Genomic DNA, 212,351 nt, shown 5'->3' on the forward strand with positions numbered 1-212,351 from the left:
GACGGTATCCTTTGAAACGTTCCGCGCCAGTATTCCAGCTTGTGACCATACCCTCGCTGTCGAGCATGTAGATAGCGTAATCAGTGACGGCGTCGAGAAGAAGCCTGTAGCGTCCTTCTTCAGTCAATGAGGACTCATATCGGTCGCCGCGTTCATAAATAATCCTTATCAAGTCTATGTAATGTGTCTTTGCGAAAAGGTTGGGATGCAGAGCCTTTGGGGTACCAAAAACCTTCAAACAGGTTTTGGCTGCCCGGGAATTGTGGTGCTTGTCACGGAAACGGGATCGCTTCCTGGAAAACTCTGCTCCAGCCCCTCGTCCAATTGCTCATTCAAGGTTTTGATATCTTCCGCCCTTCCGGGGGTGCGTCTTTCGCCCAATTCAGAAGCTGACGTCAGGTCGCCGCTGCCCGATGCTCCCTTGCTCGTCACATCCTCCTCACTGTTCGAAAATGCTGCAATTTGAACCATGACAGCTTTAGCTCGTGCGATGAGCATGTCACTGTCGTCGCTTTCAGGCGAGTTTAATGTCACTGACACGGATTCTCCGCCCTCACCCACAAATTCAATAAGGGCATATCCGCCGGTCGTGCCCGGCGTCACAGTTGTATCGACAATCTGCATCACGCGCTCCTCTTCAGTTTCTGTTTTGCTCATTAAGCGGTTCAATCATTCCTTCGCCTTCGACCTGAATTATTTCACCATCAGGCTCATAGTCCTCCAGAAGAGGATTGGGAGCGGCGATTGGACCTTTGGGTTGCTCCGGGTGGGCGATGGCAGCGGTCTGTGATTGCGCTGCGGTAGCAGATTGGGAAGATTGAACCAGCAACTGATTGGCCTTCGCAATAATCTGGTCGTGGTTCGGTTCATCGGCCTGTTCAACGAGCACCGAAACCCGGTTTCCATCAACCTTGAGGAACTCCACAACGTACTGTCCATTTTTATCTGTACGATCGACGGTCGTTTCAATAATTAATGTCATGCTTTCCTCCCAGCCAGATCAGGCCTGCCACTTCAATTCTTCATCAAATATCTGGTAGCCAAAAAAGCTCCTGCAATGGCGTAGATTAACGAAGTTACTGGAGCCGCCCGCGAGGGCGGCCCAGCGCTACACGAGAGAGGGGCGGGGCCGTAGAATCAAGCCGCCTGAGCGGCTGGATTCAGCGAAGCTTCAGCCAACGCTGTTAGCGTGGCATCGGTCGCTTCTTCCTCTTGAAGTGTGGTCACAAGAATTTTCTGCGCATCCTTGTAGCTGAGTTCACCAGCCCAGCGAGCAAGCGTGCCATAGCGGGCCATTTCATAATGCTCAACAGCCTGAGCCGCTGAGGCGAGTCCGGCATCAAGAGCAGGCTGACCCTTGAAGTCATCCATAATCTCTTCGCCTTCGGAGATAATCCCTTCAATCGCATCACATGTTTTGCCTTGCGCGCGCTTGCCAATAATTTCGAAGACCTGCTGCAGACGTTCGACATGAACTTCGGTTTCATCCCGATGCTTTTCAAACGCCGCCTTCAATTCTGGCGCAATTGCAGCTTTTGCCATTTTCGGCAGGGCTTTCAGTATTTTCCGCTCGGCGTAATAGATGTCCTTGAGCGTTTCATGAAACAGTGTTTCGAGTGTTTTTGGTATTGCCATTTGTCCAACCTCCTCGTCAGTTATCCACGTTCGTGGTAACTGAGGAACAGGTGAACGCGGTCAAAGTTCCGCATTTCAGTTGGTATTAGCAAAGAGCTTGAACTTGCTGCCGCCCGCGAAGATGGCGAGGCGCCGAGCCACCGTTGGCGGCCGCGAGCTATTTGGCAGGAATCCAACCAAGGGAGACATCGTGCTGATCGACCTTGTCATCTTGAACCTGTTCGATGAATTTTCGGACAGCGTCGGCACCGAAGTGCGACCAGGCTTCTCCGCAAGGGAGCGACAGATCCTAACCAGTCCTGTCCCGAAAACCTGCCCAGGATAGTAAGCAACTGCGCAGCAGATCCAACGATGTAGAGACTCCGCTATCGATCCTCTCGCGTGTGCCATATCCGCAAGATATAAATCGAGTTACTTTGAATTTCATAGCGCATCTCGTACCGGCCAACGAGGATCCGGCGGATTTCGCGAGGGTGAAATTCTTCCAGTTCCTCGCCAAGGCGTGGATGGAGCAATAATTGCTCTGGCGCGGCAGTAAGCGATTGCACCGTTCGGGCAGCTGCATTGGGATTGAGCGGCTGCAGGAAATCGTAGAGCCGCGCCAGATCGGACAACGCTGCTATGGTCCAGTCGATTTGCATCAACGCGGTACGGGCAGCGGCTTTTCTGTACCGAGGCTGGCAGCCCATGTCCGGACGGACTGATGGTCAATGACGTTGCGGGCATCCACGTCGGAAAGCGCTTCAACCGTCAGTTGATGCCGTTCTTCTTCCTGGTCGATCCAGGCTGATAAGGCCTGCTTTACAATCCAACCACGCGAACGATCAAGTCGGCTGGCCAATTCATCCACCTTCTTAGCGAGAGGCAGTGGCACATGTGCGGTGAGTACCTTAGTTTCCATAAACGCCTCCGCTATTAATCAAATATAATCATACTGATTAATAGCGATTATGCAAGATACATGCATCCTGTACAAAAATGAAAGTTGTCAGCAAACATTCCTTTGAAAATGCCGATAAGAGGCTAATTTTCAACGATTTCTATTGTAGCGCAGATGGCTACAATCTCACTCAAAGCCTGTTGTGGCAGCTTATAATAAAAATGAAGGATCACAGTGCAGTTGGTTATCCTTCTTGTTCCGAACAGTTCACGATTTGGCAAGGGCAGGAATAACAGCGGCCAAACGAACGACAACAGCGTGCGCGCCCCAAGCAGATATTCAACATGATCCGAGCCAATGACGTCTTCTTTGACGCTGTCGAAATGAAGCGAAATGCCCGCATTCAAACGATCCTGCCAAACATCGGAAACGCCATGGTTTCGCAACGTCAGGAGTATGCAGGCATCTCCAATGCAATACGGTCGTAAGTGACGTGGGGGATAAACTTGCCGCCCTCACCCTTTTCCAACTCAACCAAACCGTATCGCTGCATCGTTCGTAATGTTCTGCTTAGATTTGATTTTGCTCGTCCCGACATCGTTTCCAACTCCGCAATCGATGTTGGCTTTTCTTTAACGATCGTCTCAAGGAGAGCCCGATTTCGATCGGACAAAACCTTTGCGAAGCTTTCGATGGACGTGAACCAGACTTGGGGATCGTTCTTTTTCGGCTTAAGTTGCCCTCGAGCAATCGCCATGGTCCGGCTCTTCATCGTCTCATAGCTTGCGATACCAACGTGAAGCGTCTTCGTCATTTGATCACTCCTACCTCTTTCAAAACGCCATCGACGTCACTCCAGAAGTCTTCCAGTAATGTGGCAGTGTCGCTGAACTCATACGGCCTCAATGTCCGGAAACGGTGTTTGTGGTCGTACTTTTGCGTCGCCTTGCGGCTGGCCACTCACTGCTGAGATCGCGTGAGCATTGTCAAAGCCTACCAGCCGTTCCCCACCTGGTCCGTATAACGTCAATGAAGAGCGCAACCCGTGCGGCCGTAGCTGCGTGGCCGTGACTGCTTTAACGGCGAATTTGACACAAGACGTCTCGCCAACAAACATTGTTTGGCCGTTTAGATCGAGCAGGGCATCAAGACTCGTATCACGCGCACTCATGCCAACCTGCTATCATTTAGTGATAACCGTAGCAAGTTCAATATCTCATGGCATTCCTTAGGAGGCATTATGCTCAAGCAGTTGTACCCGCAAAGTTAGAATGCATCTGTTTCTGCAAGGTTGGAATGTCACACTCCCAAGGTCTGGGATTGATTGCGATGAGCAAAAGTACACAGTGCGCGATCGGCTCTATCTCGGTCATTCAATGGCACTGGTCAGCAATCACTAGCACCGCAAACTTGTTTAGCTCAACTATCAAGGAGCAAATCGATGGCTCATTGGAAGGCTAACTTTTAATCCCACCGTCTTGAAGGAATCTGGACTGAAAGCCGTCGTCTAAGCACCCCGGTCAGGCCGCTTCCAGACACCAGGTTTAATATTATGCTAGATATCGCTCTGTCAGCCGCGCCCACATTGCTGCGCCGACGGTAAGGCTTTCATCCGCGAAATCATATTTGTCGCTATGCAAAATTGGCGAATTCACGCCATTGCCAAGACGCAGGAAACTTCCCGGCTTATGTTGCAGAAAATGTGAGAAGTCCTCACTGCCCGGAATAAGAGGGCAGATTGAAACCTTATCCGCACCAACCAATTCCTCGGCCACGGTCCGCGCAAATCCGGTTTCCGTTTCCGAATTCACGACAACCGGGTTGCCCCGCGTATAATTGATATCCGTCTTTGCTCCAAACCCATCGGCGACGGCACTTGCCAGTTTGGTGATGCGCGCCTCCAGTAGGTCACGGATTTTCGGATCAAAAGACCTTACGGTGATAAGCAATCTTGCGCTTTCGGGAATGACATTTGCCACCTCCCCGCCATGTATCGCTCCGACCGTTACAACCGCTGTTTGCGTGGGATCAATATTGCGGGAAACGACCGACTGGAGAGCAACCACAATATTGCAGGCAATCACGACCGGATCAATTGTCAGATGAGGGCGCGAGGCGTGACCGCCTTTGCCGTGAACCTTTATCTCGACAGTATCGGCTGCCGCCATAAGCGGACCTGAGCGCATCAACCATGTCCCTTCCGGTGCACCCGGATGATTGTGCAGGCCAAAAATCGCGTCAAAGGGGAACCGTTCAAAAAGACCATCGGCGATCATTGCCTGCGCACCACTCCATCCTCCTGCTTCTTCGGCAGGTTGGAAGATGAGGTTCACTGTTCCGCTGAACCGGCGTGTCCGCGCGAGATATTCGGCTGCTCCCAGCAGTACTGTCGTATGGCCATCGTGACCGCAGGCATGCATCTTTCCCGTAAACTTGCTGGCATATGGCTGATTGGTTTGCTCTTCGATCGGCAAAGCATCCATATCCGCCCGAATGGCAATGCTCTTGGTTCCCGCGCCTACGGTCAGACGGGCGACCACGCCATGACCGCCGACATTGCGGGTGACCTCATATCCCCAAGCCTCAAGCTTTTCTGCAACGAAACGCGCAGTTTCGGCCTCCTCGAACGAAAGCTCAGGGTTGGCGTGGAGGTGATGCCGGATCCGGGTCAGTTCGCTTTTCATCGAGTCAAAATCGGCAAGGCGAGCAAAGTCATTATCAGGTGTCATGATCATTCCGGTGATGTGGGGATAAAACCACCCTGGAACGGGTAGCGCTTTTTCGATGCGGATAGGCTAAATGAAGCGCGAAAGGAAGCTTCTCGTTCTCGGGTGCTGAGGATTACCAAGAACATCTTCCGGCTTTCCGTGCTCAACCACTTTTCCATCATCCATGAACACGACGCGATCAGCCGCTTCGCGGGCAAATCCGATCTCGTGGGTCACAACGATCATTGTCAGCCCTTGGTCTGCCAAATCGCGCATGGTCGCCAGCACTTCACCGACAAGTTCCGGATCGAGTGCAGATGTCGGCTCATCAAAGAGCATCAACTTTGGCTTGATTGCCAGCGCACGGGCGATAGCTACGCGCTGTTGCTGTCCCCCAGACAATTGCCGCGGATAGCTGTCTTCCTTTTCCGAAAGGCCAACCCGCTTCAAAAGTTTTCGCGCGTTTTCAGCCGCTTCTTTGCGGCTCTCGCCATGAATACCAACAGGTGCCTCCATAATGTTCTGTAAGGCTGTCATGTGCGGATAGAGGTTGAACTGTTGGAAAACCATGCCGATCTTGCGTCTTTGCAGGGCGATGGAATAATTTGACAACCGTTGCAGCCGGTCCTTGTGGAGCTTGTACCCTATCTGCTCGCCATCCACTTCAATCGACCCTCGATTGATTGATTCCAGATGGTTGATGCAGCGCAGAAAGGTGGATTTACCTGAGCCCGAAGGCCCGAGAACAACCACCACTTCACCCGGCGCAACATCAAGGTCAATGCCTTTGAGAACTTCCAGTTGCTCATAAGATTTGTGCACATTTCGCGCTCTAACAAGCGGAGCTGTATCGACGATTGCGTTCATTGTGCCATCTCCTGCGCCACGTTACGGGAAGGCACGGCAGTCGCCGCTGGAGCGTCGTCCCGCGCCGCCTTACCGGCTCCCGATTGGCGGTCGCCACGGCTGTAATAGCGTTCGATATAACTCTGCCCGATATTCAAGACCGACGTGATGAGAAGATACCAGATGACAGCAACAAGCAGCATCGGAACAACTTCAAAGGTACGGTTGTAAATCGACTGAACGGAATAAAGCAGATCCGCCATCGCAATAACGCTGACAAGCGACGTTGCCTTGATCATGCTGATCAGCTGGTTGCCGGTCGGCGGAACAATTGAACGCATAGCCTGAGGTATGATGATGCGACGGAGCGCGCGGGCACGCGTCATGCCGAAGGACTCCGCAGTTTCAAATTGTCCCCGGTCGACCGATAGAAGGCCGCCGCGAATAATTTCGGCCATATAAGCCGCTTCATTCAGGGCAAGTCCTGCGATCGCAGCAGTCATCGGGCTGATTACCGAATTGGTATCCCAGCTCATGAAGGTGGGTCCGAACGGAATGCCGATCGATATTGTGGGAAATAGTGTGGAGAGATTGTACCAGAAAATCAGCTGCACAAGCAGCGGTGTTCCTCGAAAGAACCAGATGAAAAGCGAGGCCAATGACTTGGCCAGCCCGTCCTTCGACATCCTTGCAACGGCAAGGAGCAAGCCGACGGCGGTGCCGATCACCATTGCGACAACCGTCAGGCCGAGCGAGACGTAAAGCCCGCTTATCACGGTCGGATCGAAAAAATATTCCGCAACGACCGGCCATCCGAAATTATCGTTCTTGGCGACCGACCATGCGCAATAGGCTGCAATTGCCAGGGTCAGGAGCCAGGCGGCAAAGCGCCCTTTTGGAAACGGAACGTGGGCCTCGGCAACGTCCTTTCCGATGCCGCCGCCGGGCGGCATCAATCCTTCATCAACTCTGCTCATTTCGGCAATGTCCCGCCAAGATTTATACCAGGCTCCTTGAGCATATTGTTCTCAAGGCCCCATTTTTTCATGATCGCTGCATAGGTGCCGTTGTCCATAAGCACTTTTATAGCATCACGCAAAACTGGCCCGAGCGGCGAGCCTTTCGGCACAACCGCGCCTTGGTAGAGGTTCTCAAAACCGTTTTTTTGACCAACCCCGGTCAATTCAAGCTGACCATTGGCTTGGGTAACGAAATAGGTAAGCGGTGCTTGCGACGAGAAGAATGCGTCGGAACGCTTCGAACGCACTGCTAAAATGGAACTTGGTTGGTCGGTAAACGACTGAACCTCAATCGGCTCCTTGCCATCCGTTTTGCATTTCTCGGCCTGAACCTTGATCACCTTTTCAGCCGAACCACCCGCCATCACAGCAATGCGCTGCCCGCACGCGGAATCCAGCGAAGTTATCGCCTTCGGATTGCCCTTCTGCACGGCGAAAACCACAAACTCCTGAACCCAATCGACAAAATCATTGGCCTCTTCCCGTGACTTGAAATCACCAACCGGGCCGAACGCGAACTGATAACGGCCGGAATTGACGCCCGCCAGAAGAGCAGGCAACCCGCCGACAGTCGCGTGTTCGATCTTGACGCCAAGTATTTGACCCAGCGCATCCGTCAGGTCTGCACTTGCGCCCGTCATTTCCGTTCCTGTTACAATTTCATAGGGCGGGAACGATCCGTTGTTGACGGATATCATTTTTCCAGCCGAGCGAATATTTTCGGGCAGTTTGGCGTGGAGTTCATCATTTACCGGAAGCTTGGTGGCATTTTCTTGCGCCAAAGCAGAGCCGCAGATCATTACACTCGCCAGTGCGAGACAGGCTAAATTTTTATGCAACATGTTCATTCCCCTTTATTTTCATTTTCATTTTTGCAATGGCAATGCTGGTATCACTGCCATCAATGTCGAGCGGAAAAAGTAGCTCCGGCAAAAGCCGCTGCGGGAGAATCCCTTGGGTATAAAGTTCATCGATGAAGCCCTTTATCATCGCGTGATTTTCGGCAAAGCCGCTCGCATTCCAGCCCGCCGGCAGATCGGAGGAGCACCGGAGAAGCTCATCGAACATCCACGGCGTTGTCTCGGCATATTTACGACGCTTGTTTAGCCAGACACGTTGGGATTCATCGATCAGATTGCTAAGCTCGGGGATGATCCACGGATGCTCGGCCACAATATCTGCTTTGATGCCGATAAGGTGCATGCCGGGAACATAGCCAACCTCATCAAAATAATGGCGCTCAGCACTCCGAAAATCGGCGAGAACCTGCCGGAAGGAGGAACCTTCTGAAAAAAAGCCATCCGGCATAAAGGGCGTGAAGATCGCATCCAGCTCGCCATCCACCAACATGTCGACCATTGGTTTTTCGCCGGGTGCGGCTTCAATCCTTCCGGGGCGGCCAAAGCCATCGAGACGATCGGTAATTGGATGAGCCGCTGTCAGCCTGCCCGCATACCACATTGCATCTTCAACACCTACGCCTTCCCTGCGAAGCGCTGCCCGCGTCCACGTATTGCCAGAGTCACGCCAGCCAGTGACCCCGATACGTTTACCCGCAAGATCGGCCAGTTTTCGAACTGGACTGTCTTTGGTCGTGATAATGCAGCGGTGCCGGAAACCCCGCATGATAAAATTTGGAATGCCGACTATGCTTTTATCGCCTTCAAAGCACAGCTGGGTATAACGGCTGAAGGACACTTCCGCGGCGTCATAGGCGTCGCTCTTTCCCACATGCGGAATCAATGTGCCTACGCGATCAACCTCGATATCAAGTTTTGGCGAGGTCACGTCCCCTAAAACGAGAGGGGTCATATAATCCCAATCCCGGAGAGCAAGACGAAGGGTAATCGGCATAGACAGTCACTCACAATTTTTTCTTATCCACCTCACGTTAAATGTTCAAATTCAGGTGATCAAATGTTATTACGTTATTGAACATTTAAAAATGGGTGATGAAATGAATGACGCGCGGGACGCCAACTGGTTTGCTCAAAAGCTGAAGGACCGGACAATTCGCGGTATTGCAATAGAAACCAGCGCATTAATCCGTGGGGGCGCATTGCCCGTGGGAACCAAGCTCCCGGCCATCCGCGATCTTGCTTTTGCGCTCGGAATTAGCCCTGCAACCATTTCCCATGCATGGCATGAGTTACGTCGGCAAAAGATTATCAGCGGGCGAGGCCGCAATGGAACATGGGTCAGCGGTGACCGTTTTATGGCGCAGCCGGCGCGTCTGGCGAGTGTTGGCAATTACGGAAAGGGCGCGTTGGATCTCACTGCCGCCGTGCCGGATGTCACGCTGCTGCCCCAACTTGCCCAGGCCATGGCTTATGGTGCTTCGGCTGAAAATCTTAATAGCTATGAGCGCAGCCGCATCCTTCCCGAATTGGAAATCGAAGCAAGAAAGACCTGGCCCTATGAGCCGGAAGCCTTCCTTGCAACAAATGGTGGCTACAATGCTGTTTATACACTGATACACGCTCTGGTCCTTCCGGGCGCCAGCGTAGCGGTAGAAGACCCCACCGGGATGCGCTTGCTGGATATTCTGGAAGATCGCGGTGTGCGTATCATTCCCGTGACGTGCGATAATGAGGGCCCAACACCTTCGTCGCTGGAGGAAGCGCTGAAATTTCGGCCGGTTGCCTTCCTGTTTCAGCCACGTGTTCACTCCGTCACAGGCCAAAGCGTCAGTCCGCAGCGCATGGAGCGCTTGGTCGAGATTTTGCGTGAGACGGATACATTGATTGTTGAAGACGATGGCGTTGCCGATATTAGCGAGGCCCCGAGGCATTCGCTTGGCCGTTTTTATCCCGACCGGGTCATCCACATTTTGTCTTATTCAAAAACGCATGGCCCTGATCTGCGCTTGGCTGTGCTTTCAAGTTCGCGGGCTATCGTTGAACAGATACAGTCTTATCGCAGCTTTAGCGCAGGCTGGACAAGCCGTATCCTGCAGGCAGCTGCGGCTTGGCTGCTGCGCGATGAAGCAACACACGAAACATTGCGCCAGGCGCGGGCAATCTACCAGACAAGACGCGGCAACCTTGTTGCGGCATTGCGGGAAAGAAATGTCGAAGCAGCTTCTGGCGGAGGCTTATGCGCTTGGGTTTGCGTTTCGTCCGAGCCCTTTGCCATGGTGACAATGGCGGCGCGCGGCATAGCTGTTCATCCCGGAGCCAAATTTTCAATTCTCCCCAGCAGCCACCTGCGGGTGGCTACGGCCACTTTGTCAAATCGCTGCAAGGAGGTGGCCGATGCCATTGCTCTGGCGGCAGTGCATCGTTGAATAACTTCACGTTTTCGTTTGCAAGGGGCAGGCCAACGTAGATACGCCGGCCACGAACGCAATGCCCGCAACACGCTCCTTGACGAAGCCTTTGGTCGCTGCACTTATCGTTTACAGCGAACGGCTGTGTCTTGAGACCCCACCCGAAATACAGCCGAGGCGAAATTGGTTCACACGCTTGTCACTCAACAGTGGCTATCAAGTCATGACTGATCGTTTCTGCGGAGTACTTCTCGTGATCCTAATCCCAAATGGACGCGCATGAGCGTCGTCGCATGTTATCTTTATCGTGATGGCAAACGGTTGAAAGACGTGCCGTTCGATGCAGTGTCCATCCCGGAAACAGATTGTGACTTCATCTGGATCGGGCTGCACAAGCCCACGCCGGAAGAGCTTTCACTGCTGAAAGACCGGTTTGGTCTTCATGAACTTTCGATAGCAGATGCCCTCAGCTCTTTGCAGATGCCGAAGCTCAGCGCCTATGATGATCAGCTTTTTGTCGTTGCAAAAACCGCGCAGCTTGCGGGTGACCGAATCGCCTATGGCGAAACCGCGATTTTCGTCGGAAAGCGCTACATAATCACGGTGCGCCATGGTTCGGATCGGGGCCATGGCGAATTGCGCGGCAGACTGGAAACCTCACCTCAGACCCTTCGCCATGGAACCGATTATATATTGCATGCCATACTCGACTTCATCATCGACGGCTACCTTCCTATAGTACGAACGATCGAGGACACGGTTCTCGACATGGAACGGAAGATGCTCGACGCGTTCCTTGATCGTGACCAGATCACTCGCATTTTCAGGCTGCGAAGGGAAATTATTCTCTTTCAACGGGTTTTGGACGCGATGCTGGACCTTTGCGGCAAGCTTGTACACCTGGACCTGCCGTGCCTGGACAAGGAAGCTAAGCCCTATTTCCGCGATGCACTTCAACACATGCACCGCGTCGAGACGATGGTAGGCAGCCTGAGGGATGTGATTACTTCTGTTTTCGAGGCGAGCAATCTGCTGGAACAACAGCGGCAGGGAACGATAACCCGGCAATTAGCGGCCTGGGCGGCCATTCTGGCCGTCCCGACAGCAATCGCCGGCATCTACGGTATGAACTTCGATAATATGCCGGAACTGAAAACGAGCTACGGTTATTTCGTTGTTCTCGGGATAATCGCCGTCTTGTGCATCGGGCTTTACGTTCGCTTTAAACGCGCCCGCTGGATATAATAGCTTTCATTTCTTCGGATCCGCTAGCGGCTCCTTTGATCGGCGTTGCGGAAGGCGTGATTTTATAAATTTCCACATCGGTGAGACCACGTATCCCATGACCGGTATCGCAATCAACCCGACGATAATACCGATAACACCCGCGCCAGCGGCCTCGACGACCCATGCGACAACGGACCCGACAGAAGGCAAGGCATGACTTGCCACCTCGCCCACCCCTTCGATCGCATGAGCAATAGCCCCAGCACCGTAACCCTCTAGTCCATGCACCAGGATACCGCCGCCCACCCAGATCATCGCGGCGGTTCCGATGATACCTAGCCCTTTCAGAAAATAGGGCATGCCCATAACCAGCCCGCGGCCAACTGCCCGCAAAAGCGTGCCGACGGGAGCTGCTGTCTGCGAGCGCGCCAACACCAGGCCAAGGTCGTCAGCCTTAACGATCAGGGCCACACCCCCATAAACAACCAGTGTGATGCCTATGCCCACAACTGCAAGTATGAGGGCCTGCGTCAGTACATTCCCCGACGGAAGCGACGCAAGCGTGATGGCCATGATTTCAGCCGACAAAATGAAATCGGTCTTGATCGCGCTGGCAACCTTCTCGTCTTCAAGAGATTTGGAATCGATGCTGGCCGTTTCAAGCGCAGCCTCATGCGAATGGGCGGCATGCGGCAGCAGGAGCGCATAGATTTTCTCCACGCCCTCATAACACAGATATACGCCGCCGATCATGAGGAGAGGCGTAATCGCCTGGGGTGCAAGCAGGCTCAGGATCAGTGCTGCGGGGAGCAAAATCACAAGTTTGTTCTTGAGCGACCCCAGGGCGATCTTGCCGATAATCGGCAGCTCTCGCGCGGCTGAAAATCCGGTGACATAGCGCGGTGTGACTGCTGCATCGTCGATTACGACACCGGCTGCTTTCGCCCCGGCCTTCGCAGCCTGGCCAGCGATGTCGTCGAGAGAGGCCGCTGCAACCTTCGCCAATGCCGCAATGTCGTCCAGGAGGGCGATCAGTCCAATGCTCATTAAGCCTCCACCAGGAAACCGAATTTATAAAGCGGATTAGCATCCGCAGATATCAATGCAACGTGGCATCTTCCAAAAGAAGATGCCACGCGCAAGCTATTACGGCAATGCGCGTTACTCCGCAGGCATTGGGCTCAGTCCGCCTTCGTTCATTGGGCGAACCTTTTCGCGTTTCTGCGCAGCTCTCGAAAGCACGCTCTGGCGATTGACTGACTTCCGTTCACTTTCGATACGCTCAATGAGAATTTCGGCACGTTCAATAGAGCCGAGAAGTGCCAGAATTGTTCCACGCTCGGCAGCACCGGCATTCGGTCCCAGCGCCAAGGTTCTCGCGCGCAATTCCTCCACATCCGGAATGCTTATGTGGCCCGCTGGCATCGGTGGGTTGGCAACACCGTAGTCCGGCATAATACCCTGCAACGACGCATCAAGCTTGTCGAGAGCAACATCAACGATGACGCGCGCTGCTGAACTGAATTCTTCACGTTTCACGCGTCGGGCGACCTGATGAAGCGACTCAGTCAATGCAGCGGTGAAATCCGCCTCTTCAATCAGGCTGGCGACAAGATCCAGCTGTTCGTAAGGCAAGTCTTCTTTCATCAGCGAAGCTGTATATTCACGTATATCGCGACTGAGAATATCGGTAGCAAGATAATGTTCACCCGGATCGGACGGTGCGGATTTTGCAGACCGTGCAATATCCAGAAACATGGCGCCAGCCTGAAGATGACGAGCAGTTTCCTGCTGAACTGCCGGGATTGCTTTTGCAAAATCCCCGGCAAGTTTGCGGTCGAGGAATTTGGGTGTCGAATAATCTTCCGCGTCCTCAGCGTCGGTACGACCGATCCGTGCCAATACGCTCTCAAACACGCCTACGAAAGGAAAGAGCAACGCCGTATTGAATACGTTGAAGAATGTGGAATAAAGACCAACGGCAACCGGAACAAGCGGGAAAGTTTCCTTACCCTCCACGACAACAGGAACGCCCGGATCACCCCCAAACCACTGCATCGCCCACGCAAGAACTTCGATCGAGACGAAGAACAGGGGCACGGTGATACACACGCCGATGATATTGAATGACATATGCGCATAAGCGGCGCGTTTGGCATTCTTGGACAAGTTCAGGGATGCTATCCAGGAGGTAATTGTGGTTCCAAGATCCGCGCCAAGAGAAAAGGCGACCGCAGTGGTCCAGTCGAGCACCCCGGCAGCGCCCAACCCCATGACGATACCGATTGTAGCCGAGGATGAGTGGATCATCGCGGTCACACCAGCTGCAATAAGAACGCACTTGATCAGGTTGAAATAAGAGTCTGCCTGGAGGGTAGAAAGAACCGACATCACTTCCGGGATATTTCGGAGCGGTCTTAGACCACCGGTCATCAGGTTCAACCCGTAGAAAATCAGGGCAAAGCCCATGCAGGCAAGCGCGATGTTGCGCACTTTGTCATTCTTCGAAAAACAATAGACCAACGAGAAAAGGCCGGCAAAGATCAGACCGAGCGGCCCAAGAGGGAGCGCAATCAAGCCATTGCCAAGTGTGGTGCCGATATTCGCTCCCATTATGACACTGATGGCAGGCCTCAATCCAACGACCCCGGCGTTCACCAGGCCTACTACCATAACAGTCATCGCCGTTGATGACTGGATGACACCTGTTATGAGTGTACCGGCCACAACACCTTTTATCGGGGTTCCTGCGGCTTTGGCCAGAAATGCCCGCATCTTGTTGACCGAAAGTGCCTGGATGCCATTCGACATGAATTCCAGACCAAGCATGAATATTCCGAGCCCACCGATCACCGGCACAAGAATATCCTTGAAAATATCTATATCCATTGCGTCTTATCCCCATAGCGCCAAGGCGCGGTCCATTGATCTGCCTGCATCCCCTTGCAGGCATGCTTTAACTTTCATTGCGTTGAGGAGCCGATCAGCCAATATTGCTTTATCCGGCTCACCAGAGGTTCCGATAAAGGCACATAACGCAGGGCCTGCGCATCGCGGCCGCCGCTCTCAAATGCCAGTCGGAAATAGTCATGGACACGGCGATAGCGACCAGGTGAACGACCCTCTATTGGCACGACGGCATAAGTGGCACCGCATATCGGATAGGTCGCGTCTCCGGGCTGGTCAGTCAGGGATAGGGCAAAATCCTCCGCCTTCGTCCAGTCAACGGCCGCTTGCGCTGCGCTAACACCCTCCGGGCCGGGCAGAACGAATTTGCCTGACTTGTTCTCAATGGCAGCAACCGTCAGTTGTGCTCTTTCGACCTGCCCATATTCTGCATAGGCAATGGCGCCCTTTGTGGCTTTCACCGTAAGAATTAAGTCTTGTGTCCCTTCGACACTGGTCCCCCACGGCCAGGCTATCAGCGTGTCCGCCCCATATTTCGCTTTCCACTCATCATTCTTGGAGGAAAGGTAGCTGGAGAACATATAGGTAGTGCCCGATCCATCCTTGCGATGGATGGGACTGATCTTTATGTCCGGGAGATTTAATTCCGGGTTTAACTGTTTTATCGCCGGGTCGGACCAGGATTGGATTTTGCCAAGATAAATATCCGCAAGAAGCGGACCCGACAGATTCAACCGGTCAATGCCTTCCAGATTGATTGCGATGGCAACGCTGCCCAAAACAATCGGGAATTGCTGACGGCCATGTTTGGCAAGTTCCGCATGCGATAAAGGAACGTCTGTTGCCGCAAAATCCATTTCCGGCTGGCTGAGGCGCATAACACCTGCGAGCGATCCTACCAATTCATAGTCTACCGTCCAGTCCGGCGAAGTGAAATCTCCACCATCTGTGCGGGATGCTTTGTAGTTTTCAGCCCATTTCGCAATGATGGGCGCTGCAAATGTCGAGCCGGCGCCGCGGATTGGTTCAGCTCTGGCAGCGGGGGACAGCAAGACGACGAAGATCGTGATCGCCAAAACAAAAATGCGTGAAACGCATGATATTTTTTGGAGCATAAACAGCACGGAGCGTTTCATCATTGTACCTCAGATATGATCAATTAAAGGTTCACGAAGGCTGATCGCCTTCGCTTCAAAGGAGTTTGAAACGTCTGGCTTGCTTAAAAACTATTCTTACTTTTTCAGTATCTCCGTTTCTTAAAACATTAATGACAACTCCCTGCTTCGGATTCTTATTGGGACCATCACCGAAATTGGCAGCCGCCTGTCATTCAACTGACACGTCGAGGAGATTTACATTGCTCGACTACGAAGGTCACATTCCGCAGGAGATTTAGATGTCCGACAGCGCAGGCGATACCGGCCTCAAGAACAAGGTCGCGATCGTAACCGGATCGACAAGCGGCATTGGTATGGGCATAGCACGCCGGTTGGCAGGGCAAGGGGTGAACGTCGTGATCAATGGCCTCGGTGATGCCTCTGTTATCGAGGCGGAACGGAGTGCCATTGAAACCGAATTTTCCGTGCGGTGTCTGTATTCGCCCGCGAACATGCTTTCTGGTCCCGAAATTTCCGGCATGGTACAGCTTGCAGTCGATGAGCTCGGTTCATGCGATATTCTGATCAACAATGCCGGCATTCAGCATGTGGCACCGATCGACGAGTTTCCGGACGAGAAGTGGGAAGCGATCCTGCAGATAAATCTTGTCGCTGCCTTCCATGCCATCAAGGCGGTCATTCCCCCGATGAAGGCACGCGGATGGGGCCGGATCATCAACATTGCGTCTGCACATGCCCTGGTCGCATCCCCCTACAAATCTGCCTACGTGGCCGCCAAGCACGGCATTGCCGGTCTGACGAAGACCGCCTCCCTGGAGGTGGCAACAAACCGGATAACGGTGAACGCGATCTGCCCCGGATATGTCTGGACGCCATTGGTCGAAGCGCAGATCCCAGGCACCATGGCTGCCCGCGGCATGACCAAGGAACAAGTGATCCATGACGTGCTTCTGGAAGCGCAACCCACGAAGGAATTCGTAACCATCGATCAAGTAGCGGCGCTTGCGGCGTTCCTGTGTTCGCACGACACCGCTTCAATCACTGGTGCGATCATTCCCATTGACGGTGGATGGACCGCACATTGAACAATGCTTTCGTAGCTATTCAAGGGACAGACCATATGAAAACCGACGATGTTCGCCGCGCCTATGCGATGCCTCTGACCAACCCGGCCTATCCGCCCGGACCTTATCGGTTCACGGACAGGGAATATGTCATCATCACCTATCGAACCGATATTGACGCCTTGCGGCAGGTTGTTCCCGAACCGCTTGAAATTGTCGAGCCGATCGTGAAATATGAATTCATCAAGATGCCGGATTCAACGGGTTTTGGCGATTACGTCGAGTCCGGTCAGGTTATCCCGGTGCGATTTGATGGGAAGGACGGTGTCTATGTCCACGCCATGTACCTTGATGATGATGCCCCGATCGCCGGTGGACGTGAAATATGGGGCTTCCCCAAAAAGCTTGCCTATCCCAAGCTTGTACATGAAGGCGAAGTGATCGTCGGGACCCTTCATTACGGTTCGGTGCTTTGCGCAACGGCGACCATGGGCTACAAACATCATGCAGTCGATAAAGCCGCAATTGCCAGGTCTCTCAAGCAGCCTAATTTTCTCGTCAAAATCATACCGCATGTCGACGCCACCCCGCGCATATGCGAACTGGTTCAGTATCATCTTGAAGACATTACCGTGAAAGGTGCCTGGTCAGGCCCAGCCGAACTCGAGCTTCATCGCCATGTCATTGCCGATGTCGCCCGGCTACCGGTTCTGGAAGTCATCGGTGCGGTGCATTTCCTTGCCGATCTCACCTTGGGCATGGGCAAAGTCGTTCATGATTATTTGAGCGACCCGGTTTGAATCGCCCGGTCACAAAGGAACATATCAACATGGACCAGTTGGCCGGCACTCCCAAGAACAAGGCTGTCAGTATCAAGGAGGTGCTTGATCCCTATCAGTCCGTCGCGCTTGTCTTTCAGGGCGGCGGCGCACTCGGTGCCTATCAAGCCGGGGTTTTTCAGGCATTAAGCGAGGCAGGCGTGGCCGCCAACTGGCTATCAGGTGTTTCGATCGGAGCGATAAACGCGGCGATCATTGCAGGCAATAAACCGGGAGACCAGGTGGATCGGCTAAGGAATTTCTGGGAGACGGTATCCAGCAGAAAGGTCTGGCTTTTCACACCGGAGGGCGACTACTTTCGCAAGCTGCGCAATCAGGCCAGCGCCATGATGACCATGACTTCGGGGCTACCGGGCTTTTTTGCACCGCGGGAAATGAACCCCTGGCAACAGCTTGCGGGGGCATCAGGCGCGACCAGTTTCTATGATACCAGCGAACTGGAGACCACGCTGAACCGGCTGATCGATTGGAAGGTTTTGAACGACGGACAGCAACGGCTGAGCGTCGGTGCCGTAAATGTGAGAACAGGCAACTTCCGCTATTTCGACAGTGAAATCGAAACTATCTCAGCCGAACATATTATGGCGTCTGGCGCACTTCCCCCGGCTTTTCCAGCGATCCATATCGAAAACGAATATTACTGGGATGGCGGCATTGTATCCAACACACCACTGCAATATTTGCTGGAACAGGAAGATGTTCATGATACGCTTGTCTTCCAGGTCGATCTGTTCAGCGCACGTGGGACTCTGCCCCGCGAAATGCCGGACGTGCTCGCCCGACACAAGGATATTATGTATTCGAGCCGGACACGCAACAACACGGATACATTCCGCCGGCTGCATAATCTCAAACTGAAACTGCATCAGGCCTTGCTGCGCGTGCCAGCCGAAGCGCTCACCGCTGAGGATAGGGAATTTCTTTCCTCCATGCAGGATGTGCCACAGATCAACATTGTTCACCTCATCTACCAGCAAAAACTTTATGAAGGCCATGCCAAGGATTACGAATTCTCCGGAACTTCGATGCGCGAACATTGGGATTCTGGTTATGAAGATACGCGAAAGACCCTGCGCCACCGTACCTGGCTCGAAAAACCGCCAGAGTCTGTCGGCATGACGGTGCACGATGTTCACCGCGATGACCCGAGTTAACCGATGTCGTGATGGTCGAATTTTAGCGTAGGCGACTGAGCATGGCCTGCATATTCTAAACGGGTACCGTGTAGCAACGCACGAGTCCCATTACACTTGGAAAAATGGCACTCATAGTTCGATCCGATCCGAGAACATTTCGAGATTGGCATTCTAAGATTTGCCGATTTCGTTTACTCGGGTCTGCACGCTCAATCGATCAAGCGACGCTAAGGGTAAATTAATGAATAGCAACACGCAACCCGTCTCGTGATGCCCCCCATTCCGCAAACGCGATGGTGCTATCCGTCGACCATCTCGCTGGATCGAGCAGGACACGCTCGCGACCCGCGCTTTCACGCATGATCAGTACGGGCTGGTTCTGATTGCCGGCTTTGCGCGTGAAGAAGTAGCGGTCCCCGCTCTTCTGCGGAATGCCGAGGCGCTCATAATCGTATGTCGAGGCGAGCGATCGGCGGAAGGCGTCTCGGCCGGGAAGGCTAGATAAATACTCTGTCGTGACGCTCTGCTGCGCGTCGATCCAGGCAGCGACCTCCGTGTCGGTGCGAGGATCACCTTCGAGCCAACGATACGGATCGGGCACAGACACGCCGAAATGCGTTTCGCTTACCGCATCGCGCTTTGTCTCGGGATAAACGATCGGCTGGGTATCTAGATTCGGCGACGAATCGTTCGGCGTGCTTTCATCCGCCAAACCAGTTCTCTGCGTACCCGCCAACACGGCGAACGCGCAGATTGCTTTGCTGAACCGCCGCCGGGAGATCAACGGCACCATTGTGGCCGCTCCCCGCGTTCGCGCGCACGCTCCGCTTCGCGGTTGCAGCGCATCCTGCGAACTGTCTCCACATTGTTGCGTGCGGCTTCAGCGTTGTTCCGTTGCTGCTCGGAAGCATTGAGCAGAGCGTCGTCGCGGCGGCGCTGCTGTTCAATCATGCATCTCGTATACTCCCTGCCGTGAACCGCGCCAAAACGCTCGCAGGTTCTGCTGTCTTCCTGGTGGGCTTCGCGCCCCCAATCGATTGCGGATGCGCTGCCCGCAATACCTGTGCCCATAAGCGCGGCGAGCGCCATCAAGACAGGTCGGTATCGACGGATAGAATTTTGTCTTGTCATGTACTTGGTCTCCTTTCGGCGCCGTCAGCGGCGATACCGCTAGGAAAGCAGGGCAAGATTGCGAGAACATGGGCTCGTTCAGAAAAGCGTTAGCGCGACCCAAAATCGGCACGCACGATCGTGCCGCCGCCAGGCGCGCTTAAGATCGAAACTCGCCCATCGTGCCGCTCAATTATCTGCTGCACCAGATTAAGGCCGAGCCCGCTCCCCGTCGAACGCGGTCGCAGGCGGTGGAACGGTTCGAATACACGCTCACGCTCCTCGGGCGGTATACCCGGACCATCGTCCTCCACCTCGAAGCCTGATTCCAGTACGCGCACGATGACATGACGCCCGCCATGCTCGATCGCATTCTGGACGAGATTTGTCATCGCGCGCCCGATCGCACCCGCATCACCGCGAATCGATGACACACCTTCGATCTGCACCTCAATGGTGCGTTCTGATGCAATCAGCAGCGGTGCCAGATCCGCCGCAACACCACGGGCGAGTGTCCCAAGGTCGACGCTTTCGTCGTTCCTGTCGGAATCCAGGCGCTGAATATCAAGCATCTGCTCGGCGAGATTGCTCAGTCGTGCCACATCAGCACCCAGCTTCCGCGTGGCTGGCTCAACTGCGGTGTTCACTTTTAGGCGAAGGATGGCAATGGGCGTGCGCAGTTCGTGCGCGGCAGAGGCGATGAAACGCCGCTGCCGCTCATAGCCCTCGTCAAGCCTCCGCAGGGCGTCGTTCACGGCTCGCACCAGCGGCGCAATCTCAGTTGGTACATGCTCCTCGCTCAGCCGTCGCCCACGGCGGTTTGCGTCAATCTGCTCCGCCTCCCGGGCAATCCTGGATACACCGGCGAGCGCTTTCCGAACGATCCAGGGCGTCACGAGCAGCGAAATCAGCGCCAGTGCAATGAAGATGGGAATGACAATTAAATTCGACGCAAGAAGAACGACGAGACTGACGCCCGTCAGCTTGCCATGTCCAAGAATAGTCAAGGTTCCAGCCGGAGCGACCTCTCGCCGGATGACGGCCGACAGGCGGTAAGGCGGCGACCGATCGCGCAGGTGCGCATAGGACAGATCACCCAGCCGCCCCAAAAGCGATGCATATTGCGACGGGACGCCGCCGGACGTCACGTTTCGGCCGGAATCGTCCTCGGCAACAAACCAGAGATCGGGGGATTTCTCGCGAAGCTCGGCCAGTTCTGGCGTCTCGCGAACTGAGAGATTCCCGTTCTGCTCACGGACGATCGCTCGCGCGATCACCGGCGTGATGGCTTCGTCGGTGTAGAGGCCGCCGCTGTCCATGCGAAGCGCCAAAGCCATGAAGAATGTGCATGCGATGAGCAATGTCGCGAGCTGGAAGATCAGCGGCTTGACGATCAGCGGGCGCTTCAGCGAAGTCGAACCTCGCTTCATGACAGATCTTTCAACAGGTAGCCAACCCCTTTGATCGCGTGAATCTCAACCTGTGCACTCGAATCAGTGAGCTTGCGGCGAAGACGCGAGATGTGGGAGTCGAGCGTGTTCGACTGCACCTCATCGTCAAAACCATAGACTGCCTGCTCGAGAGATTCTCTCAAGACGGTTCTCCCGCGGCGTTTCACGAGCACTGTGAGAACGCGCAACTCTCGGCGGGGTAGATCAAGCCTGACACCTCCCACGCTCGCCTCGTCATTGGTAACGTCGAACACAAGCGCGCCGACATGGATTTCCTCGCTCCCCAACTCCGCGGGTCGCCGCCGTACCGCGCGAATGCGGGCAAACATCTCGTCTACATCAAACGGCTTGATGAGATAGTCGTCAGCGCCTCGGTCGAGACCAGTAATACGGTCGATCACTTCGCCGCGCGCGCTTAATACGATGACCGGAAGACCAGGATGGTTTTCGCGCAATATCGGAAGGAGCGAAAGGCCATCTCCATCCGGCAAAGTGCGATCCAGCAGCACCAGATCATAAGATCCCGACATGGCTGCTTCCTGCGCCATCGATATGCGATCCACCTGGTCGACAACGAAGCGCTCTCGCTCAAGCGCTGTTCGCAGCGTGTTGGCGAATTCTGCCTCGTCTTCAACAATCAAAACTTTCACGGTTACACCTCAAATCGAGATATTGTGCCGGTACCCGATGCTCTCAGCTTCCCCACCGTCGCAGCTTCGTGGCACCCTTCGCCTCATACACAACTCACATTGCAGCTACCTTGCGTAACGCGACCCCTGACGCACATGTTATCGGGCCATTCTGTAGCCTTTCCTTGGTGCCCTGCTGATATTCAAAGTGGGCGTAGTTCCAGCTTTTTTTGGCACTTTCATTCTGCTGGCAGGAGGAGAGATGGCGATGATCGAATATCGGAGTTTTCGAAGGATGCGCCGATGACAGCATCCGGGATTCACCGCGTATAGAGAATCCACTCATGAATATGCCGACCAGATCAGCGATCTGCGCTTTCGCCTGCGTGTCTTTTTTGGTAGCGAACAAACTGTGGTCGTCATACATACCAAGTATCTGAAGCTGATATCAGTTCGAACAGGGCCCGCCTTCTGGGCATTGTGGAATAGCAGGTTGCCTATCATTGGTTTCGTGGCATCCAGGCGTTCTGAGCTGGAAAACTGCCCGAGCGCTGCCGCAAAGCCGCGGTGAGACGTCGGCACTCCTGCGGGCCCGCGTTTAAGAGAGCTCCCTGTGACATGAACAAACTTCCCCCGCTTTCAGCGCCAGAACCTCTTGGCATCGAGGACGTCATCCAATGCGTCCTCAGCCGATCGGATCAGCTTCGCCTTGTCGGTATGGACAATCAGTTTGTCCGCTCCGGCGAGGACACGCAAACCGTGCGCCTCCAAGACCTCGGGTCCTGTCGCCAGATCATTAAGAGCGCCGAGCTCGTCCTGCAGCGCCTCCATCGCGCCAACAAAACGCTTGTATCGCCGCACGCCTCGTTTGTCAGGGAACAGAGAACGAAAAAACTCGGCTGCATAGCGAAGCTTTTTTGCATCCTTGCGGGCCTCATGACGATGCTCGTCACCCACCGCAGACAGATCCTGCCCGTGCTTCTTGAGTTTCTTGCGCGCTTTGTCGAGCGCCTCGCCGGCAAATTCGGTTGCCGGGCACTCACGCACGTCTCTCGTCGCGGCATTCGTCAAATAATCGCCACAGTTAAGCCATTCGTTGAAATCGAGCATGAGCGCCCTCGCCCGAGAGCTGTCGAGCGCCTCAATGACATTGCCATATGCGACGGTTCTTTTCTCGGTGAGACTGTTGCGCAGCTCATCTGCCTTGGCTTTCGGCAGAAGCACATCGAGATTTCGCGCTTCCCCGAGAGTGTCCGCCAGCCACCGGAACTCGGCCGATAATCTTTTCGCCTCATCGTCATGCAACATCGGCTTGAACAGGGTGATGGCCGAGCGGAGGCGTCGGAGCGCGACACGAGCCTGATGCAGCGATTCCTCGTTTTTCCTGCTGCGCAGGATCGTCTCATTCAGACGAAACTGTCGGAAGCACGAGTGGGCGATCGCCTGAAAAGACTGGCAGGCAATGTCCCCGCGATCCAATTCGACCGGCTCGGCTTTCACGACGGCTCGCTCGGCCTCCAGCAGTTGAAACCCTCTCTCGGCCTTGGACAGGACCCCGAACTTGACAGGGACAATGCCTTCGATTTTTCGGGCCAGTGCGAACAGATCTTTCGAGTTGCCGTTCTTGAGTTCCAGTTCCAGCTCAAGGATAGGAGTTTCGCGGGCAACAGACCGTACGAATCCCCTGTCGAGTGCGACCTCGATGTTCGAACCGTTCTCCGTAACGTTCCAGATCCGCCGCTCGTTGACGACCTCGAACTTCGGCTGGACATCCTTTGTTCGTTCGCCGAACTCGTTCATCAATGGGCTTGTATAGTCGATCAGCGGGTTGTCACCGGTCACAGGCGTCTCCCATTCGCTCCGCGCGAAGATCGACGCGCTTGGACCTGTCACCTTCACGGTTTGCGTCCTGGCAGTGCCGACCTTTCGGATCCGCAGCGTGAAGCCCTCGGCAAAAAATGAATTGTCGCTAGTGTCGAAATAGGTTGAGGTCTGCTCGATCGTCTCATCCGGATCGCCGAGCAAGCCCGATGACGCAATCCGCTCAAAACTGGCGACATCAATTTCAAGTTTCAGTTCTACTTCAGTCAACTGCACGCTCCCTAATGTAACCCTTCGCGATTGAACGCATGTCAGATCGATATAGTTCATCTTCCTGTAATCGTTATGACTGTAGCAAGACCCCGAATAATCTGAGACGGAAACATGAGATGAAGCGCCGGCCAGAAGACCAAGCAACCACGACACGGACGGTATAATCATCGAACAGGCGGGCGCGCTCTGCCTTCGTATTTGTCGGTCACCTTGTTTCAGCCACGCGATCGTTGGCTGGAAAACGAAGCCACAAGACAGCAGTGACATGTTGGGACCGAGCGTGAGCAAAAACGCCTGCTGCGGATAAGGGCATCGGTGCTACGATCAGGGAAGCACAGCCTACAGTGCGAGGGACGCAGACAGCAGTTTTGCCGGTATCGCGGGGTCGTCCGCATCGGTAACGAGAAGCAGGTCCAGCGTGTCATTTTCCATGTGAGCGCTGATACCTTCCACCTTGTATGGCTGTTCGAGATGGTGCAGCGAATGCAATTGCCCATGTTTGTCAACGATCCCGATCGCGGCTCCTACGCAGCGTCCATCAAGATACGCGTCGTCGGTATCCTCCGCCACGGCACAGAACACCACGTCACCGTTCGGTAGAGCCGACGCATCGGTGAAGCAAAGGGGAACGCCCTCTATGGAACCAAGTCCCACTCTAGTGATAGTGGATGGCTCCAAGGCAACGGTATCTACACCTCGCAAAGCCTTCAGAACTGGCTCCAGCGGGTAATGGATAATCGCGTTGTCAATTTTTCTTCTGTTACCTCGCTGAAATAGCAGAAGTTCATCGCCAATTACGGCTGCTCCCTCGATGTTGAGATCGGCGAACGCTTGATGAAGCGGGCTAAGCAACGGGGCCATATCGACTTGCTCCGGTGAACGGTTGATCCCACCTTGTGGACCAAGCCCAAGGAGAATACCGCGCCCGCGGTTGGGCCTCGATGCCGATCCCAAAGCCAGCAAAGCGCCATATGAAAACCCGTCGAAGGCCGGGATGAGGACGATTGCCTCCACGTCCGGCTTTTGGCGCTTTCGCTCAGCCTTGACGTCGGGCAAGTCGCCTGCAAACAGGCTGATCAGATGTCCTGGTCCGGTGTCACCCATGGAAAACACCCCGAGGTGAAGTTCGTCATCCGCAACAACATAGATGTGCGAGCCGACGCAGACCAGACCGCTCGCGGCGCTGATATAGGACGGCTCCGTACCCGATCTCTCCGGAGAGACGTCTAGTGCTCGAAGTTCGGTCATGACGATCATCGAGCTTTGCTATCACCATGGACGCCCTGACGCCAACGGCTGAACGCGATATGTGGAGGTACTGAATCGGACTGCCCGCGGAGATTTCAGCGCTTTGATTAGACTCGAACCCACGAATTACAGATTACTGCTGCGTACAAACAGGGAAGTTATCAGCAACCCTTCCTTTGAAAATGCCAATAATAGCGGATTCTCGAATGTTGCAAGGGCCTAACATATCCTCATCGCGCTGCCCAGAGAGCACCACGCCGAAAGATCGTCTGCATTTGCGGAACAGCAAATTCTTTAGCCTGATGTCCAAGAGCGGAATAGAAAACCTTACCCTCGCCGTGCTTGCGCTTCCAAGCCACCGGCATCACCACACCGTCAATCCACCAGGCATGGTCACCCGTGAAAGTAGTCGTTGCCAGCACCTCATTGGACGGATCAACATGCATGTAGTATTGCTCCGAGCTGTACGGAAAATCCTCGATGCCCTTCATGATAGGATCATCAGGCCTTGTGATGTTTACTTTGTAATCGATGATGTTGCCCGGATGGGCTACCCACTGACCGCCAACCATGAACTGGTAATCTACGCTGTCGCGAAAACTATCGCCAGCCCCGCCATGATAGCCAGCAAGCCCCACACCGCTTTCAACCGCCGCCGTGAGGTTTTTCACTTCTTCCTTCTCGATCTTCGACATGGTCATAATTGGAACGATCAGGCTCAGATCATGAATGGACGGGTCCGCAAAGGCTTCGGTGCCATGTTCGACATAGACCTTGAAACCCTCCTGCTCCAGAATGTCCTTGACGATAACCGAACATTCTTCCGGTTCGTGCCCACTCCAGCCACCCCAAACAATCAGTGCTTCACGCATAGTTTTTTCTCCTCGCATTACCTTGCCAACTGGCCATCGACCAGAGATTCCGAAAGCGCTGCCGGACGCGCCGTCCGTGTGGTGATCGCGACAGTCTGACCACTACCGGCTGCAGTCTGGAATGCCTCCATGATTTCTAGAACATGCAAAGCCAGATCACCATTTGCGCGGTGGGGACGTTTTGAACGAATGGCATGCGCCAAATCGGCGACGCCTATCGAACGGTAATTGCCATCGGCATAGGGCGATGACAGATCCTGCACTTCAAAAGCACCACCCTTTTTGAGCAGTTGCACCTCACCGCCAAAATGATTGGGGTCCGGCACGATCAACGTGCCTTCAGTACCATAGACCTCAAGTGGCAGGTGTTTATGCCCCGCCACATCGAAACTCATCCCGACCTGCACGACAGCACCGTTTTCAAATGCCATCACACCTGCAACGTGGGTTGCTACATCAACGGGAATAAACTCGCCGTTCCTTGGTTCACTCGTGATCAGACGTTTCTTGCGTGGCGCTATTGCAAAACCCGCAACCTGCGCCACGGGACCAAGGAGATCGACAAGACCAGTGAGGTAATAAGGTCCCATGTCCAGCATGGGCCCACCACCCACCTCATAATAGAAGTCCGGGTTTGGGTGCCAACGTTCATGGCCGGGGCACATGAAGGTTGCCGTGCCGCCAACCGGTTGCCCCAGAACACCCTGATCAACCAAGGTGCGCGCCGTTTGATGACCGCCACCCAGGAACGTGTCCGGTGCAGCCCCGACCCTCAAGCCTTTAGCCTTTGCGGCATCGGCAAGCTTTTTTCCCTCGGCGAAGTTGATTCCGAGAGGTTTTTCTGAATAGGCGTGCTTGCCAGCGTCCAGTATGCGAAGGCCGACCTCCACATGAGCCTTGGGGATGGTCAGGTTAACGATAATCTCGATATCTGGATCCGCTAGTAGATCAGTGATGCTGCGTGCAGAAACTCCAAATTCTGACGCCTTGGCCTCGGCAAGTGCATGGTTAAGGTCGGCAATCCCGCGAATATCAAGGATTGGGAAGGATGCCATCGCTTTGAGATAAGCTCCCGAAATATTGCCGCAACCGATGATCCCTATACCGACCTTGTCCATTCTTTCCTCCCTTGGATTGTTCTAACTTTGCATGTCAGAGCGCCGGGCCCGTGGTGCTCCATGGCGACTCGTAAAGCTCGTGAAGTGCGACTGCCGCAGCCCCCTGCGCCCACAGTTCATCACTCGAATTATGAAAAACCAATTCAGCAACGCCCTTGAGCGATGGCGGAACGGCCGTTTCATAAGCGTCCTGAAGTGCATTGATGAAAGGCGCGCCCAACTCCAGACTGGAGCCAACAATGATGACGAGCGGTGGTGCAAACAAAGTAACTATGTTGGCAAGCGTCACGCCAACAGCGCTTCCTGCACGGATGGCAGCGTTGATCAGTTCATTGTCTTCCGCCTTCACCAGCGTCTGCGCATGTTGCATGCCGCGCCCAAGACGGATCGCTTCCGCGAAGCGTCCATCGGCAGATCTCGCCCCGAGAATGGCATTTTCCCCCGCCTGACTTGCCAGCCGCACCGTGCCCGCCGATCCCGCACTCAGCACAAGATCACCCAGATTGTGGCTGAGGCCTCCCGCTCCGCGAAACAACTGGTTGTCGTGCAGCACACCGAGGCCAAGCGTCTGTTCGAGCGAAATCAGAACCATGTCGTTAAGATCACGAGCGCTTCCAAACCAGTGATGCGCCAACGTAACAGCATGGGCATCGCTTTCGATGATCGTCGGAGCGCCAAGGCGGCGGGTCATCTCATCGGCAAAATCGACATTTATCTCGCGAAAAATTGGACTGCTGCGAATCCGCCCGGTGCGGTGTTCGATCACGCCAGGCAAACCGAGGCAGACCATATCAACGTCTTCCAACGAAAGCCCGGCATCCACGACGCAACGCCTGACGCCATCCTCCACCAGATCGGCAATCACCCCGATTGGCTGGCGGTCCACCCTGATGGGCAATGACAGCGTGGAAAGAACGTCGCCGCAAAAATCGGTGACAACAAACATCATCCGGCTGGCCGCGATCTTTGCACCAACCACCCGCGCCGCTTCCGGGTTGAGTTTGAGCATCACCCGAGGACGACCACGCACACCCTCAGTGCGGATGTCCCCCTCGTGGCGGGTGAGGATGAGTCCATCATCAAGCAGTGAGGCCGTGATGGCGGAGACTGTCGTTGTTGAAAGCTGAGTTCGCCCGCTGATCTCGATCCGTGAGATCGGGCCATGACGACGCACGGTATCGAGCACGCTGAAGCGGTTGATTGCCCGCATGAGTTCTGGGTCGGCGGTTTTCATAAGATCCTGCTGCAATGACACCAATATTGACGTTGAACACGGCGTATTTTTATCGGATAACGGATTAAATAACAGACGCTGCCTATGGTATGTCAAGCCAATATGCCAATATATCTACTGTTTTAGCTTGACATTGTACCAAGGCTAAGCTGAATTAATCCGTATAGGGGAATAATTTGTGAGGAATTTCCCCCATGGGAGGAATATGATCATGACTTATATGCACGAAGGCGCAAGCCTTCGCGACAAGCTGATTACTTTTGCCGCCACAACAAGCATGACCCTTGTGCTCGGCGCAACCAGCGCATCCGCAGCAACAGTTGTAAAGTGGATGCACGTTGAACTGGACCCGAAAGCCGTGGCCGTCTGGGAGGAGATCGCCACCGCATATGAAGCGCAGCATCCAGATGTGGATATTCAACTGCAGTTCCTCGAAAACGAAGCGTTCAAGGCGAAGCTGCCAACCCTTCTGCAGTCTGATGACGTACCCGATTTATTTTATAGTTGGGGTGGTGGAGTTTTGCAGGAACAGTCCAAGACCGGCTCCCTTCAGGATATTACGGCAGCCTTTGACGCGGATGGCGGCAAGCTGCGCAACGCTTATAATCCGGCTGCCATCACCGGCCTGAGCTTTGATGGCAAGCTCTGGGCCGTGCCTTACAGGGTCAGCCTCGTTAGCTTCTTCTACAATAAGGAGCTGTTCGCTAAGGCTGGCGTGAAGGCAGAAGACATCAAAAACTGGTCCGATCTCGGCAGCGCTGTGACAAAGATCAAGAGCGCTGGTGTGGTACCTATCGCCGGTGGTGGTGGCGAGAAGTGGCCTATCCACTTCTATTGGAGCTATCTTGTAATGCGCAACGGCGGGCAGAAAGTGTTCGAAGCCGCACGCACTGGCGAGGGCGAAGGTTTCATGGACCCAGCTATTATCAAGGCTGGCGAACAGCTTGCAGAATTCGGCAAGCTGGAGCCTTTTCAGCCGGGTTATCTTGGCGCTTCCTGGCCACAAGCACTTGGTGTATTTGGCGATGGCAAAGCAGCGATGATCCTTGGTTTCGACAATACCGAAGCCAACCAGCGCAAGAATGCCGGTGACGGCAAAGGTCTTGCGCCGGACAATATTGGCCGTTTTGCCTTTCCGGCCGTTGAAGGCGGCGCCGGTGCTGCAACCGATACACTCGGCGGCCTGAACGGCTGGGCCTTGACCAAGAAAGCCTCAAAAGAGGCGATCGACTTCGCCACCTTCCTGACAAATACCGACAACGAGAAGAAAATGGCACAGGCCGGCATGATCCTGCCAGTGGCAGTGGGTGCGGAAGCTGGTGTGACCAATCCTCTGCTGGCAGATTCGGCAAAACAGCTTGCGGCCTCCACCTGGCACCAAAACTTTTTCGACCAGACCCTGGGCGCGGCCATCGGTCGTGTGGTCAATGATGTCTCGGTGGAAATTGTTTCCGGCCAGATGACTTCGGAGGAAGGCGCCCAACAGATCCAGGACGCTTTCGAGCTGGAACAATAAGCTTGATGAGCAAGTCTCCCGTGCAATGGCTTGTGCGACCGCTGCGGGAGACTTGACCGGCCCGAACCGCAAGGCGGATCACATGACCAATACATCTATAACCACGGCGGTAGCGCCAACCATCATGAAAGCAGCAAAAAGCAGGAGAAAGCAAAGCTCGGTTGCACACGACCGAAAGTTGACCCTCCTGATTTTCCTGCCTCCGGCCCTTCTGCTGTTTACAATGTTCGTCATCCTGCCCATGGGCGAAGCCGCTTGGTACAGCCTTTATAAATGGAACGGTTACGGTACTCCTACAGAATTTGTCGGACTGCGTAATTTCCAGATTCTATTTGGCAACGCTGCCTTTTCACAGGCGCTGATCAACAACGGCTTGATCATTGTTGTATCGATCTGCATCCAAGTTCCATTGGCTATCTGGCTGGCGATGATGCTGGCGCACCGTATCCCGGGCGTCGTGGCCTTCCGCCTGATCTTCTTTCTTCCTTACGTACTGGCGGACGTCGCTGCTGGTCTGATCTGGCGCTTCGTTTATGACGGCGACTACGGCCTGTTCGCCGCTATATCCAACTTCTTCGGCTTTGCCACGCCCTATGTGTTGGCCGACCGAGATTTGGCAATCTATGCCGTGCTGGCAGTCGTCGTGTGGAAATATTTCGGATTCCATATGATGTTGTTTATTGCTGGCCTGCAGTCGGTCGACAAGAACGTGCTGGAAGCTGCTGAAATCGACGGCGCAACGGGGTGGCAGAAGTTCCGCTACGTCACATTGCCCATGCTGGGCTCGACTTTGCGCTTGTCGATCTTCTTCGCGGTCGTCGGCTCCATCCAGCTGTTCGACATGATCATGCCCCTGACCGGTGGCGGGCCTTCAAACTCCACCCAGACGATGGTGACCTTCCTCTATACTTACGGTGTCATGCGCATGCAGGTCGGTCTTGGAAGTGCTGTCGGTGTGGTGCTGTTCGTCATATGCGTCACGCTCGCATTCGGGTATAAGAGGATTTTCATGCGCCATGACTGATGCAAGCACCTCCGTCCGAATATCCATCCAGACGCGCATCTATCTTTATGCGTCGCTGACTCTGATTGCCGCTATCGTGCTGGTCCCATTGCTGACAACGGCGTTGGGCGGCTTCAAGACTCTTGGTGATCTTCGCGTCAATCCTTTCGGCCTACCGTCGGAATGGCGATGGTCGAACTATACCGGCATTCTGTTCGGCCAGAGATACTGGTTGCAGATCTTCAACTCGCTGGTCATTGCCGCTTTGACCGTATTCCTGACCGTCGTAGCCTCGTCGATGGCGGCCTTTACGTTTGCACATGTAAAGTTTTTCGGCTCATCCTTCCTGTTGAACTACTTCCTGCTCGGATTGATGTTTCCCGCAGCGACGGCAATCCTGCCGCTGTTCATTCGGATCCGGGATCTGGGTCTGCTCGATACCTATTGGGGGGTTGTGCTGCCACAGGTGGCGTTTGGCCTCGGCATGAGCATACTTCTGTTCCGCAATTACTTCCGTAACCTGCCGGAAGAACTGTTCCAGGCCGCCTTTGTTGATGGCTGCGGTTATCTGAAATTTTTTTGGCATATCTCTGTGCCGCTTTGCCGGCCGATCATTGCTACGGTGAGCATTGTGTCTTTTGTCGGCAGTTGGAACAGCTATATCCTGCCATTGATCATGCTCAACTCGGAGTCAAAATATCCCTGGCCGCTCGGCATCATGGTTTATCGGGGTGAATTCGGCACTGAATGGCAGCTTGTGCTGGCATTCATCACGATGACGATACTGCCAACGATTATCGTCTTCTTCCTCGCCCAGAAACACATCATCGCTGGCCTGACGGCTGGTGCGGTCAAATCCTGATAATTGAAGGTCGAAATGGCATCTGTCGAACTGAGAAATTTGCGCAAGACCTATGGTTCACTCGACGTGATCCACAATGTCTCCCTGGCCGTTAACGATGGTGAATTCATAGCCCTCGTTGGCCCTTCGGGCTGTGGCAAATCTACATTGCTGCGCATGATTGCGGGCCTGGAGGAGATCACCGGCGGTGATGTGATGATCGGCGGTAATGTCGTCAACGACATGACGCCACGAGAGCGCAACATCGCCATGGTGTTCCAGTCTTATGCACTTTACCCGCATATGACTGTCGCTGAAAATATGGGTTTCAATCTTAAGCTGGCAGGTGAAACCAAACCGGCCATACAGGCGCGCGTTACCGAAGCAGCCCGGATGCTTGACCTGACGGCATTTCTCGATCGCAAACCCTCGCAGCTCTCCGGCGGTCAGCGTCAGCGCGTTGCCATGGGCCGCGCGGTCGTCCGTAATCCGGCCGTCTTCCTGTTCGACGAGCCTTTGTCGAATCTGGACGCAAAACTGCGCGTGCAAATGCGCTCCGAGATCAAGACGCTACACCAGAATGTTGGCACTACGTCCATCTATGTTACCCATGACCAGATCGAAGCCATGACGCTCGCCGACCGTATTGTCGTTCTCAATCATGGCAAGATCGAGCAGGAGGGCACACCGTTGGAACTGTATAAAACCCCAGCCAATATTTTCGTTGCGGCTTTCATCGGTTCGCCGGCCATGAACCTCGTGGATGGGGTGATCGACAGCGACAATGGGAAACCGGCTGCACGTTTGAGCGATGGAACGGCGGTCGGCTTGTCGCAAGATCGTCGCATCAAGCACGGTCAGCCGGTAACCATAGGCATTCGTCCTGAACATTTCAGCACAACGTTGGCCGGAGAAACGACCTTTGCCGGAAACACGCTGCTGGTGGAACCGACCGGAGCCTACATCCATGTTGTTTTTGATCTCGCAGGCAAGCCGGTCACAGCCATTGTGGATGGAGAGCACCCGGTCAAACAGAACACGGTCTTCTCAACCGGCATCAGTCGCGAGCGCGTGCATGTCTTCGACAGAACGACAGGCCTGTCGCTATAACGCATTGCCGCTCTAAAATAGTCGTCACATAGGCCGAGGCACATCAACATTGACGGGCAGCTAACCAATCGAAAGGCACTCGTTCAATGCGATACCCAACGCAGCTCGCGGAAACGGGGTGCAAAGCGGTAAAACCGATCGCGATCCAATCTAGCAAAACATGAACAATAAAATTGAACGGCATCACGAGTGCGTCAAACTAAGAAATGTTCCATGGCTTCAAATCGGAATGCGCTATCTGTTTCCGTCCTTTTAGACGAAACCACAATCTGCATGAAACGTTCGGCTTCCAAGTTTTTCCAATCGCGGCAATTGCCAGAAACCCTTGCTTTGAAAATGCCAATATTAGTCAATTTCGAGCAATTTTGATTGTAGCCCAAATTTCCACAATCCCGATTAAAAGCCTGTTTTGTCTCTAGTGCGTATTTCGCCCCCTTGTTTGAACCGAGGCAAATTGGTCTGACTTGAGTAAATGCAACAATGGATACGCGCAAGGTTGGAAGGGTGCCGATCATTAAAAATTGGGGGACCTGAATGAGCCTTGACGGGAAAGGCAAGGCAGGAGAGTTTTCTCGGCCTTGTGTTTGTCGCCGGTCGTCACCGGCTGCATTGACGGATAGTCTGCTTACGACCGATCGAAATGGAGTGTAAATGTATTATCTCGATGATCATAGCCTCGGTTACGACCAAATCCGATGGAGTTCTTCTCCTGGAAGCCGCCTTGTGCTCGATTCCATTTATCGTCACGCCCATCTCCCGCTCGTCAATCCGCAACATTCGGATGTCATTCCGTTCTATGAGGATTACCATTTTGGCCGGTATAAGACGAAGCGGTACTCGCTGGCGGTTCCGTTTAGCATTGAGGATCTGCAGATGTCCCACGCTTTCCGCGCCGTTGATGCAGCCATGCGAGAAGCCTCTTTTTCACCCAAAATTGCTTGGGATGTCATGGACGCGAGACAAGCAAGGCTGCACGCAACCATCTGTGGAAGGGTGAACGCGGATGAAGTCAAGGAGCTGCTGCTGCGCACGGAAGATCATCTTTTGCGCACAGGCTCTATCCGCTTCCGCCTGGCTGGGCCCCTGGTGGGGGAGAAAAATACGGGACGGATTTACTTCCCGGTCTATCCTGAAAACCGCGAAGGCAATCCGATCCAGACCTTACAGATGACACTCGGGAAGCAGATTACCGATGTCTATCTGCTAGGCTACTATAATTTCCGCGATCATCTTGCTGCAAGTGAAGCCGCGGAGTTGTCTTCGATCCTTGCCAAATTCCGAGATGTGACGATCCTTGAGGGTGCTATTTCCGGATTGGTCGCTTTCGAAACACAAGACGACCTCGTCCTGTCTGGATGCGAGATTGGAAGATCCACGAATTTCTCGCAGTCCTGATGCGTCTGGAGCGCAATGCTTAATTGCCACGACAGTGCTCTATTAATTGGGCTAACTACAGGCCGCGATGGGATTCGGTTTGGTGCGGTAGGCACGTGAGCAAATGGGTGCCAACTGCCTGTGAAGTTGCGTAGTCTCGCTCGTTCGCGGGATAGTCGGCGATCAGATTGAGATAGCGCTGATTGCGTGTAGCGTCCGGCATAGAGATGCGCCATACGGCAAAGCCTTGAGCGGCAACGAATGCAGCTGCTGATTCATGCCAGGCAAAACGGCCCTACCCGCGAGTTCGCCGAGCAATAGATCAGGAGTGAGGAAGGAAAACTTTTAGGCGGTCGTGCAGTGCTTTGCATTCGAACGAGACAGTAGAGATGTTTATCGAACCTGCGCTTTATCGAAGTAGGAAAGCGAGCGGTTGCAAGGCTGTTGCCTAATTGGATTGACTGCCAGAAGATCACCTGCCGCACCCCTCAGTCACGGCATGACGCACTCGGAGTGGATTCTCCAAATGTCAAAATATAAAATCGCCCTCGTCGAGGGTCGGAGTGATGACGTCATCCACCCAGAGGTTGAAATCCGCCGAACCATCCCCGTTCTCATCGATGATGACACGGGTGATGCCAGGTTCTGCAACAAGACCAACCTCACCAGCTTTGCCAGTGAGGTTATTGTAACCAACAAATGTCAGGTCGAGGGGCTCGTCATTGGCATAGTCCCCGTAAAAGCCACTGAGATCGATCTTGTCGCCTGCAACCGAATCAAAATCGTGAATTGAGCTAACGTTCTTCCAACTGTAAGCAAAGACAAAGGTATCGGCTCCTTCGCCACCGTAAAGGTCGTCGCCGCCATCAGCATCTTCCAGGGTGTCATCGCCGGCAAGCCCAGTCAGCCTATCACGGCCGCTATTGCCGGAGAGATGATTGGCACCCTCTGAGCCTATCAGGACGTCGTCATCATAGGGGCTGCCGATCGCATTCTCGATGCCAATCAATATGTCTCCCGCCGCATCTGCACCTTGTGCGATGCCGCTATTGAGATTGACCCCTACGCCGCGCTCATTATAGGGATCGCCGGAGTATAGGACGGTATCCACACCCGCGCCGCCGTTGATGTAGTCGCCCCCCTCTCCGCCCAAGAACATATTGTCGCTGGCATTGCCAATCAGCGTATCGGCGTACTCGGTTGCATTGACGTTTTCGACGTTGCTGATCGTTTTCTCGAGGAAATCGCCGCGCAGGACAGTGCCCGCATCAAGGTCGACCGTTACGCCTCCATGTTGAAATGTCTCATCTCCGGGAAAAGTGAAAAATCCCCGAAACGTGATGGTATCGCTACCGCTGCCGCCATCAATCCGGTCGCTTCCGACATCGGGACTGAGATGGTCGTCACCCGCCGCGCCGTCGAGGACATCGTCGCCGTAACCGCCATATAGGCCATCATCGCCGGCTCCACCGCGGATGATATCATTGCCATCCTCACCATCCAGAACGACTCCCTTGTCATTTCCGATCAGTGTGTCAGCGAAATCAGTACCCAGCACCCGTTCAATATTGCGGAGAGTGTCGCCCTCGGCCTCGCCTCCGTGGCCCGTTCCGTTTTTCAGGTTAATCTGTATGCCCGCCAGCGAATTCTCATAGGTAGCTCGATCATTATCGCCCTCGCCGCCATCAATCACATCAGCGCCAGAACCACCTTCCAGGATATCATACCCGGCACCGCCAAGCAGAATGTCATCATCATCCCCGCCGTATAGTTTGTCATCGACTGCCGTTCCGATAAGCAGATCGTTGCCTTCGTCACCGCGTAGAGAACTGCCCTGCTCGTTGCTTGGCAGATAACCACCGGTCAGAGCCGTTTGTCCACTGATCAGGACGTCGTCTCCAGCGCCGCCGTACAGGCCGCCATAGCCGACGATGAGCGTGTCGTTGCCGGCGCCGCCGACGAGCAAGTCACGCTCGCCCTCATTGTTGCGGCCGCCGGTGAGCCAGTCGTTTCCCTCTCCGCCATAAAGGTCGTCAGATCCTGCGCCGCCATCCAGGAAGTCGTCCCCGCCCAAACCATTGATAGTGTCCTCTTCCGCAGTGCCAATCAGATGGTCTTCTCCTTCGGTACCGTCGATAACAGCGGCCGGAATGACTTCATCTGTAGTCGCCAGAATGGGTGAGTGCCTGAGGTGAGCTTCCCACCAACGAGGATCAGTCGGATCGGAATCCGGCAGATAGAATTCAGTCCGTTGGGAATTTCTCAACAAAGCGGCCATTACGAAGTCTCCTTGGTCAAACCTGAGGGTTACGTCGATGGGGGAGTTGTGATGCGATGTGGTGATTGTTCAAACCAGCATGTATGTGGTGATTATAAATGGACTGTCTTCCCGCTTTGACTATTATTTACTGATGGTTTTGCAGTAAGATACAAAATAATCGTCACAGCAAATACATTTTTTATTTCTACACTCTGGCAATATACTTCTAAAATTGAAGTATATTGCCAGCGTGTAGACTAAGGACGATTTAACGCAGTGGGGAACGTGGTGAATTGCCTTGATCTTCATCTTGTTCAGCTCCGATATCAGCCCCGTTAAAGTTCAAAGGCATCGGAAGTGAGTACGTTCGAAATCCCCTCCAGAGTAATCTGAAAGTCTGCAGTCTGGTCGCCGTCAAGATCGATCTGGACGAGAGTAGAATCCGAAGCCTGGACCAGATTCAACTGACCTGCCTCTCCCGTGAAAGCGCGATAGCCTGTGAATGTGAGGTCTTGCGGATCCTGATTGTTCAAGCCGTACGGACCGTAGAAATCTGTGAGATCGATCTTGTCGCCGTCGAGGGAATTGAAATCCTTGATCAGACCGCTGTCTCCATAATTGAAGACGAAAACATCCGCACCAGCACCGCCATAAAGGGAATCTCCGCCGTCGGGGTCGGTGAGAACATCATCGCCACCAGCCCCGAACACATTGTCGATGCCACCGCCCCCGGATATGCGGTTGGCCTCATCGCTTCCGGTAAGCGAATCTTCGTAAGTTGAACCGACGACATTCTCGATACTGATAATTGTGTCGCCATTGGCGTCGGCGCCATACACGGTGCTGGTTGCAAGATCAACAGTCACGCCAATTCCGAAGGAACCACCGCCACCAAAAACTTCACCATAATAGATGACCGTGTCCGAGCCGTCTCCACCGTCAATGTGATCCGCACCGTCGTCACCTGTAAACGCGTTATCCTTGGCGTCACCAATGAGAATATCGTTGAACTGCGTTGCGACTACATTTTCTATATTGGTGAAGGTATCGCCCGGATCAAAGGCACCGCCTGAAGCCGTGCCTGCCTCAAGATTGACAGTTAGCGGGCTAAAAACACCGCTATAGGAGCGAAGCAACATCGTATCTGAACCATCGCCCCCGTCGAAATGATCAGCGCCAGCCCCGCCGGTGAAACGGTCGTCACCGGCGTCGCCGCGCAGAACGTCATCACCCGCACCACCATCCAGTTGATCATTGCCACCACCACCGGACAGATTGTCATTGCCGACAAAGCCCAGGAGGAGATTGTTGCCGGCATCGCCAATGAGCGTGTCGGAGAAGTCGCTGCCGCGAACATATTCGATGTTACGGAAAATGTCGCCTTCTGCAACGCCGCCTCGACCTAGGCCTGTTTGCAGATCGATGGTCACACCGGTATCTGCGGTTCGATAGTCCGCATAATCCCATCCATCGCCGCCGTCCATGAAATCAGCACCGGCATCGCCATACAGAATATCCTGTTCATTGCCGCCGAAAAGCACATCATTGCCGACGCCACCGTACAGCCTATCGCTCAGACCGCTGCCGATCAGCGTATCGTCGCCCGCGTCACCGTAAACGGTGTCGCCATCGGTATTGCCGGAAACACTGCCGCTTATGGGTCCGCCACCGCTTATGAGGATGTCGTCTCCGTCTCCGCCGTGAAGCAAATCGTTGCCGTATCCGGATGTAAGAACGTCATTGCCCGAACCGCCGGACAGAGAATCTTGCCACAATCCATCACCAACAGCGGTATTGAGCCAATCATCACCGTCGCCACCATCAAGGACATCTGACCCACCGCCGCCATTCAGAACGTCGTCGCCATCATGCCCGAACATGCTATCGCGGCCACCATATCCGTTGATGCGGTCATCACCATCCGTTCCGTTTAGAACGTCATCCCCTTGCGTTCCGTCGATGACCGCAAGGGGAACCGTATCTTGTCTCGTCGAGACAAAGACCCCGTTCGAAAAAGAAACCCCTGGCTTATTCGCCTCAATGTCCATCGCAACCTCCCGCGGTTTCCGGTTCAACTCCGGATGACGCATTAAACTGGCTCAAAAGTAGTACTGCAAGCATTAAATCAATATAGCGTAAATATTGATTGAAACAGTTTACTAAACCAAGGAAGAAATATACTGAAAACTTGCGTACAATTTAAGGATAGATTCAAAATAATATTGTTTAATTCTACTGCAAGGATAATCAATATGAAAAACCCAATAAGGGGTTTTGTCCTGCACCGCGCAATCTTTTGACCGCCAGAACGAAGGCTGGCCAGATCACGACAAGGATTATGGGTACACGTACCAGACCCAAACCTCTCGAAAGAAGAAAACTACCGGGAGTCTTCAAGGATGTTTAAACAGTCGCAGATTCCCGGATATTGACACGTCTCATGTTAAACCACTCTAAGATGATAGGAGTTGATCTAAGACACCGGACAAGAACATCGTGCGCTCAACCGGTACAGAGTGAAGTTTCCAACGCAAACCCACCATAGGCCGAGGTACCCATCACACCTGATATCGCCACAAATACACCCCCTGTGCGTGGTCTTCTCGGTCGCTGGTTCGTGTCGAATGCCTTGCTGGCCGCTCCCAGGCTGCCGCCCCGGTTGCTTTTGCTCTCTTGGCGTTACCTCTGACTGGCGACGCTAAAAGCGGGGCAGCCATCGTCATGGCAATGACTGCTGCACAAGTGTTAGGCGCGGTACCCGTCGCTCGACTCGGCCGTACCTATAGCGCTGTTGCACACCTGAAACTCCTGATCGTCATCCGGGCGCTTGCTTTTTCCACCATTGCTTTTCTGGCCGCCTGGAAAGCCCCCTTCGTCCTGATGGTCATCGCGGGGGCTGCGCGGGTTTCGTCAACGGAGCGGCCAGCGGCTACATGCGCGCTATCCTGAACTACATCACCCGCCCCGAACGCTTGCTCAAATCTCTGGGCATCGCCGCGACCCTCAACGAGGTAGCGTTTGTAGCAGCACCTGTCGCGGCGTCGCTCCTGGGTTCTATGTCCCTCCTCTTGCTATCGCCACATCAATTTCTGGTCACGTATCAAACCGGCGCATGCCACTGACGGACCAAAGAGAAGAGTGCGTCCGAGAGAATGGATTTCGTTGGTGCCGCATAAAACCAGTTATTTACATCCCTGTTGATTGGAAGATCGGCTTTTTGTGTTATCGTTAAAAAAGGATAACGACCAACTCAAGCCAGCACCAGTTGTGTGCACAGCCAGATGCGGGATATCAAAATGATCACTTTCAAGCTGAACGGTCAGGAACGAACTTTCGACGGAGATCCCGATACTCCGTTGCTCTGGGTCCTGCGCGATTTCGAAAAACTCACCGGCACCAAATATGGTTGCGGCATAGCCCAGTGCGGCGCCTGCACCGTTCATCTGGACGGCACGACGCGCCGCAGTTGCATTACGCCGATTGCAACTGTTGAGGGATCAGAGGTTGTTACCATCGAGGGCATCGAAGGCAAGGAGGCTGAAGCCATTCAGAAAGCCTGGGTCGCGATCGACGTGCCGCAATGCGGCTATTGCCAGTCCGGGCAGATCATGTCTGCCGTGTCGCTGCTGCAGATGACGCCAAAGCCGACTGACGATGATATCGACGGGGCGATGGCGGGCAATATCTGCCGCTGCGCGACCTACCACCGCATCCGGCAGGCGATTCACAATGCTGCCGATACGATGGAGGGTTGAGCCATGACCTTGCACACGATCACAAGCACACGCCGCTCCTTTCTGGCAAGCGCTGGCCTCGTCATAGGTTTCACCCTCGCGCCCAGAATGTTCTCGGCGGGGGCGTCGCAAGGTGTCCAGGCGGGCGGCGACAGCGCATTGTCGCAGATGAATGCCTTCGTCAAGATCGGCGCCGATGACACGGTGACGGTTTTGTCCAAACATATCGAATTTGGTCAGGGCCCGTTTACCGGCCTTGCCACCATCGTGGCGGAAGAGCTTGACGCCGACTGGAGCCAGATGCGGGCCGTTCACTCCCCAGCGGATGACAAGGTCTATGCCAATCTCATGTTTGGCTTGCAGGGCACTGGCGGCTCCACATCGATTGCCAATTCCTACGAGCAGCTTCGCAAGGCCGGCGCCACGGCACGGGCCATGCTGGTCGCTGCCGCCGCAGAGGAGTGGAAGGTCCCGGCCAGCGAGATCACGGTCGAGAAAGGCCGCATCAAACACGCGGCGTCGTCTAAGGAAAGCGGTTTTGGCGCATTCGCCGGCAAAGCCGCGGCCCACACGCCGCCTGCCGAACCCAAGCTGAAGGATCCCAAGGATTTCGTCCTCATCGGACAGGAGCTTCCGAAGCTCGATACGGTCAGCAAGACCAATGGCAAGGCCGTTTTCACGCTCGATGTGAGCGCGGACAATATATTGTATGCAACAGTCGCCCATCCGGAACATTTCGGAGCAACAGTAAAATCCTTTGACGATGCGGAAGCCCGGAAAGTGCGGGGAGTCGTTGACATCAAACAAATCCCTCAGGGTGTCGCCGTCTATGCGGAAAACACCTTTGCAGCACTCAAGGGCCGTGCGGCGCTCACAATCGAATGGGACCTTGCCAAGGCAGAGACCCGCTCAAGCGAGCAGCTTACGGCGGATTATGAAAAACTCTTCGCCGAGAAGGGTCTTCAGGCGACCAATAATGGCGATGTCGACAAGGCCTTCACCGGCCAGGGCGTGCAGAGTCTGGAAGCCGTGCTTGCATTCCCCTTCCTCGCCCATGCCCCGATGGAACCGCTCGATGCCGTTTTCATCAGGGCTGCCGACGGCTCTGTCGACGTCTATACCGGCGCGCAATTCCCGGGAATGGACAAAAGCACAGCTGCCAAGGTTCTCGGGCTGGACCCGGAAAAAGTACGGGTGAACACCCAGATTACCGGCGGCAGTTTCGGTCGGAAAGCCCAGTTCGGCTCGCCCTATATGCAGGAAGCTGCGGCGGTTTTTGCAGCCACCGACGGCAGCCGCCCCCTCAAGCACATGTGGACGCGCGAAGACGACATTCGCGGCGGTTATTACCGGCCGATGTATGTCCACAAGATGCGCGGCGCAATGGATGCTGACGGCAAGATCGTCGGCTGGGATCAGACCATCGTCGGTCAATCCATCATGGCCAAGGCTGATCTCGACGAGACTTCGGTCGAAGGGGCTTCCAACCTGCCCTATGACATACCCAATTTGCGTGTCATGTCGCATAACACCACGCTTGTGGTGCCACCGCTCTGGTGGCGCTCGGTCGGCCATACCCATACGGGATTCGCCGTTGAAACATTCGTTGACGAACTGCTCGAAAAGGTGGGCAAAGACCCCGTCGAAGGGCGATTGGCCCTCCTGACCAAAGAACCCCGGCATATGGCGACATTGAAGAAGGTTGCCGAGATGGCTGCCTGGGGTTCCCCTTCCCCGGAAGGACGCCAGCGCGGTGTTGCCGTCGTCAAGAGCTTCGGCAGCTATGTGGCCCAAATCGTCGAAGTGTCGATCGGCGAAGATGGTTCTCCCCGGGTGCATAAAGTGTGGTGCGCCGTCGATTGCGGTATCGCGATCAATCCCAATGTCATCAAGGCCCAGATGGAGGGCGGCATTGGATACGGCCTTGGCGCTGTCCTGTTCGATGCCATAACGCTTGCTCAGGGCGGAAAGATCATCCAGTCGAACTTTCACGACTATCGCTCGTTGCGCATCAATGAGATGCCGGTTGTCGACGTCGCGATCATCCCATCAGCCGAACCGCCGACCGGTGTCGGCGAGCCCGGTGTTCCCCCCGTGGGTCCGGCGGTCGCCAATGCCTGGCGGCGGTTGACCAACAGCCCGGTACGGCGTTTGCCGATCGTCAATGTTCTTTCCGCTTAAGGGGACGCAGGATGATACGAAGCATTACGTTCACCTCGATATCTGTGTGCCTTGTCCTCAATGCGGTCATTGCTGTTTCCAACATTTCGTTCGCGCAGGACAAGGTTGCTCCTGTGTCTGCCGATTTGAAACCGGCATCCACCTTTCAATCGATCTCCAACGAAAAACAGCGCTCGGTTGCGCTTTTCGAAGAGGCCGGCAAGGTCATCCAGCACCCCCGCTGCGTCAATTGCCACCCGGCAGCCGACAGGCCACTGCAGAACATCTCCATGCATCCGCATCAGCCTCCGGTTACCCGCGGTGAAGGAGGTATGGGTGTTCCGGGAATGATGTGCACCACCTGCCATAGCTCGGAGAATGTTACGGTCATCGGGCAAGCGGAAACACTTAAAAGCATCCCCGGCAATCCAAACTGGCATCTGGCGCCGATCGAAATGGCCTGGGAAGGCAAGTCTTTGGGCGCCATCTGCACGCAGATAAAAGATCCGCAGCGCAATGGCGGCAAATCGCTCGACGAAATCGTCGAACATATGGCCCATGACGATCTGGTCGGCTGGGGCTGGAAGCCTGGCGAAGGCCGTGAACCGGTCCCGGGAACTCAGGAAGCATTCGGAGAATTGATTAAGGCATGGGTTCAGACCGGCGCAGCGTGTCCGCTGTAGTATCCAATTGCGAGGAGGGATTTGCGTTTTGCAGCCGATTCATCAGACAGTGGCTTAAAGTTCTGGCGAAGCAGCACCGTCGCAAGGTGCTTAAACGGCCGTCCGTAATGCTATTTTTGTGGCTAGTTTCAGCGGTTATACGAAACTGAAATTGCTGCTGAAGCGGTCGCAGCCATGGCTAATGGTTTTGATCGCTATTTGCGCCCAGGGGAAAGTCTCCATTTTTCGACATCGGCTTCCTTGCGGAGGTAGGGAGCTGGTCTCAATTTATCAGATGCTGACGAGCAATCATCTGGAACATACCACTTATGGCCCAGTTTGGCTGGCCTCTCCATCAAGCAACCCGCCCGCTGCAATGATTGCTTCCGGTGTGTCTACGTCGTGGATGGCTGCATTTCCGATCTCCACCTCAATTACATCAGGCTCGAAGGCATCCAATATTTGTCGGGCGCCGAAATCGCCTTTCAATGTGGTCAGCCTTTCGTAGAACGTTGAGGGCAGGATGATCGGGTGACCTGGCACCCTTCCCGATACAGCCCGAACAATGAAGTTGCCCTTGTTCTCTCGAAATATCGTGATCAGTCTATTCAAATGTTCAGTTTCCACTTTCGGCATATCGGCAAGCAAGACTATTGCGCCGGCGGCGGAACTTACGTGTTCTTCGGAAATTCCAGCCGCAATAGAGCTGGCTATACCTACCGAAAAGTCCGGGTTATGGACAACATGGGCGCCCATGCCATCAATGCAACTCTCTATATCTTCCCGCTTATAGCCTGTGACAATCGTAACGGACGACGACATGCTTGCCATTGCGATTGCAACCGTTCGTTTAATTAGCGGGGTGCCATCAAACTTTGCCAGCAATTTATGACTATGATTGCGCATTCTGGTTGCCTGACCGGCTGCCAGTATAACTGCCGCGATGGTAAGCTCGGTTAACTCCATAGCTCAGTGTACCTGAAAAAATCTCCGCATTGAATGGAATTGAACGCACGACCTACGACTGTGTGTAAACGGGGAAGTTGTCAGCAATCCTTTCTTGAAAATGCCGATAATATGCCATTTTCGACCGTTTTTGATCGGTTCCTCAAAGTCTACAATGGCCTTAAAGTTCGCATGCGGCCAAGTATCTTACGCCAGCGATGCCTGGCAGCGCCGCACGTGCAATCTTCTTGATCTAACTTTTACGGAGCAGTTTGGCGGGCATTTGAGTTTTTATCTGTGATTGTTCATCGCTGTGACGGATCTTGATTGGACCACCCGTCAGGCACCGTTAACCCTGTGCTATGGTTTGCCGCACCTTGGGAGGGGATGATGAATGCAAATAGAACGCCACAATCTATGATCTTAAAGAGCTCAAGAGCTCAAGAGTTCGTTCGTCAGATATCAGAGCGAATTCTAGCAAGGGTATCTTCGGTGAGGTCAAAATTCGTATGGAAAGCACGGGCCACAACTGTCTATATGGCAACGCAACGAAACAATGATGCCCGGCCATTTTGCTAGTATAAGGAATTTGCTTCCCCATCAGGACCAACAGGAATGGGCATCCAATGGGTAATTTTACCATGCCCTTTCGAGCCCATAAGGAGCTCCTCACCCAACTTTTGATTGTCGTACATAGGTATCACCCATATATCGCAAAATATTGAATCTGTTGCGCGGAATCCTGTGCCATCATCACGCATGATCCAGAGATCAACGGCAGTTCCATCAGTCGGCGCCGTCTCGATGGGTCTCCATTCGGTCATATCTCCATCCTTCGCTCCTGTGCAGTGCCCTAAAATTTCCGACGGAACAGAATCTCGCCTTTGCCCAAGACCGCATTGTCGCCGCCATATCTGCCCGGTCTATCCCCCAGCAATGGCCGGTTCATAATTTTCTCACGCATGAGAAACCGGTCAAATAGGCTGGAGAAGGCGATATCCGGTTCTCCGCATGGCACGAAGGTTGGCGAAAGTTCGGTGGGGTGGCGGTCAAACAGAATCGAACCACGTTTCATCAAATAGCCGGGAACAGCCCCAACACGTCCGGCAATGGCAATTGTTCCGGCAATCATGCGGTATCCAGCATAGCCACCGCAGCCTTTACCTATTGCGATGATACCGCGCCGCAGACGGTCACCCGCATAATCCGACGCCTTGCCGCGTACGATCAGCAATCCGCCACTCATTCCGACCATTTCGCCTGCAAGTGGCCCACCCAGATAGCTTCCCGTATTGCCCTTGATCTCTATGCGACCATCAATCATGCCTGAACCTGCATGATCGTCGGCACTACCTTGGATAGTCAGGGAGCCTCCCGACATTTTCCTGCCTGCCTCCCTGCCGACATCGCCATCCACACGAATCGATCCTGCTGTCAGCCCGGCACCAACTCTATCGAAACGTTTGGTACTCCCTTCAAAAACGATCGAATGTAAATCGGTGCCTGAAACATTGAATACATCGCCGACCATAACCGGGTGAGAACTGGTTCCAATTCGCAGCTTCGCAATTTGAACCTGAGAGAGTCCGGCAAGCCTCGAAGGTGTCAGCGGTGAAAGGTCAAGGCGCTCTTCCGGCTCGGAGAGAATTGCGAAGGTAAGCGCTTTCATGGGAGCAAATCCTTCAGATGATAATGAAATTTCCCAAGCTTGCCGCCGTAATTTCCCGCACTGATCCGCAGAGCGCCCTTTTTCGGGCCAAGCGAAATGGCGGCTTTTATGCCGGCCCGCATGGCGGCCGCAACAGTCTCCTCTGTTTCACCATCGATAACGACTTCCAGAACCGAATTGATCTCAGGCGTAAGTGCACTGTCGACTACACCGCGCAATGTCGGGGCGAAGGCTTCGTTGGTCGAGGCCATCACGCCCTTATATTTAGCGCCGATCTTGGAGCCCGATCGGACAACGCCGCCTGGAAATGGCATGATCGCCCCGGGGATTCTCGCGATGGCTGCCACGGCATGCTCGGCCGCATTCAGCGCCTTTTCGCTGTCGGCAGCGAGAAACAGCAAATTGCCGCCCCCGACTGCAAGCTTACTGAGACCTGTGGTGGCTTCGCAAAGAAATTCTCCATCCATGACGGGAACACGCCAATAGTGTTTTCCGCCGAATTTCTTCGATATCTGCCAACCGTCGCCGAAATACCGCAACGCATTGCCGAGATTGAGGGACGCCGTGCCTTCAAGATCGGCGAAACAGGCGCTGCCAGGCGAGGTCAGCACGCATTGGCCGAGACGGTTTTTCAACTGTTTTTGCAATTCATCCGTACCCATGGCGAAGATCATCACCCGGCAGCCGGGGCGGCCATCAGGCGTTTGCGACGCTGGCAACTCCACATCGATCGCTGCCTCGCAACCGCACCCGATTACCGAAGTTGCAAAGCCGGTCATGGTGATGGCCGCCTGCCGTGCCCATTTCAGCGAGGGCGCCGTAATGATGATGGCGGTCGCACGCATGCCAAAGGCTTCGGCAAATGTATCGTCTATCAGAACACCATTGCGGATCAGCTGTTGCATGGAACCTCTCCGAATGGTTCGTCCCTCTGGATGGAGGAGTCAGGGAAAGTGAACCAATCAAGCGGCAGGCCATAGCGCTCCTCGTGGTATGCCTTCATGCGTTTCACGATTGCCTTATCGGCCGGGGGATTGAGCCGCAGAGTCTTGCCCCAACGATAATTGGTTACTTTTCCGTTCTTGACCACAAGGTCGCCGTTCTTGAACACCAGTGCTGCTTCCCGGAACATTTTGGCCACGTCCCTGCCCTTGCGGTAGACGGCGATATCTGCAATCGCGCCGGCGCCGAGATGACCTCGATCTTTCAGGCCCAGCAGTTTGGCTGGTGCAGCGCGTGTCATTATGGCAATCTCATCAAATGTGTATTCCCGCCGGATTGATGCGAGTGTCGTTAATTCCAGCGCGCTTGCATTCAGCTTGGCGGATTGCTCATCACGGGCTGCACTGCTCATCAGCAGCTCGAACAATTCCGGATAGGCCGTGAAGGGAGCACCGTTTGGATGGTCCGTGGTAAAGAATACCCGCCAAGGGTCATTGATCAGCAGAAAAAGTTCAAGACCGATGGCCCATTGTAACGAGCCATAATAATCCTGCTTATAGCGATAGGGAACAATTCCACCACCGCCATTGCCATCCCCATCGAAGATGACGAACTTCTTCGGGCTCGCATTGCCTATGGCTGAAAACTGCCGCATGACATCGGACGATATGGTGACGGTCTGCCCGAACATGACCTGACCAATGTCAATTGTCACGTCGCGATTGCCATTGACGGCCGCGGCCAGGCGTGACGCTTCCGATGAAAATTTCCGCTTCCCTTCGGTCCCGTAGCTGTAGAACTGCAAATGGGCCAGATGAAGCGGTATGCCTTCACTGGCTTCGATGGTCGCCGCAGCCGTATCGGCACTCCCCGCAATGCCCAAATTATTGGCGTGCACATGCAGTGGATGGGGAATGCCCAGGCGCGTTACCGAAGCTTGAAGCGATTTGACGATCTTGCGTGAAGTCACACCATATTCGGGGACCTCATCGTCCAGGGAAAACGATCTGACATTCTCCTTGAAGGCCGCTGCTGCTCCAGCATTTATGACCTTTACCCCTAGAGCGCAGCTGGAGCCGACAATCCATGCCACATAATCATCCAGCATTGCTGACGATGTGTTGTCCCGGAGCAGTGAAAGACTGAAATCATCATTTCCGAGTATTGCCAGTGTTGCCTTGTCTATGATGGGAATATCGGCGAGCTCAAGATGCGTATGCAGCGCTGAAGAAGGTGCCATTGCAGGCTCAACGACCGTCGTAAATCCCATCTGCGCATAAAGGCATCCAGTTCGAAACGTCGACCATCCGGCATTGGAAAGCGGCGTAGCTGCCGGCCGCCTCTGGTGTGCGGCGTGATGCTCTGGCAAAAGCAGCCGGGCAGTATTCACATTGCCGCCACCGATATGCGAATGAATGTCTATGGCTCCCGCCATGACAATGCACTGCGAGACATCATGCGTTTGATCTGCAGTTTCACCCGGTGGCGCATTGATCAACAGCCCATCCCTGATCCAGATATCCCGAGTGCGGGTTTTTCCGTTTACGGGATCGATAACTTCCCCACCTGTCAGTTTAATCAGCATACAAGAGCCTTTCGTCCTGGCAGAGCCACAGCCAATTGTCTGACAACACTAGACAGGCTGGGCAATTGCGACGGCTCAGCGGCTTGCACCGCGCGGAACGTGCCGGTCCTGCTGGAATAACAAACTCCGTCATGATCGAGCCCGGCCTGGCCGACAGCGATTGTCACCGCTGTCCCCTGCACCGGGACCGCCGTTCTCTCCAGTGCAATCAAAGACAATCGCGTGCCCTTGGAAGGCGGCTGGCCGCCTCTCGTAGACATCCAGACATGAAGATCGGGCTCCTTGTCCCGGATCATGCGCTGAATGTCCCATCTTACTGGGTCATAGCTTGGGAGGCTATCGGTGAATCCTGTTCTGGGTGGAAATCCCGTCATCCATAATGATGTCAACGCCATTCCCCAGGCAGCTTCATCAGCGGGCAGAAACACACTGCTGGCACGGCCCTTCTTGTTCAGGTCCGCAACCATTTCCTGTAGCATGATCAGGTCAGGCATCTGCCCGGATGCACCAGAGAAAACGAAAACCGGGAACCGGGCCGCCGAAAGGCTTTTCAGCAGCCGATCAATGTTCGTCAAGGAGGAGAGTGTCTGCCGTCCCTGCAGGGTCGCGCGCACAACAGCAAGGACATTACCCAGAGAAAGGTCGTCTCCGCCAACCTGCACTGCCCTCACCGCCAGTTTCGGGGCGCCGGAATATTCACTGCCGCGAATGTGAAACCAGCTGCGTTTTTTGAGTTTATCCGAACGGGGTTGCGTACTTGCCCAGTCCAGCAAAAGTCCGCCATGGTGCGGAGGAATATCGCCCACGAGCACGATAACGTCCGAACGGTTACGTGCTTCACCCGCCGTGGTAAACATGCCACCATGATCGGTGAACAGAGCAACTTCCCTTGACAGGGTCTGACCCAGAGGATGGTCATAAGGAGCGCCGACACGCTCGGCCAGCGCAATGGCGCTGCGTGTGCCGTGTACATCAGCATCAATGGTAAAAACCGGACAGCGGCTGGCTTTCAGGAGGCCGCTAGCCTTCCGAACAGCATCCATCAATGATACCGGCTGGCTGCCAATCCATGCAACCGACATGTTCCGCTACTTTCTGGTGCCTGGCTAAAACCTTATCTGGTTTTTTGCGAATGTGAACCCTGCCTGTACAGAAAATCTGCGAATTAGTCGTACTTGACATAGGCAAAGCGCTGATCGGCAGGAGGCGTGCCTTCAAGGGCTCCCCCTTCTTTGCCTGGTTGCCATTGCACAACCGCCTCGATCTTCATCGCAAGTTCAAAATCCTTGTCGGTGATGCCCTTGGCCTCGTGATTTTGCAAAAGTACTTCAACCCAGGCATAGGATGCCTTCAGATCGGGGTGATGCCAGGCGGCTTCTGCAAGATGACCAACTGTATTGATCACCATGAGCGTGGATTTCCAGCTATGAGTCTTATACTTTCTGCGTATCCAACCATTCTCGTAACGCCAACGCGGCAGATCCCTTGCAAGACGCGCCATAATCTCGCTTTCGGAATAAACTGTTTCCTTGGGGCCTAAACTGTCTGTTTCTTTCGTCATCGTCGATCCTCCCGATTGTTCGTTCAACACACTTGCACCTTGTTGGAAAGACGATATCATATATTGCAGGGCCCGATTTTGAGATTGTGTAAATTAAGCAAATGTCGGAATCCGTCACGATCAAAGTCCCTGCCCGTCTTCATCTCGGCTTCCTCGATATTCCGCGCGCGAGCGGTGACCGCTTTGGCAGTGTTGGCTTGCCTATAGAGGATATCGCCACCGTTGTGACCATTGCGCGGGCGTCAAAGCCGGAAATTCACGGTGCCGAGGCGATCCGGGTGGCACAGCACATGACAACATTTTGCAATCATCTTGGCATAGCGGCTCATCATCATGTAATAGTCCATCGTACCATCCCCAGTCATATCGGATTGGGGTCTGGCACCCAAATTGCGCTTGCCATTTCGGCTGCACTGCGCACGTTGCACCATTTCGAACCCGATATCGTGAACGATGCAATACTGCTCGGGCGCGGTTCACGTTCGGGAATAGGAATTGCAGCTTTCAATGAAGGGGGCGTCATCATCGACGCAGGCAGGGGACATGGAAGCGCAGCGCCAACAGTCATCTCCCGCATTGCCTTCCCCGAAACATGGCGGGTCATTCTCGTATTCGACACCTCGACGCAGGGTATTCACGGCCAGGAGGAAATCGAAGCATTCAAGGCGCTCCCTCCGTTTCCCGTGGAGATATCAGCTTTGATCTGTCGCCATGTCGTCATGAGTTTAATGCCCGCGCTGATGGAAAGGAACCTTCCACTTTTCGGACAGGCCGTTCAGGCCATTCAGGATGAAATCGGAAGATATTTCGCTCCTGCGCAGGGTGGCATCTTTACCAGCAGAAGTGTTGAAGCCACAATTCGCCGGCTGGCACAGGCTGGTGCAACCGGGATTGGTCAAAGCTCGTGGGGGCCGACAGGTTTTGCCTTTGCCGCTTCGCAGAAGCAAGCAGAGCATATCGTAAACAGCATCACTCCCGACGCCGGGGCAAAAATCCAGATCGTGGCGGGCAGAAATGCGGGCGCCGAGATAACCCATACGCTCTTGAACCTCGCCAGAGCCTAAGATGTAAACTGACCCTGAACCATGGGCACCACCATTGTTAAGGAACGGAAAATTGAGCCGCAAAACCATCCTCCACATGCTGACACCTCTCCGGCAAATGAGCCCATTTGACGTCAATATGGCGCTCGACGCAGGTTATGACTCAGTGATGGCCTATACCGATGTTACTCTTGCTGATGTCGGAAATCTTGTTCAGGACGCTATCTTCTCCCGTCCTCCCGATGCCGGCGTCGCGACAGGCATATTTTTAGCCGGCAAAGATGCGCCGGTGGCGCTCGACATGCTCAACGCGGCAAGAAAAGCAATGGTTCCGCCCTTTGCCATCTCGGTGTTTGCCGATCCAGCTGGGTCCTTTACCACCGCAGCAGCTATGGTTGCCAAGGTTGAAAAAGCGCTGGCGAAATATCATGACCGCAAATTGAAAGACACAAGAATTGCGATCTTTGGTGCAACTGGCGTTGTCGGATACTGTACAGCCGTTATCGCGGCGGAACACGGTGCAAAGGTCACGATCGTTGGGCACGATGGAATGGAACGCGTGAAGACGCTCGCCGCCTCCATGAAAGCCAGGTTCAATGTCACAGTGGATCCAGTCGACGGTTCGACGGAGCCCCATAAGAAATCAATCCTGCAGGAGGCGCAAGTCGTCTTGGCGGCGGCAAAGGCTGGTGTGCAAGTCCTATCAATGACGCAGTTGAAGGCAGCAACTGCGCTTCTTGTGGCGGCAGATGTAAATGCTGTCCCTCCGGCAGGCATTGAAGGCCTGAAGGTCAACGCAAATGGCGAGCCACTCAATGCGACCAATGCCGTCGGCATTGGTGCACTCTCGATCGGCAACATCAAATACAAGACTCAAGCTGGTTTGTTCGAACAGATGATCAGGGCGAAGAAACCTGTCATCTATGATTTCCGGGATGCGTTCACCCTTGCTCGCGATCTTGCCAAATAGCGCGGTTCTGATTGCCGCTGTTTCGGGACGTGCTCTGGCTGCAGCAGCGCGGCGAGCGGGGCTGCGGCCTTTGGTGGCCGATCTCTTCAACGACAGCGATACTCTGGCTCTTGCCGAGCGGGCGATCAAGCTTTCTGGAAGCTTGCAGGATGGAATCGGGGAAGTGGCGCTTCTTGAAGCGTTGAAAGAACTGGCGGGCGACGAAATGCCGGTTGCACTCATCTACGGTTCCGGATTCGAGGCTAACCCGGGCGTGATCGAAGCGATATCGCGCAGATTTGCCGTTGCCGGAAACAGTGCGCAGACCATCCGAGCGGTAAAAGATCCGGTCAATCTGCAACGGTTATGCCGCCAAATCGGCATTCCGCATCCGGCAATTGCTTTTGAAGCTCCCAACGATCTGAAAAATTGGCTGGTAAAGCGCTCAGGCGCCGCAGGCGGCTCTCATGTCAGGCAGGCGTGCGACAGCTCCATCGGTCGGCAGCATTACTATCAGCGATTTATATCCGGCAGAAACCTTTCGGCATTGTTTCTGGCTGATCGCAAAAGAGCCAACATGATCGGGTTCAGCCGCCAATGGGTCTCTCCAACCAGTCAAACTCCCTTTCGGTATGGTGGGGCGGTCCGGCTCGGCCGTTACGACAGAAAAAAAGCGGCTCTGATTGAAACCTGGCTCAATGCCCTGGTTGAGATAACCGGTCTCGTTGGATTGTGCAGCGCCGACTTCATCGATGATCGGGATTTGCATCTCATTGAAATCAATCCGCGCCCGGGAGCAACGCTTGATATTTTCGACTGTGAAGAGACGCCGCTCCTTTTGGAGCATATGCGCGCGACGATTGGATCGGATATTCAGATTCCGTCCTATGCAGGTTCCAGTGCATCGGGGATCGCCTATGCCGACAAGGCGTTAGGATCGTTTCCCGATGTCAACTGGCCAGTTTTCACGGCCGATCATCAGATATCGGGGACCGCACTGCAGGCGGGCGATCCCATTTGTACAGTCTTTGCCACGGCTCCCTCCGCTTCTGCAGCGATGAAAGCCGTGAAGGACCGCATCAAACAGATTGCGGTTAACTGGAGGGAGGAATATCGATGAAAAATGGCCATGCCTATTTGAATCACAGCGCGCAACAGCTGACCATCAGGATGATTGAGGACGCTTCTAGGCTGGGTATTTTACATAGCCGCGGCAGTCTCGGCGAGCAGCTGATAGATGCGGGGGCAAACTGCCAAGGTGGCATTGAGGCCGGGTTGCGTATTATCGAAATCTGTTTGGGCGGGCTCGGCACGGTATCAACGGTGATGAACAATGACCCGTGGCCGTACGCTCTTACAGTGCGCTCGTCACAACCCGTCCTTGCATGCCTTGCGAGCCAGTATGCGGGGTGGAATCTCTCGCATGAAGAATATTTCGCCATGGGTTCTGGTCCGGCGCGTGCACTGGCGCGTGTCGAGCCACTATTCCGGGAAATCGATTATCGCGAACCCGATGCAAAAGCTTCGGTTGTCATCCTGGAGACGGCAAAACCCCCACCCCCTGCTGTTGTCGACAAGGTTTCCAAGGCAACGGGCATTGCCCCCGATGGGCTGACGTTCATCTATGCTCCAACGCAAAGCCTTACGGGGGCCGTGCAGATCGTTGGCCGTGTGCTCGAAGTTGCCATGCACAAAGCGCATGATCTGGGGTTTGCCTTGAATGATATTGTCGACGGTATTGGTACAGCCCCCATTCCTGCCCCGCATCCGGATTTCCTGACGGCCATGGGTAGGACGAATGATGCGATCATCTATGGCGGAACCGTGCAATTGTTCGTGAAAGGTGATGCGAACGCTGCCCGTCAACTGGCCGAACAGCTGCCCAGCCATACCTCGCACGATCACGGCGAGCCATTCGCCGATACATTCAAGAAGTTCAAAGGAGACTTTTATGCCATAGACCCGCGTCTTTTCAGTCCTGCCCGGGTCATTGTCACGGCGATTGAAACGGGCGATACCTTCCGTAACGGCAGCATCCACCAAAAAATGCTCGAGCGGTCACTGGGTTAGGGCAGAAGATCATGGCAGAAACGATACTCATTCTTTCCGACCGGATCGACCGGCAAGTCAGGGAACTCCGGACGGCACTGCGTAAGCGTGGCATAACCGTTTTGACCTATCCGCTTTCGGATATCGGCTTTGACAGCCGCTACCCCTCCGGCATTGCGATCCCTGGCATGAATGGCGTTCTGCCGGATGCTTCTATTGTGCGTTCGATTTCTTCAGGAACATTTGAAGCAATCACCCGCAGGCTTGGCGTTTTGCATGCGCTCGCTCATCTCGGCGTGCCCGTGTGGAATTCGGCAAAAGCCGTCGAGCGATGCGTCGACAAATCCACGACCACATTCTTTCTCACACAGGCTGGCTTGCCAACTCCCGAAACCTTTGCCGTGGAAAGCCTCGCCAATGCCAGGGCCGTGGCAGTGCGCGAGCTGACCAAGGGACCACTGGTGCTCAAACCGCTTTTCGGCTCGCAGGGGCGCGGAATCCGGCTTATTCAAAACATTGACGATCTGCCCGATCCGGAAGAAATTGACGATGTCTATTATCTGCAGCGTTTCGTGGCACGATCGGGTGCACCTTACTGCGATTACCGGGTTTTCACTTGTGCCGGCAAGGTGCTCGGCATGATGGAACGCCGCGCCGAAGGCTGGATAACCAATATCGCCAAGGGTGGGAAAGGACAGACTGTCGTCGGGCCATTGCGGGCGGAGTTGGAAAAGCTGGCTCTTGCCGCCTCTGCCGCCATCGGGACCGACTTTGCCGGAGTTGACATTATTCCGGCATCGGATGGCAGGCTTCTCATTCTCGAGGTGAACAGCATGCCCGCCTGGACCGGATTGCAGTCTGTCGTTCCTATACGGATCGCGGAAAGCATTGCGGATGCCCTTGTCTCCATGATTGCGCCAGGTTTATCCGAAAGACCTGCGGCGTGACTTTGACGAGGCAACAGGTCAGGCGAGCCTACATCTATGCGTGCTATCAGGAAATCGAGGCTCTGAAGCCAGGCAATGTGCATCGTTTTGCCGATGGCCACCGTATGACTGCCCAGCAATTCCTGGCCAGTGCACAAGTGTCTGCAGCCCCGATATCCAATCGCGCCCTTTCCGTTGGAAAGCGGATTCTGGATGCCGTCAAGGCGACGTCGCTCAAGGTCGGTACGAACACCAATCTTGGAATTCTTCTCCTTTGTGCGCCTTTGGCGAAAACTGCTGAAATGTCGGCAGGCGACCTTGAAACCGGGATAAAGGCGACCCTGCAAAGCCTGGGTACAGAGGACGCCCGCAATATATTTGCCGCCATTGTGCATGCGCGCCCGGGCGGGCTTGGTTCAGCGCCCGAGCACGATGTCAACGATGCGCCCGACGTATCACTGCTGGAAGCAATGGGAGCTGCTGCGGACCGCGACATGATCGCTCGGCAATATGTGACCGATTTTTCCGACATTCTTGATGGAGGGCTTCGGGCACATATGGCTGCAATGGACTGTGGTGAGCAGCACATGTGGCCGACCGTTTTTGTCTACCTTCATTTCCTTTCAAACTTTGTGGACAGTCACATCGTTCGCAAGCACAGTGTCGCAATCGCTGAACAGACGAGAAATGAAGCGCGGCAAATCCTGGATAAAGTACGGGGCATTCGAGATGGCAGGGAGCGTGAAAAACTGCTCCTTTCCTTTGATGCCAGGCTAAAGGCTGCAAACGTCAATCCTGGAACATCGGCAGACCTGACCGTGGCATGCCTTTTTGCATTCAAACTCAACTGGCTCTTGCATAATGGCCATGTTAATGCTTGAATTTAAGCAGCGGATTTCATCCGCTGCTATCTGGCCAACCGACCCCATCCAAGGGTGCTGTGAACAAGGATAGCTGTCCATCGAGAGTCGTGTCTCGAGTGTACGGCGTCTGTGGACATACCTTTTGGAAACGGTTTAGGGAGGAATTTGGCCGTGGCAAAAATCAATAAAGTTATGGTTGGCGAATCGCTGATTGGCGATGGGAATGAAGTTGCGCATATCGATCTGTTGATCGGGCCGCGTGGCAGCGCAGTTGAAACAGCATTCTGCAATGCTCTGACCAACAACAAGGACGGGTTTACGTCTCTTCTTGCGGTCATAGCGCCCAATATGGCCTGCAAACCGAACACGATCCTGTTCAACAAGGTGACCATTAAAGGAGCAAAGCAGGCTGTCCAGATGTTCGGTCCCGCACAGCATGCTGTGGCGAAGGCTGTTCAGGACAGTGTTGCCGATGGCACAATCCCGGCTGACGAAGCCGATGATGTCTTTATCTGCGTTGGCGTCTTCATTCACTGGGAAGCAGAGGATGATGCCAAAATCCAGGACTTTAACTATCGCGCGACCAAGGAAGCCATCGAAAGGGCGGTGACCGGCAAGCCTACAGCGGCGGAAGCAACTGCAGCCCGCGATTCAGTCAAGCATCCATTCAGCGCTTAGACACGAGACAACCCCGCACAGAGTTCGCCCTCTGTCGAAACCGATGGCCTGTTGCGCCGGTTGGCAAAACGTCTGGGTTTTTGAACTGAAGATTGGGGGGAAATGGCAATTTCTTCCCAATCCTTGTCTGACTATAATCACTGGAGGAGACTGGCAATCGCCTGCCGGTTCAATGTTCCATCGTGCAGTGATGTCGCTACGAGCGCGCCGGAAATGCCGATCTCCTCCAGGCGCTCGAGATCGTGGATATTTCGGATACCACCTGCAGCCATGACAATGCGCCCGTCGGCTCGTTGTTTGATTGCTTTTAGCCGGTCGAAATCCGGCCCGATACCGGCTCCAATGCGCCGAAGGGTCATAACGATAATGCGCTCGGGCCAGTCTAAATTGCTTTCAAGAATAGATGAAGGTCCGATAAACTCATCACCGCGAAAATCCAGCGACAGAACCAATTGTGCGTGGTTGCGCAAAGCTCGAAGCACGGATGCATCTTGCTGAGATTCAGACCCAAGAACGGGGCAGATACCCCTCTTGGCCAAAATTGTCTCAAACTGATGCAACTGCGAAAAACCGGCATCGAGCCATATTTTGTAGCTGTCGAGGAGAGGCTCAATCCTGGCCAAGACGGTCTCTGTTGAGTCACGGTGCAAAATTGCGTCGAGGTCGGCAATATAAAATGCTTCGAATGGATGGACTGTCCGCAAGCCGTTGGCGACATCCGGCAGCCGGGCCGTTTGACTCAAGGGTGTCTCAATCGGGCGATAGCATTCGCGCTCACCCATGCGAGCACGAACAACAAACCCATCTTTAATGTCGAGTACTGGAATGATATGCACGTTAAGAATCCAAGGAACAGTCTGTCCATGAAATCCCGATTTGCCAACGAAAGAAAGCCCCTGATCAATGGTTGGGATATTGGCGGTGCGCATCTCAAGATGGCGCGGTGCGAAAACGGCATGATCGTTTCGGCTGAAATTTTCAAAACACCTCTGTGGCTGGGATTGGATCAAACGCGCAATGCCCTGCGTGCAATCCAACCTGTACCGCAAAAAGATGTGTTCAACATCTTTACTATGACTGGTGAACTTTCCGATACGTTCGCTTCGCGGGATGCGGGCATCGCAGCCTTGCTTGATTTTATCGAAGAAGAGTTTGGTAGCAACAACACACTGATTTACGCTGGCCGCGCGAACTTCTGCTCAATCAGCGCCGCGCGCAAACTGGGCGGCGACATTGCTTCAGCCAACTGGCACGCCACATCCTCGCTCACCGCAAAGTTGGCCGGTAATGGCCTGTTTGTTGATATGGGCTCAACGACAACGGATATTCTGGCATTTAAAAATTCTGAACTGGCCAATATTGGCTATACGGATGCCGAGAGACTGCTCAGCGGCGAGCTGGTCTACACTGGATTTTCCCGTTCGGCACTCATCGGCATAGCAGCGCTGGTTCCCGTGCGCGGTGCCATGACACCCCTGATGAATGAATATTTCGCCAACACCGCCGACATTGGCCGCATTCTGGGCACTCTTGAAGAGACGGATGACAAATATCCGTCTGCCGATCGTCGACCGAAAACCCTGGCGGACTCCATGGAGCGCATAGCCAGAATGGTTGGACGGGATCGAAGCGATCTCGATGATCAAGAATGGATGGAGATTGCACGTTGGTTCAGCGAGCACCAGCTACGCATGATCCACGACGGTGCTTTTCGTGTTGCACAAATACTTGGACCTGATGGCTCCGCCCCCGTGGTGGGTGCAGGGATCGGCCGTCCGCAGGTCGCTGCATTGGCCAACCGATTAAACCGGCCCTATCTTGATTTTGGCACATTGATACCGGCGAGCGACAATGTCCGTGAAGCAGCCGCCAAGGCGGCGCCGGCCGCGGCAGTCGCCGTTCTCGGCTCAATTCATCTGCAATCGTGACCCTACCTTGCCATTAACTTGCCGGTTGCTGATCCGTGACTTTTTGCATGAGCCATGACCATGCCTCAAGCTCGTCCGGACCCGCGGTTTTTTCGATAGCGATTTTCAGATAGTCTATCTCTGCGGCAACCTTTTCGGGCGGTAGCATTTGCAGGCGGCTGACCAGAATGGCAAGCTCCAGAACCGCCGCCTTGGCACGGTTCAGCCCCGTATAGGGAGCATGTATCGCCTCTGATATAACCTTGCAGATATGCCGGGGCCGCAATTCATCATTTTCAACGGAAACCACTTCGAGGACAGAGTGGCTTAGGGCTGACTTAAGTCTGGGAACGGGACAATCATCTATCGGGACCGTCGGCCAATCCTTGCGGCCGGTAAGACAACCGGCGAAAATTCTCATGTCATCGGTGTAGTTGGCTATGGCAAAAGGCACGGCCGCCAGGTTTTCCAGGGTTTTTGAGGGTCGGAACGGTGCTATTATCCAGCCTTGACCATGCTGGATAATGCCCAGCGGCGCAATGTGGATAATGCCGTCGCCACTCATGGTTGTGACGATTGTTTCCCTGATATAGGTCAAGTCGTCTTGTCCTTTTTTCCACGAAGCGTATGTCCCGCTTCCGCCAGCCTGAGGCGATCTTTTGGTTTGACCGGTGTGCCGACACCCCATTCAAGTGGTTCGTCCTGACTATAGCGCTTGCCAAGTTTCCATGCGATCTCGGCCTTTGTTAATTCCGCTCCCAGATAAAACGCATGCGCGCCATCTGCCTCAACGCCCAGAGCGGGGAAAAACTCGAATGCATCCTGTTCCACGCTGTGCCCCTTGGAATTGAACACATGCACACCATCAGGCGCCGTCATGATCCGGAAATTGGCATCGCGCACATCAGCAGCCAGGGTGGCAATATCCTGTACACTGCTGGGATAGGGTTTGCGGTCATGCACCTGCAGCAGCCCGGCATCATAACCGCGAGGCAGGGAATGATCCTGTTTGGCCGCGAACATGATACGGCGGGCGCGATCATGCTCCTCGACGGTACGGACGGTATGCGGGCTGACATTGACCACCAGTACATTGCCGATCGAAAGCTCCGAACAGATTCCTGCAAGCAGAGCGGTGACACCGGATGAATCGGCATCGGTAAGTTCGGTAAGATTGCCTGTACCCATCATCATGGGAATGGTGGGCCAGCGGCGGCGCGCCTCCAAAAACCGCCCGATCGACTGGCTGAAACCGAAGTGAATTGGGTCGAGCACGGGATCAGCAATGAAGCTGATCTTTGCGGCTTGCGCAGCCGTGATTGCCCTGCCAAGAGAGTCAAGATCGCCAGCATCGGCGGGAACGAGAACCGGCGTAACGGGATATCTGGTTGCCAGTTGCAGGGTATGTTCGTTCAAGCTGAGAAGAAAATCAGCCCCGGCCGCCGCGCCCGTCTCCAATTCTTCAACATTGGCTGAATCAACACTGACGGACAGGCCTTTTTTCTTCAGGCTGCGCACGGCACCGGCAAGATGCGGAAAGGGTGTTTCAGGCAGGCAGCCCAGATCAATCACATCGGCACCGGCATCGGCCAACTGCATTGCCCGCCGCATAAGTTCATCCAGGGAAAGCGATGATGCATCGACTATTTCAGCAAATATCCGCATGTCGTGGCCGGATAAATCCACCGGTTTTCCTGCCCGCCCGAGAAAGGCCGGCAGATCGGCGACTTCATCGGGACCGCGCATGAACGCGATGCCGTAGTGCTGGCTCAAACTGTCAAGCTTGCCGCGATAGCGGCCCGGAAGAATAATGCGGTCGGCTTTGATCGGCATTTTCAGGCGCCGCACGATGATATCTTCGGTCATCAGGGCGGCAACCTTGACCCCTATATCTACGATCTCATAAGTGAAGGCAGACGTATCGATGCCCGCAAGAATGCGCTCCAGTCTTGCATGAGCCAGATGCCCGGTAACGAAAATCAGGTGTTCACTCATCACCACCAAGCTCGCTTTGACGGCGTTCGATCACCTCCACCAGCTCGGCCAGGGATTCCACAACCAGCGTCCGTTCGTAGTGCTTGAGTTTTCCCGTATTCTCAAGATCGATGGGTCTGGGATAGACCTTTACCATGCCGCCGGGGGCCATCGTTTCAAGTTCAGGCGCAGTATCACAGGCGAAAACGATACTGGGTATCCGGCATTTTCCCGCTTGCGCGTATACGTTGGTCGGCAGCGAATCCGATATCCCGGCCACGCACTTTGCCACAGTGTTCGAGGTTGCCGGGGCAATGACCGCCGTATGATACACACCCGAATAAAAGCCGCCGACGGGTACGGAACTTGCAGTCTTGTCGTGGAGAACGCGCGTCGTGGCGGGAAAGTCCAGTTCAAGTTTATACATGCGCAACACTTCATTGGCCGCCTTTGAGACAAAGACATCGCAATGTCTGAGGGTGCGGATCAGTTCGAAACTCTCGATGAAGAAATGTCCTGAGCCTGTCAGCGCCCAAGCCCAGCGCGGTGTATGCAGTCGGGTCATCGCAGGCTCATCGCTTCAATTTGTCTGTCCTGCAGGATTAAACTGCCCGGTATCTTCGTCAACGGCAAATCGAGCCAATTCATGATTTGCGGGCCCACAATATGAACGCGGATATCGCCGGTGAGCATGGCCGTCAACATGCCATCGACAATACCGGCCCCCGCAAGCTCCTCGAGCGTTGAAAAATGCTGATACTCATCCGTCTGCTTAATGAGAAGCATATCGTCAGCGCTCAAGAGGCCAGCCAGCCAGGCAGATAGACTATCCGAGGTGATATCCCACGAACAGGGAATATCGGCAGCGCCGATCGTCATCGTCGAGGGAAGCCACACCGGCGTGTGCCCCATATAGAGGAATGCCTCGATTTCGTGAACTGTGCGCGCCATACGCAGGCTGGGATGACGTTCCGCAATGGCAATACCAAATTGGTCCATGGCAAGGATCGCCATGGCATGGGCCGCCTGATCGGAGTAATCGAGCCGGCGCTGCGATATCCGCACCTGGTCGGCAAATGGTCCGCCACCCGGCACGATAACGACCGGAAATGCCGCATTTACGATGGCATCGATCCAATGCTGCATCTGCGTTTCGCCGGCCGTGCTCCCCCCAAGTTTCACGATGGCAGGTTTCATGGCGATTTGTGCCCGATCTGGACAGGAGCGCCCCTCGGCTTGACCAACGAGGCTTTTATTTCATTTTTGCGCTCGATTTCCACGCCGACGCCCCCGGCGCCCAGTTCAAGTTTTTCCGCACGCACCGTGACCTGGGTAACCCGCGGATTTTCAAGAATGAAGGAAGCGATCTGCTCTGCAAGCGTTTCCACCAATTCCACATGTCCACGGCCCACAATAGCGCGAATCCCGTCCATGATCAGGTCGTAGGATACAACATGACGCATATCTTCGGGGTTGCGGGTTACACGCAAAACATCAGCCGTGACATCAAAACTGACATTTTGGGATTTCCCGTGCTCGAAGCTGTATGCCCCGATCTGCACAGGCAGGACAAAGGCACGAACGAATATCTTGTCGGTGCCAAGTCCAGCCTGTGCGGGATCGGGATAATATCCCCGGGCAGCCAGCAGCTTGTAGTCGACCCTGGCCAGCGGCCCGTTCTCCTGCACGGCGGGAATGAGGCCGCGTATTTTTATTGCGGCACGAAGATCGATGGCCGCAGTGCGGTCACGCCCCGAACACAGCGCGCCGCGAAAACCGAGATAGTCCGGACTATAAGCCAGAAGCCTGGGAACGTCCGGAGCTTCGAGCGATCCCGCCACTCCGACCATCAATCCGCGCGCCTGGCCTTCCGTGATAAAATTGCCGATCTGGTCGGGCGCCATATGAGCGAGCAAACGTCCCTTGGACTTGTCTGCGGTATCAATCATTACACCGTGGAAGCCATTTGCCTTTAGCCGGTCAAACAGGTCACTGCCATATTTGTCCTTGTAGTCGGCAAACAATACGCCGATCAATTTATTGTGTGTAGCAAGAGATCTCAGTGCCTCCATGCAACGACTCAAATTCGTAGACGGAAAAAAGCCGATCTTGATATAGTCGGCACCCGTGGCAGCAAAACGCTCGGCCGTCGCCCTGATGATTTCAGGGTCCATCGGAAGGTCGCCGCAGGCGGCGCTCACTGCGCACCTCCCATCAACAAAATCAATAACTTCCAATACTTTGGCGGGATCAACGGCACCAAGCGCCCCATTTGCCGGATTCTTCAGGTCGATGATATCCGCCCCGCTCTGGAAGACAAGTTCGGCTTCCTCGCGGTTCTGAACGCTGGCCAACATTCTTGCCATCACAGCACACCCCGGGCACGACGAAATCCGTCTGTTTTGAAAGAAAAGCTGACATCAAGGGTTGAGATTATAGCGGGGTTGTTTACAACCATTTTTGGGCACCTCTGTTCTTGATCAACCGCCATCACATGAATGGCGGCATGTATGAATGGTATGGTTATGAAGAGTACGGTGCCAATCACTCTCACGTTTTTATTCGGCTTTTTTTTGCAGTTCGTCAACGTCTGTGAGCCATACGCTCAAAGTTCCTTGACAAACAAGGCAGCAAAGCCCGTCATGGAAACCCGGATTGGCTATCTGCGCGCTTATGAGCCGCAACTGGCGCTTTCGGTCCTGAATGTTCCACCCCATGACGAAGGGGTTGCCGGTGCGAATGTCGCTGTCAACGACAACAACACGACGGGGAAATTTCTTGGCCAAAGCTTTGTGCTGGACGTCTTGGAAACAAAGTTCGATGCCGATGTGGTCCCCGCATTCAGGCAGATGGTGAGCCGGGGTGACCGTTTCATCCTGACCGACATTTCCGCAAAGCAACTATTGTCCGTTGCGGACATTGCAAAAGAAGCGGGTGTCGTCCTGTTCAATGTTGGCGCAACGGACGATATCCTGCGCGAGGAGGAATGCCGCGCCGATATTTTTCACACAGCGCCCACACGGACAATGTTGGCCGATGGACTGGCGCAATATCTGGTGTGGAAACAATGGCGCAAATGGGTTCTGCTTTATGGCTCCCATGAACGGGACGGGCTTTATGCGCAAGCAGTACGACGGGCAGCCACACGATTTGGCGCAACCATCGTTGAAGAGCGCATATACGAAGATAAGGGGACTGCCCGCAGAACCGACAGTGGTATCGTGCAGGTGCAAAAGCAGATGCCGGTCTTCACCCAGAACCTACCGGAGCATGATGTTGTCATCGTCGCAGACGAAAGCGAAGTTTTCGGCAGCTATGTTCCCTATCGCACATGGACACCCCGACCCGTCGCCGGAACGGCCGGTCTGATCGCGTCCAGCTGGCATCCGGCCAGCGAACAATGGGGCGGAACCCAGATCCAGAACCGCTTCAACAAAACGATCGGCCGCCGGATGCTTTCCAAAGACATGCAGGCCTGGACCGCTGTACGCATTCTTGGCGAGGCAACAACGCGCGTCAAATCCAACGACCCAAAACAGGTTGAGGATTACCTTAAATCGCAGGATTTTTCGATTGCAGCCTTCAAGGGACAAAAGCTCAGCTTCCGCGACTGGAACTGGCAGCTGAGGCAGCCAATCCTGATTGGCGACGCTGACGGAGTTGTCTCGACATCGCCCCAGGAAGGGTTTCTGCATCAGTTTTCGGAACTCGACACGCTGGGAGTGGATCGGCCAGAGACAAAGTGCCGGCTTTAATCACAACGCAATTTCAAGGGGAGGACAAAATGCACCGACACATGTGCCTGCTTGCTGCGGCCGCAGCAGCAATGCCGTTTCTTATACAGCCCGCCTGGGCAAACATGGTCTACGTGTCTAACGAAAAGGACAATACGGTCACCGTCGTTGACTCCAAAACCATGGAGGTGGTCAAGACGATCAATGTCGGACAAAGGCCGCGCGGCATTACAATATCTCACGACGGAAAACTCATTTACGTGTGTGCCAGCGACGACGATACAGTCGAGATCATAGATGCTGCCACCAACGAGATTGTTGGTTCTTTGCCGTCAGGGCCGGATCCTGAACTTTTCGTCCTGTCACCAGATGGCAAGACGCTTTACGTTGCCAATGAGGATGACAATCTGGTGACCGCGATCGACATTGAAGGAAAAACCGTTATCGCCGAGATCCCGGTGGGGGTAGAACCTGAAGGAATGGGGGTCAGTCCCGACGGAAAAACCATTGTCAACACCTCTGAAACCACCAACATGGCTCATTTCATCGATACCTCGACGCATGAAATCACCGATAATGTCCTGGTGGATTCCCGCCCGCGCTTTGCCGAATTCAAACCGGACGGATCTGAGGTCTGGGTCTCGGCGGAAATCGGCGGCACCGTCTCGGTGATCGATAACAACACGCGTGAAGTCAAACACAAGATCACCTTTGAAGTGCAGGGCCTGCGCTCCGAGCAAATCCAGCCCGTAGGCATACGCATCGCCGCGGATGGCAAAAAAGCCTATGTGGCACTGGGCCCTGCCAATCGTGTTGCCGTGATCAACACGCAAACCTACGAGGTGGAAAAATATATACTGGTGGGCCAGCGTGTATGGCAGCTCGCCTTCCTGCCTGATGGCAAAACGATCATCAGCACAAATGGCCTATCGAATGACATTACCTTCATCGACACTGCGACCGACGAACCGATCAAATCCGTCACGGTCGGACAATTGCCGTGGGGCGTTGCCGTATCGCCGAACTGACATGAGCTTTCAAGGGAGGATAGACAAATGACCAACTACAAGACACTGGCATTGGCGGCACTTTTTGGTGTTCTGATCGCTCAATCGCCGGCATTCGCACAGGCCGATGACGATGATGACGATGACGCACAGGCTGCCCCGAAGACGGAGACGCAGGCCAAGGCGCCGGCCGTGACCCGCGCCAGCAAAAACGTGCCGGAGCTCATCCTTGGCTCAAAAGATGATGAGTTTACCGTAAACCAGAAGGATTTCGAGCTGGTGGCAGGACAGGGATACCGTTGGAAGATCACGTCCGCGGCAGGGTTGGAATATAAGTTTGCAACCGATCTGTTTAGGAATGTCTGGATGAACCAGATCGTCATCAATGATCTTGAAGTCCATATGAACGGCGCCCCGGCCTGGCTGGAATTTGATGCGCCCGGCACCATCAATGTCCAGTTTACCGCTGTGCGTCCGGGCAAGTATACATGGTCGGTGCCCGACCTTGCTGACAAAGGCATGAAGGGTACAATAACTATCAAATAGCAGCCGTGACAGGCAATTGCACACGACCAGGGGGAATTTTGATGGTTACGAATGCCGGACTGAAACACACTCCCGGCACACCCTTGCCTGAAACCGATGTCCCGGCGCTCGAGCTGGTTTCGGTGAGTTATTCCTATGGTAAACGCCAGGCGCTTGACGATGTCACGTTTTCGATAGCGCCTGGTACTTTTGCCGTGCTTTTGGGATTGAACGGCGCCGGCAAGACCACACTTTTCTCCCTTATCAGCCACCTTTACGCAACGCGTCATGGTCACATCCACGTGTTCGGCCACGATATAGACCGCAGACCCGGCAATGCATTACGGCGCTTGGGTATTGTGTTTCAGGCGCGCACGCTTGATCTTGATCTTTCCATATACCAGAACCTGTCGTACCACGCTTCGCTTCATGGGATAGGAAAGCGGGATGCAGACCGGCGCATCCACGAGTTCATGCAGTCCATCGATATGAGCGACAGGCTGCATGAAAAGACCCGCAGTCTTTCGGGTGGGCAGATAAGGCGAGTGGAAATCATTCGTGCATTGATCCACCGACCTTCCCTGCTTCTCCTCGATGAAGCAACAGTGGGCCTGGATATCAAATCCCGCGCAACGATCCTTGCCGACATTCGCAAGCTCGTCCAGGAAAAGAACATAAGCGTGCTGTGGGCTACGCATCTCATCGATGAGGTTGCCTACGCCGATCAGATCATCGTGCTCAACCAGGGCAGGCTCGTCGCGAACGGACCAGTGGGCGAAGTGGTAAAGGATGCGGGAGCGCAGACGATCAATGAGGCCTTTTCCCGGCTGACAGGCGTTCTGGCGCTCGATACGGGGAGGCAATTATGAGTCAGGCCACAGCAGGCAATGTTCCGCACAATCGTTTTGGCACCGTGCAATATCTAACATGCCTGAAAGGCATTCTTGTCCGCGAGGGCTTGCGCTATCTCAATCAGCGCGAGCGATTTGTTTCCTCTCTGGTGCGGCCCTTGTTGTGGTTGTTCATATTTGCGGCCGGGTTTCGTCAAGTGCTGGGTGTCTCAATCATCCCACCCTATCAGACCTACGTACTTTATGAGGTTTATATCACACCGGGATTATGCGGGATGATCCTGTTGTTCAGCGGAATGCAGTCATCGCTGTCCATGGTTTATGACCGTGAAATGGGCAATATGCGTACCCTGCTCGTCAGCCCGTTTCCGCGCTGGTTCCTTCTGGTTTCCAAATTGCTTGCTGGCGTCGCGGTTTCAATCATCCAGGTTTACGCTTTCCTTTTTGTGGCCTGGCTGTGGGATGTGAAAGCGCCGGTACAGGGTTACTTTCTGATCTTGCCTGCCTTGTTCCTCTCGGGAATGATGCTGGGTGCTCTCGGCATGCTGCTTTCCTCCCTGGTCAAGCAGTTGGAAAACTTTGCGGGTATCATGAATTTCGTGATCTTCCCGATGTATTTCGCTTCATCCGCACTTTACCCGCTCTGGCGCGTACAGGAATCGAGCCCCCTTCTTTACAAGATATGCCTGCTTAACCCTTTCTCCTACGCTGTAGAATTAATCCGCTTTGCATTTTACGGGCAGATCGAATGGCTGTCTCTGGCTGTCGTTTGCTGTTTTATAGTTCTCTTCATCGCTGGAGCAATTATTGCCTACGACCCCTCAAGAGGCATTGTTGTCAAAAAACAAGAAGGAGGCAACACATGACCCGGACTGCCTTGGGAGCCATGATCGTCCTGTGCGCCAGTGCGGCGTCCATATTTCCAGCTTTTGCTGCAGCCAATAACGATCCAAGCTGGCCCTGCATTCAACGCAAGGTTCCTGCTCTTTCGATTGGTCAGGTCTGGGATGGTCCGGATATCCCCGAAGCGGCGGCAAAATGGAATACAGATTCGCAAATCCAGGAACTGGTCAGCGAGCTTGCAGCACGGCGTTTACCGCTCGAGGATGCGCAGAAACGGATCACTGAACTTGCCGACAGTCTCCCGCAGGAGGAGGTCAACAGCAAGATGTTTCTGCTGTTCCAGGGATTGTTCGATACGCTTAACGGTGAGCGCGTCCAAGTTATGGCGGGGATTTCCCGTTATGCGGCAAAGCAGAGGGATATGGCGGTTGATCTGCGCCGGGAAGCCTCCAAGGTTGATGCGCTGCGCGCCAAGCCCGGTACGGACCCAGAAGAACTTGATCGACTCGATCAACGATTGACATGGGAAACACGCATCTATGACGAGCGGGTGCATTCGCTGACTTATGTCTGCGAAGTGCCCATCATCATCGAACAGCGTCTTTATGGACTATCGAAGACGATTACCCGAGCCCTGATCAGACCATAGGCTCACTCATACGCCCTATTCGGCGATAGGCAAATGTGCCGTCAGATGATTTCTTACCGGTGGCCTGGTCGATCAACGCTCCCATCCGATCATGGAACGGCGACTTGATGCATGCGGGATCGCTCGCAGCAGCATCACCGGCAATGGCCATAGCTTGGCAGCGGCACCCTCCCCAATCGATCTCCTTGCGCTCACAGCTTCTGCAGGGTTCCTGCATCCAGTCTGTACCGCGAAACGCTTTGAACGCTGCAGAATCGTGCCATATCTCACTCAATGGCCTGTCTCCAAAGCGCTCGAACTGCAAGGTCTTGATTGTAGCGGCAGCATGGCATGGCAAGACGGTTCCATCCGGAGCAACCATGAAAGCATCCCGTGCCCAGCCGCCCATGCAGGGTTTGGGGTAGATGGCGAAGTAATCGGGTGTGACAAAATCAATGGTCATTATGCCACGCAACCGCTCTTGTGCTTCTTCAACGATCAGCACCTGGCGCTCTACCGCAGCCCGCTGCGGCATGAGAGCATCGCGATTAAGGAGCGCCCAGCCTGCATATTGCACATTGGCGATCTCCAGCCGTTCGGCTCCAAGATCAAGCGCAAGATCAATAAAATCCGGCACCTCGTTCATGTTATGACGGTGGATGGGGGCGTTTATTGTCAACGGCAACCCTGTTGCCCTTACGCGCCGGGCAGTTTCAATTTTCTTCTCGTGAGCCCCGCGAGCGTTTCCGATTTTCTCCGTCGTGGTGGCAAACGCGCCCTGAAAGCTGAGCTGTATATGATCGAGCCCGGCTTCGGCCAGCGCCTCAATGCGCCCTTCGGAGATTCCAACACCGGCGGTAATGAGGTTGGTGTATACACCCCGCCGGGCAAGGCAACGGACAAGTTCCACAAGATCGGTCCGCAATGTCGGCTCCCCGCCCGAAAGGTGCACCTGCAGCACACCGAGATCCGCGGCCTGCTCGAAGAGTGAAATCCAGCCGCCGGTATCCATTTCGCGGTTAGCCTTGAGAAGCTCAACAGGATTGGAGCAATATGCACATTGCAACGGACACCGATGGGTAAGCTCTGCCAGCATACCTATGGGGGGAAGTACAGGTTCCATTACAACTCCACCAAAAATTTGTCGGACCATTCCTGCAGGAAGCCCGTTACATCCAAAGTGATCTCTGTTTCATCCGCTCCGTATTGGTCTGCAAGGATGGCAATCATTTGCGTAACCTCATTGCGCCCGTTGCAAAGCCGCAAAATGTCAAGGCTGACTTCGTTGGGCCAGAATATCCGTTCTGGTGACAGCAAAGCCCATGCACCGCGCACCTTATCGTACTGCAGCCTCGCATGCTTTTTCAGGGCTGGACGCGACTTCGGTGATACGATCGCACGGATGCGGGCCTCACTCATGATACCTCCGGAACGAAAGCGCCGGGGGGAATATTGCCCTTTTGTCCGTAGGCATGGGACAGGGCATCAAGCATGGTCCATAATACATCACACTTGAATACAAGAGCATTGATCACTGCCTGCTGCTTTTCGGGAGTATTGGCATGCTCCATCACGTAAGCCAGCGCGAAATCCGAATCGCGGGAGGCGAGCGCCGGACGCTTGTCGAAATAGGCCAGGATGTCCTTTGTTATATAGTCATACTTTGCCAGCATTGCGGGCACGCGTTCGGTTATGATGACGGGTGAAAACAATTCGGTGAGCGATGAGGCGACCGCCTCCAGCATCGTTTTGTTGCTGCAGTAGGAAAGATATGCGCCAACGGCAAATCGTGTAGCCGGCAAAACTTTCCTCTCACTCTTGACCATGTCTGCATCCAGGCCCAGTCCCGTTGCCAGCTTGAGCCAGCGCGCAATTCCGCCATTCCAACCGTCATCACCGTCATGATCTTCGATACGCTTGCGCCATTGCGCCCGGAATTCCGGGTCTTCGGAGCGCATGAGGATTGCTGCATCCTTGCGCGGAATAACCGACTGATAGGAGTAACGGTTGAGCGCCCACGCCTGCATCTGCCCCTTGGTGAGGGCCCCGCCTGTCATCTGATGGTGAAACGGGTGCTTGTTGTGATAACGGGCAGCGCCAACCTCCCGGAGAACGGCTTCCAGTTCGCGGGGTGACAAGCCATTGCGTGCCGCATCATCAAATTCGCTCAAAGCTGGATCTCCATACCGTCGAATGCAACCTTCCAACCGGCCCGCACCACAGCGGCATGTTCGGGCGAAGTGGCATCCAGAATCGGGTTTGTATTGTTGATGTGCACATATATCCGCTTCCTGATCCCAAGCGCACCGATCGCAGCCATGGAACCATCGTCTCCAGCGATGTGGATATGCCCCATACGTGCTCCGGTTTTTACACCGACACCTGCACGGATCATCTCGTCATCCGTAAAGACCGTTCCATCGAACAACAGACATTGCGCATTGGTCAGCCTCGCTTTCAGACACTCTTCTATGCGGGCACAGCCGGGAATGTAAAACGCCGCAGCGCCGTCGGGCGATGAGATCTTCAGACCGACCGCGTCGCCGTCCTGTGTGCCGAAATTATTGTCGCCCAATGCCGGATCTTCAAGAAACAATGCTACTTTCCCGGGCACCGGAAAGGTCTCGACAGTGATTCCCGTCGTCATTGCATCAGTGCCGACAATCGTTGTTTGCCTGTTCAGCACAAGCTCCCGCCGCTCCACTATCGACCGGTCAAGAACTTTGAAAATCGAATTACTGTCGAGAACATCAAGAACGCGGCGCGAAGCATAAAGCACAAACGGCTCACGCTCGCGCATGCTCAGCAGCCCGGCAATATGATCGACATCAGCATTTGTCAGTACGACAGCCCTGATGGGTGTCGAGCGCAGCGGGCCGTCAGGCTTGGGTTGCAGTTCCGGCGTTGCAGCAATTTGCTGGCGAATATCCGGAGAAGCATTGAACAATATCCAATCATTTCCGTTCGCACTTGCGGCAAGACTCGATTGGGTCCGAGCGCGAACATTGGCTTGGCCATTCCATGCAGCACGGCTCAATCGGTAATTGCAATTCCATTGGGGAAAACCGCCACCTGCTGCGGAACCAATGATCTTTAATCGCATCAGGCTGTATTTCCTCATTGCCAGAATTCATCCGGCCTTGCATTCAATCAGAAGTCGTCGCCCCGCGCGAGCATCTTGCGCGGGGCGGCCGGCTGCTACTTCTTTGCCTTTAATTCTGCGGGCAAATAGCGTGTCAATTCCATGCCGGCAGCAACCTGGCACATTTCAGGTTTTTTCCATGTCTTCTTCATGCTTTCCTCCTTCTACACAAAGACCAAAGATTGATCTTTCTCCGTTACCATACGCCTTCTTGGCGCAGGATTGAAATTAATAGGGTTCATTTTTCCGTGTCGGCTGCTTTGCTGCAACCCAGCCATCCGTACCCAACGGATACCAGAGAACCGCCTCATATCCCCACTCCACCGCCCGCTTGGCTGCATTCCATGACATCCAGCAATTCTCCATGCAGTAAAACAAGATCTTTCGCCGCTTGTCGTCTCCAAGCCGGGATATCAGCCCCTTACGGAAATAGGCTTCGGTCTCGCTGTTAATCACGCCATAACCCACATTCGCGAGCCAGATGCTGCCGGGAATATCCTCCCTTACCTTTTCCCTCCACACCGTACCCTGCGGAAGAGCTGCCGGCTTTGGATCGTGAGGCAGTACATCGACAAAGACAGCTGCTTTGCTCTTCCACAATGCGATGGCCTCCTCAGTCGTGACAACCTGCGCGCCCTTCAATGTTGCAGGCACTGGTGCCTTATAGTTTTCCAGCCTATAGCCTGCGGGCTCGGAAACGGTATCGTCCGCAAGGGCAGCCGTTTGAGACAACCCCAACAAAACCGCCCAAAAACCGAACCATGTCCACACCGTATTTTGCCCTCCTGACAAATGGTGGTTACTGCGTAATTGGCCTGTCTTTTTCATCGATCAGCGGCACCTGGAAATCCAATAATATCTTGTTGATCTCCTGCTGGTTTTCCCTGATCATCTTATTCAAGGTGCGTTTCCACTCCTGATCGGAAGGACGAACGCCCATGGTAATGCGATACGCCATATGCCGTGATTTCTCCTTCACCAAGGGGATCACCACCAGATCAGGATCAATTTCCTTTGCATAATAACCCGCCATCGGACCCCACAGCACTGCGGCCTCAATCAAGCCTTTTTTCAAGTCCTTGATCATCGTCTCTGCCATTGACGGCGCCAGACGCGTATCGACCATTAGCGGATAAGGCTGCACATTGCGCATGTAACCAGCCTTGGCAAGATTGGCTGCCGGGGGTGTGCCGGCAACAACGCCAATCCTCCTGCCGGCAAGCTTCTGGTCTTCAATGGTTTCCACACCATCAAGACCGGTATTTTTCTTGTAGATCAGCACATAAGTCGATCGGTAATAAGCATTGGTGTTCTGCACCAGCTCATCACCTTGAGCGTAACCGATGATGATGTCGCAACGATTGGCACGCAGCGTATTTCTGACAAAACCGGTTGCCATTGGATACCATGTATAGGCAACTGATTTCCGCCCGGTCTTGGCTGCAACGAGCTCAGCAAGTTTGTTCTCGAAACCTTTGCCTTTATCGTCGGAAAATGGCAGGTTTGAAGGATCAGAACAAACCCGCAAAACATCGGGGTCCACCAGTTCACCTGCCGAACCGAGGCCGGATTCTTGGGCAGACGCATTGAAGGACAGGCCTATCGCTGCACATGTAGCGAAAGCCATGACGATTTTTGCAATTTGTGCCCGGTTCATCAGCATTCTAACCACCCATACAGGAGGTTTCGGCCTCTTTTGCGGCCTCCGGCTTATCTTCTTTCTTTGCCGGACGGCCGCGCGGGAGATCGCCGACTGCGCGTGCGCGCAAATAGACATAAAGATCATCCATATAGCAGTAAACGTTCTTGTTCTCGCCGAATGCGGGCATGACTTTTTCGTTCCCGGCGCTCAGGTTCTTTCGGCCCTCCGCCACGATCGACAGAAAATCGGCATAGGTCATTGTTTTCAGAGAATTTGCCAGGGCGGGAGCGAAAGAGGAGCCTGCGCCATCTGCACCATGGCACACGTTGCATTCGGAATTGAAGCGACGATATCCACTATAGGTGTACCAATCGACCGTTCCGTCTTCTTGTATCTTGAATGTAGGGTTTCCTTCCTTGTCGGCATATTTACCATTGTCCTGTGAGGCGACCGCAGCGGCGGCTTTGTCGTCGGCATGGGTACTGACCAAGCTTGCCAAGAGAGCAAAGCTGGCAGTTACGGCAAGAATCGTTAATCGGATCGGCATCAAGAAACCTCTCATTGCAACCTCGCCAGCGCTCTGGGAAGCCCGGTCAGCAGTTGCGATTGATCATTTGTTTGTCGGAGCCGCAAAAAACCCGGCCGGCATGGCCGGGTTCTTCTTTAGCGACCGCCTCAACGTGGCTAACGATATACAAGTCCGTCCTTGTCACTCAGGAACGGCAAAGACCGTCAATTGGCCACCAAGAGCCGTATAGTCCGAGAGGCCGGCATATCCACCGACAGCGCCCAGACCATCCGTGCCCTTGGTCAGACCGGCAGCAAGGCCGATACCTGCCCAACCGCCAACGCCTGACAGAACGGCAACATATTGTTTGCCCTTATGTTCGTAGGTGGTGACATTGCCGATAATGCCGGAGGGTGTTTTGAACTTGTAGAGTTCTTTGCCGTCCTTATCGACCGCCTTGAGGTAGCCTTCGAGCGTTCCGTAAAAGACCACGTCACCATCAGTTGCTAGTGCACCGGACCAAACCGAGAATTGTTCGGATTTAGACCAGACGATCTCGCCCTTTGCAGCATCCCAGGCAATAAAGTTACCCATGCCACCATGGCTGTTGGGAGCCGGGTACATGGAAAGCGTCGCACCAATATAAGGTTGACCGGCAGTGTAACTGACCTTGTAGGGCTCATAGTCCATGCAGACATGATTTGTCGGCACGTAGAAGAGCTTGGTCTTTGGCGAATACGATGCTGGCTGCTGATCCTTTGTGCCAAGAGCCGCAGGACAGATGCCGGTTGTATTGACATCTTCACCCTGGGCCTGTGTCGAATACTTGTCGACAACCTTCGGACGGCCATAGGTCTTGCTGTCCTTGTCCATGTCGACTTCAGTAGCCCAGTTGACCGCGGGGTCGTATTTTTTAGCGACGAGAAGCTCGCCGTTGGCACGATCCATCGTGTAAGCAAAGCCATTTCTGTCAAAATGTACGAGGACGTCACGTGGCTTTCCGTCAACCTCGATGCCGTCAGCAAGGATCATTTCATTGACGCCATCATAATCCCACTCGTCATGTGGGGTCATCTGATAAAGCCATTTGGCCATGCCGGTGTCGGCATCACGAGCCATGATTGTCATTGACCACCGATTGTCGCCTGGCCGCTGACTTGGATTCCACGTCGACGGATTGCCGGTACCATAATAGATGAGATTCAGCTTGGGATCGTATGAATACCAACCCCAAGTTGTACCGCCACCGACTTTCCACTGATCGCCTTCCCAGGTGTTCGTACCAGAATCGGCACCCACAGGTTTGCCAAGTTGGGTTGTCTTTTCGGGATCGATCAGTGTTTCTTTGTCCGATCCCATTGACCAAGCCCGCCAAGCCTGCTTGCCATCCTTGATGTTGTAGGCAGTGAGCGCTCCACGCACACCGAATTCGCCGCCGGATATGCCAACAATCACTTTGTCTTTCACCACCATTGGTGCGGACGTGCCGGATTCGCCTTTGCTACCGTCCGCCGCTTCACCATTTTTCACCGACCAGGCGACTTCACCTGTCTTGGCATCAAGTGCAACGAGCGTTGTATCGGCCTGATACAGGAATATCTTGCCATCGCCGTATGCGACGCCGCGATTGACCGTATCGCAGCACATGATCGGAATAACATTGGAATCCTGTTTGGGCTCATATTTCCAAAGGATCTTACCATCATTGTTTAAATCAAGTGCAAAGACCGTGTTCGGGTAAGGCGCATGCACATACATCACGTCGCCGATAATGAGCGGACCACCTTCATGGCCACGCAGCACGCCCGTTGAAAATGTCCAGGCAACCTGGAGGTTCTTGACATTATCCTTGGTAATCTGGTTGAGTTTTGAGTAACGAGTATTGGCATAGTCGCCAGTCTGGATAGCCCAGTTCTTGGAATCCGAGATCAAGCCTTGAAGATCGTCATTGGCCAGAGCTCCACCCGCCAACGAGAACGTCATGGCTGTCGTAGCCAATGCAATTCCTATTAAATTTCTGTGTACACGCATTTAGTCCTCCCAAAGTTCACATTTATGAACTATCGGCGAAAACCGAGTAAACATACGGGTCCGCACCACTAGCTCAGGCAAATGGGGAAGTATTTCCGGCAGCGTGTCACGACAAAGCCAGGCGCGCAGAGGGCACCGTTACTGCCCACCTCGCTTGGCCTACGAAGACTGTCACCACTCCCTTGACGGCAACGTCCTTGAAGCCGGAAACAAGATGACGATAGGAGAAAGAATTTCATTAGGCAAGCATGATTATCGAATTTATATTTGCTGCATTGCAATATAATTCTTCCGCATTGCATAAGAAAACAAAGGATTTCTGATTTATTCTAACTATTTGACCCATGGCGGACTTTGATACTTTCATCTAAATTATATTTGCGTCCATATATTCTCTTTTATTAACAGCCCGGAAAATGTATATTTAGCATTGCCGAATGCTGGAGTATGAAAATGCCTGGAGTGAAAACCATCAAGCCGATTTTGTTAGCAAGCGCAGCAATCGCATTTCCAATGCTGGCACATGCTGCGTCAGATTATCCGACGCCGGCGGTTGCAGAGTATGTTTACGGTTGCATGAAAGCGAACGGAGAAAATCGTGACACCCTCCAGCGATGCTCCTGTTCAATCGATGTTATCGCCTCGGTTGTGACCTATGAGCGCTATGAAGCAGCAGAAACCTATAAGCAAATGGGGCTGGTTCCGGGTGAGAACGGTGTTCTTTTTCGCGAAAGCGCACCGGCAAAAGCTGCTATCAGCGAACTCAAGCGGGCTCAGGCAGAGGCAGACATCCGCTGTTTTTAAAGTTTACGGCTCAAAGGCTTGAGGATTCGAGCGGCCATTCATCCTGGAATTTTTTGCCTTCGGCATCCAGGGCTTCAACCTTGAGCTCCTCTCCGGTCCTCGCGTCGAAGGCGAACCGAAAATTGGGATCTTCTGAGATCGATATACCACCTTGCATCGACAGGATCAGCTGATTGCCCTGGGAGACGGTGAGCCCCTGGATAAAATGGGCCGGGATATAATATCGTGTCAACTGATCCATCTGTAACCCGGAATTGTTCGGATGGCGGATCATCAGCTGCATCTCCGTGGCCCGGGTCAAGGGCTCCAAGCCAGGCGCCTTGGAGGGAAACACCCGCAGCTTCATTTTACCGAGCGATGCCATTGCTTCGTCCTGATTCTTCATCGCGGGTGCCGAGCACCCCCCGGAAGCCTTCACAAAGACTTCCGTCATGTGCAGCTTATCATCTTCCGTTTCAGCAATAGCCCGCACATAGGAATAGGCATTAACCCGCAGGCGCGTTGCCAGATGGGTGACGCCAGCGTTCTGCCCGAAGGTAAAGACCGCGGCGACAGGCGCCGGGTTCTCGTCGACGATCAAGGTCACGGTCTTGATGCGTCCCGTCTTGCTGTCTGTCTTGAAGTGCATATCGACAGGAACGACAGCTGCGTCTTCGGCGCGCTTGGGCGCTTCAATTCTGACGATCCCCTCGCCCTGTTCTATTGGCCGGCTCCCGAAAACATCGCTCTTCAGGCTCTTCCACGTTGCCGCCTCTGGCGCGCTGGCATTCTGGCTTTCCGCTGTTGCCGGACTGACGGCCCAAAGCAATCCCGCCGCGATCACAGCAGCACAACCCTTGGTTCGCTTCATATTCCAAGTCATGTTCGCCTCCACCAAATTTCGTTGGCGGTGCCCGGCCAGTCGTTATCATACCACTTGGCACGATGGTCTGGCAAACACCAACAAGTAGCTACTCCCACTCAAGTTCGGCATAGGCAGCAGTTGCATTGCGCTCATTGTACTGGTTGAAAAGATGCCATTTGTCGCGTTCACTTTGGGCGGCGGTCCGGTTTGCATCCGTCATGGAGCGGCCATCGGCAAGCGCCATGCGAATGTCCCTGGCGAGCGCGTCGAAATAACGACTTTCATCGTCAAGTGCCTGTGGCCACGGTGCCGGAACAGTCCCGTGCCCGGGAACGGCCAATTCGGCATGAATCTCCCTTAAATCCTTCAGCTGCCTGATCCAGCCAAGCAGCGACCCGTCGATTGTGGGGATATGCTGCGTAAAGCACAGGTCGCCAGTGAACAGAATCCGTGTCTGTTGATCGAATACAGACAGATCATTGTCGGTATGTGCCGGTTTCCAAGCTCTCAACGTCACCTTGCGGTTGCCCAGGTCCAGCTCCTGCTCGCCGGCAACGGTTATCGCAGGCGGAATTATTCTGATGCTGGACATGAGTTCGGGACCGAGGATCGCACGATAACTTTGCAAATAATAATCGCCGCGATTGGCCAACGCCCGTCTCAGGTTGTAGTGACCCACTATAACGGCTCCCGTGCCTTCAAAAGCCGAGTTTCCAAAAATGTGGTCGGGATGCATATGAGTGTTGATGAGATACCGAATCGGCTTGTCCGTTTTGGCTCGAATTGCCGCCACGAGCCTTCTGCCCTCTGCCGCACTGCCGCCACTGTCGATAGCGGCAACGCCCTCATTGCCGATGATGAAGCCAATGTTGCATATTTCGCCTTCATTGGCGGTACTCATCATCTCCGGCGCTCCGGTAAATGCGAAGATGCCTTTCGCTATTTCCTTGACGGGAAGCGCCTCGGTTCCGGCCGGCTCTGCGCTGGCAAACCGTGCATGGGGCATACAGCAGCCGGCAAGCAGCAATCCGGTGCCCAAAAAGGTACGTCGCGAAGGTCCGGCCATATCAGGCTCCTCCATCCGGAAATCTGTCGAGGAATGATCTGAGAATATCCCGCTTTGCCTGTTCGGTTCTGCTCTGGCGGGGCAATTTGATGTCGAAGGTTCCGATAACATGTGCAGGACGATCCGACAGAACGATGATCCGATCGGACAACAGGATGGCTTCCCTGATATTGTGCGTGACCATGAGTGCCGTTGTCGGTCGCTCCGCCCATACGCCCATCAGCAGGTGACGAAGCTGCTGGGCCGTGGGTTCGTCTAGAGAAACAAAAGGCTCATCGAGCACCAGAATATCAGGTTCAATGGCCAGAGCCCGCGCAATTGCCGCTCTGCGTGCCAGCCCGAGCGAAAGCTCCCCCGGGTAGAACGTTCTCATCCGGGACAAGCCCAATGTGCTGAAAAGCGCATCGAGATTCGTGTTCTTGAGGTGATCCGGCAGCGCGAGACGGACATTTTGCTCAACGGAGCGCCATGGAAGCAGGAGCGGCTCCTGAAATACCGCTCCGATGCGGGGATGCGTCAGCCCGGAGAGCTGCATTGTACCGCAATAATCGGTGTCGAGCCCCAGCAATATGCGCAGTGTCGTCGTCTTGCCGCATCCGGACGGCCCCACAATGCAAGCAAACTCGTTCTGCGCCACCTCAAAATGCAAATTCTGAAGCACGGTGATAGCTTCGCCATTCGATGACCGGAACGACTTCTCTTCTATGTCGACCTTAAGCTTCGTGGCGGCGCCAACGTGTGGATGTTTGTTCAAGAGGCTGCACCAATACAAGTTCAATAAATAGCATCACCGCAACGAATGCCAATGTGTAGGCAAGGATTGCAGCGACATCGAAGAGTTGGAAAAACAGATTGATCTGGAAGCCGACACCGTTGGCTCTGCCCAGCAGCTCCACGACAAGCACTATTTTCCAGATGAGGGAAATACCGGATCTGGAAGCCGCGGCTATAAAGGGCTGCAATTGCGGCAGCAGGATATGACGCAGCCGGTCCATTCGGCCAAAGCGGTAAATTTTCGCCATCTCGCCATAGCGCTCATCCAAAGCCCGTGCGCCCTCGCGCATTGTGACAACAACATTGGGAATCTTGTTAAGCGCAACTGCTCCGACAGCCGCTGCCTCGTTGAGGCCAAACCAGATATAGGCGAGCACAATGATCACCAGAGCGGGTATGTTCAGGAACAGTATAACCCAGGGATTGAAAAACCGATCAGCACCTCTGTGCCTTCCGAGCGCAACGCCGATAGCAGAGCCAATCAGCATCGCCAGAAAGAACGAGGCTGCGACCCGCCAAAGCGTCATGCCCAGATGATAGCCCATGTCGCCGCTGGCTGTCTCACGCAGGAAAGCCTGCAAGACGAGAAGAGGCGCGGGAAAGGACCGGCTTGGCCAAAGCAAAGCTCCGATGTGCCATGCGACGAGCAAAACTGCAAAGGAAATGCATCCCATCGTGACCGACGACCAATATTGTCGTGAACCTCCGCCTTTCCCTGTCTGGAAGTTGGAGATCAGGGCCGGGTCCGTCACTGCGTCCTCCAAAACGTTCCGGGAGCCAATGTTTTGCCAGGTCCGACCAGTCGCTCACCTCCAAGTTCGGCAAGAATTGCATAGAGTTTTGCGGCATCCTCCTCTTCTTCTTCGACGGAACGGCGGGGAATGCCTTCGCGATAGCGGTCTCGCAGCACCTGCAGCTCGCGCCCCTCCGCCTTGATGACTGGAGAGAGCCGCTGCCATTCTTCATCGGAACTGGCGAGCAGTTTCTTCGCATCACGGCTGGCTTTGAGAAAAGCTTCAATAAGCTCAGGGTGGTCACGGGCCCATTTCTCGCGGAATATAAATCCGATCGCCGAGACGGCACCTGTGGCGCCCAGATCTCTTGCAGCATCGCTCGTGCTGATCAGGCGATGAAAGCCCCGCGCTTCGAGCCGTGCACAAAAGTTCCAGAAATTTAAAATGGCATCCAGTTCGCCCTGTTCCGCCTTTTCCGCAAGCAGTGGTGGTGCGCCGAAAACAATCTCGTTTTGTGCAGGCAGATCAAGCGCTTGTTTTTTTGCAAGCGCTTGTATGAGCAGCCAGCTCTTATCAAGCGGACCGCCGGCAACACCAATCTTCTTGCCGTTCAGATCGGCAAGTTTTTTTATAGGCGAGCCATCGCGTACCATCAAAGCTCCAACAGAGCTGGAATACGCTGCAAAGCTTATGTCCTCGCCGGATGTGCGTTGACGTGACACCCACAGCCAATCGGCAACGATGATATCGACATCACCGGCCATCATTGCCACATTGGTAGCATCTTCGCTGGCAAAAAAACGCACATCAAGATCAATATTGTATTTGTTGTCGATCCCATGATGCCTGATGGTGTCCAGCTCCCAGTTCACAGTCCCGAACCGCAATACGCCCACGCGAACCTTCTCAACGGCTTCAGCTATTTGACTGAAGAACAGGCCAAGCAGCAACGCCAGCAGGAAGGTGGCACGGCCCAGTCGTCGATATGATATCACAATGTCCTCCCAGACCGATTTGCTGTCCCGCCGTCTACAATCCTATAACGTCGTCTCGCCGGTGGGATATACGCATTTCCATCGGACAACACGAAGCTTGGGATGCTCCTCACTCCATTTAGCAATTTCGGTAGGTGCCAAAAACAGGCAATTGGTGATCCCGCCCCTGTCTTCAAAATGCAGTCGCTCTTCCCGGCAGCTTGAGGGGTCCGACACGAGGCAAATGGTTAAAACGAGATCGATAACGTCCATTCAGCACCCTCAATCCTACCCTTGCCCGCAAACGTCCCAATAAGGGGCAATGCAAAGCAAGATGACAGCCGGAATTCTCAAGGTGCCCGATGAGAAATATCTAGGCCAAGTTACGGTTCCTGCAAGCCGGCGTCAATCATGCAGCCACATAAAACCTGGAATGTGAGATTGCGGCGTTATTACTTGCCCGAGGCGATTGACTTATGCCAAGCCACAGGTAACGTTTTGGAATGGCTGGGGTCAATTGGACCAGCTGAAAATGGTGGTGACAGTGCATGGAAACTGGCACCAGTACTCGTCTAAGGGCACCCTTGGCGAATATGAGGAAATGCCATGCGATATCTTGTTATGCTGACAGCTATGTCAGCTACTATTGTTTATGCTGGAGGAGCCACGGCTCAGGAGGGGGATGCAACGGCCGGAGCAACGGTTTTCAAAAAATGTACGGCCTGTCACGTGGCCGACAGCGACAAGAACAAGGTCGGACCTTCGCTGAACGGCCTGTTTGGAAGGACAGCAGGCACACATCCAGGCTTTAATTATTCGCCAGCGATGAAGGCTGCAGGCGCTGCGGGTCTGGTATGGGATAGTGCCAGCTTACGCGAATATCTGCATGATCCCAAGGCGAAGGTCAAAGGCACCAAAATGGCCTTTGCGGGTCTCAAGGATGAAACCGACATTACAAATCTTGAGGCATATCTCAAACAATATTCCAAATAAGCCCGCCGGTCCTCGATACCGGCGGCATTTCCACCACCCGAGCCTTACATGCTCCAATGGACGTAAAGGCTCGGGTGTATTTTATTTATCACGCCATTTGATGGAGCAGCCAACCGAGGCGAATTGTTCGCGCGGCCCGGACCCCGTTTCGGCAATTTCCACCATGGCCTCAAACAGGTCACGGCGCAGATTGGCACTGGCCTCCTGTTTACGCGATCCATCCAGACGCCCGCGATATTGCAGTTTTCCTGCCGCGTTGAATCCAAAAAATTCGGGCGTGCAGACTGCATTGTAGAGACGCGCAATACTTTGATCCGCATCATGCAAATAAGGAAAAGGCAGGCCATTCTTTCGACTGAATGTGCACATTCCTTCGTAGGAGTCGGATGGGTAGGCGATGGGGTCATTGGCGTTGATGGCAACGAACCCGATGCCAAGCTGTTTCAGATCGCGGGCATCGCGGACAATGCGCTGAATGACCGCCTTCACATAAGGACAATGATTGCAGATGAATGCAACGACCAGGCCTGTGTTTTTCGCCTGTGACAGGATCGAATACCGCCTTCCGTCCACACCAAGGAGTGTTGCATCCACGGCCTGCCAGCCAAAATCGCATAGAGGTGCTATTGCAGCCATACTTTTCTCCGTTCAGGCAGCCCGGTGTTGAATTGCCTGTTTGGCAGCCTCGCGAATGGCGGAAATGTTACTCGCATAGACAAGCTTTCCGCCGGCCGTGAAGATTGCCGAACCTGCTACAAGGACATTTGCGCCCGCAGCAGTGACAAGGGGCGCTGTCAGCGGCGTAACACCACCGTCGATTTCAATCCGGATCGGCCGTTTGCCGATGAGCGCCTTCAAACGTTTGATCTTTTCAACGACCGCCGGAATAAACGCCTGTCCGCCAAAACCGGGATTGACCGTCATCAGCAGCACCAGGTCCAGCCGGTCCAGCACATACTCGATAGCGCTCTCGGGCGTAGAGGGATTGAGAGACACACCAGCCTTTTTCCCAAGGCCGCGAATGGCCTGCAGGGAACGGTCAAGGTGCGGCCCAGCTTCGGCATGGACAGTTATAAAATCGCAACCGGCATCGGCAAAGGCAGCCAGATAGTTGTCGGCCGGAGCAATCATGAGGTGACAGTCAAATATGGCCTTGGTCCTGTTGCGGATGGATTTTATGACCTGCGGACCGAAGGTGATGTTCGGCACGAAATGCCCGTCCATGACATCAAGATGCACCCAGTCCGCGCCGGCAGCCATCACGTCTTCCACCTCTTCGCCAAGACGGGAAAAATCCGCTGACAGGACAGATGGTGCAATTAATACCTCGTGGCTCATGGCACTTTTTCCTTCCCGGTTGATCGAGCAAAAACACGGCTGCCCCTGATATCTTCTGCCGTAATTGTGGACAGGGCCGTTGAATCCGTTGGACCGTTCGATGCCTCGAACAACCGATTGGCATGTCTGAGGCGCGCCCTGTCTAGTGCATTGCGGATCGAGCGGGCATTGGCAAAATGTGGTTGCCGTCGGCGGTGTTCGATATAATCGGCCATGATCGTGCGGCCTGGCTCGTCAAAATTATAGTTCTGCCTGGCCAGCATGGTTTCAGCAATCCTGAGCAGCTCATCGGAACTGTAGTCGGGAAAGTCGATGTGATGGGCTATGCGCGAGCGGAACCCCGGATTGCTCTCAAAAAACTTATCCATGCGGTCGCCATAGCCCGCGAGAATAACGACGAGATCGTCACGCTGGTTTTCCATGACTTGCAGCAGAATCTCGATGGCCTCCTGCCCATAATCCCGCTCGTTCTCCTGCCTGTGCAGATAATAGGCTTCGTCTATGAACAGGACACCGCCCATGGCTTTCTTGAGTATCTCCTTGGTTTTAGGTGCGGTATGACCGATATACTGGCCAACCAAATCATCACGGGTGACCGACACGAGATGCCCTTTGCGAATATACCCCAGACGGTGCAGAAGGTTTGCCATACGCAGCGCCACAGTCGTCTTGCCAGTGCCCGGATTGCCACTGAAACTCATGTGCAGCGTCGGCGTCTCGTGCGCAAGTCCGAGGCTGCGGCGCGCGCGTTCCACCAACAGCAAGGCCGCCGTTTCCCGTATGCGCTGCTTCACCGGTTTCAAGCCGATCAATTCGCGATCAAGTTCGTCAAGCACTTCCTTGACCCCGGACTCAACATATTGCGCGCGCAGGTCGACCGCTCCAGAGGCCCCGCTCGCGGTGTCGGCGGACAGCGTCATGGTTGCATCAGCCATAGCGCTGCCCAGCCGGTCTGTCGGTTGCATAAGCGCTGGTCGTGTAGCGAACCACGCGGCCTTCTCCTTCCTGACGAGCCAAGTGAAAGCCAGGTTCTTCGGCAGGTCGGTTGACAAGGAATGAAAGCTTCACCGATTCCCATCCATGGGAATTATCGAATGCCACCAACCGAATATACCTGTCGCCATAGACCTTACGGCATTCCCGCAATTCCATCATCAATGCTGCAGCGTCCGGATTGTCGAACATCGGATGCGCCCACATGTCCCAATAGGTATTGCGGGGGTGCGGATCGTCCGTAAATTCGAGACTGACCGCCCAGCCATTGTCGATGCAATACTGTACCTGCCTGGTAATCTGATCGTCCGTGAGATCGGGCAGGAATGAAAATGCTCCTTGAGTGATCCGCATCTGTGTTCTCCTATTCGGCTGCTGTTGCGGTTGGAACGAAGTCCGGGGAATCGGTCGAGGTGTAATTGAAGGACACGTCCTTCCAGACCTCGAGCGCCTGCTGCAGCGGCTGGCAGTTGCGCGCCGCCATCCGCAAAATATCAGGACCTTCGCGCAGGATATCGCGTCCTTCATTGCGGGCGAGCACCATGCATTCGAGCGCGACCCGATTGGCAGTTGCTCCGGCAGCGATGCCGAGCGGATGACCGATGGTGCCTCCGCCGAACTGCAGAACGACATCCTCGCCCAGAAGATCGAGGAGTTGGTGCATCTGGCCCGCATGTATCCCGCCCGAAGCCACGGGCATCATCTTGTTAAGTGAAGCCCAGTGCTGGTCGAAGAAGACACCGTTCTCCAATTGCATAGGATTGAAGTCCTCGCGGCAGATATCGTAGTATCCGCGTGTGGTTGCCGGGTCGCCTTCAAGCTTGCCGACGACTGTTCCGGCATGGATGTGATCGACACCCGCTAGCCGCATCCACTTGGCAATCACGCGGAAGGAAACGCCGTGCGACTTTTGCCTTGTATAGGTCGAATGGCCAGCGCGGTGCAGATGCAGGATCATATCATTGCGCCGTGCCCATTTCGCCATGGACTGGATGGCCGTGTAGCCGATCACGAGATCAATCATGACGATATTCGAACCCAGCTCCTTGGCAAAATCGGCTCGTTCATACATATCCTCCATGGTTGCAGCGGTGACATTGAGGTAGCTGCCCTTGATCTCGCCCGTTGTAGCCTGAGCCTTGTTGACCGCTTCCATGCAATAGAGGAAGCGCTCGCGCCAATGCATGAATGGTTGCGAATTGATGTTCTCGTCGTCCTTGGTGAAATCCAGCCCGCCTTTAAGCGCCTCGTAGACCACACGGCCATAATTGCGGCCGGAAAGGCCAAGCTTTGGCTTGACCGTTGCGCCAAGCAATGGACGTCCGAACTTGTCGAGACGCTCGCGCTCGACGACGATTCCCGTTGGCGGTCCCTGGAATGTTTTGACATAGGCGACCGGCAGCCGCATGTCTTCGAGGCGCAGCGCCTTGAGTGGCTTAAACCCGAAAACATTGCCAATGATGGATGCTGTCAGGTTCGAAATCGACCCCGGTTCGAACAGGTCCAAATCATAGGCAATATACGCGAAATACTGACCTTCTCCATTGGGGACAGGATCGACGCGATAAGCCTTGGCGCGGTATTTTTCCGTTGCCGTCAGCCGGTCCGTCCAAACCACTGTCCAGGTGGCGGTGGAAGATTCCCCAGCAACAGCGGCCGCAGCTTCTATCGGATCGACCCCGTCCTGTGGGGTAATGCGAAAGAGTGCGATTATGTCCGTATCCTTCGGCTCATAATCGGGCTCCCAGTAGCCCATCTTCTTGTATTCCATAACGCCCGACCTGTAGCGCTCTTTCCCGGTGACCGTTTCCGAATTGCTCGACATGATGTGGTCCTTTCCTTGAATATTTTTGCTTTATGCAGCTCTGGCGGAAGCGATTTGGGGATCGAGCAGGCCCGCTGCATAACGTCTGGCCATTTCGTCAAGCTCAGTCACCTTGATTTTCGATGCGTGGCCCGCCGTTCCAAACCGCTCGAAACGGTCGCGGCAAAGATCGCGCATGGCATCCATGGCGGGTTTGAGAAATTTGCGCGGATCGAACTCGGATGGGCTTTCCGTGGCGATCCTGCGGAACTGCCCGCTCATTGCCATTCGGCAGTCCGTGTCTATATTGACCTTACGCACGCCGTGCTTGATGCCCCGTTCGATCTCCTCGACCGGTACTCCATAGGTTTGCGGCATTTCTCCCCCGAAGCGGTTGATGACGTCCTGCAGGGATTGAGGCACGGAGGACGAGCCGTGCATGACAAGATGCGTGTTGGGGAGTTTCCGGTGAATCTGCTCGATAACATCCATTGCCAGGATGTCGCCATCCGGAGCCCGTGTAAACTTGTAGGCGCCGTGCGACGTGCCACAGGCGATGGCCAGCGCATCAACCTTGGTGCGCAGTACGAAATCGACGGCCTGATCCGGATCGGTCAGAAGCTGGCTGTGGCTGAGCACACCGGTTGCACCATGCCCATCCTCGGCTTCGGCTTCACCGCTCTCCAGCGAACCGAGCACGCCAAGCTCACCCTCGACGGAAACCCCCAGCCAGTGAGCGATTGCGGTGACGCGTCGGGTGATACTCACATTGTACTCATAGGAGGCAGGCGTTGCAGCATCTGCTTCAAGCGACCCGTCCATCATTACGGAAGTGAAACCATGGCGGATTGCTGTCATGCATGTGGCTTCATCATTGCCGTGATCCTGATGCAGGCAGATGGGAATGTCGGGGTACAGCTCCACAAGCGCGTCGATCATCCGGGCCAGCATCACGTCCTTCGCATAGGACCGTGCGCCGCGAGATGCTTGAAGGATGACAGGCGCCTTGCAGGCCGCAGCGGCTTCCATGACGGCAAGCCCCTGCTCCATATTGTTTATGTTGAAGGCAGGGACGCCGTAGCCATGTTCGGCAGCATGATCAAGCAATTGTCGCAAGGTAATTCGGGCCATAGTCGATACTCCTCCTAGCTTATGAGCTTGCGTGTGGTGGCAATGATGCTCTCTGGTGTGATGCCGAAATGCCTGTAGAGATCGGAGGCAGGGGCGCTGGCACCAAAGCCCTGCATGCCGATGAATGCACCCTTTTCACCGATCCACCGGTCCCAGCCCAATCTGGCTGCCGCTTCGATGGCGATGCGCGGAGCTGCGGCAAGGACAGACCGGCGATAGGCCGGGGTCTGCATCTCAAATAATTCCCACGAAGGCATTGAAACGACTGCGGCAGGGATTTGGTACTGGCCCCACAGCATGTCGGCGGCGGTGCAGGCAATCTCTACTTCCGAGCCGCTTGCAAGAAGCGTGATGGCGCGCGGCTCCGCCGGCTCCCGCAGGACATAGGCACCGCGGCTTGAACGGATTTCCGTGTTGTCGGCCTGGCGGAGCATCGACAGGTTCTGGCGGGAGAGGACGATAACACTGGGACGGTCCTTGTGTCGAAGTGCAAGTTCCCAGCACTCGGCCGTTTCGATGATGTCGGCCGGGCGGAAGACATTCAGGCCCGGCGTGGCCCTCAGCATTGCCAGATGTTCGATCGGCTGATGGGTCGGACCATCCTCGCCAAGACCTATCGAGTCGTGCGTCATGACATAAATAACCTGCTGACCCATCAATGCCGAGAGGCGCATGGCGCCGCGCGCATAGTCTGAAAATGCGAGGAACGTACCGCCATAGGGAACAAACCCGCCATGCAGTGCCAGGCCATTCATGGCGGCTGCCATTCCATGTTCGCGAATGCCGTAATGAATATAGCGTCCGGAAAAATCATTCGCCGAAATGTGCTTCATGCCAGGTGTAATCGTCAGATTCGAATGGGTTAGGTCGGCAGAACCGCCTATGGTCAGATCGGTGGCATTGTTGATGATGCCCAGAACCATTTCAGACGCTTTGCGGGTGGCAACTTTGGTGGCTTTTTCCAGATGCAGGCGACGAAAAGCCCGCAAATCCTTGAAAACCGTTTCAGGTATTTCTTTCTTCACCGCTTGCCTAAGCTCATCGCCAAAGGGCGACGCCGCTGTTTTCACACACCACTGACGCCGTTCATCTGCGCCCCTGCGTGCGACTTCGCGCCATGCTTCCAGTATATCTTCAGGGACATGGAAAGGCGCATGCGCCCAGCCCATGGCCTGGCGTGCTGCTGCGATTTCCGCCTCTCCTAAAGGAGCACCATGGGTTTTTTCGGTTCCCTGCAGATTCGGCGCCCCTTTGCCGATCAATGTGCGGCAGGAAATCAGCGATGGCTGCTTGGAAAGCTTCGCCTGAGCAATCGCCTGCGCGATCGCTTCATGATCGTGGCCGTCTATGTCTTGTACGTAAAATCCTGCGGCCCTGAACCGCGCAAGTTGATCCAAAGATGTCGATAATGATGTCGGCCCGTCGATTGAAATGGAGTTATTGTCCCAAAACACGATCAGCTTTGACAGTTTCAGGTGACCGGCGAGATCTATTGCCTCGTGACTGATGCCTTCCTGCAGGCACCCGTCTCCGGCAATTACATAGGTATGGTGATCAACGATATCCTCACCGAAACGTACCGCGAGCATACGCTCGGCCAGCGCCATCCCCACGGCGGTAGCAATACCCTGACCCAGCGGGCCTGTTGTTAGCTCGATACCTTGCGCATGGCCATACTCCGGGTGTCCTGCCGTCTTTGCGCCAAGTTGGCGAAATCGCTGCAATTCCTCTATGGGCATATCCGGATATCCGATGAGATAATGCAAGGCGTATTGCAGCATCGAGCCATGCCCAGCTGACAGGACAAACCGATCACGATCCGGCCATAGCGGATGCAGAGGGTCGAGTTTGATGAAGCGGTTGAACAGAACCGTGGCCACATCGGCCATGCCCATCGGCATGCCAGGATGGCCAGAATTGGCTTTTTGCACACTGTCCATGACCAAAGCGCGGATTGCGTTGGTCATATCCCGTTCACGGACATTGGCAGCTTCACGATTTTCTTGCCTCAAAGTATAGGTACTCATCGGTGTCTCCCTCACGATGCCCGGTTTTTACGTTCGATCAATTGCATGATCAGCGGTGTCAGGATGAGTTGCATGGCCAGGTCAAGTTTGTTGCCGGGGACGACAATTGAATTGGCCCTCGACATGAAAGAATTATTGATCATCGAAAGCAGATAGGGGAAATCGATACCCCGCGGTTTGGCAAAGCGGATAACGAGCATCGATTCATCGGGCGTGGGTATCCACCGCGCAATGAACGGGTTCGATGTATCGACAATTGGAACCCGCTGGAAATTGATGTCTGTCAGGGTAAACTGTGGAGTAATGTACCGGACATAATCGGGCATGCGCCGCAGGATGACATCCATGACCGCTTCCGTGGAATAACCGCGGGTGGCGCGGTCCCGATGGATCTTCTGGATCCATTCAAGATTGATGACGGGAACAACTCCAATCTTCAGATCCGCATGCCGGGCCAAATTGATGCCTTCGGTTACCGCGCAACCGTGCAGCCCTTCATAGAAAAGCAGATCGCTGGGATCGAAGCCGCGCCATTCGGTAAAGGTTCCTGCCGGTGTGCCATAGAGCTCTGCTTCCGCATCGTCATGGATGTAGGTGCGGGTTTTGCCGGTTCCCTTGCGACCATATTCTTCGAATGTCTCATCGAGTTTTTGCAGTTCATTGGCATCGGCATTGAAATGCGTGAAGTTTGGATTGCCCTTCTTTTCCTCTTCCGCGACCTTGGCCTTCATCGCGTTGCGGTCGTACTTGTGGAAGGCATCGCCTTCGATGAAAGCGGCCTCAATGTTCTCACGGCGGAATATCTGCTCAAAAATCCGCTTGACGGAGGTGGTTCCGGCACCTGACGATCCGGTAATTGAGATGATGGGATGCTTTGCAGACATGTTTCCTCCTCAGACCCGAAAAAGGCCGCGCTTGCTGAACAGCGGCGCGCGTTCGCCGATATTGCTGGGTTCCGAATGATATCGACTGATGCGGGCCACTTCTCTGGATGAGCCGAAGACAAAGGGGACGCGTTGATGCATGGATTTGGGGACCAGATCGAGAATACGTGTCGCCGTATCGGTTGCTGATCCACCGGCTTGCTCAACCAGAAAGGCGATGGGATTGGCCTCATAAATCAGCCTGATGCGGCCTTCCCCGTAGCCTTTGCGATTGTCGCCGGGATAAAGGAAGACGCCGCTGCGCATGAGAATGCGATAGGTTTCAGCGACCAGCGATGCAATCCAGCGCATGTTGAAATCTCTTTCGCGCGGACCTTCCGTTCCCTTGAGACAATCGTCAATATAGAGCCGCACAGCTTCATTCCAATAACGATAGTTGGCGGCATTGATCGCAAATTCATGCGACCTGTCGGCAATGACAACACTGTCATAAGCCTGGACAAAAGTACCCAGGCGCGAGGAGAATACGAAGATGTGCGTCCCGCTTCCCAGTGTCAGAACCAGTGCGAGTTGCGGCCCGTAAATGAAGAAACCGGCAGCGAGCTGACATTCGCCTTTCTGGAAGAACGAAGCGCCAGGCTCGCTGTCGGGCTGGCCAACCACCGGGAGGATGGAAAAGATAGTCCCTATCGAGATATTGGTATCGATATTGGAAGACCCGTCGAGCGGATCAATGGCAAGTGCCAGAGGCGCGTCGGGATCGAGCAGTGCGGGATGGGCTAGCTCTTCCGAGCCATAAAGGGCAATCGGCGCCTGCCGCATGGACTCCAAAAACATGTCATCGGCCAGAATATCGAGCGCCCTTTGAGCATCGCCATCGGCATTCTTGCTGCCACTGTTGTGTGAAAACGCCTTGCCAAGCACGCCTTGATTGATCGTATTTCTTATTTCCACAGCAGTTATCGCCAAACGGCGAACCACTTTGGAAACCGCAGTGTTAACGGTGTCGTCTCCACCGGCAAAGGTTGCGAGAAAGGCCTCCAGTGTCGCTGTCATGATATTCCTCCCCGGCCTGATCATCGTGTTGTCAGGCTTGGGCTATCGAAACAGGGAACCATCGCTAAGTAAAATTTATTATATTTACTATCTCAGTAAAATAAATTAAGTATAGGGATGCGCAACCTGACTTTGAAGCAACTGCGGGCCATCCAGGCAATCAGGCGACACGGCACAATAGCCGGTGCAGCGAACGCACTTGGCCTGACGCCCCCTGCGGTGACGATTCAGCTCAAGCTTGTTGAGGAAGAATCGGCACTTATTTTGTTTGACCGGACCAATGACGGGCTTCGCCCGACGCTGGCCGGACTAGCCTTTCTTGACGCAGCGCAGATGCTCGAAGAGCGTCTACGACTGCTTGAGGACGAAATCGATGCAATCAAGGGCCTGCGCGTTGGCAGCCTGATACTGGGTGTGGTTTCAACAGCGAAATATTTCGCACCACAGTTGATGGCGATTTTTCGCAAACAGCATCCGGATATCGCCATAAAACTGGCCATCGGCAATCGCGCCGAGACGATTGCTGCCCTTAAAAGCCATGCGGTCGACATGGCCCTGATGGGGCGCCCGCCCAAGGATATTCCGCTTCGCTCAACCGTGTTCGGAGATCATCCGCTCGTTATGATCGCCGCACCGGATCATCCGCTTGCCAAATCCCGCGATATCACCAAGGAGCGTATCGCCCAGGAGCACTTTCTCGTGCGTGAACCGGGATCCGGAACACGGATATCTTTGGAAATTTTCTTAAGTGAACTGCCCGGTCGACTGGACGATCTTGGCACTGAGATGTCATCCAATGAAACAATCAAGCAGGCCGTAATGGCGGGATTGGGTATTGGCTTCATCTCGGCGCACACGATTGCACTCGAACTGGAATTCGGCAAGCTGGCAATCCTTGACGTCATTGGAATGCCCATACGCCGCCAATGGTTTTCAGTTGTAAGAACGGACCGTACATTGTCGCCCGCCATGAAAGCTTTTCAAGACTTTCTGACCCGCAAAGGCGCTCAATTTCTCCCATCGATCGACCGGCTTTATCCTGCTTCGAGTGCTCTTGGACCATCCTTAGAATGACCTTGCAATCCTAGCTGCTGTACCGATGGTGGAACGGGTTCAGCAAGGTGTCTGCGTCCTGCGATGGTGCCCCGGCTTATCCGGGTATCAAAGTTTTGCAAGACTCGTTTGGTCTAAAAATAGCGACCCAGGCAAGGTACGTGCAGGGAACCAGGTCTCATTCGGAAGTTGTCGGAAACGTTCCTTTGAAAATGCCGACAATAGGGTGATTTCCATCAATTTCGATTGTAGCCTAGAATTCTAAAAACACACTTTGCAGCCTAACGGATCAGTAATCTCCGATGGTAGATATCAAAGACAACCCCTGTCGCCCATAACGCTGGCTGAGACTTGAAAAAACGCTGAGCTGGCGTTGGTTCATAAGAACCTCCAGGTCATCTCCCAACGTGTCCAATGTCAGTCTTAAGCATCCTTCCTGGCCTTGGGAACGGGTAGTGAAACGGTCGAAGAAAATGACTCTTGCTCATAAGGGCCTGCCTCAAATAGCATTTTTCCCCATTCTATGCGTTTAGCGACCAACACGCTTTGCTTTCTCAGGGATCGTCCCGGTTATGGGTCGAGCGTCGTTTTCTTTGTATGACCTAATTGTCGACGTTCGAATTTTTACAGCGATACGTAAACTTCCATTCGCCTTCTGGTATCCCCGGATTCCGATCATCTTTTTCGTTATGATAACATGCTCCCCACTTGATTTCAGAGCGATTGCCAATGTTCAAAATCTGCAATATGGAATTCGCTTCGACGACCGTCGCTGGATACAGTCGCTCACCATTATTTTGAGCGACGCTCGAACAGTTAACAGCTGAATCGATTGTCTTCTCGAAGCAGAGCTCTAAAACCACGTCGCGGTTACAGTTGTTTACAAAAAGCCAATCACTTTCTGTTTCAGTTTTAAGTATGCATCCGTTTGCATCTGCCGCAAAATTTTGATTGATTTGACTGAATGACATCAGGAAGGCTGCAATTGTAAGGTTTCCGTATTTCGCCTTAAGGCTCATGTGTTCACGCACCTCCAACGATTTTCTGCAAGGTTCGAGTCTACGATAGCCATCTAAGCTTGACTATACATCAACTGGCTTACAAGAAGTCAGTACGAACAGTATCCTGAGATGCATCCGTAGGTTCCTCGCGACGTTTCATATTTCACCTAAAAACCAAACTCACGGTCTATTGGAGAACATAGTCTTGAAGGTGCTTAGGACGTTATTTAACGTGCCTCCTTGCTGAAGGGTAAGTCGATAAAATGGAAACGCTTTATAGCGACTTTTTGATTGCGTCTGTCTGTGCAGGAGCACGAGGAGCGCAGAATTCGGTTGGAATCGGGCGTTGAAAAGGCGTTTCGCAGATCGCGCACGGGGGACAAGGAAGACGTCTTCTCTCTTTCATTTTATCGGCCGCGGCTGTAATTGGCCTATGAAATGACGACACGTTGGCGAAGTGGATTTAGTCGAATCGAGCAGTTGCTTCACACCCCTATCCCATTCCTGCGTCGGCGTTTTTCCGTAAACGCGTTAAAAGCTCTTGTAAAATGCGAAGGATCATCAAAACCGACGTCAACGGTGATCTCGCGCGCACGCAGGCTGGATAACCTGATGCGCACGGCGCGTCTGTGGGGACGCGCTATCCGAGGCGATGGCCATTGGAAAAGAACGACCTTCACCGGAGTGTTGCGCCACTTCGAATGACCACACCGTTTGTCTGCGATGGCGCAATGGACAGTACGTCTTCCTAGCCTATGTAGCAATTCTGCCGATTCTTCAGGTTGGGGCGTGGTGGTGATTAATCTGCCAGCTTACAAGACAGCAGGGGTACGCGATGCCGTGCAGGTCCAAAGCCGACGTTCCTTCTGCTATATGGCCCCAACTTTAATCCCATTGAGAACGCATTCTCAGAACGGAATTCCATGTCGCGGGGGCCGGCAGAGCAGAAAATCGATGCCCTTTGGACGCAGGTGGCGACTTGATCCCGCGCCCTACTTGGCGTTGCAGCACATCGCAGATAGTGTGTTGGTCAGTTCCCTTTGCTGGACGAACAAAGTCTCTCATAAACCGTCTCCGAGCAACAGGCGGGTGGCTATGCAAATGGAAAACAGGAACAGCAGTGGCATCGAAGACGACATTGAATGCTAAAAATCTTGAGGCACTTGGCACACAACGACTTGCCGCGCTGCTTATCGAAATCAGCACCGGTAGCGCTGCTAGCAAGCGGCGTCTGCGTATTGAATTGGCGGGTTTGCAAAGCAATGAGGAGGTAATTCGGGAAGTCACCAAGAGGCTGGCTGCCATCGACAGATCGCGATCGAAGATAAGATGGCGGCAGGTTAAGACTTTGAAGAAGGACCTCGAAACGCAGTGGGCGGTAATAACAGAAACAATCGCCTCCAAGGATCCAACTGAAGCTTTGGAGGTCATGTGGCGGTTTATGGATATTGCCAGTTCCATTCTCATGCGCACCACCGACACCAACAGAACGCTTCTATCTGTTTTTAGTTTGGCATGCACCGGTTTCAGTGAAGTTGCGCTCAACGCGAATCCCGACCCAACGGCGCTCGCCAAGCGCGCTTTTAGCGCCCTTCATAACAATGATTATGGTCAATACGACGGTCTAATCCCTGCCCTCGCCGCGCCATTGCAACAACAAGGCATGGATCAACTGAAAGCGCTGCTAACGGCCGAATTGAAATCTTCGAAGTCCGCAACCACGGATAATAATCGCCGTGTGTCGTATGCAGATGGGCTAGCAACGCGGAAGCACGAAGGGAAAATTCGAATATTACTTCGGCAGATTGCAGATGCGCAAGGCGACGTTGACGCCTTTATCGAAACACACGATGACGATCGAGCCAAACCTCTTGTCGCCGTGGAAATCGCAAGCCGACTTCTGGCGGCAGGGCGATCGCATGAAGCGTTAGATTCATTGAAACGAGCGAGCCAAGCCGCTTCGGAAGCAATCCCATACGAATGGGAAAACATCTATGCCGATACGCTGGAAAAGCTTGATCGCAAAGAAGATGCCCAATCATTGCGGTGGCAGTGGTTCGAGCAGAGCCTGCATGAAGAGCATCTGCGCGCTTTCCTAAAGCGTCTGCCTGATTTCGACGACATGGAAGCTGAGGAGAAAGCCCTGTCATATGTTGCGGCTTATCCCGACGCCCATCAGGCGCTGCTTTTTCTTTTGACTTGGCCCAACCTGGAAAAAGCTGCGCGGCTCGTAATTTCTAGAGAGAAAGATTTGAACGGTGAAGACTATGAACTTTTAAGTCTTGCCGCAGACACGCTTCGGAACAGTTATCCAGTGGCGGCAACTATAGCGCTCCGGACCATGATCAACTTTATCCTAGATTGGAGTCGAGCAGCACGATACAGGCATGCAGCACGTCAATTGAGTGAGCTCGAAACAATATCATCGAACATCACCGACTATGGCTCGATCGAACCGCACCAAGCGTACGTCACAAAACTGAAAACACGGTATCAGGCGAGAAGTAAATTTTGGAAAATACGCAGGTCCTGACAATGATTCGGATGTGAGACGCACGGCATTTATCGAGACATTCATACGTTTCAATATGTCATCGATTTTTACGGTTTGGCTTCCCACCGCCGCCCCTTGAATGACTCGGTGCAGAAGTGTTTGCAGCATTTTCTATCTGGAGTTTTCGCCAGCGTGTCAGACGTTCAGGATCGATAGTGCCTGCGTTCACCCCCGCCTGTACCGCGCAACCCGGTTCATGAGAATGAGTACAATTTCGAAACCGGCAAAGAGGGGCAAGCTCCGTGATTTCGGCAAAGAGCATATCGATCCCGTAGCTTACTTCGCTGACATTGAGCGTGCGAATTCCCGGCGTATCGATTACCCAACCGCCCCGCTCAATGGAATGCAGAGACCGCGAAGTAGTGGTGTGGCGACCCTTTCCATCGTGTTCGCGTATGTCACCGGTCAGCTGGGGCGCTTTACCGCCGATCAGTGCATTTACGAGCGTTGATTTACCGACACCTGACGAGCCGACCAGTGCTACTGTCTGTCCCGGCCCGCACCAAACAGCCAAGGTGTTTACACAGTCTGGCGAATGCCCGTCGAGTACTACAACAGGCAGCTCACGCTGTAACAGAGCTGCTTGCTCCTCATATTTCCGGGCATCTGCCACGGTATCGGATTTTGTCAGGATGATAACCGGATCAGCCCCGGATTCATTCGCCATAGCCAAGTATCGTTCAAGGCGGGCCGAGTTGAAATCATCGTTGCATGAGGTGACGATAAAGAGCGCGTCGACATTGGCAGCAGCAAGTTGATTGGTCCCACCTTCTCCTCTTTGACGTGAGATCAAAGTTTTTCGGGCCAGCAAGCGCTGCACTGAGTTATCTTCCGGATGAACCAGCACCCAATCTCCCACCGCAAAATCCGCAGTGTTGCTTTGAGCCGAAAGCATAAGATTCACCGACCCAGTAGCCGATATTGCAACCAGACGCGCGCGATGAACTTTGGAGATGCGCATAGGTACGCAATTTATGTCATGTGGTTCGAGTTGGCTTTGGAAGAAATCCGACCACCCCAGACCTTCTAGTGAATCTGTTTCGTTGATCACGTTTCTGCACGGGGGGCACATATGGCGTACATTGAATATACCTTTTGAAAAATGAGTTCAGTGAACAGCGACGGACGGCGCGCGCAGTTAAGTTGGGCTCGATTTGATAAGATCGACAATCCGGCGCGCAAAATCCTCTACGGCAAAGGGTTTGGTCATGACATGCATTCCGTGCTCAAGATGCCCATGATTGAGGACGACATTTTCTGCATATCCTGTGATAAACAAAACCACAAGGTCAGGTCGTTTTTGCCGAGCTGCCTCGGCCAGTTGTCGGCCATTGGTTTATTGGTATAAAAAGGATCAAACCCGCACGCGGCTCAGATTTCCAAGTATACTTTCTTCAAGAGGGCTCGTTTCAGGTTCGCCGGATGGCATTGCGTGCGAAGTTATGACAATTAACCTTCTAAGAACAGGCGTCCGCAAGCTACCAGGAATTTGCACAGATTCGCCTCTCGGTTCCATTCATTGCCGAGAGCCGAGGTCTAAGGAAGTGTTCCGGCTATTGTCCGAGATGGCGAACATCGGCCAGCTCATCTATCTTACGCATCACAGGCACCTTTGTGACATTGCGCAATAAGTGGTGCCCTCGGTACGGATTCACGAAATAACGACTTAGATCAAACGGCCAAAAGAGTGGACCTCAAGCCCGTGGGTTTCGAAATCCATTCACTCGCCCCTCGAGCTGAGAAGACCGTCATCGATGCCAAAGAAGGTTATCTTTGTCGGCATGTCCGTATGCACCTACAATGGACCAAATTATACTTGCTATACGATTACTGCTTCTGTCTGCATCTAGTCGTCCGCTGAAGTCAGCGAATGCAGCTTCTTGATCATTATTCCGAAGTCATCTCCATCCCCCCAAAGGAACTCTATTCCCGCAGCCTCAAACACCTGCATTATGCCACCTAAGGTGCCAGCTCGCAGTTGCTCGCCTCTCTCCAAGCGGCTTATCGTCTGGGTTGAAACGTTAGCTGTTTCAGCCAATTGCCGCACGCCCCATCCCAATGCGACGCGAGCGAGTTTGCACTGAAGACCGTTCATTTCACAACACTGTTGTGATTTAACTTGCATATTTTATGCTGCAACGGTACCCTCCTAAGCTGCAATGATCCCACGTGTTGGTACCACGCGGAAACAGCCTAACCACAATCTAGCTTGTTGGAGCTTGGATCATGGCTGATTCTGAGATTAGCAGAACTTTGCCTGGAATTAATCCTGGAAAAGATGCCTCAAAAGAAACCTCCACTGAAAACCTGCCGCGTGTCATTGACCGTCGAAACCTTCTTTCCGTCGCGGCACGCATCCTCAGTTTTCGCATCGCAGAAACTAATGGGGTGCCACGGGCCAGTGGTCCAACACCTGTGAGAGAAATGTGGCCTCGATGGTATGCGTTCCATCAGCAGTGCGTGCAGGCCACCCGCCACAGACAAAAGCTTGAAAACAAAATGCTGGACGTGGCCGGCAGTCTTCCGATCGTAGAGATAGACATCGCTGGTAGTGATCAACCCACCGTAGTCGGTTCGCTCGCCGACATCAATCGGCTGACCTCGAATCTGGACGCCGAACAACTGCATCGGGTTCGCGCCGAACTTCACCAACGACGCAAACGATGGAGAAGGGCCGATCAGCGTTTGGGATACAGCACGGCTGTCGTTCGGGAACAAGAACTCGCAGACAGGACCGGGATAATGGGAAGGGTTATGTGGATCACAAAGCCCTCGACCCTCATCGAGGTCACTGCAAAGCTTCATTGTCTCATTGTTATGAACGACCCGACCCTCAGGCGTGTCATATTAAATGAGTTTACGCATTGGACCTGATTGAGCAGTCCGTTTAGATGCACTTCTGGGACATTTCTGGCAGGTTCACTACAGTAGACCAAAAAACTTCAAGCAGGCGATTCCGGTTGGCTCTTAAGGTCATTTCATCTTGCCTGGCCTCTAGAAGTCTGGCGTTTGTACAAAATTGAGAATTGCCAACAACCCTTCCTTTGAAAATGCCGATAATAGGTAAGCGGTGTGCTGCTCACACCTGTACGGAACAATACAGTTTTCTATATCAAGTTTCACCCATAGAGCGCGACGTCGCCTCGCGGTAGGCGCGGTGTTGACCTGCTAAGTGCACGTGCAGAGCTTTTCTGCCATCCAAGTGCGTGGCAGAGTGAAATCAAGGTCATCGGATGCCCAGCCGTGTCCTGCCTCCAGCGCATGATGCGTGACATTAGCCCCTGCATGTCGAAGCTGTTGCGCAAACTGCAGAGATGCAACGCGGATAGCGACGGTGATCGCCGATGCATGCCACGAGAGCAAGAAACTCGCGAGCACCTTGGCGGAACAGCAGGGCTGGCAATTGCAGATAGTCAAGCGGCCTCAGCGTGCCTTCAAGATCACTGGCTTGACCTGGAGATCGTGGAACGCTGCTTCGCTAGGCTCGGGGTGCAATCGTCGACTCAGCAAGGATTATGAATATCGGGTCCAGACATCCGAGACGATGATCGACACCGCAGCCATCCGGCCCATGCTCAACCGCCTTGCGAAACGTTAATCCCCAAACACCCTCTAAGAGGCTGAGGTTATGGCGCTCCATTGTTCTGCACGGCTGCCTTTGCGAGTGCACGCGCGGCGAATATTGTAGAACCTTGTCCCTTGTCCCAGTCGTTCGTAAAGATCAGCAGTTCGTCTGTGCCGGGTCGGATCACCATAGATGTAGAACGCAAATTATGGCCTTGACCCCGGTCAGGAAGTAAGTACTGCCCGACAGGAAAACCTTGGGGGTTAAACACCATAATGCGCCCTTGCCCATACATTGCAACATAGACATTTCCGTCAGCGTCGATACGAAGCGAATCTGGACCGCCACCAACGAAATTATAGACAACCGATGAACCGAACGGCGCTATGGTCGTTGCGTCCGATAATGAGATGCGGTGAAGCAAGCCGCCTGCAAGCTCGCTAACCCAGAGGGTTTTTCCATCTGGGCTAAGGGCGACCCCGTTTGCGATCCTGAGATTAGGAACAACCAGGACAGGCTTTCCCCCATCTGGCCCAATATAGTAAACGCCGCCCGTGGCTACACTTGAACCGCCTTTGAAATCGGTAAAGTAAAAGCCTCCATTGCGATCAAACACAAGGTCATCGGGCAAAAAGCCTTTATCTCGAGATAACACCGTTTGAACGTCAGTTCCATCTGCGGCCATGTTAATGACCGAGCCTCTCGAAGCAAAATCCCCGAGCTCGGCCATGTAGATGCGGCCATCGGGATGAACGGCAAGCCCCGCTGGGCGCAGTTCCGGATCAGGTACAAAGCTTGAGAGTTTTTTTTCTGGCGTCAGGCGAAAGACGGTTCCGCCGAAAACCTCGCAAAACACCAGATCGCCTCTCGCATCGAAGGTAGGACATTCCAGTTGCAGGCCTTTGTCGGAAACCTTGAAATATTTCGTCGCCTCGACCGATGGCAGATCTGCCTCTGCCATCGGCAGGGGAACGGAGCTTTTCAAAGACTGAGGTATTTCTAGGGAAGGAAGCACTTTATCGTCTTCCATTCCGTAAGAAAGGTCACTCGTGAAAACCAGCCCCGAAGTCAAGATCAGGGTAGACACTAGCCGGTGCATTTTCTCCTCCCAGTTCTACATTCAGATTGCGATCGGTCAGCCAATGAGCTTCATGATTGCGGGCACACTGAGGATTGCAGCGTAGTAACCCATGAACTGCACACCGGTATTCATGCCAAGCACCCGGTAGAGCAGGCCACCCAGAAGTCCCACAGTCATGATGACCAAAAGTGCGAGCAAGCCACCTTCCCAAAGACCAATCACGAGGATCAGGCCAAGGAAAGTGGCTATGATGGCTTCGTGGCTAATATATTTGGCCACAAACGCCGCTGCGCTGCGTGCGTGGTTCATCGCGAACGGATAGGCGATGGCAGCGGCGATCACTACGGAGATCATACCCCAGATCAGGAACTCAGAAACCGACATCATCGTGTGGAGGTTGTTGACCACTCCTGTTCCTGTGTCGACAGTGAAGCGCGGCGGTGCATTGAACAGCGGTGCAGCCGGACCCGCAGCGACCGGGCTAAGCGGCAGGCCGAACGCTATAAGCGGAATCAAGGCTTCAGCGATATAAGTGGATTCCGTAACGCCGTTTCGCACCGCCAGTACGGAAGTCAGCCGGTGATACGCCTGCTTGATGCGCGCTCCAACAATCTCACCGGCAATAACGGTAACAGCCACAGGGCTGAACACGAATGTAGCACTGGTGATGGCAGCGGCGGCTGCCGTCGTGGTCACCTGGCTCCTGTCAAGCACCCGGAATGGGTTTGGAAAATATCCACCCCAACTCTTTACATCGGGCGCAAGTGTCGTCTGGCGCAGCTCGTTGCGGTTCATTCGTTTTTGCTCAAGCGGTGATATTGCCGAAAACAGTTCCGCCACAAGTGGGCCGACTGCAATGCCAAGGAAATAACTGACACCAAGCTTGACGTCATGCGCGGCTGTGAAACCTTGCAACGCGATAATCAGCAGCGTGAAGGGGATCAATGCAACGACTGAGGCCCAGCGGCCTGCAGAGAAATAGGCAATGATGATTGCGGCACCGATGAACAACCATGGAGCAGACACAGTAATGTAAGTTCCGAAGGGTGCCAGAATAACAGCGAACAGCACTGCGAGCGGCACCGCTATGAAAGCAGATATGACAGAGCCAGCCAGCATTTTTCGTAGTGCTACGTGTGGTGCGCCGAGATTACGCAGCGCAGTGGCCTGCTGGAGCAGTGGCAGTGCCATTGTATCTCCCGGAATTCCGAGCAATGCCGTTGGTACCGCATGCGTCATATGCTTGGATATAGCCGCACACATCCAGAAGGTGAATACCCCAGCTGGCGGCGCTCCCAACAGAACGACAAGAAGCGTCACCGGAGCAATGGTCGTGGTCTCGTCGGTGCCCGAAATCAGGCCGATGGCCGAAAACAAAACTGCACCCAACAGGCCGAGAGAAAGAGCGATAATTATTTCGTAAAGCAGCCCGTCCATATCAGTCCCCCTTCCTTCCTGCGTTGTGGCGATCTTCATAGTTTTTAAAAAGATCGTAGAGTCCGACCTCGCGCATTTCCTGTGCGACGACGGGTGGAAGATCCTCTACCCGGCCCATGGGGCCACCTTCCTGTTCAAGTTGTTCCAGAATCTCGGTCTGCCAGGCGGTTCCTGTCTGAACCTGCTCGACCACTGTTCGTTTAGGTGCAAACAAGCGAGCGCATATTGCTCCGCTGCTGACGGAGCCCAAAATTCCACTCAGCATGGCCAGTGCCTTGCCGACAGCCGGGGTGGAGGCCAACGGGGCAATTGTCTGAAGAGCAAGAGAATATACGGCCACGCTTACCAAGGCGCCGATGAGCATCGCTTTTGCGAGCTGGGGACGCGAGACAACGTCTCCCCAGATTTCGGCAAGCTGGCCATGCGCGCCCACGCCACGCGCTGCGTTTGAATCCGTCATGTTGTCCTCCCAATACATTCAGAAACCGGAAAAATCTCCTCGTTGACCGGTCCCAAATTTTGTTTATTTGCGCATTTCCGCCAATATCTCCTCGGCGCGGGCAGATCGTACATCGTGATCGTTGGCGAGCCTTCTGGCGACCTCATCGATCTCTTCGCCCGAAGCACCGGCGCCGATTGCAATGTTGCGCGCATGAAGCGCCATGTGGCCGCGCTGGATGCCCTCTGTTGCAAGTGCCCGAAGGGCAGCCATATTCTGAGCGAGTCCGACAGCGACGGTAACTTCCGCAAGTTCGACCGCCGTTTCGACATTCAATATTTGGAGAGCAGCCTGTGCTGCAGGGTGTGTTTTGGTCGCACCACCAACAAGACCAAGCGCCATCGGCATTTCGATGGTTCCGACAAGGGTCCCCTTGTTGCTGATCTCCCAAGTCGAAAGAGATGTGTAGCGTCCTGAGCGCGCGGCGTAGGCGTGAGCGCCCGCTTCGATTGCCCGCCAATCGTTCCCCGTAGCCACCACCACCGGATCGACACCGTTCATAATCCCTTTGTTATGTGTGGCAGCACGGTAGGGATCGATCGCTGCGAACTCATAGGCATCGACAATGCCTTCCATCATTCGGAGTCCCGAGAATTCCTTCGTGGCGAGGGCTTCTTCAGTTACTTCGATCCGGGCCCTTGCCAATCGCAGATCCGCGAGGTTGGAGAGAATTCGCAACCGGACTTCACCGCCGGTTATCCGCTCGATAATTGGTGAGACCGACTCTGCCATCGTGTTTACAGTGTTGGCACCCATTGCGTCTCGCACATCAACCAGAAGATGAAGGACGACCATCGGGCCCCGAGACGTCGAAGGAAAAACGTGAACTTCGATATCGCGGCATCCGCCGCCGAACTTCACCAGAACTGCGTCCTTGGAATTGGCGGCTGATATGATCTCGTCACGCGCCGCCAGGATGGCCAGCCTTGCCCCGTAAGGATCGGACGTTGCAAGCACCTGCACTTGTGCACGCATGATCGGTGCTGTCGACGATGTATGAAAACCGCCGCAGCCTCGCACGATGCGAGCCATATAGGAGGCGGCGGCAACGACCGACGGTTCCTCTACCGCCATAGGCACCAGATAGTCCTGGCCATTGATCAGAAAGTTTGTGGCTACACCGAGCGGAAGCTGGAAGGTGCCGATGACATTCTCGATCATACCATTGGCGCGCAAGACAGGAAGGGCGTCAGGGGCCGCAAGGACCGATCTGGTTTTCTCGTCCAGCTGCGCGGCTAGCGCGACCTGTTCCAAGCGCTCGGCAGGAGACAGATTGCGCATATTCTCGATACGCGACGAGGCGGTCCTTTTAATCAATGGCTCACTCCCAAACCAAACATTTCTAAGCTTGCGTCCATCGCAAAGTGTCCTAGAATATAACCGCTATGCAAGGGACAGTTGTCCGGTTTGTTGTGGACACTGTCCCACCATTGAAGTGGGACGATTTTATGAAGGTGATTGACAACATCGTCGCTCAGATCAGTGGGCAAATCGCGTCCGGCCTGTACCGGCCCGGGCAAAGACTGCCCTCTGTCAGAGGAGGGGCTGGTCAGTTCGCCGTCTCAAAAAATACGATGGCGGAGGCTTATGACCGACTGGTCGCACGCGGGCTTCTCATCGCGCGGCAGGGTTCAGGTTACTACGTTTCCGAAAACCGTCCGGCGCCAGTGCAGCAGGTAAAACCAGATGTCATGGAAGCCACGAGCATCATGTCCTTACTCCGCGAGCAGCTTGATCAGAACTATCTGACACGGCCGGGTGACGGTCGCCCACCAGCAAGCTGGACTGAAGATGCGGACATGCGCCGCATCTTGCGTACGAGCCGCAGCGCAACCGCAGAGGTCGATTTCGGATATGGGAGTTCCTGGGGCCTGAGCGGATTGCGAGAATGGCTCCGTGTTTCGCTCGCCGAACGCTCGATCACCACCGAGCCAGACGGAGTGATGTTGACGAGCGGCGTCAATCACGGCCTGGACCTGATCATTCGCCATTTTCTGGAGCCCGGCGATACGGTATTCGTCGACAGCCCCGGCTACTATCCCCTTTATGCCAAGCTTCGACTGGCGAAGGCAAACGTCGTTCCTATCCCCCGGTTGCAGGATGGTCCAGATCTCGACGAGCTACGCCGCAAGCTCATTCTTCATCGTCCGAAGCTGTTTTTTACGCAAAGCCAGGCGCACAACCCGACCGGAGGCACCTTGTCTCCCGCTCATGCGTTTACGCTTCTGCAGATGGCTGAGGTTCATGACTTTCGTTTAGTCGAAGATGATATTTTCGCGGATCTGATTGCTCCAAGCCTGCCGCGGCTCGCAGCTTTCGGCCAACAGCAACGCGTTCTCTATGTCGGGTCGTTCTCCAAAACGCTCTCTGCGAGCCTGCGGTGCGGCTACATTGCCGGGGCACCCGATACGATCCGGAGTCTCGTCGATTTGAAGATGATAACGATGGTTGCCACGTCGCTTCATGTTGAGCGCGTTGTTCTCGAGATGATCGAAAGCGGGCAATATCTCAAGAACCTGAGACGCCTGCGTGGTTGGATCGAAGACGGCACCAAGGCGACTGTGCAAGCGCTTTCGGAGGTGGGACTCGACGTAAAACTTCCCAAAGTGCAGGGTTTTTATATTTGGGTCCCGCTTCCGCCCAATCTGGATGAAACCGCGTTCTGCCGCCGGGCAGCTCAAAATAATATTTTCATCGCGCCTGGAAGTGTTTTTTACGTTGATCGGGAAGCCTCTGTCCAACCGGCGATGAGAGTAAATGTAGCCTACGGTGCCGACCCTCGCTTTTGCGCCTTTCTGCGCGAGGAAATAAGAGACAGCAATATATAGGTGGAGGACCCGATGGATGATATTCGGCTCGTTGAGGTCGGACCGCGTGACGGCTTGCAAAATGAAACTAATCCGCTCAGCGTCGCTAACCGCGTACAGATGATCGAAGGTTTGATCGACGCTGGCCTTCGAACCATCGAAGCGGGAAGCTTTGTCTCGCCGAAATGGGTTCCCCAGATGGCGGGATCCGCAGACGTTTTGAGATCAATCGGGCGGCGCAAGGGAATTAGCTTTCCCATGCTTGTACCTAATTTGAAAGGTTTCGAAGCCGCCCGCGCGGCTGGCGCGGAGGAGATCGCGATCTTTGCTTCGGCATCCGAGAGTTTTTCGCAGCGAAACATCAATTGCTCGATTGATGAGAGCTTTGAGCGCTTTCTGCCGGTTTTGGAGGGAGCTCGCGACATCGGTATGCGAGTGAGAGGCTATGTGTCCTGCGTTCTAGGCTGCCCCTATGAAGGAAACGTCCCGCTCTCGTCGGTCGTCGATGTCGCCCGCCGTCTGCACAATATGGGATGTTACGAAATTTCGCTGGGCGATACGATTGGCATTGGTACGCCGAGAGTTGCTGCAGCCATGGTAAGGGCTGTGGCGACAGTTGTGCCGATGACTGCGATCGCACTTCACGAGCATAATACCTATGGTCAGGCGCTGGCCAACATTCTTGCTTGTCTGGAAGAGGGGGTGACGGTATTCGATGCTTCAGTGGGCGGGCTCGGAGGCTGCCCATATGCGAAGGGAGCAACCGGAAACGTTGCGACGGAGGAGGTAGTGTTCATGCTCGAAGGCATGGGCATCCGCACCGGCATCGATTTGCCTAAGCTCTGCACCGTGGCGGTCCGGACTGCTACACAACTCGGCCGAGATCCTGCTTCGCCGATCTCGAAGATTCTGGCCGATCCGACGGAGGCAGCGGTGTCCTGAGAGGGTGTTTGGAAATTAGCGTTTTGCAACGCGGTTGAGCTTGAGCCGGGTGGCTGCGAAGTTGATCATCGTCTCGGATGTCTGGACCCGATATTCATAATCCTTGCTGAGTCGACGATTGCGTTCGATCAGCTTCGGATACTTCGCCCATCATGCTGCGTAAATACTGAGCAGCTTGAGGCAGGTGCAACGGCAGCCCCGACCACGCAACGGCCGCTGCCCAGGCCCTTTTGATAGGTAATGCATATGGGACAGTTCTCAACAGAGCCGCGGCATGCTAAGTTTTTCAACGGTGTCCGTCAAAAGCAGCCGTGTGCGAGCTGCCGACAACTCTTAACCAGCGAACAAATTGTCTGCCATAAAATCCACGAAAACCCGGATTTTCGGCGACAGATAACGGCTCGTTGGCCAAAGCACACGGAATATGCCTGCCTCTGCTGTAAAGTCATCGAGGACCGCAGTCAGCTTGCCATTGGCAATCTGACTGTCAACTGCGAAACTCGCAAGGAGGCGCTTCTACCTATCCGGATTGGAACAGTCCCGGCCGCTGGCAACCGGCAGCGCTCTTCGGAATCCTTCCCCCGCAGATCGTAACGTTGAACGCGCGCCTACCATCCGCCAAGGCAGCGCCACGGCCACGCCGCTCGGCCAGACAGTGGTCGAGCGCTTCGGAGATTGCAAAATTAGCCTGTCGGGCCGTCTTCATCTGGCAGCTAGGCTTTGATGGTGGAATAGCGTTTCAAGTAGTTCACCAAGACATTGAGAACAAAGAAAGATTTTGCGCAATCTGGCTTGAAACCCTCATGCCGCATTCCTACGTTGCAATCAGTCGACGCGGTCCTCCTCCCAATTTTCCGCGTTGGCTGTTCCCCTCTGGAGGTTTTTTAACCTTCACAATTAAAGCCGGGCTTTCAGTCCGGCTCTTTTTCTTAACTTTGCATAATGGGCCAGCAAGCGCACTTCGATAAGCTCCGCCAGAGAGCTCAGATCAGAGGGACGTCTCCATAATATAGCGATTGGTGTCTTTGTCGGATCGCTTCCGCCCTCGCCCACCACCATCAGAACGGAAAGCAACAAGATCGCCAAAGATGCAATCCAGTTGGACCGGACGACGAACGATGGCGATTAGTCGACGCTCAATTGATCGGCCGACATCTTTCCCGATTTCTTGTCATTCACCATCTCGTAATTGATCTTTTGACCATCATCCAGACCGCGCAGTCCAGCGCGCTCTACAGCCGAAATGTGCACGAACACATCCGCACCACCGTTGTCTGGCTGAATGAAGCCAAAGCCCTTTGTCGAATTGAACCACTTCACTGTGCCTGTTGCCACGATAAGCCCTCCATGTAACAATCCAGAAATGACATGGTTACATTGTGATGCAAACAGGATCAAGCATTGTGAGTGGACGATCCTCCGACCCAGGCCGTACGTTGGTAAACTTGGTGGCGTCGTTTGGACACCCTTCAACCCTATCCCGGCAGCGTAATCGTGGATGCGGTTACTGATCACAACGTTATGGTGCTTGAAAATGCCCTCGGCCTTGATCGCTGCGTTTTACAATTGGAACATAGCGTCCAATCAACAAACGATAAGAGGGTCCACATCGACGTGGGCTCCGCTTCTCACCTGGAATTCCAATGATCAACGGGCCAAATTTAGCATCCGGTTGCCGGAAACAATGACCCTTTGCGGCGTTAACGTCAGATCTCCCAGCCCGATGAATAGCGTCGTTGTTACGGACGGTCGCCTGCTTCTCGACCGCTGTGATAGCTGGGCACTTATCGGCAACGCCGAGATTCGGAAAGAGTGCTGGAGAGATCGATCCGGCCTTCCAAAACAGCGATGCCATAAAGCGCGCCGAAGCAAGCTCAATGATGATACCCTCGCGATGGCACTCTTCTCGCCGGGCGGGTTCTGGGGCCTCTTTGCAAGGGTGCACGATTGGCCGTGCTTTCCAGTGGGTTACAAGATCGCGTATCGGCAGTGAAATGGCAACCAGACCGATCCGCTCTACCGCTCCGCGGCCATTGCAACCGGCCTCTGGTATGCCTGCGGCCTCGCCTATTTCGCCTTTTACCGACGGCATCAGCTGATCCTTTCGCCGGAGGAAGAATTTGCGGTATCCGGCGGCAAACGCGGCCATCCGACTGCCGAACTCTAATCAACGCCCACGTCCCCGCCAGTAAGAGCGGGGACCCCTTCTACTGTCCAAAAGGAACATTCCCATGGGTGAAAGACTGAAAAACAAGATTGCCATCATTTCCGGCGGCGCAACTGGAATGGGCGGAGCGGCATCCAAGCTGTTTGCTGCAGAGGGTGCGACCGTTGCCATCATCGACCGAAACGGCGAGGAAGCTGCAAAAACCGTAGAAGAAATCCGGCTCGGTGGTGGAAGGGCCGCGCATTGGATAGCCGATGTCTCTGATGAAGCGCAGGTCAATGCCGCTGTCGAGGGGGTAACGCAGACATTCGGGGTAGCCAATGTGCTCTTCAACCATGCCGGGACGATCGTCATCAAGCCGTTCCTGGAGACCACCTTGGCTGAATGGGATTGGCTGCATGCCGTGAATGTCCGGTCGATGTTTCTTATGACCCGTGCCGTTCTACCAGGCATGATCGCGGTCGGCGGAGGATCCATCGTCTGCACCTCATCGATCTCCGCCGTGGCGGCAACACCGATGGAGGTTCTATACGACACCACGAAGGGTGCGGTGCACATGTTCGCCCGGGCTGTCGCCATTGAGTTTCGTGACCGCAACATTCGCTGCAATGCCGTCTGCCCCGGTTTCATTCGCACACCGCACGGCGTGCGGGAAGTTACCCAATTGCAGGCGCTGGGCGTAGACGTCTCTGACGCTGCCATCGCAGCACAGCAGGGTCGCATCGGCGAGCCGGAAGACGTGGCGCGCGCAGCCTTGTATTTAGCGAGTGACGATTCCCTCTTCGTCAATGGCATTCACCTTTTCGTCGACAATGGGTTTACCGCCTTATAACCACTTGAATGAGTGGCCAGGAACAGACACCGAAAGGCTCGATATCGCCAAGCTTGCGCTGCTAGAACGCTATGACGGCAAGCTGGAGAAGTGGCGCAAGGGAAAGATGCGGCAGAGGGCACAGAGCAGCGATCCCGAGCGAAATTGAGGGAGACAGCTTCATGATTTGTTGCAATAGTCGGTCATTTAAATGGGACGGAGATGACCTGCACCAATGCAATGGATCAGACGGAGTAAAGTGCATGGGACGAGCATTCTTGTCGCAGTCTCGCTTGCTGCAGCCACATCAGCGTTGGCTGATATGAGTTTGACGAGGCCTCCTCGCTGGATTGAGCATGACGTTGCGATAAATCAGCTATCCATTGATCATAAGTCTTCGCTCCCTATTGGTGGACGTTTCATCTGTTCGGTCGAGCAGGACGAGGACAGAATGGTCAAAGCACTTTTACAAAAAGGGCTGGCTGTAGCGGATAGTGACCAATGCGAAATCGTTGCATTTAAACATGTGTCGACCGACATACGGAGCGTCCGCCAAACGATTGCATACATGTTTCAGATTGCTGAAGAGTTGGGCTACCGTCTCATCTCTGTTGAAGCTGGTGATTTTGAAAGCGGTACTGCAACTATTCTTGCCAGCGAAGAGGGATACATACCGTGGTGGAAAACAAGCAGCGCCAACTCTACCCCAACCTCGCCGACGTCTCATCGTTGGAATTGGGTGCAAAGGTCGAAAAGGGTGAGATAAAGTGGGGGTGAGGCTCTTCGGAAGACCTGAGACAATATTAGCTGAGAGAGCAAATGACGATAACTCGAAGACAAACGATCGGACGCGCCCTGGGAGCAGCCCTCTTCTCCAGCCTGATCACTCCGGCGGGCTATGCATTTGCGAAAGACGTGAAAGTGGAAGCACGCACGCTTGAAGAGCTACATAAGGATGCCTTGAAAGAAGGAGGCCGGCTGGTGGTCTATGCCGGTGGTGACACCGCTGGCCAGCAGGACGGTATGAAAAAGGCCTTCGAGGATCGTTTTCCGGGCATGACGCTCGACATCGTCGTGGACTATTCCAAGTTCCATGATGCCCGTATCGACAACCAGCTAGGAACCGACACGCTTGTGCCCGATGTAGCACAGTTGCAGACCTTGCACGACTTTCCGCGTTGGAAGAAGGACGGCGTTCTCATGCCTTACAAGCCGGCTGGGTGGGAGGCAATATACAAGGATTTCCGCGACAAGGACGGCGCTTATACCGGCATTTTTGTCGACGCATTCAGCAATCTCGTCAACAGCAAGCTTTTGCCCAAGGATAAATGGCCAACAGAAGCAAAAGATTACCTGCGCCCGGAATTTAAGGGTAAACTGGTCGTTACCTATCCCACTGACGACGACGCCGTCCTATTCTGGTTCAAGCAGGTCGTTGACAAATACGGCTGGGGCTATGTCGCCGAATTCGCCAAGCAGGAGCCGATGTACGTCCGTGGCACGCAGGCGCCCACCGATGACGTCGAGTCCGGCAAAGCGGTGGCGACGTTCACGACTGACGGTGGCCTGATCCCCTTTGAAGGGACCGTCTCGCGCTTCGTGCTGCCGAAAGAGGATCCTTTTGTCGCCTGGGCGCAGCAGGCCGCAATTTTTAAGAAAGCGAAACACCCTGAATCGGCCAAGCTCTATCTGAACTGGCTACTCGAAAAAAAGACCCAGTCAGAAATTTGGTATATGTGGTCCGTCCGAACCGACGTGCCAGCACCAAAGGGTTACAAGCCTATCTGGGAATACAAGAACACTGATCCCAAAGCCTTTGCAACGTTCATGGCAGACCGTGCCGCTGTTGAACGCTTCCGCGCTCAGGTTTCCCTTTATCTCGGCGAGGCCAAAGGCGAACCATCTCCCGGCTATCCAGGACTCCATCCTGAGAAAGCTTTGCCACATTGACGTTTGAAAATTGAAGCAGCGCTAGTTTTTTGCCCGTGCAGTTTCAATCTGCTTAAGCGGACAGTTGCTCTGTGCAGCGAACCGCGCCTGTAACCGCAAAACTTCCGTGGCGCCTGCGATCCAGGCATTGCCGCCTAGGAGATAAAGAACCGGAAACCCACTGCGTGGCGGCGATACGGACGGAAGGGTCACGGGTTGCAGAAGCGCGCGCCGCTTCGTCGCACGCCCTGGGAGACGGCACAATTGATGCGACCGATTACAGAGCGTAATCGGCAGTGAGTTAACCGAAATCGTCTGTCATTGGACAATTGCTTTCAGACAGCGTCTGAGTCGTTGTTGGAATTGGACAGAGCGATCCGGTGTCGTTTGAAATACAAACACTAGACTTTTTTTGCTCCAGTTTCTCAACGCCAATATGCCCTATGATGCACCTCACTGCGTTTACTGCGATCGGTGTGTACGATTGAAATCGTCCGATCGTTCAGCAGACACTGGATAGTGCGCTTTCCGCAGTGTTTTTGCAGTGGCTTGTGCTGTGCGTTTGGCCCAGATCAAAAAGCCGGACAAAGACATCGTTGTGAGCAGCATGCCAAAAAAGAAATAGATCAGCCTCAACCACAATCCTGCAAAGTCGCCGGTATGGAGCGGTCGCATACTTTTGATTGCCACTTCTGCTGCACCATAGGTCGCCCTACTGCGCACTTCTACGACATCCGCCGAAAATGGATTAATATAGACTGTTTCAAACAGAAGGGGATTTGAACTATAACCCCAGACGGCAATTGTATCGTACACGCTGGCCGGGAGAATAAGGAAGGTAGGTTCAAAGCTGACAATTTTGCTTCGAGCAACCTTAATAGCCCCGTCAGCGGATATAGTCCGAAAACTCGATCGAAGTGACTCTGCGCTCACCTGATCTCGATTCAATTTCGGTGCCTCAACGTAGCCTGGCAGCCTATAGCCGTTATCCTCGAGTGTCGCTTTTACGAGAAACCAACAGGCAGTGGTGCTGATGACCAGAATGAAGGGAATGGCCCAGAGCCCAGCCAAACGATGAAAGTCGCCCCAAAAGATTCGCGCTCCACTTTTTATCCGGAGCCGTGGTCGCAAAATTGACCGCCAGAATTTTTTATAAACAATGAGCCCGGTTATCAACGAACCCATAAGCGGGACTGACATGGCCGATACAAGATACCATCCGAGGCTGGAGGTTGCGGTAAACGGTATAAGTAACCAGCCGTGGAGGGAATGTACGAACTCCTTAAAATCCAGTGCGGATTTCTGCCCCTGCACCACCCCGGTATAAGTATTTACATAAAGCGTCGCCTCTCCGCCATTTGGTAGCGTAACAAATACCTGCAGCGCGTATCGGCTTTCTTTCGGAATTGAGATCATTGTCACAAGATCATCAGGATTTTGCTTGCGCACGCGTTCGGTAATTTCATCGTAGCCAAGCTTCACGGCGTTTGATGATGGCGCGTTGGCGCGCATAGCTGGATTAAATAGCCATGCGATCTCTTCGCTGATTGTAGCTATGGAACCGGTCAGACAGATGAAGAACAGGAAGAACCAGATTGGCAGACCCAGCCATCCATGCAGGGCCAGCCAGAACTGCGATCTGTTTTTTCTTTTTGAGGCTGAGCGCCCTCTAATCCTGGCCGTCATTCAAGAGAACTTCTGCAGGACTACCATTTATAAGCGAGCCGCGCGTTGATTTCCCTGCCGGGTGCATCAGTGGTGAAGAATTTATCGATGTAAGCATAGTGCCGTTTGTTGAAAATATTTGTCGCGTTCACGCTTAGACTGAGTCCCTTATATTCATCCTTTATCGCGCCGAAATCATACTTTAGGTGAGCATCTACAAGGGTAACTGCCGGAGTTTCTCGAAACGGTTCGTCATATTGGTCGGAATAGTGGGTGCCAACATGGCGCACGCCACCACCGATCGTCAGGCCTCCCAGCGGATCGCCCTCGCTAAACTTGTAATCAACCCAAAGTGATGACATGAATTTTGGCGTATTCGGCGAGACGCGTCCCACTTTTTCCGGATCTTCGTCCTTACTTATCTTGCCATCGAGATAGGAGGCGCTGGCAGTGATATTCCAATTATCATTGATGTTGGCTTTCGCTTCCAATTCGACGCCGAGGATTTGCACTTCACCGGTTTGTACAGAGAATGGCGAGTTCGGTATGCCGGAGACGACGTTCTGCTGGCGCAGGTCGAATGTGGAAAGCGTTATCATCGCGTCTGTGTCGGGAAGTTCGTACCTTATACCAACCTCATATTGCTGCCCTGTCGTCGGTTTCCAGGTGCCTCCGCCCTGCATCAGCCCGGTTTCAAGCGCGAACGATTCCGAGTAACTGACATAAGGTGCAATACCGTTGTCAAAACGATAGGTTGCACCAAGGCGAAATGTGGTAGCTTCCTCCGTAACATCATAAGAATAGAATGGGTTGGCTGTTTTGCTCCGCGCCCAATCATGCCGCACCCCAGCCATGACTGTAAAATTATCAAACCTAATAACATCCTGAGCATAAAGCCCTGTCTGATAGTTTTTGTCATGGAAGCTGTAGGCAATTGGAACAGGTCCGATGTCCCCGTATATGGGATCGTATATATCGATGGAATCGATAGCCATATCGCCATTCTGATTGGATGCGTTCAACCTGTTGTAATCAAGGCCTACCAGGACGGAATGAGAGATAGGTCCGGTGTCAAATTCGTATCCGAGCCGATTATCGACCGCAAATGAATTCACCTGATTGCGATAAACGTAAGCCGTGCGGTTAACAGTTCTCGTGTCGTTGGGCCAATCAACCCAGCCTGATACGTAGGCGCCAGCGTAGTCATTGTCGTGCTCGCCATAACGCACAGTCTGTCCGAATGTCATGTTCTCGTTGAAACGGTGTTCCAACGAATACCCAATGTTCCAATATTCACTGTCATAATGATCGAACTCTTTGTCGCCACCTGTACGGTGACGCGGTATCTTGCCGTTTGGGTTGTGCAATAATGTGCCTTCAACCGGCAGTGATTGGTACACACCGCCATTATCCTTGGAATATTGTCCAAGAACTGTAAGTGATGTGTCTTCGTCTGGTTTCCATGTGAGGCTTGGGGCAATGAAAAGATGATCATTGGGCTGGAAATCCACTTGGGTGCCAGAATCCCGAGCAACGCCTATAAGGCGGTAGAGCAATGTTTTGTCTGCATTGAGTGGACCTGAAACATCGAATTGCCCTTGCAATCGGTCAAAGCTGCCGCCCTCCAGCACAACCTCACCCCGTGCTTCTTCCGTCGGGCGCTTGCTTACCATGTTTACCAGTCCGCCCGGCGCGTTCATTCCGTACAAGACAGAGGCTGGCCCTTTCAAAACTTCTATTCGTTCGAGATTATAGGGTTCAGCCTTGGTTACCGCAGTGATAGCTGCGCCGGATGTTGCTATCATTCCATCCAGATACTGGACAGGCTCAAAGCCTCTTATTGTCAACGGATCGCGACGCGTGTCAGCTGGCCCTTCGAAACCGCCAAGGACACCCGGTGTATAACGCAGAGCCTCGGTCAGATTACTTGCATTTTGATCCTGCAATTGATCGGCGGTTACGATGTTGACGGCTTGCGGTGTCTCCATTACTGAAGCATCTGTCTTGGAGACTGTCGCGGTACGCTTCGCGACATAGCCGACAACCGGGCCAAGTGCGTTTTCGCCGTTTCCATCAATGACTATCGTGTCGAGCACAATCGCTTCGCCGTCTTTTGGCGCGTCGCTGCTTGCCGTCGTCAGGGGATCAAGGATCGTAACCGTGCTGGCATTGGTAAAGCGGTGAGAAAGGCCAGTACCCTTAAGCAGAATACTTATGGCCTGTTGACTGGTCATGACGCCTCTTACCGGATGACCGACAGCCGAAGCTGCGGGCGTCTCATTGAAGACGATGGAAAGACCGGAAGTGCGTCCTATCTCATTGAGTGACTGCCGGATCGGTTTTGCACCAATATCGAAGTGATACTGCTGAACCTGTGCCTGATCTTGAGCACGGGCAAAGACCAGTGTTGCACTGAAACAACCCATCAGCACGGTCGCTCCCAACAAGCTGGCAACTCCGTGCTTCCCGAACGCACCCATCACAATCCCCTTATCCACGCCCACGGGGATCGACGTGAAATGTCAAACCAACTCAGTCCCCAAACTGTTCACGTTTCAGGGCACACAAGTACACACATGAAATTTTACATTTTTTATTTGTTCGGATCATTGACCGCCGACGATAACGACACGGCTGGTAATCTGGCTCATGCTAAAGCCGACGGATGACTGGAGCGCGTCAAGAGCTGCATCCGTATCGGATAATGTGAAACTGCCGCTGACGCGCCGTTCTGCGACCTTCCCCCTGACAATAATCCGGCCATCGCGATAACGTTCGATCTGGCGCAAAACGTCTGCGAGACGGGCATTGTTGAATGTATAGCGTCCGGTGTGCCAGGACATGGCATCACTAACGTCAACTCCATCGATTGCACCCACACCATTTTCGTCGTAGCTCACACTTTCGCCAGGAAAGAGTGTTGTGGGGCGCTCGTCGTCGTTTGCAGTGACTGCCACCCGCCCTTGAGCCAATGTCACCTGCACACCGCTAGGTTGAACGGTGACATCAAACTGCGTGCCGAGAACTTTCGTTTCACCCTCTTGCGCTTGAACAATGAACGGGACCGATGAGTGTGTTACGGAAAAATACGCGGCACCGCGCAGTAACTCGATACGCCGCTCGCCTTCAGTAAAATGCTCGGCCAATGCACTGTCTGCATCCATCAATACTTCTGTTGCATCCGGTAGGCGGATAGTTTTCCGTTGTGCTTTACCCGTCGTATAGTCCGCACGCATGTCCTCCAAGAGACCTGGCCGTTCCAACCAGATACCGAAACCGGAAAGCACTGCGAGAAAAAAGACGATGGATGCCAACGTCTTGGTACCGCGTTTTCTCGCTTTCGCGGCATCCATAGCTTGTAAATATTCATCAAGTTTGCGCGATTCTTCGGCAGCAACGTTCTCACCCGGTATTCCGGAATCGTCCCAAGAAGCTACAACCCTGCGATAAGCTTCGCTATGCGTTCTATCTGCAGCAATCCATCGGTCAAATTGCTCGCGATCCAGGGTCGATGGCTCGCCATTCATACGCGTAAACCATTCGATCGCCAGTCGTTCAGTTTCAGGTAATGTTGATCGTTCCGAGTTTTTCGGTTGGTTCATAAAGAGAGGCTCTTGATCGCAGCAACTTGAACTGTCTACCTGAACAAACAAAAAATCGCTTGGCAAATTTCCGGAATGCTCTACTTAAAGAGCCGCTTCCCTGCACGCGTTTATTGCTCGCGCAACGTGTTTCTCGACAGCACTTCTCGATATTCCGATCACTTTACCGATTTCTGCGTAGTTGCGGCCATGTACTCGGTTGAGCAAGAAAATATGGCGGGTTCTTTCTGGCAGGTCACGAATTATATCATCCAGTCGCCTTATACTCTCGCGCGCCTGAACAGCTTCCAGAGGAGAACAAACCCCGGTGGCATATTGCTCGGGCACGACGCCAGCAACAAAATCCCGGCGAACGCGTTGCGCCCGCACATAATCGATTACTGCATTATTTGCTGACTGCGCGAGATATGCTGAAGGCTCGTCGAGCTTCTCTGGTGCCTTTTCCCAAAGCCGCAGAAAAAGGTCCTGAATTAGGTCTGAGGCTGTAGAGCGGCAGCCAATCTTGCGGCTGATCCTGTCGAGAAGGCGTGGTCTCTCGCTGACGTATAATTGCTCGATATATTTGGTGCGCGCGCTCATGCAGTGGGTTACTCAATCGCCGTTTCCACTTTCGCTTATCTCTGCGCATTGAAGGTTGCAACGGGTATTTTTTAGAATGTTTCCAATGATTTACCGAAACTCAGCGAGTCGAACCTAAAATATGGCAATCATAATCATGTTTAGTCTTTGATATCATTCATTGATGTCCGCATCACGAGATCAATGACGTTCAGTAAGTTGCGGTGCTGGTTGTGAAACGCATTTATTACTTTGTTGCCAAACAGCAACTGTTTCGCATGGCAAAGCGTCCATGCCAGTTCGCGATGGGAAGAGAGTTCCACGAATGGCGGTTGCGGTAAGAAATCTAAACAGGAAGTGGCGCGTCATCATGCGCACGCCAGCATCATTGTATGCAACAAGGCGGCAAGAACAGACCATGGTTGGATTCGAAAGTCGGTTTGGACCACTATGGTTCTGCGGCGAGCACAGGTCACCCAGAGGCGGGGGATCTGCCTTGTCGTCAGTCCCTCCACGGGATAATAGCCTACAGCTGCTCGTCCTTTTGTCCGGGGTAACGGCCAAGATTTGCATTGAGCCTTGCATGGCCGGTGTTGATGCTAAGCGTCCGGTAGGGCTTGCCCTTCTGGCTTGCTTTTTCCCAGATTCCGCCGATCTCGATGCGACGGCCGCGTGGTGTCACCCCGAAGACGCGAAAGATCGGAGATGCTTAAGATGGGATAACTGCACCGGGATTCTGTCACTCTACCTGCGCCTTGCGCAGAATTTGCGTTGGTCTCTTTTCGTTGCAGGTTTCAACGCTTCGCCATCCATAAACATTCTGAATGGTCTAGTTGAGGGCGTGGAAAGTACTTCAGGTGTCGAACGCAACGTTACAATAGTCATAGGCAAGCTAGTGCAAAACGGTCCATTTGGGATGGACCAAACCAAAGTGGATCAAGTGTTTCAGTTTGGTTTGGTCCAAAATCAAGCTGTGTCCATTGACAACCTTACTGCTGCTGTCGACCCAGCCAGGTTTGGCTGGAGCTGATCTTAATAACCTGGACGAGTAGAAAGTGCAGCAGCTGCGTTAACTCGGTTTGACCCGAATGCATGATACTTTTTTGGATTAACTCTTTCACGGGAATGTCCCGCCATGATGGAGCGGAGTGACACGAGGTAGAGGCATGGCGCGTAAACCATGCCCGAGTTGGAACGGCGCTATCCATTGGCCGTCAGAACCCACGTAAATTGCTGAGAAGTTGGATAAACTGATCTTATAGAGTTCCCAATGGCTTCGGTTTTTTGTCGGTCCATTGGGGCGGAAGTCCATATTTACCTGCTACAGCGCCGAGCACCCCGGGCGCTCGGCCGAAGGTTTCACACGCTGCATATTTCGGTTTTCCGCCAAACCAGGATTTTACCCTTTGTCTCGAGGGAATCGGAATGTTCAGCATTTTGGGCTCCTTGCCAGTGATCAACATTCTCGAAAAGTCACTCGCAAACTTCGTTGCCTGACTGTATGCGTCACCCACCTCCGAGTAACGGGGTTTGTCCTGAATGAAGTTTGCCCCGCGACCCCACATCATCGCTGCCCGTTGCTCATTGGTGTTATCGACGGCCTCAGCCTCAACAGCGAGACCGCCGAGACCGAATGGTATGCGGGGTATGCCAACAAGCGGTATATTGTCGGGCAGTGCAAAACCGCCACCGACGCTGACGACTGTCGCAGCGCCTGCCACTGTCTTGTTGGTGGGCACAATATCGGTAACGACTGAGCGGACTGTCAAATCTGCCTGTTGATCGGAGACGACCATTTGGTATCTGTCGCTGAGGGCCACGCACAGCGCCCGGTCAAGCACGTTGGTAACGAGATCGCGGTCGACCTCGGATTTTATCTTGGCTGCAGCGTTGAAAGTAAAGCTTGTCGGGATTATCCTGACCGTCTTCACCTGTGCCAGTTGCTGGCCGTCGACGTAAAGTCTCCGCTTCTTACCAAGCTTGCCCTTCGAGGGGCCGAGATTGCTGTAGGAGGTTAGCGTCCCGCTCTCGTTTAGAGGCATTGATGTGCATCCCGTAAAAACTAGCGCCGCCATCAAAACCAGAAAAATGGAAAGCATCTCCTTCGGAGGATTGCCAAAGAAACGGCGATAAAGATCGTAAGAATCGTGCATATTTGCTTGCTCCAACTTTGAATTCATTGTGAAAGTCGGAGCGAAGGATTGCCGAAGTATTACAACGAGATTTTATGTGGAGAAACTTGTAGAGCCAAGGCATGGCGGACCCTGTTGCTAAAGCTGAACAGTCACAGTGGTGCCCTGTGAGCTACTCTTCAGGCTGATGTGGCCTCCATGGTTTGCAACGATCTTCTTAGTAAGGCTTAAACCAAGTCCCGCGCCCTGGCTTTTGGGGACAACACGGTAAAATGGTTCGAAAACAAGTTCCTGATGGTCGGCCGGGATACCGGGACCTTCGTCTTTCACCGTAATCTCGCCTCCCGAGGATACTGTAACTAAGATTTCGCCCTTGCCATCACAATGATCAATTGCGTTGCGCACCAGGTTGCCAATCGCCCTCGCCAAAGCAGCAGCGCTACCAGTTCGCGTAAGGCTTTCGACTTCACGGTGAAATGAAATCTGATAGCCCCCAGCGATCGCCAATGGGGCGATGTCTGCGACTACTGTTTGTGCAATTTCAACGAGGTCTAAAGTATTTTGTAGGTCCAGAGTTTGGTCGTTGCGTTCGAAATCCAAAAGTTGTTCGGCGGTGTCGGCCAGACGCGCGACATCGTCCAACATTCGAGTGCGTGCCTGGCCGTCTGGCATTCCGTCGATTCTTAGCTGCATGATCGCGATCGGTGTTCTGAGTTCATGAGCAGCGTCGATTAGGAATCGCTGGCGTTTTTTTGCCTCGCTTTCAAGACGTGCAAGGGTCCCGTTGAAAGCGGTAACCAGAGGAGCGACTTCCTTGGGTATGCCATCCAATGGAAGGCGGACTCCATGCTTGCGCGGATCGATTTGTGCTGCCCGTTCGGTGACGTCGCTGATCCGCGCGAGTGCGCGGCCCACTATCCGGGGAACGGCGAGGAAAAGAGCTGGGAGAGCGACCGCAAGCAGGGACAGATAGATGGGGTAGGCTCTGGCTAGTATCGCCATGACAGGTGAACCCTTGTCAGTTACCCCACCAAACATAAACCGAATCTCTCCTATTTCCGTTTCGATTCTATCAATCGTTGCCACTTCATCGGTCGTGGAAGCCCCCCGAATATCTGCTTCATCGAAAAGGTAAACCATTGTTGCAAGCTGCGAATATTCCGGTGGGATTGAGCCGTGAGAAACGGATGAACCGTCTCTGGTTGACGCTACATACCAAAGTGCTTGGTTCTGCTCCTTGAGTGCTGACATCTCCGGGATGCTATTTAATTTTAAGCGTCCGTGGATATCTCGTTCTACGGCTCCTGCAATCGCGGAACCTACTTTATTTTCCGTGGCAATGTTGGGTGACATGATCGTCGCTGCCCATACGCAAAGTCCCAAGATTACTATTGCGACAACAACGACAATCACCAAACTGAGTTGCCAACTCAACCTCCACCACAGAGAAGGACTCGATCTGACCGCGGAGTTCATTGTTCTTCCTTCAGGATATAACCTATGCCACGGATATTATGGATCGTTAAGCCGGCTCCGACATCTGACAGGCGCTTCCGCAGTCTTGAAATGTGCGCGTCGATTGCATTGGATTGAATTTCTTCTTCGTAGTTGTAAACCGCTTCTTCAAGCGTCGACCTTAGCACGGTCTTGTTCTTTCGCTTGGCGAGTGCGACGAGAATGAGGAGTTCCCGCCTTGGAATTTCGCATTTGGTCGCCCCGACATTTACATCGAAATTCAGCGGATCGATCATCATGTTTCCCGCGGTAATCTTTGGTTCTTTTAAGATAGCGGGCCGCCGAAGTACCGCACGCAGGCGCGCTATCAGTTCTTCAACGAGAAACGGTTTGCCGAGATAATCATCCGCCCCCATATCCAGACCCTCGACCCGTTCGAGCGGTTCATTACGCGCCGTCAGGACAATGATTGGAGTGTCCCGTCCTGCTCGCCTAAGATTTGGAACGAGTGTCAGCCCTTCACCGTCAGGCAAACGCCTGTCGAGAAGTATGGCGTCGTAGTCATTCTGAAGAGTCAATTCGAAAGCATCGGCGAGATTGGGTGTATGGTCGATAACAATTCCGTGCTTGGCAAGTGCTGTAGCCAGAGCCGCCGCCAATTGCTTTTCGTCTTCCACCAATAGAAGTCTCATGTGTCATCACCCTTGCGCCAACTGCGTTGTCCCCCCTAAGGATTGCAGAAGAATTACAGGTGAAGAAAGGCAACTTTGTAATACTCCTGCAATTGTCCGAACGAAGTATCTAAGCCATGGCAAAGCAAAAGTCGGATTTCATCGTCACGGAAAAATCCAGTCTGACAGTGATCATGGCGCTCAATTGGATTTACAGGTTTTTTGTTCAATTGCTTGTTTCGATGATCTTGCTGGCGGCTATTTTTGGCGGACAGATTGCCATCTTGATGATTATCGCTGACCGGCCTCCAATGTGATTGGACCCTTGTTAAGCCCGCCGGCTGATTGGCTGAACAGCTTCACACCTGAAGAATGGACTTGAAAAATCGCTGAACTGGGGTCGGTTCACAAGGAATTTCTAAGTCGATCTCCAAAGGTCATCAGCTTCGTCCAGCCGGAACAAGAAACCCTGCATCGCCCGAGCGCCAGGACCCGTCAACCTACAACAAAGTGCTGTCAAAACCGACAAAATAAATGAACCCACTTACATTCTGCATTTATAGACTGCTGCTTAGCGCGTGCTGTCGGTTGAGGGCCGTCGCGATGCCGGCCCCCTAGATCAACGCGTGCTCATCGCCGTCGTCATCTTCGCATCGCCCAAAACCGATGGCCACTTGCTGAAGCCAAGTTTGTCGCGACGATGATTGGCGTACGCTCGTAGTCCTCCTGATCAGATGGAATAGAAGCTGACCACCGACCTTCGCAGACGGCAGGTAACCAAGCCTCACCCGTCCACCTCAATCACAATCTTGCCAAAGTGGGAACCAACCTCCTCGTAACGGAACGCGTCTGCGAGTTCCTCAAGCCCAAATCTGCGATCAAGGACGGGCCGTATGGCGCGTTCGCTAAGGAAGTTCACGAGATCGGCCTGGTCCTGGCGGCTGCCATTGAGGCACCCCTGTAACCGGACCTGCTTGGCGAAGATCGGGATCATCGGCAGCTCGGCAGTCATGCCGCCTAGGATGCCAATCATCGAGATGTGGCCTCCAACTTTTATAGCCTCGATGGACTGAACCAACGTCGCTGGCCCGCCCACGTCAATTACATGATCAACCCCCTCGCCGCTCGTCCATTTATAGGCCAACCTACCCCACTCAGGCTGGGTTCGATAATTGATGGTATAATCGGCCCCGAGTTCGCGCAAACGAGTCAGCTTCTGGTCGGATGAAGACGTCGCGATTACCTTTGCACCGACGGCCTTTGCGATCTGTAGTGCATAGATCGACACGCCTCCGGAACCTTGGACGAGAATGGTCTGACCGGACTTCAGTAGACCATCCACCATCAGTGCGCGCCATGCTGTGACGCCCGCAGTTGGAATCGTTGCAGCTTCGGCGAAATTATAACCCTCGGGCGCGCGGGTGAACGCGCGTGCTGATGTGGTAAGGAAGTGGCGTGCGAACCCGTCTACGCCGTCGCCCGGCGTCTGGGAAAAGTCGCTCACCTGCGGCGGCCCAGATTGCCACTGCGGAAAGCAGCAGCCCACAACCGCGTCGCCTGGGGCGAACTCCATAACATGACTCCCCACGGCTTCAACGATACCTGCTCCGTCTGTCAGAAGGACTCGCCTGTCGGCTGTCGGCGACCGACCAACTGCCACCCCAAGGTCATGGAAGTTGAGACTACTCGCCCGAACTCGCACAGTAATCTCATCCGAAGCAGGGGGGAGCGGCGAAGCAACCTCAACGAGCTTTATCCGATCAAGGCCACCTGGAGCCTCAAGAACCATTGCTTTCACTACCAGACCTCTATCTGAAGACCGCCCGCAAACAACGGTACGATTGGTTTAAATATTGTCGTGAAAAGGCTTCAGCTGATACGCTTCTCACGCTGTACTTCGGGGACCATGCCATAAATCCGCACGACCGTTCACCGCTCTCAGTGTTTCGATGCGAACCGAAGATTCTCTGTCGAAAAGAGGCTCATGCGGCAGCGCAACATCCATGTCTTATGCACTCAAGAAATCCTCATATATACGCAGTTCCGCTCTATTCCTTGCCTGATCCGATCTCTCTACTTGCAGACCACATTGCGCTTTGCTAGTACCTACTCATGCAGAATTTGCTTGAACAGATCCGGGTCCGAGTCATCCGCCACGCAGATAAGACGAGTATGACTACTGCGATCCCTCGGGTCAGCGTTGCTATCGCGCGGAACAACAGTGGGCCGGATAATACGATTTGCGGCCCGGGCGTCTGCTTGGTGCTACAAGGAACAAAGCAATTGGTGCTCGGAGACGAGACACTACGGCAGGATGCCGGCTTCTCTTTGGCTACTCTTGTCGAACTCCCGGCGACACGGTGCCTCTTCGAGACGGAAAAACGCGCGCCTTATATCGCGGTGGGCCTGACACTAGACCGCAATACCTTCGCCGAAATGTTGGCGGACCTGTCGCCGATCTCTTCGCAGCGGACCGTTCCCTGCTTCAGCATCGCAAAGGACTCACGCCACTTACTGGAGGCATGGGATCGTCATTTGGAATTACTTGACACTCCCGGTGACATTCCGGCTTTGGCAGCAGTACGGGAGCGCGAACTGCTCTACCGATTATTACAGAGTCCGCACGGTTTGTTACTCTCGCAAATTGCTCGAGACGAGGGTAGGCTCGCACAAATGAGACAGGCAATAGACTGGATGCGCGTCCATTTCGATGAGCCATTTTCTGCAAAGTCGTTGGCCGATATCGCCGGAATGAGCATTCCGGCCTTCAACCGGCACTTCCGGACCGCCACATCGACCAGCCCGCTTCAATATCAAAAGATGCTCCGGCTACAGGCGGCACGTCACCTTTTGGCGAAAAACACAGATGCAACTCGCACCGCGTATGCTGTTGGCTACGAAAGCACCTCGCAATTCAACCGCGAATATGCGCGTCATTTCGGGATCCCGCCAAAGCGGGATGCTTTGAAACTCACCAAGGAACTTGGTGTCGAAGAAAAGATCATGATCTAGCCATTGCTGCTGGCAAATTTACTTCTGACATACGGCATAATCGACAGGCAACAATGACAGAAAGCAGCCGGATTTATCACATCAGGACTGCTGTCGCATCCACCCAGGCGACACGGCAGCCGATTCAGCGAGGCGTTCGCAGGGATTGGCGGTATCGAGCAGAAGGTCCGCCGCTTCTTGCCCTTTCCGACAGCTACGGATGCAACGACCGTAAGCTCTCTACGAAGACCTTGAACTTTAGACAAGAGCCCCATTTGCCACGCTTACTCTGGTTAGTTATGGGAAACTCCGCTGTGTTCGTTCGCTACCTCGTAATGACAGGTCGGTAATACAACAAAGCGTGGGCACAAAAGACCGCTTAGACAGCCTCTAACTGTTCGGTCACCCTTCGACAAGCGAGGCAAAGTAAGATGCACCAAAAGGCAGCGCATCGTCATTAAAATCGAACCACGCGCTATGAAGGATGCGGCCGTTGTCTTCGGGTCCATTGCCGATCCAGCCGTAGCATCCTGGCCGGTCCTCGAGCATGAAAGCAAAGTCCTCGACAATCATTGTCTGCGGCGGGTTTGTTTCGATCCTGTTGAACACCGCCGATCCCGCGATCTCTGCAGACCGGGTAGCAGCCTGCGAATTGATGAGCGTCGGATATTGCTGGACATAAGACACGTCGCACTGCGCGCCGGTTGACATGCCGATGCCTCCGACGATGCGGCGAACTGCCGACTCCGTTGCCGCGCGCGCGGCGGGAGAAAATGCCCGCACGGTGCCCCGGATTGTGATCTTGTTTGGCGAGACATTGTAGGCATCGCCACCGTGAATTTGCGTGGCGCTGACGACGATGGCGTCCAGAGGATCAGTGTTTCGCGCGGAAATCTGCTGGAGTGCGACAAGGATGTGCCCAGCCGTCAGGACGACGTCGGCTCCCTTGTGCGGCTGTGCCGCATGCATTCCAGTGGACGTCACCTCAATCTCGAAGGCATCACCCGACGCCATCATCGGCCCTGCCTTCACTGCGAAGGTTCCGACCTCCATTCCGGGCCAATTGTGCAACCCGTAAATTTCGTCGCAGCTGAAGGTTTCGAACAGCCCTTCACGGATCATTCGCGCGGCGCCGCCGTCCTCGCCTCCCATCTCCTCGGCAGGCTGGAAGATGAAAATCACGCGGCCTGAGAAATTCCGGGTCTCGGCCAGATAGCGAGCAGCGCCGAGCAGCATCGTTGTGTGCCCGTCATGACCGCAGGCATGCATGACTCCGCTGTTCAGGGATCGATGCGCGAAATCATTTCGCTCTTCAATTGCAAGCGCATCCATGTCAGCCCTAAGCCCGATGGAGCGCCCACCTTCGTGGTGCCCGTGAAGCACGCCGACAACGCCTGTTCCGCCCACGCCTTCGGTCACTTCGATCCCGTAGGAGCAAAGCTTTTGCGCGACAAAACTAGCCGTTTCATGTTCCTGGTAGGAAAGCTCGGGATTGGCATGAAGATGAAGCCGCCACTGGGTCATTTCATCGTGAAATTCGGCGATCCTGTTTTTGACGGGCATCTTTAATCTCTCCGGTTTCGTATGTCTTGATGGGCAAGTCTCAGATGCTTACTCAGCACTGAAAACGCACCGGCTTCGTCACCATTTCGACACGCCTGTAGCAGTTCGCGGTGTTCGGCTGCCGACTTTTCGGGACGGGCGACGATGGAACTCGCGATCACCTCGGCGAGCGCCGACGCCTTATTCAATTGCTCGATGGTCCGCAACAACGTCTGCCGGTTTGACGGACGGTAGAGCGCGCGGTGAAAGTCCCAGTTCAACTCCGAGAGTTTCGAAGGTTCTTCCTCCGCCTCTGCGGCGTCGAGCGCCATCTCAGCCTCGGCAAGATCAAGCTTCGTGAAATGCGAAAGGGCGGATTTGAGTGCCAGCGGTTCCAGCAGAAGCCGCATCTCGAACAGATCATCGACCATGCCCGCGTCGAGCTTTGCTACCCTCGCGCCCTTGTAGCCGATCGTTTCGACCAATCCATCTTCAGCAAGCGATTGAAGGGCGTGCCTTAGCGGTGTGCGACTGACGCTTAGCTGCTCGGACAGTGCTTCCTGCCGCAGCGCCTGGCCTGGCTGAAATGTGCCGTTCAGGATCAATGCCCTGATCTTGACGGCCGCCGATTCTGCTTGCGTCTCTTGTGTATCCAAAATCATGATTGTATCCAATATTGGCTTTGCGATACGTTGTCAACATCGGGATGAGCACCGCAGACGCCATAGCGGAGGCAGCGACGATTGACACAGAACATTGCGGCGGTACTTCCGCCGACAACGCATCGGTGGTGCGCGTGACCGGCCTTCGCCCGCGCGGTTGCAGAACTCTGGCGAACGTGTTCATTCGGCCAACCCGATCAAGATCAACAAGCGCTGGTAATCAGTGAACGAAATTGCTCCATAACCTCGGAGTTTGCCGGACTGTAGACCATCATGTTGAGATCGGACCGGCCTTCAACCAAAAAGGTAGAAAATTCCAGATCGATCGATCCGAGGACAGGGTGATGTAGGCGCTTGATGCCTTCGCGCGTGCTTGTGATCTCATTGTCGTCCCACATCGCCTTGAATTCCGGGCTGCTGGCGGAGAGTTCCTCGATCAGCTGCCGGATTTCCACACCCGCCCCGGCGCGCGCGGAGTCGGCGCGAAATGCGCCGACGACATAGCGAGCGACGGTGCGCCAGTCGTCCTGCGCGGCGCGCACTCGCTCGTCGGAGAACATCATGCGAAGAACGTTGCGTTTCTCCGTGGGCAGTTTGGCATAGTCCGTCAATATCACGGACGCGGCGTTGTTCCACGCCACCACATCCCATGTCGCCGTTCTGATGATGGCAGGGCTGAAGGGCATGGCGTCCAGTATGTGTTGCAGCCGAGGCGTGATGCCATCGTGCTGGCGGTAACGCGGCTCGGGGGGATGGCCGAAAGCGAGTATATGCAGATGATCACGCTCAGGCTCGGTAAGCATCAAGCCCCTTGCAATGCGATCGAGCACATGGGCGGACGGCGCCCCGCCCCGCCCCTGCTCCAGCCATGTGTACCAGGTCGGGCTTATATTGGTGAGCAGAGCGACTTCCTCGCGGCGCAAACCCGGCGTCCGGCGTCGTCCCGGCTGAAAGCCGAATGACGCCGGATCAAGGCGCATGCGCCGATCACGCAGGAATGTGCCGAGAGCATTGTCTGGGGTGCTGTCGCCCATGCGATCCTGTTGGTAATTATAATAGGATAAAGTCACTACTTTAACAGGACAATTTTCCATGAGATTACCCAGCGCGTCAATACAGGAGATTTCATATGCGTGTTTTTCTGACAGGTGCCTCCGGGTTCATCGGGTCCCGTGTCCTTCGCGAACTGCTGGCGGCTGGTCATGAGGTAATCGGCCTCACCCGTTCTGACTTCGGAGCGAAACAACTGGTAAATGCCGGCGCGTCCGCTTATTTCGGAACGCTGGAGGATCCCAAGGGCCTGGCGAAAGGAGCGGACAATTCCGACGCGGTCATCCACATGGCATTCGACCATGACTTCTCGAATTTTGTATCCAACTGCGAAAAGGATCGCCGCGTCATTGGGGCGCTCGGGTCCGTTCTGAAAGGATCGAACCGGCCGCTTCTTATCACTTCGGGCGTGGGCATCGGCGATCCGGGCAATGGCGAACCTGCTCGCAAGGATGTTTTCGACGCCCATCATTTCAATCCGCGCATAGCCTCGGAACTGGCGGGCCAGGAACAACTCGCGGCGGGCGTCAACCTCGGCGTCGTTCGACTTCCACAGGTGCACGACACCGTCAGGCAGGGCCTGATCACGCCCTATATCGACATGGCCCGCGAGAAGGGCGTCGTCGCCTATATCGACCAAGGCACCAACCGCTGGGCAGCTGGCCATGTCAATGATGTGGCGAGGCTCTACGTTCTTGGGCTCGATCGCGCGGAGCCTGGCGCCCGCTACCATGCTGTGTCCGAAGAGGGCGTTGCCGCGCGCGATATCGCTGAAACGGTCGCCACCGCACTTGGACTGCCCACCGCTTCACTCTCGAAAGAAGAAGCGGAAGCCCATTTCGGCTGGTTCGCCATGTTTGCTGCGGCGGACATAACGGCTTCGAGCGTACTCACCCGGCAGACACTGGGTTGGCAGCCTACGGGGCCAAGCTTGCTCAGCGACCTGAAAGAAATGGACTATTAGGCTATGTGGAGCTGAAGTCGAGAAGACCTGAAGGTTCGCCCCATTTCCCACACTCACGTCTTCCTGGGAGCCACAGGAGCATCCGCCCATCCCAGACTTTCAAGCGGCGGGACACACAACGCTCGGCGTGTGCTTTTATTGGCCCTCTGCCGGACGCTTTTTGTCAGTCCAGGACGGCGGCATCCCGACCTGAGAGGCTGCGAGGCCCATCAAACCGGGCGACCGGCCAAAATTCTCGCAAGCAGGGTATTTCGGCTTCCCACCAAGACCGGACTTGATTCTCTGCCGGGTCGGAATTTTGGGCAGCCCCTTGAAGGGAGTCTTGCCGGTAACGAGCATCTTGGAAAAGTCGCCTCCGAAGTTCGCGGCAAGCGAATAGGCGTCTCCAATCTGCGAGACGCGCGCACCGGTGGTCACGAAGTTCGCGCCTTTGGCCCACACCATCGCTCCCACTTGCTTGCCGTCCCTCGTCGTGGCTTCAGCCTCCACTGAGAGGCCTCCGAGACCTATGGGCAGCCTAGGAACGGGCACAGACGAAAAGACACTGGCTCCGAGCGACGTTGCTGTCGACAGACCGGCCATCGTGGCGTTGGTCGGCACAATGTTAGTGATGGTTGCGTGAACAACCAAGTCCGCATCCTCCTTCTTCTCTACCACCTCGAAGCCATCACTGACGCCGACGCACAGAGCACGGCTGATCACATTCGCCACGAGAGCTCGATCGGAAGGCTTCTTAATGGAACGCGCTGCTGCGCCCGACATCTTCGTGGGCTCGATGTAGATCGTTCTCGTGGCGACCAGATCGCCCGAAGAGACCTTATAATCTGCCTTGGTTAATCGTCCGTTGTTTGATGTGAAGCCATCGTAGGATGTCAGGGAATTCGCCTGTTCAAGCGGAACAGCTGCGCACGCTCCAACAATCGACAAAAGTGACAATGAAAGGAGCGTAGATGCAATCGGTCGATAGCACGGTTGGATGAATGTCAAGCCATGGCGGGAATGTGACATTTCGTTCTCCTGTTGGGTGGGGCAAGCTGACGCGATTTCGTCGTGCCGATCGCGCAATCAGCACGACCGATTTGAGCCACTCATGGGCCTCATCTTTCTTTTGGATCGGACATTGTCGGGAAAATAGAGAGCAGTCCGACTGCCGCGAAACCCGTCAATGCGAGCGTGCACATGATTACAGCCCAGCCGATGAAGTTTTGTTGTTGAATCAATAAGCCGCCCGCGATGGGCCCGACGATGTTGATGAGGGAAGCAAGTGATTGTGCCATACCCATCGCGACACCTTGGGAGCCGACGGGTACAATTAGGGTCAATGCGGCGATGAGTGTCGGCCTTGCCAACCCCAAGCCCGACGCAACCGTAACGACGCCGACTGCCAAGCCGGAGATCGTATTGCCGAAACCGATGAGGCCGAAGCCGACCGCGAGCAACGCGAACGAGGCTGCGGCAAGGGTTCGTTCGTGGAAAGTCGTTCGGATCGCGCGCATCACCACAACTTGAATCACGATGTTTGTCGCGCCGGCAGCGGTAAACAGGAACCCGATCTCGGCCGGACCAAACGGCTCGGCGTCCCACTGGTATCGGGCGTATAGCACAAGCGCGAGTTGCGAACTGAACAGGCTAAAAGCCAGGTACAAAATGGCAAGTGCCGTTAGAAGCCCCTTTACGTTCGGCAGGGCAATGAGATCCGCGATTTCACGAAGGAATCTTTTCAATGAAAACGGTACCACAGCGGTTGCGCTATCGTATGCTACTTGTTCGTCGCGCCGTGATTGAATTCTAGCCTGCTGTCCGGTTCTGAATACGCGGCTACATAACCGGGTGCCGAACCGAGCCCGATTATCCGCAGGAAGGAGAATAAAGGTCGCTACAATGCTGGCGAGGGAGAACGCCGCAGCAACGTAAAATGGTACTGCTAGGCCGACTGGCGCGAGTGCACCACCGAGGGCTGGACCGACCATGGTGCCCAGGCCCATTGCCCCGCTCACGAACCCCATCGCCTGTCGACGTGTTCCAGCTTCGCTCCTATCTGCGACGAACGCGATAGCGATAGCGATGTTACCCGCTGACAAGCCACCGAGGATACGGGCAGCGAAAACAACGAAGAGATTGGGAGCTAAAGCGAGCAAAAGGAAACTTGCGCAGGTGCCTATCTGACTAACCAAAAGCAACCGCTTGCGTCCCAATCTGTCAGAAGCGTTCCCCAGTATGGGCCCAGCAAAAAACTCGCAAATGGCAAAGCTTGCGAATAGAAAGCCGATCGTCAGGGGCGTCGCACCAAAATCCCGGGCGTAAAACGGTAGAAGGGGCAGGATAAGACCTGCGCCGGCGGTGTCTACGACAACGATCGCGAAAATCGGCAGGAGGGCGTTTCCACGCCGCTGTTGCGAACGCGACTTTCCAATTTCATCTGTCATCCCAAGCCTATTTTAATGTGCGTTATACACATATTTGGGAAAGGTGATCGCGTCAACCTAAAAAGTGTATTATACACATTGTTTAAGATTCATTGCGTTATTCGGATGGACGGAGGCGCCTTTCTGGATAAGAGATCAGCAGGCGAACACCAGCGTCACCTGAAGAGAAGTGATTGCGGTGATGATGGATGTAATGCCGTCATCGAAACATTTGCGTATCGTTTTCTCAATTCCCGCAATCATCCCTTCCTAACCGCACCTGTTGCCATTCAGGTAGATGCGGATAGGGGGTGCTGCTTGCGGGAAGCGCGTACGAAGCCGCACCTTCTTAAGTGCGTCGCTATTGTAACCGTGATCGAAGGGAAACTGCTGTGGAGTCTTGCTATACACAAGTGCGGCAATCCGCAGCGATTTGCGTCCTCCAGAAGCTAACTAGAGCGGCGGCGGCCCAAGTACCATCGAGCCGTTTACTAAGTTTACGATGTAGCTCTCCCTGCACGATAATTTCAGGAGACAACCAAGCGAACTGGCAAGCTGTGGATTACGTCGGGATTTTGGGATTTGTACAACGCCGGGACCGATGAAGCGCACCAGTTTTATCGTCGATACCACATGCGCCGCAGCAACCCATCGCGGCGGGCAAACTGATGATAAAGCGCCGCCCCGATGTGGACGAAAAACAGCGTGAGCAGTAGCTTTGCGCCCACGCCATGCGGAACGCGCGGCGGATAAAGGTGGAAGTCCGTTAGAGCTGTATCGGTTCCGCCGAAGATAATCGTTCCCGCGCCGCTCAACGCCACCATGCCCACCCCGGTTGCGCTCATGCCGAGAATAATGACATCGAACGCGAGGTGAACACCGCGCGCTAGCTGGTTCTGCCAACTCGGTACTCCCAGCATCGGGAGCGGCTTCTTGTCAAAAACCCACCACCAGATGATGCGGAATACAGTCAACAACAAAGCGATTATCGCAGCCGAGACATGTATGCGCAGGAAGCCAGCCTTAACTGCCGGCTCGATAGCATTGGCCGCCTGAAACCCGAAACCGAGCGCCAAAAGGATGAGAATAGCGCCAAGCCAATGAATTGTGATGGGGATCGCGCCATAGCGGTCAGGACGGCTTCTTAGCATTTATCTTCCTTAAAGTCTGTTTCGCAGCGTTGCAGTGCGACGCGGTGCGCCGTGCTGACTTTCTTGACGATGCGCTCTGCCAGCCATTTATCCACGGCAGATGATGGGCAAGACCGTCCCTGCCAATGTTGACACCAGCCCAATCTACCGTCCGCGGCTCTTAAGTATGTGTATTATGCATATATATAGAAAAGTTCGTCAAGGTAAAAAGTGTACGATACACGTTTTTAAGGCTACGACCCATCGGCGGACCGCTTGATCCGGCACAAAGATAGGTCCTGTTCGTATCTTGATGATGGAAATCACCGCGCAACAGGCTGCGAGAGTTTCAACGGAAAGACTGGCATATCCTTCCACATCGCGCCGGAGGTCGTCTGCTCGTAGCCAAGTCGGTACACGGCATGCATGTAATTCCTGTCGAGCGGATTAAGCATCGAATAGGAAATCTGGACTTCGATCGATGCAACATGGAATTTTGCTCCTGTGCGGCGGGCATGGTTGTAGAGCGCAGTTAATTCGCTCTGAGCCTGAGATTTCAGGAAGGTGGAGTATGCTCGGCCGAGGGATGACACTGTCCTGTTTGGCGTAACATCGAACTCGGGGATAAGCGCGTTGTTGACGATCACGTACAAATTGACTTTCTGCCGCACGGGCCTCTCGGAGAAAAGCGCGTTTTCAACGAGAAGAGGTGGCGTCAGGATCTGAGAAGTTGATCCTCCGTCGGAGTGCAATTCCTGAAACTGCCGTCCGTTTGACGTCGCCTGAATCATGACCGGAGGGAAGACGCCTGGGACACTGGCCGACGCGACGATAACATCTCGAAACAGCTTCAGGGCATCCGGATTTCCGCTCGCAGCGATGGCGCCCATGTTCCAGATCACGCCGCGTTGGGTATCGAGGTTTGTCGTGAGAACAAGCAGCCGTCGACCGTTGCGGTGCTCGGCAGCGATCTGGTTGAGGACATTGGGCGTGATGAAACGTTCGACATGTCGTTTAAGTGGCCCGGGTTTGAGCAGACTTGAGCCGAACACCCCGAAGGGACCGTTTATCGCGACAAGTTCCTGGGCGATACCGCTGGTAAATAGATGCACCAGTGTCTTATCGTAAGCACTTCCCAGGAAGGCGTACGGCGCAATCAAGGCGCCTGTGCTGACGCCGGTCACGACATCAAAGCCCGGGCGGGCGTTCGTTTCGGTCCAACCTGCGAGTACGCCGACACCGAAAGCGCCGCTGCCGCCACCGCCGGAGATCATCAGTATATTTTTCGTATCGGACCGGGTCTTGACCATCCAGTCTCGATGCCTTGCAAGCTCTTCGTTGCGCGGGGAATAGCGGTAGGCGCGGATTTCGCCATAACCCGCAATTGAGGCTTTTTCCGCCTCAAGGGCGTCTAAAGCGCGCTCTGGCGCGTGTGCGCATGCAGACAAAACCAACGCGGCGGACAGAAACAATACTAATTTCCGCATCGATCGAGTGATCACAATGCGAACAGCCAGCGCCCTTGCATAGAAATGAAAATGCGCATCTTGCGTGGCGGAAGTCACTATCATGTCGCCTGCCGAGTGCGTAACGTTTTTGTATTTCGAGATATTCTGGCTTGTCATTTAAGTGGGTTCTCTCGAGCCTGGTTCGATGAGGAGCGCCGCGATTGTTATGGCAATCCTATGCTTACTGGTTCGCCTGCCCTTCGGCCTCCGGATCCGTGGGCGGAAGTCTTGTCCAGGCGATTGCGGCTGCAATCGCAACGAAGGCAATGATTATGCCGGTCCAAACACCGTAGAGTGCCTGCCCAATGAGAAAACCGGCAATTACGGGAGAGACAGCCTCCGTAGCAGCAAGCAGCGATTGGGTAGTTCCAAGCACGATGCCTTGACGTTCGCGCGGGGCATGGACAGAGAGCGCCGAAATAAAGGTGGGGCGCGCCAAGGCGTCACCGACACTTACACAAAGGAGGGCAAACACAATAACCGGAAGCGTCATCGCAAAGGCGACAGTGATGTAGCCAACGGCCACAATGGCACATATGAGAACGATCAGCCGGCGCTCCGTGAAGTATCGCCCGAGCCATTGCAGCAGGAACAACTGGACAATGATATTAATCGCACCGTCCGCAGCCATTATGTAGCCGAGTTCGCGTGGTCCAAATGAACTGTCCCTACTAATGAAGGTTGCGTGGAGATAGTTGGCAATCTGGGAGCCATACATATTATAGGCAAAGAAGTAGCAGAGCAGCACGATCACAAGCACGCGGATCAAAGGAGAACTGACGATCGACCTGAATGAGACCTTGGTGGAGGCTCTGTATCTAGTCGACTCATCGAAGTCGTGGGATGCTGTGTGGCTGCCCTTGATGCAGATAGCCGTTACCACGAGGCTAGCCGCGGAAAGCGCCATGGCGGCGTAGATCGGAACGGTCAGGGAGATGCCGGATAGATAAGCGGACAGGCCTGCGCCCGCGATACCCCCGAGTCCGACAGCGGCACTCAGAACGCCTATGGCCTGCCGGCGGTTGGCCGGAGAACTGTGGTCTGCGATATAGGCAGCGGCTGCAGTAAATGTCCCGCCCGTGAAGCCGAATAGCATGCGCGCCAACAGAACGGGAAACACCGCCGTTGCCAGCGCGAGCAAAAGGAAGCTGACAAATGCCGCAGCCTGCGTTGCGAGCAGGATTTTCTTACGTCCCAAGCGATCGGAAAGTTGACCGATAAGAGGCGCGGCCACAAATTGGGTAAGCGCTTCTGTAGCGATCACCAGACCAAAAATGAACGGCGTTCCGCCCATTTCCTTGAGGTAGAATGGTAGAATTGGCAAGGCAGCCGCAGCACTTGCTGCATAGAAGCTGACGCTGAGAAAAACCGGCAGCATCAGGCGCCAATCAAGTCTTGGCGTTGCCTTATCACTCCCCACTGTAGATGCGTCGACGTTCATTTCGCGACTCCCCTGCTATTGACCGCACCTGTGTCGCTGATCAAATTGGCTGTACAGGGATTTGTCGTCACCTGCAGAATGTGTAGTATGCACATAATGTAGATCGTTGAAACTCGCAACATAAAAGTGTATAATACACATTATCATCGGGACTTGCTTGTCCAGAGCTTTGGGAGCTGACGGTTTAAATGACTTTTTTTGATCCGCGTCGGACAAGTTATCCATCGCCCAGAAGGCTGTGGTAATGAGCCAGAGCGGAGTGCCCGGTAGCAGTTATAACTTGCCGCGTCTGCCAGCGGATACGCCGCAGAAAAGGGTGCAAAGGAAGTTAGCCTACGTGATCAAGCCGGAGCGGTGTTCACCTATAACGTTCGGATGCTGATGGACGCGGAACCTGGGCAGCCGGTACCAGGTGTGATTCATCGGCTGGAGGCTTGGGTCGTAACGGCAAAGTGCCCGCGAGCGCTTCTTCTTCAGTCACCTATTTCTCGGTAATTGTTGCCAGCTCATGCCGTCGGCGAACATCCGCATAAGCCGGATCAATTCATCGAAGTCTTCGCGCGGCCAATCTCGGAACAGGCTTAACGCCATCTTTTCCCGCGCCACATCCACGGCATCTGTCGCTTCCTTTCCCCGAGGTGTGATGACCGCTTCACGCACCCGCTTGTCAGCCGAGCCCGAGCGGCGCTCGACGAGTTCAAGCGCTTCTAGACGAGCAACCTGGCGGCTGACGGTGGTGTAATCACGCCCCACCCCCTCGGCCAGTTCGACAACGCCGATCGGTCCCCGCCGCTCGATCGTGACGAGAAGAGGAAAAAGCGCTCGTTCGAGTGTAAGTCCGGCCAGCTGCAACAACTGCGCATCGCGCTCAGGTTGATTCATAAGGCTGGCGATGTCGATGAGCGAGCGGTGTAGCTCAGGCAGCATTTTCTTGATATGTGCATTATACACTTTTTTTGTTGACACGCGTGGAACTCCCTGTGATATGTGCATTATACACATTGGAGATGGCAATGAAAGACGAAAACACTATCGGGGTTCTGATCTGTGGGGCGGGCGCGACCGGTCTCACACTTGCTATTGACCTCGCCCGGCATGGCGTTCCGTTCCGCCTGATCGAAAAGATGGAGCAACCCTTCCCCGGCTCGCGCGGCAAGGGCATCCAACCGCGGACCCAGGAAGTGTTCGAGGATCTGGGCATCATAGACCGGGTTGTCGCAGCAGGCGGCAGCTATCCTCCGATGCGCGAATATCACGGTGATGGCACCTATACCGAAAGGAACACCGCTGAGCACAGCAATCCAACGCCGGCAGAACCTTATCACATCGCGCTGATGATCCCGCAGTTCCAGACGGAGCGGCTGATGCGCGAGCGGCTCACGGAGTACGGCCATCGGGTTGAATTCGGAACCGAACTTGTCGGCTTCGATCAGAGTGAGGAGGGTGTCACCGCGCGTCTGATCGGTCCTGAGGGCGAAGAGGTCGTGCACAGCCGCTACCTCATCGGCGCTGACGGCGGTCGCAGCTTCGTTCGGGGTGTCCTCGGCATCGATTTTCCTGGCAAGACGCTGGGTGTACGAGCAATGGTGGCAGATGCCGCACTGACCGGCCTCGACCGCGACGTATGGCACCAGTTCAACAACGGCAACATGGAGCGTATGCTCTCGATTTGCCCGCTCGCCGGAACCGATCTTTTTCAGATCCAGGCTGTCATTCCACTCGAAGGCGCAGTAGACCTTTCCCTTGAAGGAATTGAAGGAATGATCTTTGAAAGAACGGCGCGTAATGATGTGAACCTACAATCGGTGACCTGGGCTTCCGCTTATTCCATGAACGCCCGGCTCGCTGATCGCTACCGGGTTGGTCGCGTATTCCTCGTCGGCGATGCAGCCCACAACCATCCCCCGACCGGCGGCCAGGGTCTCAATACCAGCATTCAGGACGCCTATAATCTAGGGTGGAAGCTGGCCGCAGTTCTCGGCGGCGCGCCAGACAGCCTGCTCGACAGCTACGAAAGGGAGCGGCGTCCGGTCGCGGAAGCGGTGCTTGGGCTTACAGCTGGCCTCCTGGATGCGGCAAAGCGAGGGGAGCTGCGGCGCGGTCGCGAGGTGCGCCAGCTAGATATCGGATATCCGGGCTCGCCGCTCGCCTTAGATTTGTCAGCACGCGTGGGCTCTTTGGTCGGAGGACGCGCTCCCGATGCTCCGCTTCTTGGTGCGGCGGGATGTCCCCGACGCCTCTTCGACTTGTTCACCGGCTCGCACTGGACGCTCATCGGTTTCGAAGCCGAGCGCGATATCATCAAGGGGCGAAAGGGCCTCCACATTCACCGGATTGGAGCCGGCTGCGAACTGCAGGACGTGGGTGGCCATTTCAGCGATGCTTACGAACTGATACCCGGTGAATGGGTGCTCGTTCGACCTGACGGCTATGTCGCCACGATCGCCACCCCAGATGAAGCCTCCGCTCTCTGGACATTCTTCGCGGAGGTGGGGCTGGCGGGTATTCAACAGTGACACCGCTGAGTGGGCGGAAGATCATCGCAGACGTCCGATCCCACGAGAGCAGGAAACGATCCCGTTGCTCGTGTAGGTTGAGATTTTCTGATTGGCCGTAACGATGTTCCTCCGCAGAGCCGGTCTGTCCGCTTGATCGCGTTGTCTCTTAAATCGCGCACAATGTTTTCTACCCATCTGCTTGGAGGAGAAAAGATGCCGAATATTTCGCTCAATCGACGCTTGCTATGCATCCTATTGTTTTCGGAAGGCTCGACCTGCCACAGTCCAAGGTGGTGGGATTCGCGAGCCATCGAACAAGTTTCGCTTTAACGTAAACCGGTTGTTGCTAATCAGGTGGGAAATGTTCCCATTGAACTGGAGCACCTACGCTCGCTAAGCCATAATCGGCGCGATCGATCCAACCTTGGAAACGACGCTATCGCCCTTCGTTCGCGAACAATTGCATCGGCCGACCGTCTATCTCATTAGCAAATGGATGCGATCCTCATTTAGCCAACGGCAAATGCGATAGAACGCCTTGGTGGCACTTTCTAGTCATTTCGATCGTCTGTATGGTGGATTGCTAGACTTTCAACAACAAGAGCGCAGAACCGGTACAAGAAGTAAGTTTCAAGGATGCCGGCAGCAGCACATTGATAGTTGCCGTAAGTTGTGGAATGTGGCTATTACTGATGCCATTACGAGATCAATTAGAAAGCGAGGATCAATGCTCAAAAATTCCTTGCGTTATTTTCTATCAGTTGTCAGAAATGGATCGATCCGTGCGGCTTCGGCGGAACTGCACGTCGCACAATCCGCCGTAAGCCGACAGCTTCAGCAGCTCGAGCATGAGGTCGGACAAATGCTCCTAGAGCGCCGCGCCCGTGGCGTCACTCTGACCCCGGCCGGCGAATTGCTTTTCGCTTACGGGCGCGAAGCTGTATTTCAAGAAGAGCGTCTAGAATCCGAACTCGACGCTCTTCAGAGTCTGAGAAAGGGACATATACGTATCGCGGCTATGGAATCGCTTGTCCCCCTCCTCCTTCCGAAGGCAATAGACCGGTTCAAGAGCCAATATCCCGGGATAACATTCTCTGTAGACATCGATACCAGCGATGCAGTTGTCGCCAAGGTAATGGAGGGCGAAGGTGACATCGGCATCGCTTTCATGCCCAAAATCGCTGATGAGATCAGAACGGTTTTTCGGTCAAAAGAGCCACTATATGCCGTGGTCGCGCCATCTCATCCCTTGGCGAAGAAAAAATGGGTCGCAGTCCAAGACCTCGTATCATGGCACGTGGGGCTTGCGCCGCGGTTCAGCGGCGGTCGTGTCCTCTTCGACCAAGCATGTCGTGAGGCGCGCGTCCAGATTACACCGGCTTTAGAGTCCGGCTCGGTCGAGCTTTTGCATCGTTTCGCTCAAATGGGAACAGGCGTTGCAGTCTTGCTGCGCCATACCTGTGCTGAAACCGTCGCCAATAAAAAGCTTAAGGCTCTGAAATTCGCCGAAGACATTCTTAACTCGGGTGCCCTTGAGGTCTTCACGCTTTCCAACCGGCAATTGCCGGTCGCAGCAGACCGATTTCTACTCACACTCAAACAGGAAATGGATCTTGTCGATGTCGCTCGAGATTTCGCATGAGCGCACTTGCCATTTGAGAGAATCAAAGCGGGCGAGCGCCCGCTTTGATTTGTACGCATATAGAGTCAAGGAACGATGGGCCGGCCCAGCACAGGAATTTCCTTGGGTGCAAGTCCTAAGGTGAGAATGCGGTTGCCGTCTGGCGTGATCAACACAAGATCCTCGGTATGATAGCAACTCCCCTCTCGATCAACAGTCATTGGCTCAATGTTAATAACCATACCTGGCGTCAGCTTGGTTTTGTCGCCTGGTCGAATCATCGGAGTCTCGTGAACCTCAATTCCGAACGAGTGCCCAACATGCGGAAGTGTGCAGGGTAGACCTCGTTTCTCGAATTCAGATTTGCACAGAAAGTAGATATCCTCTGCAGTAACACCTGGTTTCATGGCAGAAATCGTTATCTCTTGGACTTCGCAAAGCTTGCGATAAGTATCACGCTGAAGGTCGGACGGATTCCCAGTGGAAAATGTACGAGCGAAGTCGCTCATATACGCTCCATACAAGCCTCCGACGTCGAGCCGCAGAATCTCGCCCAATTTTGTCGCATCGTCTGCCGGATGATTATGTATGTGGGGTGTTCGCTCGCCCGACGCCAAATGAAGGTGAAGAGTGCCATCGGCGCCGGCATCAAAAATCTTTTTGATAATTCTGTTCGCCAAGGAGCGATCGGTGTCGCCGACACGCCCTTCACTTATGCCTTCGAGGACGGCCCGATGAGCCTGTTTGGCGGCACTCTCGAGGAGGTCGATCTCACTTTGCAGCTTGACGCTTCGCACCTTTGCAACGTCTTCGGTGGTATTCACAAACTTCAAACCCGGCAACTCGCGTTTAAGGCGCTGATAGGAAGAAACCGGCAGATAATCGAGGTCCATGCCGATCGTGCTCTTGTCAAGCTTGCGCCGTGTTAACGCGGCGGCAAGCGCAACTACCGGTTCATCTCTAAATTCCGTGTACAGTGAAACGTCGCTTACCCAGCTCTCCGACTTAACCAAGCTCTCCTCGATGCTGCAGACGACGAGTTCCGCTGTCCAGTCGCTCTGAAGAATGACAAACGCCTGACGAGGACGAAGATTTTCTACCGTGGTGACGTGGGCACCGGCAACATATGTGAAGTTCTCCGGGCTCATGCAGACAAGTGCTTCAATGTTTCTCTCTTTAATGAGACCTTTGAGCGCCTCAATATTCGGTCGAACTTTCATGCTTATCTCCCTGATAGTGGTTTGGGCTGCATTGCAGCGGGGTTCAAAGAGACTATGCGGAGAAAGATGGATGCCGAAAAGCGCTATATTGAGGTTGCAATCATGCCGATCGGGCATCGCTATATTCCGCCGATACGCGGAGAGCGACGATTTGCTTGATGGTCAAAACTCAACGAAAATGGGGGATTCTACATGTTCTTTTTTTGGTTGTGATGCCACATCGGCATCAAAGTATGCGCAAAATTGAGCTTTCTGAGTTGGAGCAGAAGTGGTCTGCTGGCGAAATCAAAAAACGGTCCAAAATGAGATCAGGGGAACAACAATGAAACACAATAGAGTCCATGTCCCGATGGTGCGTTCAGCCGTATCAAGAAAAATTGCGTGCCTTTTTGCAAGTGTCTGCATGCTCGGATTTGCAGGGCTCTCCAGTGCTTATGCCGACACCACTCTGACAGTGGGAGCCTCCACATTTCCCGATTCGTTAATGACCGGGATTTCTTCCGCAACATCGGAAAGCCTGATCCTGCAGACCTATGACACGTTGGTCGCGCGCGATAACGACGGTAATTTTGTGCCGGGCCTAGCAGAGAGCTGGGAAGCAAGAGATGACACAACTTGGCGGTTCAGTATACGCAAGGGCGTCAAATTTCACGACGGAAAAGAAATGACGGCGCAAGATGTGAAGTTCACACTCGAGCGAGTAATTGATCCACAAACGGCCTACGGATTTCTCGGCCGGATTAGCCAAGTCTCGGGTGCAGTGGTCGTCGATCCGTATACCGTCGACATCAAAACCAAAGCTATCTTTCCAACCCTCCCAAAGGGTCTCTCCGACATCCCAATCGAAGCGGAACATTACTACAAGGCAGTTGGAGCGGATGTCGCAAAGCGTAAGCCCATGGGAACGGGCCCGTTTATCGCAAAGAATTGGGTACCAGGCGATCGATATGAACTTGATGCCAACAAAGATTACTGGAAAGGCTCCCCGAAGGTAGACCATCTCATCATCCGGCAGATTCCGGAGGCAGCCACGAGATTGGCGGCGCTATTGTCAGGGGAAGTAGAGGTAATCGAAGAAGTCCCGGTGGATTCCATTGAGGAAATCGAAGCGTCCGGCTCAGCCAAAATCGAAAGTGCCGCCACAACCGTGGGCCTTGTCCTCACTTACGACGTGCGAAAGCCACCGTTTGACAATCCCAAGGTACGCGAGGCACTGGATTATGCAGTCGACAAGCAGGTCATTTTAAAGGAGATACTAAAAGATAAGGCCGAGCTCCTCGAGGGGCAGTTGGTGACAAAGAAAACCTTTGGCTTCAATCCCGGCATTCAGGGACGTCCGTTTGATCCCGAAAAGGCGAAACAACTTCTCAAGGAGGCGAATTTCGACTTTGACACTCCGGTAGATATCATGACGCAAGCAGGCAAATACGTGTCCGACGTGGACATCTGCAATGCGATCGCCGGTATGCTACTCGACGTGGGGATAAAGGCAAACGTCAACGTGGTTGAAAGCGGCGTTTACCTAAAACAATGGGCCGTAAAAGAAATGGGCCCGATGTACATGGTCGGGTGGTATAGTCTCGGCGACGCCGACTTCTCATCGGTCTGGTACACTGAAGGCGGAAAACGCTCCACGTGGACCAATTCCGAGTATGAAGAGCTTTTTAAAAAGGCCCGCTCCACTATGGATCAGGAGGCGCGGGGAAAGTCATACGCGCGGATGATGCAAATTCTGCATAACGAAAATCCATCGATGTTTCTTTATGGGCTTCCTGCCATCTATGGCGTGAATCCCAAAGTTTCGGGTTTCCGAGCGGCGTCTGACAAGATCCTCAGGTTGACCGACGTCGATATTAAGTAGCTCGGCAAGACTGCGGCGCGATTGAGAGGCCAGCAATGCTATCATATATCTTGCGCAGACTGATTTACCTTCCACTTTCAGTTCTGCTTGTTTCGGCTGTCGCCTTTGTAGCCCTCCGTGCCACTGGGAATCCGGTCGACATTTATCTCAATGTGGACCGGACCCAGGAACAGGTAGACGCGCTGACGTCACGTCTACATCTTGACGAGCCGATTATCGTTCAATTCGGCATTTATCTCCGCGACATTCTTCACGGAGACTTCGGTCAGTCCCTGCAGTTTGGAGGCCCAGCCATAGATGCTGTGTTGTCACGACTAGGGGCAACGGTGGAGTTGCTTGCCGTTAGCATGGTCGTGGCTGTACTTGTAGGCGTACTGGCAGGATTCATTTGTGCGATCTGGAAAGATCGACTAGCAGATTTCCTGATTTCGACAGCCGCTGTCGGCGCTCAGTCCATGCCAAGTTTTTGGCTGGGAATACTTCTTGTCCAAGTGTTTGCTGTAGATCTCCATTGGCTGCCCACGTCAGGACGGGGAGGTCCGCTTAACCTTATTTTGCCAGCCGTCACCCTTGCAGCCTTTATCATGCCGAACTTCGTCTTGATCACTCGGGCAAGCGTTCTGGAAACACTTAACGAGCAGTTTGTTGTGACAGCCCGAGCAAAGGGTATCTCTCAGGCACGAATCTACCTGTTCCACGTTCTTCCAAACGCCCTCAATCCGATTCTTAGCTTTCTCGGTCTCCAGATCGGCCGCTTGATGGGCGGAGCAATCATCACCGAAACGATCTTCGCTTGGCCAGGCGTTGGGAGACTCATGATTGGGAGCATCTTTCAGCGTGATGTTCCCGTTGTCCTTGCAGGCGTGTTTATCATTAGTCTTGTTATCATCCTGACTAACCTGATCGTAGATCTTCTTCTTTCAATCAACGATCCGCGCATTGGGGTGGAATGACATGAAAACCCGCTTATTTGGCAAACGAACAAAAATGGTGCTTGGTGGTTCCATTCTCTCCATCGTTGCTCTGGTCGCGATTTTCGCACCTTACATTGCTCCTTACGATCCTTTCGCGCAGAGCCTCGTGCGCCGTCTAAAACCGCCCGCGTTTATGGATGGCGGAAGCTTGCGCAATATCCTGGGGACAGACAATTATGGCCGCGATCTTCTTTCTAGGCTGATTTACGGGTCCAGAACATCCATTCTAGTCGGCGTATCCGCAATGGTCCTATCCTGCGCGATTGGCACGTTGGCGGGCCTCGTTGCAGGTTTCAAAGGGGGCCGCACCGAGCAGGTGATCATGCGGTTCGCCGACGCTCACATGGCGTTTCCCGATATCTTGCTTGCAATCATCATGGCGGCCGCGATCGGGGGCAGCACATTTAACCTGGTTATTGTGCTGGGGATTTCGGGCTGGATGGTTTATGCAAGACTGGTTTTCGGCATGGCGCGCTCAATCAAGCAACGCTCATTCGTGGAAGCCGCGGTCTCCTATGGGGGAACTGATCGCTATGTCATCTTCAATCATATTCTTCCACAGATCATGCCCGTTCTGACTGTCGTGGCGACACTACAGATAGCTCAAATGATACTCCAAGAGGCTGCATTGTCCTTCCTTGGTCTTGGCCTACCGCCTCCCGCAGCGACTTGGGGCAACATTCTCTCGGAGGGCCGCGAGCGTTTGTTTGCAGCTCCCTGGATAGCCAACAGTGCCGGCATAGCGATTATTATCGTTGTTTTCAGCATTAACATACTTGGAAACGGCCTACGCGAACAACTCGATCCAAAGGCAAAAACGCAATGACCGTCAGCACATCGTCATCCGTTTGTCTGCCGGTTCAGAAGCGTGAAAAGCCCCTTCTGCACGTGCGCGACTTGACCGTCAAATTTCACACGACACGTGGCCTCGTCACGGGCGTCGACAGGATGAACTTCACTCTTGATCGTGGAAAAGTACTCGGACTTGTCGGCGAGTCCGGAAGTGGAAAAAGTGTCACGGCACTCTCTCTTTTGCGGCTCATACCCAAAGACACAGCAGAGATCTCGAACGGTGAGATATGGTTCGACAACCAGAATCTTGTTACCCTGCCTGAAAAAAACCTTCGCGAGATTCGGGGACGGGATATCGGCATGATCTTCCAAGATCCTATGACCTCCCTTAACCCGATAGCATCCATCGGCAGCCAAGTCACAGAGCCACTTAAGTCGCATTTGGGCATGACCCGCGCACAATCAAGCCGGCGAGCGGAAGAACTACTGGAACTCGTCGGGATCCGCGAGGCCAAGAAGCGTCTTGCTCAGTATCCGCACGAGCTCTCTGGAGGTATGAGGCAGCGAGTGATGATCGCCATGGCGATCGCGTGCGAACCAAAGCTTATCATTGCGGATGAACCGACGACGGCCCTTGACGTCACCACGCAGGCCCAGATTCTTGATCTACTTCAAAAATTGAGAACGGATCTCGGAGTTTCAATTATTCTCATTACTCACGATTTGGGTGTTGTCGCAGAGTTCGCAGACGATGTTCAGGTAATGTACGCAGGACGTGCCGTCGAACGATCTTCTGTTCAGAAAATATTCGAACAACCGGCCCACCCCTATTCGGATGGACTGCTAAAGAGCATCCCAAGCTTCGATAGCGAGGTTGAAAGGCTCGTCAGCATTGAAGGCACCGTACCCAGTCCTTTTGCACTGCCGCCCGGGTGCGCGTTCGCGCCAAGGTGCACACATGCCCGGTCAGCCTGCACGGCCGAAGTGCCAAGCTTTCGCAAAATATCCGCTGATAGGCATGCGGCCTGCCTTTTCCCTCTCGCCGGATCAGGAGTCGGCTTATGAGCCCTTTTATATCGGTTGAACACCTTTCGAAGTCCTTTCCCGTATTCGCAGGTGTCTTCATCAAACGTGAGGTCGGCGCTTTGAAGGCCGTAGATGACGTTTCGTTCTCGATAGGAAAAGGTGAGACACTTGCGGTTGTTGGCGAAAGCGGTTGCGGCAAGTCTACCACAGGGCGTCTCGTAATGCGGTTGATCGAGCCGACGAGCGGTGCGATCGAATTCGATGGCGTCGATATGATGAAACTCACCGGCAGTGAGTTGATGTCTCAACGAAGACGACTCCAGCTCATATTCCAGGACCCCTCGAGCGCCTTCAATCCTCGCATGAGCGTGGAGGCTATCATCGCGGAACCGATGCGCTTGGCTGGTTCTTCTTCCGCCGACCGACGAGATCGGGTCCGGGAACTATTGCCGCTTGTGGGCTTGGCGGCTGAGCACGCCCACCGTTTCCCTCACCAGTTTTCTGGCGGTCAGAGGCAGCGAATCGGAATTGCCAGGGCATTGGCACTGCGCCCCGAGTTTGTTGTCTGTGATGAACCGGTTTCGGCTCTCGATGTCTCGGTTCAAGCTCAGGTGGTAAACCTTCTCAAGGACCTGCAGCAGCAGTTCGGGCTAACATACATGTTTATCTCCCACGATTTGCGCGTAGTTAGGCACATTGCTGATCGCGTTGCGGTTATGTATCGGGGCAAAGTTGTCGAAATCGGCGAAAAACGCGCCGTTTACGCAAGCCCGCAGCACCCCTACACAAAACTACTCTTGTCGGCGGTGCCGTTGCCAAATCCAAGCTTACGCAGGGCTCATAATCCTCAACCGATCGATACCGATGATGCTGGACCACTCGCTGAGGGTTGTCGGTTTGCATCGCGTTGTCCCTATGTAATGCCCGTTTGCAAGGCAGTCACACCTGAATTGCGGGCGGTTGCTGGTGGGCACAAAACTGCATGCCACCTCGTTACAAATCCGCAAACTGCAAGTTATTGATGACGACTTAGGTATGATATGACGACGAAGATATCAGTCTTGGCACTTGGTTACCTTCCGCAATACTTGCTCTCGCAATTGAACCAATCGTATGAGGTTTCACGGCTTGAGCTTGAAGCCGACCTGCCCGTCTTCATCGAAAAACACGGCAATGCGTTTCCTGCAGTCGTCACAAGCACCTTCACTGGAATCTGCCAAAACACGATAGACCTCTTGCCTGAACTTGAAATCATTTCATCTTTCGGTGTGGGAACAGACTCCCTGGATATCATCTACGCCAACTCGAAAGGGATTGTCGTCGGCAACACTCCCGATGTACTGAACGACGACACAGCGAACATGGCTGTCGCACTGTTACTAGCGACCACGCGCAATCTCGTTGCGAATGACCGCTTCATTCGCAACGGTCTATGGCAATACGGCAATACCGTGCCGCTTGGACGGAGCATCCGAGATAAAACGGTCGGATTAATCGGAATGGGACGAATAGGATCCGTAATCGCCGAAAAGCTGACGGTTTTTGGTTGCCACATAGTATATCATAGTCGCACCAAAAAACCCGACGTTCGACACCCATATTACCACGACCTTTTGGAAATGGCGCGAACAAGCGATGTACTGGTGGTGATTGTGCCCGGTAGTCCAGAGACGAGTGGGTTGGTTTCGCGCGAAATTTTGACCGCCCTTGGCCCAAACGGCACTTTGATTAATGTCGCACGCGGTTCTGTCGTCGATGAGGCCGCCCTTGTCGACTTATTGGCTTCCGGTAGGCTTGGCTGGGCAGGGATCGATGTCTTCGCCGACGAACCGAATGTCCCTGAAACGCTGTTCAGTCTGGAGAATGTTGTCCTTCAGCCACATATGGGAAGCGCCACCAGCGAAACCCGCGACGCAATGGCCGATCGAGTAGTCGCGAACCTGCAGTGGCACTTTGGTGGAAAATTGATACCAAAAACCGTTGACCCAAGAACTGACAGGAACCCAATTTGATTACCATGCGGTGTTCGTCACCTGTGACGACAGGGGTCTTTGTTGCTGACAAATTGCTCCTGAGTCTTACAATCCAGCAATTCTAAGAAGGACCTCCGAGCACCTGTGCTAGGCCCTACCGATAGACCATATGGAAGGGTTCTTGTGGCCTGTCGCGAATCCCGGGAAATTGCGATGAGCCGCGTTAGTACTGACCCCTCCCAGCCGCTCCTGTGACGAATCACATCGAGGGGATTGTGCGCAGATTCAACCGGTCGCCGCAGCACCTCCTACCAAGAGTTGCTTATGGCCACAAAAGTAAATTGTCCTCGTTAGGAGACTTCATGTCACTGATTGACCGAAATGCCTACATTTTTGCAAGTTCAGAGGAGGAACGGAGCAACCTAACACCACTTAACCGCATAGATTATTGAAGACCAGTGGCGGGGACGCATCAGGGTTCACAACAAAAAATGGTCTGCTTGAGAGCTTAGGTACAGCGTGAGCCGCCCGCACCAGCCTGTGATCAGTTTTTCGCGCACTCTTGGTACTCTACTATCGATGATGATAGTACAAGTGCGTCCCCCCAACGAGAATCGTTCTTCGAACTTAGGTAACGTTCGCGACAAGCGGTGCGATCTGATCGCGAAGCCATTCGGAAGCAGGCTCCCGATCGGAGTGGGCAGACCAGATCATGGCGATCGGGCTAACATCCAGATCCAGTGGCACAGGACTTTCTGTTAGGCCAAAGATCTTTGCGTAGCGCTGTACGATGCGGGTCGGCAGCGTAGCTACGAGCGGCGTCTTCGTTACCGCGCTAAGGATTGTAAGGAATTCAGGCGCGGCCATTGCGACATTCAGCTTCACATTGAGCTTTTCGAGGGCGGTGTCGAGGCATCCCTCGATCGCATCCTTTTGCGAAACGAGTGCATGTTGAAGGCGAAGATAGGTATCCCGATCCAGAGGACCATCGAGAACCAGGAGATTTTTATTGTAGCAGCACATTAATGACTGCTCAAAAAGTAACCGGTGCCTATGCCGACTACCGCCTTCGTGATAGCAACCGACCCCCAGATCGATCACACCGTCGTCGAGCATGCGATGTATCTGATCTGGATCGGCGGGACGAGCGAGTAGCTTGATGCCCGGCGCCGTTTCCCTCAAGGCTGCGGTTAAATCCGGCATCAAAATGACTTCAAGCTCGCTGGAGAATCCGATTTTGAAGGTACGAGTTTCACTCAAGGGATCAAACCGGTCTTTTGAGATTAAGGCCTGATGTGCTTGGGAGAGTATTTGCTGAACGGGAACGGAAAGGGTGTGCGCCCGAGGAGTCGGCTGCATGACCTGTCCTACTCTGACAAACAATTCATCTTGAAACAGCAGACGCAGTGTCGCCAGATTGTGGCTCATGGCAGGCTGTTGAATCTTCAGGCGCGACGCTGCCTGTGTCACGTTTCGGTCCCTCATAAGGGCATCAAACGCGACCAACAGATTTAGATCGAACGACCACAAATTGAAATGATCGATAGAGGTTACGTTGTTCATCAATGTTATCATTGCACACCTCTTGCATGGAGTCCATTCCGATCGTGCCAGAACGCATCCTGGCCAAGACCATTACGCGGCGCCGACACTCGTGGGACAGACTTCTCCCAGCATGATCGTTGCTGCTGCTATTGAAGTATACAAATGGTCTAATTCCGATTACTTGCCCTTGCTGTCGATCGTTCGTTCGAGAACGCTTATCCAGTTCTCGTATGCGATCTTGTTCAGAAGATCATCACTGTAGCCGCTTTTGCTAAGCGCTTCGAAAAGTACAGGAAGACCGGACGCATCCTTTATCGAAACTGGTATGACAGCACCGTCGAAGTCCGACCCCAATCCAACTCTTGTTTCTCCAAGTACCTCTATTAATACGTCCAGATGCCTGATCATCCAGTCTATCGGAGTATCAGAGCGCATCTGCCCATCCGGGCGAAGAAACGCGGTTGCAAAATTAAGACCCACCAGACCATTACTATCGCGTATGGCTTCCAATTGTGGGTGGGTCAAATTACGAGCCACGTTCGATATTGCATGCACGTTCGAGTGAGTGGCCACCAGCGGGCTAAGAGAAAGCTCTGCGATATCCCAGAAGCCTGCCTCGGTGATATGCGAAAGATCAACGAGAATTCCAAGGCTGTTGCATTTGGCGACAAGGCGACGGCCAGCGACCGTGAGACCTGGCCCGGTGTCCGGCCCACTGGGGTATTTCAGAGGAACACCATGGCCGAACGCGTTGTGACGGCTCCAGACCGGTCCAATCGACCTCAATCCCGCCTCATAGAGGATGTCAAGAAACAGAAGGTCTTCATCGATCGCCTCCGCGCCTTCCATGTGAACCACTACTGCCAATTGACCCTCACGAACCGCAGCCCTGATCTCGGACGTGTTCCGACAGATTTTAACCGCTCCTTGGGAGCCGCGTTCCAGCTCCAAAAGCATCGATAACTGGGCGATGACCGACCTCCTCGCGAAATCGACATCAAGCGGCGCCGGCAGCGGAAGGTCATAGGAGGATCCGCGCATTGCACCGACGTCAAAAATTTCGCGTGATGGGGAGAACAGTGCAAATAGGCCCCCAACCAGATGACCATCGCGGGCTTTTTTGAGGTCGATATGTCCATTGCTTGTTCCACCAAGAAACTCGGCAATAGGTTGCGACTGCTGATCTTTGAAGAAGCGCAGAGCTACGTCATTGTGACCATCAAAAACATTGAACTTATTAAACATTCAACTGGCCCCCACCATGTAAGAGGCAAACCGCATTTGCCATACGATCGATTATTGCATCTAGAATCTCTCGCGATGTAGCGAAATTCAAGCGTACGAAATTTGTCGCACCTGGCTCGAACGTTTCTCCAGCACTCAACATAATCTTTGCTTTCTTCAGGAAAAACTGACTAGCAGACTCGTTGAGCAGCAGCCTCGTGCAGTCGATCCACATAAGATAAGTACCCTCCGGAATTCCCGGGTCCAACAGCGGAATGCGCTCTCGTATCGCTTTGTGGGCGTAATCGCGCATATCTGTCAGATAGCCGACGGTATTTGCGAGCCAATCGTCAGATTCCGTCCAGGCAGCGATTGTTGCGTCGATTCCAACTATCGACGGTTGTCCGAGCATCTGGGGAGGGATTTTGGCTGCAAATTTTCTGCGAAGCTCTGCAGATCCGAAATTGATCAATCCGCATCGCAGACCTGCGATCGAAAAGCTCTTAGTCGCCGACGCGAGTGTTATCGTCCGCTGCGCCACCGCGTCATCCAGAGAAGCAATCGGAATATGTTTTCGCGCATCGTATACCAAGTCAGCATGAATCTCATCAGCGAGGATAATGAGATTATACCGTTCGGCGAATGCGGCGATATCCTGCAGTTCATTTCGGGTAAGCACGCGACCCGTTGGGTTCTGGGGATTGCATACGATAAGAATTTTCGCATCTCTCAGACAGTCATCCATCGAGCCACCAAAATTCCAGTGGTAAGCGCCATCGACCATTTCCGCTGGAATGGAAATCATATGTCGGTTAGTTGCTTCGATCGCCGCGCGGAAAGGCGGATAGTTTGGGGTCTGCACTGCAATCCCGCTATGCTTTTCGGACAAAGCGAACAGACAGGCGTAAATTGACTGCACCAAGTCTGAAACCACAAGCGTATTCTCAGGGTCGACCTTCCAGTTGTAAAGCCTGTGCATGCGCTCGGCATAAATTTCTGCGACCTCGCGGTCAGGGGAGCGACCATTGCGCAATGGGTAGCCGAATGAAGCTTGAGAAGCCAGCTTAGCAACTGCAGCTTGAACTGCCGGAGCTGTCTTCAAATCCATGTCAGCGACCCAGGCAGGCAGGATGTCCGGACCATATTGATCCCATTTTGCAATGCCGAGTCCGCGTAGTTCTTGCTCGGTAAACGCCGGAGGTTTTGTAAATGACGACATTTTACTGCCCCTATGAAGCATAGCGAGATACTGTTGCCCCTTCAGGCCATACATCATCGTCTTCGTGCTGATTACATTGAAATTTGCAAAAGTCATTTGCGTAAAATGCATTGCAGGGATGAGCACCTGATTAGTGACATTAAATCAAGCGTTTTAAAAAAACGTGTCGAAGAAGAAACTGGTAGACACCTGACATATCATTGTCATACTAGTTGTACCTGCGTCGTAATTAAGGTGTTGCGAATGGATGGCGGTTTCAAACGTCCAGTTGACGTGAGTCGGTTCTCTCACATCGCGTCGTTCGTTTCAGTTGCCGAACATGGCAGTTTTTCTGCTGCTGCCGCAGCTATTGACACATCACCTTCGACGGTAAGTCGGAAGGTATCGCAGCTCGAAGAATTACTTGGAGTGCGGCTACTGGAGAGAACAACCAGGAACGTTGCTCTTACAGAAGCAGGGCGCATCTACCACGGCATGTGCCAAGAGATATTGGAACGGATCGCGCATGCTGATGCAACGATGGCGGCAATGAGAGCCAGGCCCAAGGGCATCTTACGAATATCCGCACCGATTGCTTTCGGGAGACTGCATGTCTCACCGATCCTACCCGAATTCATTCAGGCTTACCCAGAAGTCCAGGTTGAGGCTGATTTTACTGACCGGTTCGTAGATCTGATTGACGAGGGATATGATGCCGTCGTGCGCATAGGGTCTCTTGTTAACTCAAGCTTGGTTGCCCGAAAGCTTGCTCACAATAGACGCATGGTCGTTGCGGCGCCAAGGTACCTCCAAGGAAGGTCCGTGCCATTTACTCCCCTGGATTTGAAGGAACATGATTGCCTCGGCTTTACGGGTCACGTCCAGCCTTCCGACCAATGGACATTTTCTCGTGGTGGCAAAAATTTTACCGTGAAAATATCGTCCTCACTTCGATCCGACAACTCCGACGCAATACATCTGGCAGCACTTCGTGGCACAGGCATCGCACTGGTAGCAGCATATATATGTCAGACTGACATTCAGGATGGAAAACTTATTGAGCTCCTGCCCGACTGGCAGATCACTCCTGAATCATCAATCTACGTCGCCTTCCCGAGTCGTCAGTTCCTCCCCCCCAAAGTTCGTGTCTTTGCGGATTTCATCTCATCGAGACTTAAAAAGGAGCCGTGGCGTTGATTATTGAAGTCATGCGTCAACCGTCCGAAACGTTTATTTTCGCGAGGGGTCTAGGGATCAACGGCTGCGACCCGATGCAAGCGGTCCGCCGCCAAGGAGGAATATGGCAAATGACGACAAGCCATCCCAGTACCCCTCGTTCCACCTCCTTGAGCATTCATTCTATAAAAATGTATCGTTGCTTTCCGAGCAACAATACACACCGCAGTTTACTGTAACAGCAACCATATTTTTAAGCTAGCTTAACAACTGTCCAGACGGATCGCACATATCGACTACCCATAGAAGGAAGTAATTTTAGGATTGGGCCGACCCAACGAGGGGTAATCAATAATGAATATAAGAAGACGGGAATTGCTTGCATCTACAGCCGCCGCCATCGTTCTGGCGACTGCTGGCCGAGTTATCGCAGATGACAACATCAGGACCATCCGCTTTATCCCGGCGGGCAACCTGTCGTCGATCGATCCCGTGGTAACGACCGGATACCCCATTCGGAACCATGGGTATATGGTGTATGACACACTTTTCGCTGAGGATGAGAAGTTTGATATTCAACCGCAAATGGTTGAGAAAGTGGAGGCAAGTGAAGATGCGCTCGTCTACACAATGACCCTCCGTACAGGGCTAGTGTTCCACGACGGTAATCCGGTTCGAGCGCAGGACTGTGTCGCGAGTATCAAGCGATGGGCGGCGAAAGACAGCCTTGGTCAATCCCTGTTTGAAGTGACAAGTGATCTTTCAGCAGTCGATGACAATGTTTTTCGGTTTACACTATCTGCGCCCTTCCCGTTGATTCTGACTGCCTTGGGCAAGGCGTCTACCCCCGTGTGTTTCATTATGCCCGAGAGGATCGCAAACACGCCTCCTACGGTACAAATCAGAGACGCCACAGGATCCGGGCCATTCCGCTTTCTTCAAGATGAGTGGGTCCCGGGTAGCCGGGCGGTGTATGAAAAATTCAACGGTTACGCTCCGCGCAAAGAGGAGGCTAGCGGCGGAGCCGGTGGCAAAGTCGTTCACGTCGACCGTGTCGAATGGATAATCATCCCCGACCAATCGACCGCAATCGCCGCACTCAAGCAAGACGAGGCTGACTGGTTTGAAAAGCCCGATCTGAACCTGCTTCCTCTTCTCGAAGGCGATCAAAATGTGGTCGTCGACGCATACGATCCATTTCAAAGTACGCTTCTTCGGTTTAACCAACAGCAGGCACCCTTCAATAACATCAAGGTGCGTCAGGCCGTTATGGCTGCAGTGAATCAAAGCGATGTTCTGACGGCAATGGTTGGGGCAGGAAACTTCAAAGAATGTAAGTCTTTCTTTTTCTGCGGAACACCAATGTCAACGGGTGCCGGATCAGAGGTTATGAAGTCTGACACTGCGCTTGGGCAACAATTGCTCGCTGATTCAGGCTATAGGAACGAGAAGGTTGTCATAATATCCGCGACGGATATCCCCTGGATTCATTCTGCCAGCCTCGTGATCGAACAGCTGCTCCGCAATCTAGGGATGAATGTCGAACTCCAGGCCATGGATCTCGGAACACTCTTCGCACGCCGAGTCAAAACCGATCCCGTGGAGAATGGCGGGTGGAGTGCGCTCGTTTCCGGTGCTGGCTCGGTCGATTTCATGAGTCCCGCACAACATCTCGCGCTTCGTGGCGACGGCCTGAAGGGTTGGCCCGGCTGGCCGGAGGACGCACAGCTTGAAGGGTTGCGCAAGAGGTGGATGTCCGTCACCACGCTTGAAGAGCGAAAAGCACTCGCAAATGAAGTCGAGAAGCACGCTTTTCAGTCTGTGCCGTATGTTCCTCTTGGCCAACGTGCGCAGAAGACCGCGTATCGATCAAGTATCTCGGGCATATTGAAAGCGAGCGGTCCATTCTTTTGGAACTTGCAGAAGTTCTGAACCGACAATGACTTCAACTACTTCGATCAAACTGCAGCCGCGGAAACGTGTCGCTGTGAGATGTTCATCTGTTTTCAAGGCATGAGAAAAGACCGTGAACCAAACCGTACTTTCCGTCCAGAATCTAAATGTGTTTTTCACACGCGGCCACCAATCCAATTGCGTCGTAAAGGATGTCTCGTTTGATGTGAATGCAAAGGAGACATTGGCCATCGTCGGAGAAAGTGGCTCAGGCAAAAGTGTAACGGCATTGTCAATCATGCGCTTGCATGACAGGCGTTACAGTCGAACTGAAGGCAAAATTCTGCTAAATTCCCGTGAGCTCTTGAATCTGCCGGAACGTGAAATGCGCAAAGTTCGTGGCGGCAACATCGGCATTATTTTCCAGGAGCCAATGACCAGTCTCAACCCGGTGATGCCCGTGGGGCGGCAACTTATGGAGAGTCTGGTCATCCATCAGGATATGTCAAATGCACAGGCTCGCGCTGAGGCAGCGCGCTTATTTGAGCGAGTGAGCATACCGGACGCCCGGGCCCGCCTGAACGAATATCCATTCCAGTTTTCCGGCGGGATGCGTCAACGTGTGATGATAGCGATGGCGCTCGCGTGTCGGCCGAAGCTCCTGATCGCTGACGAGCCAACAACTGCTCTCGATGTAACTGTCCAGGCCGAAATTCTTTCGCTCTTAAGAACACTTCAGGCCGAAGAGGGCATGGCTATCCTATTCATTACCCACGATATGGGCGTAGTCGCTGAAATTGCCCACCGCACCCTCGTCATGAATAACGGAAGGATGATCGAGGAGAACACAACCGAGGAAATTTTTGGACAACCTCAACAGCCCTACACCAAAACCCTGCTAGCTGCAGTCCCGCGCTTGGGCTCAATGGCAGGCACATCTGCTCCCGCCAGATTTTTGGCATTTGGAGAAAAAACATTCTCTTCGTCCGCCAAGAACAACGTTTCTAAATCAGAAATCGGATCAAAACCCCTTCTAAAGGTGGAAAATCTTGTCACCAGATTTGATATCCAAAAAGGATTCTTCAGTAGGGTGGAAAGCCGTATACATGCGGTGGAGAGTGTCTCCTTTCAGGTTGGCCATGGAGAGACGCTCGCAATTGTTGGCGAGTCCGGGTGTGGGAAGTCCACGACCGGGCGATCAATCATGCAGCTCGAGCGTCCCCGAAGCGGAAGCGTTCAGATTGACGGTCAGGAAATCTTGGGTGCCGCCTCCGATGTCATACAAGCGGCCCGCCGCAAGATGCAAATGGTCTTTCAGGATCCATTTGCGAGCCTAAATCCGAGAATACGAATTGGCGACGCGATCGCAGAGCCTATCCTGGTCCACAAGTTGGCCGTAAAAAGCCAGACCCGGGACATCGTTGCAAAGCTGCTTCAAGATGTTGGGTTGACAGCAGATATGATGAAGCGTTTTCCACATGAGTTCTCTGGCGGGCAGCGCCAGAGAATATCGATAGCGCGGGCGCTTAGTGTTAACCCCAAGCTCATAATAGCTGACGAGGCTGTTTCCGCCTTGGACGTTTCCGTGAAAGCCCAGGTAACTAACCTGATGCTGGACCTTCAAGAAAAGCTGAACCTCTCCTATCTTTTCATATCGCACGACATGGCAGTCGTGGAACGAATGAGCCACCGTGTGGCAGTCATGTATCTCGGGGAAATTGTCGAAATCGGACCCCGCGCTGCGATCTTTGAGAACCCTGCGCACCCTTACACTCGTCGACTCCTTGCCGCTGTGCCTGTTCCGGATCCTACGTTAAGAGGCAAGCGAGCCCCTGTGGCGCGGGAATTACCCTCTCCACTCCGACCGACAGATTATTTGCCTCCCGTGAGGCAATACACCGATTTGGGCGGCGGTCATCTGTGCCAGGCGTGGGATCCTTCCGAGTGGCAGAACGACAGTACCGACGCTGTTGGCGTTTACTCACTTGAGAATAAGGAACTGAGATGAATATCTTCATTTCAGCGCTCGCAACTGAGACCAATACGTTCTCGCCACTCCCTTCCGTTCGTTCATCGTTCACCCAACGAGAGTACTTTCGAGGCGATGGAAGTTTGCATGCTCCAGTTCTGGGAAACATCCCTCTTATTGAGTGGCGTCGGCTTGCCGAAGCGGATGGCCACAAGGTCTCGGAAAGTATCTGCGCTTTTGCTGCGCCAGCTGGAAAGACGCAGACCGAGGCGTATGAGGGTCTTCGGGACGAGATTTTAGAGGATCTCCGTGCCGCAATGCCGGTCGATCAGATTCTTCTGTTCCTTCACGGAGCAATGATTTCTGAAGGCTATGATGATTGCGAGGGCGACGTCCTGTCGCGAGTGCGCGAAATCGTCGGCCCATCAGTTGCGATCGGCGTCGAGCTAGACCTCCATTGCCATCTCACTGAAATGATGACGAAGAATGCTGACGTCATCGTGACCTTCAAAGAGTATCCGCACACCGACATAGTCCCTCGGGCAAAGGAAGTGTACGATCTCACCGGCGCAGCTTGGCGGGGCGAAATAAAGCCTGTCATGGCTGTCACTGATTGCCGTATGATCGGCGTCTGGCGCCCCCCGAGCGAACCTATTCGCTCCTTTGTGCAGCGGATGGAGGATGCTGAGCGGCGCGCTCCCATTCTGTCGGTATCGTTTGCCCATGGCTTCCCGTGGGCAGACATACCCGATGTTGGGGCAAAGATGCTCGTTGTCGCCGATGCCGATTTGACGCTTGCGCAGGATCTGGCGGACAGCTTTGCAAGGGACCTTTGGAATATGCGTTTCGAGGCAGCCCAAAAGTACGACACCATCGATGAAGCCATCGACGTTGCGCTGGCCTCCGCATGCGACAGGGTAGTTTTCGCAGACGTTGCGGATAACGCGGGAGCCGGGGCAGCAGCCGACAATACTAACATTTTGCGAAGACTACTGGAACGACGAATAGAAAAAGCCGCGGTCGGCTGCTTTTGGGATCCGGTCGCTGTCCAACTGTGTGTCGAGGCTGGCGTGGGATCAAAGCTGGAACTGCGCATCGGCGGCAAAGTGGGATGGGGTTCTGGCGATCCTGTCGATCTCTGTGTCGAGGTCATGGGAGTTAAACCGCAGCATTCTCAACCCGCACTCAGTGGCGGACGCATGAGTCTGGGGACAGGCGTGTGGGTCAAGGGTGCCGGGATCGATATCGTCCTCAGTTCTACTCGCCTGCAAACGCACTCGCCAGAGGCATTTACCGAGGTCGGCTGTCTGCTAGATGACAAAAAAATTATCGTCGTAAAGTCGATGCAGCATTTCCTCACGCGATTTAAACCGTTGGCCAGTCAGATACGGTATGTCGACGCCGGTGGCTCCGTAACGACATCGTTCGAGTCGCTGCCCTATCACCGCATGATCCGGCCGTTTTGGCCTGCCGTTCCTGATCCTTTTAAAGAACCAAGCGCTCGCCGCTCGTCGGCCATTAAACCTGAATTCTTCTGATCCACCTGGAGGGGAAAAGTGCTTTCATTTATCGCAAAACGGCTGCTCGCGGCCATTCCAGTAATGGCACTCGTGGGCCTTATCGCGTTCTGTCTGCTGTATTTTTCGCCCGGCGACCCCGCCGTGATTATTGCCGGCGATATGGCCCGGCCCGAAGATATCGCGCATATCCGCGAGGCGCTCGGTCTCAACGCGCCATTTTATGCAAGGCTGTGGATCTTCTTCAGCGACATATTACAGGGTGATCTGGGCACATCGATATTTTCTGACAGACCTGTAACACAACTCATCCTGCAGCGGATTGAACCAACCCTCTCGTTGGCATTTGTCACGATCATCATTTCCGTAACGATTGCCGTACCCCTCGGTGCACTTGCTGCGTGGCGTGCTAATGGTCTCTTTGACAGATTGGCGATGATGGCCGGGGTTATCGGCTTCTCAGTGCCGGTGTTCGTCGTGGCCTATTTAATGATATGGTTCTTCTCCGTACAGCTCGGCTGGTTTCCGGTTCAGGGATACGCGCCGCTTGCCCGTGGTATTGGGCCATGGCTCTATAGCGTCATTCTGCCCTCACTGTCGTTGAGCACCGTCTATATCGCGCTGATTACCCGTATCTCCCGTGCCAGCGTCATCGAAGTTCTATCACAGGATTATATTCGCACCGCCAGATCTAAGGGCCTGACCGAACGCGCTGTGCTTTTCCGGCACGCCTTGCGCAACGCTGCGGTGCCGATTGCTACCATCGTTGGTATCGGAATTGCATTGTTGATGGGTGGCGTAGTGGTCACAGAAACAGCCTTCGCCATACCTGGGATCGGAAGACTGCTTGTCGACGCGATATTGCAGCGGGACTATCCCGTTATCCAAGGAGTGATGCTCTTCCTCTCGGCAATTTATGTCGTCGTAAACATTGGCGTCGATATCAGTTACGCGCTGTTTGACCCTCGAATTAGAAAGTGACCATCATGACCCAGCAAGCTGTAACGTCTGTCAATCTTGCAGCCACGATAAGATTTGCGAGAAGCAATTTTCCGATCACTTTCGGCGCATCTTTGCTCGCAGTTATCTTAGCCGTTTCAATCGTGGGACCGCATCTTTACTCTATCGACCCAAATTTGGTTTCGCCCCTTAACCGACTGAAGCTACCCTCCTCAGCCCATCTTTTTGGCACCGACGCACTCGGTCGCGATTTGTTCGCTCGGGTCATGTATGGAAGCAGGATTTCGCTGATCGTCGGTGTAGCGGTTGCCGTGCTCTCAATGATTGCCGGAATAACTCTCGGACTAGTGGCGGGATATTTCAGCAGCATTGATACAATTCTCAGCCGTGCATTGGAAGCTTTCATGGCTATTCCTGCCGTTCTCCTCGCGATCGCGCTCATCGCACTCACCAAGGCCAGTGTGGGAAACGTTATCATCGCACTCACGATCTCCGAAATACCGCGTGTAACGAGATTGATGCGGTCAGTGGTCCTTACACTTCGGGAACAACCGTTTGTAGAGGCGGCAGTGGCTACGGGAACGCCTGTGGTCCAAATACTCCTTCGGCATATCTTACCGAACACCCTCGCACCGTTGATCGTACAAGGGACATTTATCTGCGGTTCGGCGATTATCACTGAATCAATCCTGAGCTTCATCGGTGCGGGCACTCCCTCGACTGTTCCAACATGGGGCAATATCATCGCAGACGGTCGCAGTTTCTTTCAGCTATATCCCCACATGATATTCTTTCCCGCGCTGTTCCTTTCCCTAACCGTACTCAGCATCAATCTCGTAGGAGACGGTCTCCGTGATTACCTCGATCCGCGCATGGCGAAAGACTACTGAGATCATATGTTCCGTTAGTCGAACGCTCCGAATACCAGACACAGTTGGCCTCGACCGGCACTGAACCGGTCGGGCTCTGCTAGAGAAGGCGAACACCCAGCCATCCTCAAAACAGTTTCACTTGACCTGGTATCCCAGCGGAGCGGCGTTCAGGTTGTCGGTGCCCCATCTCGCGGAATCTTCAAAAAACACCGCGGCGGAAGGCTCGACCCTCTACGTTGCCTTCAGGGCAACGATACTCAACTACAGTTACGTCTTTTTCGCACATTAGCAAGTGGTACCGTGAATTCGCCCTGCGAATGATCTCGTCTTGTTCCACCTCATAGTGCCATCGCAAACCCTTCGCCCCGCGAAGAATTACCAAAAACTTCAGGAGCAGTCGATCGTCGTTCTCATGCTGGCGATATACAGAAAAGGGGAATGAATTGAAACGAAGAACTTTCTTGAAAGCGGCGACAGCCGCTATGGGAACAACTTTGGTTGGCGGCCTTTCTGCTCCAGCCTTGGCACAAGCCAGAGGGAACGTCATAACAGCGATCCCAATTTCAAACTTATCTGGGCTTGATCCGATCATCACGTCGGGTCAGCCAGTTAGGAACCATGGTTATCAGATCTATGACACCCTTTTTGCCTTCGATCAGGATCTAAATGTCCGGCCGCAAATGGCAGATGGTTACGACGTCTCAGCCGACGGAAAGACCTGGACCATCAAATTGCGCGCAGGTCTGACATTCCATGATAAGGAACCGGTGCTCGCACGCGACTGCGTCGCCAGTATCCGACGCTGGGGCAGCAGGGATCCACTTGGGCAAACCATGCTGCAGGTGACAGACGAGTTATCCGCATCGGACGACAAGACGATAATCTTTAGGCTAAAGTCGCCATTTGGACTTGTCGCGCAAGCACTCGCAAAGATCGGCGGTCCCGCCCCCTTCATTATGCCCGAGCGCATAGCGCAAACCGACGCCACAAAACCGATCACCGAGGCAATTGGCTCAGGCCCTTACAGATTTTTGGCCGACGAGTGGGTTCCCGGCGATCGGGTTGCCTACGCAAAATTCGAAGGCTATGTCCCTCGAAACGAACCTCCAAGCGGAACCGCCGGCGGGAAAATGGTATATGTCGATCGTTATGAGTGGCGTATCATTCCGGATGCTGCAACAGCTACAGCCGCCATGCAGCAGGGTGAAGTCGATTGGTATCACAATCCGGACGTCAATCTTCTACCTATACTGCAAGGTAACCCCGATATTGATTTGACGCCATTTGACGATTTTGGATTCGTCAGCGTCATACGGTTCAATCATCTTCAACCACCGTTCAACAACGTCAAAATGCGTCAGGCCGTTATGGCGGCAGTCACTCAAGTCGAATATCTCGCTGCGCAGGTTGGCGACCCCGCACGCTACGAAGAATGTAAGTCTATGTTTTTCTGTCATACGACCTCCTCCACCGGCACTGGCAATGAGGTCATGCTCGGCGATTTCGCGCAGGCTAGGCAAATGATCATCGAAGCCGGATATAATGGTGAGAAAGTCGTTATGATTTCCCCAACCGACCTGGCCTGGCTTCACAACGCAAGCTTGGTTACCGAAGATCTGTTGAAACGAATGGGTGTTAACGTCGAGCTTCAGGCTATGGACCTGGCCACATTCTACACGCGCCGGACAAACACGGAGCCTGTAGACAAAGGCGGCTGGTCCGTATTCCATGCGGGTTTCAGCTTGACCGATATGCTTGATCCATCGACCCATCTTGGGCTTCAGGCGAATGGCAGGGCAGCATGGCCCGGCTGGCCAACTGATACTGGTCTTGAAGAAATGCGTGCCAGCTGGATGCAAGCCTCCGATCAAACGGTGCGACTGCAAATCGCAAAAGAGATCGAAAAACACGTGTTCCAGACTGTACCTTTCGTGCCGCTCGGTCGCTTTCAAACACCGTCTGCCCGGCAGAAGAACATCACCGGTATGGTGAAAGCGCCGATTCCGATTTCGTGGAATCTCAAGAAGGAGGCTTAGTAACCAGGAAAAAAATATGATGCCCGCGTTTCCCAGGAAGGCCCCTCTCACGCACGTTACAAAGGAAAACTTCGTGCGGACTTTCTTAGTTATTTGCGGCGCTCAGTCATTTTGGGTGGTGAGCTTTGCCTGAAAGGCAACACCAAGCTGCTAAATTTACATTCGTGCCTCCCCCACCTCAACTGATACTGATGGGGCGACAAGCGAACCCTCCAGAGCGGGGGCAAGTTGTCGTGGTGCCAAGCATAGGATCGAGTATGAAAAACGAACTTGTGATAAAAATAGAACCGTTGTCGGCCGAAACGTTCGCTGAGTTTGGCGAGATACTTGAACCACGAGAGGTTCCAAACTTTCGATTACCGACAAAGGACCTTCATCGTTTCCCGTGGACGACTGATGCGCCCACGATGGTCCAAATCTTGAGCTTCAAGCCGCAGCCCATGCTCCCTGTCAGATTGGAGCGACACTCTCATGTAACGGAATCCCGCATGCATATCGGGGGCTCCTCAGCAGTGCTCGTTGTTGCGCCTCCCACTGTCGCCCGGCCCGGACCATCGGACATTCGAGCGTTCGAGCTGCGTGGCCAAGGCATCATGTTGAAGAAAGGGACTTGGCACTCGCCTGATGCATATCCTACCGGTGAGCAGCCTTCACAATTCCTGTTCCTTTCCGATAAGGAAACGCAAGCGGAGTTGTTCGACAATCCCAGCGAGACTCCGAAACGAACAGAATATACAGACATCTCCGCATCGAACATTCGCCTCGTCTGAAAACTTTGCGGCGCGCACCTATTGCCTTTTGCCCAGCAGCCAGCCGCAAAGTGGAAGACCCCCTCTGAACAAGAGGGGGTCTTCATTCCTTTTTTCTCGGCGGGTGAACTCAACACCATCTTCTAGGCTGGACTGTATCCGCTCGCCGGGCGGCCAACTGAGGTTGGAATTTACTCGGGCGTAAATTCTTCTTTGTAAAAGTCCGCGATTGATTTGAATGCCATAAGTCGGTTTTTTTCCATCAATGCGAGATGGGTTGATTCACCAATTTCGACCCACCGCCGGTATTGCGCCGAGCGAAGTTCTTTGAAGTAGGCGAGCGCGAGATCAATTGTAACATCGATGTCCCACTCCCCGTGCACGAGCAATGTCGGAGCAGTAATGTCCGAAGGTTGATAATAGGGTTTTCCCGCTCGCCAGTAGTCGCGGATATCCTGAATTGGTCCGTTTGTCGCACGAAGTTTATTGGGTGCCCTTTCCGCGCTCCACGGATCTTCGGCGAGCGAGAACTGTGCCCACTGCTCAAACCAGCCTTCCGGCACCAGGCCCTCCCGAGCGTGCTCCGGTGCCGTGCTCAGCCAGCGCGCCTTGCTGTCCAAGACCGGAACAAGTCGGTAGGAATCCAGATGGCCGCCACCATCAATTGGTATCGGTTTATCGCTCAGCCATTGCGGAGCCAATAACGCTAACTTAACGACCTTGTCTTGGTTGCGGGCAGCGAAAGCGCCGGCGACTGTTCCGCCCCATGACATTCCGAATATATTCACCTTGGTCAACCCGCGGTGTCTGAGAACGAAGTTCACAGCTGCAGTAAAGTCGGCCACTCCCGTGTCAGTGTTGACGAGAGGAGGGTTCAGATTGGCCTCAACTTCCATTGCTTCGGGTCTCGAGGATAAACCGTAGCCTCTTACGTCGACGGCGAAAACGTCATATCCGGCCTTCGCAAGATAGTCCATGAATGAGACGCCGCCTAGCGGAACGTCGTACAGGCTCCCTGACGAAAAAGTAGCGCCGTGCACCATCACGATTGTTTTCTCGGCCGTGAAAACCTCATGACCATTAAGTCGCTTGTTGCGTACGTACAAATCAATTCCAGGAGTCTCGCTGGGGATGCGATGTTCGCGGAAAACAATTCCGTTGTTATTGATTGAGGTAAAACTCATATCTTTCTCCGTTATTCGTAGTTCCATTGGAAGCCTTCGCCCTTGCGTTGCACGCGGCCAGCCGAACTGCCTGGAAAATGGGTTGCAAAATAAAGGACGTTGTTATCGGCAACGTATTCGAGCACACGTCTCCGCGCTGTCCTTGCGTCGTCGGGAAATTCGCAGAACACAGTGTTCCATTCCGGCCGCAAAACCTGGGCCGGATGGTGCATGACGTCACCGGCAAAGATAGCCACTTCGCCGTTTGATGACATTTTAATCGACATGTGGCCGATGCTGTGACCGGTCGTGGGGATAAACTCAAAAATATCCAGGAACTTACCGCCCTCCGGCGCAATCCGGTCGACTAATCCAGCTTCGATGACTGGCAGCACACTGTCTTCATAGACGCCACGGCTAGGAATATTGGCCTCATTATGGCTCGCCGGACTAGAATAGTACTGCTCTTCGGCCAACGGAAACACGTATCGCGCGTTCGGAAAAGTGGGTACCCATTTGCCGTCTCGCCAAACAGTGTTCCAGCCTGCATGATCGACATGCAGGTGTGTATTGAACACGTAGTCAACGTCCTCCGGCGAGATTCCCGCCGCTTGTAGCCGTTCGATATAGTCTATGGACTGCTGATGAAAGGTCGGGTTGAGAGGCCGTTGCTTATCATTGCCGGAACCCGTATCTACAAGAATGACGTGATCGGGAGTTCTGACAAGCCAAGTGTGGATACTTAGCGGAATCTCGCTTCCCGATTGTTCCAGATCCGCAGCGTCCAGAAATGCCGCAACACCTTCAAATTCACTTGGCGCGGCTGTCGGATACAGGAACGCAGGAGCGACGTGTCGCAGCAACTGCTCGGGTATTTTTACAACGGTGATATCGCCAACGCGATATTCTTGTTCGTGATCGCTCATCGGACTAGATCCTCTTGGAATTACAGTCAGAAGCCCGATTCATTGGGCCAACTTTCTCGACCCTATGGCTGGCATGCCCAATGATCAAATCGATGGATGGAATAGATACTATCGATAATTTCAATTTACGTGTGGGCAATTGGTTGTCAGCGTTCGACCGGTTGGCTTAAAAGGTGATTTTAGGGTGGCGATAGCTAAGCTACCCTCTATGGCAAAACGACCTCCTCTGATTGCTTTGAGGAATTTCTGTTACAAGCCAAGTCAGGTAATCGATGAATGTTCGTGCTGGGGAATTTACATGCATCCTGTTAATCAAAGTCGCCTGCGCTATTTTTTTGAAGTCCTTTCGAATGGTTCGATCCGAGCCGCCGCGGACAAAATCAATTCGGCTCCCTCGGTCATCTCGCGACAAATTAAACTTTTGGAAGATGAGTTGGGTGTGACGCTGTTTGAACGGAGTGTCGGTGGGGTTCTCCCGACCGAGTCGGCCAAACACGTGTTGGAGTACTGGCGCGCCTGCCAGTCTCAACACGAGGTTCTGGAAGAACGCTTACGTGAAACCCACGAACTCAAATCGGGCCATATACAGTTTGCAATCGGCGAGGGATTCATTGACGATTTGGTGGATGAGGTGCTTTTACCTTTCTCCAATGAATATCCCGACATTACGTTCACAATTAACACGCGCACCGTTAACGACGTCTGCACTGAGATCGCAGAGGGGATTTCGCATATAGGGCTCGCGTTCAATCCACCGAAACATCCAAATTTGAAGACACAATTTAGTACGAACTTTCCACTACATCTGGTCATGGGCAACCGCCACCCTTTAAACAACAAGGCTCCGGTCGTTTCTCTGGCCGCCGCCTTGTCGTACCCTGTCGTTCTGATGCCATCTGCTTTCGGTATTGGCAAGACAATTGAGATGTTGGCTTTTATGGAGGGCGTCCAATTAGAACCAGCCCTTTTGACAAATTCCGTCCATACGCTGACCCGTTTTATCAGAAATAACCGAGCGGTTGCATTTCTTGGCGCAGCCACGGCGCAGGAAGCAGTTCGCGATGGAAACTTGGCTTCTCTTGTCGTCGATCATCAACTATTAAACACTTCCACGGCCGATGTCCTCGTTAAGGCGGAGCGCACGCTTCCACGTGCGGCGTCAGAGGCCCTGAAATGGATAGCAGCCCATTCGAAAATATTTGGCCAGAAATGAGCATTCTCATGTTTCTTTTATTGACTGCGCAGTTAACCAGACAATGCCAGGATAAACGACGTGCGCGTGTTGCTCGATAGGCAACTAATGCAGATATAAGTTGCTCTTCCCGCCTCTGGTTGTTGAGACCATAAAGTTACACGGCTTTCAAAAGCTACCGTAATTTTGGTGAGAGGACTCTTCAATTGGCTGCTGCAGGTTCCAACTATCCAAACTTTCGCGCACAGGTCGAGGAGGCCATACGGCTCAGAGAAAAGGCCTATTGCAATCTAGCTGACCGTATCTGGGATTATGCTGAACTGGGTTTTGAAGAGCACAAGTCAGCCGCAGCACAGATGGCAATCCTCGAATCGGAAGGTTTTACAATTGTCCGTGGCTTGGGCGGCATGCCTACTGCTTTCTACGCTGAGAAAGGTTCGGGGTCGTCGCTAATCGGGATCCTTGGTGAATACGATGCATTGGCGAATATGAGTCAAGTGGCAGGCGAACCGGTTCCGCAGAGTGAAGTTGCTGGTGCACCCGGGCATGGATGTGGTCACAATCTGCTCGGCACGGCATCTGCCTTGGCTGCCGTAGCCGCCAGCGAAGCTTTATGTCGTCAGGGAATGGAAGGTCGGATACGCTATTATGGCTGCCCCGCCGAAGAAGGTGGTGGCGGCAAGTCATTTATGGCACGGGCAGGAGCATTTGACGATCTGGATGCAGCGTTCACGTGGCACCCACACTCGGTCATGGCAACAAATGTGAACACGACGCTTGCGTTCATTCAAGCGGCATTTCACTTCACTGGTAAAGCTTCTCATGCGGCGCTTTCCCCGCATAGCGGGAGAAGCGCTCTTGATGCAGTGGAATTGATGAATGTCGGTGCAAATTATCTGCGGGAGCACATGCCATCGGACCAGCGCATTCACTATGCGTATCGCGATGCGGGGGGACGCGCAGCCAACGTGGTTCAAGCTCACGCTGAGATTGCTTATATCGCTCGCGCCGCAACCACCGATGATGTGGCGATGCTGTTTAGCCGCATTAGAAATCTTGCCGCCGGCTCAGCGCTTATGACCGACACAACTGTTACAGTTCGAATCGAGTCGGGAATGTCAAATTACATTCCAAACATGACACTCTCTCAAATGATGCACGAACAGATCGTCAAGGCGGGGGACCTGCACTTCACCCAAGAAGACTTTCAAAATGCCGAGCGCTTCCAACAGACTATGTCCGAAGCCCCGTCTAACGGTGCTAAAACGGCTCTTAATGAGAAACCTAAGCCTTTTATTGACCAATCGGACCATGCTTTTGGTTCTACTGACGTTGGTGACGTGAGTTGGATCGTCCCGACGGCTCAAATATGGGCGCCTTGCTTTGCAGCCGGCACAACCTTCCATTCTTGGCAACTGGTCGCGCAGGGCAAGTTGCCAGCCGCTCACAAGGGAATGTTGCATGCCGCAAAAATATTGGCGCTTTCCGCCATCGAAACGATCTGCCGTCCGGATCTGCTCTCAGACGCGCGCCGTGAGTTCGAAAGCAAAATGGCTGGGCGTCACTACCAGTGTCCAATCCCTGATGATGTCCTGCCGCCGAGCTAATCAGACATGGGGTCAACGCACACTGTGTGGGTAAATATCCTTTTCCGCGTGTAACAACTCAAAAACAATAGGGGAAACAATGCACAAGTTTTACGGCATAATGGGCGCCATCGGATGTTTTTTTGGCTCAGTGTTGCCACTGCATGCGCAGGGACAGGGCCAAACTTTGGCGAAAGTAAGAGAACGTGGAGAACTCCATTGCGGAGTGGGAACGGGGCTCGCGGGCTTCTCACTTCCCGACGCAGCAGGCGTTTGGCAGGGTTTGGATGCGGATTTCTGTCGTGCCTTGGCAGCTTCCGTTTTGGGCGACTCGAATAAGGTTAAATTCATACCGCTCACAGCCAAGGACCGTTTCGCTGCGATCCAATCCGGGCAAGCCGACCTTCTTGCTCGGACGACGACGTGGACGTTATCGCGTGACACATCCAACGGCTTAACTTTCCGTGCGATCAATTTTTACGACGGCCAAGGATTCCTGGTCCGCAACAGTGATGGCATTAAGTCGGCTATGGACCTGAACGGAGCAAGCATTTGCCTGACACAGGGTTCTACGGCGGAGCTCAATGCTGCTGACTTCTTCCGAGCACATAATATGACCTACAATCCAGTGACCTTTGCCACTTCCAGCGAAACCGTCAAGGCGTACGAAGCGCGCAGATGTGACTCATACACAAATGATTCTTCGGCGCTTTATGGAGAACGCCTAAGGATGGCCAATCCTGATGAGCACGTTGTGCTTCCCGAGATCATTTCTCGCGAGCCCTTGGCTATCGGCACCGTTCAGGGCGATGACCAATGGTCCGACCTTGTCACATGGGTTCATTTCGCAATGCTTACCGCGGAGTCTCTTGGCATAACTCGAGAAAACGTCGATGAAAAGAAAGCATCCGACAATCCAGAGGTCCGTCGTCTGCTTGGCACGGAAGGTAACATCGGCGGAATGCTGGGGGTGAGCAACGATTGGGCTTACAACGCCATTAAGGCTGTCGGCAATTACGGGGAAGTTTTTGATCGTAATCTTGGTATGGCGTCCAATCTGAAGATTGAGCGTGGCCAGAACGCACTTTGGAACAACGGGGGGCTGCAGTACGCGCCGCCTATTCGATGACTTCACTACCCTCAGGTACCGCCACAATCCCAAAAATAGCGTCAAAGTAGGCCGCTATGTTGCGAAGGTAAATCAATGTCATCGCTTGGCAAGATCCTTTTAAACCCGCTCAAAAACAAACAGCACCGCGCTTACAATGCCATCCCTCAAGCAGTGCTTTTAGGGGTGGTTGTAACCCTTTCTTATTTTGCACTCATCAACGCGTCTGAGAATCTTGCACGGCAAGGGATTGCGTCCGGATTCGGATTTCTGTCAAACACCGCAGGCTTCGATATCAGTCAGCACCTTTTCGACTATTCTGCTGTTTCGACATACGGCAGAGCATTTGCGGTGGGACTGTCCAATACAGTACTTGTCGCGGCGATTGCCATTCCCTTAGCAACAGCTCTTGGTTTCCTGGTTGGCACACTGCGCAGGTCAGAAAGTTGGCTTCTGAGCCGTGTGGCCGGATGGTATGTGGAGATCTTCCGCAACACGCCTTTGTTGCTGCAATTGTTATTTTGGTACAACGCTGTGTTAGCAAGCTTGCCGGAACGCGTCGCGGACAGCATCTTATTGCCAGGCTCCGTCTACCTGAACAGGCGTGGACTTAGCTTGCCGCAACCGCAATTCGGTCCGTTGTTCATCTATGTTTTAGTAGCGCTGGCTTTTGCGCTTGCAGTCGCAATAATATTCGGCCGCTGGGCCAGAGCACGTCAAAAGCGGACAGGCCGATCTGCTCCAAGCCTATTTGTATATCCGGCTTTGATCCTCGGATGTCCGCTGATAGTGACGATGGTTATTGGCCGGTTCACATCGGGCCCAGTGGTCTGGGTAATGCCTGAGTTGGGGCGGTTTAGTGTAACTGGCGGCTTGCAACTTTATCCAGAGCTGGTCGCTCTGCTGCTGGGCCTGACAATCTACACTTCAGCGTCGATTGCTGAAGTGGTCCGATCTGGTCTTCAGGCCGTCCAAAATGGTCAGTTTGAAGCGTCGCATGCGTTGGGATTATCAACTCTTGCAATGCTCAGACTTATCGTCATTCCGCAAGCCATGAGGGTAATTATCCCACCCCTGACCAATCAGTATCTGAATTTGGTGAAAAACTCTTCGTTGGCAGTCGCGATAGGCTACCCAGATCTAGTTCAGGTGTTTGCTGGAACAGTCCTCAATCAGACAGGACAAGCCGTCGAGGTCATCGCGATGACCATGCTCGTGTACTTTACTATGTCCATCGCGACGTCAATGGCGATGAATCTTTATAATCGACGGATAATGCTGGTGGAGAACTGACGTTGCATATTGATCATACGGATAATCGCATGCTGTGCCATTCAGGTACGTCATCGTTTTTTTTGGAACGTCCCCGTCCCGCTTTAGCTGCGCCGCGCTCTACGCTCGGAATAGTTGGCTGGACCCGCCAGAATCTTTTCGCAAATCTCTTCCAGAGCTTGGCAACACTGCTCGTTTTGTTGGGTTTGGGCTGGCTATTTTGGAGCTTGGCAAAGTTCCTTGTTATCGACGCTGTATGGTCCGGTAATAACAGAGAGGCTTGTCTACCCAGCGCTGGAGTGCTGCCCGGAGCATGTTGGGCATTCATTGGCGACCGCCTTCCATACTTCATTTACGGATCCTATCCCATTGACGAAAGATGGCGCGTGGATGTGTTCTTCATACTTGGAGCAATTGCAACTGCCTTCGCTTTATGGATCAACGCACCTTATAAGCGGGTGGGTTTGCTCTACTCTTTCGTGATATTTCCAATCATATCATTCTTTCTTTTGTCTGGTGCTCCTTGGATTGGCGTTCCTCATGTCCCCACCGATCAATGGGGCGGCTTCATGGTCACGCTCGTGGTGGCAGGTGTTGGGATAGTGGTGTCTCTCCCCGTAGGGATTTTCTTGGCTTTGGGTCGGCGCTCCACGCTGCCGATTGTTCGGTATTTCTCCATCATGATGATTGAGGTGCCCAGAGGGGTTCCATTGATCACCGTCCTGTTCATGGCAAATACTATGCTGCCGCTATTCTTGCCTGCTGGAATGAACCCAGATAAATTACTGCGAGCACTTATCGGAATTGCCCTCTTTGCATCGGCTTACATGGCAGAGATCATAAGAGGAGGACTTCAGGCTATCCCCAAGGGACAATATGAAACAGCCCTCTCGTTAGGCTTCGGATACTGGCGTACAATGTTCTTAATTATAATTCCACAAGCACTGAAAGTGGCGATACCAAATATTGTCAGCATCAACATCGGCCTGTTCAAAGATACATCGCTTCTCCTTATCGTGGGTATCTTCGATTTCCTTTCCACTATTGAAACCGCTCGCATCGATCCGAAATGGGCAGCGCCGACAGTAAGTGCTTCGGGGTATGCCTTTGCCGCAATCGTATACTTTGTCTTTTGTTGGAGTATGTCGCTCTACGGCAATTATACCGAACGGCGGCTCTCCCAGAACCGCAACAAGTAGAGGCGATGAAGATGTCTAAAGCCAAAGCCTTCGAAACTCCACTGCGCGCATTACCAGCCGTGGAGTTGATTGACCTTCATAAATGGTATGGCGAGTTTCATGTTTTAAACTCAATCAATCTGAATGTGGGTCGCGGCGAGAGGATCGTGATCTGTGGCCCATCCGGTTGCGGGAAATCCACGCTCATACGTTGCATCAACCGCATCGAAACGCATCAACGCGGAAAAGTCTTGGTCGACGGCATCGAAATTTGCGGCACGAATGAACAATCCCAAAAAGCCCGTCGTAGCGTTGGAATGGTATTTCAGCAGTTCAATCTCTTTCCACACCTGACAATCTTGGAAAACTGCACTCTAGCTCCTATCTGGGTCAGCAAACTGCCCCAAAAGGAAGCTGAGGCCATTGCTATGGCTTACCTGGAGCGCGTCCGAATTCCAGAGCAGGCATGTAAGTTTCCAGGACAACTATCAGGAGGACAGCAGCAGCGCGTGGCAATCGCGCGGGCCCTTTGCATGAATCCGAATCTCATGCTCTTTGACGAGCCGACTTCTGCGCTAGACCCCGAAATGATCAAAGAAGTACTTGATACAATGATTTCTTTAGCGAATGATGGTATGACCATGATCTGCGTCACACATGAAATGGGCTTTGCACAACAGGTTGCCGACAGGGTTGTTTTTATGGATCACGGTCAAATTGTCGAAATAAACAGTCCTAGCGAGTTTTTTAAACATCCAAAGAACCATCGCGCCCAACAGTTTTTGAGCCAAGTCAGCCATTAGCAAGCGAGTTGGATTTGACAAACCAGCATCTGTTTTCTAATGGGCTGATCTGCGGCAATGATTTCGAATAAAGCGGCGCAACATCGCTTCGTATTATAGCGCGCCCACAGCCCATTTTGTCTAGGACAACGCGAACTGCTCCAAGGCTACCAAAGTCAAAGCCTAATAACGTTTTCACTTACTGACTATTTCAGTGGGAATAAAATGTGGCTGATCTATAACGGGCAGGCCGGAACTCGTCGATGATTTCACCGGTCGTGCGCTCCTCCATGAGAGATCACAACGGCGCTATTTCATGCTTAGGGCGACATCGATTGCGCCAGAAGTCCGACGGGCAATTAATGCAGAATTCGGCGAACCGAATTCTAGTCCCTTGCACGATATATTCTGCCCCGGACTTTTCGCTCTTAACCAGCTGTCAACGGACAAAGCCATTTAAGATCGACGCCCTAGACTACAAAAAATCAATATTAAACGGCAGATAACAGATCAAATCTACGATTGCGAAATTTTCGTAGCAGGGATACCGGTCGACCTTGCACCTTCTGTCATTGCTGGTAGCTTCTCATAACTCAATGAGATGTGATCTCCCTATAGTTTTTTCATGGTCGGTCCGCCCGGTGTAATTCGCATTCCTTCGGCCAGTCGTGTCCATGGTAAGTCAAGGGGATCAGCCTTCATGGGTCCGGGGGATTTGGCTACAAGAATAGTATGTGCGATCGGACCGAAGTCAGCTCGAAAATGAACCGAGCTTTTGTTAACAAGGATACGCATTTCTTCAGGGTTAATGCCTGCGACGCGGTAGAGCTCGCGGTCAAACATCTGGGCTTTCGTTGCGCTTACCACCACGCGTACGTCGTCCACTTTCAAGCAAGCTACGCCACCAAGGTCGACCTTGTTTCCATTAAACATCGGTCCTTCAAACGTGCACTTGCCGTCCGACAGATATTCAACCTCGAAGGCGGCCTCAAACGGCTCATCACCCTCGGTTCCTGAGGTCCCACCCAATGCAATCAGGACAGTGCTGCCGACACCCGCTTGGGTTGCTGCAGCGACAGCTTGTGGATCAAAGAAGACCCCTAGCGCTGCTCTCTTAGCACCGAGCCGAACCAACGATCGAAGCATACCCGTTGTATTGCCGTCGCCACCTGCACCCGGATTGTCTTGAGTGTCGGAGATGATAACAATGCCGTCCGACTCGGCAGTCAATTGCATTGCTTGGGCCACTGCTTCATCAGGGGACAAAAACGTAACGCGCCATTTCTCCTCATCAGCCAGGACCTGTTCATACAAACGTTCTACGGCATCTTCGACTGCCTGCTGGTTCGTCCCATATCCCCACACCACCGGCCCGCATTCCGGAAAGTCCGAAGCGGGAAAGCCGGGCGCAAACGAAAGAGAGACAACCTCCTTCGTTTCCAGCGCTTCCAGTGTAGTGTAAGCCGCGAGCGCAGGATGCACCATGGTGCACATTGCGTTGATAGGGATGAGAAACGGCAGCCGACGGTCCGCACGGAACAACTGTCCGCGATTCGAGACGAGTATTTCCAAGTACTCGGCCGCCCTGCGACCGGTTTCGGACATATCAACGTGGGGGTAGGTTCTATAAGCGATCAGACCGTCGGCGTTGGCCAACATCTTCCTCGTGACGTTTCCATGCAAATCCAGAGATGCAACAATCGGAACGCTCGTTCCCACTATTGCACGGGCTCGCTCCAAAATCTCACCCTCACCGTCATCAATGTCCTCGGTGACCATTGCGCCGTGTAGATTTAGGAACACCGCGTCAAAGACCTCGCGACGCAATGCTTCCATTATTTCACCAGATATGCGCTCAAAAGCAGCTGTCGTAACATGGGCTGAAGCACTCGCGCCGGCCCAAATAACGGGAATGATTTCATGTCCCGCAGCTTCAACCGCCTTGATAAAGCCCCCAGCAGCAATGTTCACGTTTCTCAAGGATAAGACATCTTTGCCCCGCATCATTGCGGGGTAGCCTTCTCCCTTTTCAAAATTGCTGTATGCGGCCTTTGATGGGGCAAACGTATTGGTTTCGTGCTCAAAACCAGCGACAATGATTTTCAAGAAAAGACTCTCCATTGCAGACAAGTTGTTTGCGCTCGTCCCTGTCCTGAAACCCAACGATCGGCATATCGACGCGCCCAACGCTACCCGGATTAAACACTGGCGGTCAGCACCACAAGAGCAACTTTAGTCCACCAGCGTTGCCCGACTTGCAACATGCATACGGGTTGTATTTAAGTTGGAGCAGTATCGAAGGATCGCCAAAAAGCCACCCGAGCAGCTGTTGCTGATCAGCGTCGCTTGCAACGCGTAAGTTCTTCACACGCCAAGCTGACGCGTATTGCAGCCCAAGCAAGACCGCTCCCTGACCGCTATCGATGGCAGCTTGAACGAGCTTAATAAAGGGCGGAAATCACTAATATTAAGAGACTATTGCTTGCGTCGCCGCAGCGCTCACCGCTGCAACCAGTGCAAATGGCTGCAGATCCAGTCGTTGTTGCTGGACCAGAGCCGGTCGAATACGTACTCTGCGTTCCTATATCCAAGGTCGTTTCCAGTATACCAACGGTGTTGATGATAAGGGCTCGCTGCCACACGCCTGGATCGCACTCGGGGGTTCCGCATCGGCGCTGCCGACAACCTCTTCGGTTCGTGGACCGGTTATGCCGGCGCGGTCATCAATGACGACGTGATCAACTATCCGTCCCGCGGGACCAACCCGGTCAGCTACACGTTCAAGGGTGGCAACAGTTTCTCCGCTATCATCGCTGAACAGGGCTTGGAGATCAGTCTCCGGGGTTGTGGGTTATGACTCCAATGTCGAAGACGTCGCTGCCAAGTTGCGTTTGGACGTGAAGTTCAACGACACGATCTCTGCCTTCATCATGGCTGGTTACCAGTCTGACTATAATACACCAAATGTCAGCACAGCTGGCGTTGTCACAGGTCCTCAACGTAACCGGTTCGTTCAGTGGGAAGGCAATTGGGTTGCTTGTGCAGGTTTCTCTGCTAAAGCAAGCGACAAGGCTACCATCAATGGCCGGGGCGCGTACGGGGAGGACGGCACCTATGCTTTCGCTCTTAACGTTGCTTATCAGGTGGTCCTGGTTTCGTGATCACCCCGGAAATCAACTACACCAAGCTTGACGGTGCACGTGCCGACCTGCCTGAAGCCCTCGGCTGCAGCGACGACGCCTTGGACGGCACAATCCGCTTCCAGAGGAACTTCTAAGCTTCGACTAGAAATTTGGCGAGGCAACAATCGCCAGATAGCAAATCTGATTTCTCTCCAGTCATCGTCCTTTGCTGAAGACGGAAGACGGAGGGCCTCGCGGTTCACTGTCTTTGTTTACTCGCGAGCGCGGCTTAGGCGACCGCAGATCGCGATAAAGACCGGAACAAATCAGTGACGGTTACCTCTTCGAAATAAACCACCACTCGAAGGCCATGTGGCTTCGACATAAAGCCAAAGTCTCCGCAATCATGCTTGCTGATCGCCTGCCGCACCTTGCCAAGGGCTCTTCTCTATAGTCGCGACAATTCTGGTTATGGCAGCCTCACGCAATCAAATCCGCACAGCGCGCCTATCGCTCAGGTCCGATCAAGCCGGTCTTTTTTTCATCCACTCAACAAGTGCTAGTGTATCAAACCAGCGGAGTGGGGCTCCAGCGCTTTTCTGATAATATTGCTCAACAACTGGACGCAAGCCATTGACGACTCCAAGTCTAGACCATCGACCCATGCGTCGGTCGAGCAATTGATCGCTTCCAATCCGCCCGCATCCAGACAGGCGCGGACGATGCGGCGCTCATCCTCCATCCCGTGTACAAGGGCCGGACTTTTCAGTAGGAAGGCAAGAGCCGCCTGAATTGCGTAACATCCCCAATTGGACATCATCACGGGTAGCAGCACCTGCGTTGGGGTTACTGTACCCATCTTGTCACCTCTCGGGAGAACTTGCACAACAGTCTCACGGATCGAGCCGAACCCGAGTTCGTTGCCGTGATCTCCGATGCCAATGGTGAGGATTCCCCTTCTGTTGGCTTCGTCGACAAGCGGCGCAATGTCAACGACATCATGCTTGACTTCCCGATTAGGACCCGACCATGGATGACCGGTCGAGTTATGGATGATATTTCCATCTCCCGGCCCCAGGCGCTCGGTCGTGATCAGAGCCTTGGGCTTCATTGTGTCGAAGATATGCTCCACCCATTCGGTAACTCCTTCTTGTGACAATGGTGCAATGGCCAAGGCTGCCCCAAGACGAAAGTCGCGGGCCTCCTCAAACGACTTTACCATGATACCTGCAGCATGGCTTGACGCTATCATCGGCGCCGAATGGCACTCTTCAACGGCATATACGGGAACCGCGCCGAGTCCCTTATAGAGGGCCCGTGCCAAAGACGCGGCGCCGGGGGGGCCATCATTCTCGCCTTGTGGAAGCGTCGGCGCATACCCCGCCCCTGTAAGAACAAGCACAGTGTCGCCGGGCTGCAATGTCTCCAACAGCCTTTCCGCGCATACCATCGAAATCGGTCGCCCTCCCGAGAGCTGTCGCGCGTGATCGTAAAGCGGCTTCAGGACACCGTGAGGCATTCCCAGGTTCTTGGCTTCAATGGTGACTAACTGATCGATTGCATCGCCAACAAAGTCAGCGTGGGAGAACGGGTTCTCTCTTCTGTAGGAGATATAGGAGGGACTGTTTGCGAGCGTATCGGCCATGTTTATTCTCCTTCGATTGCGGTCGCGGAGATAAAACATGCTTGCGGTTTGCCGAAAAGCGCTAATATTCGGTCGCGGCGATGCCAAGAAAGCAAACCGGAGTGCATAAATGTTAAAGACATCCTTACGTTATTTTTCTTCCGTCGCATCGAGCGGCTCTATCCGCGCGGCTTCGGCAGCCTTAAATGTTGCGCAGTCCGCCGTAAGCCGACAACTGCAGTCATTGGAATTTGAGCTTGGCATGGAGCTATTCGACCGGCATTCGCGCGGTGTAGCCTTAACCGAGGCGGGGCAATTGCTCTTCACCTTCACCAAAAACACAATGTTGGATGTGGACCGACTGCGGTCGGAGCTCGATGAACTTCTCGGCCTGGAACGCGGACACGTCAGGATATGCGCGATCGAGACGATGGTTCACTACATCCTTCCCCGTGCCCTCATGTCATTCCAGTCGCTCTATCCAGGGATCACTTATTCGGTGACGATCGCGACTACGGACGAGGTGGTTCAAGCCGTGCAAGTCGGGCAAGCTGATCTTGGCCTTGGTTTCAGCCCGATTGTGGACGCGGATATTCGACTCTTGTACGAGCGCGTTGAGCCCCTTCTGGCTGTCATGTCTCCGATGCATCCGCTTGCACCAAAGGAGCAGGTGTCCATTATCGAGGTTGCCCGCTATCCGGTTGCGCTTTCGCCGTCCCGAAGCGGTGCTCGCATCGTAATTGATCGTGCCTGCCGAAATGCCGGAATTAAGTTCACTCCCCAGCTTGAGACGAACTCCGTCGAACTCCTCCATCGGTTTGCAACACTGGGAGGATGTGTTGCTCCGCTGTTGAGGCACACTGTCTCGCAGAGTATGGACAGCGGACAACTCCGCGTCGTTCCATTCAATGACCCGGAGATTGCTGGTACTGTGACGATTATGGCGCTGGAAGGCCGATCTCTACCGCTCGCTGCAGAGAAAATGGCCGGTGTAATTGCCCATCAACTGGATGCCACGTCTCAGACCCACCGCCCGTGATGCCTTGACGGCATCAGTTTCATCTAAATATAGCGCTTTTAGGTCGCCACAATAGCTTTACTGTTCCTCTCAGCTTGAACACTGTCCGCAACACTCTTTTGAGCATGCGGATAAACGAGTCCAGCGGCAAAGGGGAAGTCTTTGACATACTACATTCTGAGAAGAATAGCCCAAATTCCCGTGGTCCTGTTCGTCGTCACCGTGACGATATTTGTTGTCATTCGGATGACGCCTGGTGACCCGGTCCAAATCATGCTGGGCATGCAGACGTCTCCGGAAGCGGCTGCGGCCCTTCGAGCGACATTTCGGTTGGATCAGCCACTGATCTGGCAATATCTCTACTGGATTGTTGACCTCATTCACGGTGATCTAGGGCAGTCAATCCGACTGAATCAGCCGGTGGTCGATCTGCTGGCTGAACGATTGCCAATAAGTATGAAGCTGGCGAGCATTGCCATGTCGTTCGCCATCATCGTTTCTATACCGCTAGGAATCATTTCGGCTTTGAAGCGCAACAGTTGGGTCGATTATCTCTCAACGGGCATAACTCTGTTAGGATTCTCGATTCCCAACTTCTCCCTTGCACTGATCCTCATCTTTATCTTTTCCGTTACGCTTGAGTGGCTGCCGATAACCGGAATTGGTTCTTCCAGCGACGGCTTCGCCGGCGTGCTCGCTCCCTACATCCTGCCATCGCTTGCACTTGGAATGCTTCAGGTTGCGGTTCTGACGAGGCTTTTGCGGGCAAGCATGATTGAAGTTCTGGATCAGGACTATATGAGAACTGCCCGCGCGAAGGGCCTCCTGCCGGTTACGCGCCTGTTCACCCATGCGCTCAAAAACGCGATGATACCATTCGTGACAATGGTTGCGATCCAATTCGGGTACCTTATCGGAATACAGGTGACCATCGAATATACATTCGCGATTCCGGGGATGGGATCGGCAATCCTGAACGCGGTCGTCAGCCGAGATTTCCCGGTTATCCAAGGCTTTACGCTGATTATCGCAACGTTTTTTCTACTCGCGAACATCATCGCCGACGTCGTTTACTCCTACCTTGACCCCCGTATCAGGTATTGACCAATGTCACCCATAAAATCATCTGACCGTCACGCCTCGACATATTCGCCGATGCCGGCCTTTGAGACAGGGTTCACGCTCGCGTTACGCCAGTTCTTCACAAATCGGGCAGCGACAGCCGGTCTGTTTTGTTTTTTGATAGTTTGCATTGCCGCCATACTCGCCCCCGTCATCGCTCCATTTGATCCCACGCGAATCCAACTTGGAGTAAAGCTGGAGCCTCCCTCTTTCCATTTTCTTCTTGGCACGGACCACTTTGGTCGAGACATGTTGAGTCGCCTCATCTGGGGAGCGCGGGTGTCGCTGCTCGTTGGCATTGGTGTAACCGCGTTTGCCCTGTTGTTCGGAGTGCCTATCGGACTACTGGCAGGCTACGTAGGCGGGCGCACCGATAACGCGCTCATGCGCCTCATGGACGGCTTTCTAACCTTTCCTCCGCTCTTGCTCGGCGTCGCGGTCGTCGGTCTTCTGGGACCGGACTTACAAAACGTCATGATCGCACTCGGGGTGGTCCAAGTCCCCGTCCTTGCCCGCATTGTGCGAGGCGCGACATTATCGGTGAGCAAGGAAACTTACGTGACAGCAACGCGCGCGTTGGGAGCGAGTACGGGGCGGGTGATCCTTTGCCACATCCTGAGGAACATCCTTTCAGCCATCGTTGTTCAGATGACGATCTGCTTCTCCGCAGCGATCATAACGGAGGCATCCTTGAGTTTTCTTGGCATTGGCACGCAACCACCCATGCCGTCCTGGGGACGGGACCTTGCCGAGGCCCGGCGATTCATCGCCGACGCGCCGTGGCTGTTCCTTGCGCCCACCGCAGCAATCACATTGTGCGTAGTCTCCATCAATTTCATCGGTGATGGTCTTCGCGACTCGCTAGATCCGAAATCATGGCGCGCGAGAAGGGCCATCGTTATGAAGAAAGCCCAGCCATGATTTCACCTCTACTTGAAGTGAGGAACCTGCGGACAACATTCACCTCAAGCCGCGGAACAGTGCGTTCTGTTGATGGCGTTAGCTTCACCCTCAATGCCGGTGAAATTATTGGAATGGTCGGAGAAAGCGGAAGTGGAAAGAGCGTAACCGCACTTTCAATAATGAGGCTTATCCCGCAACCTGCAGGACTTATTCAAGCCGATGCCATGAAATTCAACGGAATTGATCTGTTGTCATTAAATGAGCGGCAGATGCTTGACATCCGATCGAATCAAATTGCCATGATTTTTCAGGATCCGATGCGTTCGCTTAACCCAGTCCTGACGATTGGTCGGCAGCTTACGGAAACGCTAGTTCGCCATTTACGCCTAGACAGGAAAGCTGCGCGTCGAAGAGCCATTGATTTACTTGAAATGGTTGGCATTCCGATGGCGGAATCACGCCTTAATGCCTATCCGCACGAGTTTTCCGGCGGGATGAGACAGCGTGTTATGATTGCGATTGCACTTTCATGTCGGCCCTCTCTTCTGATCGCGGATGAAGCGACGACAGCGCTTGATGTCACGGTGCAAGCGCAGATTGTTGAGCTGTTAAAGGGCTTGGTGAAGGACCTGGGAACTTCGGTGATCTGGATCAGCCACGATCTTGGTATAGTGGCGAATCTCTGCGATCGGATCAATGTTATGTATGCCGGACGCATTGTGGAAAGTGGTACGGTCCGGGAAGTATTTTACAAGCCTTCCCACGGATACACTATTGGATTAATGGCATGCACACCTAGGATCGACGCTATGGAGCAGTCACTCAAACCCATTCCCGGGTTGCCACCAGATCTTCGTAACCCCATCGCGCTCTGCCCGTTCTTACCGCGCTGCAATGTGAAGGTAGACGAGTGCGAGCTCCATGCCCCATTCACGGCTGAACGCGAGCCGCAACATTTTGCCAGTTGCTTCGCGGATCTACGTTCTCACTGGAGATCATAGATTATGAAGATCCCACTTTTGGATGTTAGAGAGCTCTCGGTTTCTTTTCCGGGCCGTGGTGCCTTCCCGATCATTCGCGCGGTCGACAAAGTAACTTTCACGCTTGAGCGGGGTAAAACCCTTGGCCTTGTCGGCGAGTCGGGATGCGGTAAATCGACGACCGGCTACGCCCTGCTCCGCCTCACGAAGGCAAGCGCCGGAAGCGCTTTTTTCGATGGCGTCGACCTGCTCAAGCTGTCGAAGCGGGAGATGCGAGATTTTCGCCAGCGCGTACAGATCATATTCCAGGATGCGGCTGCATCCCTTGATCCACGCATGTCGATTGGCGATCTCATTGGAAAGGCTCTTGAAATACATGGTCTCGCAAAAGGCAGACAGCGGTTACCCCGTATCCGGCAACTGCTCGATATCGTTGGAATTCCTTCGCATTTCATCCAGCGGTTTCCGCATGAGCTGTCTGGCGGACAGGCCCAGCGCATTGCAATCTGCAGGGCGCTGGCCGTGCAGCCGTCCATAATCATCTGTGATGAACCGGTATCTGCCCTTGATGTCTCAATCCAGGCACAGATTATAAATCTGCTGCAGAGCCTCCAAAAAGAATTCGGCATTTCTTACTTGTTTATTTCCCACGATATGTCCGTGGTGAAACATATAAGCGACAACATCGCAGTGATGTATTTGGGACGAATTGTCGAACAGGCCAGCCGCGACAAACTGTTCAGCGATCCCCGTCATCCTTACACACGCGCCCTCCTCTCGGCGGTTCCCGTTCCTGATCCTGACATTGAGCAACGCCGGGAGCGGATCGTGCTTCAGGGCGATCTTCCAAGTCCGGCCGATCTGCCGTCCGGCTGTCGGTTCCGGACAAGATGTCCGCAAGCCGGTCCGGAATGCGCTTTGGCGGACCCCATCATGCGAAAGCTTGGGGAGGAGCAATATGCTGCGTGCGTCCAGCTTTGAGGAGGAGACCAGAATGCATAGGACAGCCGGATGACTTATACCGTTTTGGGATATTGCCACGACACCGGCGAACTGGGTGTAGCTGTTGCCACCTACTCAATTGCAGTTGGAAGCCTTTGCCCGGTAGCCAAAACGCATACCGGGGCACTGAGTAGCCAAGCTTTTGTTAATCCGGAAATGAAGTCGCTGGGCCTTTCACTCCTCGAGCAGGGCTTTTCCGCTGGTCAGGCTGTCGAGATACTCGTTCGGGGCGATGCCGATAAATCGTTCCGCCAACTTGGGTTGTTGGACCGGTGTGGACGGGCGGCCGTTTACACAGGAAGCAACAATCGCGGTTGGGCGGGCCACCGCACTGGTGATGGATATGCGGCCTTCGGCAATGTATTGGCCGGCGGGGCCGTGGTGGACGCCATGGCCGAAGCCTTCGAGCACTCGGATGGTAACGCACTTTCGCAACGTCTGATCGTCGCCTTGGAAGCGGGTCGGGACGCAGGTGGACAGATGGGTGCAATGGGCCGCCTGCCAGAACGATCGGCTGCAATCTTGGTTTGCGGACGTTCTGAATTCGATGGAGTCGATCTCCGGGTTGATCTTCACTCGAATGCGGTGGACGAACTACGCCGCGTTTACGACGCCGCTGCTCCCTACGCGGCGTTCAACCGGCAAAGGTGGCTTGCCCCGCACGAGGCGGTTCCTCAGGAGGCCTTCGCGGCGTCCTTACTTTCCGAATCTATCGCAAGTCGAGCAAATGGGGAACAATAGATCAGACTTGATCTCGCTCAATGAGCGAGACCCGTTGTGCTGACTTCCATCGATTTACGCACGATATTTCCCAAAAACTGCATGCAGGCCATTGAGGTTTCGCCGTCAAGCCCATCGGCTATGAATTCTGTGTTGGTGAAAATCGCCTCAAGGCCGCCAGCACCCAGGCACGCTCTAAGAATCCGCTCTTCATCAATTGGTGAATGAATGAGAGACGACCGGTTCAGCAGAAAGGCTATAGCCGCTTCGATAGCGTAACAGCCCCAATTCGACATCATCGCTGGCAACAATACATCAGTCGGTACAACCGTGCAAAGCGTGCCGCCTTTCGGCATTGCCCGAGAGACCGCTTCGCGGATCAATCCGAAACCTATCTCATTGCCATGGTCGCCAATCCCAATGGTCAATATGCCGCGCTTGGTTGCCTCTGTGACAAGTCCGGCGATGTCAATTGTGTCATGCTCGACCGTTGTGTTTAATCCGGAGAAAGGAAGAGCTGTGGCGCTGTATATCACACCGTCAGCAGCAGGCCCTAGCCGTTCGGCACTTATCACGGCGACTGGTTTCATTTCGTCGAGTGTCGCCGTCACCCATTCCGGTACATCGGCTTGACCAGTCGGCGCAACGACAAGCGAGGCGCCCAGCCGTAAGTCCTTTGCATGGCGATACTCCTTGACCATTACGCCGGCGGCATGGCTGGATGCCACAATGGGGTCGACATGGCATTTCTCGGCAACGTAGACGGGAACGGCCCCGAGCCCCCTGTACAAGACCTTTGCCAGCGACGCGACGCCGGGCGGGCCGTCGTTTTCCCCTTTTGGCATGGCAGGAGCATAGCCTGCGCCGCTGAGCAGCAGAACGCGGTCCCCGGGCTTTATCGCTGCGCATAGCTTTTCGGCAGCCACCATCGAGATTGGCCGGCCTCCAGCTGCGATGCGGGCAGCGGCGTACATCGCAGCGAGATTGTTATGGGGCATCCCCATATTCTTCGCTTCGATCGTGACAACCCTGTCTATGGCCTCGCCAACATAGTCGGCGCGGGAAATCTTCTGTTCTTTGTTGACGTTCGGGATGATTCTGGAACTTTCTAGGATGGTCATGGAAATCCTCAGAGCTGATAAGCCCTCAACTAAGCACCAATCCGGGCTGCTAAAAAGCACCGTATTTAGCGATCGGTGCGCTAATTTAGGCATCGCCCTTCGAGGGCGTGTGTGAACTATCGATGCGATGCCGCTTCGGCATCGCGGACAGCGCAGGATAGCGCTACTCATGAATTCGATCTGATGATTTCCTTATCCAGCGAAAATAAGAGCGGAGCGGCAAGCGTTGCGCCCGCCATCAACAACTGACAGGGGGTATGATGACAGATCTCATTCGGCAGTCCGTTTTGACTCGGCGCAGTATGATTGGCGCTCTTGGGGGCGCAGCAGTTGCAAACTTTATGCCGTACACACCTGCAATAGCGCAGTCTGCACGGCGGGACCTTAAGATTGGTACGTTCGGCGGCGACTTCGGCAACTTAAGTCCCGTGGTGCGCTGGGATATCCAGGCGGGGCTTCCCATGCTGAACATATTCGATGGGCTGGTCCGAACCGATTACAAGAATCGCAAGATCCTTCCGTGGCTGGCGGAAGAATGGAGCAATCCCGATCCCACCACGTGGCGCATCAAGATACGCGAGGGCGTCAGGTGGCACCATGGCTATGGAGAAATGACCGCGGAGGACGTCGTTTACACATGGATGTACCACTTGGAATCGAAGAGCTTTCAAGTCGGGATTGCCATGTTCGCGATCGATAGTGTCAAAGCGGACGGAAAATATGTGGTCGAGGTGAAAACGAAACGGCCGTTTGGCGCCTTTCCTGGTGTCACTATGGGCTACGGCGGGATGATCGTGTCCGGGAAGGCTCACAAGGAGATGGGAAATCAGGCTTACAGTGCCAAACCCATTGGTCAAGGGCCGTACATGCTCGAGACGAGCCGCGGCAATGAACTCGAGTTGGTGCGAAATCCGGATTATTGGCGTCCGGGTTATCCGAAACTTGACAAGCTCTTCTATCGGGCTGTCCCCGATTCCAGTGTGCGTTTGCAGGCTCTAGATCGCGGGGAATTCGATTTCATGAGCCATCCCGATCCGAAAGAGGTCAAGGCATTTTCTGAGAACAAGGGCTTTTCTGTAACGCGGACACCTGGTTGGAACTGGGATTTTCAGCAGTTCAATTTAAGGATCGACGCTCAATCACCCTTCCAAAACAAGCTTGTCAGGCAGGCAGTATCTTATGCAATCGACCGCGAAGCGATTGTTAACGAAATCTATAGTGGCGAAGCCACTGTGACTGACAACCAAATTCCGCAGGGTTATCTGGGATTCAGGCAGTCGCTGATGAGGTACCCGAAGAACGGTGATCTTGAAAAGGCGAGGCAACTCATGGCTCAGGCCGGCCTTCAAGGCGCTGAAGTCGAGGTGGTTACAAGCGATAAGGATTGGCTGCGACGCGAGCTCGAACTAGTTGCCGCCATGGTTAGCCAGATCGGAATTAACTATAAGATTCGCAACTTGGATATTGGAGGGTTCAACAACCTTTGGTTCAATAAAACGTACCCCAACAACCTTGAAGACGTGACACTTGTTGCTCCTGACCCGGACGCGATGTGGTGGCACCTCCACAGCAAGGGTTCTACCAGTGGTTCGGTTAACCCTACGATGGACGGCCTGTTAGACACCGCCCGCGAGGAGACTGACCCGGCAAAGCGCGAGCAACTCTATCACCAGGTCGTCGACTTGACTCTGGAGGAGTGCCCGATGCTGTTCCATTGCAATGTCAATTATATCCACGTCTTCAACGAGAAATTGAGAGGTTTTACGCCATCGCCGCAGGAATTCATGGAGATCCACGACGGGACGACTTGGGCGTCGTGAGATTGGAGCGATCCGCGTTGTTCATATTCCAAATTGCGGAAGACGGCATTTCTGACATTTTTGCCTGAAATTACTTAGAACCTTGTGGTGGATCACGCCCGACGTCGCGGCTCTATCCTGTCAACTGGCCCGAGCCCTTGCAACTTATCCGCCTCGCTCGGGCCAACGGTCGGCGTGATGCGGCTTCAACTTCGAATCCGGAGTATGCCAATCGTATTGTCGCGCCCGCCCGTCGAGCAGGATGCAGCTTTTGGTTGGTCACCAACCGGATTGCAGGCGACCAAATCGGGCCGCAATCCATTACAACCGCATGAGGCTCGACAATCAGAGCGGGCGCTGCCGGCACGCTGCAAATCCGCAAAAAACGGGTCGATGAGCACCGTCGTAGGCAGAGACGCTCCGAGCCGGGCCGCCTCTTCAAGGCATAGACCAAGGTCCTTGCGCACCAGATCGACCGCAAATCCAAAATCGAAACGACCTTCGCTCATTGTGTTTGCTGTATTATTCAGATGCCAGCTCGTAGATGCTCCCACGGACATCGCAGCCAACAGCGCATCAATGTCGAGCCCGGCAAGCTGGGCAAATCGAATGCCCTCCGCCAAGCCTTGCACTATTCCTGCGCTGCAAATCTGATTTGCCATCTTTGCAAGCTGGCCGGATCCCACCGGACCCAATCATGTGACAGACTTGCCCAAGCAAGAAAGAATCGGCGCGGCCCTTTCGAAGTTGGTTTCGGAGGCGCCGCACATGATGGTGAGCGCCGCTGTTTCGGCGCCGACCTGTCCGCCGGAAACCGGCGCATCAATGAAACCAACGCCTTTCGCAGCGGCGGCCGCTTTGATGTCAAGCGCTGCTTGCCTGGAGGCGGTTGTGTGATCAATGAGGATCGAGCCTGCCGGCATCGTCGTCAACGCGCCGTGCGAGCCCAAAGTCACCTCCTTCAGATCGCGATCGTTTCCAACGCAGGTTAGGACGAAATCCTGACCTGATGCCGCATCACCAGGAGTGGCGGCTAGGCGGCCGCCGTTCTCTCTAACCCTACTTCCTGCTTCGCTTACGTGCGATGAACACCGTCAATTGATCACCGGCCTCGGAAAGGCGCAGCGCCATCGATGTACCCATTATTCCAAGTCCGATAAAACCGATTTCATCTTATTATCCAAGCGCTCATCCCAAACACGCCGCGTTAGGCTCTGGGCTTTTCTGCGATTATGTTCGGTGGCTCATTCAGGACGCGTCGCAGGCAATCTAAAATTCACGACACGTCGTCGGAGGGACCGATTCCTACTTGCGAAGGTCCGTTAATTCGGACGACCGCATTTAAATCTGCAACCGCATTTCGAGCACGTTCGAATCTTTGAATTCCTCGCGTTGAAGTGTATCGACGATCCTACCACGCTCAAGGACGTGGCATATGTCAGCAACTACCTTGATCAGCTGAACGTCCTGCTCTGCCACCACAATTGTCAGCCCAAGTTCATCCTTAAGCCGAAGAATGTGTTTCTCAATATCGCCTACGATCGAGGGCTGGATGCCCTCTGATGGTTCATCGAGCAGAAGCAACTTCGGATTACCTATAAGCGCGCGCCCAATAGCAGCCATTTGCTGCTGACCACCGGACATGGTTCCGCCTTTTTGGTCGCGGCGCTCGGCAAGAATTGGGAACATCTGATAGATGCGTTCTTTCAGGTCCCGACGCCCGGGAGCGTCTGAGCCGACCGCCATACCCATCTCAAGATTCTCTGCAACTGTTAAATCGGGAAAAATATGCCGGCCCTGCGGTACGTAGCCAATACCCGCCCTGGCCCTGCGCGCAGTGGGCAGTTGGCCCATCTCCTGACCGGCGAAGCTGATCGTACCGGACTGCAGTCTGTTGTAACCCATAACCGTGCGAATAAAGGTCGTCTTTCCCGATCCGTTTCGACCGACAATCGCAGACACTTTTCCTTCGGGCACGACAACACTGAGATTTCTGAGAACCACCGTGCTGCCATAACCACTGGTCAAATTGTTGATTCGAAGCATGCTGTTCCCCTACGCCCTTGAACCGAAGTAGATATCTCTCACATTCTGGTTGGAGCGAACCTCCTGCAGTGAGCCTTCGAACAGTATCTGTCCCTGATTGAGCACCAGTATCGGAGCGTCCAATTCAGCAACAAACGCAATATCATGTTCCACAATAACAACGCTCATGCCCCTCGCCTTGTTGAGACGCGCGACAATGCGCACCGTCTGCTGCGTCTCTTCAGGGGTCATTCCTGCAGTCGGCTCATCCAAAAGCAGAAGTTTAGGCTGGCTGGCGACCGCCATTCCGATTTCGAGCCACTGTTGGTGCCCGTGTGACAGGTTCCCCGCTTTTAGGTTGGCATAAGCGGCGAGCCCGATCATATCGAGCGTTTCTTCAATAAGAGAATTACGATTATACGCACTTGCCGTGCGCTGTACGGCAATACGTACATTTTGGTAGACTGTCAGCTCTTTGAAAACGCTCGGCACCTGCAGTTTGGTGCTCACTCCGCGCCTTGCAATCTGATGAGGGTGCATACCATCAATGCGCTCGCCGGCCAGGCGGATCTCGCCGCGGTTCGGAGAGTGCAGCCCTATGAGCGTTTTCAAAAAGGTAGATTTTCCGCATCCGTTGGGTCCGAGTAAAACGCGCATCCCACCTTCCGGTATGGCAAAGCTCATGCCGTTTAGAACCGTAAGCCCGCCAAATGACTTATGGAGGTCGGTGACTGTTACGAGATCTGCCATTACTCGCCTCCCTGAAGCTGCTGGCTCTCAGGAACTGCAGGCCCATCTGTGCGTGCCCGCGCGATCCAATTTACGATCGTGGTGACAATTCCCTCTGGGAAGAGCATCACTGTTGCCAACAGCAGAACGGCGAAGAAAATCAGCGAGTATTCACCTCCTCCGTAAGCAAGTTGCTGGTTAATCCATTGGAGGGCGAACGTTGATATCACCACGGCAAGAATGCTCGAGCGCCCACCGGCAGCCACCCAGATAATCGGGAGTGTCGCTGCTGTCATTCCCATTGACGATGGGGAGATGAAATTGTTCCACGATGCAAACAGTACGCCTCCAAGCGCTGCAAGTCCGCCGGCAATCACGTAAGTGACAAGCTGAATCCACCGAATGTCATAACCGAAGAGCTGCGTGCGCAAAGGGTCTTCGCGGGTGGCCACCATAAGGTACCCCCAGTTCGAATTGAGTAATATACGAAGTCCGAGAAACACTGCCAGCAGCAGCGATGCCACGAGCCAGAAGAACGGTTTGTCCATGAAGACAACTGTCCAGTCGCTGAATCCGATCTGCAGCGGCGGAATTCCGACCATCCCGTTGGAGCCACCCAGTGCAGCCGAGCCTATTTTAAACTGAGGACCAGAGGTCCTGCTCAGTAGCGTTTCCGCCAGAAGCGTCAGCATCAGCGTGAAGATCGCGATGTAGAGCGACGAAACTCCGCCGTAGAAAATAATATATCCGACGAAAGCTGACAGCAACATGACAACGGCCACAGCGCATACGGCCGCCAACATGCTGTATTCCGGTGGAATATTAATGCTCATGATCCCATATGCATATCCCGCAAGACCGAAGAAAGCGGTTTGGCCAAAACTGAATATTCCGGTGTAGCCCCACAGGATGCAGACGCTCAGCCCTAAGAACGCCCAGACAAGCAGGTAGCCATTATTTGACACGGCGTAGTCTTCGCCAAATACGGGATAGGCAAAGGCGAGTGCAACGACGACAAAAAAGCCAATCCAATAGGTCTTAGATGAACCCTCTGTCTGCGGGCCATTGAGTGCAGTAAACATGTTTCCCAAATTTGGTTGCGATTGCATTTAGATCACCGTGTCCTTGCAGAGCGGAACTGTTGCAGCAGGCCGGTGAAACCATTGGGCATCAGACGGATGAAGATCATTGTCACCAGCAGTATGCCTATGGACCCAGCGACGGAGTCCCAAAGCCAGGTCAGCCCACCATAGACGCCCCCGAGCGCCACGCTTGACATCAACGGACCGATTAATGGATCCGCGCCACCAACGATTAGCACTGTAAAGGCGCGCCAGAGAAAGCGATCCCCGAAATATGGCGAAACCGGCATCAGCGGCGCATAGAGTGCTCCTGTCAGACCCGCCAGTCCAGCGCCCAGGGCAAATGTTTTGAGGTACATCGATGTCGTGTTAGTTCCGAGCCCTTCGGCCATATCGCGGTTCTGCATCGCGGCTCGAACATGAAGGCCAAACTTGGTGAACTGGAACAGCGCGAAGACTGTCACCAGTACAAGCGCTGCACAGCCAGCGAGAAAAATCTCATAGAAATTGTATGACGCACCCTGGAAGGTGAACGAGCCGAATGGCTGGCTGATTCCTGGCTGACTCGTACCAAGCCACAAGAATACGGCCTGCACGATAATAATATTAACCGCCCAGGTAGCGAGCAGACAGTCGAGTTTGCGATCATACAGCCGTCTTATAATCGTCACCTCCAGCACAGCACCGACCGCGGCGACGGCGAGAGCGGAAACCGGGATCGCCACAAAGACTGGCATACCGCCTGCGCTCACCAGATAGACAGTCGCCACGGCGCCGAGCATGATGAAGGACGCGTGCGCGAAATTGATGATGTTCATTACGCCAAAGATGATGGCCAATCCTGTCGTCGAGAGGACAAGGAAGCTAAAAGTAGAGAGTACCTGATAAAAGAGTCCGAACATCCCGCTCTCCCGTTAAGAGATTATCCAACATCTTGAAGTTGCACCAGATCGTCATGCGGAAGCTTCTGTAAACCTCCGCATGAGTGGGTTTTATGCCTTATGTGTCGAGCGGCGAATATTGCCGGCTCTCAGGCTTTTTCGTCAAATCGACCCCGATGCTGCCGAGCCAGAATGGCTCAATGTTTTCCCAGCTTTTAAGTATCTCCAATTCGTGCTTCTCTCCGACCTTCGCGAGGTGCACGCTGTGGGACACGTGGTGGGATTTTGGATCAACTTTGATCGTGCCTTCGGGAGCATCGTAAGAAATACCGGTTTCCAACGCCTTCACGACTTCGATCGGCTTAACGGTGCCGGCCAAGGCGGCAGCCTTCGCGTAAAGCTGTACAGCGACGTAAGTGTTCTGGGCAGGCTGACTGATGAAAACCTCGTCAGGAAACTTGGCTCTGAACCGCTTTACAAAGTCGGCGTTCTTTTCGCCCGGAAGTTCCTCGACGTAACTAAATGTCTCATGCAGTCCGTTAAGCACGGGAGCCTTCATCCTGCGATGGCCGCCAGCTTGAGCCAGCGTGATGACGAAGTCAGACAGCGGAATATCTAACTCCAGCGAGGCTTTCTGTGTGAAGAACGCGCTCTGCTCCTTGCCGGTAAGCGATGAGTAAATCCAATTGGGCTTGGCACCCTGAATGCGGCCGAGCGTCGAATTGAAATCTGACACATTGAGCGGAACGGCTTCTATTCCCGCGATGTTTCCATTGTTTTCCTTGACGTACTTGGTGAGCCATAGGGTGGACAACTGGCCCCAAACATAGTCCGCCGCCAGATCGTAGACTTTCGTCCCATACTTTTCGATCATATAGGGAATTAGTGTCGCAAAGCCTTGCTCCGGTACGACACCGGTGCAAAACGTCCAGCTATCGGCGACGCCGCCTTCGTAGCAAGTCGGATAAAAGTAGGGTACCTTGGCAGCGTGCGCGATAGGCCTGATAGCTTCGCGATCCTGGCTACCGATCGCCCCGACCAACGCGTCGACCTTGTCCCGACCGATCATCATGCGAGCCATGGACACGTATCGGGATGTATCGGATTGCGTATCAACAATGACCGCCTCCAACTGACGTCCGTTGATACCGCCCGAAGCGTTAATTTCCTCAATCGCCAGTTCAGCGGCGTGAACAGCTGGCAGGCCGTATTCGCCAAATCCTCCGGTCTGATCAAAAAGAAAACCAAGCTTGATCGGCCCGGCCTCCTCCGCTCGTACCGGGGATGTGACACTCAATAAGGAAGGTGCGGCTAACCCGCTGACGGTTACTGCCGTCATGCCGCGAAGAAACTCTTTGCGAGTAAGCCCCCCTTTGGGATTGCGTTCGTCAGTCATATCAAAGCTCCTGTTCCCTTTGTTTTTTTTGGATGCGAAGCAAGTCGACTGGCCACACGCAGATGCGAACGACCCGTCCATCCGAATATTGATAGACTCTTGACATACCAGTTGTCAATATTAGATGTTTCAAAATCGGACCAAGATTAAAAATTCTTGACGCCAAGGACACGACGTTACTTCGTCAATAGTCGTGTTCTTCTGCAAATTAAAGTGTTTTTTGCGGCACATTTGCCGTGTCGCCACTCCACAACGTCAAAAAGAAGTGTTTGACTAACTTGTGCACCACTGATATGTTAGGAGGAGACTAGAGCGAGGATTTGATGCCATTATCGAACAAGGGTTCTTTGATTGGAGCTCCCCCGAACCAAAGGCACCACAGCCCCATTCTTAAAGAATACCTTGGCTCTGGTGTCAGAGCTTATCTCGGTCGCGGGTTGCCTCGATCGAATCCCAACGCCCATGCTGGGCAGAGATCGAATGACAGAAGGTGAAAGATGGCAAGAATTCTCACATCCCAGGAAGCCGTAGCATCCATTCCGGACAACGCTACCGTCGCGTCGGTTGGAGTTATTGGTTGGGTCACCCCGGATGCCGTTCTGAAGGCTCTAGGAGACCGGTTTGAGCAGTCGGGTTCACCCCGTAATCTCACGTTCTATTTTCCCTGCGGAACAGGCGATGCGCAGGGCATCAAAGGTATGGACCATGTTGCCAAAGAGGGGCTCATGAAGCGGATTGTCGCCGGGTCCTATATCAATCCGGTGGATCCGAAGACTGGTAAGCGGCCCGAACTCATGCGCCTCATCCGGGAAAACCTCATAGAGGCGTATTCGTGGCCGATTGGCGCTTCCATGCACTGGCTACGCGAAGTGGCACGCAAAAGCCCGGGCTATCTGACAAGAATCGGACTGAACACTTATGTGGATCCGGCACATGGCGGCGGCAAGTTTACAGCGCGCGCTCAAGATGACCTCATCCGAAAAATTGATATCGAAGGGGAGCAATTGCTCTACTACCCGACGTGGCCCTTGGATGTGGTGATAGTCAGAGCCTCGTCCGCGGATGAGCACGGCAACCTCTCTTGGGAAGATGAGGCCCTTGTATCTGCCAATATCGGTCTGATCTTAGCGGCAAAGGCAAGTGGAGGGCGGGTGATTGCGCAAGTCCGCCGTATAGTGAAGCCCGGGCAGCGACTTGCCTCACAAACATCAGTTCCCGGATATTTCGTTGACGATATCGTCGTCGATCCCAATATGATGATGACTTCGGAAACACCGTTTGACGCGGCCTATTTTTCCGGAAAGCGCGTGCCCATCGACCAGCTCCCGCGCCCGCTTATGTCAGCCGACAAGGTTATCGCCCGGCGCGCGGCTCTCGAAGTTCGAAAGCGCGAACTCTGCATCTTCGGGTTTGGTGCTTCAGCCGACATTCCGCTTGTCATGGCAGAAGACGGGTTGTTGAACGGTCGCGCCGGCAATGACTACTGGTTTACCACAGAACATGGATCATATGGCGGGGTAGTGATGTCCGGCTGGCAGTTCTCAGCCAACATTAATCCAGACGCCATAATGGATGGGATCTATCAATTTGACGCAATTGATGGCGGCCTGTGCAAGTTTGCCGCTCTTGCATTCGCCCAATTCGACGCTGACGGCGTTGTTAATGTTTCGAAGTTCGGAACCGCTAATCCTGGTTCCGGAGGGTTCATCGACATCGCACAGAATGCGGAGCGTCTCGTGTTCACGGGGACGTTCACGACAGCTGGACTTCATACCGAATTCGAAGATGGTCGACTGAACATTGTTCAGGATGGCAAAATTTCGAAGTTTGCTAAAACGGTCGAAAGCGTAACGTACCGTGTCAGGGACGGAGTCCGCGATCGGGCGCAGACGGCAAAAATAATCACGGAACGAGCTGTGTTCGACGTGACCGCGAGCGGACTTCGCTTGATCGAAGTCGCCCCAGGGGTTGATGTGAAACGCGACATTCTCGACCGCATGGAATATGCGCCGGTTCAGATCGAAAATCCTTTGCCGTTGATGGACGCTTCGCTGTTCACGGACAACAAAGTTCAACAACCAGTTAGGGAGAAAGCCAATGCTTGAGTGCACAATAACTGACCGGGTCGCGACGCTGACAATCAATCGTCCTTCCAGACGCAACGCGCTAGGAACAGAGCTCGTTCAGGATCTGGAAAAAAAATTGGTGACACTTAATCAAGATCCCGAAGTTGGCGCAATCGTGCTCACAGGTGCTGCACCGAGCTTTTGCGCCGGCAGCGACCTTAAGGAACTTGGAACCATGGACGTTGCCGGAATGGTGTCCCATGAGGCCTACACGGCCAGCATGGCTCGGCTCATCGGATTTCTTGACGTGCCGGTCATTGCTGCGGTTGAGGGCCATGCGCTGGGAGGCGGCTTTATTCTCGCAATGTCATGCGATCTTGTTGTGAGCGCCGAGAACGCGAAGTGGAGTCTTCCCGAAGTTCCAAATGGCTGGCTTCCGCCATGGGGCCTCAAGGCACTTGCGAGCCGCGTTGGTGCAACAACTGCCCGGCGGCTGGTATGGGGCTTCGAGACACTCGATGGTGAGTTGGCCGTCAGACTTGGTGTTGCCGATTATCTCGTTGCCGCTGGTGGTTCGCTGGGCAAAGCTCGGGAAATTGCTGCGCGCCTTGCCCAGCTTCCCCCTGCTGCCGTTAGGTCGACAAAACGCTTTTTCCAGGCAGACACACTTGGCGTGGCGGAAGTCTGGGACTATCAGGCCGGGCAGGTATTTGCGGAGAACTGCTCACACGACGCCGCAATTAGCACATTGCAACGCTTCGCGATTAAGCCTTAAGCTTATCGCTTGTCATCTGTAGGTCCGGGGTGCAGTCCCGGACCTTTATCCTAATAAAAAGGAGAACAGCCATGGCCATATGCCGCCCGCCGCTTGAGAGACTTCGTGAGTTGGCAAGTGAGAATCACTTTTCCATCGGCCCCGACGAAGAAGCGTCATACGTTGCCCTCTTTGACCGCATTCTGGAGCAGTATGACATTCTCGAAGAAGACCTCGACAGCTCCAAGGCCGAGCAGACTTCCCGTCGTGATCCCGGATTTCGACCGCACAAGGATGACAATTTCTGTAACTCCTTTGTACGTAAACTCCTGATCGAAGGCGCTTCGCAAGGTCTACTTCAAGGAAAGCGGATCGCGATAAAAGACAACGTTAGTCTGGCAGGTGTGCCCATGACCTGTGGCTCTGCGGTAATCAACTTTACCCCAACAGAAGACGCCACCATCATCACACGTCTGCTTGGGGCTGGAGCTGATATCGTTGGCGTTGTCAATATGGACAATCTGGCGTTCTCTGGCGCGGGCGACACCAGCGCATATGGCCCCACCCGTAATCCTCACAACGAAAGCCATCTGGCAGGGGGCTCATCTGGCGGCTCCGCAGCGGCGTTGCTGTCAGGAGAAGTCGACATCACCATAGGCGGTGATCAGGCCGGTTCGATCAGGATACCTGCCTCCTGGTGTGGAGTCCTTGGCCTCAAGCCGACTTACGGTCTGGTGCCTTACACCGGGATCCTGGGATACGATCTGACCTTTGATCACACCGGGCCGATGGCACGTACGCCACGCGAGGTGGCGCAGGCGTTGGCAGTCATAGCGGGTAAGGATCCAAATGACCCAAGGCAGCGGGATATCCCGGTTGTAGACTATGTGGCCGCTCTGGAGCGTAAGGACCTGAATGACATTCGAATTGGGATCCTTGTGGAGGGGTTTGGAACGGCCGGGCACGAACCTGACGTGGATGCGACCGTGCTCTCGGCGGCGAAAGATCTTGCCATGCTCGGCGCGATCGTGACGGAAGTATCATACCCTGATCATCTCAGAGCCGGACCCATCGTTTGGGGGGTGTTTGCAGAAGGTGTCACTGCAACATTCCAAGGGAATGGTCACGGCTACCACTGGGACGGCGCGTACAATCCCGCGCTTGCGGAAGCCGTTGGATCCGGTGTTCAGCAGAATGGCAACAACATGCCGCTCCAGGCAAAATTCAATCTCATGCTCGGCACTTACATGAGGCAAGAATACCACGGGAAGTTCTACGCTCAGGCACAAAATATGCGTGCGGCTCTCCGGTCTGGTTATGACAGGTTACTGGAAACGGTCGACATTCTTCTTATGCCCACGACGCCAATGAAGGCTCACAAGTTCAATCCTAACCAATCACCGGAAGAGCTTGTGCTGGCCGGCTGGAACATGGTTGCCAACACCGCTCCCTTCAACATGACCGGTCACCCGGCACTTAGCATTCCGTGCGGAATGTCAGAGGGACTTCCAGTCGGAATGATGCTGGTAGGCAAGCACTTCGATGACCAAACGCTGCTCGCCGTGGCCGAAGTATATCTGCAAGCTTCAAAGTAGTCACACCAGAATTCTAATTGGCCTGCATCCAGTATTGGCTGTCCAAATTGTAGGATCGTTGAGTTGAGTGTTTTTCCTGTAACACCATTGGACTTCTGAGTTTATCGGCGGTGGACGCTCGGGTTTTTCCCGGTCTGGCTCTGCTAATTCGCTGAACCATGGACTTGCGTTTTTCCGTTGGGTTCGGGCGATACAAACGCGTCGAGAGACTACCTGCTGCTCCCGCCGATTTATGTAGCTGTGTCCTCAATCCCGCCGGCAAGAATGGGAAACCGAGACCGGTGACGGGAAAACACTTTCTTGGACAGAATGGTTCAGGTCCGTTTTTTTCAAACCCAACCATTCATGCAACTATCCCAAGAACTGGACCTGCCCTCTCTAGGGACGTCGGTCGATTGCTTTTCTCGTCAGACTTTCGAGATAATCCATAAGCAATACGACGTTCTCGATGGCCTTCTTGGGATCGTTGTGAGCGACCGATATAACGACAGCTGCATGATGCTCCGCTGCGGTCTTGAGTTCCTCTTCACCGATGTAGGCATACCAGAACCGTCGCGACAGTCCGTGGACGGCTCCGATTGTCTTGACGAACGTTTCATTGTGTGTTGCAGCAGCGGTTACCTCGTGGATTTGCTTGTTGGCGTTGTAAAACCCCAGCCGGTCTCCAGCATTCGCGGCGGCCGTGATCTCGGCAGCCAGTTCAGTGAGGCGACGCCGCTCCACACCCGTCGCGCGAACGGAGGCCAATCGCGCCATAAGATCTTCGAGCGACCGACGCACTTCGAGCAGCTCAAGCTGTTTAAGGACATCGACAGAAGTTACCAGTGCGCCACGGCGGGGATGCACATCGACATATCCCTCGAGCTTCAGCCGCTGCAGGGCCTCACGTACTGGAGTTCGGCCGCACCCCAGCTCAGTGCCAAGCTGCCCTTCTGATATCATCGTTCCGGGAGAGAGCTCACGCATAACGATCATTTCTTCAATGCGGCGATAGGCCTTCTCTGCCATTGACCCATCCTGGTCATTCTTAAGCTTCACTTTCAACTCCATGAAACGTCATTCCTCGTGTTTACTGTGCCACGGCACCATCATCTCCGCAAATACGGCTATCCTCGTTTATCAGTTGCATATCAGTCTCGTCCAGTGGCTCCGCGCAGTTTACTATTCTCGCGAAGTGCGGCGAAGGCATCAAGAATACCCAACAGAGTCGGGAACGCGTCCCAAGTGCGATTCTACTGACGATTAAAATATATAGCGCGTTTTAATTCTACTTGCACAAGTTTCGACATCTGACATACTACTGGTCGTCTAGTGAGATACTCACAATCCTGCAGACCCTCCCCTTGGACGCTCAACCGTCCGAGGGATGCGCGGCACTGCTGGGACTTGTTCGTATGCACTTGAGACACGAAGGCCCGACCAACCGGTCAGGGCCATAAAAATGGAGTGGGAACTCATGAATATGCATAGATTGCTGACTGCATTCACCGTCACGGCATTGCTAGCCGGTTCGCCTCACCTCGCATCGGCAGAAGAGGCGAAGACCGTCCGTATTAACCAAGCCTTCCAGTCCTTGCTGTATCTCAGCCTCTACGTCGCGAATGACGCAGGGTTCTTTGAGGAGGAAGGACTCGATATGAAGGTCACAACAGGAGGTGGCGGCTCACAGGCTTGGTCTGCTGTTTTGGGCGGAAGCTCCGATTATTCAATTCAGGATCCTGTCTTCCCGACGATCAGTCGCGAGCAAGGCGGCCCAGGTATCGTGGTTGGCACCATTTGCAACGCGGAAACAATCTACGCCCTTGCCAAGAATGCCGACATCACGCTGACAACGAACGTCAGTGATCTCTTGTCCAAAGGCTACAAGATAGCGACGCAGCCGCAGCCGGATTCTGGGTGGGCACGCCTCACCTATTTGGCGCAGAAGCTGAACATCAAACCTGGTGAAGGCACTTACGCGAATGTTCAGGTGCCTATTGGCAGCGAGATGGCATCGGTCTTTGCCGGTCAGACCGACATCGGGCTGTCTTACCCGCCCGTCGTCGAGCAGGCTGAGGAACAAGGTCTGCATGTCGCCTTCTCGTTCACCGCAGCCTCACGGCCGTATCTGTTCTCCAGTCTGAACACCACTCGGGCTTTCATCGAAAAGAACCCGGAGACGCATCAGAAGGTCATGAACGCCTTCGAGAAGGCGAGCCAGTACATCTACCGGTATCCAGAAGAGGCAGTCAAAATTGCCGTCAAGGAATTTCCCGATCTCGATGAGAAGATTGTTCGCAAAGCCGTCGAACGTATGATCTCGGAACTGGCATATCCGGAACATGTGTTTGCTGAATATAACGCCTTCACAGCAAACCAGAAGCTTCATCAGTTTGTCGGAACGATCAAGAAGCCAGCGACAGCGGAGGAGGGTCTGGACAACACTGCCGCACTCGCCGCCTACCAGGCATTTGGCCGCATCGTCTGGGACGCCCCTCGCCCCATCACAAAGACCGTGACGCAGTAACTAGGCACTGGCGTGGGGTCTTTCCCGCACGCCTTCCCAGGAAATTGGAGAGCAAGTGATGTCAGAAGCAGAAAACAATTTGGCGGAGGCCCGGCCCCGCGTTGAGGTGAGAGCCGTATCCAAATCATTCACGACGAAGGACGGCAAAGTGCAGGCTTTGCGAAATGTGAACATAGTCGCGCGCGACCAGGAATTCACATGTATCGTCGGGCCAAGCGGCTGCGGCAAAAGTACGTTATTCAATATTATTGCCGGACTCTTGGACCCAACAACGGGTCATGTCCTGGTTGACGGCGTACCCGTACAGGCGGGGATTGCGGGCCGAATGGGTTATATGCAGCAAAAAGATCTGCTCATACCTTGGCGCACAATCTTGCAGAACGTGACGATAGGCCTAGAGATCCAGAAAAAGCCCTCGGCCGAGTCACGCGAACGAGCAATCGAATACCTGAAGCTGTTCGGACTTGAAAAGTATGCCAGCAGCTATCCAGCCTCCCTCTCCGGCGGCATGCGCCAGCGCGTCGCGCTGATGCGGACGCTGGTGATGGGGCAAGATATTATTCTGATGGACGAGCCCTTCCAGTCACTGGACTATCCGACCAGAGTTGCCCTCGAGGCCGACCTTCTGGAGATGGTCCGCGAATTGAAGCGCACGGTCCTGTTTATCACTCACGATATTGAGGAAGCGGTGTCCATCGCCGATAAGGTCTACGTGTTGAGCAAGGGGCCGGGCACTGTACGCGATCTGCGAACAATCCGACTGAACATGAAACGGGAATCGCCCATCGATGCTCGTAAGAATCCCGATTTCCATGTGCACTATGCCGCGATCTGGAACCAGCTCGAGGTCGTCACCGATCTGAAAAAGGAGCACGCATGATGAGCGAAGCACTGCAAGACCAATTTCCCAGCTCACTCAGTGACGAGCGAGATGCCGCGCGCCGAATAGAACGGCGCGAACAGGTAGAAACACTTAGCATTCGCATCGTTCAAATCGCCATTGCCGCAGGCCTTTTTGGCCTTTGGGAATGGGGCGCGAGAACCGGATACATCAGCACGTTCCTGTTTGGCTCACCGTCTCAGGTCTGGCAACTGGCAGTGACGCGCTTTCAGAACGGATCGCTTCTCTATGGAGCCTACGTTACAGGCCTTGAAACGATTATTGGCTTCTTATTGGGTAGCTTCCTCGGAACCGCAATAGGTTTGGGCCTCTGGTATTCTCGCTTCGTCGCTCGTGTAATGGGCGTCTTTATTCTTGCTCTGGGATCCGTTCCAGTCCTCGCTCTTGGACCACTTATCATCATTTGGTTCGGTGTCGGCGTTGAGTCGAAGATAATCCTTGCCACGGTATCTTGCGTTATCGTCGCTCTGCTGCAGGCCTACGAAGGTGCGCAACAAGTCGACAAGGATTTAATAAAACTTTTGAAGTCGTTCGGCGCGACCAAGTTCCAGATTTTCACAAAGGTCGTCATTCCATCATCTTATGGATGGGTGGTCGCGGCTGCCAAACTCAACGTGGGGTTCGCACTGATTGGTGCCGTCATTGGCGAATACATCTCCTCGGAAGCTGGCCTAGGCAACATCATTCTGATCGCTGGCGCAAACTACAATATCCCGCTGGTGCTGCTTGGTATCTTCAGCCTGATGATCCTGGCTTTCATCCTCAGCATGGCGGTGGGGTTGCTCGAACGGTCACTTCTAAAATGGAAGGTTGCCGGAAATCGGTGAAGGTGCGGTCGCGAGCGTATCGCTCGCGACCGGGTCCTTTTAATATAAACCCACCCACCTCATGGAGGATTCCGATGCTTGATAACCCTACAACCAGCGACCTTCACCGGATTGCCAATCACAACGGTTTCGACCTGTCGGAGGCCGAAACTCAGGCCTTTTCGGAATCGATTGAACAATCCTTGAAATCCTATGCCGTCATAGAAAAATTGGCCTCGGCCAATCGCTCCCCAGATATATTGCGCGATCGGGGAAGACGTCCGACCAACGATGAGAACCGATACGGAGGCTGGGCATGGAAAACCTCCATTTGTGAGAAGACGGATGGGGCGTTGGCGGGGAAGCGCATTGCAATAAAGGACAATGTCGCAGTTGCGGGCGTCCCGCTGCTCAATGGGTCAGAGCTACTGGAGGGCTTTATTCCCGAAGCGGATGCCACAGTCGTCTCGCGAATCCTTGCCGCTGGCGGGGAAATCGTCGGAAAGGCTGTGTCCGAAAATCTTTGCTTCTCTGGCGGTTCGCATACCTCCTATCCCGGTCCAGTGCTCAATCCTCACAATCCCGATTACATGGCGGGAGGCTCTTCAAGTGGAAATGCCGCGCTCTTGGCAGCGGACGAATGCGACATTGCTATCGGCGGCGATCAGGGCGGCTCGGTAAGAATTCCGGGGTCATGGTGCGGCCTAGTAGGATTGAAGCCGACATGGGGTCTCGTACCGTACACCGGAGCGTTTCCGATCGAGCCGAGCCTCGACCATCTCGGCCCGATGGCAAGGTCTGTCGACGATGCCGCCCTGGCGCTCGATATTATAGCGGGGCGCGACGGTTTGGATGCACGGCAGATCAACACTCCATTTTGTCTTCCCTCCTACACAAACTTTCAAGCCAAGTTGACGCGAGGACTCCGCGTCGGCGTTTTAAGGGAAGGGTTCGGTTGGGGCGTTTCTGACCCTGCAGTTGACGACGCTGTCCGGCAGGCAGCGGCCAGTCTGGCTACCCTTGGCATGCAGGTAACCGACGTTTCTGTGCCGTTGCACCTTCAAGGCTTGGACATCTGGACTGGCATCGCCACCGAAGGTGCTTGGAGCGTAATGGTCAGAAATAACGCCATCGCCCATGGTTCGCAGGGCTTCCAAGATACCGCTTTGATCGAATTTTATTCACAAGCTCGCCGCGACAAAGCAAACCTGTTCTCCCCTACGGTGAAAGGCGTGATCTTGCTCGGACAGTATCTCGCCGAGAAAGCAGGGGGCACTTATTATGCCAAAGCCCAAAACTTGCGACGCGTGCTCCGCGCCGCTTATGATGAAGTGCTGGCTAAGGTTGATGTACTCGTCATGCCAACGACGCCTACAACAGCGGCGCGGTTCGAGCCTGATGCGAACTTGGGCCGATATATGAAGATAGCGTTAAATATGATGAACAACACCGCAACTTTTGATGCGACAGGTCATCCCGCGTTGAGCATCCCTTGTGGAACTGTTGGCGGAATGCCGGTTGGTATGATGGTTGTAGGAAAGCATTTCGACGAGCAGACAATTTTGGCTGTTTCACATGCCTACGAGGCCAGTCGAAAATAGCTTTTCCGAACTGCTGACTTTCTCGCATGCCTGGCAGTTAGCAAACGCCACCCTCCTCCTCACTGGGTCCGAAGAGCCGTTGCTGAATGGACGGAGGGTGCGATAACACCCGGGCCGCCTATAGAGGCGGCCTATCCGCTTGCACATTCGGCCATTTCCCACTGAAAGAAAATGCCGGCATAGGCAGTTCGACCCTCTATTCGTAACCCTGCCTTCATAACGGCGCACCAGTCGTCTTTCATCCAACGACGCCTAAACTCCTCGGACATCACATCCAGCAGTGGTGTGATCCCTTCGATTTTGAAAGATGTGGCCTGCGGAGTGATGCTGGCGGCATGCAAGGAGCGTGCTAACAGAATGGCGAGAACCTATCCTTCAAACTGAAATAGGTCCGGCGCCTCAAGACGGTCTGTTAAGCTTGTCGGACTATGCACTTGAGACCAAGAATGCGCTATTTCGGACTGCCGCTGAAGGAACATTGAGGTTTGCGACCTTCGGAAACTCGCCCGACATTCCTGAGGGAACATCTCCAGTCGATGCATTCCGACATGTGAGTTGGCCGCTTGTGCGGCCAACTCACATGCTCAAGCGCGCACAGGTAGTGGTTGGTTCGCAGCCGGTCCGGTCTGGATGAAGCTTGCAGCCAATACGCCGACCATCACGCAAGCTCCGATAAAGACCCAGCCCATTGAATAGTCCTTACCAGCCTCATTAACGACCACAAGAGCGGCGAAGATCTTCGCGCTGAACGCCGCGACCGTATAGCCAACACCATTTACAAAGCCCATTGCCTTTCCGTAGACCTCAGGCGTGAAGAGCTCGGCAGGAACCGCAAGAAACGGTCCCCAGGCCATGTTCCCAAAAAAACCCATCCCACACAGGCAAAAGGCGAGCATGCCGGGATGTGCCTCAGTCAGCGTGGCGAGAAGGAACACGAATGGAGCCAGCCCGATAAAGCACGTCAGGATCATGACCCTCCGGTTGCCGTGGAAGACCTTGTCGGACAGATATGATGATGCAAAGCTACCGACCGCACCGGCGGCGAAATAGAGTGCGCTCCAAAGACCCATCTCCTGAAGCTTGAAATGGAAGACATCGGATAGATAGAGCGGTACCCACGTTAAAGCTCCGTACAAGGTTATCTGCATCACGATGTCGACGAAGATAACGGCCACATAGCTACGGTTTTTGAACAGGTCGAGAAAGCGGATATCGTTTTTCTTCAGGATCTGGGCTTGGGCGTTGGTGTAGGAACCTTCATGTATATCGCCACGTTGAATCTCGTCACGGTAGGCGTATTCGAGATCGGCGGGCGTCGACTTCTTGTACTCTTCCGGTCGGTCATAGACAATGAGGATGATCATGATCAGCGGGACAACGCCAAATGCAGCAGTGAGATAGAACACAATGCGCCAGTCCCCCGCTGCATGCGCGAACTGTGTTGCAAACACGCTGGCCCAAGCTGGAGTAAGAATCCATGCCCAAGACAGTAGAGCCTGAGCGCGAGCGCGGCCCTCTTTGTTGAACCAGCGCATCAGGATTCGCGCCGATGGTACGTACTCGGTTCCGACCAGGACGCCGAACAACGCCATGCGGAAGAAATACTCATCCCGCGACTGGATATGAGCCATCCACGCCGTCATCACAGACCATGCGATGACGGAGAAGATAAGGATCCGTTTTGCCCCGAACTTGTCCGTCAGGATACCTGACAGATATTGCGCCGGACCGTAGAACAGAAGCATCAGGAACGCGCCTGTTCCAAGATCGCTGACTGAAAGACCTACATCATGTGCGATCATGGGGTTCAGGACGTTGGTCTTTACCCGGTCGAGATACTGAATGCTATAAGCGATAAACAGGGTGATTGCGATCACCCATCTGTAAGGTATTCTATCCTTCATTTGTTACCTCCGCTTGCGCGCTAACGCGCTCCTCCTTCACCCATGGAAGTTGCTCCGTGGGCGCTGATTTGGTTGTAATCCGCCCCAGCACCGCTTCACTTGACAGCAGTTGGGCAACTAAGCGACTGGGAGCAGACCAACGAAAGTTGGCAAAGGGCCCGGGAACCCTGTCAATCAGTCAAGCATGGGAAATTAGTCATCGCTGGCTTCATAGACCAAGCCCATGTTTGTGGAATTATGAAGGACGCCGGGCACCAGCATGAAGCAACAACTTTGTTTTCCAACGTACGCCACGGGCTCACCTTGCAGATCGCAAAACTCAGTCCATTGATCTAACACCTAGAGCGCACTACCCAGGCGAGCCATCTCGGCCCTCACGTCCTCCCCGCGAATACTAGAGAAGCCGAGGTTCTGGTCGATCGACATGACAGCCGCCGTCGCTGCGGCGTTCCCGTATTCAAAACACTGCGCGGTAACTCTCGCGGAAGCGAGAGCCTCATGCTCAGCACTGAGTGAACGGCCCGCGACAATGATGTTTTCTCCACGTTCCGGCACGAGCGCGCCATACGGGACCTCATAGTAATCGTCCAGCAACCAGTGCAGCTTAGGTTTGTCACCACTGTGAAGTTCGATCGGCCAAGGGACACGGCAAATTCCGTCAGAACGCTTCCTGGAAGAAAGAACATCATCATTTAGCAAAGTTTCCTTGCCAACGATCGAACGCGTCTGCCTGATACCAGCCTCAACGCCGGTGTCGACCACAAAGCTGTTCTCGCAACCTGGAACCGAATCAGCCAGAAAACGGGCATACTCCCTGACCTGGCGGCGTCCTAAAACCTCCGCTTCGGTAAAGTCAGCCGGATCAATGACATTCAGCATTCGACCATCGCGCCCGGAGAGCCTTGTCGCGTTGACCATCAGTTCGTTGGGGCGAGTTGTTGGAAAAATCCATATCTTGTTGCGTGGCAGGTCATATTTACCGCCTCGATCGGCGTTCTGTATAGCTTCGACAACCTTTGGAGGAGATATTGTGTCCTGGCCCCAGTACGCTTCGAAGACTTCAAGATTGACGTTGCCTAGCCTGAAAAACATCGTCGGATTCTGGATGCGGCCCCGATCGCCAAACGTGAAACGATATCCGGCGCGGGCCACTATGGCCGCATCGCCTGAAGCATCGATAATACGCTTGGCATATATAACAGAGCGACCGGCATTCGACTCCAGAATAACGCCTTTGAACGCCTCTCCTTCCATGAGAACACCGGTTACAACGGTATGGAAAAGGACTTTGACGCCAGCCGCTTCCAAAAAACCATCGGCAGCCTCACGCCACATGAGCGGGTCGTGCGTGACCGTGAATGTTTTTCCGTAAATCTGCGGCAACGTGAGTCCGCCGCGCTTCGTGAGGGCTTCTTTGAATCGCTCCGCAAAACCGAAGACGACCTGCTCAGGGTGATTTTTTGTGTCGCTGGCCATATAGAGGCCGCAGATCGTTCCCGACATGCCGGCAACTGCAGCCCCTCCGCAGAATCCATAACGCTCGATGAGCGCGACGGATTTACCCTTTTCGGCTGCCACCGTCGCTGCTGCGACACCGGACGCGCCCCCACCAACCACGAGAATATCAACCTCAGCAAGGACCGGCAGGTTGGGATCGCCTTCAATCGAGCATTCAATCTTCCATCCTTGAAACTGCACAGCGTGATCCTCCAGTGATATACTCAGTTGTCGACCAATTGAATTTCAGCATAGACATGGCTTCTCCGCTTGTCTACATTACAGTTGAAATTTTAGGTTGCCGCGCGACTCACAGAACGGCCAAGGAACGAGATGCAGATATTGATAAAGACCGCACGTGGCTTTGCGGCAAAGTGTGGAAGGAGGCGCGCGTGAACTCTAAAGCTAACAAAGCTGATCAAGCTTACGATCTGCTGGAGCGGATGATCACGTTTCAGGAACTCAAACCTGGAAGCATGGTGTCCGAAGGCACACTAATGGAATTGACCGCCCTTGGACGCCATCCCGTCAGAGCGGCACTTCAACGTCTCTCATGGGAGCGAATGGTCGAAGTTCATCCTCGGCGAGGCATTATCGTTCCACCAATTTCAGTGGAAGCGCAATTAAAGCTGCTCTCTGTTCGCCGGACCGTCGAGGAGCTTGCTGTAAAATGGGCCGCGCTTCGTGCGACCACTTCGCAAAAGCAAGCGATGTCAACATTGGCGCACGAGTTGAAGAACTTAGCTGGAACAGATGACCTGATCTCTTTCGGACGGCTGCTGAAGCGCGTTCACGAAATCATTGTTGAGGCAGCGCAGAATGAGTATCTCCAACTTTCGATGGCGCCATTGCAAGGATTATCCCGACGCTTCTGGTTCGCAAACATCAAAGACGCCGAAGCTGAACTAAAAGTCGCAACGGCACTTCATACTGCAACACTACATGCGATTTCTGTCGGTGACGAGCACGCCGGGGCTGCTGCCTCTTTTGCACTCAACGACTACCTGACCGAGTTCACCTATCAGACCCTACGCAGAGGTATTTCGTTATAGAAGAGCGACATCTGTCGCAAACTGACATCCGACACAGCCAGACCAAGCGAACTCGTCAACACATCGGGAGAAACTGAATTGCCCATTTACAAGATACTTGTTGCCAATCGCTCCGAGATCGCGATCCGCGTGTTCCGGGCTGCAAACGAATTGGGAATAAAAACAGTTGCGATATGGGCGGAAGAAGACAAGCTGGCGCTCCACCGGTTCAAGGCGGACGAGAGTTACCAGGTGGGCCGGGGGCCGCACCTGCCCGGCGACATGGGACCGATCGAGAGCTATCTGTCGATCGAGGAAATCATCCGGGTAGCGAAGCTCGCAGGCGCCGATGCCATCCACCCGGGCTATGGCCTTCTGTCCGAAAGCCCCGAGTTCGTCGATGCCTGCAAGGCGGCGGGGATCATCTTTATCGGCCCGACCGGTGACACGATGCGTCGCCTCGGCAATAAGGTGGCCGCCCGCAATCTCGCTATTGAAATTGGCGTACCCGTCATTCCCGCGACCGGCCCCCTACCCGATGACATGACTGTTGTGGCAAAGATGGCAGAAGAAATTGGCTATCCGATCATGCTGAAGGCATCCTGGGGGGGTGGTGGGCGCGGAATGCGCGCGATCCGCGATCCGAAGGACCTTTCTCGTGAGGTGAAGGAAGCCAAGCGAGAGGCGATGGCCGCCTTCGGCAAAGACGAGGTTTATCTGGAGAAGCTGGTCGAACGCGCCCGCCATGTCGAAAGTCAGGTGCTGGGCGATACGCATGGCAACGTTGTGCATCTATTCGAGCGTGACTGTTCGGTTCAGCGCCGCAACCAAAAGGTTGTCGAGCGCGCACCGGCGCCTTATCTCACGGAAGCCCAACGCCATGAACTAGCCGATTATTCCACCAGAATTGCCAAGGCGACGAATTACGTCGGTGCCGGCACCGTCGAGTATCTGATGGATATGGATAGCGGCAAGTTCTACTTTATCGAAGTCAATCCGCGGATCCAGGTCGAGCATACGGTCACCGAAGTCGTCACAGGCATCGATATAGTCAAGGCCCAGATCCACATCCTCGACGGTCATGCCATCGGCACGCGGGAATCAGGCGTCCCCAAACAGGAAGACATCAAGCTCAACGGCCATGCGCTGCAGTGCCGGATCACCACGGAAGACCCGGAGCAGAATTTCATTCCGGATTATGGACGGATTACCGCCTATCGCGGTGCTACTGGCTTCGGCATCCGTCTCGACGGCGGCACTGCCTATTCCGGAGCGGTCATCACCCGCTTCTACGATCCGCTGCTGGAAAAAGTCACCGCATGGTCGCCAAGCCCTGAGGAAACCATCGCGCGCATGCATCGTGCTTTGCGCGAATTCCGTATCCGCGGCGTTGCCACCAACCTCACCTTCCTCGAAGCGATCATCACGAACGAGAAATTCCGAGACAACACTTACACGACCGGATTCATTGACAACACGCCGGAGCTGTTTCAGCAGGTCAAGCGCAAAGACCGCGCCACCAAACTTTTGACTTATCTCGCCGACGTCACTGTCAACGGTCATCCGGAAATCAAGGGACGGCCAAGACCTTCGAAGGACGTTGCCGCGCCGACAGTGCCTTTCGCGCCAGGGGATATCAAACCCGGCACCAAGCAGATTCTCGATGAAGTCGGCCCAAAAAAATTCGGCGAATGGGTCCGCTCCCAAAAACGCCTCCTCATCACCGACACCACTATGCGCGACGGCCACCAGTCGCTACTTGCCACCCGCATGCGGACCTATGACATCGCGCGCATAACCACCACGTACGCCCGCGCTTTACCAAACCTGTTCTCGCTTGAATGCTGGGGGGGCGCCACCTTCGACGTTTCGATGCGCTTTTTGACGGAAGATCCCTGGGAACGCCTCGCCAAGGTGCGCGAAGATGCACCGAACTTGCTGCTGCAAATGCTCCTGCGAGGTGCCAACGGCGTCGGCTACAAAAACTATCCCGACAACGTGGTGAAATATTTCGTTCGCCAAGCCGTCAAGGGAGGCATCGACCTGTTTCGCGTGTTCGACTGCCTGAACTGGGTGGAGAACATGCGCGTGTCGATGGACGCGATTGCCGAGGAAAACAAGATTTGCGAAGCAGCGATCTGCTATACTGGGGACATTCTGAATTCGGCCCGCCCGCAATACGATTTAAAGTACTACACCGCGCTCGCAGCCCAACTCGAAAAGGCGGGCGCGCATATAATCGCCGTCAAAGATATGGCCGGCCTGTTAAAGCCGGCTGCGGCACGTGTTCTCTTCAAGGCGTTGCGTGAGTCGACCGACCTACCCCTGCATTTTCACACGCACGATACCTCCGGTATCTCGGCCGCCACCGTTCTGGCGGCGGCCGAATCAGGCGCTGACATCGTCGATGCAGCTATGGACGCGCTATCCGGCAATACATCGCAGCCGTGTCTCGGTTCGATCGTTGAGGCTTTGCGCGGCACCGAGCGTGATCCGGGCCTTGATCCGGAATGGATCCGTCGCATCTCCTTTTACTGGGAAGCCGTGCGTAATCAGTATGCCGCTTTCGAAAGCGACCTCAAGGGACCCGCATCGGAAGTGTATTTGCATGAGATGCCGGGCGGCCAATTCACCAACCTCAAGGAACAGGCTCGCTCGCTTGGTCTTGAGACCCGCTGGCACCAGGTCGCCCAAACCTATGCCGATGCGAACCAGATGTTCGGCGATATTGTTAAAGTGACGCCGTCTTCCAAGGTTGTCGGGGACATGGCGCTGATGATGGTGAGCCAGGACCTGACCGTTGCCGACGTGGTCCATCCTGACAAGGATGTTTCCTTTCCGGAATCGGTTATCTCGATGCTGAAGGGCGATCTCGGTCAGCCACCGAACGGATGGCCGCAAGCATTGCAGAAGAAGGCGCTCAAGGGCGAAAAACCTTATGTCGTTCGTCCGGGCTGGTTGCTCCCGGATGCCGATCTTGATGCGGAGCGCGAATCGATTGAGAAGAAAATAGAGCGTCCGGTCAACGATTTCGAATTCGCCTCCTATCTGATGTACCCGAAGGTCTTCATCGACTACGCGGTGGCCTCCGAGACCTACGGTCCCGTGAGTGTCCTGCCAACACCCGCCTATTTTTACGGGCTTGGTCAGGGTGAGGAACTGCTGGCCGATATTGAAAAGGGGAAGACACTTGTCGTCCTCAACCAAGCTCAGTCCGACGTCGACGAAAAAGGCATGGTTAAGGTGTTCTTCGAGATCAACGGCCAGCCGCGCCCCATCAGAGTTCCCGACCGCAATCGCAATGCGACTAGCGCTATCCGCCGTAAGGTCGAACTCGGCAACGCTGCTCATCTCGGTGCCCCAATGCCGGGTGTCATCTCCACCGTAACCGTCGCGGCAGGCCAATTGGTCAAGACCGGCGACGTGCTGCTGTCCATCGAGGCTATGAAGATGGAAACGGCACTGCACGCGGAAAAGGATGGTACAATTTCGGAGGTCCTCGTCCGCAGGGGGGATCAGATCGATGCGAAAGATCTGCTGATCGTTTATGGGAGCTGAACGGTTCTGAGCCGGACTCAGCATGGCACAATTCTGGGTGGTAGGTAGAACTGGAGGAAAGCAACCGCAGATCCCACTTTAATGCGGGGTTTTCTTGGTTCGGTTCCAGAGAAGCCATTGCTACAACGTTGGAACTACACACCGAAAACGTCGCCGAGCGTACTTGGGGGCCGTGCAGAAGCGTTTCCATGATTAACCAGTCGGCATCTGCCAGGTCTTCGCGAGCCAAAGCCATCTCGTGAAGGCAGTCTTGAACCATACCGAAGCCGCTTGATAATGTGCTATCTACATCGGTCTTGCTATAGACCTGGAACGAGCCGCTGTCAGAACCGGCAACTCGCCAACTACCCGCCGTAGATGGATCTGCATGGCCCGTTCGCCGCTGGAAGTGCGTGACGTGAACGAACTTGTACGCCTTATGCCCAAGCAAACGAAGAGCCAGAGATCATTTAGGAGTCGCGATCAGTCATCAGCGGACCACGCTCCAGATAGGTGCCTAGAGCTACGTAGGTTTTCACGCTTTTAAATCCCTCGAGGCGATGCAACATCCCAAGAAAGTTTTCCAGTGTCGAAGGACCTTCAGTTCTCACCTTCAGAATCATTGCAGTGTCGCCCGCGACGGTGTGGATTTCTTCGATCTCGCTGAACGTTCTCATCTCCAGCACTTTCCGTGTTGTATCCCAGTTGCTGGTCTCCAGATGCACAAACGCCAGAAGGTTCCTGCCTATTTTCGGTCCGTCAAGCAAGGCAACTGTTGCGCGGATAAAGCCATCTCGTTTGAGGCGTTTCACCCGTTCATGAACGGCGGGCGGCGATAAATGAATCTCATCGCCCATTTCCGCGTAACTTAACTCGGCGTTTCGAGCCAGGAGACCTAATAATTTTCGGTCCATTGCATCCAACCCATCCTCAGGTTGCCGCTTTCGCCGAACGTTTTTCGAATCTTTATGCATGTCCTTGTCCCTTCGCCATCTACCGAATAAAATTATCTTATCAAACTAAATTAGAGAATATTATACTGCAAAGGAACGGATATGAACATCGCAGCCCACCCCGATTTTGACGATCATGAAATGGTTGTGTTTTGCGCAGATAAAGCCACAGATCTCCGCGCATTTATCGCTGTTCACAATACGAGCCTCGGCCCTGGTATGGGTGGCTGTCGGATGAGAGCCTATGACAACGACGCCGAAGCCTTAAGCGACGTTCTTCGACTATCGCGGGGGATGACCTATAAATATGCTGCAAGTGGACTTAGTTACGGCGGCGCTAAGGCTGTAATCATTGACAACCGCGACGCCCCGGCTCGCTCGGAACGTCTCGTCGCGTTCGCGCACTTTATCGAGAGACTGGGCGGCCTTTATACCACCGCCGAAGATGCGGGCATTTCAACTGCTGATGTTCGGTTGATGGGCACAGTGACTCAATTCATTCGCAACCTTCCATTGGAGGAGACAGGCGACGGAGCACTGTGTACCGCTTGGGGTGTTTTCCATGGAATTCGTGCCGGACTGGAATTCCGCGGCATCTCGAACATGCGTGGTTGCACAGTAGCGGTGGAAGGACTGGGGAAGGTTGGGATGGCACTTTGCGAACTACTTAAGAACGCAGGTGCTGATTTGATTGTCTACGACATCGATGAGCATAAAATGCAAGTTGCTCAGCAAAAGTATGGCGCAAAGGCGGTTGCTGCAGGACAAATCCACCGGTCCGATGCCGAGGTTTATTCACCGTGTGCGCTCGGTGCAACACTCAATCAGAAGACCATTCCAGAGATTCGGGCCAAAGTAGTCGCGGGTGCCGCGAATAATCAGCTCAGTGACTCTTCGCAGGATCAACTCCTTGGCGACTATGGCATCACCTATTGCCCGGACTATATCGTCAACGCCGGTGGCGTGTTGTCGGTGGCGGCCAAGGGTGCCAGGTTCAATCTTGCAGAGGCGCTAGCTCGGGTGGCGACGATTCATGAGACGACGCACAACGTGTTGGCATTGGCCAAAACTGATGGAATACCGACTGGCTTCGCTGCTGATCGCCTGGCACGCCAGCGCCTTCAAACGTGATGCGATCCCCACCATCAGTTCAGGACGCGCAGGAAATTACGGCTGCCCTGAGTCGGGCACCCGATTTACCGCGGACTGCTTGCTGAACGTGCTGGTCAATTCGTTGGGATCAGTGAAGCAGAGCGACCTTAGTAGCCTGCAGGTTTTCGGGGTAGGCGGATTGCGTGCGATGGCAATCCGCCCGTCAGCCACCTGGGCCCTTGGACGGCTGTTTGAGAGGCGCGGCGTCGAGCAAAGCCGTGGTATAAGGATGCCCTGTCGAATTGAAAAACTCATCGCGCTTCCCGATTTGACGATGCGTCCGAGATATAATGACCGCAATGCGCTGGGCGATATGTTGTTACGAAGAGCTTACGAGGTCACGGCCTTGAACTCAGCGAAGAGCCACTGCTGCGGCTGGCGCTCCTAGGGCAACGCCAAAGAGCGGCTTACCCGCGCCAGCAAGCCATTGCTCAATATTCATCAGGCAGCCAAACTCGGCCCGCAAAGCATTGATATCTGCCCCACCCGCGCATCTGCCATCGTCAACGAGCTCAGCAAGGCGGCCAAGCAAAGCGTTTTGTTGGAGAAGACTATCAGGGAAACGTTGATAGGTGATCGTTTTGCCCGCGGCACGGCTGAATATTTCCTGTAGCCCGTTGCCGGTGATGTCTTCTCCCGCAATTTCAATGGTTCGGCCAGAGAACCGCTCGGGATCTGCAAAAACCGACGCGACGATCTTCCCAATGTCATCGACTGCGATGAACTGCATAGACTGGTCCGGCCGCATGAAGAAACTGAATCTCCCCTGCTCAAGGCCCATGCCTGGAAGCATCAGCATTTCCATGAATGTGGTCGGCCGCACAATCGTACTGTTGATGCCCATTTCTCGGATATGGTCTTCAATTTGCGTCTTGCTGTCAAAGTGTCCCAGGCCAGTTTTGCCTTTCCCGGCGGCAGCAACGGATGTATAGACGAGATGCTGAACGCCTTGTGCTGCGGCAATGTCGGCGATGGTCTTTCCATACCGAAGTTCCTGTTCGTCCGAAATACCATGGGCCCCTTGACCAGAACTTGGTTGTACGCTGAAGACGCCGGAAGCACCGGACATCGCCTTCTCGATCGAGGAAATGTCCGAGAAAGCACCCTGATGCAACTCAATACCGATGGCTTCAAGCGCCTTTGCCTTTGCTCCATCGAGCTGGCGGACAAATGCCCTTACCGACCATCCGTCGGTTCTCAGCGCCTTTGCGACCGCTCCGCCTTGCTGCCCCGTGGAACCGAATACGAGCACGGTTTTGTTTATAGTCATTTAAAGTTCCTTTTCGTAACTATTGATACTTACGAAATGGCACTGTTAGAACGAGCGCACAAGACGGCACATTTTTGTTTGTCGGTCACAAGGAGATAACTATTGGAAAAGATCATCCACGGTCGACCATATAAACACACCACAAAAGGTCCTATCCTTATGCCATGCGCGCCGCACGGCGTATTAGCGAGGCTTGGGGACAAGTGGACCATCCTGGTAATGTCCATGCTCGCGATGACCCCCGAAACGTCGCTCCGGTTTTCGGAAATCAAGAATGGAATTCCGGAGATCTCGCAGCGCATGCTCACGGTTACCCTTCGAAATCTTCAACGAGACGGCCTCGTTTTGCGGCATTATTTCCCCGAGGTCCCGCCACGTGTCGAGTACGAATTGACGCTGATGGGGAAGACGATGTTACCAGCCCTTGAAGGTTTCACCGGGTGGATCAGGGAAAATTGGCAAGCAATCGAACAATCGCGTCACGCATTCGATGAGTCCAATGGGGACTAGGGAGAGGTCGAGCGACCTGTGATGTAAATTTGGTAGAAGCTCTACCAACACCATTCATTCAGTGCGAAGAGGCGCTTGGAGTTTACTTATCAGGCGCCAAGCTTCGAACAGCCACAGTTCTGAACTGAGCCGTTTCAGCCGGATCGCCGCAGACAGACCGGCCCCGGAAAACGCGGTCGAATTCCACGCTTTCGCGCTTGGGTGTTTCATCGTCTCGGAGTGCCATCACACGGCCTTTTCAAGTTCGGGCAGGATAACGAAGAGATCGCCAACGAGGCCGTAATCGGCAACCTGGAAAATCGGTGCTTCTTCGTCCTTGTTTAT

Annotated in this window: 193 protein-coding genes and 7 pseudogenes (1 of these 200 running past the window's edge); 85 read left to right on the top strand and 115 right to left on the bottom strand. The window is 54.0% G+C overall.

The annotated features are described in order from the left end of the window. From V9K95_RS18225 to V9K95_RS18290, 14 genes are all read right to left on the bottom strand, one after another. Window positions 1–127, bottom strand: partial view of a hybrid sensor histidine kinase/response regulator gene (locus V9K95_RS18225; RefSeq protein WP_336441702.1) — the 5' end (the start) only. The gene continues 1,772 nt to the left of window position 1, outside the view; the window shows 127 of its 1,899 coding nt (coding positions 1–127); the start codon lies at window positions 125–127; its stop codon lies beyond the left edge, outside the window. 107 nt (window positions 128–234) lie between these two features. Further along, window positions 235–657 (bottom strand): hypothetical protein, encoded by a 423-nt coding sequence (locus V9K95_RS18230; RefSeq protein WP_336441701.1) that lies wholly within the window; start codon window positions 655–657, stop codon window positions 235–237. Continuing rightward, on the bottom strand, window positions 638–982 hold the full coding sequence (locus V9K95_RS18235; RefSeq protein WP_336441700.1) for a hypothetical protein: 345 nt from the start codon (window positions 980–982) through the stop codon (window positions 638–640). Before V9K95_RS18235 ends, V9K95_RS18230 begins: the two co-directional genes overlap by 20 nt. A gap of 155 nt (window positions 983–1,137) precedes the next feature. Then, window positions 1,138–1,635 carry a YciE/YciF ferroxidase family protein gene (locus tag V9K95_RS18240; protein ID WP_336441699.1) on the bottom strand — a complete coding sequence of 166 codons (498 nt, stop codon included), beginning with the start codon at window positions 1,633–1,635 and terminating at the stop codon, window positions 1,138–1,140. Between the two features lie 365 nt (window positions 1,636–2,000). Continuing rightward, window positions 2,001–2,276 (bottom strand): type II toxin-antitoxin system RelE/ParE family toxin, encoded by a 276-nt coding sequence (locus V9K95_RS18245; RefSeq protein ID WP_336441698.1) that lies wholly within the window; start codon window positions 2,274–2,276, stop codon window positions 2,001–2,003. Next, entirely contained in the window at window positions 2,276–2,536 is a 261-nt protein-coding gene (locus tag V9K95_RS18250; RefSeq protein ID WP_336441697.1) for a CopG family ribbon-helix-helix protein, read from the bottom strand. Before V9K95_RS18250 ends, V9K95_RS18245 begins: the two co-directional genes overlap by 1 nt. Window positions 2,537–2,658: 122 nt before the next feature. Further along, window positions 2,659–2,922, bottom strand: coding sequence for a hypothetical protein (locus tag V9K95_RS18255; RefSeq protein ID WP_336441696.1), 264 nt, complete (start codon window positions 2,920–2,922; stop codon window positions 2,659–2,661). Between the two features lie 41 nt (window positions 2,923–2,963). Next, window positions 2,964–3,329 carry an HVO_A0114 family putative DNA-binding protein gene (locus V9K95_RS18260; protein WP_336441695.1) on the bottom strand — a complete coding sequence of 122 codons (366 nt, stop codon included), beginning with the start codon at window positions 3,327–3,329 and terminating at the stop codon, window positions 2,964–2,966. Window positions 3,330–3,407: 78 nt separating this feature from the next. Then, window positions 3,408–3,686: a hypothetical protein gene (locus V9K95_RS18265; protein WP_336441694.1), complete on the bottom strand. Its 279-nt coding sequence runs from the start codon at window positions 3,684–3,686 to the stop codon at window positions 3,408–3,410. Window positions 3,687–4,065: 379 nt separating this feature from the next. Continuing rightward, a complete protein-coding gene (locus tag V9K95_RS18270; protein ID WP_336441693.1) occupies window positions 4,066–5,244 on the bottom strand; it encodes a M20 aminoacylase family protein in 1,179 nt (392 codons plus the stop codon). Between the two features lie 66 nt (window positions 5,245–5,310). Next, complete coding sequence (locus tag V9K95_RS18275; RefSeq protein ID WP_336441692.1) at window positions 5,311–6,090, bottom strand: amino acid ABC transporter ATP-binding protein; 780 nt, start codon at window positions 6,088–6,090, stop codon at window positions 5,311–5,313. Continuing rightward, on the bottom strand, window positions 6,087–7,046 hold the full coding sequence (locus tag V9K95_RS18280; RefSeq protein WP_336441691.1) for an amino acid ABC transporter permease: 960 nt from the start codon (window positions 7,044–7,046) through the stop codon (window positions 6,087–6,089). The genes V9K95_RS18275 and V9K95_RS18280 overlap by 4 nt, the downstream gene beginning before the upstream one ends. Next, on the bottom strand, window positions 7,043–7,930 hold the full coding sequence (locus tag V9K95_RS18285) for an ABC transporter substrate-binding protein (RefSeq protein WP_336441690.1): 888 nt from the start codon (window positions 7,928–7,930) through the stop codon (window positions 7,043–7,045). The genes V9K95_RS18280 and V9K95_RS18285 overlap by 4 nt, the downstream gene beginning before the upstream one ends. Next, entirely contained in the window at window positions 7,920–8,942 is a 1,023-nt protein-coding gene (locus V9K95_RS18290) for an ABC transporter substrate-binding protein (RefSeq protein ID WP_336441689.1), read from the bottom strand. The genes V9K95_RS18285 and V9K95_RS18290 overlap by 11 nt, the downstream gene beginning before the upstream one ends. A 103-nt stretch (window positions 8,943–9,045) precedes the next feature. Between V9K95_RS18290 and V9K95_RS18295 the strand changes: the two genes are divergently transcribed. Continuing rightward, the gene (locus tag V9K95_RS18295; RefSeq protein WP_336441688.1) at window positions 9,046–10,374 is read left to right on the top strand and encodes an aminotransferase-like domain-containing protein; all 1,329 of its coding nucleotides are present in this window, start codon (window positions 9,046–9,048) and stop codon (window positions 10,372–10,374) included. A 261-nt stretch (window positions 10,375–10,635) separates the two neighbouring features. After that, the gene (locus tag V9K95_RS18300) at window positions 10,636–11,601 is read left to right on the top strand and encodes a CorA family divalent cation transporter (protein ID WP_115055669.1); all 966 of its coding nucleotides are present in this window, start codon (window positions 10,636–10,638) and stop codon (window positions 11,599–11,601) included. A 6-nt stretch (window positions 11,602–11,607) separates the two neighbouring features. Here the strand turns inward: V9K95_RS18300 and V9K95_RS18305 are convergent, their stop codons facing one another. The 3 genes from V9K95_RS18305 to pstS form a co-directional block, all read right to left on the bottom strand. Next, window positions 11,608–12,630 carry a DUF808 domain-containing protein gene (locus V9K95_RS18305; RefSeq protein WP_336441687.1) on the bottom strand — a complete coding sequence of 341 codons (1,023 nt, stop codon included), beginning with the start codon at window positions 12,628–12,630 and terminating at the stop codon, window positions 11,608–11,610. A 114-nt stretch (window positions 12,631–12,744) separates the two neighbouring features. Then, on the bottom strand, window positions 12,745–14,472 hold the full coding sequence (locus tag V9K95_RS18310) for a Na/Pi cotransporter family protein (protein WP_336441686.1): 1,728 nt from the start codon (window positions 14,470–14,472) through the stop codon (window positions 12,745–12,747). A 74-nt stretch (window positions 14,473–14,546) separates the two neighbouring features. Then, window positions 14,547–15,629 carry a phosphate ABC transporter substrate-binding protein PstS gene (gene pstS, locus V9K95_RS18315; protein WP_336441685.1) on the bottom strand — a complete coding sequence of 361 codons (1,083 nt, stop codon included), beginning with the start codon at window positions 15,627–15,629 and terminating at the stop codon, window positions 14,547–14,549. A gap of 257 nt (window positions 15,630–15,886) precedes the next feature. On the opposite strand from pstS, the gene V9K95_RS18320 reads away from it, so the two are divergent. From V9K95_RS18320 to V9K95_RS18330, 3 genes are read left to right on the top strand one after another with little or no spacing between them, the layout of a single operon-like run. After that, window positions 15,887–16,693 carry a 3-hydroxybutyrate dehydrogenase gene (locus V9K95_RS18320; RefSeq protein WP_336441684.1) on the top strand — a complete coding sequence of 269 codons (807 nt, stop codon included), beginning with the start codon at window positions 15,887–15,889 and terminating at the stop codon, window positions 16,691–16,693. 35 nt (window positions 16,694–16,728) lie between these two features. Next, window positions 16,729–17,472 (top strand): acetoacetate decarboxylase, encoded by a 744-nt coding sequence (locus V9K95_RS18325; protein WP_115055785.1) that lies wholly within the window; start codon window positions 16,729–16,731, stop codon window positions 17,470–17,472. Window positions 17,473–17,501: 29 nt separating this feature from the next. Then, window positions 17,502–18,665, top strand: coding sequence for a patatin-like phospholipase family protein (locus tag V9K95_RS18330; protein ID WP_336441683.1), 1,164 nt, complete (start codon window positions 17,502–17,504; stop codon window positions 18,663–18,665). A gap of 220 nt (window positions 18,666–18,885) precedes the next feature. Here the strand turns inward: V9K95_RS18330 and V9K95_RS18335 are convergent, their stop codons facing one another. From V9K95_RS18335 to V9K95_RS18380, 10 genes are all read right to left on the bottom strand, one after another. Continuing rightward, entirely contained in the window at window positions 18,886–19,440 is a 555-nt protein-coding gene (locus V9K95_RS18335) for a hypothetical protein (protein ID WP_336441682.1), read from the bottom strand. Beyond that, on the bottom strand, window positions 19,428–19,778 hold the full coding sequence (locus tag V9K95_RS18340; protein ID WP_336441681.1) for a hypothetical protein: 351 nt from the start codon (window positions 19,776–19,778) through the stop codon (window positions 19,428–19,430). Before V9K95_RS18340 ends, V9K95_RS18335 begins: the two co-directional genes overlap by 13 nt. A gap of 89 nt (window positions 19,779–19,867) precedes the next feature. Then, on the bottom strand, window positions 19,868–21,187 hold the full coding sequence (locus V9K95_RS18345) for a sensor histidine kinase (protein ID WP_336441680.1): 1,320 nt from the start codon (window positions 21,185–21,187) through the stop codon (window positions 19,868–19,870). Beyond that, a complete protein-coding gene (locus V9K95_RS18350; protein WP_336441679.1) occupies window positions 21,184–21,858 on the bottom strand; it encodes a response regulator transcription factor in 675 nt (224 codons plus the stop codon). Before V9K95_RS18350 ends, V9K95_RS18345 begins: the two co-directional genes overlap by 4 nt. A gap of 94 nt (window positions 21,859–21,952) precedes the next feature. Then, window positions 21,953–22,264, bottom strand: coding sequence for a hypothetical protein (locus tag V9K95_RS18355; protein ID WP_336441678.1), 312 nt, complete (start codon window positions 22,262–22,264; stop codon window positions 21,953–21,955). Between the two features lie 212 nt (window positions 22,265–22,476). Next, the gene (locus V9K95_RS18360) at window positions 22,477–23,934 is read right to left on the bottom strand and encodes a CYTH and CHAD domain-containing protein (protein WP_442958589.1); all 1,458 of its coding nucleotides are present in this window, start codon (window positions 23,932–23,934) and stop codon (window positions 22,477–22,479) included. 336 nt (window positions 23,935–24,270) lie between these two features. After that, window positions 24,271–25,179, bottom strand: coding sequence for a DUF6929 family protein (locus V9K95_RS18365; RefSeq protein WP_336441676.1), 909 nt, complete (start codon window positions 25,177–25,179; stop codon window positions 24,271–24,273). A gap of 230 nt (window positions 25,180–25,409) precedes the next feature. Further along, complete coding sequence (locus V9K95_RS18370; RefSeq protein ID WP_336441675.1) at window positions 25,410–26,051, bottom strand: ThuA domain-containing protein; 642 nt, start codon at window positions 26,049–26,051, stop codon at window positions 25,410–25,412. A gap of 17 nt (window positions 26,052–26,068) precedes the next feature. Next, complete coding sequence (locus tag V9K95_RS18375) at window positions 26,069–27,169, bottom strand: Gfo/Idh/MocA family protein (protein ID WP_336441674.1); 1,101 nt, start codon at window positions 27,167–27,169, stop codon at window positions 26,069–26,071. 34 nt (window positions 27,170–27,203) lie between these two features. Further along, window positions 27,204–28,403 carry an ROK family transcriptional regulator gene (locus tag V9K95_RS18380; RefSeq protein ID WP_336441673.1) on the bottom strand — a complete coding sequence of 400 codons (1,200 nt, stop codon included), beginning with the start codon at window positions 28,401–28,403 and terminating at the stop codon, window positions 27,204–27,206. 211 nt (window positions 28,404–28,614) lie between these two features. Here V9K95_RS18380 and V9K95_RS18385 point away from each other — a divergent pair, with 211 nt between their 5' ends. The 5 genes from V9K95_RS18385 to V9K95_RS18405 all read left to right on the top strand — a co-directional run bounded on the left by V9K95_RS18385 (window position 28,615) and on the right by V9K95_RS18405 (window position 34,268). Next, the gene (locus tag V9K95_RS18385) at window positions 28,615–29,919 is read left to right on the top strand and encodes an ABC transporter substrate-binding protein (RefSeq protein WP_336441672.1); all 1,305 of its coding nucleotides are present in this window, start codon (window positions 28,615–28,617) and stop codon (window positions 29,917–29,919) included. 82 nt (window positions 29,920–30,001) lie between these two features. Beyond that, the gene (locus tag V9K95_RS18390) at window positions 30,002–30,943 is read left to right on the top strand and encodes a carbohydrate ABC transporter permease (protein ID WP_442958584.1); all 942 of its coding nucleotides are present in this window, start codon (window positions 30,002–30,004) and stop codon (window positions 30,941–30,943) included. Then, entirely contained in the window at window positions 30,936–31,784 is an 849-nt protein-coding gene (locus V9K95_RS18395) for a carbohydrate ABC transporter permease (RefSeq protein ID WP_336441671.1), read from the top strand. The genes V9K95_RS18390 and V9K95_RS18395 overlap by 8 nt, the downstream gene beginning before the upstream one ends. Window positions 31,785–31,799: 15 nt before the next feature. Then, window positions 31,800–32,873, top strand: coding sequence for an ABC transporter ATP-binding protein (locus tag V9K95_RS18400; RefSeq protein ID WP_336441670.1), 1,074 nt, complete (start codon window positions 31,800–31,802; stop codon window positions 32,871–32,873). Between the two features lie 651 nt (window positions 32,874–33,524). Next, on the top strand, window positions 33,525–34,268 hold the full coding sequence (locus V9K95_RS18405; protein WP_336441669.1) for a hypothetical protein: 744 nt from the start codon (window positions 33,525–33,527) through the stop codon (window positions 34,266–34,268). Between the two features lie 508 nt (window positions 34,269–34,776). Here V9K95_RS18405 and V9K95_RS18410 read toward each other — a convergent pair. Next, complete coding sequence (locus V9K95_RS18410; protein ID WP_336441668.1) at window positions 34,777–36,525, bottom strand: calcium-binding protein; 1,749 nt, start codon at window positions 36,523–36,525, stop codon at window positions 34,777–34,779. Between the two features lie 317 nt (window positions 36,526–36,842). Then, window positions 36,843–38,555 (bottom strand): calcium-binding protein, encoded by a 1,713-nt coding sequence (locus tag V9K95_RS18415; RefSeq protein ID WP_336441667.1) that lies wholly within the window; start codon window positions 38,553–38,555, stop codon window positions 36,843–36,845. Window positions 38,556–39,228: 673 nt separating this feature from the next. Between V9K95_RS18415 and V9K95_RS18420 the strand changes: the two genes are divergently transcribed. The 4 genes from V9K95_RS18420 to V9K95_RS18435 all read left to right on the top strand — a co-directional run bounded on the left by V9K95_RS18420 (window position 39,229) and on the right by V9K95_RS18435 (window position 43,084). Continuing rightward, entirely contained in the window at window positions 39,229–39,456 is a 228-nt protein-coding gene (locus tag V9K95_RS18420; protein WP_336441666.1) for a hypothetical protein, read from the top strand. A 347-nt stretch (window positions 39,457–39,803) separates the two neighbouring features. After that, the gene (locus V9K95_RS18425) at window positions 39,804–40,262 is read left to right on the top strand and encodes a (2Fe-2S)-binding protein (RefSeq protein ID WP_307276386.1); all 459 of its coding nucleotides are present in this window, start codon (window positions 39,804–39,806) and stop codon (window positions 40,260–40,262) included. Window positions 40,263–40,265: 3 nt separating this feature from the next. Beyond that, a complete protein-coding gene (locus tag V9K95_RS18430) occupies window positions 40,266–42,422 on the top strand; it encodes a xanthine dehydrogenase family protein molybdopterin-binding subunit (protein WP_336441665.1) in 2,157 nt (718 codons plus the stop codon). Between the two features lie 11 nt (window positions 42,423–42,433). After that, window positions 42,434–43,084, top strand: coding sequence for an Isoquinoline 1-oxidoreductase subunit (locus V9K95_RS18435; RefSeq protein WP_336441664.1), 651 nt, complete (start codon window positions 42,434–42,436; stop codon window positions 43,082–43,084). Window positions 43,085–43,390: 306 nt separating this feature from the next. On the opposite strand, the gene V9K95_RS18440 is transcribed toward V9K95_RS18435, so the two are convergent. The 7 genes from V9K95_RS18440 to V9K95_RS18470 form a co-directional block, all read right to left on the bottom strand. Beyond that, on the bottom strand, window positions 43,391–44,029 hold the full coding sequence (locus V9K95_RS18440; RefSeq protein WP_336441663.1) for a nucleotidyltransferase family protein: 639 nt from the start codon (window positions 44,027–44,029) through the stop codon (window positions 43,391–43,393). A 554-nt stretch (window positions 44,030–44,583) separates the two neighbouring features. Next, window positions 44,584–44,832 (bottom strand): hypothetical protein, encoded by a 249-nt coding sequence (locus V9K95_RS18445; protein ID WP_115053883.1) that lies wholly within the window; start codon window positions 44,830–44,832, stop codon window positions 44,584–44,586. Between the two features lie 29 nt (window positions 44,833–44,861). Further along, window positions 44,862–45,677, bottom strand: a complete 816-nt coding sequence (locus V9K95_RS18450; RefSeq protein WP_115053884.1) for a formylmethanofuran dehydrogenase subunit C — start codon at window positions 45,675–45,677, stop codon at window positions 44,862–44,864. Continuing rightward, on the bottom strand, window positions 45,674–46,582 hold the full coding sequence (gene fhcD, locus V9K95_RS18455) for a formylmethanofuran--tetrahydromethanopterin N-formyltransferase (protein ID WP_336441662.1): 909 nt from the start codon (window positions 46,580–46,582) through the stop codon (window positions 45,674–45,676). Before fhcD ends, V9K95_RS18450 begins: the two co-directional genes overlap by 4 nt. After that, the gene (locus tag V9K95_RS18460) at window positions 46,570–48,204 is read right to left on the bottom strand and encodes a formylmethanofuran dehydrogenase subunit A (RefSeq protein WP_336441661.1); all 1,635 of its coding nucleotides are present in this window, start codon (window positions 48,202–48,204) and stop codon (window positions 46,570–46,572) included. Before V9K95_RS18460 ends, fhcD begins: the two co-directional genes overlap by 13 nt. Beyond that, a complete protein-coding gene (locus tag V9K95_RS18465) occupies window positions 48,198–49,286 on the bottom strand; it encodes a tungsten formylmethanofuran dehydrogenase (RefSeq protein WP_336441660.1) in 1,089 nt (362 codons plus the stop codon). The genes V9K95_RS18460 and V9K95_RS18465 overlap by 7 nt, the downstream gene beginning before the upstream one ends. Before the next feature lie 83 nt (window positions 49,287–49,369). Beyond that, window positions 49,370–49,765 carry a 4a-hydroxytetrahydrobiopterin dehydratase gene (locus V9K95_RS18470; protein ID WP_115053888.1) on the bottom strand — a complete coding sequence of 132 codons (396 nt, stop codon included), beginning with the start codon at window positions 49,763–49,765 and terminating at the stop codon, window positions 49,370–49,372. Between the two features lie 101 nt (window positions 49,766–49,866). Between V9K95_RS18470 and V9K95_RS18475 the strand changes: the two genes are divergently transcribed. The 7 genes from V9K95_RS18475 (at window position 49,867) to fae (ending at window position 56,273) form a co-directional block, all read left to right on the top strand. Continuing rightward, window positions 49,867–50,829, top strand: a complete 963-nt coding sequence (locus V9K95_RS18475; RefSeq protein ID WP_336441659.1) for a beta-ribofuranosylaminobenzene 5'-phosphate synthase family protein — start codon at window positions 49,867–49,869, stop codon at window positions 50,827–50,829. A 52-nt stretch (window positions 50,830–50,881) separates the two neighbouring features. Beyond that, window positions 50,882–51,778 (top strand): NAD(P)-dependent methylenetetrahydromethanopterin dehydrogenase, encoded by an 897-nt coding sequence (locus V9K95_RS18480; RefSeq protein WP_336441658.1) that lies wholly within the window; start codon window positions 50,882–50,884, stop codon window positions 51,776–51,778. Next, window positions 51,744–52,877 (top strand): ATP-grasp domain-containing protein, encoded by a 1,134-nt coding sequence (locus V9K95_RS18485; protein WP_336441657.1) that lies wholly within the window; start codon window positions 51,744–51,746, stop codon window positions 52,875–52,877. Before V9K95_RS18480 ends, V9K95_RS18485 begins: the two co-directional genes overlap by 35 nt. Next, window positions 52,874–53,827, top strand: coding sequence for a methenyltetrahydromethanopterin cyclohydrolase (gene mch, locus V9K95_RS18490; RefSeq protein WP_336441656.1), 954 nt, complete (start codon window positions 52,874–52,876; stop codon window positions 53,825–53,827). Before V9K95_RS18485 ends, mch begins: the two co-directional genes overlap by 4 nt. A gap of 11 nt (window positions 53,828–53,838) precedes the next feature. Then, window positions 53,839–54,753 (top strand): ATP-grasp domain-containing protein, encoded by a 915-nt coding sequence (locus V9K95_RS18495; RefSeq protein WP_336441655.1) that lies wholly within the window; start codon window positions 53,839–53,841, stop codon window positions 54,751–54,753. Further along, the gene (locus tag V9K95_RS18500) at window positions 54,750–55,613 is read left to right on the top strand and encodes a triphosphoribosyl-dephospho-CoA synthase (protein ID WP_336441654.1); all 864 of its coding nucleotides are present in this window, start codon (window positions 54,750–54,752) and stop codon (window positions 55,611–55,613) included. The genes V9K95_RS18495 and V9K95_RS18500 overlap by 4 nt, the downstream gene beginning before the upstream one ends. Window positions 55,614–55,766: 153 nt before the next feature. Next, complete coding sequence (gene fae, locus V9K95_RS18505) at window positions 55,767–56,273, top strand: formaldehyde-activating enzyme (RefSeq protein ID WP_115054086.1); 507 nt, start codon at window positions 55,767–55,769, stop codon at window positions 56,271–56,273. 137 nt (window positions 56,274–56,410) lie between these two features. On the opposite strand, the gene V9K95_RS18510 is transcribed toward fae, so the two are convergent. Continuing rightward, window positions 56,411–57,109 carry a HisA/HisF-related TIM barrel protein gene (locus tag V9K95_RS18510; RefSeq protein WP_336441653.1) on the bottom strand — a complete coding sequence of 233 codons (699 nt, stop codon included), beginning with the start codon at window positions 57,107–57,109 and terminating at the stop codon, window positions 56,411–56,413. Between the two features lie 27 nt (window positions 57,110–57,136). Here V9K95_RS18510 and V9K95_RS18515 point away from each other — a divergent pair, with 27 nt between their 5' ends. Further along, entirely contained in the window at window positions 57,137–58,201 is a 1,065-nt protein-coding gene (locus V9K95_RS18515; protein ID WP_336441652.1) for a hydantoinase/oxoprolinase family protein, read from the top strand. A gap of 13 nt (window positions 58,202–58,214) precedes the next feature. Here the strand turns inward: V9K95_RS18515 and V9K95_RS18520 are convergent, their stop codons facing one another. From V9K95_RS18520 to V9K95_RS18540, 5 genes are read right to left on the bottom strand one after another with little or no spacing between them, the layout of a single operon-like run. After that, on the bottom strand, window positions 58,215–58,778 hold the full coding sequence (locus V9K95_RS18520) for a DUF447 domain-containing protein (RefSeq protein WP_336441651.1): 564 nt from the start codon (window positions 58,776–58,778) through the stop codon (window positions 58,215–58,217). Continuing rightward, a complete protein-coding gene (locus tag V9K95_RS18525; protein WP_336441650.1) occupies window positions 58,775–60,175 on the bottom strand; it encodes a DUF6513 domain-containing protein in 1,401 nt (466 codons plus the stop codon). Before V9K95_RS18525 ends, V9K95_RS18520 begins: the two co-directional genes overlap by 4 nt. Next, entirely contained in the window at window positions 60,168–60,719 is a 552-nt protein-coding gene (locus V9K95_RS18530) for a flavoprotein (protein ID WP_336441649.1), read from the bottom strand. The genes V9K95_RS18525 and V9K95_RS18530 overlap by 8 nt, the downstream gene beginning before the upstream one ends. After that, window positions 60,716–61,351: an amino acid kinase family protein gene (locus V9K95_RS18535; protein WP_336441648.1), complete on the bottom strand. Its 636-nt coding sequence runs from the start codon at window positions 61,349–61,351 to the stop codon at window positions 60,716–60,718. Before V9K95_RS18535 ends, V9K95_RS18530 begins: the two co-directional genes overlap by 4 nt. After that, a complete protein-coding gene (locus V9K95_RS18540; protein ID WP_336441647.1) occupies window positions 61,348–62,520 on the bottom strand; it encodes a (5-formylfuran-3-yl)methyl phosphate synthase in 1,173 nt (390 codons plus the stop codon). Before V9K95_RS18540 ends, V9K95_RS18535 begins: the two co-directional genes overlap by 4 nt. Before the next feature lie 159 nt (window positions 62,521–62,679). Here V9K95_RS18540 and V9K95_RS18545 point away from each other — a divergent pair, with 159 nt between their 5' ends. The 6 genes from V9K95_RS18545 to V9K95_RS18570 are packed head-to-tail and all read left to right on the top strand — an operon-like array spanning window position 62,680 to window position 67,763. Next, window positions 62,680–63,909 carry an ABC transporter substrate-binding protein gene (locus V9K95_RS18545; RefSeq protein ID WP_442958588.1) on the top strand — a complete coding sequence of 410 codons (1,230 nt, stop codon included), beginning with the start codon at window positions 62,680–62,682 and terminating at the stop codon, window positions 63,907–63,909. A gap of 29 nt (window positions 63,910–63,938) precedes the next feature. Then, window positions 63,939–64,916 carry a YVTN family beta-propeller repeat protein gene (locus V9K95_RS18550; protein ID WP_442958583.1) on the top strand — a complete coding sequence of 326 codons (978 nt, stop codon included), beginning with the start codon at window positions 63,939–63,941 and terminating at the stop codon, window positions 64,914–64,916. A gap of 27 nt (window positions 64,917–64,943) precedes the next feature. Next, window positions 64,944–65,441 (top strand): hypothetical protein, encoded by a 498-nt coding sequence (locus V9K95_RS18555; protein ID WP_115053901.1) that lies wholly within the window; start codon window positions 64,944–64,946, stop codon window positions 65,439–65,441. Window positions 65,442–65,482: 41 nt separating this feature from the next. After that, complete coding sequence (locus tag V9K95_RS18560; RefSeq protein WP_336441646.1) at window positions 65,483–66,289, top strand: ABC transporter ATP-binding protein; 807 nt, start codon at window positions 65,483–65,485, stop codon at window positions 66,287–66,289. Further along, the gene (locus V9K95_RS18565; RefSeq protein ID WP_336441645.1) at window positions 66,286–67,137 is read left to right on the top strand and encodes an ABC transporter permease; all 852 of its coding nucleotides are present in this window, start codon (window positions 66,286–66,288) and stop codon (window positions 67,135–67,137) included. Before V9K95_RS18560 ends, V9K95_RS18565 begins: the two co-directional genes overlap by 4 nt. Beyond that, the gene (locus tag V9K95_RS18570) at window positions 67,134–67,763 is read left to right on the top strand and encodes a hypothetical protein (RefSeq protein ID WP_336441644.1); all 630 of its coding nucleotides are present in this window, start codon (window positions 67,134–67,136) and stop codon (window positions 67,761–67,763) included. Before V9K95_RS18565 ends, V9K95_RS18570 begins: the two co-directional genes overlap by 4 nt. Here the strand turns inward: V9K95_RS18570 and pqqE are convergent. The 9 genes from pqqE to xoxF5 form a co-directional block, all read right to left on the bottom strand. Beyond that, window positions 67,753–68,865: a pyrroloquinoline quinone biosynthesis protein PqqE gene (pqqE, locus tag V9K95_RS18575; RefSeq protein WP_336441643.1), complete on the bottom strand. Its 1,113-nt coding sequence runs from the start codon at window positions 68,863–68,865 to the stop codon at window positions 67,753–67,755. The genes V9K95_RS18570 and pqqE overlap by 11 nt on opposite strands. Then, a complete protein-coding gene (gene pqqD / locus V9K95_RS18580; RefSeq protein ID WP_336441642.1) occupies window positions 68,865–69,161 on the bottom strand; it encodes a pyrroloquinoline quinone biosynthesis peptide chaperone PqqD in 297 nt (98 codons plus the stop codon). The genes pqqE and pqqD overlap by 1 nt, the downstream gene beginning before the upstream one ends. After that, window positions 69,158–69,913, bottom strand: a complete 756-nt coding sequence (gene pqqC / locus V9K95_RS18585; protein WP_336441641.1) for a pyrroloquinoline-quinone synthase PqqC — start codon at window positions 69,911–69,913, stop codon at window positions 69,158–69,160. Before pqqC ends, pqqD begins: the two co-directional genes overlap by 4 nt. Then, on the bottom strand, window positions 69,910–70,845 hold the full coding sequence (pqqB, locus tag V9K95_RS18590; protein WP_336441640.1) for a pyrroloquinoline quinone biosynthesis protein PqqB: 936 nt from the start codon (window positions 70,843–70,845) through the stop codon (window positions 69,910–69,912). Before pqqB ends, pqqC begins: the two co-directional genes overlap by 4 nt. A 95-nt stretch (window positions 70,846–70,940) precedes the next feature. Then, entirely contained in the window at window positions 70,941–71,036 is a 96-nt protein-coding gene (locus V9K95_RS18595; RefSeq protein ID WP_115053909.1) for a pyrroloquinoline quinone precursor peptide PqqA, read from the bottom strand. Between the two features lie 76 nt (window positions 71,037–71,112). After that, complete coding sequence (locus V9K95_RS18600; RefSeq protein ID WP_337345118.1) at window positions 71,113–71,712, bottom strand: PQQ-dependent catabolism-associated CXXCW motif protein; 600 nt, start codon at window positions 71,710–71,712, stop codon at window positions 71,113–71,115. After that, window positions 71,684–72,547: a quinoprotein dehydrogenase-associated putative ABC transporter substrate-binding protein gene (locus V9K95_RS18605; RefSeq protein ID WP_442958582.1), complete on the bottom strand. Its 864-nt coding sequence runs from the start codon at window positions 72,545–72,547 to the stop codon at window positions 71,684–71,686. The genes V9K95_RS18600 and V9K95_RS18605 overlap by 29 nt, the downstream gene beginning before the upstream one ends. 1 nt (window position 72,548) lies before the next feature. Continuing rightward, window positions 72,549–73,073: a c-type cytochrome, methanol metabolism-related gene (locus V9K95_RS18610; protein WP_115054090.1), complete on the bottom strand. Its 525-nt coding sequence runs from the start codon at window positions 73,071–73,073 to the stop codon at window positions 72,549–72,551. A gap of 162 nt (window positions 73,074–73,235) precedes the next feature. Continuing rightward, window positions 73,236–75,017, bottom strand: coding sequence for a lanthanide-dependent methanol dehydrogenase XoxF5 (gene xoxF5 / locus V9K95_RS18615; RefSeq protein WP_162802572.1), 1,782 nt, complete (start codon window positions 75,015–75,017; stop codon window positions 73,236–73,238). Window positions 75,018–75,512: 495 nt separating this feature from the next. On the opposite strand from xoxF5, the gene V9K95_RS18620 reads away from it, so the two are divergent. After that, window positions 75,513–75,869, top strand: a complete 357-nt coding sequence (locus tag V9K95_RS18620; protein WP_115053912.1) for a hypothetical protein — start codon at window positions 75,513–75,515, stop codon at window positions 75,867–75,869. Between the two features lie 10 nt (window positions 75,870–75,879). On the opposite strand, the gene V9K95_RS18625 is transcribed toward V9K95_RS18620, so the two are convergent. From V9K95_RS18625 to V9K95_RS18645, 5 genes are all read right to left on the bottom strand, one after another. Continuing rightward, window positions 75,880–76,731 carry a quinoprotein dehydrogenase-associated SoxYZ-like carrier gene (locus tag V9K95_RS18625; RefSeq protein ID WP_336441638.1) on the bottom strand — a complete coding sequence of 284 codons (852 nt, stop codon included), beginning with the start codon at window positions 76,729–76,731 and terminating at the stop codon, window positions 75,880–75,882. Window positions 76,732–76,819: 88 nt separating this feature from the next. Further along, complete coding sequence (locus V9K95_RS18630) at window positions 76,820–77,779, bottom strand: quinoprotein relay system zinc metallohydrolase 2 (RefSeq protein ID WP_336441637.1); 960 nt, start codon at window positions 77,777–77,779, stop codon at window positions 76,820–76,822. A 1-nt stretch (window position 77,780) separates the two neighbouring features. Continuing rightward, entirely contained in the window at window positions 77,781–78,533 is a 753-nt protein-coding gene (locus tag V9K95_RS18635; protein WP_336441636.1) for an ABC transporter ATP-binding protein, read from the bottom strand. Then, window positions 78,493–79,227 carry an ABC transporter permease gene (locus tag V9K95_RS18640; RefSeq protein ID WP_336441811.1) on the bottom strand — a complete coding sequence of 245 codons (735 nt, stop codon included), beginning with the start codon at window positions 79,225–79,227 and terminating at the stop codon, window positions 78,493–78,495. The genes V9K95_RS18635 and V9K95_RS18640 overlap by 41 nt, the downstream gene beginning before the upstream one ends. A gap of 74 nt (window positions 79,228–79,301) precedes the next feature. Further along, window positions 79,302–80,282, bottom strand: a complete 981-nt coding sequence (locus V9K95_RS18645; RefSeq protein WP_336441635.1) for an ABC transporter substrate-binding protein — start codon at window positions 80,280–80,282, stop codon at window positions 79,302–79,304. A 585-nt stretch (window positions 80,283–80,867) separates the two neighbouring features. Here V9K95_RS18645 and V9K95_RS18650 point away from each other — a divergent pair. Continuing rightward, complete coding sequence (locus V9K95_RS18650; protein ID WP_115053919.1) at window positions 80,868–81,254, top strand: c-type cytochrome; 387 nt, start codon at window positions 80,868–80,870, stop codon at window positions 81,252–81,254. An 81-nt stretch (window positions 81,255–81,335) separates the two neighbouring features. Here V9K95_RS18650 and V9K95_RS18655 read toward each other — a convergent pair whose 3' ends face one another. The 9 genes from V9K95_RS18655 to V9K95_RS18695 are packed head-to-tail and all read right to left on the bottom strand — an operon-like array spanning window position 81,336 to window position 90,490. Beyond that, the gene (locus V9K95_RS18655) at window positions 81,336–81,890 is read right to left on the bottom strand and encodes a thioredoxin family protein (RefSeq protein ID WP_336441634.1); all 555 of its coding nucleotides are present in this window, start codon (window positions 81,888–81,890) and stop codon (window positions 81,336–81,338) included. Between the two features lie 12 nt (window positions 81,891–81,902). Further along, window positions 81,903–82,592 carry a ribulose-phosphate 3-epimerase gene (gene rpe / locus V9K95_RS18660; protein WP_115053921.1) on the bottom strand — a complete coding sequence of 230 codons (690 nt, stop codon included), beginning with the start codon at window positions 82,590–82,592 and terminating at the stop codon, window positions 81,903–81,905. Next, window positions 82,589–83,512 (bottom strand): CbbX protein, encoded by a 924-nt coding sequence (gene cbbX, locus V9K95_RS18665; protein WP_442958587.1) that lies wholly within the window; start codon window positions 83,510–83,512, stop codon window positions 82,589–82,591. Before cbbX ends, rpe begins: the two co-directional genes overlap by 4 nt. 7 nt (window positions 83,513–83,519) lie before the next feature. Then, window positions 83,520–83,939: a ribulose bisphosphate carboxylase small subunit gene (locus tag V9K95_RS18670; RefSeq protein WP_115053922.1), complete on the bottom strand. Its 420-nt coding sequence runs from the start codon at window positions 83,937–83,939 to the stop codon at window positions 83,520–83,522. Between the two features lie 10 nt (window positions 83,940–83,949). After that, complete coding sequence (locus V9K95_RS18675; protein ID WP_115053923.1) at window positions 83,950–85,410, bottom strand: form I ribulose bisphosphate carboxylase large subunit; 1,461 nt, start codon at window positions 85,408–85,410, stop codon at window positions 83,950–83,952. A 30-nt stretch (window positions 85,411–85,440) separates the two neighbouring features. Next, window positions 85,441–86,520 (bottom strand): class II fructose-bisphosphate aldolase, encoded by a 1,080-nt coding sequence (gene fba, locus V9K95_RS18680; protein ID WP_336441632.1) that lies wholly within the window; start codon window positions 86,518–86,520, stop codon window positions 85,441–85,443. A gap of 14 nt (window positions 86,521–86,534) precedes the next feature. Beyond that, window positions 86,535–88,547: a transketolase gene (tkt, locus tag V9K95_RS18685; RefSeq protein ID WP_336441631.1), complete on the bottom strand. Its 2,013-nt coding sequence runs from the start codon at window positions 88,545–88,547 to the stop codon at window positions 86,535–86,537. Between the two features lie 11 nt (window positions 88,548–88,558). Continuing rightward, entirely contained in the window at window positions 88,559–89,431 is an 873-nt protein-coding gene (locus tag V9K95_RS18690; protein WP_115053926.1) for a phosphoribulokinase, read from the bottom strand. A gap of 9 nt (window positions 89,432–89,440) precedes the next feature. After that, complete coding sequence (locus V9K95_RS18695) at window positions 89,441–90,490, bottom strand: class 1 fructose-bisphosphatase (protein ID WP_336441810.1); 1,050 nt, start codon at window positions 90,488–90,490, stop codon at window positions 89,441–89,443. Between the two features lie 114 nt (window positions 90,491–90,604). Between V9K95_RS18695 and V9K95_RS18700 the strand changes: the two genes are divergently transcribed. Beyond that, a complete protein-coding gene (locus tag V9K95_RS18700; protein WP_336441630.1) occupies window positions 90,605–91,561 on the top strand; it encodes a LysR family transcriptional regulator in 957 nt (318 codons plus the stop codon). A 581-nt stretch (window positions 91,562–92,142) separates the two neighbouring features. Here V9K95_RS18700 and V9K95_RS18705 read toward each other — a convergent pair. Next, the gene (locus V9K95_RS18705) at window positions 92,143–92,559 is read right to left on the bottom strand and encodes a hypothetical protein (RefSeq protein WP_336441629.1); all 417 of its coding nucleotides are present in this window, start codon (window positions 92,557–92,559) and stop codon (window positions 92,143–92,145) included. Window positions 92,560–93,156: 597 nt separating this feature from the next. Here V9K95_RS18705 and V9K95_RS18710 point away from each other — a divergent pair. Further along, a pseudogene (locus tag V9K95_RS18710) lies at window positions 93,157–93,538 on the top strand (IS630 family transposase); the annotation flags it as partial. A 123-nt stretch (window positions 93,539–93,661) separates the two neighbouring features. Next, entirely contained in the window at window positions 93,662–95,074 is a 1,413-nt protein-coding gene (locus V9K95_RS18715; RefSeq protein WP_336441628.1) for a DUF6880 family protein, read from the top strand. Window positions 95,075–95,132: 58 nt separating this feature from the next. Here the strand turns inward: V9K95_RS18715 and rsgA are convergent, their stop codons facing one another. From rsgA to V9K95_RS18730, 3 genes and pseudogenes are all read right to left on the bottom strand, one after another. Next, entirely contained in the window at window positions 95,133–96,167 is a 1,035-nt protein-coding gene (gene rsgA / locus V9K95_RS18720; protein ID WP_336441627.1) for a ribosome small subunit-dependent GTPase A, read from the bottom strand. A gap of 66 nt (window positions 96,168–96,233) precedes the next feature. After that, window positions 96,234–96,428 (bottom strand): annotated as a pseudogene (locus V9K95_RS18725) (hybrid sensor histidine kinase/response regulator); the annotation flags it as partial. Between the two features lie 513 nt (window positions 96,429–96,941). After that, complete coding sequence (locus V9K95_RS18730) at window positions 96,942–97,220, bottom strand: helix-turn-helix domain-containing protein (protein ID WP_443147278.1); 279 nt, start codon at window positions 97,218–97,220, stop codon at window positions 96,942–96,944. A 101-nt stretch (window positions 97,221–97,321) separates the two neighbouring features. On the opposite strand from V9K95_RS18730, the gene V9K95_RS18735 reads away from it, so the two are divergent. Then, window positions 97,322–97,969, top strand: a complete 648-nt coding sequence (locus V9K95_RS18735; RefSeq protein WP_336441625.1) for a hypothetical protein — start codon at window positions 97,322–97,324, stop codon at window positions 97,967–97,969. 460 nt (window positions 97,970–98,429) lie between these two features. Further along, entirely contained in the window at window positions 98,430–98,693 is a 264-nt protein-coding gene (locus V9K95_RS18740) for a hypothetical protein (RefSeq protein ID WP_336441624.1), read from the top strand. Window positions 98,694–98,721: 28 nt separating this feature from the next. Here V9K95_RS18740 and V9K95_RS18745 read toward each other — a convergent pair whose 3' ends face one another. From V9K95_RS18745 to V9K95_RS18760, 4 genes are all read right to left on the bottom strand, one after another. Beyond that, window positions 98,722–99,759: an SMP-30/gluconolactonase/LRE family protein gene (locus tag V9K95_RS18745; protein WP_336441623.1), complete on the bottom strand. Its 1,038-nt coding sequence runs from the start codon at window positions 99,757–99,759 to the stop codon at window positions 98,722–98,724. A 36-nt stretch (window positions 99,760–99,795) separates the two neighbouring features. Next, complete coding sequence (locus V9K95_RS18750; protein ID WP_336441622.1) at window positions 99,796–101,178, bottom strand: tripartite tricarboxylate transporter permease; 1,383 nt, start codon at window positions 101,176–101,178, stop codon at window positions 99,796–99,798. Between the two features lies 1 nt (window position 101,179). Further along, entirely contained in the window at window positions 101,180–101,638 is a 459-nt protein-coding gene (locus V9K95_RS18755; protein ID WP_336441621.1) for a hypothetical protein, read from the bottom strand. 63 nt (window positions 101,639–101,701) lie between these two features. Beyond that, window positions 101,702–102,991, bottom strand: coding sequence for a hydroxymethylglutaryl-CoA reductase, degradative (locus tag V9K95_RS18760; protein WP_442958586.1), 1,290 nt, complete (start codon window positions 102,989–102,991; stop codon window positions 101,702–101,704). A 134-nt stretch (window positions 102,992–103,125) separates the two neighbouring features. Between V9K95_RS18760 and V9K95_RS18765 the strand changes: the two genes are divergently transcribed. Both V9K95_RS18765 and V9K95_RS18770 read left to right on the top strand, forming a co-directional pair. After that, the gene (locus V9K95_RS18765; RefSeq protein WP_336441619.1) at window positions 103,126–104,505 is read left to right on the top strand and encodes an aminotransferase-like domain-containing protein; all 1,380 of its coding nucleotides are present in this window, start codon (window positions 103,126–103,128) and stop codon (window positions 104,503–104,505) included. A 12-nt stretch (window positions 104,506–104,517) separates the two neighbouring features. Continuing rightward, on the top strand, window positions 104,518–105,426 hold the full coding sequence (locus V9K95_RS18770) for a hydroxymethylglutaryl-CoA lyase (RefSeq protein ID WP_336441618.1): 909 nt from the start codon (window positions 104,518–104,520) through the stop codon (window positions 105,424–105,426). A 333-nt stretch (window positions 105,427–105,759) separates the two neighbouring features. Here the strand turns inward: V9K95_RS18770 and V9K95_RS18775 are convergent. From V9K95_RS18775 to V9K95_RS18785, 3 genes and pseudogenes are all read right to left on the bottom strand, one after another. Continuing rightward, a pseudogene (locus V9K95_RS18775) lies at window positions 105,760–105,933 on the bottom strand (LysR family transcriptional regulator); the annotation flags it as partial. 618 nt (window positions 105,934–106,551) lie between these two features. Next, window positions 106,552–106,761, bottom strand: coding sequence for a cold-shock protein (locus V9K95_RS18780; protein ID WP_336441617.1), 210 nt, complete (start codon window positions 106,759–106,761; stop codon window positions 106,552–106,554). Window positions 106,762–106,945: 184 nt separating this feature from the next. Continuing rightward, entirely contained in the window at window positions 106,946–107,518 is a 573-nt protein-coding gene (locus tag V9K95_RS18785; protein ID WP_336441616.1) for a hypothetical protein, read from the bottom strand. Between the two features lie 139 nt (window positions 107,519–107,657). Here V9K95_RS18785 and V9K95_RS18790 point away from each other — a divergent pair, with 139 nt between their 5' ends. The 3 genes from V9K95_RS18790 to V9K95_RS18800 all read left to right on the top strand — a co-directional run bounded on the left by V9K95_RS18790 (window position 107,658) and on the right by V9K95_RS18800 (window position 110,354). Continuing rightward, window positions 107,658–108,425, top strand: coding sequence for an SDR family NAD(P)-dependent oxidoreductase (locus tag V9K95_RS18790; RefSeq protein ID WP_336441615.1), 768 nt, complete (start codon window positions 107,658–107,660; stop codon window positions 108,423–108,425). Between the two features lie 430 nt (window positions 108,426–108,855). After that, window positions 108,856–109,170, top strand: coding sequence for a hypothetical protein (locus V9K95_RS18795; RefSeq protein ID WP_336441614.1), 315 nt, complete (start codon window positions 108,856–108,858; stop codon window positions 109,168–109,170). 53 nt (window positions 109,171–109,223) lie between these two features. Beyond that, complete coding sequence (locus tag V9K95_RS18800) at window positions 109,224–110,354, top strand: ABC transporter substrate-binding protein (RefSeq protein WP_336441613.1); 1,131 nt, start codon at window positions 109,224–109,226, stop codon at window positions 110,352–110,354. Window positions 110,355–110,795: 441 nt separating this feature from the next. Here the strand turns inward: V9K95_RS18800 and V9K95_RS18805 are convergent, their stop codons facing one another. From V9K95_RS18805 to V9K95_RS18820, 4 genes are all read right to left on the bottom strand, one after another. After that, window positions 110,796–112,019, bottom strand: a complete 1,224-nt coding sequence (locus V9K95_RS18805; protein WP_337345119.1) for a PepSY-associated TM helix domain-containing protein — start codon at window positions 112,017–112,019, stop codon at window positions 110,796–110,798. Window positions 112,020–112,039: 20 nt separating this feature from the next. Then, on the bottom strand, window positions 112,040–114,478 hold the full coding sequence (locus tag V9K95_RS18810) for a TonB-dependent siderophore receptor (RefSeq protein WP_336441612.1): 2,439 nt from the start codon (window positions 114,476–114,478) through the stop codon (window positions 112,040–112,042). 126 nt (window positions 114,479–114,604) lie between these two features. Continuing rightward, window positions 114,605–115,600 carry a FecR family protein gene (locus V9K95_RS18815; RefSeq protein WP_336441611.1) on the bottom strand — a complete coding sequence of 332 codons (996 nt, stop codon included), beginning with the start codon at window positions 115,598–115,600 and terminating at the stop codon, window positions 114,605–114,607. Between the two features lie 84 nt (window positions 115,601–115,684). Further along, window positions 115,685–116,179 carry an RNA polymerase sigma factor gene (locus tag V9K95_RS18820; protein ID WP_336441610.1) on the bottom strand — a complete coding sequence of 165 codons (495 nt, stop codon included), beginning with the start codon at window positions 116,177–116,179 and terminating at the stop codon, window positions 115,685–115,687. 562 nt (window positions 116,180–116,741) lie between these two features. Here V9K95_RS18820 and V9K95_RS18825 point away from each other — a divergent pair. Then, the gene (locus V9K95_RS18825; RefSeq protein WP_336441609.1) at window positions 116,742–117,188 is read left to right on the top strand and encodes a hypothetical protein; all 447 of its coding nucleotides are present in this window, start codon (window positions 116,742–116,744) and stop codon (window positions 117,186–117,188) included. A 226-nt stretch (window positions 117,189–117,414) separates the two neighbouring features. Here V9K95_RS18825 and V9K95_RS18830 read toward each other — a convergent pair whose 3' ends face one another. The 3 genes from V9K95_RS18830 to V9K95_RS18840 form a co-directional block, all read right to left on the bottom strand. Beyond that, window positions 117,415–118,257 (bottom strand): DUF3313 domain-containing protein, encoded by an 843-nt coding sequence (locus tag V9K95_RS18830; RefSeq protein WP_336441808.1) that lies wholly within the window; start codon window positions 118,255–118,257, stop codon window positions 117,415–117,417. 171 nt (window positions 118,258–118,428) lie between these two features. Beyond that, window positions 118,429–119,766, bottom strand: coding sequence for a sensor histidine kinase (locus V9K95_RS18835; protein ID WP_336441608.1), 1,338 nt, complete (start codon window positions 119,764–119,766; stop codon window positions 118,429–118,431). Then, entirely contained in the window at window positions 119,763–120,437 is a 675-nt protein-coding gene (locus V9K95_RS18840; protein ID WP_336441607.1) for a response regulator transcription factor, read from the bottom strand. Before V9K95_RS18840 ends, V9K95_RS18835 begins: the two co-directional genes overlap by 4 nt. 116 nt (window positions 120,438–120,553) lie before the next feature. Here V9K95_RS18840 and V9K95_RS18845 point away from each other — a divergent pair, with 116 nt between their 5' ends. Next, window positions 120,554–120,733, top strand: a complete 180-nt coding sequence (locus V9K95_RS18845) for a hypothetical protein (RefSeq protein WP_336441606.1) — start codon at window positions 120,554–120,556, stop codon at window positions 120,731–120,733. Window positions 120,734–121,038: 305 nt separating this feature from the next. Here V9K95_RS18845 and V9K95_RS18850 read toward each other — a convergent pair. Together V9K95_RS18850 and V9K95_RS18855 are read right to left on the bottom strand one after the other, a co-directional pair. Beyond that, a pseudogene (locus V9K95_RS18850) lies at window positions 121,039–121,198 on the bottom strand (ATP-binding protein); the annotation flags it as partial. A 2-nt stretch (window positions 121,199–121,200) separates the two neighbouring features. Continuing rightward, complete coding sequence (locus V9K95_RS18855) at window positions 121,201–122,205, bottom strand: zinc-dependent alcohol dehydrogenase family protein (RefSeq protein ID WP_336441807.1); 1,005 nt, start codon at window positions 122,203–122,205, stop codon at window positions 121,201–121,203. Window positions 122,206–122,528: 323 nt separating this feature from the next. On the opposite strand from V9K95_RS18855, the gene V9K95_RS18860 reads away from it, so the two are divergent. After that, window positions 122,529–123,428, top strand: a complete 900-nt coding sequence (locus tag V9K95_RS18860) for an AraC family transcriptional regulator (protein WP_336441605.1) — start codon at window positions 122,529–122,531, stop codon at window positions 123,426–123,428. Between the two features lie 381 nt (window positions 123,429–123,809). Here the strand turns inward: V9K95_RS18860 and V9K95_RS18865 are convergent, their stop codons facing one another. The 3 genes from V9K95_RS18865 to V9K95_RS18875 all read right to left on the bottom strand — a co-directional run bounded on the left by V9K95_RS18865 (window position 123,810) and on the right by V9K95_RS18875 (window position 126,645). Further along, the gene (locus V9K95_RS18865; protein WP_336441604.1) at window positions 123,810–124,970 is read right to left on the bottom strand and encodes an amidohydrolase; all 1,161 of its coding nucleotides are present in this window, start codon (window positions 124,968–124,970) and stop codon (window positions 123,810–123,812) included. 2 nt (window positions 124,971–124,972) lie between these two features. Beyond that, on the bottom strand, window positions 124,973–125,611 hold the full coding sequence (locus V9K95_RS18870) for a GntR family transcriptional regulator (RefSeq protein WP_336441603.1): 639 nt from the start codon (window positions 125,609–125,611) through the stop codon (window positions 124,973–124,975). Window positions 125,612–125,814: 203 nt separating this feature from the next. Then, a complete protein-coding gene (locus tag V9K95_RS18875) occupies window positions 125,815–126,645 on the bottom strand; it encodes a helix-turn-helix transcriptional regulator (protein ID WP_336441806.1) in 831 nt (276 codons plus the stop codon). A gap of 95 nt (window positions 126,646–126,740) precedes the next feature. On the opposite strand from V9K95_RS18875, the gene V9K95_RS18880 reads away from it, so the two are divergent. Further along, window positions 126,741–127,625 carry an SDR family oxidoreductase gene (locus V9K95_RS18880; RefSeq protein WP_336441602.1) on the top strand — a complete coding sequence of 295 codons (885 nt, stop codon included), beginning with the start codon at window positions 126,741–126,743 and terminating at the stop codon, window positions 127,623–127,625. A 135-nt stretch (window positions 127,626–127,760) separates the two neighbouring features. Here V9K95_RS18880 and V9K95_RS18885 read toward each other — a convergent pair whose 3' ends face one another. The 6 genes from V9K95_RS18885 to V9K95_RS18910 all read right to left on the bottom strand — a co-directional run bounded on the left by V9K95_RS18885 (window position 127,761) and on the right by V9K95_RS18910 (window position 135,036). Beyond that, a complete protein-coding gene (locus tag V9K95_RS18885; RefSeq protein WP_336441601.1) occupies window positions 127,761–128,633 on the bottom strand; it encodes a DUF3313 domain-containing protein in 873 nt (290 codons plus the stop codon). Window positions 128,634–128,722: 89 nt separating this feature from the next. Then, complete coding sequence (locus tag V9K95_RS18890; protein WP_336441600.1) at window positions 128,723–130,051, bottom strand: MFS transporter; 1,329 nt, start codon at window positions 130,049–130,051, stop codon at window positions 128,723–128,725. Window positions 130,052–130,647: 596 nt separating this feature from the next. Beyond that, window positions 130,648–131,181 carry a cytochrome b gene (locus tag V9K95_RS18895; protein ID WP_336441599.1) on the bottom strand — a complete coding sequence of 178 codons (534 nt, stop codon included), beginning with the start codon at window positions 131,179–131,181 and terminating at the stop codon, window positions 130,648–130,650. A gap of 302 nt (window positions 131,182–131,483) precedes the next feature. Further along, entirely contained in the window at window positions 131,484–132,647 is a 1,164-nt protein-coding gene (locus tag V9K95_RS18900) for a patatin-like phospholipase family protein (protein ID WP_336441805.1), read from the bottom strand. Between the two features lie 202 nt (window positions 132,648–132,849). After that, complete coding sequence (locus tag V9K95_RS18905) at window positions 132,850–134,109, bottom strand: MFS transporter (protein WP_336441598.1); 1,260 nt, start codon at window positions 134,107–134,109, stop codon at window positions 132,850–132,852. Between the two features lie 477 nt (window positions 134,110–134,586). Continuing rightward, window positions 134,587–135,036, bottom strand: coding sequence for a MarR family winged helix-turn-helix transcriptional regulator (locus V9K95_RS18910; protein ID WP_336441804.1), 450 nt, complete (start codon window positions 135,034–135,036; stop codon window positions 134,587–134,589). A gap of 86 nt (window positions 135,037–135,122) precedes the next feature. Here V9K95_RS18910 and V9K95_RS18915 point away from each other — a divergent pair, with 86 nt between their 5' ends. Together V9K95_RS18915 and V9K95_RS18920 are read left to right on the top strand one after the other, a co-directional pair. Next, window positions 135,123–136,625: an FAD-dependent oxidoreductase gene (locus V9K95_RS18915; RefSeq protein WP_336441597.1), complete on the top strand. Its 1,503-nt coding sequence runs from the start codon at window positions 135,123–135,125 to the stop codon at window positions 136,623–136,625. A 709-nt stretch (window positions 136,626–137,334) separates the two neighbouring features. Then, complete coding sequence (locus V9K95_RS18920; protein ID WP_336441596.1) at window positions 137,335–138,249, top strand: LysR family transcriptional regulator; 915 nt, start codon at window positions 137,335–137,337, stop codon at window positions 138,247–138,249. A 65-nt stretch (window positions 138,250–138,314) separates the two neighbouring features. Here the strand turns inward: V9K95_RS18920 and V9K95_RS18925 are convergent, their stop codons facing one another. Beyond that, window positions 138,315–139,448: a M24 family metallopeptidase gene (locus V9K95_RS18925; protein ID WP_336441595.1), complete on the bottom strand. Its 1,134-nt coding sequence runs from the start codon at window positions 139,446–139,448 to the stop codon at window positions 138,315–138,317. A 403-nt stretch (window positions 139,449–139,851) separates the two neighbouring features. On the opposite strand from V9K95_RS18925, the gene V9K95_RS18930 reads away from it, so the two are divergent. Genes V9K95_RS18930 through V9K95_RS18955 form a run of 6 tightly spaced genes read left to right on the top strand, consistent with a single transcriptional unit; the run spans window position 139,852 to window position 146,113 of the window. Beyond that, a complete protein-coding gene (locus V9K95_RS18930; RefSeq protein ID WP_336441594.1) occupies window positions 139,852–141,309 on the top strand; it encodes an ABC transporter substrate-binding protein in 1,458 nt (485 codons plus the stop codon). Between the two features lie 35 nt (window positions 141,310–141,344). Further along, complete coding sequence (locus tag V9K95_RS18935) at window positions 141,345–142,262, top strand: ABC transporter permease (protein ID WP_336441593.1); 918 nt, start codon at window positions 141,345–141,347, stop codon at window positions 142,260–142,262. 1 nt (window position 142,263) lies between these two features. Then, window positions 142,264–143,109, top strand: coding sequence for an ABC transporter permease (locus V9K95_RS18940; RefSeq protein ID WP_336441592.1), 846 nt, complete (start codon window positions 142,264–142,266; stop codon window positions 143,107–143,109). Window positions 143,110–143,135: 26 nt separating this feature from the next. Then, a complete protein-coding gene (locus V9K95_RS18945) occupies window positions 143,136–144,140 on the top strand; it encodes an ABC transporter ATP-binding protein (RefSeq protein WP_442958585.1) in 1,005 nt (334 codons plus the stop codon). Next, on the top strand, window positions 144,137–145,123 hold the full coding sequence (locus V9K95_RS18950; protein WP_336441590.1) for an ABC transporter ATP-binding protein: 987 nt from the start codon (window positions 144,137–144,139) through the stop codon (window positions 145,121–145,123). Before V9K95_RS18945 ends, V9K95_RS18950 begins: the two co-directional genes overlap by 4 nt. Window positions 145,124–145,162: 39 nt before the next feature. Further along, a complete protein-coding gene (locus V9K95_RS18955) occupies window positions 145,163–146,113 on the top strand; it encodes a 2-hydroxyacid dehydrogenase (protein WP_336441589.1) in 951 nt (316 codons plus the stop codon). Between the two features lie 588 nt (window positions 146,114–146,701). Here the strand turns inward: V9K95_RS18955 and V9K95_RS18960 are convergent. The 3 genes from V9K95_RS18960 to V9K95_RS18970 all read right to left on the bottom strand — a co-directional run bounded on the left by V9K95_RS18960 (window position 146,702) and on the right by V9K95_RS18970 (window position 150,062). Beyond that, window positions 146,702–147,637 (bottom strand): LysR family transcriptional regulator, encoded by a 936-nt coding sequence (locus tag V9K95_RS18960; protein WP_336441588.1) that lies wholly within the window; start codon window positions 147,635–147,637, stop codon window positions 146,702–146,704. 159 nt (window positions 147,638–147,796) lie between these two features. Beyond that, the gene (locus V9K95_RS18965) at window positions 147,797–148,864 is read right to left on the bottom strand and encodes a dipeptidase (RefSeq protein WP_336441587.1); all 1,068 of its coding nucleotides are present in this window, start codon (window positions 148,862–148,864) and stop codon (window positions 147,797–147,799) included. Further along, the gene (locus tag V9K95_RS18970; RefSeq protein WP_336441586.1) at window positions 148,857–150,062 is read right to left on the bottom strand and encodes a MalY/PatB family protein; all 1,206 of its coding nucleotides are present in this window, start codon (window positions 150,060–150,062) and stop codon (window positions 148,857–148,859) included. Before V9K95_RS18970 ends, V9K95_RS18965 begins: the two co-directional genes overlap by 8 nt. Before the next feature lie 243 nt (window positions 150,063–150,305). On the opposite strand from V9K95_RS18970, the gene V9K95_RS18975 reads away from it, so the two are divergent. The 8 genes from V9K95_RS18975 to V9K95_RS19010 all read left to right on the top strand — a co-directional run bounded on the left by V9K95_RS18975 (window position 150,306) and on the right by V9K95_RS19010 (window position 161,234). Continuing rightward, complete coding sequence (locus tag V9K95_RS18975) at window positions 150,306–151,238, top strand: LysR family transcriptional regulator (RefSeq protein WP_336441585.1); 933 nt, start codon at window positions 150,306–150,308, stop codon at window positions 151,236–151,238. A gap of 333 nt (window positions 151,239–151,571) precedes the next feature. Next, on the top strand, window positions 151,572–153,149 hold the full coding sequence (locus V9K95_RS18980; protein ID WP_336441584.1) for an ABC transporter substrate-binding protein: 1,578 nt from the start codon (window positions 151,572–151,574) through the stop codon (window positions 153,147–153,149). 94 nt (window positions 153,150–153,243) lie between these two features. After that, window positions 153,244–155,118, top strand: a complete 1,875-nt coding sequence (locus V9K95_RS18985; protein WP_442958581.1) for an ABC transporter ATP-binding protein — start codon at window positions 153,244–153,246, stop codon at window positions 155,116–155,118. After that, window positions 155,115–156,617: a M81 family metallopeptidase gene (locus V9K95_RS18990; RefSeq protein WP_336441583.1), complete on the top strand. Its 1,503-nt coding sequence runs from the start codon at window positions 155,115–155,117 to the stop codon at window positions 156,615–156,617. Before V9K95_RS18985 ends, V9K95_RS18990 begins: the two co-directional genes overlap by 4 nt. An 18-nt stretch (window positions 156,618–156,635) precedes the next feature. Beyond that, window positions 156,636–157,577, top strand: coding sequence for an ABC transporter permease (locus V9K95_RS18995; protein WP_336441582.1), 942 nt, complete (start codon window positions 156,636–156,638; stop codon window positions 157,575–157,577). 5 nt (window positions 157,578–157,582) lie between these two features. Next, on the top strand, window positions 157,583–158,446 hold the full coding sequence (locus V9K95_RS19000; RefSeq protein WP_336441581.1) for an ABC transporter permease: 864 nt from the start codon (window positions 157,583–157,585) through the stop codon (window positions 158,444–158,446). Window positions 158,447–158,871: 425 nt separating this feature from the next. Further along, window positions 158,872–160,464, top strand: a complete 1,593-nt coding sequence (locus V9K95_RS19005) for an ABC transporter substrate-binding protein (protein ID WP_336441580.1) — start codon at window positions 158,872–158,874, stop codon at window positions 160,462–160,464. A 257-nt stretch (window positions 160,465–160,721) separates the two neighbouring features. Next, the gene (locus V9K95_RS19010; RefSeq protein WP_337345120.1) at window positions 160,722–161,234 is read left to right on the top strand and encodes an ureidoglycolate lyase; all 513 of its coding nucleotides are present in this window, start codon (window positions 160,722–160,724) and stop codon (window positions 161,232–161,234) included. Between the two features lie 170 nt (window positions 161,235–161,404). On the opposite strand, the gene V9K95_RS19015 is transcribed toward V9K95_RS19010, so the two are convergent. Together V9K95_RS19015 and V9K95_RS19020 are read right to left on the bottom strand one after the other, a co-directional pair. After that, window positions 161,405–162,397 carry an alpha/beta hydrolase gene (locus V9K95_RS19015; RefSeq protein WP_336441578.1) on the bottom strand — a complete coding sequence of 331 codons (993 nt, stop codon included), beginning with the start codon at window positions 162,395–162,397 and terminating at the stop codon, window positions 161,405–161,407. 11 nt (window positions 162,398–162,408) lie between these two features. Further along, window positions 162,409–163,302, bottom strand: a complete 894-nt coding sequence (locus tag V9K95_RS19020) for an MBL fold metallo-hydrolase (protein ID WP_336441577.1) — start codon at window positions 163,300–163,302, stop codon at window positions 162,409–162,411. Between the two features lie 298 nt (window positions 163,303–163,600). Here V9K95_RS19020 and V9K95_RS19025 point away from each other — a divergent pair, with 298 nt between their 5' ends. The 6 genes from V9K95_RS19025 to V9K95_RS19050 all read left to right on the top strand — a co-directional run bounded on the left by V9K95_RS19025 (window position 163,601) and on the right by V9K95_RS19050 (window position 170,441). After that, on the top strand, window positions 163,601–164,515 hold the full coding sequence (locus V9K95_RS19025) for a LysR family transcriptional regulator (RefSeq protein WP_336441576.1): 915 nt from the start codon (window positions 163,601–163,603) through the stop codon (window positions 164,513–164,515). Window positions 164,516–164,700: 185 nt separating this feature from the next. Further along, window positions 164,701–166,101: an amidohydrolase gene (locus V9K95_RS19030; protein ID WP_336441575.1), complete on the top strand. Its 1,401-nt coding sequence runs from the start codon at window positions 164,701–164,703 to the stop codon at window positions 166,099–166,101. A gap of 79 nt (window positions 166,102–166,180) precedes the next feature. After that, complete coding sequence (locus V9K95_RS19035; protein ID WP_336441574.1) at window positions 166,181–167,209, top strand: amino acid ABC transporter substrate-binding protein; 1,029 nt, start codon at window positions 166,181–166,183, stop codon at window positions 167,207–167,209. A gap of 75 nt (window positions 167,210–167,284) precedes the next feature. Then, window positions 167,285–168,481, top strand: coding sequence for an amino acid ABC transporter permease (locus V9K95_RS19040; protein ID WP_336441573.1), 1,197 nt, complete (start codon window positions 167,285–167,287; stop codon window positions 168,479–168,481). Between the two features lie 2 nt (window positions 168,482–168,483). Next, window positions 168,484–169,659, top strand: coding sequence for an amino acid ABC transporter permease (locus V9K95_RS19045; protein WP_336441572.1), 1,176 nt, complete (start codon window positions 168,484–168,486; stop codon window positions 169,657–169,659). A gap of 11 nt (window positions 169,660–169,670) precedes the next feature. Beyond that, window positions 169,671–170,441: an amino acid ABC transporter ATP-binding protein gene (locus tag V9K95_RS19050; protein ID WP_442958580.1), complete on the top strand. Its 771-nt coding sequence runs from the start codon at window positions 169,671–169,673 to the stop codon at window positions 170,439–170,441. A gap of 591 nt (window positions 170,442–171,032) precedes the next feature. Here V9K95_RS19050 and V9K95_RS19055 read toward each other — a convergent pair. Continuing rightward, a complete protein-coding gene (locus tag V9K95_RS19055; protein WP_336441570.1) occupies window positions 171,033–172,541 on the bottom strand; it encodes a M81 family metallopeptidase in 1,509 nt (502 codons plus the stop codon). A gap of 547 nt (window positions 172,542–173,088) precedes the next feature. Between V9K95_RS19055 and V9K95_RS19060 the strand changes: the two are divergent. Further along, window positions 173,089–173,581: pseudogene (locus tag V9K95_RS19060) on the top strand (porin). A 520-nt stretch (window positions 173,582–174,101) separates the two neighbouring features. Here the strand turns inward: V9K95_RS19060 and V9K95_RS19065 are convergent. Further along, window positions 174,102–175,187, bottom strand: coding sequence for a glutamate cyclase domain-containing protein (locus V9K95_RS19065; RefSeq protein ID WP_336441569.1), 1,086 nt, complete (start codon window positions 175,185–175,187; stop codon window positions 174,102–174,104). Window positions 175,188–175,296: 109 nt separating this feature from the next. On the opposite strand from V9K95_RS19065, the gene V9K95_RS19070 reads away from it, so the two are divergent. The 6 genes from V9K95_RS19070 to V9K95_RS19095 all read left to right on the top strand — a co-directional run bounded on the left by V9K95_RS19070 (window position 175,297) and on the right by V9K95_RS19095 (window position 180,932). After that, window positions 175,297–176,205: a LysR family transcriptional regulator gene (locus V9K95_RS19070; protein ID WP_336441568.1), complete on the top strand. Its 909-nt coding sequence runs from the start codon at window positions 175,297–175,299 to the stop codon at window positions 176,203–176,205. A 141-nt stretch (window positions 176,206–176,346) separates the two neighbouring features. Continuing rightward, window positions 176,347–177,288 carry an ABC transporter permease gene (locus V9K95_RS19075; RefSeq protein WP_336441567.1) on the top strand — a complete coding sequence of 314 codons (942 nt, stop codon included), beginning with the start codon at window positions 176,347–176,349 and terminating at the stop codon, window positions 177,286–177,288. A 3-nt stretch (window positions 177,289–177,291) separates the two neighbouring features. Next, window positions 177,292–178,227: an ABC transporter permease gene (locus V9K95_RS19080; RefSeq protein WP_336441566.1), complete on the top strand. Its 936-nt coding sequence runs from the start codon at window positions 177,292–177,294 to the stop codon at window positions 178,225–178,227. Next, entirely contained in the window at window positions 178,182–179,210 is a 1,029-nt protein-coding gene (locus V9K95_RS19085; RefSeq protein ID WP_336441565.1) for an ABC transporter ATP-binding protein, read from the top strand. The genes V9K95_RS19080 and V9K95_RS19085 overlap by 46 nt, the downstream gene beginning before the upstream one ends. 3 nt (window positions 179,211–179,213) lie before the next feature. After that, complete coding sequence (locus tag V9K95_RS19090) at window positions 179,214–180,170, top strand: ABC transporter ATP-binding protein (protein ID WP_336441564.1); 957 nt, start codon at window positions 179,214–179,216, stop codon at window positions 180,168–180,170. Between the two features lie 30 nt (window positions 180,171–180,200). Then, window positions 180,201–180,932 (top strand): DUF1028 domain-containing protein, encoded by a 732-nt coding sequence (locus V9K95_RS19095; protein WP_336441563.1) that lies wholly within the window; start codon window positions 180,201–180,203, stop codon window positions 180,930–180,932. Between the two features lie 17 nt (window positions 180,933–180,949). On the opposite strand, the gene V9K95_RS19100 is transcribed toward V9K95_RS19095, so the two are convergent. After that, a complete protein-coding gene (locus tag V9K95_RS19100) occupies window positions 180,950–182,032 on the bottom strand; it encodes a glutamate cyclase domain-containing protein (RefSeq protein WP_336441562.1) in 1,083 nt (360 codons plus the stop codon). A 260-nt stretch (window positions 182,033–182,292) separates the two neighbouring features. On the opposite strand from V9K95_RS19100, the gene V9K95_RS19105 reads away from it, so the two are divergent. Beyond that, window positions 182,293–183,852, top strand: a complete 1,560-nt coding sequence (locus V9K95_RS19105) for an ABC transporter substrate-binding protein (protein ID WP_336441561.1) — start codon at window positions 182,293–182,295, stop codon at window positions 183,850–183,852. 323 nt (window positions 183,853–184,175) lie between these two features. Here the strand turns inward: V9K95_RS19105 and V9K95_RS19110 are convergent. From V9K95_RS19110 to V9K95_RS19135, 6 genes and pseudogenes are all read right to left on the bottom strand, one after another. Next, window positions 184,176–184,974, bottom strand: a pseudogene (locus V9K95_RS19110) (NAD(P)-dependent oxidoreductase); the annotation flags it as partial. Window positions 184,975–185,172: 198 nt separating this feature from the next. Then, window positions 185,173–185,877 carry an ABC transporter ATP-binding protein gene (locus V9K95_RS19115; RefSeq protein WP_336441560.1) on the bottom strand — a complete coding sequence of 235 codons (705 nt, stop codon included), beginning with the start codon at window positions 185,875–185,877 and terminating at the stop codon, window positions 185,173–185,175. Window positions 185,878–185,886: 9 nt separating this feature from the next. Then, complete coding sequence (locus V9K95_RS19120) at window positions 185,887–186,606, bottom strand: ABC transporter ATP-binding protein (RefSeq protein WP_336441559.1); 720 nt, start codon at window positions 186,604–186,606, stop codon at window positions 185,887–185,889. Continuing rightward, window positions 186,606–187,694 (bottom strand): branched-chain amino acid ABC transporter permease, encoded by a 1,089-nt coding sequence (locus tag V9K95_RS19125; protein WP_336441558.1) that lies wholly within the window; start codon window positions 187,692–187,694, stop codon window positions 186,606–186,608. The genes V9K95_RS19120 and V9K95_RS19125 overlap by 1 nt, the downstream gene beginning before the upstream one ends. 5 nt (window positions 187,695–187,699) lie before the next feature. Then, entirely contained in the window at window positions 187,700–188,569 is an 870-nt protein-coding gene (locus tag V9K95_RS19130) for a branched-chain amino acid ABC transporter permease (protein ID WP_336441557.1), read from the bottom strand. A gap of 97 nt (window positions 188,570–188,666) precedes the next feature. Beyond that, window positions 188,667–189,944, bottom strand: coding sequence for an ABC transporter substrate-binding protein (locus V9K95_RS19135; protein WP_336441556.1), 1,278 nt, complete (start codon window positions 189,942–189,944; stop codon window positions 188,667–188,669). A 497-nt stretch (window positions 189,945–190,441) separates the two neighbouring features. Between V9K95_RS19135 and V9K95_RS19140 the strand changes: the two genes are divergently transcribed. The 3 genes from V9K95_RS19140 (at window position 190,442) to V9K95_RS19150 (ending at window position 194,359) form a co-directional block, all read left to right on the top strand. Beyond that, window positions 190,442–192,049 carry an acyl CoA:acetate/3-ketoacid CoA transferase gene (locus V9K95_RS19140; RefSeq protein ID WP_336441555.1) on the top strand — a complete coding sequence of 536 codons (1,608 nt, stop codon included), beginning with the start codon at window positions 190,442–190,444 and terminating at the stop codon, window positions 192,047–192,049. Beyond that, the gene (locus V9K95_RS19145) at window positions 192,042–192,785 is read left to right on the top strand and encodes an enoyl-CoA hydratase/isomerase family protein (RefSeq protein WP_336441554.1); all 744 of its coding nucleotides are present in this window, start codon (window positions 192,042–192,044) and stop codon (window positions 192,783–192,785) included. Before V9K95_RS19140 ends, V9K95_RS19145 begins: the two co-directional genes overlap by 8 nt. Window positions 192,786–192,856: 71 nt before the next feature. Continuing rightward, window positions 192,857–194,359: an amidase gene (locus V9K95_RS19150; protein ID WP_336441553.1), complete on the top strand. Its 1,503-nt coding sequence runs from the start codon at window positions 192,857–192,859 to the stop codon at window positions 194,357–194,359. 378 nt (window positions 194,360–194,737) lie between these two features. Here V9K95_RS19150 and V9K95_RS19155 read toward each other — a convergent pair whose 3' ends face one another. After that, window positions 194,738–195,367: a GntR family transcriptional regulator gene (locus V9K95_RS19155; RefSeq protein ID WP_336441552.1), complete on the bottom strand. Its 630-nt coding sequence runs from the start codon at window positions 195,365–195,367 to the stop codon at window positions 194,738–194,740. Between the two features lie 448 nt (window positions 195,368–195,815). Here V9K95_RS19155 and V9K95_RS19160 point away from each other — a divergent pair, with 448 nt between their 5' ends. The 4 genes from V9K95_RS19160 (at window position 195,816) to V9K95_RS19175 (ending at window position 200,173) form a co-directional block, all read left to right on the top strand. Then, the gene (locus V9K95_RS19160; RefSeq protein WP_336441551.1) at window positions 195,816–196,865 is read left to right on the top strand and encodes an ABC transporter substrate-binding protein; all 1,050 of its coding nucleotides are present in this window, start codon (window positions 195,816–195,818) and stop codon (window positions 196,863–196,865) included. 58 nt (window positions 196,866–196,923) lie between these two features. After that, window positions 196,924–197,745: an ABC transporter ATP-binding protein gene (locus V9K95_RS19165; protein ID WP_336441550.1), complete on the top strand. Its 822-nt coding sequence runs from the start codon at window positions 196,924–196,926 to the stop codon at window positions 197,743–197,745. Then, entirely contained in the window at window positions 197,745–198,593 is an 849-nt protein-coding gene (locus tag V9K95_RS19170; RefSeq protein WP_336441549.1) for an ABC transporter permease, read from the top strand. Before V9K95_RS19165 ends, V9K95_RS19170 begins: the two co-directional genes overlap by 1 nt. Before the next feature lie 74 nt (window positions 198,594–198,667). Then, entirely contained in the window at window positions 198,668–200,173 is a 1,506-nt protein-coding gene (locus tag V9K95_RS19175) for an amidase (RefSeq protein ID WP_336441548.1), read from the top strand. 584 nt (window positions 200,174–200,757) lie between these two features. On the opposite strand, the gene V9K95_RS19180 is transcribed toward V9K95_RS19175, so the two are convergent. Together V9K95_RS19180 and V9K95_RS19185 are read right to left on the bottom strand one after the other, a co-directional pair. Beyond that, the gene (locus V9K95_RS19180; protein WP_336441547.1) at window positions 200,758–202,077 is read right to left on the bottom strand and encodes an MFS transporter; all 1,320 of its coding nucleotides are present in this window, start codon (window positions 202,075–202,077) and stop codon (window positions 200,758–200,760) included. 339 nt (window positions 202,078–202,416) lie between these two features. Beyond that, a complete protein-coding gene (locus V9K95_RS19185) occupies window positions 202,417–203,775 on the bottom strand; it encodes an FAD-dependent oxidoreductase (RefSeq protein ID WP_336441546.1) in 1,359 nt (452 codons plus the stop codon). Between the two features lie 56 nt (window positions 203,776–203,831). Between V9K95_RS19185 and V9K95_RS19190 the strand changes: the two genes are divergently transcribed. Then, the gene (locus V9K95_RS19190; protein WP_336441545.1) at window positions 203,832–204,626 is read left to right on the top strand and encodes a GntR family transcriptional regulator; all 795 of its coding nucleotides are present in this window, start codon (window positions 203,832–203,834) and stop codon (window positions 204,624–204,626) included. 78 nt (window positions 204,627–204,704) lie between these two features. After that, window positions 204,705–208,163 (top strand): pyruvate carboxylase, encoded by a 3,459-nt coding sequence (gene pyc / locus V9K95_RS19195; RefSeq protein ID WP_336441544.1) that lies wholly within the window; start codon window positions 204,705–204,707, stop codon window positions 208,161–208,163. A gap of 449 nt (window positions 208,164–208,612) precedes the next feature. Here pyc and V9K95_RS19200 read toward each other — a convergent pair whose 3' ends face one another. After that, window positions 208,613–209,116 (bottom strand): Lrp/AsnC family transcriptional regulator, encoded by a 504-nt coding sequence (locus V9K95_RS19200; protein WP_336441543.1) that lies wholly within the window; start codon window positions 209,114–209,116, stop codon window positions 208,613–208,615. A gap of 81 nt (window positions 209,117–209,197) precedes the next feature. Between V9K95_RS19200 and V9K95_RS19205 the strand changes: the two genes are divergently transcribed. After that, window positions 209,198–210,226, top strand: a complete 1,029-nt coding sequence (locus tag V9K95_RS19205; protein WP_336441542.1) for a Leu/Phe/Val dehydrogenase — start codon at window positions 209,198–209,200, stop codon at window positions 210,224–210,226. A gap of 373 nt (window positions 210,227–210,599) precedes the next feature. On the opposite strand, the gene V9K95_RS19210 is transcribed toward V9K95_RS19205, so the two are convergent. After that, entirely contained in the window at window positions 210,600–211,517 is a 918-nt protein-coding gene (locus tag V9K95_RS19210) for an NmrA/HSCARG family protein (RefSeq protein ID WP_336441541.1), read from the bottom strand. Between the two features lie 102 nt (window positions 211,518–211,619). Between V9K95_RS19210 and V9K95_RS19215 the strand changes: the two genes are divergently transcribed. Then, window positions 211,620–212,027: a winged helix-turn-helix transcriptional regulator gene (locus V9K95_RS19215; RefSeq protein WP_336441540.1), complete on the top strand. Its 408-nt coding sequence runs from the start codon at window positions 211,620–211,622 to the stop codon at window positions 212,025–212,027. Between the two features lie 225 nt (window positions 212,028–212,252). On the opposite strand, the pseudogene V9K95_RS19220 reads toward V9K95_RS19215, so the two are convergent. Further along, window positions 212,253–212,351: pseudogene (locus V9K95_RS19220) on the bottom strand (electron transfer flavoprotein subunit alpha/FixB family protein); the annotation flags it as partial.

Source organism: Phyllobacterium sp. CCNWLW183, from assembly GCF_037203775.1.
GTDB classification, from domain to species: domain Bacteria; phylum Pseudomonadota; class Alphaproteobacteria; order Rhizobiales; family Rhizobiaceae; genus Phyllobacterium; species Phyllobacterium ifriqiyense.

Coding starts and splice junctions, on each gene's coding strand:
- rsgA (WP_336441627.1), bottom strand. CDS start 96,167: ATGTGCCCCCCGTGCAGAAACGTGATCAACGAAACAGATTCACTAGAA.
- V9K95_RS18795 (WP_336441614.1), top strand. CDS start 108,856: ATGGTCAAAGCACTTTTACAAAAAGGGCTGGCTGTAGCGGATAGTGAC.
- V9K95_RS18365 (WP_336441676.1), bottom strand. CDS start 25,179: ATGACCGAACTTCGAGCACTAGACGTCTCTCCGGAGAGATCGGGTACG.
- V9K95_RS18790 (WP_336441615.1), top strand. CDS start 107,658: ATGGGTGAAAGACTGAAAAACAAGATTGCCATCATTTCCGGCGGCGCA.
- V9K95_RS19180 (WP_336441547.1), bottom strand. CDS start 202,077: ATGAAGGATAGAATACCTTACAGATGGGTGATCGCAATCACCCTGTTT.
- V9K95_RS18745 (WP_336441623.1), bottom strand. CDS start 99,759: ATGCACCGGCTAGTGTCTACCCTGATCTTGACTTCGGGGCTGGTTTTC.
- V9K95_RS18835 (WP_336441608.1), bottom strand. CDS start 119,766: ATGAACTCCGCGGTCAGATCGAGTCCTTCTCTGTGGTGGAGGTTGAGT.
- V9K95_RS18950 (WP_336441590.1), top strand. CDS start 144,137: ATGAGCCCTTTTATATCGGTTGAACACCTTTCGAAGTCCTTTCCCGTA.
- V9K95_RS18595 (WP_115053909.1), bottom strand. CDS start 71,036: ATGAAGAAGACATGGAAAAAACCTGAAATGTGCCAGGTTGCTGCCGGC.
- V9K95_RS18915 (WP_336441597.1), top strand. CDS start 135,123: ATGAAAGACGAAAACACTATCGGGGTTCTGATCTGTGGGGCGGGCGCG.
- V9K95_RS18310 (WP_336441686.1), bottom strand. CDS start 14,472: ATGGATATAGATATTTTCAAGGATATTCTTGTGCCGGTGATCGGTGGG.
- V9K95_RS18545 (WP_442958588.1), top strand. CDS start 62,680: ATGAAGAGTACGGTGCCAATCACTCTCACGTTTTTATTCGGCTTTTTT.
- V9K95_RS18960 (WP_336441588.1), bottom strand. CDS start 147,637: ATGAACAACGTAACCTCTATCGATCATTTCAATTTGTGGTCGTTCGAT.
- V9K95_RS18770 (WP_336441618.1), top strand. CDS start 104,518: ATGGATGATATTCGGCTCGTTGAGGTCGGACCGCGTGACGGCTTGCAA.
- V9K95_RS18880 (WP_336441602.1), top strand. CDS start 126,741: ATGCGTGTTTTTCTGACAGGTGCCTCCGGGTTCATCGGGTCCCGTGTC.
- V9K95_RS19145 (WP_336441554.1), top strand. CDS start 192,042: ATGCTTGAGTGCACAATAACTGACCGGGTCGCGACGCTGACAATCAAT.
- V9K95_RS19205 (WP_336441542.1), top strand. CDS start 209,198: ATGAACATCGCAGCCCACCCCGATTTTGACGATCATGAAATGGTTGTG.
- V9K95_RS18890 (WP_336441600.1), bottom strand. CDS start 130,051: ATGACAGATGAAATTGGAAAGTCGCGTTCGCAACAGCGGCGTGGAAAC.
- V9K95_RS18885 (WP_336441601.1), bottom strand. CDS start 128,633: ATGTCACATTCCCGCCATGGCTTGACATTCATCCAACCGTGCTATCGA.
- V9K95_RS19190 (WP_336441545.1), top strand. CDS start 203,832: ATGGCTTCTCCGCTTGTCTACATTACAGTTGAAATTTTAGGTTGCCGC.
- V9K95_RS18465 (WP_336441660.1), bottom strand. CDS start 49,286: ATGTCGGTTGCATGGATTGGCAGCCAGCCGGTATCATTGATGGATGCT.
- fba (WP_336441632.1), bottom strand. CDS start 86,520: ATGGCCCGAATTACCTTGCGACAATTGCTTGATCATGCTGCCGAACAT.
- V9K95_RS19055 (WP_336441570.1), bottom strand. CDS start 172,541: ATGGAGAGTCTTTTCTTGAAAATCATTGTCGCTGGTTTTGAGCACGAA.
- V9K95_RS18475 (WP_336441659.1), top strand. CDS start 49,867: ATGTCGGAATCCGTCACGATCAAAGTCCCTGCCCGTCTTCATCTCGGC.
- V9K95_RS18640 (WP_336441811.1), bottom strand. CDS start 79,227: ATGGGATGCATTTCCTTTGCAGTTTTGCTCGTCGCATGGCACATCGGA.
- fhcD (WP_336441662.1), bottom strand. CDS start 46,582: ATGCAACAGCTGATCCGCAATGGTGTTCTGATAGACGATACATTTGCC.
- V9K95_RS18430 (WP_336441665.1), top strand. CDS start 40,266: ATGACCTTGCACACGATCACAAGCACACGCCGCTCCTTTCTGGCAAGC.
- V9K95_RS18750 (WP_336441622.1), bottom strand. CDS start 101,178: ATGGACGGGCTGCTTTACGAAATAATTATCGCTCTTTCTCTCGGCCTG.
- V9K95_RS18485 (WP_336441657.1), top strand. CDS start 51,744: ATGCGTTCACCCTTGCTCGCGATCTTGCCAAATAGCGCGGTTCTGATT.
- V9K95_RS18460 (WP_336441661.1), bottom strand. CDS start 48,204: ATGCTGATTAAACTGACAGGTGGGGAAGTTATCGATCCCGTAAACGGA.
- V9K95_RS18935 (WP_336441593.1), top strand. CDS start 141,345: ATGCTATCATATATCTTGCGCAGACTGATTTACCTTCCACTTTCAGTT.
- V9K95_RS18825 (WP_336441609.1), top strand. CDS start 116,742: ATGGCCGGTGTTGATGCTAAGCGTCCGGTAGGGCTTGCCCTTCTGGCT.
- V9K95_RS19210 (WP_336441541.1), bottom strand. CDS start 211,517: ATGACTATAAACAAAACCGTGCTCGTATTCGGTTCCACGGGGCAGCAA.
- V9K95_RS18340 (WP_336441681.1), bottom strand. CDS start 19,778: ATGACAAGACAAAATTCTATCCGTCGATACCGACCTGTCTTGATGGCG.
- V9K95_RS18940 (WP_336441592.1), top strand. CDS start 142,264: ATGAAAACCCGCTTATTTGGCAAACGAACAAAAATGGTGCTTGGTGGT.
- V9K95_RS18300 (WP_115055669.1), top strand. CDS start 10,636: ATGAGCGTCGTCGCATGTTATCTTTATCGTGATGGCAAACGGTTGAAA.
- V9K95_RS18565 (WP_336441645.1), top strand. CDS start 66,286: ATGAGTCAGGCCACAGCAGGCAATGTTCCGCACAATCGTTTTGGCACC.
- V9K95_RS18815 (WP_336441611.1), bottom strand. CDS start 115,600: ATGAACCAACCGAAAAACTCGGAACGATCAACATTACCTGAAACTGAA.
- V9K95_RS19135 (WP_336441556.1), bottom strand. CDS start 189,944: ATGACTGACGAACGCAATCCCAAAGGGGGGCTTACTCGCAAAGAGTTT.
- V9K95_RS18280 (WP_336441691.1), bottom strand. CDS start 7,046: ATGAGCAGAGTTGATGAAGGATTGATGCCGCCCGGCGGCGGCATCGGA.
- V9K95_RS18930 (WP_336441594.1), top strand. CDS start 139,852: ATGCTCGGATTTGCAGGGCTCTCCAGTGCTTATGCCGACACCACTCTG.
- V9K95_RS18535 (WP_336441648.1), bottom strand. CDS start 61,351: ATGAAACCTGCCATCGTGAAACTTGGGGGGAGCACGGCCGGCGAAACG.
- V9K95_RS18970 (WP_336441586.1), bottom strand. CDS start 150,062: ATGTCGTCATTTACAAAACCTCCGGCGTTTACCGAGCAAGAACTACGC.
- V9K95_RS18905 (WP_336441598.1), bottom strand. CDS start 134,109: ATGAACGTCGACGCATCTACAGTGGGGAGTGATAAGGCAACGCCAAGA.
- V9K95_RS19200 (WP_336441543.1), bottom strand. CDS start 209,116: ATGCATAAAGATTCGAAAAACGTTCGGCGAAAGCGGCAACCTGAGGAT.
- rpe (WP_115053921.1), bottom strand. CDS start 82,592: ATGAGCCACGAGGTATTAATTGCACCATCTGTCCTGTCAGCGGATTTT.
- V9K95_RS18810 (WP_336441612.1), bottom strand. CDS start 114,478: ATGGGTGCGTTCGGGAAGCACGGAGTTGCCAGCTTGTTGGGAGCGACC.
- V9K95_RS18330 (WP_336441683.1), top strand. CDS start 17,502: ATGGACCAGTTGGCCGGCACTCCCAAGAACAAGGCTGTCAGTATCAAG.
- V9K95_RS18705 (WP_336441629.1), bottom strand. CDS start 92,559: ATGAGCCTTAAGGCGAAATACGGAAACCTTACAATTGCAGCCTTCCTG.
- V9K95_RS18425 (WP_307276386.1), top strand. CDS start 39,804: ATGATCACTTTCAAGCTGAACGGTCAGGAACGAACTTTCGACGGAGAT.
- V9K95_RS19160 (WP_336441551.1), top strand. CDS start 195,816: ATGAATATGCATAGATTGCTGACTGCATTCACCGTCACGGCATTGCTA.
- V9K95_RS19115 (WP_336441560.1), bottom strand. CDS start 185,877: ATGCTTCGAATCAACAATTTGACCAGTGGTTATGGCAGCACGGTGGTT.
- tkt (WP_336441631.1), bottom strand. CDS start 88,547: ATGAGTACCTATACTTTGAGGCAAGAAAATCGTGAAGCTGCCAATGTC.
- V9K95_RS18230 (WP_336441701.1), bottom strand. CDS start 657: ATGAGCAAAACAGAAACTGAAGAGGAGCGCGTGATGCAGATTGTCGAT.
- V9K95_RS18515 (WP_336441652.1), top strand. CDS start 57,137: ATGAAATCCCGATTTGCCAACGAAAGAAAGCCCCTGATCAATGGTTGG.
- V9K95_RS18625 (WP_336441638.1), bottom strand. CDS start 76,731: ATGACTTGGAATATGAAGCGAACCAAGGGTTGTGCTGCTGTGATCGCG.
- V9K95_RS19050 (WP_442958580.1), top strand. CDS start 169,671: ATGTCTAAAGCCAAAGCCTTCGAAACTCCACTGCGCGCATTACCAGCC.
- V9K95_RS18630 (WP_336441637.1), bottom strand. CDS start 77,779: ATGGCCGGACCTTCGCGACGTACCTTTTTGGGCACCGGATTGCTGCTT.
- V9K95_RS18840 (WP_336441607.1), bottom strand. CDS start 120,437: ATGAGACTTCTATTGGTGGAAGACGAAAAGCAATTGGCGGCGGCTCTG.
- V9K95_RS18755 (WP_336441621.1), bottom strand. CDS start 101,638: ATGACGGATTCAAACGCAGCGCGTGGCGTGGGCGCGCATGGCCAGCTT.
- V9K95_RS18345 (WP_336441680.1), bottom strand. CDS start 21,187: ATGAAGCGAGGTTCGACTTCGCTGAAGCGCCCGCTGATCGTCAAGCCG.
- V9K95_RS18240 (WP_336441699.1), bottom strand. CDS start 1,635: ATGGCAATACCAAAAACACTCGAAACACTGTTTCATGAAACGCTCAAG.
- V9K95_RS18245 (WP_336441698.1), bottom strand. CDS start 2,276: ATGCAAATCGACTGGACCATAGCAGCGTTGTCCGATCTGGCGCGGCTC.
- V9K95_RS19155 (WP_336441552.1), bottom strand. CDS start 195,367: ATGGCAGAGAAGGCCTATCGCCGCATTGAAGAAATGATCGTTATGCGT.
- V9K95_RS19025 (WP_336441576.1), top strand. CDS start 163,601: ATGCATCCTGTTAATCAAAGTCGCCTGCGCTATTTTTTTGAAGTCCTT.
- V9K95_RS18395 (WP_336441671.1), top strand. CDS start 30,936: ATGACTGATGCAAGCACCTCCGTCCGAATATCCATCCAGACGCGCATC.
- V9K95_RS18405 (WP_336441669.1), top strand. CDS start 33,525: ATGTATTATCTCGATGATCATAGCCTCGGTTACGACCAAATCCGATGG.
- V9K95_RS18320 (WP_336441684.1), top strand. CDS start 15,887: ATGTCCGACAGCGCAGGCGATACCGGCCTCAAGAACAAGGTCGCGATC.
- V9K95_RS18975 (WP_336441585.1), top strand. CDS start 150,306: ATGGATGGCGGTTTCAAACGTCCAGTTGACGTGAGTCGGTTCTCTCAC.
- V9K95_RS18820 (WP_336441610.1), bottom strand. CDS start 116,179: ATGAGCGCGCGCACCAAATATATCGAGCAATTATACGTCAGCGAGAGA.
- V9K95_RS18540 (WP_336441647.1), bottom strand. CDS start 62,520: ATGGCAAGAATGTTGGCCAGCGTTCAGAACCGCGAGGAAGCCGAACTT.
- cbbX (WP_442958587.1), bottom strand. CDS start 83,512: ATGACGCTGTCCGCCGACACCGCGAGCGGGGCCTCTGGAGCGGTCGAC.
- V9K95_RS19080 (WP_336441566.1), top strand. CDS start 177,292: ATGTCACCCATAAAATCATCTGACCGTCACGCCTCGACATATTCGCCG.
- V9K95_RS18675 (WP_115053923.1), bottom strand. CDS start 85,410: ATGTCGAGCAATTCGGAAACGGTCACCGGGAAAGAGCGCTACAGGTCG.
- V9K95_RS18470 (WP_115053888.1), bottom strand. CDS start 49,765: ATGACGAAAGAAACAGACAGTTTAGGCCCCAAGGAAACAGTTTATTCC.
- V9K95_RS19015 (WP_336441578.1), bottom strand. CDS start 162,397: ATGAGTTTTACCTCAATCAATAACAACGGAATTGTTTTCCGCGAACAT.
- V9K95_RS19105 (WP_336441561.1), top strand. CDS start 182,293: ATGACAGATCTCATTCGGCAGTCCGTTTTGACTCGGCGCAGTATGATT.
- V9K95_RS19165 (WP_336441550.1), top strand. CDS start 196,924: ATGTCAGAAGCAGAAAACAATTTGGCGGAGGCCCGGCCCCGCGTTGAG.
- V9K95_RS18295 (WP_336441688.1), top strand. CDS start 9,046: ATGAATGACGCGCGGGACGCCAACTGGTTTGCTCAAAAGCTGAAGGAC.
- V9K95_RS19150 (WP_336441553.1), top strand. CDS start 192,857: ATGGCCATATGCCGCCCGCCGCTTGAGAGACTTCGTGAGTTGGCAAGT.
- V9K95_RS18990 (WP_336441583.1), top strand. CDS start 155,115: ATGAATATCTTCATTTCAGCGCTCGCAACTGAGACCAATACGTTCTCG.
- V9K95_RS18555 (WP_115053901.1), top strand. CDS start 64,944: ATGACCAACTACAAGACACTGGCATTGGCGGCACTTTTTGGTGTTCTG.
- V9K95_RS18620 (WP_115053912.1), top strand. CDS start 75,513: ATGAAAATGCCTGGAGTGAAAACCATCAAGCCGATTTTGTTAGCAAGC.
- V9K95_RS18895 (WP_336441599.1), bottom strand. CDS start 131,181: ATGCTAAGAAGCCGTCCTGACCGCTATGGCGCGATCCCCATCACAATT.
- V9K95_RS18355 (WP_336441678.1), bottom strand. CDS start 22,264: ATGTATGACGACCACAGTTTGTTCGCTACCAAAAAAGACACGCAGGCG.
- V9K95_RS18855 (WP_336441807.1), bottom strand. CDS start 122,205: ATGGTTCTTGAGGCTCCAGGTGGCCTTGATCGGATAAAGCTCGTTGAG.
- V9K95_RS19000 (WP_336441581.1), top strand. CDS start 157,583: ATGACCCAGCAAGCTGTAACGTCTGTCAATCTTGCAGCCACGATAAGA.
- V9K95_RS18290 (WP_336441689.1), bottom strand. CDS start 8,942: ATGCCGATTACCCTTCGTCTTGCTCTCCGGGATTGGGATTATATGACC.
- V9K95_RS18860 (WP_336441605.1), top strand. CDS start 122,529: ATGCAGAATTTGCTTGAACAGATCCGGGTCCGAGTCATCCGCCACGCA.
- V9K95_RS18415 (WP_336441667.1), bottom strand. CDS start 38,555: ATGGACATTGAGGCGAATAAGCCAGGGGTTTCTTTTTCGAACGGGGTC.
- V9K95_RS18845 (WP_336441606.1), top strand. CDS start 120,554: ATGGCAAAGCAAAAGTCGGATTTCATCGTCACGGAAAAATCCAGTCTG.
- V9K95_RS18285 (WP_336441690.1), bottom strand. CDS start 7,930: ATGTTGCATAAAAATTTAGCCTGTCTCGCACTGGCGAGTGTAATGATC.
- V9K95_RS18925 (WP_336441595.1), bottom strand. CDS start 139,448: ATGAAAGTTCGACCGAATATTGAGGCGCTCAAAGGTCTCATTAAAGAG.
- V9K95_RS18410 (WP_336441668.1), bottom strand. CDS start 36,525: ATGGCCGCTTTGTTGAGAAATTCCCAACGGACTGAATTCTATCTGCCG.
- V9K95_RS19170 (WP_336441549.1), top strand. CDS start 197,745: ATGAGCGAAGCACTGCAAGACCAATTTCCCAGCTCACTCAGTGACGAG.
- V9K95_RS19065 (WP_336441569.1), bottom strand. CDS start 175,187: ATGGCCGATACGCTCGCAAACAGTCCCTCCTATATCTCCTACAGAAGA.
- V9K95_RS18570 (WP_336441644.1), top strand. CDS start 67,134: ATGACCCGGACTGCCTTGGGAGCCATGATCGTCCTGTGCGCCAGTGCG.
- V9K95_RS18370 (WP_336441675.1), bottom strand. CDS start 26,051: ATGCGTGAAGCACTGATTGTTTGGGGTGGCTGGAGTGGGCACGAACCG.
- V9K95_RS18730 (WP_443147278.1), bottom strand. CDS start 97,220: ATGCAAGTTAAATCACAACAGTGTTGTGAAATGAACGGTCTTCAGTGC.
- V9K95_RS18275 (WP_336441692.1), bottom strand. CDS start 6,090: ATGAACGCAATCGTCGATACAGCTCCGCTTGTTAGAGCGCGAAATGTG.
- V9K95_RS19010 (WP_337345120.1), top strand. CDS start 160,722: ATGAAAAACGAACTTGTGATAAAAATAGAACCGTTGTCGGCCGAAACG.
- V9K95_RS18785 (WP_336441616.1), bottom strand. CDS start 107,518: ATGCCGTCGGTAAAAGGCGAAATAGGCGAGGCCGCAGGCATACCAGAG.
- xoxF5 (WP_162802572.1), bottom strand. CDS start 75,017: ATGACGTTCTCGTTGGCGGGTGGAGCTCTGGCCAATGACGATCTTCAA.
- V9K95_RS18440 (WP_336441663.1), bottom strand. CDS start 44,029: ATGGAGTTAACCGAGCTTACCATCGCGGCAGTTATACTGGCAGCCGGT.
- V9K95_RS19095 (WP_336441563.1), top strand. CDS start 180,201: ATGACTTATACCGTTTTGGGATATTGCCACGACACCGGCGAACTGGGT.
- V9K95_RS18495 (WP_336441655.1), top strand. CDS start 53,839: ATGGCAGAAACGATACTCATTCTTTCCGACCGGATCGACCGGCAAGTC.
- V9K95_RS18385 (WP_336441672.1), top strand. CDS start 28,615: ATGACTTATATGCACGAAGGCGCAAGCCTTCGCGACAAGCTGATTACT.
- V9K95_RS18390 (WP_442958584.1), top strand. CDS start 30,002: ATGACCAATACATCTATAACCACGGCGGTAGCGCCAACCATCATGAAA.
- V9K95_RS19035 (WP_336441574.1), top strand. CDS start 166,181: ATGCACAAGTTTTACGGCATAATGGGCGCCATCGGATGTTTTTTTGGC.
- V9K95_RS18325 (WP_115055785.1), top strand. CDS start 16,729: ATGAAAACCGACGATGTTCGCCGCGCCTATGCGATGCCTCTGACCAAC.
- V9K95_RS18700 (WP_336441630.1), top strand. CDS start 90,605: ATGCGCAACCTGACTTTGAAGCAACTGCGGGCCATCCAGGCAATCAGG.
- V9K95_RS18765 (WP_336441619.1), top strand. CDS start 103,126: ATGAAGGTGATTGACAACATCGTCGCTCAGATCAGTGGGCAAATCGCG.
- V9K95_RS18655 (WP_336441634.1), bottom strand. CDS start 81,890: ATGGCTGCAATAGCACCTCTATGCGATTTTGGCTGGCAGGCCGTGGAT.
- V9K95_RS18250 (WP_336441697.1), bottom strand. CDS start 2,536: ATGGAAACTAAGGTACTCACCGCACATGTGCCACTGCCTCTCGCTAAG.
- V9K95_RS18335 (WP_336441682.1), bottom strand. CDS start 19,440: ATGGTGCCGTTGATCTCCCGGCGGCGGTTCAGCAAAGCAATCTGCGCG.
- V9K95_RS19020 (WP_336441577.1), bottom strand. CDS start 163,302: ATGAGCGATCACGAACAAGAATATCGCGTTGGCGATATCACCGTTGTA.
- V9K95_RS18305 (WP_336441687.1), bottom strand. CDS start 12,630: ATGAGCATTGGACTGATCGCCCTCCTGGACGACATTGCGGCATTGGCG.
- V9K95_RS18865 (WP_336441604.1), bottom strand. CDS start 124,970: ATGCCCGTCAAAAACAGGATCGCCGAATTTCACGATGAAATGACCCAG.
- V9K95_RS18260 (WP_336441695.1), bottom strand. CDS start 3,329: ATGACGAAGACGCTTCACGTTGGTATCGCAAGCTATGAGACGATGAAG.
- V9K95_RS18420 (WP_336441666.1), top strand. CDS start 39,229: ATGGCAATGACTGCTGCACAAGTGTTAGGCGCGGTACCCGTCGCTCGA.
- V9K95_RS19090 (WP_336441564.1), top strand. CDS start 179,214: ATGAAGATCCCACTTTTGGATGTTAGAGAGCTCTCGGTTTCTTTTCCG.
- V9K95_RS18380 (WP_336441673.1), bottom strand. CDS start 28,403: ATGAAAACCGCCGACCCAGAACTCATGCGGGCAATCAACCGCTTCAGC.
- V9K95_RS18670 (WP_115053922.1), bottom strand. CDS start 83,939: ATGCGGATCACTCAAGGAGCATTTTCATTCCTGCCCGATCTCACGGAC.
- V9K95_RS18875 (WP_336441806.1), bottom strand. CDS start 126,645: ATGGGCGACAGCACCCCAGACAATGCTCTCGGCACATTCCTGCGTGAT.
- V9K95_RS18610 (WP_115054090.1), bottom strand. CDS start 73,073: ATGCCGATCCGATTAACGATTCTTGCCGTAACTGCCAGCTTTGCTCTC.
- V9K95_RS18965 (WP_336441587.1), bottom strand. CDS start 148,864: ATGTTTAATAAGTTCAATGTTTTTGATGGTCACAATGACGTAGCTCTG.
- V9K95_RS18445 (WP_115053883.1), bottom strand. CDS start 44,832: ATGACCGAATGGAGACCCATCGAGACGGCGCCGACTGATGGAACTGCC.
- V9K95_RS18235 (WP_336441700.1), bottom strand. CDS start 982: ATGACATTAATTATTGAAACGACCGTCGATCGTACAGATAAAAATGGA.
- V9K95_RS18690 (WP_115053926.1), bottom strand. CDS start 89,431: ATGTCTGCAAAGCATCCCATCATCTCAATTACCGGATCGTCAGGTGCC.
- V9K95_RS19175 (WP_336441548.1), top strand. CDS start 198,668: ATGCTTGATAACCCTACAACCAGCGACCTTCACCGGATTGCCAATCAC.
- V9K95_RS18805 (WP_337345119.1), bottom strand. CDS start 112,019: ATGACGGCCAGGATTAGAGGGCGCTCAGCCTCAAAAAGAAAAAACAGA.
- V9K95_RS18375 (WP_336441674.1), bottom strand. CDS start 27,169: ATGGACAAGGTCGGTATAGGGATCATCGGTTGCGGCAATATTTCGGGA.
- V9K95_RS18600 (WP_337345118.1), bottom strand. CDS start 71,712: ATGAAAAAGACAGGCCAATTACGCAGTAACCACCATTTGTCAGGAGGG.
- V9K95_RS19130 (WP_336441557.1), bottom strand. CDS start 188,569: ATGTTCGGACTCTTTTATCAGGTACTCTCTACTTTTAGCTTCCTTGTC.
- V9K95_RS18530 (WP_336441649.1), bottom strand. CDS start 60,719: ATGACCCGACTGCATACACCGCGCTGGGCTTGGGCGCTGACAGGCTCA.
- V9K95_RS18605 (WP_442958582.1), bottom strand. CDS start 72,547: ATGCTGATGAACCGGGCACAAATTGCAAAAATCGTCATGGCTTTCGCT.
- pqqB (WP_336441640.1), bottom strand. CDS start 70,845: ATGCGATTAAAGATCATTGGTTCCGCAGCAGGTGGCGGTTTTCCCCAA.
- V9K95_RS18550 (WP_442958583.1), top strand. CDS start 63,939: ATGCACCGACACATGTGCCTGCTTGCTGCGGCCGCAGCAGCAATGCCG.
- V9K95_RS19070 (WP_336441568.1), top strand. CDS start 175,297: ATGTTAAAGACATCCTTACGTTATTTTTCTTCCGTCGCATCGAGCGGC.
- pqqE (WP_336441643.1), bottom strand. CDS start 68,865: ATGGAACCTGTACTTCCCCCCATAGGTATGCTGGCAGAGCTTACCCAT.
- V9K95_RS18735 (WP_336441625.1), top strand. CDS start 97,322: ATGGCTGATTCTGAGATTAGCAGAACTTTGCCTGGAATTAATCCTGGA.
- V9K95_RS18910 (WP_336441804.1), bottom strand. CDS start 135,036: ATGCTGCCTGAGCTACACCGCTCGCTCATCGACATCGCCAGCCTTATG.
- V9K95_RS19040 (WP_336441573.1), top strand. CDS start 167,285: ATGTCATCGCTTGGCAAGATCCTTTTAAACCCGCTCAAAAACAAACAG.
- V9K95_RS19085 (WP_336441565.1), top strand. CDS start 178,182: ATGGCGCGCGAGAAGGGCCATCGTTATGAAGAAAGCCCAGCCATGATT.
- V9K95_RS18870 (WP_336441603.1), bottom strand. CDS start 125,611: ATGATTTTGGATACACAAGAGACGCAAGCAGAATCGGCGGCCGTCAAG.
- V9K95_RS19140 (WP_336441555.1), top strand. CDS start 190,442: ATGGCAAGAATTCTCACATCCCAGGAAGCCGTAGCATCCATTCCGGAC.
- V9K95_RS19100 (WP_336441562.1), bottom strand. CDS start 182,032: ATGACCATCCTAGAAAGTTCCAGAATCATCCCGAACGTCAACAAAGAA.
- mch (WP_336441656.1), top strand. CDS start 52,874: ATGAAAAATGGCCATGCCTATTTGAATCACAGCGCGCAACAGCTGACC.
- V9K95_RS18270 (WP_336441693.1), bottom strand. CDS start 5,244: ATGACACCTGATAATGACTTTGCTCGCCTTGCCGATTTTGACTCGATG.
- V9K95_RS18800 (WP_336441613.1), top strand. CDS start 109,224: ATGACGATAACTCGAAGACAAACGATCGGACGCGCCCTGGGAGCAGCC.
- V9K95_RS18450 (WP_115053884.1), bottom strand. CDS start 45,677: ATGAAAGCGCTTACCTTCGCAATTCTCTCCGAGCCGGAAGAGCGCCTT.
- V9K95_RS19120 (WP_336441559.1), bottom strand. CDS start 186,606: ATGGCAGATCTCGTAACAGTCACCGACCTCCATAAGTCATTTGGCGGG.
- V9K95_RS18900 (WP_336441805.1), bottom strand. CDS start 132,647: ATGCGGAAATTAGTATTGTTTCTGTCCGCCGCGTTGGTTTTGTCTGCA.
- V9K95_RS18265 (WP_336441694.1), bottom strand. CDS start 3,686: ATGAGTGCGCGTGATACGAGTCTTGATGCCCTGCTCGATCTAAACGGC.
- V9K95_RS18980 (WP_336441584.1), top strand. CDS start 151,572: ATGAATATAAGAAGACGGGAATTGCTTGCATCTACAGCCGCCGCCATC.
- V9K95_RS19125 (WP_336441558.1), bottom strand. CDS start 187,694: ATGCAATCGCAACCAAATTTGGGAAACATGTTTACTGCACTCAATGGC.
- pstS (WP_336441685.1), bottom strand. CDS start 15,629: ATGATGAAACGCTCCGTGCTGTTTATGCTCCAAAAAATATCATGCGTT.
- V9K95_RS18435 (WP_336441664.1), top strand. CDS start 42,434: ATGATACGAAGCATTACGTTCACCTCGATATCTGTGTGCCTTGTCCTC.
- V9K95_RS18830 (WP_336441808.1), bottom strand. CDS start 118,257: ATGCTTTCCATTTTTCTGGTTTTGATGGCGGCGCTAGTTTTTACGGGA.
- pqqD (WP_336441642.1), bottom strand. CDS start 69,161: ATGAGTGAGGCCCGCATCCGTGCGATCGTATCACCGAAGTCGCGTCCA.
- V9K95_RS18920 (WP_336441596.1), top strand. CDS start 137,335: ATGCTCAAAAATTCCTTGCGTTATTTTCTATCAGTTGTCAGAAATGGA.
- V9K95_RS18525 (WP_336441650.1), bottom strand. CDS start 60,175: ATGAGTGAACACCTGATTTTCGTTACCGGGCATCTGGCTCATGCAAGA.
- V9K95_RS18400 (WP_336441670.1), top strand. CDS start 31,800: ATGGCATCTGTCGAACTGAGAAATTTGCGCAAGACCTATGGTTCACTC.
- V9K95_RS18650 (WP_115053919.1), top strand. CDS start 80,868: ATGCGATATCTTGTTATGCTGACAGCTATGTCAGCTACTATTGTTTAT.
- V9K95_RS18560 (WP_336441646.1), top strand. CDS start 65,483: ATGGTTACGAATGCCGGACTGAAACACACTCCCGGCACACCCTTGCCT.